Source organism: Moritella sp. (genome assembly GCF_013215705.1).
Classification (GTDB): domain Bacteria; phylum Pseudomonadota; class Gammaproteobacteria; order Enterobacterales; family Moritellaceae; genus Moritella.
In genome coordinates, this window is sequence record NZ_JABSQR010000009.1 from 1 (window position 1) to 208,940 (window position 208,940).

General features: G+C 41.5%; 178 protein-coding genes, 4 tRNA genes, 1 other RNA gene and 1 pseudogene. 60 read left to right on the plus strand and 124 right to left on the minus strand.

Going from position 1 to position 208,940, the window contains the following annotated elements; genetic code table 11:
- Positions 1-77: 77 nt before the first annotated feature.
- The 4 genes from HRT96_RS07010 (at position 78) to HRT96_RS07025 (ending at position 447) form a co-directional block, all read left to right on the plus strand.
- A tRNA-Phe gene (locus HRT96_RS07010) sits at positions 78-153 on the plus strand.
- Positions 154-210: 57 nt separating this feature from the next.
- Positions 211-286 (plus strand) — tRNA-Thr (locus HRT96_RS07015).
- A 3-nt stretch (positions 287-289) separates the two neighbouring features.
- Positions 290-365: transfer RNA gene (locus HRT96_RS07020), tRNA-Phe, on the plus strand.
- A gap of 6 nt (positions 366-371) precedes the next feature.
- A tRNA-Asn gene (locus HRT96_RS07025) sits at positions 372-447 on the plus strand.
- Between the two features lie 223 nt (positions 448-670).
- Here the strand turns inward: HRT96_RS07025 and HRT96_RS07030 are convergent.
- Positions 671-1,315 carry an OmpA family protein gene (locus HRT96_RS07030; protein ID WP_293154227.1) on the minus strand — a complete coding sequence of 215 codons (645 nt, stop codon included), beginning with the start codon at positions 1,313-1,315 and terminating at the stop codon, positions 671-673.
- Positions 1,316-1,581: 266 nt separating this feature from the next.
- On the opposite strand from HRT96_RS07030, the gene HRT96_RS07035 reads away from it, so the two are divergent.
- Positions 1,582-2,373, plus strand: coding sequence for a RelA/SpoT domain-containing protein (locus tag HRT96_RS07035; protein WP_293154229.1), 792 nt, complete (start codon positions 1,582-1,584; stop codon positions 2,371-2,373).
- A gap of 147 nt (positions 2,374-2,520) precedes the next feature.
- Here HRT96_RS07035 and HRT96_RS07040 read toward each other — a convergent pair whose 3' ends face one another.
- From HRT96_RS07040 to HRT96_RS07055, 4 genes are all read right to left on the minus strand, one after another.
- Positions 2,521-2,859: a hypothetical protein gene (locus tag HRT96_RS07040; protein ID WP_293147413.1), complete on the minus strand. Its 339-nt coding sequence runs from the start codon at positions 2,857-2,859 to the stop codon at positions 2,521-2,523.
- Positions 2,860-2,966: 107 nt separating this feature from the next.
- Positions 2,967-3,830 (minus strand): RNA polymerase sigma factor RpoH, encoded by an 864-nt coding sequence (gene rpoH, locus HRT96_RS07045; protein WP_293154231.1) that lies wholly within the window; start codon positions 3,828-3,830, stop codon positions 2,967-2,969.
- Positions 3,831-4,305: 475 nt separating this feature from the next.
- Positions 4,306-6,207: a DmsC/YnfH family molybdoenzyme membrane anchor subunit gene (locus tag HRT96_RS07050; protein WP_293154233.1), complete on the minus strand. Its 1,902-nt coding sequence runs from the start codon at positions 6,205-6,207 to the stop codon at positions 4,306-4,308.
- Between the two features lie 48 nt (positions 6,208-6,255).
- Positions 6,256-8,445, minus strand: coding sequence for a molybdopterin oxidoreductase family protein (locus tag HRT96_RS07055; protein WP_293154236.1), 2,190 nt, complete (start codon positions 8,443-8,445; stop codon positions 6,256-6,258).
- Between the two features lie 406 nt (positions 8,446-8,851).
- On the opposite strand from HRT96_RS07055, the gene cobA reads away from it, so the two are divergent.
- The 4 genes from cobA to HRT96_RS07075 all read left to right on the plus strand — a co-directional run bounded on the left by cobA (position 8,852) and on the right by HRT96_RS07075 (position 14,457).
- On the plus strand, positions 8,852-9,670 hold the full coding sequence (gene cobA, locus HRT96_RS07060; RefSeq protein ID WP_293154238.1) for a uroporphyrinogen-III C-methyltransferase: 819 nt from the start codon (positions 8,852-8,854) through the stop codon (positions 9,668-9,670).
- A gap of 11 nt (positions 9,671-9,681) precedes the next feature.
- Complete coding sequence (gene nirB, locus HRT96_RS07065; RefSeq protein ID WP_293154241.1) at positions 9,682-12,216, plus strand: nitrite reductase large subunit NirB; 2,535 nt, start codon at positions 9,682-9,684, stop codon at positions 12,214-12,216.
- A 130-nt stretch (positions 12,217-12,346) separates the two neighbouring features.
- Complete coding sequence (gene nirD / locus HRT96_RS07070; RefSeq protein ID WP_293129600.1) at positions 12,347-12,673, plus strand: nitrite reductase small subunit NirD; 327 nt, start codon at positions 12,347-12,349, stop codon at positions 12,671-12,673.
- Positions 12,674-12,717: 44 nt separating this feature from the next.
- The gene (locus HRT96_RS07075) at positions 12,718-14,457 is read left to right on the plus strand and encodes a bifunctional protein-serine/threonine kinase/phosphatase (RefSeq protein WP_293154244.1); all 1,740 of its coding nucleotides are present in this window, start codon (positions 12,718-12,720) and stop codon (positions 14,455-14,457) included.
- A gap of 97 nt (positions 14,458-14,554) precedes the next feature.
- Here HRT96_RS07075 and trpS read toward each other — a convergent pair whose 3' ends face one another.
- The 4 genes and pseudogenes from trpS to HRT96_RS07095 form a co-directional block, all read right to left on the minus strand.
- Entirely contained in the window at positions 14,555-15,556 is a 1,002-nt protein-coding gene (gene trpS / locus HRT96_RS07080) for a tryptophan--tRNA ligase (RefSeq protein WP_293154247.1), read from the minus strand.
- 85 nt (positions 15,557-15,641) lie between these two features.
- Positions 15,642-16,313 carry a phosphoglycolate phosphatase gene (locus HRT96_RS07085; protein WP_293154250.1) on the minus strand — a complete coding sequence of 224 codons (672 nt, stop codon included), beginning with the start codon at positions 16,311-16,313 and terminating at the stop codon, positions 15,642-15,644.
- Entirely contained in the window at positions 16,306-16,980 is a 675-nt protein-coding gene (rpe, locus tag HRT96_RS07090; RefSeq protein WP_293154253.1) for a ribulose-phosphate 3-epimerase, read from the minus strand. Before rpe ends, HRT96_RS07085 begins: the two co-directional genes overlap by 8 nt.
- Before the next feature lie 149 nt (positions 16,981-17,129).
- Positions 17,130-17,414, minus strand: a pseudogene (locus HRT96_RS07095) (DNA adenine methylase); the annotation flags it as partial.
- A 153-nt stretch (positions 17,415-17,567) separates the two neighbouring features.
- On the opposite strand from HRT96_RS07095, the gene HRT96_RS07100 reads away from it, so the two are divergent.
- Together HRT96_RS07100 and HRT96_RS07105 are read left to right on the plus strand one after the other, a co-directional pair.
- Positions 17,568-18,818, plus strand: coding sequence for a site-specific integrase (locus HRT96_RS07100; protein WP_293154256.1), 1,251 nt, complete (start codon positions 17,568-17,570; stop codon positions 18,816-18,818).
- Position 18,819: 1 nt separating this feature from the next.
- Entirely contained in the window at positions 18,820-20,424 is a 1,605-nt protein-coding gene (locus tag HRT96_RS07105; RefSeq protein ID WP_293154259.1) for a hypothetical protein, read from the plus strand.
- 1,105 nt (positions 20,425-21,529) lie between these two features.
- On the opposite strand, the gene HRT96_RS07110 is transcribed toward HRT96_RS07105, so the two are convergent.
- The 10 genes from HRT96_RS07110 to pilM form a co-directional block, all read right to left on the minus strand.
- On the minus strand, positions 21,530-22,369 hold the full coding sequence (locus HRT96_RS07110) for a Dam family site-specific DNA-(adenine-N6)-methyltransferase (RefSeq protein WP_293154262.1): 840 nt from the start codon (positions 22,367-22,369) through the stop codon (positions 21,530-21,532).
- A complete protein-coding gene (locus HRT96_RS07115; RefSeq protein WP_293154265.1) occupies positions 22,362-23,126 on the minus strand; it encodes a Dam family site-specific DNA-(adenine-N6)-methyltransferase in 765 nt (254 codons plus the stop codon). The genes HRT96_RS07110 and HRT96_RS07115 overlap by 8 nt, the downstream gene beginning before the upstream one ends.
- A gap of 70 nt (positions 23,127-23,196) precedes the next feature.
- Positions 23,197-24,636 (minus strand): SPOR domain-containing protein, encoded by a 1,440-nt coding sequence (locus HRT96_RS07120; RefSeq protein WP_293154268.1) that lies wholly within the window; start codon positions 24,634-24,636, stop codon positions 23,197-23,199.
- Positions 24,614-25,723 (minus strand): 3-dehydroquinate synthase, encoded by a 1,110-nt coding sequence (gene aroB / locus HRT96_RS07125; protein ID WP_293154271.1) that lies wholly within the window; start codon positions 25,721-25,723, stop codon positions 24,614-24,616. The genes HRT96_RS07120 and aroB overlap by 23 nt, the downstream gene beginning before the upstream one ends.
- A gap of 10 nt (positions 25,724-25,733) precedes the next feature.
- A complete protein-coding gene (aroK, locus tag HRT96_RS07130) occupies positions 25,734-26,249 on the minus strand; it encodes a shikimate kinase AroK (RefSeq protein ID WP_006031781.1) in 516 nt (171 codons plus the stop codon).
- A gap of 213 nt (positions 26,250-26,462) precedes the next feature.
- Complete coding sequence (locus HRT96_RS07135; protein WP_293154274.1) at positions 26,463-28,739, minus strand: type IV pilus secretin PilQ; 2,277 nt, start codon at positions 28,737-28,739, stop codon at positions 26,463-26,465.
- Between the two features lie 42 nt (positions 28,740-28,781).
- A complete protein-coding gene (locus HRT96_RS07140; protein ID WP_293154277.1) occupies positions 28,782-29,309 on the minus strand; it encodes a pilus assembly protein PilP in 528 nt (175 codons plus the stop codon).
- Entirely contained in the window at positions 29,306-29,884 is a 579-nt protein-coding gene (locus HRT96_RS07145) for a type 4a pilus biogenesis protein PilO (protein ID WP_112716735.1), read from the minus strand. The genes HRT96_RS07140 and HRT96_RS07145 overlap by 4 nt, the downstream gene beginning before the upstream one ends.
- A 1-nt stretch (position 29,885) precedes the next feature.
- A complete protein-coding gene (locus HRT96_RS07150) occupies positions 29,886-30,440 on the minus strand; it encodes a PilN domain-containing protein (RefSeq protein ID WP_293154284.1) in 555 nt (184 codons plus the stop codon).
- On the minus strand, positions 30,440-31,471 hold the full coding sequence (pilM, locus tag HRT96_RS07155; protein WP_293154665.1) for a type IV pilus assembly protein PilM: 1,032 nt from the start codon (positions 31,469-31,471) through the stop codon (positions 30,440-30,442). The genes HRT96_RS07150 and pilM overlap by 1 nt, the downstream gene beginning before the upstream one ends.
- A gap of 190 nt (positions 31,472-31,661) precedes the next feature.
- On the opposite strand from pilM, the gene HRT96_RS07160 reads away from it, so the two are divergent.
- A complete protein-coding gene (locus tag HRT96_RS07160) occupies positions 31,662-34,262 on the plus strand; it encodes a penicillin-binding protein 1A (RefSeq protein ID WP_293154287.1) in 2,601 nt (866 codons plus the stop codon).
- Between the two features lie 107 nt (positions 34,263-34,369).
- Here the strand turns inward: HRT96_RS07160 and oxyR are convergent, their stop codons facing one another.
- A complete protein-coding gene (gene oxyR / locus HRT96_RS07165; RefSeq protein WP_293129645.1) occupies positions 34,370-35,266 on the minus strand; it encodes a DNA-binding transcriptional regulator OxyR in 897 nt (298 codons plus the stop codon).
- A 303-nt stretch (positions 35,267-35,569) separates the two neighbouring features.
- Here oxyR and HRT96_RS07170 point away from each other — a divergent pair, with 303 nt between their 5' ends.
- Together HRT96_RS07170 and HRT96_RS07175 are read left to right on the plus strand one after the other, a co-directional pair.
- Complete coding sequence (locus HRT96_RS07170) at positions 35,570-37,060, plus strand: DUF1566 domain-containing protein (protein WP_293154290.1); 1,491 nt, start codon at positions 35,570-35,572, stop codon at positions 37,058-37,060.
- A gap of 17 nt (positions 37,061-37,077) precedes the next feature.
- Entirely contained in the window at positions 37,078-37,653 is a 576-nt protein-coding gene (locus tag HRT96_RS07175; protein ID WP_293154293.1) for a DUF1566 domain-containing protein, read from the plus strand.
- 82 nt (positions 37,654-37,735) lie between these two features.
- Here HRT96_RS07175 and dapA read toward each other — a convergent pair whose 3' ends face one another.
- Positions 37,736-38,653 carry a 4-hydroxy-tetrahydrodipicolinate synthase gene (gene dapA, locus HRT96_RS07180; RefSeq protein WP_293154296.1) on the minus strand — a complete coding sequence of 306 codons (918 nt, stop codon included), beginning with the start codon at positions 38,651-38,653 and terminating at the stop codon, positions 37,736-37,738.
- A gap of 396 nt (positions 38,654-39,049) precedes the next feature.
- Between dapA and rsmC the strand changes: the two genes are divergently transcribed.
- Positions 39,050-40,084 carry a 16S rRNA (guanine(1207)-N(2))-methyltransferase RsmC gene (gene rsmC / locus HRT96_RS07185; RefSeq protein WP_293154298.1) on the plus strand — a complete coding sequence of 345 codons (1,035 nt, stop codon included), beginning with the start codon at positions 39,050-39,052 and terminating at the stop codon, positions 40,082-40,084.
- Between the two features lie 143 nt (positions 40,085-40,227).
- Here rsmC and HRT96_RS07190 read toward each other — a convergent pair whose 3' ends face one another.
- Entirely contained in the window at positions 40,228-40,947 is a 720-nt protein-coding gene (locus HRT96_RS07190) for a 1-acylglycerol-3-phosphate O-acyltransferase (RefSeq protein ID WP_293154300.1), read from the minus strand.
- Positions 40,948-41,014: 67 nt separating this feature from the next.
- Entirely contained in the window at positions 41,015-43,270 is a 2,256-nt protein-coding gene (parC, locus tag HRT96_RS07195; protein ID WP_293154302.1) for a DNA topoisomerase IV subunit A, read from the minus strand.
- A gap of 248 nt (positions 43,271-43,518) precedes the next feature.
- On the opposite strand from parC, the gene HRT96_RS07200 reads away from it, so the two are divergent.
- Entirely contained in the window at positions 43,519-44,112 is a 594-nt protein-coding gene (locus HRT96_RS07200) for a LysM-like peptidoglycan-binding domain-containing protein (protein WP_293154304.1), read from the plus strand.
- Positions 44,113-44,145: 33 nt separating this feature from the next.
- Here HRT96_RS07200 and HRT96_RS07205 read toward each other — a convergent pair whose 3' ends face one another.
- From HRT96_RS07205 to ftsY, 4 genes are all read right to left on the minus strand, one after another.
- Positions 44,146-45,342: a GGDEF domain-containing protein gene (locus HRT96_RS07205; protein ID WP_293154307.1), complete on the minus strand. Its 1,197-nt coding sequence runs from the start codon at positions 45,340-45,342 to the stop codon at positions 44,146-44,148.
- Positions 45,343-45,535: 193 nt separating this feature from the next.
- Entirely contained in the window at positions 45,536-46,495 is a 960-nt protein-coding gene (ftsX, locus tag HRT96_RS07210; RefSeq protein ID WP_293154310.1) for a permease-like cell division protein FtsX, read from the minus strand.
- Between the two features lies 1 nt (position 46,496).
- The gene (ftsE, locus tag HRT96_RS07215) at positions 46,497-47,168 is read right to left on the minus strand and encodes a cell division ATP-binding protein FtsE (RefSeq protein ID WP_293154313.1); all 672 of its coding nucleotides are present in this window, start codon (positions 47,166-47,168) and stop codon (positions 46,497-46,499) included.
- 102 nt (positions 47,169-47,270) lie between these two features.
- Positions 47,271-48,626: a signal recognition particle-docking protein FtsY gene (ftsY, locus tag HRT96_RS07220; protein ID WP_293154316.1), complete on the minus strand. Its 1,356-nt coding sequence runs from the start codon at positions 48,624-48,626 to the stop codon at positions 47,271-47,273.
- A gap of 101 nt (positions 48,627-48,727) precedes the next feature.
- Here ftsY and rsmD point away from each other — a divergent pair, with 101 nt between their 5' ends.
- Positions 48,728-49,345, plus strand: coding sequence for a 16S rRNA (guanine(966)-N(2))-methyltransferase RsmD (rsmD, locus tag HRT96_RS07225; protein WP_293154319.1), 618 nt, complete (start codon positions 48,728-48,730; stop codon positions 49,343-49,345).
- A 35-nt stretch (positions 49,346-49,380) separates the two neighbouring features.
- On the opposite strand, the gene HRT96_RS07230 is transcribed toward rsmD, so the two are convergent.
- A complete protein-coding gene (locus HRT96_RS07230) occupies positions 49,381-50,298 on the minus strand; it encodes an AraC family transcriptional regulator (protein WP_293154322.1) in 918 nt (305 codons plus the stop codon).
- 167 nt (positions 50,299-50,465) lie between these two features.
- On the opposite strand from HRT96_RS07230, the gene HRT96_RS07235 reads away from it, so the two are divergent.
- Positions 50,466-51,374 carry an EamA family transporter gene (locus tag HRT96_RS07235; RefSeq protein ID WP_293154325.1) on the plus strand — a complete coding sequence of 303 codons (909 nt, stop codon included), beginning with the start codon at positions 50,466-50,468 and terminating at the stop codon, positions 51,372-51,374.
- Between the two features lie 94 nt (positions 51,375-51,468).
- On the opposite strand, the gene HRT96_RS07240 is transcribed toward HRT96_RS07235, so the two are convergent.
- From HRT96_RS07240 to metA, 3 genes are all read right to left on the minus strand, one after another.
- Positions 51,469-53,370 carry a methyl-accepting chemotaxis protein gene (locus HRT96_RS07240; RefSeq protein WP_293154328.1) on the minus strand — a complete coding sequence of 634 codons (1,902 nt, stop codon included), beginning with the start codon at positions 53,368-53,370 and terminating at the stop codon, positions 51,469-51,471.
- A 209-nt stretch (positions 53,371-53,579) separates the two neighbouring features.
- Positions 53,580-57,299, minus strand: coding sequence for a methionine synthase (gene metH / locus HRT96_RS07245; protein ID WP_293154331.1), 3,720 nt, complete (start codon positions 57,297-57,299; stop codon positions 53,580-53,582).
- A 101-nt stretch (positions 57,300-57,400) separates the two neighbouring features.
- The gene (metA, locus tag HRT96_RS07250; protein ID WP_293154334.1) at positions 57,401-58,312 is read right to left on the minus strand and encodes a homoserine O-succinyltransferase; all 912 of its coding nucleotides are present in this window, start codon (positions 58,310-58,312) and stop codon (positions 57,401-57,403) included.
- Positions 58,313-58,585: 273 nt separating this feature from the next.
- Here metA and HRT96_RS07255 point away from each other — a divergent pair, with 273 nt between their 5' ends.
- Positions 58,586-59,206: a trimeric intracellular cation channel family protein gene (locus tag HRT96_RS07255; protein ID WP_366051453.1), complete on the plus strand. Its 621-nt coding sequence runs from the start codon at positions 58,586-58,588 to the stop codon at positions 59,204-59,206.
- Between the two features lie 25 nt (positions 59,207-59,231).
- On the opposite strand, the gene HRT96_RS07260 is transcribed toward HRT96_RS07255, so the two are convergent.
- The 18 genes from HRT96_RS07260 to galU form a co-directional block, all read right to left on the minus strand.
- Entirely contained in the window at positions 59,232-59,603 is a 372-nt protein-coding gene (locus HRT96_RS07260; protein ID WP_293128870.1) for a YacL family protein, read from the minus strand.
- Positions 59,604-59,730: 127 nt separating this feature from the next.
- Complete coding sequence (locus HRT96_RS07265) at positions 59,731-60,405, minus strand: metallophosphoesterase (RefSeq protein WP_293154340.1); 675 nt, start codon at positions 60,403-60,405, stop codon at positions 59,731-59,733.
- Between the two features lie 155 nt (positions 60,406-60,560).
- On the minus strand, positions 60,561-63,140 hold the full coding sequence (gene acnB / locus HRT96_RS07270; protein ID WP_293154342.1) for a bifunctional aconitate hydratase 2/2-methylisocitrate dehydratase: 2,580 nt from the start codon (positions 63,138-63,140) through the stop codon (positions 60,561-60,563).
- Positions 63,141-63,510: 370 nt separating this feature from the next.
- Entirely contained in the window at positions 63,511-64,242 is a 732-nt protein-coding gene (locus HRT96_RS07275; protein ID WP_293154344.1) for a VpsP family polysaccharide biosynthesis protein, read from the minus strand.
- Positions 64,239-66,521, minus strand: coding sequence for a polysaccharide biosynthesis tyrosine autokinase (locus HRT96_RS07280; protein ID WP_293154347.1), 2,283 nt, complete (start codon positions 66,519-66,521; stop codon positions 64,239-64,241). Before HRT96_RS07280 ends, HRT96_RS07275 begins: the two co-directional genes overlap by 4 nt.
- Positions 66,521-67,042: a polysaccharide biosynthesis/export family protein gene (locus HRT96_RS07285; protein ID WP_293154350.1), complete on the minus strand. Its 522-nt coding sequence runs from the start codon at positions 67,040-67,042 to the stop codon at positions 66,521-66,523. The genes HRT96_RS07280 and HRT96_RS07285 overlap by 1 nt, the downstream gene beginning before the upstream one ends.
- A 152-nt stretch (positions 67,043-67,194) precedes the next feature.
- Positions 67,195-68,418 (minus strand): outer membrane beta-barrel protein, encoded by a 1,224-nt coding sequence (locus HRT96_RS07290; RefSeq protein ID WP_293154353.1) that lies wholly within the window; start codon positions 68,416-68,418, stop codon positions 67,195-67,197.
- Positions 68,419-68,985: 567 nt separating this feature from the next.
- Positions 68,986-69,471, minus strand: coding sequence for a glycosyltransferase (locus HRT96_RS07295; RefSeq protein ID WP_293154356.1), 486 nt, complete (start codon positions 69,469-69,471; stop codon positions 68,986-68,988).
- Positions 69,468-69,917 (minus strand): hypothetical protein, encoded by a 450-nt coding sequence (locus tag HRT96_RS07300; RefSeq protein WP_293154359.1) that lies wholly within the window; start codon positions 69,915-69,917, stop codon positions 69,468-69,470. The genes HRT96_RS07295 and HRT96_RS07300 overlap by 4 nt, the downstream gene beginning before the upstream one ends.
- Positions 69,904-70,959 carry a glycosyltransferase family 4 protein gene (locus tag HRT96_RS07305; protein WP_293154362.1) on the minus strand — a complete coding sequence of 352 codons (1,056 nt, stop codon included), beginning with the start codon at positions 70,957-70,959 and terminating at the stop codon, positions 69,904-69,906. The genes HRT96_RS07300 and HRT96_RS07305 overlap by 14 nt, the downstream gene beginning before the upstream one ends.
- Positions 70,960-71,517 (minus strand): serine O-acetyltransferase, encoded by a 558-nt coding sequence (locus HRT96_RS07310; RefSeq protein WP_293154365.1) that lies wholly within the window; start codon positions 71,515-71,517, stop codon positions 70,960-70,962.
- A gap of 42 nt (positions 71,518-71,559) precedes the next feature.
- Positions 71,560-72,561 carry a glycosyltransferase family 2 protein gene (locus HRT96_RS07315; protein ID WP_293154368.1) on the minus strand — a complete coding sequence of 334 codons (1,002 nt, stop codon included), beginning with the start codon at positions 72,559-72,561 and terminating at the stop codon, positions 71,560-71,562.
- A gap of 32 nt (positions 72,562-72,593) precedes the next feature.
- Positions 72,594-73,703 carry a polysaccharide pyruvyl transferase family protein gene (locus tag HRT96_RS07320; RefSeq protein WP_293154371.1) on the minus strand — a complete coding sequence of 370 codons (1,110 nt, stop codon included), beginning with the start codon at positions 73,701-73,703 and terminating at the stop codon, positions 72,594-72,596.
- A 48-nt stretch (positions 73,704-73,751) separates the two neighbouring features.
- Positions 73,752-74,792, minus strand: coding sequence for a nitroreductase family protein (locus HRT96_RS07325; protein WP_293154375.1), 1,041 nt, complete (start codon positions 74,790-74,792; stop codon positions 73,752-73,754).
- A 44-nt stretch (positions 74,793-74,836) separates the two neighbouring features.
- The gene (locus HRT96_RS07330) at positions 74,837-76,264 is read right to left on the minus strand and encodes a lipopolysaccharide biosynthesis protein (RefSeq protein ID WP_293154378.1); all 1,428 of its coding nucleotides are present in this window, start codon (positions 76,262-76,264) and stop codon (positions 74,837-74,839) included.
- Positions 76,265-76,283: 19 nt separating this feature from the next.
- On the minus strand, positions 76,284-77,579 hold the full coding sequence (locus HRT96_RS07335) for an O-antigen ligase family protein (RefSeq protein ID WP_293154381.1): 1,296 nt from the start codon (positions 77,577-77,579) through the stop codon (positions 76,284-76,286).
- Complete coding sequence (locus HRT96_RS07340; RefSeq protein ID WP_293154384.1) at positions 77,579-78,253, minus strand: UDP binding domain-containing protein; 675 nt, start codon at positions 78,251-78,253, stop codon at positions 77,579-77,581. The genes HRT96_RS07335 and HRT96_RS07340 overlap by 1 nt, the downstream gene beginning before the upstream one ends.
- 88 nt (positions 78,254-78,341) lie before the next feature.
- Positions 78,342-79,211 carry a UTP--glucose-1-phosphate uridylyltransferase GalU gene (gene galU / locus HRT96_RS07345; RefSeq protein WP_293154387.1) on the minus strand — a complete coding sequence of 290 codons (870 nt, stop codon included), beginning with the start codon at positions 79,209-79,211 and terminating at the stop codon, positions 78,342-78,344.
- A 554-nt stretch (positions 79,212-79,765) separates the two neighbouring features.
- Between galU and HRT96_RS07350 the strand changes: the two genes are divergently transcribed.
- The 4 genes from HRT96_RS07350 to HRT96_RS07365 all read left to right on the plus strand — a co-directional run bounded on the left by HRT96_RS07350 (position 79,766) and on the right by HRT96_RS07365 (position 85,041).
- A complete protein-coding gene (locus HRT96_RS07350) occupies positions 79,766-80,422 on the plus strand; it encodes a transglutaminase-like cysteine peptidase (protein WP_293154389.1) in 657 nt (218 codons plus the stop codon).
- A 115-nt stretch (positions 80,423-80,537) separates the two neighbouring features.
- Positions 80,538-82,553, plus strand: a complete 2,016-nt coding sequence (locus tag HRT96_RS07355; protein ID WP_293154392.1) for an EAL domain-containing protein — start codon at positions 80,538-80,540, stop codon at positions 82,551-82,553.
- A 231-nt stretch (positions 82,554-82,784) separates the two neighbouring features.
- The gene (locus HRT96_RS07360; protein ID WP_293154395.1) at positions 82,785-83,660 is read left to right on the plus strand and encodes a hypothetical protein; all 876 of its coding nucleotides are present in this window, start codon (positions 82,785-82,787) and stop codon (positions 83,658-83,660) included.
- 76 nt (positions 83,661-83,736) lie between these two features.
- A complete protein-coding gene (locus tag HRT96_RS07365) occupies positions 83,737-85,041 on the plus strand; it encodes an O-antigen ligase family protein (protein WP_293154398.1) in 1,305 nt (434 codons plus the stop codon).
- Here HRT96_RS07365 and HRT96_RS07370 read toward each other — a convergent pair.
- From HRT96_RS07370 to ampD, 8 genes are all read right to left on the minus strand, one after another.
- A complete protein-coding gene (locus HRT96_RS07370) occupies positions 85,010-86,404 on the minus strand; it encodes an undecaprenyl-phosphate glucose phosphotransferase (protein ID WP_293154401.1) in 1,395 nt (464 codons plus the stop codon). The two genes, HRT96_RS07365 and HRT96_RS07370, sit on opposite strands and share 32 nt — an antisense overlap.
- 334 nt (positions 86,405-86,738) lie before the next feature.
- Entirely contained in the window at positions 86,739-89,045 is a 2,307-nt protein-coding gene (locus HRT96_RS07375; protein WP_293154404.1) for a patatin-like phospholipase family protein, read from the minus strand.
- Between the two features lie 166 nt (positions 89,046-89,211).
- Positions 89,212-90,645: a dihydrolipoyl dehydrogenase gene (gene lpdA, locus HRT96_RS07380; protein ID WP_293154407.1), complete on the minus strand. Its 1,434-nt coding sequence runs from the start codon at positions 90,643-90,645 to the stop codon at positions 89,212-89,214.
- A gap of 245 nt (positions 90,646-90,890) precedes the next feature.
- Positions 90,891-92,474, minus strand: coding sequence for a pyruvate dehydrogenase complex dihydrolipoyllysine-residue acetyltransferase (gene aceF, locus HRT96_RS07385; protein WP_293154410.1), 1,584 nt, complete (start codon positions 92,472-92,474; stop codon positions 90,891-90,893).
- 10 nt (positions 92,475-92,484) lie between these two features.
- On the minus strand, positions 92,485-95,142 hold the full coding sequence (aceE, locus tag HRT96_RS07390) for a pyruvate dehydrogenase (acetyl-transferring), homodimeric type (protein ID WP_293154413.1): 2,658 nt from the start codon (positions 95,140-95,142) through the stop codon (positions 92,485-92,487).
- Positions 95,143-95,227: 85 nt separating this feature from the next.
- On the minus strand, positions 95,228-95,989 hold the full coding sequence (gene pdhR, locus HRT96_RS07395) for a pyruvate dehydrogenase complex transcriptional repressor PdhR (RefSeq protein WP_293154416.1): 762 nt from the start codon (positions 95,987-95,989) through the stop codon (positions 95,228-95,230).
- A gap of 589 nt (positions 95,990-96,578) precedes the next feature.
- Positions 96,579-97,427 (minus strand): regulatory signaling modulator protein AmpE, encoded by an 849-nt coding sequence (ampE, locus tag HRT96_RS07400; protein ID WP_293154419.1) that lies wholly within the window; start codon positions 97,425-97,427, stop codon positions 96,579-96,581.
- Between the two features lies 1 nt (position 97,428).
- Positions 97,429-97,992 (minus strand): 1,6-anhydro-N-acetylmuramyl-L-alanine amidase AmpD, encoded by a 564-nt coding sequence (gene ampD / locus HRT96_RS07405; RefSeq protein ID WP_293154422.1) that lies wholly within the window; start codon positions 97,990-97,992, stop codon positions 97,429-97,431.
- A 242-nt stretch (positions 97,993-98,234) separates the two neighbouring features.
- Here ampD and HRT96_RS07410 point away from each other — a divergent pair, with 242 nt between their 5' ends.
- From HRT96_RS07410 to yacG, 8 genes are all read left to right on the plus strand, one after another.
- Positions 98,235-98,741, plus strand: a complete 507-nt coding sequence (locus tag HRT96_RS07410) for a retropepsin-like aspartic protease (RefSeq protein ID WP_293154425.1) — start codon at positions 98,235-98,237, stop codon at positions 98,739-98,741.
- Between the two features lie 24 nt (positions 98,742-98,765).
- Positions 98,766-99,608: a carboxylating nicotinate-nucleotide diphosphorylase gene (gene nadC, locus HRT96_RS07415; protein WP_293154428.1), complete on the plus strand. Its 843-nt coding sequence runs from the start codon at positions 98,766-98,768 to the stop codon at positions 99,606-99,608.
- 388 nt (positions 99,609-99,996) lie between these two features.
- Positions 99,997-100,410 (plus strand): prepilin-type N-terminal cleavage/methylation domain-containing protein, encoded by a 414-nt coding sequence (locus HRT96_RS07420; protein WP_293154431.1) that lies wholly within the window; start codon positions 99,997-99,999, stop codon positions 100,408-100,410.
- 13 nt (positions 100,411-100,423) lie between these two features.
- On the plus strand, positions 100,424-102,127 hold the full coding sequence (pilB, locus tag HRT96_RS07425; RefSeq protein ID WP_293154434.1) for a type IV-A pilus assembly ATPase PilB: 1,704 nt from the start codon (positions 100,424-100,426) through the stop codon (positions 102,125-102,127).
- 72 nt (positions 102,128-102,199) lie between these two features.
- Positions 102,200-103,456, plus strand: a complete 1,257-nt coding sequence (locus tag HRT96_RS07430) for a type II secretion system F family protein (protein WP_293154437.1) — start codon at positions 102,200-102,202, stop codon at positions 103,454-103,456.
- Between the two features lie 130 nt (positions 103,457-103,586).
- A complete protein-coding gene (locus HRT96_RS07435) occupies positions 103,587-104,474 on the plus strand; it encodes an A24 family peptidase (RefSeq protein WP_293154440.1) in 888 nt (295 codons plus the stop codon).
- A gap of 30 nt (positions 104,475-104,504) precedes the next feature.
- Positions 104,505-105,110, plus strand: a complete 606-nt coding sequence (gene coaE, locus HRT96_RS07440) for a dephospho-CoA kinase (RefSeq protein ID WP_293154443.1) — start codon at positions 104,505-104,507, stop codon at positions 105,108-105,110.
- Positions 105,111-105,138: 28 nt separating this feature from the next.
- Positions 105,139-105,330 carry a DNA gyrase inhibitor YacG gene (yacG, locus tag HRT96_RS07445; protein WP_232286559.1) on the plus strand — a complete coding sequence of 64 codons (192 nt, stop codon included), beginning with the start codon at positions 105,139-105,141 and terminating at the stop codon, positions 105,328-105,330.
- A 22-nt stretch (positions 105,331-105,352) separates the two neighbouring features.
- Here the strand turns inward: yacG and mutT are convergent, their stop codons facing one another.
- The 20 genes from mutT to rsmI form a co-directional block, all read right to left on the minus strand.
- Positions 105,353-105,745, minus strand: a complete 393-nt coding sequence (mutT, locus tag HRT96_RS07450) for an 8-oxo-dGTP diphosphatase MutT (RefSeq protein ID WP_293154446.1) — start codon at positions 105,743-105,745, stop codon at positions 105,353-105,355.
- Between the two features lie 153 nt (positions 105,746-105,898).
- Complete coding sequence (secA, locus tag HRT96_RS07455; protein ID WP_293154449.1) at positions 105,899-108,616, minus strand: preprotein translocase subunit SecA; 2,718 nt, start codon at positions 108,614-108,616, stop codon at positions 105,899-105,901.
- A 46-nt stretch (positions 108,617-108,662) separates the two neighbouring features.
- Positions 108,663-109,577 (minus strand): M23 family metallopeptidase, encoded by a 915-nt coding sequence (locus HRT96_RS07460; protein ID WP_293154452.1) that lies wholly within the window; start codon positions 109,575-109,577, stop codon positions 108,663-108,665.
- Between the two features lie 126 nt (positions 109,578-109,703).
- A complete protein-coding gene (lpxC, locus tag HRT96_RS07465) occupies positions 109,704-110,627 on the minus strand; it encodes a UDP-3-O-acyl-N-acetylglucosamine deacetylase (RefSeq protein WP_293154455.1) in 924 nt (307 codons plus the stop codon).
- A 169-nt stretch (positions 110,628-110,796) separates the two neighbouring features.
- Positions 110,797-111,990, minus strand: a complete 1,194-nt coding sequence (gene ftsZ, locus HRT96_RS07470; RefSeq protein ID WP_293129426.1) for a cell division protein FtsZ — start codon at positions 111,988-111,990, stop codon at positions 110,797-110,799.
- Positions 111,991-112,017: 27 nt separating this feature from the next.
- Entirely contained in the window at positions 112,018-113,265 is a 1,248-nt protein-coding gene (gene ftsA / locus HRT96_RS07475) for a cell division protein FtsA (protein WP_293129428.1), read from the minus strand.
- A gap of 5 nt (positions 113,266-113,270) precedes the next feature.
- Positions 113,271-114,092 carry a cell division protein FtsQ/DivIB gene (locus HRT96_RS07480; RefSeq protein WP_293154458.1) on the minus strand — a complete coding sequence of 274 codons (822 nt, stop codon included), beginning with the start codon at positions 114,090-114,092 and terminating at the stop codon, positions 113,271-113,273.
- A gap of 3 nt (positions 114,093-114,095) precedes the next feature.
- Positions 114,096-115,034 carry a D-alanine--D-alanine ligase gene (locus tag HRT96_RS07485; protein ID WP_293154460.1) on the minus strand — a complete coding sequence of 313 codons (939 nt, stop codon included), beginning with the start codon at positions 115,032-115,034 and terminating at the stop codon, positions 114,096-114,098.
- On the minus strand, positions 115,022-116,482 hold the full coding sequence (murC, locus tag HRT96_RS07490) for a UDP-N-acetylmuramate--L-alanine ligase (protein WP_293154667.1): 1,461 nt from the start codon (positions 116,480-116,482) through the stop codon (positions 115,022-115,024). Before murC ends, HRT96_RS07485 begins: the two co-directional genes overlap by 13 nt.
- Positions 116,483-117,550, minus strand: a complete 1,068-nt coding sequence (murG, locus tag HRT96_RS07495; RefSeq protein WP_293154669.1) for an undecaprenyldiphospho-muramoylpentapeptide beta-N-acetylglucosaminyltransferase — start codon at positions 117,548-117,550, stop codon at positions 116,483-116,485.
- Between the two features lie 53 nt (positions 117,551-117,603).
- The gene (gene ftsW, locus HRT96_RS07500) at positions 117,604-118,800 is read right to left on the minus strand and encodes a cell division protein FtsW (protein ID WP_293154464.1); all 1,197 of its coding nucleotides are present in this window, start codon (positions 118,798-118,800) and stop codon (positions 117,604-117,606) included.
- Entirely contained in the window at positions 118,800-120,140 is a 1,341-nt protein-coding gene (gene murD / locus HRT96_RS07505) for a UDP-N-acetylmuramoyl-L-alanine--D-glutamate ligase (protein WP_293154467.1), read from the minus strand. The genes ftsW and murD overlap by 1 nt, the downstream gene beginning before the upstream one ends.
- Positions 120,140-121,222: a phospho-N-acetylmuramoyl-pentapeptide-transferase gene (gene mraY, locus HRT96_RS07510; protein WP_293154470.1), complete on the minus strand. Its 1,083-nt coding sequence runs from the start codon at positions 121,220-121,222 to the stop codon at positions 120,140-120,142. Before mraY ends, murD begins: the two co-directional genes overlap by 1 nt.
- Positions 121,216-122,652: a UDP-N-acetylmuramoyl-tripeptide--D-alanyl-D-alanine ligase gene (gene murF, locus HRT96_RS07515; RefSeq protein WP_293154473.1), complete on the minus strand. Its 1,437-nt coding sequence runs from the start codon at positions 122,650-122,652 to the stop codon at positions 121,216-121,218. Before murF ends, mraY begins: the two co-directional genes overlap by 7 nt.
- The gene (murE, locus tag HRT96_RS07520) at positions 122,649-124,127 is read right to left on the minus strand and encodes a UDP-N-acetylmuramoyl-L-alanyl-D-glutamate--2,6-diaminopimelate ligase (RefSeq protein WP_293154476.1); all 1,479 of its coding nucleotides are present in this window, start codon (positions 124,125-124,127) and stop codon (positions 122,649-122,651) included. Before murE ends, murF begins: the two co-directional genes overlap by 4 nt.
- A gap of 85 nt (positions 124,128-124,212) precedes the next feature.
- Positions 124,213-125,940, minus strand: a complete 1,728-nt coding sequence (locus HRT96_RS07525) for a penicillin-binding transpeptidase domain-containing protein (RefSeq protein ID WP_293154479.1) — start codon at positions 125,938-125,940, stop codon at positions 124,213-124,215.
- Positions 125,937-126,215: a cell division protein FtsL gene (ftsL, locus tag HRT96_RS07530; RefSeq protein ID WP_293154482.1), complete on the minus strand. Its 279-nt coding sequence runs from the start codon at positions 126,213-126,215 to the stop codon at positions 125,937-125,939. The genes HRT96_RS07525 and ftsL overlap by 4 nt, the downstream gene beginning before the upstream one ends.
- Positions 126,216-126,252: 37 nt before the next feature.
- Positions 126,253-127,194 (minus strand): 16S rRNA (cytosine(1402)-N(4))-methyltransferase RsmH, encoded by a 942-nt coding sequence (gene rsmH / locus HRT96_RS07535; RefSeq protein WP_293154485.1) that lies wholly within the window; start codon positions 127,192-127,194, stop codon positions 126,253-126,255.
- A gap of 168 nt (positions 127,195-127,362) precedes the next feature.
- Positions 127,363-127,738, minus strand: an RNA gene (rnpB, locus tag HRT96_RS07540) — RNase P RNA component class A.
- Between the two features lie 43 nt (positions 127,739-127,781).
- Positions 127,782-128,621 carry a 16S rRNA (cytidine(1402)-2'-O)-methyltransferase gene (gene rsmI / locus HRT96_RS07545; protein WP_293154488.1) on the minus strand — a complete coding sequence of 280 codons (840 nt, stop codon included), beginning with the start codon at positions 128,619-128,621 and terminating at the stop codon, positions 127,782-127,784.
- Positions 128,622-128,704: 83 nt separating this feature from the next.
- Here rsmI and HRT96_RS07550 point away from each other — a divergent pair, with 83 nt between their 5' ends.
- The 4 genes from HRT96_RS07550 to HRT96_RS07565 are packed head-to-tail and all read left to right on the plus strand — an operon-like array spanning position 128,705 to position 132,108.
- Positions 128,705-130,579, plus strand: a complete 1,875-nt coding sequence (locus HRT96_RS07550) for a penicillin-binding protein activator (protein ID WP_293154491.1) — start codon at positions 128,705-128,707, stop codon at positions 130,577-130,579.
- A complete protein-coding gene (locus tag HRT96_RS07555; protein ID WP_006032941.1) occupies positions 130,542-130,949 on the plus strand; it encodes a YraN family protein in 408 nt (135 codons plus the stop codon). The genes HRT96_RS07550 and HRT96_RS07555 overlap by 38 nt, the downstream gene beginning before the upstream one ends.
- Positions 130,950-130,960: 11 nt before the next feature.
- Positions 130,961-131,554, plus strand: coding sequence for an SIS domain-containing protein (locus HRT96_RS07560; protein WP_293129455.1), 594 nt, complete (start codon positions 130,961-130,963; stop codon positions 131,552-131,554).
- A 5-nt stretch (positions 131,555-131,559) separates the two neighbouring features.
- Positions 131,560-132,108 (plus strand): BON domain-containing protein, encoded by a 549-nt coding sequence (locus HRT96_RS07565; RefSeq protein WP_293129457.1) that lies wholly within the window; start codon positions 131,560-131,562, stop codon positions 132,106-132,108.
- 101 nt (positions 132,109-132,209) lie between these two features.
- Here HRT96_RS07565 and sspB read toward each other — a convergent pair whose 3' ends face one another.
- The 9 genes from sspB to zapE form a co-directional block, all read right to left on the minus strand.
- The gene (gene sspB, locus HRT96_RS07570) at positions 132,210-132,701 is read right to left on the minus strand and encodes a ClpXP protease specificity-enhancing factor (RefSeq protein WP_293154494.1); all 492 of its coding nucleotides are present in this window, start codon (positions 132,699-132,701) and stop codon (positions 132,210-132,212) included.
- A gap of 3 nt (positions 132,702-132,704) precedes the next feature.
- The gene (gene sspA / locus HRT96_RS07575) at positions 132,705-133,340 is read right to left on the minus strand and encodes a stringent starvation protein SspA (protein ID WP_017221719.1); all 636 of its coding nucleotides are present in this window, start codon (positions 133,338-133,340) and stop codon (positions 132,705-132,707) included.
- 112 nt (positions 133,341-133,452) lie between these two features.
- The gene (locus HRT96_RS07580) at positions 133,453-134,253 is read right to left on the minus strand and encodes a cytochrome c1 (protein WP_293154497.1); all 801 of its coding nucleotides are present in this window, start codon (positions 134,251-134,253) and stop codon (positions 133,453-133,455) included.
- Positions 134,253-135,467: a cytochrome bc complex cytochrome b subunit gene (locus tag HRT96_RS07585; RefSeq protein ID WP_293154500.1), complete on the minus strand. Its 1,215-nt coding sequence runs from the start codon at positions 135,465-135,467 to the stop codon at positions 134,253-134,255. Before HRT96_RS07585 ends, HRT96_RS07580 begins: the two co-directional genes overlap by 1 nt.
- On the minus strand, positions 135,467-136,057 hold the full coding sequence (gene petA, locus HRT96_RS07590) for a ubiquinol-cytochrome c reductase iron-sulfur subunit (protein WP_293154503.1): 591 nt from the start codon (positions 136,055-136,057) through the stop codon (positions 135,467-135,469). Before petA ends, HRT96_RS07585 begins: the two co-directional genes overlap by 1 nt.
- A gap of 381 nt (positions 136,058-136,438) precedes the next feature.
- Entirely contained in the window at positions 136,439-136,831 is a 393-nt protein-coding gene (gene rpsI / locus HRT96_RS07595) for a 30S ribosomal protein S9 (RefSeq protein WP_293154506.1), read from the minus strand.
- Positions 136,832-136,849: 18 nt separating this feature from the next.
- The gene (gene rplM / locus HRT96_RS07600) at positions 136,850-137,278 is read right to left on the minus strand and encodes a 50S ribosomal protein L13 (RefSeq protein WP_006032932.1); all 429 of its coding nucleotides are present in this window, start codon (positions 137,276-137,278) and stop codon (positions 136,850-136,852) included.
- Between the two features lie 248 nt (positions 137,279-137,526).
- Positions 137,527-138,459 (minus strand): type I pantothenate kinase, encoded by a 933-nt coding sequence (gene coaA, locus HRT96_RS07605; protein ID WP_006032931.1) that lies wholly within the window; start codon positions 138,457-138,459, stop codon positions 137,527-137,529.
- A 250-nt stretch (positions 138,460-138,709) separates the two neighbouring features.
- Positions 138,710-139,822, minus strand: a complete 1,113-nt coding sequence (gene zapE, locus HRT96_RS07610; RefSeq protein ID WP_293154510.1) for a cell division protein ZapE — start codon at positions 139,820-139,822, stop codon at positions 138,710-138,712.
- Between the two features lie 177 nt (positions 139,823-139,999).
- On the opposite strand from zapE, the gene HRT96_RS07615 reads away from it, so the two are divergent.
- The 3 genes from HRT96_RS07615 (at position 140,000) to degS (ending at position 142,984) form a co-directional block, all read left to right on the plus strand.
- A complete protein-coding gene (locus HRT96_RS07615; RefSeq protein ID WP_293154513.1) occupies positions 140,000-140,371 on the plus strand; it encodes a DUF1043 family protein in 372 nt (123 codons plus the stop codon).
- Positions 140,372-140,438: 67 nt separating this feature from the next.
- Positions 140,439-141,797 (plus strand): DegQ family serine endoprotease, encoded by a 1,359-nt coding sequence (locus tag HRT96_RS07620; RefSeq protein ID WP_293154515.1) that lies wholly within the window; start codon positions 140,439-140,441, stop codon positions 141,795-141,797.
- Positions 141,798-141,892: 95 nt separating this feature from the next.
- Complete coding sequence (degS, locus tag HRT96_RS07625; protein ID WP_293154517.1) at positions 141,893-142,984, plus strand: outer membrane-stress sensor serine endopeptidase DegS; 1,092 nt, start codon at positions 141,893-141,895, stop codon at positions 142,982-142,984.
- 148 nt (positions 142,985-143,132) lie between these two features.
- Here degS and murA read toward each other — a convergent pair whose 3' ends face one another.
- Both murA and HRT96_RS07635 read right to left on the minus strand, forming a co-directional pair.
- Entirely contained in the window at positions 143,133-144,395 is a 1,263-nt protein-coding gene (murA, locus tag HRT96_RS07630) for a UDP-N-acetylglucosamine 1-carboxyvinyltransferase (protein WP_293154520.1), read from the minus strand.
- A gap of 11 nt (positions 144,396-144,406) precedes the next feature.
- Complete coding sequence (locus HRT96_RS07635; RefSeq protein WP_293154523.1) at positions 144,407-144,664, minus strand: BolA family protein; 258 nt, start codon at positions 144,662-144,664, stop codon at positions 144,407-144,409.
- A gap of 325 nt (positions 144,665-144,989) precedes the next feature.
- Between HRT96_RS07635 and HRT96_RS07640 the strand changes: the two genes are divergently transcribed.
- The 10 genes from HRT96_RS07640 (at position 144,990) to mgtE (ending at position 153,771) form a co-directional block, all read left to right on the plus strand.
- Positions 144,990-145,958: a calcium/sodium antiporter gene (locus tag HRT96_RS07640; RefSeq protein WP_006032924.1), complete on the plus strand. Its 969-nt coding sequence runs from the start codon at positions 144,990-144,992 to the stop codon at positions 145,956-145,958.
- Between the two features lie 57 nt (positions 145,959-146,015).
- Positions 146,016-146,987 carry a KpsF/GutQ family sugar-phosphate isomerase gene (locus HRT96_RS07645; RefSeq protein WP_293154527.1) on the plus strand — a complete coding sequence of 324 codons (972 nt, stop codon included), beginning with the start codon at positions 146,016-146,018 and terminating at the stop codon, positions 146,985-146,987.
- 2 nt (positions 146,988-146,989) lie between these two features.
- Complete coding sequence (gene kdsC, locus HRT96_RS07650) at positions 146,990-147,538, plus strand: 3-deoxy-manno-octulosonate-8-phosphatase KdsC (RefSeq protein WP_293154530.1); 549 nt, start codon at positions 146,990-146,992, stop codon at positions 147,536-147,538.
- On the plus strand, positions 147,535-148,095 hold the full coding sequence (gene lptC, locus HRT96_RS07655; RefSeq protein WP_293154533.1) for an LPS export ABC transporter periplasmic protein LptC: 561 nt from the start codon (positions 147,535-147,537) through the stop codon (positions 148,093-148,095). Before kdsC ends, lptC begins: the two co-directional genes overlap by 4 nt.
- A 22-nt stretch (positions 148,096-148,117) precedes the next feature.
- A complete protein-coding gene (lptA, locus tag HRT96_RS07660) occupies positions 148,118-148,579 on the plus strand; it encodes a lipopolysaccharide transport periplasmic protein LptA (protein ID WP_293132428.1) in 462 nt (153 codons plus the stop codon).
- Between the two features lie 15 nt (positions 148,580-148,594).
- The gene (lptB, locus tag HRT96_RS07665; RefSeq protein WP_006032919.1) at positions 148,595-149,320 is read left to right on the plus strand and encodes an LPS export ABC transporter ATP-binding protein; all 726 of its coding nucleotides are present in this window, start codon (positions 148,595-148,597) and stop codon (positions 149,318-149,320) included.
- Between the two features lie 48 nt (positions 149,321-149,368).
- On the plus strand, positions 149,369-150,883 hold the full coding sequence (locus tag HRT96_RS07670; RefSeq protein ID WP_293154536.1) for an RNA polymerase factor sigma-54: 1,515 nt from the start codon (positions 149,369-149,371) through the stop codon (positions 150,881-150,883).
- Between the two features lie 31 nt (positions 150,884-150,914).
- Positions 150,915-151,202, plus strand: coding sequence for a ribosome hibernation promoting factor (gene hpf / locus HRT96_RS07675; protein ID WP_006032917.1), 288 nt, complete (start codon positions 150,915-150,917; stop codon positions 151,200-151,202).
- Positions 151,203-151,401: 199 nt separating this feature from the next.
- Positions 151,402-152,265, plus strand: coding sequence for an RNase adapter RapZ (gene rapZ, locus HRT96_RS07680; RefSeq protein WP_293154539.1), 864 nt, complete (start codon positions 151,402-151,404; stop codon positions 152,263-152,265).
- A 147-nt stretch (positions 152,266-152,412) separates the two neighbouring features.
- Positions 152,413-153,771, plus strand: coding sequence for a magnesium transporter (gene mgtE / locus HRT96_RS07685; RefSeq protein WP_293154542.1), 1,359 nt, complete (start codon positions 152,413-152,415; stop codon positions 153,769-153,771).
- Between the two features lie 87 nt (positions 153,772-153,858).
- On the opposite strand, the gene pmbA is transcribed toward mgtE, so the two are convergent.
- Positions 153,859-155,199 carry a metalloprotease PmbA gene (gene pmbA / locus HRT96_RS07690; protein WP_006032914.1) on the minus strand — a complete coding sequence of 447 codons (1,341 nt, stop codon included), beginning with the start codon at positions 155,197-155,199 and terminating at the stop codon, positions 153,859-153,861.
- Between the two features lie 125 nt (positions 155,200-155,324).
- Between pmbA and yjgA the strand changes: the two genes are divergently transcribed.
- Positions 155,325-155,876, plus strand: coding sequence for a ribosome biogenesis factor YjgA (gene yjgA / locus HRT96_RS07695; protein WP_293154545.1), 552 nt, complete (start codon positions 155,325-155,327; stop codon positions 155,874-155,876).
- Between the two features lie 119 nt (positions 155,877-155,995).
- Here yjgA and tldD read toward each other — a convergent pair whose 3' ends face one another.
- The 26 genes from tldD to HRT96_RS07825 form a co-directional block, all read right to left on the minus strand.
- The gene (gene tldD, locus HRT96_RS07700) at positions 155,996-157,444 is read right to left on the minus strand and encodes a metalloprotease TldD (protein ID WP_293154548.1); all 1,449 of its coding nucleotides are present in this window, start codon (positions 157,442-157,444) and stop codon (positions 155,996-155,998) included.
- 8 nt (positions 157,445-157,452) lie between these two features.
- Positions 157,453-158,325, minus strand: coding sequence for a carbon-nitrogen hydrolase family protein (locus tag HRT96_RS07705; protein WP_293154551.1), 873 nt, complete (start codon positions 158,323-158,325; stop codon positions 157,453-157,455).
- Entirely contained in the window at positions 158,325-162,227 is a 3,903-nt protein-coding gene (locus HRT96_RS07710; protein ID WP_293154554.1) for a YhdP family protein, read from the minus strand. Before HRT96_RS07710 ends, HRT96_RS07705 begins: the two co-directional genes overlap by 1 nt.
- Before the next feature lies 1 nt (position 162,228).
- Entirely contained in the window at positions 162,229-163,704 is a 1,476-nt protein-coding gene (rng, locus tag HRT96_RS07715) for a ribonuclease G (protein ID WP_293154557.1), read from the minus strand.
- Between the two features lie 16 nt (positions 163,705-163,720).
- The gene (locus tag HRT96_RS07720) at positions 163,721-164,338 is read right to left on the minus strand and encodes a nucleoside triphosphate pyrophosphatase (protein WP_293154560.1); all 618 of its coding nucleotides are present in this window, start codon (positions 164,336-164,338) and stop codon (positions 163,721-163,723) included.
- A 38-nt stretch (positions 164,339-164,376) separates the two neighbouring features.
- Entirely contained in the window at positions 164,377-164,859 is a 483-nt protein-coding gene (gene mreD / locus HRT96_RS07725) for a rod shape-determining protein MreD (RefSeq protein WP_293129028.1), read from the minus strand.
- Positions 164,856-165,725, minus strand: a complete 870-nt coding sequence (gene mreC, locus HRT96_RS07730; protein WP_293154563.1) for a rod shape-determining protein MreC — start codon at positions 165,723-165,725, stop codon at positions 164,856-164,858. Before mreC ends, mreD begins: the two co-directional genes overlap by 4 nt.
- Before the next feature lie 60 nt (positions 165,726-165,785).
- The gene (locus HRT96_RS07735; RefSeq protein ID WP_293129032.1) at positions 165,786-166,826 is read right to left on the minus strand and encodes a rod shape-determining protein; all 1,041 of its coding nucleotides are present in this window, start codon (positions 166,824-166,826) and stop codon (positions 165,786-165,788) included.
- 101 nt (positions 166,827-166,927) lie between these two features.
- Entirely contained in the window at positions 166,928-169,711 is a 2,784-nt protein-coding gene (locus tag HRT96_RS07740; RefSeq protein ID WP_293154566.1) for a DUF6701 domain-containing protein, read from the minus strand.
- The gene (locus HRT96_RS07745) at positions 169,708-170,148 is read right to left on the minus strand and encodes a PilX N-terminal domain-containing pilus assembly protein (RefSeq protein ID WP_293154569.1); all 441 of its coding nucleotides are present in this window, start codon (positions 170,146-170,148) and stop codon (positions 169,708-169,710) included. The genes HRT96_RS07740 and HRT96_RS07745 overlap by 4 nt, the downstream gene beginning before the upstream one ends.
- A complete protein-coding gene (locus HRT96_RS07750; protein ID WP_293154572.1) occupies positions 170,138-170,947 on the minus strand; it encodes a type II secretion system protein in 810 nt (269 codons plus the stop codon). Before HRT96_RS07750 ends, HRT96_RS07745 begins: the two co-directional genes overlap by 11 nt.
- Positions 170,947-171,471 (minus strand): type II secretion system protein, encoded by a 525-nt coding sequence (locus HRT96_RS07755; protein ID WP_293154575.1) that lies wholly within the window; start codon positions 171,469-171,471, stop codon positions 170,947-170,949. The genes HRT96_RS07750 and HRT96_RS07755 overlap by 1 nt, the downstream gene beginning before the upstream one ends.
- Positions 171,461-171,958: a type II secretion system protein gene (locus HRT96_RS07760; RefSeq protein ID WP_293154578.1), complete on the minus strand. Its 498-nt coding sequence runs from the start codon at positions 171,956-171,958 to the stop codon at positions 171,461-171,463. The genes HRT96_RS07755 and HRT96_RS07760 overlap by 11 nt, the downstream gene beginning before the upstream one ends.
- Before the next feature lie 201 nt (positions 171,959-172,159).
- Positions 172,160-172,612: a type II secretion system protein gene (locus tag HRT96_RS07765; protein ID WP_293154580.1), complete on the minus strand. Its 453-nt coding sequence runs from the start codon at positions 172,610-172,612 to the stop codon at positions 172,160-172,162.
- A 258-nt stretch (positions 172,613-172,870) separates the two neighbouring features.
- Positions 172,871-174,088 carry a type II secretion system F family protein gene (locus HRT96_RS07770; RefSeq protein WP_293154583.1) on the minus strand — a complete coding sequence of 406 codons (1,218 nt, stop codon included), beginning with the start codon at positions 174,086-174,088 and terminating at the stop codon, positions 172,871-172,873.
- Between the two features lie 22 nt (positions 174,089-174,110).
- Complete coding sequence (locus HRT96_RS07775; protein ID WP_293154586.1) at positions 174,111-176,021, minus strand: type II/IV secretion system protein; 1,911 nt, start codon at positions 176,019-176,021, stop codon at positions 174,111-174,113.
- A complete protein-coding gene (locus HRT96_RS07780; RefSeq protein ID WP_293154589.1) occupies positions 176,021-177,262 on the minus strand; it encodes a tetratricopeptide repeat protein in 1,242 nt (413 codons plus the stop codon). Before HRT96_RS07780 ends, HRT96_RS07775 begins: the two co-directional genes overlap by 1 nt.
- Positions 177,259-178,155, minus strand: coding sequence for an AAA family ATPase (locus HRT96_RS07785; protein WP_293154592.1), 897 nt, complete (start codon positions 178,153-178,155; stop codon positions 177,259-177,261). The genes HRT96_RS07780 and HRT96_RS07785 overlap by 4 nt, the downstream gene beginning before the upstream one ends.
- Entirely contained in the window at positions 178,155-179,753 is a 1,599-nt protein-coding gene (mshL, locus tag HRT96_RS07790; RefSeq protein ID WP_293154595.1) for a pilus (MSHA type) biogenesis protein MshL, read from the minus strand. The genes HRT96_RS07785 and mshL overlap by 1 nt, the downstream gene beginning before the upstream one ends.
- Before the next feature lie 15 nt (positions 179,754-179,768).
- Positions 179,769-180,113, minus strand: a complete 345-nt coding sequence (locus HRT96_RS07795) for an MSHA biogenesis protein MshK (protein ID WP_293154598.1) — start codon at positions 180,111-180,113, stop codon at positions 179,769-179,771.
- The gene (locus tag HRT96_RS07800) at positions 180,106-180,891 is read right to left on the minus strand and encodes a glucose-6-phosphate isomerase (RefSeq protein ID WP_293154602.1); all 786 of its coding nucleotides are present in this window, start codon (positions 180,889-180,891) and stop codon (positions 180,106-180,108) included. Before HRT96_RS07800 ends, HRT96_RS07795 begins: the two co-directional genes overlap by 8 nt.
- Entirely contained in the window at positions 180,888-181,487 is a 600-nt protein-coding gene (locus HRT96_RS07805; protein ID WP_293154605.1) for an MSHA biogenesis protein MshI, read from the minus strand. The genes HRT96_RS07800 and HRT96_RS07805 overlap by 4 nt, the downstream gene beginning before the upstream one ends.
- Entirely contained in the window at positions 181,487-182,380 is an 894-nt protein-coding gene (locus HRT96_RS07810) for a biogenesis protein MshI (RefSeq protein ID WP_293154608.1), read from the minus strand. Before HRT96_RS07810 ends, HRT96_RS07805 begins: the two co-directional genes overlap by 1 nt.
- A 152-nt stretch (positions 182,381-182,532) precedes the next feature.
- A complete protein-coding gene (locus tag HRT96_RS07815) occupies positions 182,533-184,443 on the minus strand; it encodes an EAL domain-containing protein (protein ID WP_293154611.1) in 1,911 nt (636 codons plus the stop codon).
- A 344-nt stretch (positions 184,444-184,787) separates the two neighbouring features.
- The gene (ssb, locus tag HRT96_RS07820; RefSeq protein ID WP_293154614.1) at positions 184,788-185,438 is read right to left on the minus strand and encodes a single-stranded DNA-binding protein; all 651 of its coding nucleotides are present in this window, start codon (positions 185,436-185,438) and stop codon (positions 184,788-184,790) included.
- A gap of 1 nt (position 185,439) precedes the next feature.
- Positions 185,440-186,813 (minus strand): MFS transporter, encoded by a 1,374-nt coding sequence (locus HRT96_RS07825; protein ID WP_293154617.1) that lies wholly within the window; start codon positions 186,811-186,813, stop codon positions 185,440-185,442.
- Positions 186,814-187,325: 512 nt separating this feature from the next.
- Here HRT96_RS07825 and HRT96_RS07830 point away from each other — a divergent pair.
- From HRT96_RS07830 to HRT96_RS07855, 6 genes are all read left to right on the plus strand, one after another.
- Positions 187,326-187,964: a LuxR C-terminal-related transcriptional regulator gene (locus HRT96_RS07830; RefSeq protein ID WP_293154620.1), complete on the plus strand. Its 639-nt coding sequence runs from the start codon at positions 187,326-187,328 to the stop codon at positions 187,962-187,964.
- Positions 187,965-188,188: 224 nt separating this feature from the next.
- On the plus strand, positions 188,189-190,360 hold the full coding sequence (locus tag HRT96_RS07835) for a polysaccharide biosynthesis tyrosine autokinase (protein ID WP_293154623.1): 2,172 nt from the start codon (positions 188,189-188,191) through the stop codon (positions 190,358-190,360).
- Positions 190,361-190,376: 16 nt separating this feature from the next.
- Entirely contained in the window at positions 190,377-191,558 is a 1,182-nt protein-coding gene (locus tag HRT96_RS07840) for an outer membrane beta-barrel protein (RefSeq protein ID WP_293154626.1), read from the plus strand.
- 17 nt (positions 191,559-191,575) lie between these two features.
- Complete coding sequence (locus HRT96_RS07845; protein ID WP_293154629.1) at positions 191,576-192,112, plus strand: polysaccharide biosynthesis/export family protein; 537 nt, start codon at positions 191,576-191,578, stop codon at positions 192,110-192,112.
- 64 nt (positions 192,113-192,176) lie between these two features.
- On the plus strand, positions 192,177-195,053 hold the full coding sequence (gene uvrA, locus HRT96_RS07850) for an excinuclease ABC subunit UvrA (RefSeq protein WP_293154632.1): 2,877 nt from the start codon (positions 192,177-192,179) through the stop codon (positions 195,051-195,053).
- Between the two features lies 1 nt (position 195,054).
- Positions 195,055-196,764: a Wzy polymerase domain-containing protein gene (locus tag HRT96_RS07855; protein ID WP_293154635.1), complete on the plus strand. Its 1,710-nt coding sequence runs from the start codon at positions 195,055-195,057 to the stop codon at positions 196,762-196,764.
- 162 nt (positions 196,765-196,926) lie between these two features.
- Here HRT96_RS07855 and HRT96_RS07860 read toward each other — a convergent pair whose 3' ends face one another.
- From HRT96_RS07860 to bioH, 5 genes are all read right to left on the minus strand, one after another.
- Positions 196,927-198,045 carry an alanine--glyoxylate aminotransferase family protein gene (locus HRT96_RS07860; protein WP_293154638.1) on the minus strand — a complete coding sequence of 373 codons (1,119 nt, stop codon included), beginning with the start codon at positions 198,043-198,045 and terminating at the stop codon, positions 196,927-196,929.
- 195 nt (positions 198,046-198,240) lie between these two features.
- The gene (locus HRT96_RS07865; RefSeq protein ID WP_293154671.1) at positions 198,241-198,834 is read right to left on the minus strand and encodes a YhgN family NAAT transporter; all 594 of its coding nucleotides are present in this window, start codon (positions 198,832-198,834) and stop codon (positions 198,241-198,243) included.
- 298 nt (positions 198,835-199,132) lie between these two features.
- Positions 199,133-199,717 carry a DUF4202 domain-containing protein gene (locus tag HRT96_RS07870; protein ID WP_293154641.1) on the minus strand — a complete coding sequence of 195 codons (585 nt, stop codon included), beginning with the start codon at positions 199,715-199,717 and terminating at the stop codon, positions 199,133-199,135.
- Positions 199,718-199,801: 84 nt separating this feature from the next.
- The gene (locus HRT96_RS07875; RefSeq protein ID WP_293154644.1) at positions 199,802-200,527 is read right to left on the minus strand and encodes a hypothetical protein; all 726 of its coding nucleotides are present in this window, start codon (positions 200,525-200,527) and stop codon (positions 199,802-199,804) included.
- Between the two features lie 145 nt (positions 200,528-200,672).
- On the minus strand, positions 200,673-201,509 hold the full coding sequence (bioH, locus tag HRT96_RS07880) for a pimeloyl-ACP methyl ester esterase BioH (RefSeq protein ID WP_293154647.1): 837 nt from the start codon (positions 201,507-201,509) through the stop codon (positions 200,673-200,675).
- A gap of 65 nt (positions 201,510-201,574) precedes the next feature.
- Between bioH and HRT96_RS07885 the strand changes: the two genes are divergently transcribed.
- Both HRT96_RS07885 and nfuA read left to right on the plus strand, forming a co-directional pair.
- Positions 201,575-202,288, plus strand: a complete 714-nt coding sequence (locus tag HRT96_RS07885; RefSeq protein WP_293154650.1) for a ComF family protein — start codon at positions 201,575-201,577, stop codon at positions 202,286-202,288.
- A gap of 71 nt (positions 202,289-202,359) precedes the next feature.
- The gene (gene nfuA, locus HRT96_RS07890; RefSeq protein ID WP_293154653.1) at positions 202,360-202,938 is read left to right on the plus strand and encodes a Fe-S biogenesis protein NfuA; all 579 of its coding nucleotides are present in this window, start codon (positions 202,360-202,362) and stop codon (positions 202,936-202,938) included.
- A gap of 93 nt (positions 202,939-203,031) precedes the next feature.
- Here nfuA and gpsA read toward each other — a convergent pair whose 3' ends face one another.
- From gpsA to HRT96_RS07905, 3 genes are all read right to left on the minus strand, one after another.
- Positions 203,032-204,039 carry an NAD(P)H-dependent glycerol-3-phosphate dehydrogenase gene (gpsA, locus tag HRT96_RS07895; RefSeq protein ID WP_293154655.1) on the minus strand — a complete coding sequence of 336 codons (1,008 nt, stop codon included), beginning with the start codon at positions 204,037-204,039 and terminating at the stop codon, positions 203,032-203,034.
- Between the two features lie 3 nt (positions 204,040-204,042).
- Positions 204,043-204,528, minus strand: a complete 486-nt coding sequence (gene secB, locus HRT96_RS07900) for a protein-export chaperone SecB (RefSeq protein ID WP_293129097.1) — start codon at positions 204,526-204,528, stop codon at positions 204,043-204,045.
- A 69-nt stretch (positions 204,529-204,597) separates the two neighbouring features.
- Positions 204,598-205,026 (minus strand): rhodanese-like domain-containing protein, encoded by a 429-nt coding sequence (locus HRT96_RS07905; protein WP_293154657.1) that lies wholly within the window; start codon positions 205,024-205,026, stop codon positions 204,598-204,600.
- Positions 205,027-205,338: 312 nt separating this feature from the next.
- On the opposite strand from HRT96_RS07905, the gene gpmM reads away from it, so the two are divergent.
- Positions 205,339-206,871, plus strand: coding sequence for a 2,3-bisphosphoglycerate-independent phosphoglycerate mutase (gene gpmM / locus HRT96_RS07910; protein WP_293154659.1), 1,533 nt, complete (start codon positions 205,339-205,341; stop codon positions 206,869-206,871).
- Between the two features lie 29 nt (positions 206,872-206,900).
- Positions 206,901-208,043, plus strand: coding sequence for a peptidoglycan DD-metalloendopeptidase family protein (locus HRT96_RS07915; RefSeq protein ID WP_293154661.1), 1,143 nt, complete (start codon positions 206,901-206,903; stop codon positions 208,041-208,043).
- A gap of 2 nt (positions 208,044-208,045) precedes the next feature.
- On the opposite strand, the gene HRT96_RS07920 is transcribed toward HRT96_RS07915, so the two are convergent.
- Positions 208,046-208,297 carry a YkgJ family cysteine cluster protein gene (locus HRT96_RS07920; protein WP_293129105.1) on the minus strand — a complete coding sequence of 84 codons (252 nt, stop codon included), beginning with the start codon at positions 208,295-208,297 and terminating at the stop codon, positions 208,046-208,048.
- 66 nt (positions 208,298-208,363) lie between these two features.
- Here HRT96_RS07920 and HRT96_RS07925 point away from each other — a divergent pair, with 66 nt between their 5' ends.
- Positions 208,364-208,780 carry an acetyl-CoA sensor PanZ family protein gene (locus HRT96_RS07925; RefSeq protein ID WP_293154663.1) on the plus strand — a complete coding sequence of 139 codons (417 nt, stop codon included), beginning with the start codon at positions 208,364-208,366 and terminating at the stop codon, positions 208,778-208,780.
- The last annotated feature ends 160 nt before the right edge of the window (positions 208,781-208,940 follow it).

The following is a 208,940-nucleotide window of genomic DNA, read 5'->3' on the forward strand; positions in this document are numbered from 1 at the left end:
CGACTTAGCTCAGTAGGTAGAGCAACTGACTTGTAATCAGTAGGTCGCCAGTTCGACTCCGGCAGTCGGCACCATTTGCCCGAATAGCTCAGTCGGTAGAGCAGAGGATTGAAAATCCTCGTGTCCCTGGTTCAATTCCGGGTTCGGGCACCATATTTAAAAGGTAAAGATATTCCATTAATAGGTATCTTTATTTAAAACGCATTTAGTGCCGACTTAGCTCAGTAGGTAGAGCAACTGACTTGTAATCAGTAGGTCGCCAGTTCGACTCCGGCAGTCGGCACCATTTGCCCGAATAGCTCAGTCGGTAGAGCAGAGGATTGAAAATCCTCGTGTCCCTGGTTCAATTCCGGGTTCGGGCACCAAATAATTCCCCTTTAGTTCAGTTGGTAGAACGGTGGACTGTTAATCCATATGTCGCTAGTTCAAGTCTAGCAAGGGGAGCCAATTAAAAAGACCCAGTTATTTATATAACTGGGTCTTTTTTTATCCAAAATTTAGTCCTACCTCGTATTTTAATTTAATAATCCTATATATGAATACGATTCCTGCATTAGCTGAGCACTTAATCTATCAATACAAAAAAACCGAACACTTGGTTCGGCTTATGATACAACCAACAACAATTAATATGACGTCAGCTGGTAACTCCTGTATGTTTTGAAACTAATTAATTAGCAGTAATAGTAATTTCGACACGACGGTTAGCAGCACGACCATCTTTTGTTATATTTGACGCAATAGGACGACGTTCACCATAACCACGCGTAGATAAACGACCCGATTTAATACCACGTTTATTCAAGTATGCACTCACGGATTCAGCACGTTCTTCAGACAATGTTAAATTCGATTCTGCACTACCGACGCTATCCGTATGACCAACAATACGCAATGATGACTTAGGGTATTCATTAAGAATTTTAGCCACGCTGTTTAAGCTTGAGTAAATATTACCACTTAAGTTATAACCTGCAGTTTGGAAACCAATCCCCTTCGCCATAACCAACTGTAGCTCGTTTTCACCAACACGCTTAACTTGCACACCAGAACCCGTCAACTCTTGGCGTAATGCTTCTTCTTGGCGATCAAAATAGTGACCAATACCACCACCAATCGCCGCGCCCCCTAAAGCTCCAAACAAAATACCGTTCTTCTTACCTGTAGAAGCACCGATCAATGCACCTGCAATCGCACCACCAATGGCAGACTTGGTGGCTGTATTCGTTTCATCTTCACCTGTTGTCGCATTTTGACGAGCACAGCCAGAAAGAGCAGCAACAATCATTACTGCAGTTATTGTTTTTTTCATCATTGGATAAGCCTTAATTATAGAAACGATATTGGGTATGAGTGTTCGCGAACACTGTAACTTAAATAAAATACAAGCGCACCGTCATATTTACTAGTTAATAAACGGATTCCACGTGAATAAGTGATATCACTCTCACTATTCGCCAAGCTTCGTCGCTTCTTACACAGCTTTACACTGCCTCATCTTGAATTGTGACAGTGCGCACTCATCTATTACTAAGTATCAGCATACAATGATGCAAATGCGTTTTCTTAAAAAGGATACCTATGTATAGCTTTCTCAGAACATCATTAATTTTAGTACTAATGCTAGCCGGTAAAGCGCCGCTCGAAGCCGCTACCATGCTTAGCCTTAGTCAAGCTTCTAATAACGGCAGTCCCACTAACCGAGTACGCTCACAAATAAGCAAAGACTTAGCCGGCCTTTATCAACTGTCTGATATGAGCAACACTAATATCATGCAACCTTATAACGATTTTGATGCGCTTTATTCATTAGCTGAATTAGCACAAGATGAGTTAGCAACCCTCACTCAACAAATCGCATTAATGTCACAGACAAGTGCTGTTATTCCTGCAATCAAAAGCATTGAAAGAGCACAAGCTAAGATTGCCAACAAACATGATGGCGCAGTAGAGAAAATTACCGATTTAGCCCGTAGCTCGCTTGTAGCCAAAAACAGCCATGAATTACTCAGTGCTTATGAGTTACTTGAACAAGAAACCGATATCATCCAAGTGAAAAATCGTTTTAACAGTCCAAAACAAAATGGTTACCGTGATATAAATTTATTAGTTCGATTACCAAAAACACAAATGATAGTTGAAGTGCAGTTGCATGTAGATCTTATTGAAGCAATTAAGAATGGTCCTGAACATGACAATTACGCCGAGATCCAAAAAATCAACCATAATGCCAAACAGCAACAACGTGAAATATCTGAAATTGAATTGTTTAAAGTGGCGCAGTTAAAAGAAGAATCAACCAATTTATATCAAGTGGCTTGGCAACAACAATTAATGGTTGAACTAAAAACCAGTTTTAAACAGATGGCATAATTGCTTATTTCGCCTATCTGAGTTAACACATAACTTAGTAACAAATAGTGTAGCGACGAAAAGGCCCGGTCATGACTCTCATGATCGGGCCTATTATCTTTTAAACCTAAATACGTCTAAACCATAGCCTAATCGTAACGCGAAGGTTTAAGCATAACCCCACTTCCAATTGAATCGAATTTGCTCTTGCAACCCAAAGCGCGCCATCAACCAAGGTACCATAGGCATTACTTTATAATGCGCTGTTTTCTTTAGTACACTTTTACCGGTGCGGAAGAAGGTAACGTCTTCACCGCTCTTTAAGAGTCGTACCACAATCCTTTTTTGCTTACCCTCTTCAGGTATTACCACTTGTGCCAGACTATATTCATGTGTCATCCCAGACCCATTATAAATCAAAATAATCTGATCCTCAGTTAACTTATTACGTTCTAAGTAACTTTTAAGCGCACTGCCCTGAAAGCCAAATAAGGGATCTCTATTCATGTTTCTTTCCATCTATCATTAAATACCATTAAACGTTTATTTATTTTCTTGCAAAAAAAAATGAGGCCTCCATTGGAGACCTCATTTTTAACAATTCTGTGTGGTTATTATTCGCTAATAAACTCACGGAGTTTTTTCATGGCATTTTTTTCTAACTGACGAACACGTTCAGCAGAAACACCATAACGATCGGCTAAGTATTGCAGTGTGGCTTTGTCTTCCGCTAACCAACGAGATTTAACGATATCTTGGCTACGTTCATCTAATTCAGAAATTGCGTTAGTTAAACGTAGAGATGCGCTTTTATCCCAGTTTTCACGTTCTACTTGTAGCGCGACATCCGAAGCGTTGTCTTCCAAATACTGAGCTGGCGAAAAACTCGTTGAACCAGAGTCTTTATCGCTATCATCATCTGCATATAAATCAAATGCTTGATCTGAGTAAGACATTCTTGATTCCATTTCCACTACATCTTTAGTAGAAACGCCAAGGGTCTCAGCAACAGTTTTCACTTCAGCATTGGTAAACCAGCCTAAGCGTTTTTTTGATTTACGTAAATTAAAGAATAGTTTACGTTGCGCTTTAGTCGTCGCAACTTTTACTACCCGCCAATTACGCAGTACAAATTCATGGATCTCTGCTTTAACCCAATGCACGGCAAAAGACACCAGTCTTACACCTACCTCGGGATTAAATCGTTTCACCGCTTTCATTAAGCCGATGTTGCCTTCTTGGATCAAGTCAGCTTGAGCAAGTCCATAACCTGCGTAACCACGAGCAACGTGAACAACAAAGCGTAGATGTGACATGATCAACTGACGTGCAGCATCAACATCACCTTCATTCTGCAAGCGTTCGCCTAGTTCCTTTTCTTGTTCAGCAGTCAACATTGGAATGTTATTCACGCCTTGGATATAGGCTTCAATGCTACCCTGAGGAACTAATGCCATACTTTGCATATCTTTGCTCATCAACAATTCTCCCATTATTACACAATAATCTTCGCAATCTTATCACGACTGATGCTTATCGACAAATTCGACCATCAGCGTGACCGCACAAATAAACTATATTTTCTTAAATATTAAAAATAGTTGTATTAAGTATTTGAAATAGATAATTCAGCTTGTTGATAAACAGATAAAAATCACCATATCTAACGACAGCTGTACTATTTAAATACAATCTAGTTTAACCCTAGATTGTCAAAGCTCTAGTTTACTTACAGATAATTACATTAACATGACAATTGAAAATGAATCAATCGGCTAATGCTAATCCTTTAGTATGACTTTAACTTATCGATAAGATTCAATACTTCGCTAAATCTCTCTAAATTAGTATTATCTTACAAATAACAAAGGGCAGCAAGCGCTGCCCTTATCACACCTTTCCTACGATTTATCGTCAGTCAGATACCATTTACGATAAACCAGATACACCCAACTAATGCAAGTCAGGTATCACCCCCACTTGTGGCATATCTGCTAGACCAACATCACGCGCATGCTGTTCAAAGCCTTTATTTTTCCAAAAGAATGCACCTGGCATAGTAGTCGGAATAACCAGTACATAAAACAGCGCACGACTTACCGTTGACACTAATGCAATCGATATAATTGGCAATAACCATAACAGGCTTAACAAGCCAGATGGCGCTAATACAGCCAGTAAGGTTACCGCAAGAATATTAATGGCCACAGTAAGATTACGTAACTTATACGTTTTACCAAATGTTGTGCATTGTACGTAATGCGAAGCCGCACCTTCACCCTGCTCTACATTGAGGTGTTTAGCATGTGAATAGAGACCAAACGCTTCAATCACTAAACCGGTGATGGTAACAGGCGCTAACTCGGTAAGTAATGGATAAAGCTCAACGCCACCCATCACCGCGACCAAAGCCGTTAATAGCGACCCAAGTGCGATTGCAGAACCAACAAACGAACAAGCCGTTTGCCAATGATCCCAGAACGGACGAGCTTTAATACGATAACTGCGGTACATATAAAATATACCACCAGCACTACCGATTAAGGCCAGCACACCAAAGGCATTCGCCACATAACTAAAGATGTTAACGTCAAAGTACCAGGCAAGCCCTTGGAAGAACATAAATGCGCCCATGAAACCAAAGAATAACGCCACACCTAAGCCCTCTCGACTGACAGGAGAATGTGCTAGATTGTTAAAACCACGATAGAAACGCTTAGGTTTACCAAGATGCAGTGTCGACATTAATAAACCAATCGCTTGCATCGCCATTAATATAACCAGCAATGATAAACCCGCGCCAGAGCCTGCAAAGCCAGTTAAGCTTTCAATGCCCAGTAATGGACCAAGGAAGATAAGGGCAAATGCACCCATCGCCGCTTGTGAAAACAACGTGAATATCACCAGCGGATTTTCACGTGAACTCAAACGACCCAAGTTCCACGATTGTTCTTTACCATCTTTCTCATCCACAACCGAGCGGAACGAGCCATCATCTTGTTTATGGTATTTAAGCGGCATGTTATCAGTACGCGTCATTTCACGCTGGGTACTGGTGGTTTGCTGGAAACGGATATTCGGTTTGGTGATGCTAGGATCAGGAAAGCCTGGCATCGATGTTTTCGCCTGAATACGGTTCTCAGGCGTATTTTCCACCACCCCAAAATTAAGTGCATTACCCAGACATGCAGCGACACACGCTGGTTTTAGGCCGACTTCTAAACGGTCTACACACATATTACATTTGGTTACCTGACCTTTAATTGGATCAAGTTGTGGCGCATTGTATGGGCAAACCCAAGTACAATAACCACAACCAAAACAGGTATCCGGATCTTGCAATACCGCACCGTATTCAACATGTTTGGTATAAGCTTTGGTTGGACAACCTTTTAGACAAACCGGATCATCACAATGATTACACGCCATGGAAATATTGATACGTTTATAATCAGGGTAACTACCACTCTCGACATAACCCACACTGCGGAAGGCAATATGCGCAGGGTTGTCATTCTTTTCACTACACGCAGCTTCACACGCGTGACAACCTATACAGTTATCAGCGGTAAAGTGGAAGGCATGCTGTTTATTTCGGTTAGGGTTATCACCTACCGCTTTATTTTCATTAATATTCATTGAACGACCAACCGGCAGTTTCCCCTCGGTACGTTCGATTAAATCAATTTTATTGCCGTAGGTATTAACATCAAATATTTCTACATCTGCTAATTTGGCGTAATTTTGCTCACCAACACGGTGCTCAAAGATCGGCGTACCATCTTTAACCACCGGTTTTTCTGCCGCGCCGATTTGATCAAGGCGGTCTCTAAACTGTTCTAATTTGTCTAACATAATTTATCCCTGTTATGTTCTCGCGCTAGTCGCTATTACTAAACGTAACTAGTAGGTACGTCTTTCGCGATTCATTTTCGCCGCCAGTTTTTGATCGACATGCTCAATACGTAGCGAGCTCTGCTTGAATGCAGGTTGACGAGAATGCGGATCAAGCAGACCAAGGCACAAACGATTGACACAATCATGGAAATGGAATGGAATAAACACGGAGTTTGGCGCGACGCGCTGAGTTAATTGCACCATAACCACCGCATCGCCACGACGAGAAGCTATACGCACATAACTTTGATGTTTAATGCCCAATTTGGCTGCAGCATCTGGGTTCATTTCCATATACGGAGTGGGACTATATTTGTTTAAATTACCCATTTTACCGGTTCGGGTACGGGTATGAAAATGCTCAACGACACGGCCAGTATTGAGCCAGAATGGGTATTCTTCACAAGGGTGTTCGTTATTATCAACCCAAGGTAATGGGATCAAATTAGCTTTACCTGTTGGCGTGGCAAACTTGCCATCGGTATACAAGCGCGCACCTTCGTCGTTATCCGTTGCGCCTTCACGGTATGGCCACTGCAGACCACGGGCTTGTTCAATTTTTTCGTAAGTCATGCCTGAAATATCAAGGTTACGGTCAGCGCCTTTTGACAGCGCTTTCATTTCTTCAAATGCTTCTTCAGTCGTCACCGGGAAAGTGATTTTTTGACCATTTTCAAAACGTTTCGATAATTCAGAGAAGATCCAGAAGTCCGACTTAGAGTTACCTTTTGGCGGCTGTACATTAGTCACGCGGTTAACCCGGCGCTCGGTATTGGTGAAAACCCCTTCTTTCTCGGCCCATACCGCAGCAGGTAAAAACATGTGCGCATATTGGGTGGTTTCTACGTCTTGATAAGCATCTTGTACCACGAGAAAATCTAACTTCTCTAATGTTTTACGAATACGCGAAGTATTCGGCATCGATGTCATTGGGTTGGTCGCCACCAGCCATAGCCCTTTAATTTGACCAGTTTCTATCGCGGGGAAAATATCGGTTTGTGCTAACCCGCGTTTTTTAGGGAAGAATTCTGGGTCGATGCCCCAAAATTCAGCAATATCGTTACGATCCTTTTCTTTCTCTAATGTGCGATAACCCGGTAAGCCAGAACAAGAAGACCACTCACGTGTGCCCATCGCATTACATTGACCAGTAATAGATAAGCTCGTGCCACCCGGAACACCAATATTACCCGTGATCAGCGATAATGAATTACAACCGGTGATTGCGTCACTGCCATGGGTACTTTGATTCAGGCCCATGGTCCAGATACTCATCGCACGACCTGCTTTAGCAAATAAACGGGCCACATGACGGATGGTATCTTCATCTATACCGCAGATCTTAGCGGCTGATGTTGGGTCAAAATCGGCGACACACGCTCTTAACTCTTCAATGCCATTAGTGTATTTTTCAATATAGTCTTTATCTTCGAGACCTTCTTTTAAGATCACATGCATTAATGCATTTTGTAAGACGATATCGGTACCAGGACTAATTGGTAAGTGAATATCCGCAAACTGGGCAAGCATAGTGACACGTGGGTCGACCACAATAAGCGGGAAATTACGCTTCTCTTTGGCTTCTTTCAAGCGCCAGTAAATAACCGGATGTTGCTCTGGCAGGTTAGACCCCCAGGCAATCAGGCAATCGGTGTGCGAAAAATCATCGTAACAGCCAGGAGGGCCATCCGAACCAAATGAGCGTTTATAACCCGATACGGCAGAGGCCATACATAAGGTGGTATTACCATCGTAATTATTGGTACCAATACAACCACGCGTTAACTTACCTAAGGTATAAAACTCTTCCGTTAGTAACTGACCTGTAGAGACAATGGCAAATACATCTTTACCATATTGGTCTTGAATCGCTTTAATTTTTTCGCCCATGGTATCGAGCGCTACATCCCAACTGATTTCTTTATACTGCTCATGAATTTGATCGCGCACCAGTGGATTGTTACCACGTCCTGCCGCGTCAAATAACTCATGCTCAAAGATACCTTTAATGCACAACTTACCTCTGTTTACATCCGCGTCAGCAACGCCTCGACTCGCAACTGCATTCCCTTGCTCATTCATACCGATCTCGATAGAACAACCTGTAGAACAATATCCACACGTTGTATATTTCCATTCTTTAACCTGTTTATCCGCAATGCGAATAGGCTTTTGATCCTTGCGTCCGAAAATCATAAGACGTCTCCATTGAATTGCTCAGCACATTGTTTATTGTTTTATTTTTATAAATACATTATCTATAAAGACAAGTGAGCAATAACCAAGCCAGCTTACTTTAAACACCTATAAAAAGGATGATGTTCTTCTTAACCTGCATAAACACAGAGATCTTCCTGTCTATTGCCCACACGCCCCCTCATTTTAACGACATCTATTCTCAACCACTCAGCCTTAGCTGCACCATGGCTGTGCGAGAATGAAAAAACTGGTGCAACATCACACTACTTAATCATCTCAAAAACCTTATACAAAATAAGGTTTAGAAATAAATACTTAAATATCAACAACTAACGCTTTAATTACAGAGTTGGCATTGTCTTTGCGTTAGTGAGTACAGAGCAGTACTACAGGGATGTGAGTCATGACAGTTGAATTAATTACCAAAGCGCAATCAAAAAATAACAGCACGCTAGGTCAAGTCGCATTAGTAGGAGCAGGTCCGGGGGATCCAGAGTTACTCACACTAAAAGCATTAAAGGCGATTGAGAGTGCCGATCTGATCTTGTTTGATAACTTGGTTAGCCACGACATTAGAGCGTTGTTTCCACCCCATACCAAAGCGATCTATGTCGGTAAGAAAAAAGCAGACCATTGTATTCCACAAGACCAATTGAATTTATTCATGGTCGATAAAGCCAAACAAGGTCTGAATATTTGTCGTCTCAAAGGCGGTGACCCATTTGTATTTGGTCGCGGTAGTGAAGAACAACTGGTGCTCCATGCCCACGATATCAAAACAATCGTCGTGCCTGGCATCACCGCAGCATCGGGCTGTACCGCCTACGCAGGGATCCCGTTAACCCACAGAGGTCTGTCAACGGGCTGTACTTTTATTACTGGGCACCTAAAAAATGGCCAATTAGACCTGAATTGGTCGCAACTAGCGCACCTAGAACATACCTTAGTGTTCTACATGGGACTGGGTAAATTAGCGGAAATTTCAGCGCAACTGATCAGTCATGGTTTAGCCAGTGATACACCTGCTGCCTTGATAGAAAACGGCTCGACACCACAACAAAGAGAATTCGTTGGCACTGTAGCTACCTTGCCAACACTCGCGATTGAACACCAATTACAAAGCCCTAGCCTGATTGTGGTCGGCAAAGTTGTCTCTCTTGCAGAACAACTTAGCTGGCGAGATCTAGAGCAAGCGGCAAAAAATCAAGAATTAAGCGCATAACGGAGCATGTCATGAAAAGAATTATAGTTGTCGGTAACGGCATGGTAGGTCACCATTTTATTGACCAATTTATTCAGCAAGACAAAATGGCTGAAGTACAAATCACCACATTCAGTGAAGAATCACGTCTCGCTTATGATCGTGTGCAGTTAAGTGCTTATTTCAGTGGTAAAACAGCTGATGACTTAATGATGACATCGCCAGAATACTATGATGACAACGGCGTGCAGTACTTTGTTAACGATAAAGTTATTAGCATCGATAAAGCCGCTAAAACCGTCACCACAGCACAAGGTCGTGTCGAAAGTTACGACAAATTGGTACTGGCGACAGGCTCATATCCGTTCGTGCCGCCAATTCCAGGCAAAGACCAAGACCATTGTTTAGTTTACCGTACTATTAACGATTTAGAAGACATCACCGCATCAGCCAAAGAAAGTAAAGTCGGTGTGGTCGTCGGTGGTGGTCTACTGGGTCTTGAAGCCGCCAATGCAATTAAACAGTTAGGGCTAGAAACCCACGTGGTGGAATTCGCTCCGCGCCTCATGGCGGTGCAAGTTGACGACGGCGGTGGTAAGATCCTGCGCGACAAAATTGCAGCGCTAGGCGTGAATATTCACACCGAAAAAAATACTAAAGAAATTGTGAAAGGTGAAACTTGCCGTTACCGCATGAACTTTGCTGACGGTTCTCACGTTGAAACCGATATGATCATCTTCTCTGCCGGTATTCGTCCGCAAGATGAATTAGCCCGTTCTTTTGACCTAGCATTAGGCGAACGTGGTGGTATCCAAATTAATGATCAATGTTTAACCTCTGACGAAAATATTTTCGCGATTGGCGAGTGCGCGTTATGGCAAGGCCGTATCTTCGGTCTCGTTGCACCGGGTTATCAAATGGCGAAAGTGGCTGTAGACCAAATTGTTGGTGCAGGTAACTTAGCGTTCACAGGTGCTGACATGAGTACCAAGCTGAAATTGCTTGGTGTTGACGTAGCCAGTATCGGTGATGCACACGGTAATGCAGAAGGCGCGCAAAATTATGTGTTCACTAACGAAGCTGACCAAGTTTACAAAAAACTGGTGATCAGCGCATGTGGTAAGAAATTACTGGGCGCGGTCATGGTGGGTGAAGCGGAAGATTATGGTACTTGGTTACAAATTTATTTAAACGATATGGATATTCCCGGTGCGCCAGAGAATATGTTGGTACCACCCGCAGAAGGTGGTTCGGTCACCATGGGGGTTGATGCGCTGCCTGATTCAGCGGTTCTTTGTTCATGCCTTGATGTCACAAAAGGTCAAATCTGTGCCGCGGTACAAGATGGTGCAACCAGCATTGGTGACATTAAATCAATCACCAAAGCTGGTACTGGTTGTGGTGGCTGTAGCGCACTGGTAACGCAAGTACTAAATGCCGAACTTGCAAGCATGGGTGTTGAAGTGAACACCGATCTGTGTGAGCACTTCGCTTACTCACGTGCAGAACTGGCTGACATAATCCGTGTTAAACGTATTAAAACATTCGAAGCATTAATCACCGAGTTTGGCGCTGGTCATGGTTGTGAAATTTGTCGTCCGACAGTAGCCAACATTCTGGCGTCATTCTGGAATGACTACATCCTCGAAGATGATCATCTTGGTCTGCAAGACGTCAATGACGTTTATTTAGGCAACATGCAAAAAGACGGTACCTACTCTGTTGTACCACGGATCCCAGCGGGTGAGATCACCCCAGAAAAATTAATTGTACTCGGTGAAGTGGCGAAAAAGTATGGCTTATATACCAAGATAACCGGTGGACTACGTATCGATTTATTTGGTGCGCAATTACATCAACTACCCGACATATGGGCATGGCTGATCAAAGAAGGCTTCGAAACAGGTCACGCTTACGGTAAATCACTGCGTACCGTAAAATCGTGTGTGGGTAGTACCTGGTGTCGTTATGGTGTGCAAGACAGCATGTCACTGGCCATTGATCTTGAGAACCGCTACAAAGGTTTACGCTCGCCACATAAAATTAAGTTTGGCGTGTCTGGTTGTACTCGAGAATGTGCTGAAGCTCAGGGCAAAGACATCGGTATTATTGCGACAGAAGGTGGCTGGAGTCTCTATGTCTGTGGTAACGGTGGTATGCGCCCTCGTCATGCCGATTTATTCGCGACCGACCTAGATACTGACACGCTATACAAATATATTGATCGTGTATTGATGTTCTATATCCGTACCGCAGACCGCCTACAACGTACATCGGTTTGGTTAGAAAATATGGAAGGTGGCTTAGATTACCTTAAAGACGTGGTTATTAACGACAAACTGGCGCTTACCGCAGAGCTTGAATCTGAAATGGCCGCAAACATTGCTAACTACCAGTGTGAGTGGAAAACAACCCTTGAAAGCCCTGAAAAACTACTGCGCTTTAAACACTTTATTAACTCTGAAGAAAAAGACAGTGCGGTTCAGTTTGTTGAAGTCCGTGACCAAATTCGCCCTGCGACACCCGCAGAACGCGCTGGTCAAATCCCTGTGCTCGAAGTGAACTAACAGGTTAAACCACCACGTTCAACCTAACAGCAATCGATGACAGTAATTGATCACAGTTATCGATGACAACTATCTATAACAGCTGTTAGCGGGTGCGTTCACCCGCTAACAGCAGATTTAAGGATTTATTATGACGACTTGGACTCCAATTATTGAAAAAGATAAACTCACCCCAGATACCGGTGTATGTGCGTTAGTGAACGGTAAGCAGGTTGCGATCTTCTTTGATCGTAAAACTGACCAACTGTTTGCTATTGATAACTACTGTCCAGCCAGTAAAGCTAACGTATTATCACGCGGATTAATATCTTCAGTTAAAGATGTATTAACCGTTTCATCACCACTTTATAAAGAGCATTTCAGTCTGACCACAGGTGAATGCCTTGAAAATGATACTTTATCAGTGCCTGTATATGCAGTACGTGTTACTGATGGTATGGTGGAAGTCAGCGTATAAGGATATCGTGGCGCGATTATTTAGCGCCATAACAGGGAGTTAGTATGTCACCACGGCACTTACAAGGCGGCGCGACCTTTACCATAGGTCAGCGCTCAGTTGCAGGGATAAAAGCCCATAATGAAGATGCCATTGGTATTCGTATCCCGGATGATTTACTGCTGACCACTAAAGGTGCGGTCGCGATTATCGCCGATGGGGTCAGCGCGGCAGAAGCCGGTAAAGAAGCCAGCGAAACCTGCGTACATAACTTCTTATCCGATTATTATTCGACCCCAGAAACCTGGTCGGTTGGCAAATCAACAGGTCAGGTATTAACCGCACTGAATCGCTGGTTATATAGTCAGGGCCGACAGTTTGCCGATGCCCAAAAAGGCTACCTCACTACCTTAAGTGCCATTGTATTTAAATCCCATGCAGCGCATTTACTGCACGTCGGTGATTCGCGAATATACCGTTTACGTAACAACACCCTTGAGCAATTAACCCGAGACCACACCACGGTCGTCAATAGTAACCAATCTTACCTCGCCCGCGCGATGGGCTTGGATACTACCCTCGATGTGGATTATAAAGAAGTCGAGTTACAAGTCGGTGATGTGTTTTTATTATCAACCGACGGCTTACATGATTTTGTTAGCGATAAACTATTACGAGAAATGGTGCAACAGACGCATCAATCTGCAGAAGGTGATTTTGAAGCATGTTGCGAACAGCTTATTCAGCATGCATTGGCCAGTAACAGTAATGATAATATCAGCTGCCAATTGTTGCGGGTCGACAGTTTACCTAAGCTCAGTGCCGAAGATGTGCATGTCCATCTTGCCTCCATGCCTTTCCCGCCCGCATTACGCACTGGATTATCCATTGATGGCCTAAAAGTGATTAAAGAGTTACATGCCAGTAGCAGTAGCCATTTATATTTAGTCGAAGACAAAGACAGCAAACAGCAATACTGCATGAAAGCACCCTCGGTCAACTATATCGATGATCCTGCTTATATCGAGCGTTTTACCATGGAGACCTGGATTGGCTCGCGATTACATAACCCGCATATTTTAAAAATTGTCGAAACCAACAGGAAAAAAAGCCATCTCTATTATTTAATGGAAGTGATTGAAGGTATCACCCTAGAACAGTGGATAAATCAACATCCGAATCCGCCGATCCAAGAAGTACTTAATATTGTTGAGCAGGTGATTAAAGGCTTACGTGCTTTTCACCGTAAAGAAACCCTACATCAAGATTTAAAGCCGGGCAATATCATGATCGATAATAATGGCCAAGTTAAGATCATTGATTTTGGTTCTTGTTTCGTCAAAGGCATCGCTGAAATAGCCACCCCATTGCAACGCGATAAGATCCTCGGCACTGCCGCCTATTCCGCCCCTGAAACCGTGATCAATGGTGACAGTACTGCGCAATCCGATATCTTCGCCGTTGCTGTGATTACTTTTGAAATGCTCACGGGTAAGCTGCCTTTTAATGGCAAACTCGAAACCTGTCGTACCCAGAAGGCATATCTCAATACCAAGTATGTTCCCGCTTATGAATACAATCCATTAGTGCCATTTTGGTTAGACGGCACCATCAAAAAAGGCCTACGCTTCGACCCTAACAAGCGTCACGCAGATGTATCCGAACTCTTGCATGAGTTACAGCACCCTAACCCTAAATATAAAAATAATCGCAAACAAACCTTAATTGAAAAAAATCCAGAACGCTTCTGGCAAGTGATCTCGTTATTATTACTATTTGCGCTTTGTATTTCACTATTTAGTTAGGCACAAAAAAGCCCTATACCATGTGATATAGGGCGTTAACTATTCGGTTATTCAATAATACTATGATTGGTCAATAGCCTATCACCTAAATAACGGTCTAGTTATTAGCAATAAAACCCACGGCTTCGTAGGCTTTCGCTAATGTTGGTGCAGCGCGCTCAGAGGCTTTGTCAGCACCGATACGCATAATTCGCTGTAATTCAGTCTCATCTGCACGTAACTCGTAGTAACGCGCTTGAATCGGCTCAATCATAGCGACAACCGCGTCAGCGGTATCTTTCTTCAAGTGACCATACATTTTATCTTCGTATTCAGGCACAAGATCAGCAACTGGACGTTTAGTCGCCACAGAAAGTAATGTCAGTAAGTTAGATACACCCGGTTTTTCTTTATTATCAAAGTAAATACGCGCTTGTTCATCACTGTCTGTTACTGCACTTTTCAATTTTTTAGCAATCTGTTTCGGTTCATCTAATAACTTGATGAAAGCTTTTGGATTGTCATCTGACTTAGACATTTTCTTCAGCGGATCTTGCAGGCTCATAATACGAGCGCCCAACGTTGGGATCATCGGTTCTGGCACTTTAAATACGTCACCGTAGATATTATTAAAACGAGTCGCGATAGTACGCGCTAATTCTAAGTGCTGCTTTTGATCATCGCCTACAGGTACTGCATCTGCTTGATAAAGCAAAATGTCTGCAGCCATTAGCACAGGGTAAGTATATAAACCTGAATTACTGCTGCTAGAGTTATTAGATTTATCTTTAAACTGCGTCATACGGTTTAATTCACCCATTTGGGTATAGCAGTTTAATAACCAACTCAATTGTGCATGTTCTGGTACTTGAGATTGTAAGAAGATAGTCGACTTTTCAGGGTCTAAACCACATGCAACATACATTGCTAGGCCTTCAAGCACCTGTGATTTAAACTCTTTCGGGTCTTGACGTACCGTGATGGTATGTAAGTCCGCAAGCATGAAATGACAGTCGCTGTGTTCCTGCATGTCCAGCCATTGATTGATTGCACCAATATAGTTACCAATCGTCATACTGCCTGAAGGCTGAATACCACTTAATACCACAGGTTTTGTCATATATATATTTCCCAATCTCTTAATTCATTCAATTGTGGGCAAGTACATAGACTTACCCAATCATGTTTATGTTAACTTTACTGTGCTACTTCAATTTCACTGCAGATAATAGCTCACTGATATCATCAGCAACGAAGTCAGGGTTACTATCGCTAATTGGAATACCGTAGTTGTAACCATAGGTTAAACCAAAACTGGTAAAGTTTGCCGCTTGTGCTGCAATGATATCGTTTTTAGAATCACCCACCATCAAGGCATCTTCAGCCTTAAGTTGGTAATGATCTAAGCAATGCAATAGCGGTAATGGATTGGGTTTTTTCTCAGCTAGAGAATCACCACCCAGTACCACTTCAAAAAACTCACTAATACCGGCTAATTCAAGTACTGGCGTGGTTTGCACCATAGGTTTATTGGTCACAATTGCCAACTTAAACCCGGCATCACGCAGTGCGGTTAGCGTTTCTTTTACATTTGGGTATAACACGCTGTGTGTATATACATTGGCAGAATAGTGCTTTAAGAATGACGCCAGTGCATCATTAAATAATGCCGAGTCAATATCATCAACAATGTTAACACTGCCGGATAACGCGCGTTGTACTAGTACTTGCGCACCATTACCAACCCAACCGCGGACTTCATCTTCCGAGAAATGGGCACGATCAAAATCACTCAGCATGCAATTAACGGCAGCGGCTAGGTCAGGTACACTATCAACAAGGGTACCGTCTAAATCAAAACAAATAAGTTTAAACATGGGCTTTTTCTAACTCCGAACGCATTTCATCAATGACTTTTTTATAATCTTCTTGGCCGTAAATCGCAGAGCCAGCAACAAACATATCGGCGCCCGCTTCTGCAATCTCGCGGATGTTATCTACTTTAACGCCACCATCAATCTCGAGGATAATATCGCGACCACTGGCATCAATTAATTCTCGAACATCGCGTAATTTTTGTAATGTTGAAGGGATAAAACTTTGACCACCAAAGCCAGGGTTTACTGACATTAATAAGATCATATCTAACTTATCCATCACATAATCTAAATGATGTAACGGCGTTGCTGGGTTAAATACTAACCCCGCTTTTAAACCGTGTTCCTTGATAAGTTGCAGAGAGCGGTCAACATGATCAGATGCTTCGGCATGAAAAGTGATCATAGACGCACCGGCTTTAGCAAACTCATTAATCATGTGATCAACCGGTCGCACCATTAAATGCACGTCAATGGGTGCCGTGACACCGTGATCACGTAATGCTTTACAGATCATTGGCCCAATCGTTAGGTTCGGCACATAATGGTTATCCATTACGTCAAAATGAATGACATCCGCACCTGCGGCCAGTACAGCATCGACTTCTTGGCCTAAGCTAGCAAAGTTAGCCGAAAGAATTGAAGGGGCAATCAGAAAGTTTTTCATTGGGCATGCTCTCAGTTGTTGTTATTCCATTACGCTGTGCAAATCTTACCCTAAGTTAGCCCCTAGGGTAAAATAATAAAACCAGAATAATACTGACAACGGAGATTTAACCGAGGAATGTAAGACTATTCACGCTGATCGGCGCGAGTTTAACTATATAGCGCGAGTAACTCGTCTACTTTATTACGTTTACCGGCATTCCGGCTGATGGTACGTTTAACCTGAACAACCTCAAATATAGAGCCATGATAAAGTTCACGCATTAACGGAATGTCATGATTCGAAATCAATATAGGGATCTGTCGCTCTTGGGCGGTTTCACGAGAAACTTTAGCCAGCAGCGCCTGATCATCTAGACTAAAGCCATTCGTCGCATACGAGGTAAAACTTGCCGTGCTACTTAATGGCGCATACGGCGGATCACAATATTGTACCGGAAATAGTAATTGTAAAGCTTTCCCTTTCATAAAGCTCCTCCCATCCTTCTAATTACACTATACAATATAGATTTAAATACAAAAAATCATAACAATTTAAAAAGTGATACTACAATTATAAATTATCGCTATACAACAGCATATTTTGTAATGAACTATCATGTTAAAGAGTACATAAATTTTGATAACGAACTGTGTTGCGATTTAATTGACATGGGCTGCGATCTGCCGAGATGTTTTTGGCTGTCAGCGCATTTACGTGATTTCAGAATATTCAGAACTGCACTAGCCTACGCCTATCAAGCGAAATTTTATTTTGAATATTTCGATGCCAGAGGAATTGATATTGTTGAGCGAGTCGAATCAGGTTCTTTTTTCACTAAAATAGAGATTCAGAGGTACATAACTCACAGCCTCTATAGGCTGGAATATTCACCTACCACTGACGGTAATATTACCAAATTTACAGCCAAGAATCTGGATAATCTAATTCATACAACCCGATTTACTCAAGGTCGTGTTGCGAATAGCACGACAAAGCTTCGAATCAATAGTTTCATTGCCTTTGTCGAATTTTTGTATGACCATATTCACGCAGGTAATAATGTGCCGAGCGATGTTTTACTCCGCTACAACGACGCCAAGGGGAGAATGTCACGCTACATTAAAAAGCTCAAGTCTGGAAATGCAGTGGTTAAAGATCAGTTTGAGCAAGCTATACCGACAGATGTTTATTTCCGACTTATTGAAATTACAAAACCGCACAACTCTGATAACCCATGGTCAAAACTATCTCGATTTAGAAATCATTTAATTGTACAGCTGTTTAACGAAACTGGTATTCGTATCGGGGCGCTCTGCAAGCTAAAAATCAGTGATCTCGTAACGGATAAACCGACCAGAATTCGAATAACTCGCATTCCACATGATCCAAGCGATCCTCGACCTCGACCCGCCGCCCAAAAAACGAGAGCACATGTCTCAGCCATCAGTCCAGAGCTTATGAAAAAGCTATTATTATATATTGATACTGACCGTGGGAAATACAAGAATTCGGTTAGTCACGATTTTATTTTTGTCGCTGAAAAAGGCAAAACAGCTGGGCATCCGCTTTCCATTCAAAGTGTAGAGTACCTGTTTGAGCGGATATCAAAATCGCTTAATTTTAAAGTTTATCCGCACCTGATGAGACACAAATTTCAAGAGCTGTTTGAGGATGCAGCTCTGGCGCGTGGTCTATCACCTGAACGCATTAATGATTTGCGAAAATTTGCCTCTGGATGGTCAGAAAATTCGAACATGGATGAAGTGTATAACGAATATAAGATTGCGATAGCCGCCAGTGAAGTCTCTAAAGAAATGCAGCAATCATTACTGTCTAACTTAAAAGGATTAAACTGATATGCAAAACAATTATCTGGATCTGGACGAACCGGAACTCAACAAACTGTCGATTGCACAATTACCTGATTATTTCGAAAGGCACGGCTTGCAAAGGTTATACACTGCTAACAACGCAGCTTGGACGTTTGATATCCTAAGCGACAGATGGCAGGTAAGTACCAAAGGGACTGTTAATCTCGAATTTATGAACGAGTTCGATATACCAATGCAAACGTGGCTGTCATTAAGAATTCTCATTGCCGACAAAGCAGAAAGTTATAAGAAAAGCACCGTAGGCACTGTGGCAAGCGCTATAAAAAGCATAGGTAATGGCTGGCAGGACTGTCTACATTTTCAGGCTGCATTTAATGTGTTGAAAGACGGTTACAAACGGCGTTTAATCAGTTCTTTCAGGGAACTTGAAAAAAATCCCCTTTCTGAGTTTCTTGCCATAAAGACGCATTTTAACCCGTTTATCCGTTTTCTGCAAAAACAAGATTTTCCTAATCCAAAGAGATTAAAAGGTGTTTTTGATCCAGTTCACGGTGTCTACACCGACGAAGAGATGCAAGAGATACAGGACAAAATAAGACTGACAGTTAGCGAGTTATTGACTCAACTAGAAAAGAATGTTGTGCCGTCCTTGGCTTTATTTTTGAGGTTCACTGGCATCATCCGCGTGTTACTATTAATCAGTATTTATCGACGTCCTGCGCAACTAGAGATGATGAAATGGTCAGACGTATTGCCCATAGGCGTTAGCTTTAAAGACCATCGATATGCAGCTCATTCACCAGCACCCGAAGAGGAAACGGGGTTTTCCGACGTTGATCAAGTACATTTGCGGACCTTCAAGGCCAAGAATGGTTATGGGTTTCGTGGGTATGCTGAGCGCCGTTCACATCGCATGGAGCCTGAATTCAGCAAACTAATTGGTATTTATCGTTATTTTTACCAGTTGCTACTGATGGACAGACTCACAAAACAAGGTATTCAGCTAAGTGAAGAAGAATGGGAGGACTTACTCTGTCGTTGTCCATTCCTTCCGGGTGCTAAGCTGTTTACCACGCAATATAACACAAAACGCAGGCTATTTGCGTCAGTAGGACATCAGTCCGATGCAATGCACAGCGGTTCGAGTATAGCTTCAATAAAAAGAACATCTAGGCGTTTGGGGCTATCCAGCACCCGTATTGCCCATTTTGACATATCAAACAATCGTTCACGTCATACAGTTATTACAAACGCTCTCGAGCGCGGTCTGAGCGTAATACAGTCCGCCGCTATAACTGGCGTAACTCCGTCGGTGGTAAAAAATTATGCACACTTAGACATAAAAGGTCGGGTCGCTATCAACAAGTCAATGGCTGGTCATCGGGTGTTGAATCAGTTTGTCCGTATTAGCCTTCATGAGCTAAAAAATATGGATGGCGTTATCGTTATAAATGAGTTTGACGAAGTACAAGGAACATTGAAAAATAACACATCGTGTCATACCTGCAAGGCTCGTATCTGCAAGCCAATGGGCTGCTACGGATGCGATAATTTCACACCTTTTTGGGATGCTGATCATGAGTCTAACTTAGCCATAATTGAGCAAAAGATTAGCTTTACTCCAATCTAAAATTGCTCCGCATGACTGAAATAACTGGTAAAGATATATTTCCCAAAAGCTAGAATTGAAAGTAGTTTGGAATTCATCAACTAACTTGTTATCACGATCAGGAAATCCATGACTCCAACGACAAAGTTCGTCTCTATCTTTTGCTTGCGTATGCCTAAGAACTTGTAAATAATTTTTATGTAATTTGTCTTCTGAAAACTTGGTGTTAAATAGATTCACTTTGGATACCTGATAGAGCTAACATCTTAGTATGCGGAATTCCGTCTAAGGTGAACTCCATTTTAATTAAGCTAATCAGCATGAGTAATATCAAATTTATCATTAAGTCGTAGAATTTATCTATAACAAAACATATGTAAATTGATCTGAGTATATGAGGAATGAGCAGTTACTTTAAACAACATTGAAGCTGAAACGGATTAGAACTTATGTTTTAAGGCATATTTTTCGCGTTACAGAAAGAATGCGAATTTGAAACTACTTATTGTGTGAAATGGCGACTTTGCTATCGATAAACTGAAAAACGCAAGTGATCGCCGTTAATTCACATGTTAATTAAAGTATCAAGTGCATTTTTTTTCACCCGTACCACAATGCTTTGAGCGACAATTTCTACAATATGATTGAGCAATTGTCTTACCTCCTTGCATATTGCGTAAACCAAATACTTTCTCAATTTCTTTCAAATCACCGCTAGCTTGTTTATTGCAGCAAGGGCAAGTTGCGCTTAGAGTTGATGGCATAATTATCTCCTATTGTTAAATGCATCATTATAAACATGGAGATAAATATATTACTTTCAAGGTAGTTGTGTTTTTAAAACTGAAATAATAAGTAAATATATTGGGCTATTTTTAGAAGTGTTAAGAGAATTGAAGCCAATAGCTAGTTTCACCTCATTTAAGGAGTGGAAATAAGGTGATATGTCATTAACGATGGTTTAACGCCAATATAGTCTGGACTGTTATTTCAGAGAGATTCGAAGGCCATGGTCAAAATTAATTGACAACTTCAATATCAATCTATGGAATTATAATTGGCTTTGTTAGCTAGGAAATTGGCGGAAATACATTTATTTCAAATTCCATAGAGTGATTAATATTATTCACTTTTCATAAAGTACCATCAATTCAAAAACTTTAACTCGGCCATGTCCTTTACTGCTAATGGAACGATGCACTTTTAATTTTGACAGTGTTTTTGCACCACTATAAATTTCACGAGTAAATTCAGTGTCATGATTAGATATTAAAGTTGGTATATTTTTATTTTTAGCTGCTTCTGCACATTTCACTAATCGTATTTGGTCATCATCATCAAATGTATTACCTGCATACGAAGTAAAATTAGAGGTTCTATTTATTGGCGAGTATGGTGGATCGCAATATATGGCATCCCCTGATTTAGCTAGATTAAAAGCAACATCAAAGTCCCCCTGTATAAACAGAGCACGTTGAGATTTTTTAGCAAAAAATTCTAGTTCCATTTTTGGAAAGTATGGCTTTTTGTATCGGCCAAAAGGAACATTGTATCCACCGGATTTATTATAGCGGCATAAACCATTGTAGCCATGGCGATTCATATAGAGAAATATTAATGAGCGAAAAAAGGGATCATTCGATTTATTAAACTTTGCTCTAAGTTCGTAATATTGCTCTGCAGTGTTGTACTCACTTTGAAAGTAATGCTCAGCTTCAGTAATAAAATTAAAAGAATCGCTTTTCAGGATGTTAAATAAATTAATTAAATCCTTGTTCATATCCAAGAGTAAGTATTCATCAAAATCTGAGTTTAGAAACACAGATCCACCACCGACAAAGGGCTCTATAAGTCTTCCTTTACCTTTTGATGGAAGGAGCTGTTTTATATTATCCGCCAGTTTTTTCTTTCCACCAGCCCACTTTAGAGGTGAACGCATTGAACTGAGATTATTACAATCAGGCATGCTGATCCCTTACTACTGTAGTCGAAGCTAAAAACTGTAAAGAATAAATAGCTTTTTTTATTGAAAATAAATCATATGCCTGCTCTTTCGCACTTCCATTACAAATACAGTCTAAAATGTAAATCATAATACGTGTAAATAATGCATCAATAATAAATAAAGTCAAACCCTTACACTTACTCATCCACTCAGTGAAAACAAGATATATTCGGTATAAGAAATAAACCACATCATCACTGCGTAAACGTTTATAAACTTCAGAATAAGATTCACAAATAAACGTGGCTTTTTTGGATTTCTCAGCAAAAAAACGTAATTCTTTTAACGGGAAGTACGGTTTCTTATAAGAACCAAATGGCACATTAAAACCACCTGATTTGTTATAACGGCATAAACCATTAAAACCATGACGATTCATGTAAAGAAACATTAACGAGCGCTGATAAGGGTCACGAGTTTTGTTAAACTTTTCACGTATTTTGTAATAACGCTCTTTATCATTAAATTCAGGCGTAAAGAAACGCTGGGCATCGGCAATAAATTGTTCTGGTTTGTTTTGTAGGATCTTATACATATTAATCAAATCAGGATTAATATCATTCAACAGGTATTCGTCATAATCAGTATTTAAAAATACTGAACAAGCGCCAACAAACGGTTCAACTAAACGCTTACCAGCCGGTAGTTTTTCACGTAGACGATCAACCAGAGAATACTTACCTCCGGCCCATTTTAAGAAGGCTCGCGTTTTCTGCATTTTGTGACTTATACCGCTAAATAAAAGGGGGCCGATTGTACATCCATTACAGCTAAATTGCGCTGTTTATTTATAAATCTCTTTGGATTTGAATGAATCGTTTCAACCAAGGTTTATCTTTTTGTACCCTTGCTGGTAATTTTTGTTTCGCGGCGTTCGCTTGCTGAACACTGCTAAAACTACCATAAAGAACGACATACCAAGGTTTGTTGTTACGCTGAGTCTGATATGTCCAGATATTTTCAGGTAATTCATTCTCGCTTAAATACTGTTTTAGCTGTATTTCACGGCTTAAACCGGCAATTTGAAACGTATAATTTTTCGCCGGTTGCGCCATTACCCAAGCTTTGCCCGTGACGGTGTTAGACGTGTTTTCAACAACTTGCAAGTCCGTTTTACTATCAATCACCGGGCTTGCATCTGCTGAACTTTGCTTGGCAAGCATTTTGTTGACCGCATCATCATCAATCACGACACGCTGCTTCTGCGTCTGTAAACCAGATTCAGCCAAAATAGGCGCTGTCAGGGTAATAGTTTGACCTATTTCAGTAGGTAATTCTTCATCCCAATCACTGGCTAACATTTGCGTGGAGCTGACATCTGACCCAGTATCCGAAGACACAGTATCGCCATGCATCATCTCTGAAGGATGTTGTAATGATTCTGCCACTATGATATCAGTCGCTTGTGGTTGCTCAGTTTGATAAGCATCATATAAAAATGACCCCGCACTACCGAGCAATAATAGCCCTGCAATAATGCCGGCTAAGTAGAATGACTTATTCTTCGTCGATTGAGTTGCCGTATTAGTTATTGCTGATTCAGGCTTATATACCTGCCCTAGCATAATCGCTTGCGCACATTTTGCTAACTCGGCGGGATTGCCTTTACAGGCTTCAATTTGACGATTAATGGCGTCCTGATTAACAAATGTAGGCTTATAATCAGCTTGATTAAACTGTTGTTCTACGAACTGCACAGCGGCTTGTGGATCGAGTGCTGTCATTTCCAACTCCAATACATTGGTTGCTGATTTTGCAAATTCCAGCATGGTTAAATCTACCCACTGACTTTCTGCAAATAAAATAATATTTATTTTTATACTAATTCTATTATTAAGACAGAGTTCGACCAATTGCGCAAATTCAGTAATGCTTGCTGCAGACAATGCCATGGCATTATCAATACAGATCGTCAGTTCATGCTCGAGCTGCTGAGCAAACAGCGGTAAGCTATCAATCAGTGATGCATGTGCATTAAAACGGCCATCATAACTGATCTGTTGTAATAATAGTGTTCTCAGTGCGACATCATCATGACACTGCAGTGCATCAATTGTAATTGTTTTCTGATTAAAATCCGATTCTACATAATTGCGTAATACCGTTGATTTACCTGAACCTGATTCACCGCTTACGAGTAACAAATGTGAAGAGAATTGAGTGAGATGACGCAGCCGTTCACACAGCTGCATTTGAGAATAAATTTCAGTTTGAACTGAATAGTGCACTAGGATCCGCCTGATTATGGAAGTTAACCACATCACGTAATGTGTTTTCAGTTACTGTCGATAACAATTCAGCACTACCAATCGAAGTTGGCAGAATGAAACGAAGTTGACCATTAAGTACTTTTTTATCACGCTTCATGTGTCGCATAAATGCATCAAAGCCCATCTCTGCAGGCGCCATTAATGGCAATTCTGCCGCTTTAATTAACGTGGCGATACGGGTGACTTGCGCTGCCGTTAATAAGCCCATGGCAGCCGATGTCTGTGCAGCCATGATCATACCTGCAGCAACCGCCTCACCATGTAGCCAAACGCCATAACCCATTTCAGCTTCAATGGCATGGCCATAGGTATGACCAAGATTCAGCAGTGCCCGTAAGCCTTGCTCTTTTTCATCGATAGCCACAATTTCAGCTTTAATTTCACAACAGCGATAAATTGCATATTCTAATGCCGCAGTATCAAGCGCCATCAGTGCTGTTATGTTGTCTTCTAGCCAAGTAAAGAAGCTAGCATCATAAATGATACCGTACTTAATCACTTCAGCCATACCAGCCGCCAGTTCGCGTCGAGGTAAGGTAGCTAAACAAACCGTATCGATAAAAACAGCATTGGGCTGATAAAAAGCGCCAATCATATTTTTGCCTAATGGATGGTTAACTGCCGTTTTACCGCCAACCGAGGAATCAACTTGACTCAACACAGTCGTCGGAATTTGGATAAAGGGGATACCGCGTTGGTAACAGGCAGCCGCGAAGCCAACCATGTCACCAATAACACCACCACCAAGAGCTATCAACGTAGTATCACGTCCACAATTCTCACGCAGTAGCGCGGTAAATATTTCATTTAAAGTATCTAAGGTTTTAAATTGCTCACCATCAGAAAGAATAATACTGTCAAATTCATAGTCTTGTAACAATGCTTTAACGCGTTGTAAATACAAGGGTGCAACCGTATCGTTTGATATCACGACGACTTTATTGGTTGTTATTGCAGACTTAAATTGCTCTACTTGCGTTAATACGCCTTCACCAATATAAATAGGGTAGCTCCGCTCACCTAGCTCAACAGTTAACCTTTCCATGTGACCTCAATTAAAAATCTAATAACTTTATAATTTGATTCGCAACAATTTTAGCGCTTTGTTCATCTGTTTTAACTGTAAAGTCAGCAATCTCTTCGTATAAAGGATTACGTGCATCAGCTAATGTTTCCAGAACATCACGAGGTTCTTCAGTTTGCAGTAAAGGACGACGCTTATCGCGTGACGTTCTTACTAACTGCTTATCAATAGTTGTTTCTAAATAAACAACTACACCACGAGCAGAAAGATAGTTACGACTTTCTTTACTTAAAATTGAGCCACCGCCCGTTGCTAACACAATACCTTGCTCTTGTGTTAGATCGTCAATTACTTCCGCCTCACGAACTCTAAAACCAGCTTCACCTTCAACATCGAATACCCATGAAATGTCAGCACCAGTGCGGCGTTCAATTTCATGATCCGAATCGATAAAGTCTAAATGCAACTGGCTAGCTAGTTGACGACCAATTGTACTTTTACCTGCGCCCATTGGGCCTATTAGGAATATATTACGTTTTTCAGCCATTTTAACTCTTCAATAAATCTAAAGTAATAACACCCTTTTTCTTAGGGGCACCAGACCTACCTATAAAATGTCCTCTTGATTACAATAACCAGTGATGAGACATTTTGGCAACAGCCAAAATCAGCAACACCCGGTAAAAAACCAGGTGATGACATTTCAGGCAGAAAAAGACCGCTATTTATATAGTTTTTACGGCCTTTTGTCAAAGGTAGGTTACATCGTATCCACTACCACCTTTGGAGTAACGAAGATTAGTAGCTCTCGTTTCTGACTGATATTCTTGGTACTACGGAACAATACACCTAACCAAGGGATATCACCGAGAATCGGAACTTTCGTTACTATTTTCTTAATTTCATGCTTAAATATACCACCTAATACGATAGTTTCGCCATTTTCAACCAATACTTGGGTGCTAATAACTTGGGTATCGATGGAAACAGCCTCACCACCCACTGTTTTCACATCCTCACCTCGGGTATCTTGATTTATTTTCAAATCTAAGATTATTTTATTATCTGGAGTAATGTGTGGCGTCACCCATAAACCCAATACCGCTTTTTTAAAGGCGATAGTGGTAGCACCACTCGAACTTGATTCAACATACGGGATTTCCGTACCTTGTTCAATGTACGCTGACTTTTTGTCGGTAGTGGTAATTCTTGGACTTGCGATCACTTCTGCTTTTTGTTCTGCTTCTAACGCAGAGAGTTCTAAATCAAGTATTTGACCATTGGCTAACTCTGCAATCTGAAACGCAATAGAACCCGCAGGCGATGCGACAGGTAGATTGACATTAAGTCGATCTCCAATAGCAGGGACACTGCCTCCAGCCAAAGAGTCATTACCTTCAATAGAGCCCGATGATAAGCCAAAACCGCTACCAATGTCAGTACTACCGCTTAAACCCCAACGGATCCCCAGTTCATCCGAAATATTATCCACGACAGAAACCATTCTCGCTTCAATAATAACCTGACGTACTGGTACATCAAGCACCTCAATAATACGTTTTACACTGGCAATTACAGTTGCAGTATCTTTAATTAATAGCGTGTTAGTACGTTCATCAAAACTCACCGTACCGCGTGATGATAACAGACTGGAATCTTTTTGTGACAAAAGCTTTGTTATATCACCCGCTTTAGCAAAGCTAATCGGAATGAACTCCGAATGTAATTCCGCTAAATCTTCCACTTCTTTCTTACTGACAAGATCACGACGCTCTAATGCGGCGAGTTCATCAGCAGGCGCAACCATCAGCACATTACCCTCGAGTTGCTTACTCAGACCTTTCACTTTCATTACAATATCAAGTGCTTGTTCCCATGGTACACTATCTAAACGCAGGGTGATATTACCATTCACGGAATCGGTAGTAACTAAGTTAAATTCATTAAAATCAGCAATTAACTGCAGTACAGTACGCACTGGAATATCTTGGAAGTTGAGTGAAATTACTTGTCCTTGATATTTACTGGTTTTTTCATCCGGATCTTTTTTGGTAATTTCAATAACAAAGATATTATCCGCTTGATCGTAACGATAATTAAAGTCATCACTGATGTCTAGTTCAAATGCAGTTACCCCTTCATCATGGAAAGTTTCAATTGTGGTTACCGGAGTACCAAAATCAGCTACATCTAAAATATAGAGCAATTTTTTCAAAATAGCCGTACTATGAAATTCGGCGATTAACTTGTTACCTTTACGCTGAATATCAACGGCCATCGAACTGTTTTTCATGGTTAAAATTAATTTACCACTGCCGTCATTACCAGTTCGAAAATCAATGCCACGCACTTGGTTTACAAAACCACTAAAATCTTCATCCCCATCGTCCTCAATCGGTACGATATCTTCAATTTTAGGTGACTGCACTGTCACTTGACGGCCATCTTTGGTGGCCAGTAATGATGCGCTAACAGTGGCAGCAGGCACTCCGAAGTTATCAATATTACGATCAATAACAGACGCGACTGGCAACACTGAACTATTCCCCGCGGTTGCCAAAGTAGGTTCAACGGCAAGCACCAATGTATCGTTATTCGTGGTACTGCCCGCAACTTCGGGCACAATAACATCACTGCTTAACACCCCAAAAGTGGCAATTAAACTGTTGTTATTTTGCACAATTTGATATGGCACTAGCTCATCTAAAGCGATAGTAATTTTAAGGCCTAAATCGACACGTTCTGCCGCTACATTTAACACGTTACCTTGTTCGATAACGACAGGGTTGAGCAGCAAGGTCGAACTAGCATCTGGTACTAAGATGACGAGTTGATGCGGCGAATATTGGAGTTTATCTGCATATTCAACCACATTTTCACTGAATTCTAACTCCAGCTCTAACTGCCCTTCGGCTAACGAGTTTAAGTGAATTTGTTTTAATTGTGGCTCAGAAAAACTGAACCCAGAGCATAAAAGTGTGGTACATAAAACCAATACTTTCACGATATTGATACATCTTACATATGATTTAGTCATTTCATCATCCCTGAAAATGGCTTAACTGTGGTCTTGGTGCTATTAACTATTACCTTGACTGCTAAGAGGAATTTGAGTTGTGCGAACTTGCCAACATCCTTTACCCGTTAATATCAACTCCGACAGTTCGATATAATTCTTGGTTATGTCGAGTATCTCACCGTGATTAAGTCCAATATAATCACCCGGTGAAACTCGAAATATTTCTCCCGTACTTGCTCTTATTAACCCCCAAAGGTGCTTTTCACTGCCGAGGGTGCCATGCATATTTAAATTATCTAACGAATAGGTTTCTAACGGCCCTTTAATCCGGGCAAAATTGGGCTGCGGACAATTTTGTGGGAACGGAGTTTCTGCTTTTACCGATTCAGGACGAGGATTAGAAAATGGGTTACGCGCCCCCGTTTCCGAATAATACAATGCCACAAAACTTTCCATATCCGGCACACTTTCAACGAGGGCTGTTTTACGCCCTTTAACGTCATTAATGTAATCCACCAGATCCTGATTATCCGCAGTACAACCGGTTATCGTCAGCGTTAGAAAAACTAGGCTAATTATGCGCTTCATTTATCCCCCTTATAACGATAAGTACGGGCAATCATATTTACTTTCAGTAATTCCCCTTGCAGTTTGGTAATAGTGAAATCTTCTAACGTTACAATCCTTGGTAACGCAGCAATATCACTGGTAAACTGACCAAGTTGATGAAAGGTACCAATTACCTCTAAGTTGACCGGTACTTCATAAGAGAAGTCCCGTTTGACTTCTTTTAACCATTTAAATCGACGCAACTGCAAGCCGTTATGCTGACCAATATAACTCAAGTCATCGAGTAATCCTGCGGTCTCACTTTTTGATGGTAACTGCTTAAGCATGTGGTTAAATAAATTTTCCATCTCGGACATTTGCTCAGTATATAAGCCTAAATTCCCTGCAAGTCTGGCTTTTGCTTCAAACTGTAATTTTAAACTTGCTTCTTTCTTTTCAATATTTTCCAGTGCTTGTAACGACGACGCGATAAACATCCAATAAAATAACGCCGCAATTAATATTGAACAAATAATATTAATGGCAATTTTGGCTGGTTTCGGCCAATTTCCCAGGTCTTCGAGATCAAGTTCGTTGAGTTCTTGTAGATTCATCTTAGTTGCCCTCGTCCGTCGCCATAGGTGTTACCGAGAACCGCATTTCAAAACGATTACCCTCTGCTGCCGATAAGGCAATAATAGAGTCTAAGTTACCATCTCTAAGCCAAGTTGATTCCTCAATGTTGCGCAGTAATACCGCCAGGCGGGTATTCGAATCACTGGTGCCATTAATCTTAATAATGTCATTTTTAAAGGTTAATTTTGCCAGGTTTACACCCGCTGGTACCAATTGGGGCAGGGTATTCATTAACTGTGTGGGGGTATTGCGACTACGCTGTAAACTTTGAATTAAATCAATTCGCTCTTGCAACTTATCTTTACGCCCACGTAACTCTTTGATTTTACCTAATTTAACATCGATTACTTGCATTTCTCGCATTAACAAGGCATTGCGTTGTTTTTGATTATCGATAAAACCGCCAATCACCATATTCAGCATGATCATGACTAACAAGGTCGCACCAATACTAATCCCACTTAACGTGAAAAAGCGTTGCTGTCGGTATTTTTTATCCGCGTCGCGCCACGGTAAAAGATTAATATTTGACATTAAAACGCCCTCATAGCTAAACCAAGCGCGACCATATAACGGGGTCCGTTAGCGATTAAACGTTCTTTATCTTCGACCTCTTCCGCATAGCCAAACTGAGCAAAAGGATTGGCAACACGGGTGGTGATGCCCAGCTCGCTTTCCACTTCCTGTGCCAGCTCCATGATTAATGCAGAACCACCACTCAATGTGATCATATCTATTTTCTGCAATGTGCCAGAGTTAGTAAACAGCTGCACATTACGACGGATCTGCTGTATGCATGCGGTGATATAAGGCGCCAATACATCAATATCGTAATCCAGTGGCAACTGTTGAGCGAGTTTCATTTTTTCAGCTTCATCACGTTGCAAGGTATAATGCTCGCTAATGATGCGCGTATAGTTTTCGCCACCAAAGTTTTGCACCCGAGAATAAATAGATTCGCCCTTATGCAACATTGAAAAAATGGTCATGTTGGTACCAATATCAATCGCGGCCACCACTTTGCTATCATCTTGCAGATCAGCCAAGCGTAAATACAAATCGTGAGATCGCGCTAATGCATGCGCAGCCACATCCACAATTTGGGGGATAAAGTCATTCTCTTCGAGACAGCCAGCTAGCGAGGTGACACTTTCCGTGCGCGTCGCACTTAATAACACATTGTGCTTACCTGGGTTATTGTCATTGATACCTAATATTTCAAAATCGAGACTAATTTCATCAAGCGGGAAAGGAATTAAACTTTCCGCTTCCAACTCGATGTGCATTTCCAACTCAGGGCCGGAAAGATCAGTATCAACATAAATAATTTTCGTAATAACATTGGTGCCAGATACGGCTGTAGCAGCTTGTTTATAACGGAAAGGAAAATCTTGACGCACCTGTTGCAACACATTCGTTAATGCTTCTATATCTTGCAATTGGTGATCAACGACACATCCTTTTGGCGTTGCAACCTCTGATACCATATCTACCACATAATGTTCCGATCGCTTAGACAGCGCTAGGGCTTTTACGGAAGATGATCCAAAATCAACTCCGATCATTGCCACTGTCTGATTCCTTTTAAACAGCTTTAGCATAATGATCTTCAACTCTATGTAATAACAATGATTGTGTTTTGTTAATTTTTTGTTACCAGCAAAGCATACAGACTTAAATCTCTGAGGTCTATCATAAAGAACTCGTACTATTTCACAAAACAGAGATATAATGATCGATTATTAAGAAATTATTGTGGGCACTATTGTGAAATGGATTAAACGATTATCCGTATTTTTATTAGTTAGCGGACTGCTCGGTGTAGGGAGCATCATTGCACTATATTTCTATATCAAGCCAGAATTACCAGATGTCACGTCATTAAAAACGATACAACTGCAAACACCAATGAAAGTCTTTAGCCAAGATGGCAAACTGATCTCTCAATTTGGTGAAAAACGCCGTATCCCTATTGCTATTGATGATGTGCCGCCATTAATGATCAACGCATTTTTGGCCACCGAAGATAATCGTTTTTATACCCATCCTGGCATAGATCCAATCGGTATTGTCCGTGCAGCCACGGTCATGATCATGACTGGTGAGCGCAAGCAAGGCGCGAGTACCATTACCCAACAGGTTGCTCGAAACTTCTTTTTAACCCGAGAGAAAACCTTTATTCGTAAAATTAAAGAGATCTTTTTAGCCTGGCATATCGAACAAAATCTTTCCAAAGATGAGATTTTGACGTTATACCTGAATAAGATCCCACTCGGTTATCGTTCATTTGGTATTGGCGCTGCAGCGCAAGTATACTACGGCAAGGCGTTAGACGAATTAACACTGGCGCAAATAGCAATCATTGCCGGTTTACCAAAAGCACCGTCAGCATTAAACCCAATTCGCTCACCTAAACGCGCGAAAGCCCGTCGTCATATCGTATTATTACGGATGTTAGACGAAAAATATATTACTCAAACACAGTTTGAAGAAGCCAATAATGCGCCGATTACGGCAAAGTATCACGGTGCTGAAATCGATTTATCCGCACCTTATTTAGCCGAAATGGTGCGTACTGAGGTTATCAATCGCTACGGTGAAGATAAAGCTTATGGACAAGGTTTAAATGTCTACACCACAGTGCACAGTGATCGTCAAACAGCAGCAACCACAGCACTCATTAATAATTTACTTAATTATGATCTACGCCACGGCTATCGCGGTCCATTGGGCAAGGCTTGGACTAATGATGAGGTGCTGAGTAACGAAGAACTATTATTAATACTTAAAGATAAAGCAAGCTATAGACCATTACAGCCTGCAGTCATCACGGCAGTAACAGAGCAAACTGCCGACGCATTACTGGCTAATGGCGAACAGGTCACTGTTACATGGGATGGTTTAAAATGGGCGCGTCCATTTATTTCGGATAAGAAGCAAGGCCCAGCGCCACAAACTGCAGCCGAAATTGTGAATGCCGGTGATATTGTCATGCTACGTCCAATGCCAACAACAACAACAACAACAACAACAACAACAACAACTGAACCAGCGCAGTGGATGTTAGGTCAGATACCGGACGCCAGTTCTGCTTTTATTGCCATTAATGCTAATGACGGTGCGATTGAAGCATTAGTCGGTGGGTTTAATTATCAACACAGTAAATTTAACCGTGTCACCCAAGCCGAACGTCAAATTGGTTCAAACATCAAACCATTTGTCTATTCAGCAGGTTTAGCGCAAGGGGCAACACTCGCAACGCTAATCAATGATGCGCCGATTAACCAATGGGATGAACGTGCAGGTACAGCGTGGCGACCAAAAAATTCACCGCCAACATACAATGGTCCAACGCGTTTACGCTTAGGCCTAGCACAGTCGAAAAATGTTATGTCGGTACGTTTATTCCGTCAAGTCGGTTTAAATAACGCCATTAACTACATGACACGATTTGGTTTTGATAAAGCCAAGTTACCACGTGATGAGTCACTAGCTCTGGGCTCGGCATCGATGACGCCGTTAGATGTTGCGGTTGCCTTTGCAACGTTTGCCAATGGTGGTTTTAAAGTAGAAGCTTACTTTATTGACCGTATTGAAGATGCCAAGGGTGAGTTAATTTACCAGGCGACGCCAAAACAAGCCTGTTTAGCATGTGAAAAACAAATCGCACTCGGCATGGATACCGTTGAGCATTGGTTATCAATCGAAGGTGATGCACTAGCACAATGTGCTATCGCACCTTATAGTTCGCAACGATTAGCACCCCGAGTTATCACTGAGCAAAATGCATTTTTAATGCGTGAAGTGATGGCTAGCGTTATTTGGGGGGGCGGCGATTGGCGTCATAAAACCGGTTGGAACGGTACGGGCTGGCGTGCAGCGGCAGCGCTGAAACGACGCGATATCGGTGGTAAAACAGGGACCACAAACGCAGCAAAAGATGCTTGGTTCTCGGGCTTTAATCCAGGTTTGTCTGCCACTAGCTGGATAGGCTTCGATGACCATCGCCGTGAATTAGGGCGTGTTACCCGTAATATCAACCTAGGTACAGACCAGATTAGTGGTGGTGAAGCGGGCGCTAAAACAGCGCAACCAGCTTGGATTGAGTTCATGAAACAAGCGCTAAAAGGGATACCACAGCGTCCGAATGTACTGCCGGAAAATATTGTTCAAGTACGTATCGATCGTGAATCGGGGTTATTAACCCACAAGTCCGATTATACCTCGCGTTTTGAGTACTTTATTAAAGGCACTGAACCAACCGAGTATGTGAATAATCAAGATGCGGATTCGTCATTCGATCAACTCGATGAGTACAGTGAAGAAGCGGGTGAATCACTCGATGATTTATTTTAAGCTTTGGTATTAACATAACGTCAATGAAAAATGGCGCTGCTTTATGTTAAAAGTAGCGCCATTTTTATATCTACAACTGTGCTAGGCTATTTATTTCAATAGTTTAGCTAAACTATCGTTGCAGTAACTTGTTTGCTGATCACTTCTGCGATGTCGTTAAAACACGGACGTCTTACTGAACCTTTACGATACAATAAAACAATTTTACGGGTCGGTTCTGGCTCAACAAATTTAATATATTCAACACCTTCCGTGAACCGACTACGCGGGATAGCCAGATGTGGTAATAACGTTATCCCCGCTTCTGCTGCAATCATATGACGTAGTGTTTCTAAGCTCGTCGCTTTAAAGCTTTGATCTTCTTCAGCACCCGCGGTAAAACAGTAATCCATCGCTTGATCACGTAGACAATGGCCATCTTCTAACATCAATACCTTCTCGCCACGTAACTCCGATAAATCAACCCGATCTCGGCCTTTAAAACGGTGTGAGCTAGGAATAATCAGTTCTAATGGTTCTTTATATAACTCAATATTACCGTATTTTTCCATACCTGGTAAATACGCTAATAACAGACAATCCAACTCACCTTCGTCCAACTGCTTTAATAGTTCATGGGTTTGGTTTTCATGTAAGAACATATCTAAATCAGGAAACTGTTTCTTCATCGATGGTACAATCAGTGGCAGTAGATACGGCGCAACGGTTGGGATCAGACCAATATGAATTGCCCCTGCCGTCGGGCTTGCATAACTCTTAGCGATCTCTTTAATCGCTTTCGACTCTAATAATACGGTACGCGCTTGATCAGCAATTTGGTCGCCGGCAGGGGTGAACAATACTTTTCTTGAGGTACGTTCAATCAAGATAACATCCAGTTCATCTTCTAATTTACGGATCTGACCACTGAGTGTCGGTTGACTAACAAAGCATTTTTCCGCTGCTTTTCTGAAATGTTTCAATTCTTGTAACGCGACTAAATATTCTAAATCTCTTAAGTTCATATCGACCCAACTAAAACGGTAAAAGCAATTAAATACTCATTATTGATTCGTGTATTCTATCAATAAACCAACAATAACCACACTGTTAATAATGAAAAATCATGATTAATTACCCATAAATACAATAATTCTAATCATTTATGACAATTTGTACTTCTCAGTCGTTTAAATTATAGGTACTATCGTGACACAGGCTTTAAATTAACATATTGATAACAATGTCTGTCGATATGTTTTTTATCCAACAATAAAGCACAATTATTCAGTAACGGATTACTGTTGTAGCAATAATAAGGATTTTGTATGCACTTAAAAAAGTTAAGTTTCTTAGCTATTTTACTGCTGTCTCTCGGTTTAACGGGCTGCGGTAGTGATAACTTAGACACGGTAAGTAGTGATAATAGTGATAGCACAGGGGATACTTCCGATAATACTAGTGATAGTTCTGGTGATAACTCCGATGATAGTTCAGGTGATAGTTCAGGTGATACCACTTACACTGCATCAGGTGACTTCACACCAAAAATTATTCAACGCGGTCAGACATTCACTTTTAATTATTACTTAGATAAAACAGCTGATGCTGACGTTATCTACGATATTGACATTGTCGGCACTGCCACAAGCGAAGACTACACCATCAGCAATGCATCAACGTTAACGTTTGCTAAAGGTTCAACCACTACTAGCCTCACTATCACCACCTATCAAAAAGATGATGTATATGATGCGCGAACGCTGTCATTAACGTTTACCGGTAATACCGGTGAACCAGCAACAATTAATCTGCTCATCTCAGGCAATGTTTATCTCAATGACACTGGCATTACAAATTACTCTGACGGCAGCTCTTTCGATATACAGACTCAAACGAATGATCAATACAAGCAACAAGATGCAGCTTATGGTCTTGATATCATCATCAATTCTGCAGCAACAGAGCCGGATACTGGCGATAGTAAAGATGATACAAAACAACTTTATAAAAACGCATTTGACGTAAATCCAAGTGATTCAGAATATAAAGGCAAAGCAGGCTTCCGCTTTGTAAAAATGCACGATAATGGTATGGCATTATCGGCAAGTAGCACAAATCATTCATGCGTTAAAGACGAGGTTACTGGCTTAACCTGGCAAGTTAAATCGACTTATAATACGCTGACTAATGTCGAATCTGATCCAACTCTTCCAGCTAATTATCAAATGGCTGATGCTCGTCGTTATCAAGCTTCCAATTTTTCCTATCCTTGGAAAGCTTCAGCCTTGTCTGGGGTAGGGCCTGGTTGGCAAAATGGTATAGTGAATAATGGTGCTTTTATACCCGAAGATAACCTCCTCGCAAACCGCAATTGTGGTTACAATAGCGGCTTTACTGGCAGAGATTTTGATCTATATTGTTCCTCTGGCAGCTATGCCAATGAAACAAATTTCTTAAAAATTTGCGGCCAAAGCAACTGGGTTGTACCTACCGTTGAGCAGTTAAGAAGTATCATTAATTATGAAAAAGTGACTGATTATGCTGATCTGGTAGCGAATAAACACGGCCTTGATGAAACCTTTTTTGACTGCCCCGCAGGTGACTGTGTTATTGCAAATAACAGCCTACAGGATCCGCTCTACTGGACCAGTTCATCGGTAAAAGGCGCCGAAGGACTGGCCTGGTGTATCAACCTGGAAAATGGCGCAGTCCAAACCTGCAATAAAAGAGAACACCACAAAGTTTTAGTGGTCAGCAGTAATGTTCCCGCTGAATTTTTTAATCCAAATTCTGATAACTCAACCGTAACAGATTAGCAGGAGTAGCAATCAAGATGCAAAAATCAATACTATTACTTATTAGTTCAACGCTGCTTTCTACAAATGTTTTTGCAGCATCTGATCCCGTTAACTTGAACTGTGACCCTCTATTAGACCCAGAGTATTCAACATTCGAATTTATTGATAATCTCAATGGCACAGTAACCGATTTACGAACCAGTCTGATTTGGGCTAAATGTACCCTTGGCCAAACGTATATTTCAGGTACGAATTCTTGTTCGAGTTCTGGTGCTGAAAATTATCTCGACTGGGGAGATGCGCTATCCGCAGCGGCATCTTATGAGGTGAATAATATTTCAGGCTGGCGACTACCCAATATTAAAGAGTTAGGTTCTTTGGTTGATCGAAGTTGCGCTGCACCAACAATTAACTTAACGCTGTTCCCGAATACTGTATCAAGTATTTATTACTCAAGTACACCATTCAAAGGCAGCAGTATTAATGCAAACTATGACCACCTCGTATCACGTGTCATTAATTTTTCTGATGGTACAGAGCTGCCGTTAACAACCCCAGAAAGTTCGAACACCAGCTACGTAATACGCGCAGTAAAAGGTGGCTATCGCTAGTCGATATGTTTATCGGTTAAGATCAACAACGGCGAGCTAAGCTCGCCGTTTTCATTACTTCTAAAATCTTACATCATCAAGCTTAAATCAACTCTAATTCAACCATAGCAGCACGAATGGCGTCTTTGGTACCTTGGGTCAGTTCAATAACAGGTAAACGGCACTCAGGTTCACACAAGCCTAACAACGACACAGCGTACTTCACACCTGCTGGGCTAGTTTCTTTAAACATTAAGTTATGCAGCGTGATCAAGCGATCTTGTAATTCTCTCGCTTCATTATATTTACCCGCAAACGTTAATTCCTGCACTTGTGCATACAGTTTTGGCGCTACGTTTGCAGACACTGAAATCAAACCGTTACCACCAGATACATTATAAGCAACGGTGGTGCAATCATCTCCGGAAAGGAAAGAGAAATCACCTTTAATTAATTGACGCTCTAACCAAGGACGCGACAGATCACCTGTTGCATCTTTAATACCGACCACATTTTTCAATTCCGCCATACGCGCTAACGTTTCAGGCTGGATATCGACAATCGCACGACCAGGGATATTGTAAACTATGATAGGCAGGTCGTTATTATCGTTAATCGCTTTAAAATGTTGGAATAAACCTTCCTGACAAGGACGGTTGTAATAACCAGCCACATGTAACGTCGCGATAGCACCGGCAGCTTGTGCATGATTAGATAACATGATCGCGTCGGTTGGATTATTTGAACCCGCGCCTGCAATAACCGGCAAACGGCCTGCAGCTTGGCTAACAACGATATCAAGAATTTGGCAATGCTCTTCTAATGATAGTGTTGGACATTCACCAGTGGTACCCACAGCAACAATACCATGCGTACCCTGTTCTACATGCCAGTCAACGAGATTACGTAATGCTGGTTCATCAATTTTATTATTTTTAAACGGGGTAACCAAAGCAACAATTGAGCCTTTAAGTAATGCTTTCATTGCTGCTTTATCGGTGACCGGTGAGTTAACACTCATAGAAACTCCATTTCGATTATAAAAAAACCTCGAATACATAAATTGCGGTCGAGGTTTCTATAGGGATTTATTTGTTCTCGAATCACATGCTACGCTGGCTTTAATTTGCCTTGTTTATCTTGTTTTCGTTTTAAAGTAAGCATGTGACGTTCTCATTTAGATGAAAAAACATTTAAGCGTTTATTATTTATCGTTTAATAATTCTCCATTCACCACAAAATGTCAAGCGAGATCATGTATAAGCAACATCAAACCGCCAATCCCACGAGGCAAAGCCATAGCCAAACGTCTGATAGAATGTGCAATTTACAAACCGAAAGGGGAAGATATTGAAGTAGTTTGGGTATATACTCTCCGACCAAATCTTCGACCAAATTAAGTAAAGAGCCCAGCCCCATGATCAGCAATAGTTATACCCTAGCCAGTCAATTACTCGAACGTAATACTGCATATTTTGAAGATAAAGACCTGTTGATTGCGGGTTACATCGAAGATACATACCCGACAGAATTAGCTAAAGTAGCAAAAAAAGTGACGTTATTCAGCTACGATTATTCCGCTAAACTACATTATGATAACGTCAGCAATATTGATAACCATTGTTCGACTGAATATAAAGCCGTTAAGAAACACCAGGTTGCGTTGATTTACATGTCGAAATCAAAAGCAGAAGTAACATATCTATTAGCCAACATCACCGAACATCTTGAAGATGGCGCGATGATCTTCATGGTCGGTGAAAACAATGCCGGTATTCGCAGTGCCAATAAATTCTTTGCCCCGTATGGCGATATTTGTAACAAACTAGATGCAGCACGTCGCAGCTCGCTGTTTGTAACGGAACTAAATAAGCCAGTGGCTAAATTTGTTCAAGATGATTGGGTTACAACATTCCCTATCACAGTGAATAGCATTGAGTTAACAGTATGTACATTACCGGGCGTATTTAGCCATGGTAAGCTGGATACGGGCAGTAAAATTCTACTTAATAACTTACACAAGAAACCATCCGGTCGTGTGCTTGATCTGGGTTGTGGTGCCGGTATTATCGGTAGTTATATCGCTAAGCGTTTCCCTACAAGTAAAGTTGAAATGACAGATGTGAGCGCGCTTGCGGTTAAATCGAGTCAATTAACCTTAGCGGCGAATGAATTAGCCGGTCAAGCTTACCTTTCTGATGTATTTTCTGATGTTAGTGGCACGTTTGATTATATAATTTCAAACCCACCGTTCCACGCTGGCTTGAAAACTCACTACGCAAGCACTGAAACATTCTTAAAAGAAGCCAATGGTTACATCAACCCACGCGGCCATTTAGTGTTAGTCGCAAATAGCTTCCTTAAATACCCAGAAATTATCGAAGCAAGTTTTGGGCATTGTTTATTACAAATAAAATCATCTAAGTTCGCTGTTTACTACGCAAATAAATAAGTCGCCAATAAATAGTTACGATAATAAATAGCATAAATAAAAACGCCCATCACAATGCAATTGTGATGGGCGTTTTACTATTAATCAAAAATTATTTACCTTAAATTCAGCTAGGTATTATTAAGGTTAATAATTACATTTAATTAAGCGTCTCTTGCTTCGACAGATAGTTCGTCAATACGTTTTTTCATGATCGCATGTACGTCTGTTGATAACTTTCTTACCGAACTACGTTCTAATCCCACCGTTGGAATCGGTGCCATGATCTCAATAATTACTTCGCCATTATCCCAGCGGTTTAATTTAATCTTGTTATGGGTATTCGAACAACACACTGGCACAATCGGTACTTCCGCTTGAATTGCAGTGTGGAATGCGCCGGTTTTAAACGGTAATAAACCACGGCCACGACTACGCGTACCTTCGGCAAACATCCAAATGCTCAAGTGACCTTTACGAATACGATCCGCGACAGCAGAAATAGTACCGACCGCTTTGCTTTTATTATTACGGTCGATCAGGATATTACCTGACAGCCAATAAACAAAACCAAAGATAGGTACCCAAACTAAACTTTTTTTGCCGACTGATACAGTACCTGGTTGTACTGCTGCCGTCATGGTGATCAAATCAAAATTGTTTTGATGATTACCAACAAATACATACGGGCCACCATCATTTAAATCGGCAGGTTTGCGGACGATTAGTTTAACGCCCATAAGTCGAGCCAAACGAGAGAAGTTTCGCGCCACACACGCCACGTGTTTTGGATGACGAGGCTGTAAACTAAAGCGTAATATACTCATGATCAGTAAATAGATCATGAATAGTAAGACCAAGATTAAACGACTAATTAATAACATTTGTAACCCTCTTTTAACATGGCAGCAGTATACCTAGCCGATACTCAGTGTACAAGCGTTAGCTGAATTATTCATCCACGACTTCTAACGTATCAACACGCTGTAATCCGCGTGGTAATTTGAAGCCACGACGTCCACGTTCACCTTTGTAATGTTCTAAATCAGCCGGTTTTAATGTTAATTTACGTTTACCCGCATAAAGTGTCACCGACTGTCCTTCCGGCACAATTGTCAGCATTTGCACAAATTCTTCACGGCTTTTAACCCGTGCGGATGGGATATTCATTAATTTATTACCTTTACCTTTTGATAATAATGGTAATGACGATAGCGGGAATATCAACATCCTGCCTTCGTTAGAGATAATTAAACAATGGTCTGTGGCTATATCTGTCACGGCTTGTGGCTCAATCACTAAACCACCCGCAGGTAAGGTTAATAATGCTTTACCATTTTTATTACGACTGATCATGTCACTGAACTTGCCAATGAAACCATAACCCGCATCAGAACTGAGTAAGTATTGCTGACTATCATCCGCCATCAGCGCATGAACAAAGGTTTGCCCAGCCGCTAAAGTAAATCGGGTCGTTAATGGCTCACCCTGACTACGTGCAGAAGGCAATGTGTGTGCATCAAGTGCAAACGAACGACCACTCGAATCAATAAATACCGCAGGACAATTACTGCGTCCTTCTGCGGCATCTTTATAACCATCGCTGGCTTTATAACTGAGTCCTTTGGCATCAACATCATGGCCTTTAGCACAACGTGCCCAGCCTTGTTGCGATAACACCACGGTCACGGCTTCATTTGGCATTAATTCTTTTTCGGTTAAGGCTTTCGCTTCTTTACGCTCGATGATCGGTGAACGACGTTCATCACCAAATTTCTCGGCATCCGCAATTAATTCTTTTTTAACCAAGGTTGCTAGTCGGCGATCTGAACTTAACAGTTGCTCAAGTTTGTGACGCTCGGTATTTAACTCACCTTGCTCGCCACGAATACGCATTTCTTCTAGTTTCGCTAAATGACGTAATTTTAGTTCTAATACTGCTTCAGCTTGTTTAACCGACAAATCAAAGCGACTTATTAATTCCGCTTTTGGATCATCATAATTACGAATAATATCAATCACTTCATCAATATTTAAGAATGCAATCAATAAACCATCAAGCATATGCAAACGTGACAGTACTTTATCCAAGCGGAATTGCAGACGGCGACGCACCGTGCTGTGGCGGAATACCAACCATTCAGATAATATTTTCTTTAAACCTTTAACTTGTGGTTTCTCATTCAAACCGATCATATTCAAGTTAACGCGGAAGTTTTTCTCAAGATCAGTACTGGCAAATAAATGCGCCATTAACTGCTCGATATCAATACGGTTAGAACGAGGAATAATGACGAGCCTGGTTGGATTTTCGTGATCCGACTCATCCCGTAAGTCTACCACCATCGGCAACTTCTTGGCCTGCATTTGCGCCGCAATTTGCTCTAAAATCTTACCACCAGAAACCTGATGTGGCAGCGCGCTGATCACAATATCACCATTTTCAATGGTGAATACCGCGCGCATTTTAATGCTGCCTTTACCGGTTTCGTAGATCTTGGCGATGTCTTTTTCTGGGGTGATAATTTCCGCTTCAGTCGGGTAATCAGGACCTTTCACATAAGCCATCAATTCTGACAATTCTGCTTTCGGATTATCAATCAGATGTAAGCACGCATTCGTCACTTCGCGTACATTATGCGGTGGAATATCCGTCGCCATACCAACCGCAATACCAGTCACACCATTTAACAGGATGTGTGGTAACCGTGCAGGTAATAATTGTGGCTCCTTCATGGTGCCATCGAAGTTAGGTGACCAGTCAACCGTACCCAAACCAACTTCACCTAATAATACTTCTGCAAACTTGGATAATTTAGCTTCGGTATAACGCATTGCCGCAAATGATTTCGGATCATCCGGCGCACCCCAGTTACCCTGACCGTCGACTAATGGATAACGATAAGAGAAAGGTTGTGCCATTAGCACCATAGCTTCATAACAAGCACTATCACCATGGGGATGGTATTTACCTAATACGTCACCAACAGTACGCGCTGACTTCTTATATTTAGCCCCCGCATGCAAGCCAAGCTCAGACATAGCATAGGTAATACGCCGTTGAACTGGCTTTAATCCGTCACCAATATGAGGCAAGGCACGATCCATGATCACATACATGGAATAATTCAAATATGCTTGCTCGGTAAATTCCCTCAGCGGTTGTTCTTCGACACCTTCTAAGCTCATATCAATAACGTCAGTCATCAAGATTCCTGTTATTTAAAATAAATAAAAATTTCACAATCAAAAGCGAAACAACATATGCTATTTTTCAGCATTTATATTATGATAAAACGCGCAATAAAATTATCTTAGATAATAACAACAAATTGTGTTACTTAAGTGAGTTATAGATAGTTATTTCAACTATAACCCGCCAATATTGTGATTATCTAAGGCGACTTTAGTTAGCTCTAAATCCGATTAAAAACACAAATGACAGGAGATTAATCATGGGGAGCCGTTCATTATATTCTCTTATCGAAAAAACTAAATTATTATTTCCATCATTAACAATACGCGTCAAGCTGTTACGTAACGCGTATGCATCACTACCAAGTATTCACCGTAAATTACTGCCACCGTTATTACTGACTGTCGTGGTATTACTTATGCTGCCAGCAACAAATGATACAGCCAACAGCCAAGCCGGAACCAGCGCACGAAAATCAATTACGCTGACGGTCGAACCGACGCAAAATGTAGCAAATAAAGCCGGCCTAGGACAGAATCAAACCAACAATACCCCGCGGTCAGTTAAAATTAAACTACTCGACCCTGAAGATATCGACGGAGAATGGCGTGCCCATGTGATCCGCAAGGGCGATTCTGTTTATCGTATTTTCCGTCAATACGATATTCCTTCTGCAACACTGCATGATTTAATTGCATTACGGCCACAATATATTACCCGGGTCAGACCTGGACAAATCATGTCATTTTATATTGCGACAACAGGTGAGTTAATCCAACTTAGAATTACGGATGCAGATAATGAACCTGTGCTATTTTCGTTACGTGAAGATGGCAGTTACATTTATAACTAACATAGCTCTCAATTAACCTAATAGGGGGAGAAGTTAAGCGCACACTTGATTTCGCCCTGATTCTTTGGCTTTATACAGTAGTTTGTCTGCCGCTATAATCACTTCGTCAGGATTTGTTGTTGAACTTCGCCCCTGGGCAACACCGATACTGATTGTGACCTTAACGGTTTTTTCAATAAACTTCTCTCGACAACGGTCCGTCTTGTTAGCGCCTTTTTTCTGTGGTTCTCTACGCTCGACTGGTTGGCGAATTTGAAAAGGATAATCAGCAATTAATTCTCTTATTTCGTTTAAGTGACCGACACAATCGAGTGCCAATTTACCTTTAAACAAGATGGTAAACTCTTCTCCACCATAGCGAAATACTTTACCTTTTCCTTTCACTGTCGCCATTTGCGACGCTACCATTTTTAATACCGAATCACCAATATCATGGCCATAGGTATCATTGAATTTTTTAAAACGATCAATATCCAACATCGCAATACAGTACTTGCCACTCAACTGAGTCAGTTCAATATTTAACGCACGACGTCCCGGGATACGGGTAAGCTCATCGATAAAAGCTTGTTCATGGCTGCGTTGCAATATACTTAGCAGCAGCGCAATCGCACTGATGGTAAACATGCTGACCGATATCCACTGCTGCTCAAACTCAACTACCGTCAATGTACACGCCAGTAGCGCACTCAGGTATGCTTGATCGGAAGACACCTCTCTAAACAGCATTAATATCGCAGCAGTCAGCACCGCACAGATTAATAAACCCAGTAATATGTTGGGTAATACCGACACATCACCGAATACAAAGATCCAAGGTTCTATTACAGCCAATAAGTTGATCACCAAAGGTAATTGTTCGGGCTGAATAAACCAATAAAAAGCGGCACCTTGAAAGATAAAGATAACGTGATATGAAAGTGCTTTAAAGGAAAACAGTGAGCGTTCAGGTAAGAATAATAACAACACTAGATTAGCCGGCAATAATAACACCAGAAAATAATATTCAAATAACGTACTGCCAACCGCCAGCGGAATTTGTAAACGTTGCTGGATAACGTTGTAAGCCACCAGCATCAGCAACGCAGCAAAACCACTCCGACCTTGCTTAAAGAAGTGACTCAGTATGATCACCAGCATAAATAATATATTCGGTAATACAACCAACATGTCTTGCTGCGCGGTTGAAAGCACAGCAAAAAACGGCGGGAGGAAAAGTCCTGCAAACATAATTACAAATGTAAATAATAACCTTAAATACATCGACGTCACTTACTGCAATAGCGCAAAATTAGCGCTGTAATTTATATTAACCCGATCCAGTGTTCTCTGTAACCAGTACAATTCTCTATTCACTCTATTCACTCTATTCACTCTATTCAATTTTAGTGATCTACTAACTTGCTTCAAGTTTAGCGATCTATTAGCTCGGTTCAATTTTAGCAATATAATAATTAACAGAAATAGCGGCTGAGCTCAATCCCATACCAATCGCGGTAATAAACAACAACATGATCTCGTTAAATACTAACCCCTCAATACTAAACTCGGTATTATATAATTGAGCAAGGTTGAGCACGGTATCTTCCATCCAATACACCATAAATATAGTCACTAACCAAGCTAAAAAACCACCGATAGCACCATACCAAAAACCGGTATATAAAAATGGTCGTTGCACAAATGCATTGGTCGCGCCTATTAATTTTAATACTTCAATTTCAGCACGGTTAGATAAAATATTTAAGCGGATGGTATTGCCCGTAATTAATAATACTGAACTTAATAATAGAACTGAAACAACTAACACGGCATCACTAAAAATAGAAATAATCCCTTCTAAACGTGCTAACCACATAATATCCAGCTTACCTTGCTGCACCTCAGGCTCACGCTCTAGCTTAGCCAGTAACTCTTGTGCGGCAATGGAACTGCGATAATAAGGCTTAGGAGTGACCACGACGACTGCTGGTAATGGGTTATGATCTAACAGGGTTAATGCCGATACGAACCCAGAAGTACGCTTAAATTCTTTCATGCCCTGTTCTTTGGAAATGTACTCAAAGCTATCAACCTCTTTGTAGGTCTTTAAGCGATGCAGTAAATTTTTATAACGCGATTCCGGTAAATCTTTTTTTAAGAATAAGTTAATGTCCGTCGGACTACTCCATTCTTGGCTTATTGCTTGGCTATTTTTTAATACCACGTACAAGGTGCTTGGTAAGGCTAAACTAACCCCAAGTACCAACATAGTCATCAATGATGCAATCGGCGTACGCCACACATCTGCTAAACTCGATATGGCTTGATGGATATGCTGCTGGCAACGAATTTGAATACGTTTAATAAAGGTAGCATCAGGTTTGTTGGGTTGCTTGTTCATATTAAATCCCTTGTAACTCGTCATTACACATCTCACCAGCCTTAATACGTAAGGTGCGATAACGCATTTTTGCAATCAAGCCCAAATCATGAGTAGCAATCAATACTGAGGTACCAGTGCGATTGAACTCCTCAAATAACTTGATGATTTCCATTGATAACTGCGGGTCTAAATTACCGGTGGGTTCATCCGCAAGCAACAATTTGGGACGAGAAATAATCGCCCGAGCAATACCTACCCGTTGTTGCTCACCACCAGAAAGCATCGGTGGATAGCATTTGGCTTTATTGTATAAACCCACTTTATCTAATGCCGCTAGCACCCTATTTTTAACTTGTTTCGCGGTATAACCCTTAATAATTAAAGGCAATGCCACATTATCAAAAATGGTACGGTCGACTAATAAACGGTGATCTTGAAAAACGATACCAATGTCACGACGTAAAAAGGGAATCTCAGCTTTATTGATCTTACTGACATTGCGACCATTAAGGATAACATCGCCTGCGCTTGGTCGTTCTAACATACTAATTAGTTTTAATAAGGTACTTTTACCGGCGCCAGAGGGTCCCGTTAAAAAAGCCATTTCGCCTTTCTCAAGATGAAAATTAACTTTCTGTAATGCGCAGAGGCTGCCAGGGTAAACTTTAGATACATTATCAAACCGAATCATGATGACCGCGTCCTTGGTGTGTGCTCGTATAAAAATCTAGCATAGTGAAATACAAAACTCACCGAATTAACGATGAGTATGTTGGTAACTAGACGGCTCGGATTATTTTTTATCTTCGCTACTAAACAGCGCTTCAATAAACTCTTCCGAGTTGAAGGTACGTAAATCATCAATACCTTCACCAATGCCAATAAAACGGATTGGGATCTCAAATTTATCTGCCACGGCAAAGATAACGCCACCTTTGGCTGTACCATCTAACTTGGTGATGGTAATACCAGTAAGACCAATCGCATCCTTAAATAGTTCCGCTTGGCTTAATGCATTTTGACCGGTACCCGCATCAATCGTTAACATGATCTCATGCGGTGCTGTTGCATCGTGTTTACGCATGACGCGGACCACTTTCTTCAGTTCATCCATCAAGTGCGCTTTGTTTTGTAAGCGACCCGCAGTATCGGCGATCAACACGTCAACATTTTTTGCAGTTGCCGACTGCATCGCATCAAATAACACCGAGGCACTATCTGCACCTGTGTGTTGGGCTACCACAGGGATACCGTTACGATCACCCCATACTTGTAACTGCTCAACAGCAGCAGCACGGAATGTATCTCCCGCCGCTAGCATTACTGATTTACCTTCTGCTTGGAATTTCTTCGCCATCTTACCGATAGTCGTGGTTTTACCAACGCCGTTCACACCAACCATTAAGATTACATGTGGTTTGTTGTTACTGTCTATTTCTAACGGTTGCTCAACTTTATGCAGCATATCCGCCATGTCTTTTTTCAAGATATCGTACAGCGCTTCAGCATTTTTTAATTGTTTACGTGATGCTTGTTGCGTTAGATTATCAATAATACGTGTGGTTGTTGCGACACCCAGATCGGCAATTAATAACTGCTCTTCAAGTTCTTCAAATAAGTCATCATCGATATGCTTGCCACGGAAAAAGTTTTTAAAGCCACTACCGATATTACCCTTGGTACGTGATAAACCACGCTTTAAACGGGTAAAGAATTTGTCTTTATTAACAGGTTCATCTACTTCAGATCCCACAGTCTGAATATCCGCAGGAGCATCTTTAATCACTTCAGCTTGCGTAGCAGGGGTTTGCTCTGTTGTCGCGAGTTCAGCGTTCTCAGACTCGACGGTTTCAGGCTCAACTGCAGCTACTTCAGGTTCCGCAACAATTATGTTAGTTTCAGTCGCAACGACATTAGCATCAGTCACTACTACATTTGCTTCAGTAACAGTATGGTCATCAGCCGTTGTTGCACTACTTTTTTCGAAGTCAGCGATAAGTTGTAAGTCAGCCGCTCTACGACGCGCTTTTTCTTCGCCACTCTCGTCATCACTAGCAATCAGTACTTCAGTGTTAACTTTGTCTTCATTCGTGTTGTTTGCTTCTTTTTTACCGAAACCAAACCAATTCTTTATGCTTTTTTTTGCCATTTTTAGAAAACCTTACTTTCGCCAGTCTTGAACTGCTACAATGACTCAATATCAATATGATGACATATATTATCATCTTTCTGTCCAGACAAAGAATTACTATGGCAAAATCTAGCACAAAACAACAAAATCAACGTCCTTCTGGACACATTCGGATCATCAGTGGTCAATGGCGCGGTCGAAAACTGCCCGTAAAAGATGTGATTGGTCTACGCCCGACCACCGACCGGATAAAAGAAACCGTATTTAACTGGTTATCCCCCTATGTCCGTGACAGTCATTGTTTAGATCTGTTTGCTGGTAGTGGCGGGCTAATCTTTGAAGCCTTATCCCGCTATGCCGAAACTGGCCTACTGTTTGAAAAAGACGCCGGCGCAGCGACGCAGCTTCAACAAAATATTAATTTGTTAAAAGCCGATAATGCCCAGTTAGTACGTGGCGATACGCTGCAATTATTAACCAAAACACCCACACAAGTATCAACCCAAGCCCCAGCACAAGGTTATGACTTAATATTTATCGATCCACCTTTTCGCCAAGACTTACTAGAAGACTGCTGCGCCAAGCTGGAAGCAAACAATTGGTTAAGTGCGGACGCAGTCATTTATATCGAGCGCGAGAAAGAACTTAATCAAGTTAAATTACCGGCTAACTGGACTATCTTAAAAGAAAAGCAAGCAGGACAGGTTTGTTTTGAATTGTATCAACGTCAGCAATAACGTGACTCAAAAAATAAAAGTCGATTAACTCGCGGTTAACCTACCGTTAGCAGTCGATACTGGCGTGGTGATATACCCACCAGCTTTTTAAAGTAGCGCCCCATGTGGCTTTGGTTAGCAAAGCCACACTGCAACGCTATATCAGCCATACTGACCTGCCCATTGCATACACGTAACTTCACTTGCTCTATGCGAACAGCCAACAAATACGCTTGTGGTGTTTGTGCCATGCTTTGTTTAAACATCCGGCAAAAATGATATTCACTCAGTTGCGCTAAGTCAGCCAGTTCGGCAAGATAAACCTGACGCTGGAAGTTAGCCTGCATGTAATCACACACTAACGCTGCAACCTTTGGTGATAAGCCACCTTTCACCGCGGCGGTTAATTTAGTGATGCCCATATTCTGCAACATCGACACTAAGATAGTATTGGTCACTTGCTCCATGGCGAGATGATCATTTCCGCTCTGCCAATCACTGGTCGCCATACAATGACGAAACAAGGCTTCGGTAGCAGCATCATTGGTAAAGGTTAATTCCGGCAGCTGTAACATCCGTGGATCAATATCAAATACTTTCAGCGCCAGCTGTTTGAGGTAATCATCACTAAAATATAAGTGCATGAATTGCTGTGTTTGCCCCAGTTGCCAATGACTTTCAGAATCTTTTGGCATCAGGCAAAATTTACCTGGCGCGCCAAATCCAGAATTCACATCAGTACGGTGGGTTTCATAACCGCCAGACATGTACAAACTCAACGTGTGCTGCTTATTATTCACATAATATAAACGATCATGTTCATTTTGATAATGCGCCCACGACAGTGCATCCGTTAATGACGTTTGTCGTAAACAGATCTTACTGGTCGATTGTTCGAAGCTAGTTGCACTGGGCTCAAGTTGAGATAAGGCAATATCCAGCTGTTGGTCCATTACTGGTTTTATTAACGGCATAACAAAATATTACCATTAATGGCAGATTGCTCAACTGATACCGTGATCAGACTAATCATTAAACCGCAATATTGTGTTAGTTTTACCGACATCGTGATATTTCCGACATCAGAATACCTGCATAATGCAGACTAATTAATTGTGGTCGTAATAAAGAAGGAACCGCTATGTCAGCATTACTCTATGTTTCAATGATATTTATTTGGGGTTTTTCGTGGATATCAATCAAGTGGCAACACGGTGATGTGCCAATGGAAGTCTCAATCTTTTACCGCTTTGCAATTGCGGCAGCGGTCATGTTTGTGGTCGGTAAATTATGCGGTAAACTGCAACCCGTAAAACGTAAAGACCATGCTTTTTTAGCCCTGCAAGGCGTATGTTTATTCTGTTGTAATTTCCTCGCCTTTTACAGTGCAACTTTGTATATACCCAGTGGTTTAGTGGCGGTGTTTATGGCAAGCGCACCGGTATTCAACGCTTTTCACAGTAAGCTGTTTTACAAAACCCAAACCAATGCTAATTTCTGGTTCGGTGCCATACTTGGGCTTGCTGGTATTAGCTTGTTATTTGCAGGTGATTTACTGCAAACAGATTGGTCACAAGATACTTTGTACGGTCTGTTATTTGCCCTACTTGGCACTTGGTGTTTCTCGATTGGCAATATGCTGAGTATACGTAATACCAAGAATAATGTGCAGCCCTTCACTGCCACCAGCTATGCCATGGTGTATGGTTGTTTCGCGCTGTTAATGATTATATTAGTCCGTGGCATCTCGTTTGAGTTTACGATGACAACGCAATACATCGGCAGTTTATTGTATCTCGCCATTCCGGCATCGGTACTTGGCTTTACCTTTTATCTTATTTTGGTAGATCGTTTAGGTGCCAGTAACGCCGCGTATATTTTAGTCATCACCCCGGTTGTCGCCTTAAGTGTTTCTGCGGTATTTGAAGATTATCATTGGACGCTATATTCAACGCTGGGACTGGTATTAGTGATATTAGGCAATGTATTAACCCAACGTAAGAAACCCTTGCTTGTACGTACTAAAGTGCAGTCATTACCGGCAAGTTAATCATTGATAGTGGGATATAAAAATGCCCGTATAATTAATTCCTATACGGGCATTTTATTTTTAAAATTGAATTTACTAACTTAAATCCAGCCGTCTAAATTTTGAATTTACCTACAATAGCTTCAAGCTGAGCGTTGGTGTCGGCAAGAGCCTTACAGTGCCCGAGTTCCTTATCACCATTTTCGGTGAGTATTTCAGCCATGTTAGAAATAGAAGTCATGTTCTTACTGATATCTTCAGAAACGGCGCTTTGCTCCTCAGCTGCAGTAGCAATCTCTATAGTAATGTCATTAATGTATGCGACTGATTTAGCCATGCTGTCAAGATCCAAATTCACTTGTTCAGTGCTTTCGGCAGTATGACTACAACTCACCTTGATCGCATCCATATTGGTAACTAATAGATTCGCTCCTGAAGTCAAAATTGTAAGCATGTTTGCAATTTCAGAGGTACTTTCCTGAGTTCGAGCGGCTAGCGCACGGACTTCATCGGCAACGACAGCAAATCCTCTGCCTTGATCGCCAGCTCGGGCAGCTTCAATCGCAGCATTTAAGGCAAGCAAATTAGTCTGATCGGCTATATCTCCAATTACTTTTAGTAACTTGGCAATATTATTAATATTACCATTCATATTAACGATATCACTGGACATAGACTCTACTTCACTCACCAATGAAGACACTGTTTGCACCGCTTTAGAAACGACATCCTTAGAGACTTCAGCTTGTTCTTTTGCATTTTGCGTATGAGTCAAGGCCTGAGAGGCATGACGAGCTACGGTCTCTGCCGTCACACTCATTTCGTGAATAGCCGTAACAACTTGGTTGGCTTCGTCAAAGTGCGATTGTAACACTTCACTATTTTGCTCAGACTGAGTAGAGAGTTCACTCACTCGGGCTGAAGTATCCAGAGTGGTTTGCGCAACCTCATGCATCATACTCTGCAGGTTGCCAATAAACGTATTGATGCCCGATGATATTTGTCCCAGATCATCTTTACTTTTGATGTCAAGGCGACGAGTAAGATCACCAGTTCCCATCGATAGATCGAGAACCGTATTTTTAAGAGCAAGGATAGGTTTGTAAAGTCTATTCAGTACCATAAGTATGATGGCTACGGCGATCAATATTACAATCATGGACGTCATTGTAGTCTGAACTAACTCAGCGTTTAAGTCGGAGTACATCACCGAGTCTTCAATACCAACATAGATAAACCACCGCCTATCATCCGGTAATTTCACATCGGAGAAATAGGCATGTTTTTTTACTCCAGTCCATTCGTAATCCGCAGAGCCATCACCTTGTTCGGTCATCTTTTTTTCAAGGTCAGGTAGATTAAAATAAACACCCATTTCATCGCTCGGGTCAGTAGAAGCAAGTTGCGTAAATTCATCATCGAGGACAAGTAATACAGCACCAGGAAAATCGACTTGCGAGATAATATCGTTAAGAATATCGAGTGAGATATCGCCTGCCACTACGCCTTGATTTCCGATCGGGCTTGCTAAACTTACCATCAACCCGCCAGTCGTATCATCCGTATAAATATCCGTCAGAATGGTAGATTGTTTAGCCATCGCATCCTTATACCAATCTCGGGTTCTTGGATCATAATCACTCACGTCAAATACGCCGTTATCGCCACCGGAATCACCAAAGGCACGTCCATCGCGATAGCCCACAGTAAAACTGGCATATCTAGCTGATTTGGTAACCATTTTAGCCACTGTCACGTAATCGACATCGGTATGCTCATCTTCAAAGTAAATACGGCTGGACTCCAATGCATCAACCCAAGCATCCATCTTTAGTGCTACTTCATTTGAGGCATTTTCTACGATGATCTGTGACATGCTTTCAATAGCAGCCATTTTTTGTGTTTTAAATTTATTATAAGACAACCAGTTAAATACTAATAATGCAACTGATACTAGAATAGTGATAGTTAACACAAGCCGCTGTTTGAAACCAAGACTTTGTAGTGATAAAGGCATTCGTTGACCCCCTCGTTATAGCTACTAGAATTACTGACAGTGAGGCTGTTTTTTCATTTAATACTAAACAACCAAGTAAATTACAAATAGCATATTAATGGTGAATCAACTCCCCGTTTGCGACTTTAACTATGTTTTTAACTATATTTTAAAATATATTCACTTTAAAATAGCCACAAACTAGTTTATGGCTATTACAAGGTGAAAACTTAATCCGGCGCATAGCCTAAGTTAGGCCCTAACCAACGTTCGGCTTCTTCAAGCGTCATATTTTTACGCTCGGCATAATCTTTCACTTGGTCTTCTTGAATAGAGGCCACCGCAAAATAACGTGATTCCGGATGGGAAAATATCAACCCAGATACCGCCGCACCCGGCCACATCGCATAAGAAGAGGTTAGCTTCATACCAATGCTGTCGGGATCTAGCAACTCCCAGATCGTACCCTTTTCAGTGTGTTCAGGACAGGCCGCATAACCCGGCGCCGGACGAATTCCTTGGTACTTCTCACGGATCAGATCATCGTTGTTCCACTCTTCGGTCGGCGTGAAGCCCCACTCTTGTTTACGCACTAATTCATGTAAACGCTCGGCCATGGCTTCCGCTAAACGGTCACACACAGACTGGATAAGAATCGCGTTGTAATCATCTTCAATACCTTTGAAGTAATTCGCTACGTCATCTTCACCGATTCCACCAGTAACAGCGAATGCACCGATATAATCAAATTTACCAGACTCTTTCGGCGCCACAAAATCAGCAAGGCTATTATTGTACTGCCCTGGTTTTTTCTTGGTTTGCTGACGTAAGTGCTCAAGTCGGGTTAATACCTGTGACCGCGTTTCATCGGTATACACTTCGATAGTGTCGTCGTTCACGGTATTGGCAGGGAATAAACCAATCACACCATTTACAGATATTTTATAATCGTCAGGCACGCCTTCAAGCCCAGCACCACCTTCTTCTAAACGGTCCAGCATGTCGTTTGCGTCATTAAATAAACTGGTCGCTTCGACACCAACCACGTCATCGGTGAGGATACGGGGGTATTTACCCGCCAAAGTCCAGGTCATGAAAAACGGGGTCCAATCGATGTATTTACGCAGTTCCGCTATCGAGTAGCTAATGAACTTCTGCACACCCAATGTTTTCGGGACTGGCGGCGTATAGTTAACCCAATCAATTGGCGCTTTATTGGCACGTGCGACGTCAAGTGTGACCGGCGCGCTGCGTGGTCGTTTACGGGCATGTTGCTCACGCGCCACCTCGTATTCTTTGGCCATTCTCGCGACCAGTACCGGTTTCTTGGTTTCTGACAATAATGCCGCTACCACCCCGACTGCACGTGATGCGTTGGAAACATAGATAACCGGTTCGTCATAGTTTTGCTCAATCTTCACCGCGGTATGCGCTTTGGATGTGGTCGCACCACCAATCAGGATCGGCAGTTTAAAGCCTTTACGCTGACATTCTTTCGCCACATGCACCATTTCATCGAGTGACGGGGTGATCAAACCGGATAGACCGATAATGTCGCAGTTTTCTTCCACTGCTTTTTTCAGAATATCATCACACGAGACCATCACGCCCATATCAACGATCTCATAGTTATTACACTGCAACACTACACCGACAATATTTTTGCCGATATCGTGGACATCGCCTTTTACCGTGGCTAATAATATTCTACCGTTTGACGAGCTTTTTTGTTTTGATGCTTCAATGTAAGGATTTAAGTAAGATACCGCGCGTTTCATTACCCGCGCAGATTTAACCACCTGGGGTAAGAACATTTTACCGGCACCAAATAAATCACCAACCGCATTCATGCCGTCCATCAATGGACCTTCGATCACTTCTAATGGCAGAGTTGCTTGTTGGCGTGCTTCTTCGGTATCTTCTTCGATAAATTCAGTAATACCTTTAATTAAGGCGTACTCTAGACGTTTATTCACCTCAAAGCTGCGCCATTCCTGGGTTTCAGCTTCGACTTCAACACCTGAATCGCGGTACTTCTCGGCAAGAGCGAGCAGCGCTTCCGTGGCATTATCATTGCGATTAAGGATCACATCTTCCACACCATCGAGCAGATCTTTCGGCAGATCGTCATAGATCGCCAACTGCCCCGCATTCACAATACCCATATCCATGCCTTCACGGATACAGTAGTACAAGAACACGGCATGGATCGCTTCACGCAACGGGTTATTACCACGGAACGAGAAGGATACGTTAGAGACACCGCCCGAGATCATGGCATGCGGTAATTCACGTTTAATGTCTTTCACTGCTTCAATGAAATCAACCGCATAGTTATTATGCTCATCAATACCGGTAGCAACGGCAAAGATATTGGGATCGAAAATAATATCTTCCGGCGGGAAATTAACTTCATTCACCAGGATGTCGTAAGAACGCTTACAAATTTGAAACTTACGTTCTTGGGTATCCGCTTGGCCATCTTCATCAAAGGCCATCACAATCATAGCAGCGCCGTAACGACGGATTAATTTAGCTTGATGGCGGAAGTTATCTTCACCCTCTTTCAGCGAGATTGAGTTAACAATCGCTTTGCCCTGTACGCATTTCAAGCCCGCTTCAATAATTTCCCATTTCGACGAATCGATCATGATTGGCACTTTCGAAATGTCGGGTTCTGACGCCACCAGATTTAAAAATCGCTCCATACAATGCAACGAATCCAACATGCCTTCATCCATATTGATATCGATGATCTGCGCACCAGATTCAACTTGCTGCAGGGCAACATGCAGGGCTTCGTCGTAGTTTTCTTCTTTAATCAGACGTTTGAAACGTGCCGAGCCGGTAACGTTGGTACGTTCACCGACGTTAACAAATAGGCTGTCTTTCTTTATCGTTAATGGCTCAAGTCCACTTAAACGACAGGCGATTTCGATTTCAGGTAATTGACGCGGCTTAACACCTTCAACCGCATCAGCCATCGCCTTAATATGTTCTGGCGTGGTACCACAACAACCACCAACCATATTTAAGAAACCGGCTTCAGCCCATTCCTTAATATGCACTGCCATGTCTTCCGGGCTTAAATCATATTCACCAAACGCATTTGGTAAACCAGCATTAGGATGCGCGGTGACATAACTTTCTGAGATACGTGATAGTTCATCAACATATTGACGTAATTCATCCGGGCCTAATGCACAGTTAAGACCAAAAGTGATCGGTTCGGCATGACGTAATGAATTATAAAATGCTTCTGTGGTTTGACCCGTCAGTGTACGACCCGAGGCATCGGTAATGGTACCCGAGATCATAATCGGTAATTCAAAGCCGAGTTCTTCAAATACAGTTTTAACCGCAAAGACCGCTGCTTTAGCATTCAAGGTATCAAAGATCGTTTCGATGAGAATAATATCGGCACCGCCTTCGATTAACGCTTTGGTTGATTCGATATAGGCTTCAACCATCAGATCAAAAGAGGTATTACGGAAAGCGGGATCATTTACATCGGGAGAAATAGAACAAGTACGATTCGTTGGACCCAGAACACCGGCCACAAAACGGGGACGGTCCGGGTTTTCTGCGGTTTTTTCATCGGCAACTTGACGGGCGATACGCGCAGCTTCGCGGTTAATCTCTGCCGATAATGATGCCATATCATAATCAGCCATCGCGATAGTCGTGGCATTGAAGGTATTGGTTTCAAGAATATCGGCGCCCGCGTCGAGATACTCTTTATGAATGTCAGCAATGAGCTGTGGCTTACTTAATACCAATAAATCATTATTACCTTTGACGTCGCAATGCCAGTTAGCAAAACGTTCACCACGGTAATCGGCTTCTTCTAATTTATAGTCTTGGATCATCGTACCCATGCCGCCATCGATAAGCATGATACGTTTTTTTAATTGCTGTTCCAGCTGTTGTTTGTTTTTTATAGTAGCCACAAGATCCCTCGTTAATGTACTGCAGACCCAATCCTGAGTCTTATTATTTGATACTAATCTATTTGCTCGACTATCTATTCGAATAGCTGCACTCGTAACAGTTATAGATCGTTTAAGTCATATGGCGTTTGTTGATAAACATAATAGTTTAACCAGTTGCTATAGAGCAGATTACCATGACTACGCCAAGTAACAAGAGGGTCATTTTCAGCATTATCGTCTTTATAATAATTAGTCGGTACTTCGGCTTCAACACCATCGACAACATCACGCATGTATTCTTGGTGTAAGGTGTCTGCACTGTATTCAGGGTGGCCAGTAACAAATACCTGACGGCAGTCTTTTGATGCCGCTAAATACACCCCGGTCTCATCATTCGCAGCTAAGATATTGAGGTCTGTACCTGCAAACATCTCGGCAGAGAAATCGGCATAGCGCGACATAGGCACGGGAAATTCATCATCAAAACCACGTACTAATGGATTATGGCGATGGAATGTTTGCTGTGGATAAACCCCAGATAATTTCTTATCGTGAACTTTTTTATCAATGCCATATAGTACTTTCAATGCTGCTTGTGCTGCCCAGCATAAGAATAAAGTAGATACCACGTGGGTTTTCGACCAGTTAATGATCTCTTCTATTTGTGGCCAATACACCACTTCATCATGGCCGACCAGACCTAATGGCGCACCAGTGATAATCAAACCATCGTAATTATTATGACGAATACGCTCAAAGTCATGATAAAACTCATCAATATGTTCTTGGGGAGTATTTTTAGAGGCGCGATAGTCAATGCGTAATAGCTCTACATTTACTTGCAGTGGCGTATTCGATAATAACCGCAATATTTGGTTTTCAGTCTCAATTTTTTTCGGCATAAGGTTAAGAACAACAACCTGCAGCGGTCTGATCTCTTGCTTGGTTGCGCGTGACTCGAGCATCACAAAAATATTTTCATTACCTAATATTTCAGCAGCCGGTAGCCCGTCTTTAATTCTAATCGGCATTATTCCCATCCTTAAGTAATAAATTAGCCATCCAGAAGTCTACCCTATTTATACAAGCGTTGTAAATGTTGTGATGGATTTAAATCGGACATATCGATGATTTCCCCCTGCGTTGCAATAAAACCCTGACCTCTCATTCAGTTTCAGTTGACCATAGCTTCCGACTTCAGTTGACCATAAAAGTGTTTATGTATAGGATCGCCTGCTTGCAAGGAGCTAGGCATATTTTAAATGGATACATCCCCCCAATTTCGTTAATTTAAAGGGTTCGCAATAATGCTCACTTACATCTATTTAATTGCCATCACTGCCGAAGCTATGTCGGGTGCATTAATGGCGGGTCGCCGTAATATGGACATTTTCGGCGTAGCGGTTATCGCCTTTGTGACCGCGCTTGGTGGCGGTACAGTACGCGATCTATTATTGGGTAATTTCCCAATTGCTTGGACTCAGCATCCCCACTACGTCTACATCACCATATGTGCAGGTTTGTTTACGATCCTGATTGCCAAACACATGGATCATTTGCGTCGTTTATTCTTAGTACTTGATGCGGTTGGCTTGATAGCATTTACCATTATTGGTTGTAATGTAGCGATGCAACTCGGTTACCACCCAACGGTGATTATTATGGCGGGGATGATAACGGGTATTTGTGGCGGGGTGATACGCGATCTACTCTGTAATCGCACTCCGGTCGTATTCTGTAAAGAGATCTACGCGGGTATCTCATTATTAGTCGCGGTACTTTATCTGGGCTTGGAAACGCTGGGTATTGACCACAATATCAATCTTATTGTGGCCTTCTGTGTCGGTGTGTCACTACGCCTGTGTGCTATTTATTGGAAATGGTCATTACCAACATTTAACTACACCTCGGAAGAATGGGACTAAATAGCTCTTAATTGTACTAAATGTACTAGCGCTGACTAAAAAATCCTAACCAGGCTTGGAGTATGATCTCAAAATCCTCCAGGCCACACACTGCCATCGTTTCCGCATCATAAAAATTCATGTCGTCTTCGAGCACTTCACCAAAATCCATTAACTCCGAATTAGTACACGCACACGCATCTTCTTGGGTCAGGGTTAATGTCATCTCATCACCAACTAAACGATACTCTTGTTTTTTACGGGCTTTTAATAAATCAATTTCAGCTTGAATCAACGCAATAGTGGCTTTATCCGTGCCTAACGTGCCTTGGATCCAACTACCGAGTGCCGTCTGTTCCATTGATATGATGACGCGGTAAGTATCTGTTAGGGTATCTTTTCGAAATTCAAAATCCACGGTTATGCCTGCTTATAGATAATAGTTTAATAAGGTGTTAGAGGAGAGGATTGTAGCAAAACAACAGCAGAAACAGCAATAGCCCGTGATGAGAGAAGATAGTAAGAAGTATCAAATAAGTTATTAATCAAATAACCGAAAATATTTGTTTGCTAGACAACACAGTTAAACGTTTGGTTTTACTTAACGTATCAATCCACAGCTGGTTCTGATTCGTCACTACCTGGCTACAATTAACATGGCCATGAATGGTGACATCAACATTAGCAATCCGGCTAAATTCGCCTTTTTTAACCGCTACATACGAGGCAGTAGACCAAACTAAATCATCCAGTAAACTTGATTTTATACCGCTCTCATCCAAAAACACATGCCAATCAGCGGGCGCATACGCATGACTAATGCCGACAGAACCCTGCGCCGTTTTAACGGTCAGTGCATAACTGCAATGTTGTTTAATTAATAACTTACAAGCAGTTTGCTGTTCTGGAGCAAGCGCATAAAACCATTCTCCCCCGGCGTTTTTATGTAGACGAGTCAACTTATGCTCATCTTCAGCAAGCAACATCTCTTCATGGTTACCAAGGACGGCAAAAAACCACGATTCATTGAGCAAGTTTAATGTATGCAATGATTGCGGTCCGCGATCAATCATATCACCGACTGAAAATAACCGGTCTTTATCAAAATCAAAACGGCAGCGTGTCAAGGCTCGCATTAATAGCGGTAGCTCGCCGTGGATATCACCGACAAAATAATCTCTACCGACCAGATTTTCAGCAATGAATTTATGTGTGGTCACTCTGCATGTTCCTATTAGGATAGCTTACGATACTATTTTATATTAATACACAATTCAAAAAAACGGCGACCCATGTAAACCATAGATCGCCGTTTATTTTAGCAAATTCGCCGCTTATACTAAAGCAACGAGCGTTTAAGTTAGCCGAATACTAATTAAACTGCTTCTTGAACGATCACTTCGTTCGCTTTTTCAATATAAGACGAGATTTTATCGAAGTTTAAGTAACGGTAGGTATCCGCCGCTGTTGCATCAATCTCAGACGCCAGTTCCATGTACTCTGCAACTGTTGGGATCTTACCTTTAATCGCCGCGACTGCAGCAACTTCAGCAGAACTGAGGTAAACGTTAGCACCATTACCTAAACGGTTCGGGAAGTTACGCGTTGACGTAGAAACAACCGTGGTATTATCACCCACACGTGCTTGGTTACCCATGCACAGTGAGCAACCTGGCATTTCGGTACGAGCGCCCGCTTTACCGAAGATTGAGTAGTAACCTTCATCACTTAATTGTGCGGCATCCATACGCGTTGGTGGAACAACCCACATACGTGTTGGCAGTGTACCGTTGAATTTCTCCAGTAGTTTACCCGCTGCACGGAAATGACCGATATTAGTCATACATGAACCAACGAATACTTCGTCAATTTTAACCCCTGCAACAACAGATAATAGTTTCACATCATCTGGGTCATTTGGACAAGCTAGGATAGGCTCTTTCACATCTGCGAGATCGATTTCGATGATCTCAGCGTATTCTGCATCCGCGTCAGCTTCAAGCAATTGTGGATCGGCGATCCAGGCTTTCATTTCAGCTACACGACGAGCAATCGTCTTCGCATCGCCATAACCTTCAGCAATCATCCAGTTTAACATCACGATGTTAGACTCGAGATATTCAATGATTGGCGCTTCGTTAAGCTTGATAGAACAACCTGCCGCAGAACGTTCCGCTGATGAATCCGATAATTCGAATGCTTGCTCAACTTTCAGATCTGGTAGACCTTCAATTTCCAGTACACGACCAGAGAATGCATTAATTTTACCTGCTTTCTCAACAGTCAGTAGACCTTGTTTAATCGCATAATAAGGGATTGCGTTGACGAGATCACGTAGTGTGATACCCGGTTGTAGTTCACCTTTAAAGCGTACCAAAATTGATTCAGGCATATCCAGTGGCATAACACCCGTTGCTGCCGCGAATGCAACCAGACCAGAACCCGCAGGGAAAGAAATACCTAATGGGAAACGGGTATGTGAATCACCACCAGTACCCACTGTATCTGGTAATAACATACGGTTTAACCAAGAATGAATTACACCATCACCTGGACGTAACGAAACGCCCGCACGGTTACGGATAAAGTCAGGCAGTGTATGGTGAGTTTCAACATCCACTGGTTTTGGATAAGCCGCCGTATGACAGAAAGACTGCATCACTAAGTCAGCAGAGAAACCCAGACAAGCTAAATCTTTTAGCTCATCACGCGTCATTGGACCCGTGGTATCTTGAGAACCAACCGTTGTCATTTTTGGTTCGCAATATTGGTTAGGGCGTACGCCTGCAACACCACATGCTTTACCAACCATCTTCTGCGCTAAGGTATAACCTTTGCTTGAAGCTGCGACGTCTGCAGGTAAACGGAATACCGTTGAATCATCTAGACCTAGTGCTGTACGCGCACGCGTCGTTAAACCACGACCGATAATCAGTGGGATACGACCACCAGCACGCACTTCATCAAGAATCACATCAGTTTTGATCTTGAACTCAGTGATAACTGCGCCAGTTTCGTGAGTTTTAACAACACCTTCATATGGGAATATATCGATAACGTCGCCCGTATTTAAGCTAGTTACATCAAATTCGAGTGGTAGTGCACCTGAATCTTCCATGGTATTGAAGAAAATTGGCGCGATTTTAGAACCAATACAAATACCACCACCACGTTTGTTCGGTACGAATGGGATATCATCACCCATGCACCATAACACCGAGTTAGTTGCTGATTTACGCGAAGAACCCGTACCAACAACATCACCAACGTAAGCAACTTGATGACCTTTTTCTTTTAGTTTTTCAATTTCTTGCAATGGATTTGCAGAAACACCTTCACGCTCATTTTTAAGCATTGCCAGTGCATGCAGTGGAATATCAGGACGAGACCATGCATCGGGTGCAGGTGATAAGTCATCAGTATTGGTTTCGCCAGGTACTTTAAATACGGTCACCGTCAGTTTTTTCGCCACTTCAGGTTTACTTAAGAACCATTCTGCATCAGCCCAAGATTGCATCACTTGCTGTGCGAATTTATTACCTGCTTTGGCTTTTTCTTCAACCGTATAGAAAGCATCGAACATTAATAGTGTGTGTGACAAACCTTTTGCAGCAATCGGAGCCAGCGCATCAACATCCAGTAATTCAACTAATGTTTCGATGTTGTAACCACCTTGCATCGTGCCAAGTAGTTCAGTCGCACGTTCTGCAGATAAGATCGGCGATGTCGTCTCACCTTTAACGATCGCAGTTAAAAAGCCCGCTTTGACATAAGCGGCTTCATCCACACCTGGTGGTACGCGATTGGTTAAAAGATCTAACATAAATTCTTCTTCGCCAGCGATTGGTGCTTTCAGCAATTCAACTAGACCAGCAACTTGTTCAGCATCAAGAGGTTTAGGCACAACCCCATCAGCGGCACGTTCTTCGACATGTTTACGATAAGCTTCTAACACGACTCATTCCTCTTAGTTTATGCCACTCATGGTGGACATCCTTGTTATATATATACCCAAGTTACTTCAGGATGCACAATCAGTATCTTGAAGTAACTTGGGTATTACCCTAACTTACCAATTTTATTAGTGAATCCAACGGTTATTAATGTGAATCCAACAATAATAAAGTTAAAGCCTCTTGCAGAGTGTTCACAAATATAACATTTTTAACCTAAAATTAAAATTAAAGCAGCATGTGCAGAAGGCTTTTTACATAAATACTCAACATTCATCAAACTTATGGGGACAAAAACATAACTAATTTATATGAATAGTTATAACTCGTATTTAGCAATTAGGAGTAATGAAGAGGAAGATAAATAAAAGCTTATTTACAGTATCGAGTATAAGCTGAAGTGGATTTTACCGCGCGGTATGCTGGGTTGAACTTCAATTGCACACACAACAACTTTTGTTTATCAATCGAGGTCGCGTAAGTTAAAATATCGATTAGCAACGCCTGCTGCTTTACCGACTTACCAAATTGATCAAACACTAGCTGTTTATCTTGGCCCGTTAACTCAGACCAATTTGATAATAATATGCGCACCGAACCAGCAATAACCGCGTTGATATAAGGGCCAGTTGCCATCGCCTTTGCAAGGTATTGCTGGGTATCCGCATTGTAACCATTAAGATAATTATTGATGGTGGCGAGATCAAGCCATACATCAGGCCACATTGGTCGGCGTGCCACCGCAGCTAAATAGAGAGATCTTACCGTCGTGTATTTAGCCTCGCCTTCAAAACCACTGATAATACCCCAATGCAGGATACGGCCATTAATATGAGCATAATGCGGATAACTCGGATCAAGCGCATGGGCTTTATTAATCGCTGCCAACGCCGAGTCATATTCACTCCGGCTGGTTACCTTGCCTTGTTTAGCCCAAGCATTGATAGCAAACTCAGCTTGGTAGTACCAAGCATTGGCATATCCTTTATAAAAGGCCGTATAACCCGCATATAGGCAACCAAATAACAACAGCAAAGCAAGCATCGTTCGCGGTACAGCTGTGTGCTTTACAGTGACTGCTATTTGTTGGCTGCGCGCTATCATGATGACAATTGCAGCTTATCCTCGGGATCAGCTTTGTCGGTAAGGATATCATTACTCGCCGATGTGTTAGTCTTAACAGCGCTGCCATAGGCTTTATCACTGTAATAACCGTAATAATAATCACTATTTGCACTTGCTCTGATATCCACCTTATTTAGCACAATACCGGCAATTTTGATGTTGGCATCAACCAAACGACCAACACCGTTTCTCACCACTCCAGTGCGGGTATCATCACTTTTAACTACATACATTAATGAATCGGCCTGCTTGGCAATGATCAGCGCATCACTGACGGCGTTAATCGGTGGTGTATCAATAATAATGTAATCATAACTCTCTTTTAGCTGAGTGATAAGCTGCTCAAAATGCTTAGACGCTAACAATTCTTGTGGATTACTCGGTAAATTCCCACACGGCATCACGGTAATATTTGATTGGTCATCGTGATATAAACAGTCGTCCAATACTTCAGTCTGGGCGATCATATTGGATAAACCCGCATGATAGTTTGGAATAGAAAAACGTTTACAAATACTCGGTTTACGCATATCACCATCAATCAACAATACCTTACCCATTTGACCTAATGAGAATGCTAAATTAACCGATGTCGTTGACTTGCCTTCACCAGGTACCGATGATGTGATGGCAATGACTTTATCGTCTTCATGATGCGTTAAAATATAGCTGGTACGTAAGGTGCGCACCGATTCAGCAAAGCGACGACCGGTATCAGTAAAGAAGTGATGCAGTCCCAGGTCTTGGTGTTTTTTAAGCTCAACTAACGGCAGTAATCCCAACATGCGGAAAGACAATTTATCTTCAATGTCTTTCGCCGATTTAAAGTTATCGTTTAGCGATTCAAACACAAACGCTGCCACAATACCTAAACCAAACGTAGCCACAAATGCCAACAACACGATCAATGCTTTTTTCGGTTTAATTGGACGTTCCGGGGCGAAGGCGCGATCAGTAAAACGCGCAACCGCCGAGTTAAAGTCACTGGTGACTTCCGTTTCCTTGGAGCGCGATAAGAAAGTATCAAAGATCTTACGGTTGGTATTCACTTCACGTCGAAGCTTACGGTAAATATTCTCCTTGCTGAGCACACGGTGATATTTGGCTTTAATACTCGCAAGATCTCTTTCTAACGCTTTAATGTTGCGCTTTTTCGTGGTTAAACTTTTATCCAGTCCTGAAACGATCTTCAGGATCCGCGATTTCATGCGTTTTGTTACTGTGTTCCACTCTGATTGTGCCGACTTGAACGTCGGATGTTTAGGTCCATACACTTTAGAGAGATCGGAAATTTTCAACTCAACTTCAATTTGATTATCTCGCAATGACACAATCGCCGGGTGCGAGCTAATTTCAGGCATGGATTCTAACAACGCTAAATCTTTCGTCCCTTGTTCTTTCACTAACGCAACAATACTACGCAATTGATTATACTCATTGCGGGCCTGCGTTAATTGCTGAGAGGTTTGATCAAGTTCTTTGGAAATTAATGCAGAGACACCTTCGCCACTTTGGCTAATCAGATTTTCTTTATTACTGTATGCTTGCAGTTTGGCTTCTGACTTATCCAAAGTCACCCGTAAATCTGACAAGCGTGAGTGCAACCAACCTGACGCACTTTCATTCACCGAAATTTTATCAAACAAGTCTTGCTGTATATATACATCACCGACGGCATTCGCTACTTTAGCGGCTAGCCTTGGGTCCTGACTGTCAAACGAGATAGACACTAATTGTGTTTTACGGATCGGTTGGATGGTTAACTGCTCACTAAACTGCCTAATTAAAGCTCGTAATTTACGCTCTTCAAGCTCTTGCTCTGTTAATACTTCAGCGACGTCCGTTGGTAAGAAAGGTAGCACGTCACGCAACATGTCCATCACCGACTCACCCTGTTGCGGCTGGAATTCAGCTTCATCCTGCAAGTTAAGCTGAGTAATAACGGCACCTGCAATGGTGTTCGACTTTAAAATTTCAAATTGGGTTAAATAATATTCTTTACGATTAGAGTCTAAGCCCATCACCTCTTCGAAGGATACCGCTTTGGCTTGATTCGCTTCAATCAACAAGGTTGAGGTGGCTTGGAATGTCGGCGTGATATTTTTAACAATAATGAGTGTTAAAATGGCCACTGCGGTAGCCAGAAAAAAGATCCGCCATTTAAACTGATTAATTATTTTAAAATAATGACTGAGATTGATAACCTCTTCCACCGGCTGTTTTTTTATCATGCTATTACTACTCGTCATGTCAGTCATTAGAAGAACCTTTGTTCAATAGTAATGGTATCACCCGCATTTACCTGGTAAGTCAGGCTGGCGTTAACTTGTTTATCCTTATCACTTTCTTTATAAATAAACACTTTTTCTTCTGATGCTCGGTCGGTCAACCCACCTGCTAACGCAATCGCTTGGTTCACCGTCATACCGGGTTGATAAGAATAACCACCCGGTTTGTTCACTTCACCGTGAATATAAAAAGGACGGTATTGAGTCACATGCACATATACGTTTGGTTCAATCAGATAATCCCCCACCAAACCACGATAAATCAGTTGTTCCACTTTTTTAACGGATAAACCAGTCACTTTGATTTGCCCCAAAAAAGGGTAATTAATTAAACCACTATTACTTAACAGCGTATTTACCGTGAGATCATCTTGACCATACACTTTAAATTCAATTTGATCGCCAGGGCCTAACACATACGCATCTTCCGCCTGCACGGTCGAAAATAAAATGCCAGCGAATAAAACAAGACATAAGTACAACTTTTTCATAATGACTCTTTAATGTGGTTATATTAATGGCGTGAGGGCAGTTACAAGGACAGCACCTATCAGCGCAATCCTTGTGTCGGTAACAACCTGTGTATTAAACACAGCGGTGGCGCAATAATAATCATGTCATGATCACTATCGCGCAGAACATGTTATAGGGTAAATGTAAGGTTTAAACCGGTGACAAATTTGTCATAAGAAATGTTTTGCTGGTTAGAATCGTTATTGATCATTTCAGCATACAGCGACGCGTCTAACCATTGCGTAAATGAGTAATCAACAGCCGCGGTATATTTCAAGTATTCATCTAAACGGTTATTCGCTTCATTTTCATATTCGTCTTGTTGATAAGTCACAGCCAGTGAGGTATCAACTTTTGAACTCCAGGCGTGAACCCAAGATAGATCAACATCACGCTCTACTAAGTAAGAGCCATCTGCAGAATCAGGGTCTTGTGAAGCCTGTGTCGTTGACAGATAGAAAGAGGTATAACGTAGCGGTTGCCACTTAGCACCGATATCCCAAGTTAAGCCATCAAAATCGTCAATCGCAGTGTTCTCAAATTGTTTAAATTCAAAACCTAACTTACCATCGAGAGTAATGACTGACGAACTCTGCCACTTCAAACCCAGCAGCGCATTATAAACATCAGAATCTTTTAGTGATGCGGTATCATAACGAATGTAATCACCGTTTAGGGTCAGCGATACTTCGGTAAATGCGTTGGTATTGTAATAAAAAGTGGTACCCAATAAGTTGTTTGATACGTTGCTGTCGGCGGTAGCAAACACATTGTTGTTGTTATAATCGATGGTACCTGCTTCAGTGGTAAATGCGATACGCGCCTGCGTGCTGCGCATACCATATTCATAGGTTGCGGTTAACAACAGGTCTGAATAACGGATCAAGTCCGCATTCGGATCAAAAGCACCTTCACTTAATCCCGAACCACGTTGCTCAGAAATACTCGCTATCGACGCAGAAAAATCAAAACGGTGTGATTTACCATTTTCAATATGCACAGCGACACCCAAGTCACCATCAACATAGTTATCATCCGCATTTTCTGCATAAGTGCCAGCGTTCAGGCCAACATCAAACGAGAGGGTGTTAATACCATTATCAATTTTAAAACTAATCGCAGGTGCTACAATTAATACCGCACTACTTGTTTCATTATTCGTTTGGTTATAAATGTTATCATCGTATTTAGCGTCTATACTTAGTGACGGCGTGACTTGAGTACCAGATTTAGTCGTGTATGTGTCAGTGCTGCTGTCAGGTGCTGCAATAGTTGGCAGGCTAAATATTGCAAGCAACGCCGTCGCTAAGACACTTTTTTTAGCGCTTAGCGTGCTGTGATTGAACTTAGTCATAATTAATTTTAATCCCTTAATTGTGAGTTTAAATGCTACTGATAAATAAAATTCATTAACGATGAATGAGAAAAAAAGTAATTACATCCTTTAATTAACAACAACTATTTCTTAATGTTAAACAACAAAGCAACACGGTTAATTATACTAATCAGATAATATTTAAATGGTATTTAGTATGCTAATACTGCATACCCAACTTGTTTACATTATTTTTAGACACAGTTTAACCCTACCATAGCGGGTATTGAGTACATATGAAGTGTGAGTGAAATCAACATATTAAGGTACGGATTAATGAAGTGGATAAGAGTTATCTAATGCTTTAGTTTGAAGTGGTATTAGTGAAATAAAGTGAGATCTAAGTAGTGTGTACAAATGTTTATTCGTTCATCATTATGATGATTTCCTTTCTTTGGACCGATTTTTTAAATAGCCCCCTCCATTTCCGATAACTTTCAATTTCCAGCAATAGTAACGCAACTGTGATTATGTAAAATTAAATAAAGCTGAAATGGTTTATCTTTGCCTGTTATTTTCGCCTTGAAAAAGACAACATCAATAAAATCACCCTAATATTTTTTCAAGATTGTTTATCAATCTGATATATTCATCCGAATCATTAAGCCCACCAGAGACCAACTCATCTTTTCTATTCAATAAATCAAATAATTCGTCTTTCGATTTTGCGACATATACACCTTCTACATTAGCAAACGATTCTGATGTAGCTAGTTGGTGATCATTGCGGTGTTCATTCAGTGATGCTTTTCGAGGGAAAATAATAATAGGTTTCTTTACTCTTAAAGCGGTTAAAATAGAACCCATTCCAGCATGCGATACTAGAACATTACATTGAGAAATATATTTTTCAAACTGTTCTGGTTCTACAGACTGAAACACTGTCATATTATCAGATTTAAATTTTGACTTACCAACTTGAGCTACAATTTGACGAACCTGATGAACCTGATTAACCGATTGAACCCATTCATCAACACTCTCCGCTAAACGATCAAAAGGAATTTGAGTTCCGACAGTAACTAATATCATATAACTCTTCCTATATATTGAGTACGTTTATTCGCAAGGTGTTCCCACTGCGTAAAACTATTATGAGCGAAATACGACGCAACAAATCCTGATAATGATATTTTTTCGGAGTTCGCGATACTGTCTAACCAAATGGTTTTTGAACCAAGTAGTCTTGCGATAATAATTGTAATTAAACCGGGTAATGCCCCCGTTGTTATAACATGTGTTGGTTTTTCTTTTCTTAATATACTTAATAAGCCAGACACAACATTAAATAGTCGAGATATTGTATCTCGGCTGATATCACCAATAACATAGTAATTATCACTGTCAGATAACTCAGTTGGTTTTTCATAAGTGCACGCATACACCACATTATTTGATGCAAAAAGTGGTAATAAACGGCACAGTTGAACCCAGTGACCACCAGGTGAGGATATAGCTAATATTTTATTTTTGTTCATTTGACAAACCCAAAAGTGATTCTTTATTTAAAAGGCTAAAATATAAGCATTCCCATTTAGGTAATACTATTTTAGACGAAAAATGTGCTAAATAGTATTCTTTTGCTTTCCTAGTAACTTGGCAGTCACTCTCAAAGACATAGTTAAGCTTGTTTGTAATAGCGTCAATATCACCAGGCTCGATCAAGTAACCAGTTTCACCTTCGATAATGACCTCTGGAATGCCCCCAACAGGCGTTGAAATAATAGGTATTTCGCAAGCCATAGCTTCGATGATCACCATAGGTAATCCCTCATTATACGACGGCAAAATAAATACACTACACTCACTTAATAGTTGTGTTTTTTGTTCTATATTTACCCATCCATGATTGGTTATAGAGGCATTCATATTTAATTTATCAATAAGCTCTTGAACATATTCGTTTTCACCTGATCCACAAATATGCAAATGACAATCGTCAGGTAATTTACTAACCGCTTTGATTAGATCATATATGCCTTTTCGTGGAATAAAAGCACCTAAAAATAATATGTGATTCGTTTTACGTTTAAGGTCTTTCTTTTCAATATCAACATAGTTATTTATCACCAATGTTTTTCTACTTGATATCGATAAAATAAATCTTTGCCAGCTATCCGATAAAACCACAAATTCATCAATCGACTTGATAAGCCAAAGAATAAGTTTTTTACGTAAACGACCACTACTTGCATAATAATCTTTGAATTCAGAACCGTGCAGATGAACAATTGATTTGTGGTTAAATACTTTAGCAATCGCAATAAAAAGTAATTTTCTGAAAAAACTGCCTTTATACGACATATGACAGTGTAATATGAGGTCTTTTTCTTTTATACAAAAATAGAGTAATTTGAAAGTAGCGGATATAAACAGATATAAATCATGCCATTTACTTTTACCCTCGTGTGATCCTATTCGGGTATGTTTTTTGTTGTCGAATAAACCATTATCAATATAGCCCTGTATTACAGAATCTATACCACCTTTTTGAACTGTACCTAGAGTTAAAATATGCATTTAAATATCTTCATTTAATATGTATGGGTTTTCAATTATTGAAGAGGACCCCTTATACGATATAATTTTACTTGGGTTACCCACAACCACAGCATTATCAGGCACATCTTTAGTCACAACAGCATTAGCACCAATAATTACATTGTTACCTATAGTTATGCCACCTAAAACACAGCATCCGGTGCCAAGATATACGTTATCGCCGATTACTGGATACTTACCTGATTTACCTGCAATTGTTACGTTATGCACAATAGTAAAATTGCTACCAATTATTACATTAGCCCCAAAAGTTGTAGAAAATACATGGCGTATACAAAATGCTGGGCCAATATTAGCTCGATATTGAATATCAGAAACTAATACCCTTTTATAGTATATAAACATCAACTTAGGGATAAGCTGCAGTAGTTTATTGTATTCTAAATATTTAGCTAAACGCATCCAAAAACTGAATTTAAAACCTTTAACAAAAAAAATACTTTTAAGAAAAAGTAAAAAATTCACTCGGCCATGGTAACGATATAAATCAGACTTAATTAACTTAAAAACACTCATAAATCATCCTTGAAATAAACATGTGAAATTGCTATGCCTCAATTAAAAAACCTTACCTTGTATCGTCAAATTGGGTTTACCAACACGCATAAATAAAGAAAGCAACAGCGTGATAAAACCTACATGCCAGGTTAATAAGGTATTAGCTGCACTTTTCATATTTTTTTTCCGCACTGAAAACATAATAAAAATAGCAAACCAACTAGCAATAAATATCAATATCGAGCCACTAACACTAATCAGTGTAAAATAATTAACAGTGGCCAAACCAGCTAAAATTAAAGCATTGAGAATTAGCGGCATAAATAAATACCATAAATGTTTTACACATAGACTAAACCAAGGTTTACCTAAGGCACTTTTTAATAACGCACCATTGGCAAATAGTCGGCCATTACGCCACAAACGACATATTCGCTGTAAATTTCCTTCTCTATGCCCAGTATGCATGACCGAATTTACTGGCAAACGTTTTAACAACCAATTTTGACTCAATAACCTAACCCCTAACTCAAATTCTTCTCGTGCAAGCAGTGCCGAATGAGAGAAGTAGCCAACGCTATCAATAGCCTTTTTACGATAAAAACCACCGCCGCCTAAGTGCTTTTCATTTTTAATCAATGACATTTCTCCGTAAACGGCAGCTCGCCTTCTGTCTTCGTCTGACATATATTGGGTATCAACCAACTTTCCTGCAACTCCCGCAACTTGTGAATTTTCACGCAAGTATTTCATTGCTTCAACAAGAAATCCCTCACAGAGTTCCATATCGCCATCAAGTAAATACAAGTATTCACCTGAAGCATGTTGATAACCTAGTTGGGGTGCAGCACCACAACCAACATCAGCTTGATTTTCAAACTGAACAATTTTCACTGGATATTGTTTGGCTATTTCAATGGTTTTATCTGTTGATAATGAATCAACCAAGATAATTTCACTGGCATAGGATTTAGCTTCTCCTATACACGACTCAATACACGCCGCAATATTACGCTCTTCATTTAATGCTTTAATAATAAAAGTTATTTCTATATCTTTCATCGGTGTATCCAGTTTTGTCTAAAGTCGTAAAATTACGCTAATGCGTCAGCCAAAAATGTAGCTGACGAGCCTCTAAGCTCGGCCAGTTTTGTATTTACCTGTGCATAATCAATTTTCATTAACTCTTGAGTTAACTCAACAGGGTCAACATCACCACGATAAATATGATGCGTTAGCTCTAATAACGAAAGTAAACTTTCTAGACGAGTTAAGCCTCTATTATCGTTAGGGTAATATATAAATGGAACTTCAAACAAAATAGCAAAACAAACACAATGAAATGAATCGGTAATAACCAATTTACTTTCTTTAATATTTCGTAACCAGCTATCAACGGGCCTGTAATAATGTGAACGCCCTTTTGACGAATAATATATATTCTTCTCGGTAAAGTTTAATATTGCAGCAGCATTGTTAATAAACGCCTCAAAATCACTGTCAACATCTAATTTGTAGTAAACAAGATCGGCTGTATAATCTTCTGATTTATCACCGATAATGTCATCAAAAAAGGCACGACCAACTAATAAGGTTGGATCTAATACATGCTCAGCATTTACCATGAAGGTATTTTTACAAATATCGACACCAGATTTTTCTCTTACAGAAATAGCATCAAAAGATTGAATTTCGGTGGCAATTTTAGCCGTATCTTCTTTATTCAATTCCCAAAAATCATTACCAAAACTTGCCGCATAAGAAATTTTTTTAACCCCCGCATCTAAAAATGCTAAAAAATAAACTAAAGAAGAGTTACCTGTATATGACGGACGCCATACTTGATCACTACCAACAATGGCATGGCTATAACTTAAATCTGCTTGGCTAAGTTCATCAAAAGTGTGAAACGTTTTAGCACTTGTCGGCAGCCACTTATCTCTAAATTCTTGAAATATTTCAGGGTTAACAAATAAGTCATGTGTTATTTTTTGTTCTTTTAGGCCTAAATCCATCAAAATAGCTTTGATATGGCTTTTTAATTTAGCCTTCCACTTAACCTTAGCCCTTTTAGGCATAAAGTTAATATGTTCAGATTGATAACCTAATTCATTTGTCACATAACAATGTAAAGCCGCCGCCTGTAACACTGCACCATAGTTATGGTTTGAGTAATGATAATTAACAATGCCAATTTTTTTCATATAGCCCTCTAAAGTAATTCCTTTATAAATAACCGTTTCACTCTTTATTTAAATAACACGTAAAACATCGTCTAAATCACGACGGGGTGATCTAGGTACTAGCGTTTCATCTGGTGCATAACCGATAGCAATGAGCATAATAATTCGTAACGAAGGATCTAACGCTAAAAGTTTATGGGCGGCTTTATCTGCTTTAGGTTTTACACACCAGTTCAAACAGCAAGAACTTATATTGTGTGACTTCAAGGCTAAAATAAAACTCATTGAAAATAAGCCACCATCAACATAGGGCTCATGTCGCTCTGTTGCGCCAAAAAAACAACTTGCATCAGTCAATATTACCGCGATATGTGGCGCTAAGTGACCAAAGCCAACATTACCATTTTGATGGGATAACAATTTTTGTTTTAATACAGGATCACTGACGATGGTTACCTTTACCGGCTGTCTGTTACATGCAGAAGGTGATAATTGACTTATACGCACAACATTTTCAAGCAACTCACTAGCGACTGGCTCAGCTGAAAATGCTCTGACACTTCTACGTGCATTCATTAATAATGAAAATTGCTCACTGTAATTTATTTCATCTACATCGAGTTGTGTTATTTCACAAGGGGTGTTGTATGCGCTTCGTTCACAACTATAAGTTGTTAAAAAGGTTTCTAGCTCGTTTGTAATAACATTATTAGCATCTAGCTTGTAATCAACAATTCGATCGTAATAACTTTGCAGCGTGCCAATGGCACCACGGTAAATAGAATCTTTTTCATCAACAACTTCGGTGCGTTGCCACTTACTAATCAGTACCATTGTCGCCCGTGCTGGCGCTAAGCCAAAAAGCCTTTTAGGCCCAGGCATTACTAAGCCTTTTTCTAATTTATGATATTGAAATAACAGCTCTGAGCTAATAATTGATCTTTTTGCATTAGCCACAGTCCAATGCATGGCTTTATAGTCTTGAGAGATATCATACAAATAGTAGCGTAGCTTAACGACTCTCAACATTTCAGTTTTTGTACGATAATATACGCCCCATATTAAAGGAGATTTTTGTAAAATCTGTTTCAAATTACTTTTTAATGACAAAATTTAACTCCTATAAATTTACAATTAAAATAACTGTTCAGATATTATTTTCTGAACAGTTTTAGTTTTTTAAAACCACCAATAATCAGAAACCATGAAATAGCGAGTACAGCAATTAAAGAGTAAGTTAGAAGAATACTATCAAAAGAAGATATAACGATTGCAGCAACTACATGAAACAAAATTAGCGGCATTATATTAATGGTAAGTACAGATAGCAGTGATTGTACTTGTTGCACACACCTTAATAATAATCCCATAGCGACAACGTTCATAAACGTAGAGGCTATGGCATATATAAGCACTGTTTTAGCTAAATCGTAATCTAGGTAAATACACAGAAGTAACGTGCCAATTCGAACGAAAAAGTTACCAACATGAAAGATTAAACGCGTATGTTGTTTATTCATCACATCGAATAAACCACCAAATGCTTGTACCAACAGTGTCGACATAGCAAAGTACGATAAAAAGCTGGCTAAGACTCCGGCATCCCCCCACTTGTCGCCTAAAACAATAACAAATAAAGAATCACCGACAACCGATAACACGGAAAAAGGGATCAATAAAAAAGCAAATAGTACCGTAAAAAAAACATTGGTATTTTTCTTGATTTTATCTATATCATCATTAGCTTTATCTTCTGAAATTTTTTGCATAAATGTTTTTGATATGGCACTACCAAGCGCTGTAACCGGTATATTAACCAAGCGATTAGCGATGGCAAACAACCCTGCGGCTACGGAAGAAAAGTAAGCGGCAACAATTATAACCGGTAGCTGTAACATGCTATTAATTAACAGCATTGAAGGAGTATTGTATTGCAGATAACGCTTATATTTAGTAACAATAAAACCATTGGATATAGTTGTATTTTTCTGACCTTGATAACGCTTTAATGTTGGTAGTAAATAGAAAATAGCGAACACACTTGCAATCACTCTCGCTAAGATCAAATTACCAACAAAGGCATAACCACTAAAGCCACTTAAAATAGCAATACCTCTATCAGATATCCCCTCGACTACTTTCGAGGTGCTAACCTTACCAAAAACCTTAACTCGAACGCCCAAATAAGTAATAGTGACATAAATACTTTGTAATAAAACTAACAGTGGAATCGAATATACAATTAAAGGATTAGATTTAATCTTTAACAAAGAGACTACATCTTCATTAAAAAAATAGAGCGCTATACTGATAAACAAACAAAAAACGTAAGTAAGAGATAAAGACAACCTAAATATCTTAATAGCTTCGTCTTCGCTTTTTGGAATTAAAATAGCTAAGTGCAGACTAAGCGTAGAGAGCGTCGCCAAAATAAGGCTTATCGCAAGTAAAGATGAAAACTCACCGTAGGCTTCTACGCTATATAGACGGGTAATAATTGGGATCGCAATAATTCCAATTATTTGACCAATAGTATTTCCAACTAAAAGTTTACTTGTGTTTTTAATAAAATTTGAAGGCATATGTGTCATTCCTAATCTATCACTGAATATCTGGATCATTCATCATTTCAGTTCGAAATAACCACATGAAATAAAGTAATACGCCACCAATACTGATACACCAGGAAGCAGTAAAAAAGCTAATTGGTAATAACGATAATGTAAATGACATTAAAAAAGCATATGTTGCAGCGGAGTATGGATCTGTATTATCGGTTTTTCTGTAGTATTGAAAATATGTTTTCATAGACTGAAAAGTAAACACTATCCATATTATAAATCCAAAAGGCCCAAACTGAAATAAGGACGAATAAGCACCCGCATCTACAATATTGTTATGATCTTCTGAATTTAATATATTGTTTATTGAACCATTAGAAGACATAGAACCTATACCCAACCCTCCACTTTGAATATATGTATCATAGAAATGTGACACTGTTTCAAAACGAACATAGATATTACTTTCTGAATCATGCAGTGACATATTTGATAAACCTTCGATATGTTCAGAAAAAACAATTGGAAATACGAATGCAACAGCTAAAAAAACCATCACATATAATCTAAATGATTTCTTTGTCAGCCCTTTAATATACATAAGTGTAAGAGTTGCAACGCCCATAGCAAGAAACCCCATGCGACTCTCCATAATAAATGCTTGAACTAAAAATAATAATCCAGCGGTTATCAATAAAATTTGGTTTTCTTTTTTAGTTCTGCTCCCTGTTATCAAAAGGGCTACTACAGCAACAAAACCAAAGATCACCTCATTTTTAAGAAGAACAATTCGTCTTACATCGAGTGAAAAAAAAGCGGAACGCCTTTGATATTCATCTAGGAAGGCCAAGTTACTGATTCGATCTATTATCAGTAAAGTAGATATTAATATTGCAACCCATATAAACGACCAAATAATTTCTTTACTCGTATATTTAAAAAAATACATAAAATAAAAAACAAATATTGGAGAAAAAACATAAAGAGAGGGAAGCCAATCCTTCATAGGTTTCACAAATACGAAATTAGCAGATATAAAAGACACAACAAAAAAAACAAAAAAGGCCAAAATCGGATAGTAAAAACTCTTAATTTCACAAAAATCTTTATCTCTAGCTAATCTAAATACAGATAAAAATAAAAAACAGATCATCGAAAAAGCGAATAGCCAAGCGCCTAACACCGTATCAAAGCCAATTAACTTTGTAATAAGACCATCACTTTCAAAAACAATTAAGCACATCAAAGTCACTTTGAAATAAGAAATTTTATTTTCTTTAATAGAATTAAATAAATTGTTTTCTGGTTTATCAATACGCTTTAAATCAGTCATCATTAATCACTACCAAACAAATCACGCGTACAAACCTTATCAACCACGTCTTGCAGCGCTGTTTCCATACGGTTCGATACAATCACATCTGACATGGCTTTAAACGCGTTAAGATCAGTAATCACTTGAGAGTTAAAGAAGGAATCTTCATTTAACACCGGTTCATAAATAATCACTTCAATGCCTTTCGCTTTAATCCGTTTCATCACGCCTTGAATAGACGATGCGCGGAAATTATCCGAGCCAGTTTTCATGATCAGGCGATAAATACCCACCACTTTGGGCTGCTTATTGATAATAGAAAAAGCGATGTGGTCTTTAGGTAAGCAATAACCACCATAACCAAATGAGGGGTTGTTGTAGTGATTACCGATACGTGGGTCGAGTCCAACCGCTTCTACTGATGAAGTATCAAAATAATTATTATCTGTCGGCGTCGCAATAATGACATAATCCGCATTTTCGTAAGCGTCATATTTATTGGTCGTCGCGGTTAAGTTTAAGGCTTTATTGGCGAGGAAGTCTTCTATTTCGGCATCCGCAATCGGTGATTTTCGGTCGTTAATTAATACGACTTTATCGGCAATAATATCAAACGCTATCACGTTATTATGCTGGGCTAATAACACCGCATTCGACAGATCAACGTAGCCAGTCCCTGCTATCGTAATATTCATAAACGTCCCTGATGTATAAAGATGACAGACTCCGCTGTCATTTATTGCCAGTAGTTTTGTCTAAAACTACTGTGTCTAACCTAAATTATTATGATTGCTTTTCGGTTTTCTTTTTACCTAATTCTGCTTTAGAATCTTGCAGATATACGTTTTCGTAGCAGTAGTTGATCGCATCGATGTAGCCCTCTACTGAGCCACAGTCAAACCGCTTACCTTTAAATTTGTATGCAATGACACACCCTTCTTGCGCTTGTTTTAATAATGCGTCGGTGATTTGGATCTCTCCCCCTTTACCGGGTTGGGTATTCTCAATGTACTCAAAGATATCTGGCGTCAGAATATAACGGCCAATAATCGCAAGGTTGCTTGGTTCAGTACCTTTCGCGGGTTTTTCTACCATGTCAGTAACACGGTAGAGATCGTCACGAATTTGGTCACCGGCAATAACACCATACTTATGAATATCATCAGCAGGTACCTCTTCCACGGCAATAATCGAACAACGGAATTGCTTGTACAGTGCCACCATTTGTTCGAGCACGCCTTTGCCTTCATTGACACAAAGGTCATCGGCAAGTACCACCGCAAACGGTTCGTCACCCACAAGTTCCCGTCCCGTTAAAATGGCATGACCTAAACCTTTCATTTCACTTTGACGAATGTAAGTAAAGTGCGCCGATTCGATAATTTCACGAATATCATCAAGTAACTCTTCTTTGTTGGTACCCTTGATTTGATCTTCTAACTCGTAGTTTTTATCAAAATGGTCCATTAATGAATGTTTGCCGCGACCCGTCACAATACACATGCCGTTCATACCCGCTTCAATCGCTTCATCAACGCCGTATTCAATTAACGGCTTATTGACGACAGGCATCATTTCTTTTGGCATTGATTTGGTGGCGGGTAAAAAACGTGTGCCGTAACCAGCTGCAGGGAATAAACATTTTTTGATCATGATATGTACTCTCTAGTAAGGTTAAGACATGACTCTAGGTAAAGTTAAACATTCGGCCACGCTACCGCTATTATTTGTAATTTTACAAAACCGCTAAAACAAACGTTTACGCTGCATATTTAATACATACGTTATTATATAAAACAGAAACGCATTTACTCGCTCATAAACAGAGCCTTTAACAACAACTAAATTCATCAACTAAGACTCTCTAAATTGTCTATTAACGTGACAAAGATAAATCACCAGCGCCATAAATACGTTACAGCACACGCATCAAACTGTCTATAGTTCAAAGACATATATAGCGACAGGTATGTTACAGAAAGATTAAAACACCCAATTACTTAACGTCATAACCCAACATCACCAGCGCATTAGTTGACATTTCTAAATTAATTTTCAATTAATCATCACGTCTGCCAAATACGGAATAATCGCCTGATATAGTATTAGATAAGTTTGAGTGTTTGGGATGATTTACTAATATGCTATGCTTTTTCTACTATTATTTTAGCTATGATTTGAGCTGACAGAATGGATCTTTATAATTCATGATTTCTAAACACCTGTATTTACCCTGGTTGATTATCGCGTTAAGCACTTCTCCAGCCACCGCATATATCAGCCAATCTTTTAGTTATGATTTTTATCACCAATTAGCATTGGAATATGGTGATGATGCCACTGCAAGAGCTAAACGCTGGCAGTCACTGCTCGAATCATCAAAATTAAGCTCGGAGTGGGATAAAGTGAATAAAATAAATAATTTTTTTAATCGTGAAATTATTTACAAAACCGATAGGGAATTATGGAAAAAACATGACTATTGGGCTTCACCAGCCGAAACCATTGGTCAAGGCATGGGAGATTGTGAAGATTTTGTGATTGCTAAATTCTTTAGCTTGATCGCGTTAGGCATCCCTGAAGACAAACTACGCTTAATGTACGTTCGCCATCTCAAGGTTAATCAGCCGCACATGGTATTGTTATATACCGAGAACAAAACAGCAAAAACGGTGGTATTAGACAATTTTAATCCACAGATATTACCGACCAGTTTGCGTCGAGATTTAAAACCGATTTACAGCTTTAACGGCCAAGGTCTATGGACAGCAAAGGCAAAAAGCCGAGGGAAAAAAGTAACCAATAGTCGCGGCGTATCGGCATGGCGAGATCTTGTGACAAAAATTGAAAAAAATAATATTTAATATTAACCGGGTAACGCTTTATGCAAATTCATTCATGATTATATTAGCTAAGCCACTATTTTAACTTATATCTGATACTCTGCTAGCATCACGCCTCAATTATAAAATGTATTTAATGAAACAAAGGAACTGTTTTATCAATAAATCTAAGCTTAGTTTGAGTACCCAGCTCTATACCCTTATTTTAACTATCGTGAGCATTAGTTTTATCGGTTCGCAAATCATCAATATCAAAACCACCCGCGATTATCTCAACCAACAATTACAATCACACGCACAAGATACGGCCACCAGCTTAGGTTTATCTATTTCTCCTTATATGGATAAAGACAATATTGTCATTGCAGAAACCATGATCTCGGCAATTTTTGATTCCGGTTATTACCAATCGATCATTTTGACTGACTTAGCCGATAGCGTCATATTTTCGGCTTACAATGATGATTATATTGAAGGGGTTCCCTGCCACTTTATGAATACCAATACCTTAACCGCCCCGATTGTATTCTCTGAAATTAATGACGGTTGGGATATAGTGGCAACGTTAAGTGTGCAAGCGAATACCGGCGTATCCTATACCAAGCTATGGCAGCAAACTCGTGATCATTTTTTCTTATCATTGATCATTTCATTTATATCATTATTGCTTGCCCATTATATTATTAAAGCTGTACTAGCCCCATTAGCCAGGTTAGAGCAGCAAGCCAATGCAGTATGTCAAAAACAATTCCCACTGATTAATAATACTGCTTTTACGCGGGAAATCAGTTCTGTGACGACCGCCATGAATAACATGGTTACTAATATCCAAGCCAATTTTGATGAGCTAAATCAACATGCAGAAAAACTCTGTCGTCAAATTTATATCGACCCACTCACTGAGTTAGGGAATCGAAAAGCATTCGACAAACACTTTAGTCATTTACAGCACACCCTGAGCCATGATGATCAATATATTATCGGCATGGTATTATTGCCCTCATTGAATACCATTAATGCTCAATCTGGTTATCATGCTGGTGACGAATATATAAAACGCGCGGTGGCCGTCATTCAAGCCATATTTAAGCCCATTATGATCACTCAGTTATTTCGTTCACACGGGGGTAGCTTGCTGTTTACCATTAAGAGTAGTGATGTAGGCAGTATTGATATATGCCATCAACTCAATACACAGTTCACGATGTTAAATTCGTTAGCATACAGTGACGGCTTTGCAAATGTGATTGCGACATCATTTACTCAACGCGAAAAGCTAGCAAACTTGTTAGCCAACCTTGATACCTTGCATACACAAGAAGTATCGTCCAATAAACAAGGTATTATTTATACTAACCGGACAAATTCACCAGATTTTGGTTTTCAACAATGGAGCCATATCATCGACATCTTAGTGGCCAATAACGAAGTTGAATTGGTGTGCCAACCAACGGTAATGTGTGATGCTAATACCCCCTTGTACCATGAGATATTTAGCCAATTCTTATTTGAAAAAATACATCTACCTAACAGCCAATTATTTGCGATGGCAGAACGTTTAAATAAGTCTGAAGCGTTAGACAAAATTGTGTTACTAAAGTTAGCACAGCTTAACCTTAATGACCGCTTCGATGTCATCGGTATTAACTTAACCAATCAGTCCCTGCACTGCTTAGAATTTAGGGATTGGTTAACCCATTTCTATGCGCAAAATCGCGAGAAGTTACCTAACTTAGTCTTTGAAGTGAATGAAGATGCTGTACTGTCGTCGATCGAATCAAGTTGCGCTTTCATTACCTTTGTTAACTCACTCGGCATTAAAGTCTGTATTGACCATTTTGGTTCTAGCTTTACCTCATTCAAATATTTAAAAGGGCTAAATATTCAATACTTAAAAATTGATGGTTCTTATATTCGCCACCTTGACGTAGAACCAGAAAACAACGCTTTCATTCAAGCTATTACTCATATTGCTCACAGTGTCGGAATCAAAGTGTTAGCTGCACATATTGAAAGCAAAAGTATTTTTAACCTCATTAAAGAACTAAATTGCGATGCAGCCCAAGGTATCTACATTCATAAGCAATTCGAATTAGCTAAATCTAGCCATGCAATGACTTACGCAGCCATTGAAGAGTCAATGCAACCATAATTTCGTTAATGACAATCATGTATATCGGTTTATCCGGCTAATGTAGCGATTAACAATCAAGATGATACGCTAGCCGATATATTATTAACATTCAATGACTTAACTGTACACGGCCAAGCTAAACAGCTTTAAAAACCAACGATTTTCATGGTAGCATGTTACTGATTAGGTACGTAGGCAGCTGTTAAATACTTACCTGTTAACTATATCCATAGATAAGGAATTTATTTAATGAAAAAACTAACTTTAGCTAGTTTACTTCTTACATCATTGAGTGCCCCCATGCTCGCGACAGCGGCAGACGTTGCAACGGCAGAAAATACGGACGCAGTGACTAGCACCGAACTCGCACAAGTTGAACCAGTTGCTAAAGGCAATACAACCCCTGTTATTAGCAACGAACTTGCACAGGCAGAATCAATTGCTAAAGACAATGCCGACCCTGTTATTAGCAACGAACTTGCACAAGCAAAATCAATTGCTAAAGACAATACGGTCCCAGTCATTAGCAACGAACTTGCACAAGCAAAATCAATTGCTAAAGACAATACGGTCCCAGTCATTAGCAACGAACTTGCACAAGCAAAATCAATGGTGCAAGAAAATGTACCCGCATTATCAAATACAGAAAACACCATCACATTAGCCAGTTTACCGACTGAAGTTGACAGTGTGACTGCTGAGTTATCACCTGCTGAGTTAATTATTCAAGCCATTGCTAATGATCCAGCTAATGCCCAAGACATTATTGCACAAGCATTTGCATCGATGAACAGTGTCGAAGAAATGGAAACACTATTATCCAATATACTTGCAAGCAGCGGTGACGATCCACTTTTAGTTCAATCAGTTGCCGCCGCGATGATTGAGGCTGGCGTTGACTCAGATACGGTGGTGGCATTAGCCGTCGCCCAGGGCATCGATGCGACATTAGTATCAGAAGCTACGGCAGCAGGTCCTGAATCTGCGGTTGGATTGACCGTTTCGGAAGTAGCAGCCGCGAGAGCCGCCGGCGTTGCGGCAGCGATTGCAGCTAGCGTCTCTCCACGTAAAACACCAAACAATCCCGGTAATGGCGGCAATGGTGGTATCTCGAAGAACGTTTAAACATCACAATTAATGCCACAAATACGTATTTCAAAGACCCTTTTAGGGTCTTTTTGTTTTTATTAGGTGCTACATATTGCAAAATTTTATTTTTTATAACATTTGCGCTGTCATTTTTTATGCGCCGATCCCGCTAGGTGCGAATCGTATCTGGGCAAGTTCAAGTATCGAATTTTGGGTCTTTGCTATTTTTATTGTTCATCTGATGACGGTAATCAAACGCGATAAACCGCTCTTTCCGCCTCGTTATTCGCTGCCGGTATTAATCCCTCTCACTGTGACTTGTGTATGGTTGCTATTACAAATCTTAGCCGGACTGTCTTTAGACCCGGCCGCGACACAGTTGATGTTATTAAAGACCTTAGCGTTAACCTTACTCGCGTGGTTAATTTGCTGTTATGTGAACGACAAAAAAACAGTTTACCAATTTGCATTAGCCTTGTTCTTAGCCGGTGTATATCAAGGTATTTACGCTAGCTGGTTAAACTTGAGTGTGGGTAGCCCCAGTCCGGTATTTGGTATTCCTTATGGTAATAGGGCGAATGGTACGTTTGTATATCAAAACCAATTGGCCAACTATTTAGCGCTAACGTTATCAATTGGCATTGGTATTTTGATCAGCCAATTATCCTACGATCAAAGCCGCTCTCGCCTGCGAGACAGAATTAGAGCCTTAGCCAACATATTATTAAGCGCTAAGATGGTGATCCGCTTGGGCTTGATCATTATGTTTATCGGTTTAATTTTAACGCGTTCACGGATGGGCAATTCAGCATTCTTTATGGCGTTAGCCGCGGTGAGCTTGCTGGCGTTGTTTATCTATAACCATCCGCCAAAAAACCTCAAGCTATTAATCATTAGCTTCTTTGTGTTAGATTTAATTTTAATTGGCTCTATCTTTGGCGTTGAAAAAGTAAGGCAGCGTTTAGTGGAAACATCGCTCGCATCCGAAACACGCGATGAAGTCGTACGAGATGCATTGCCTATGATCCAAGACCAGCCAATATTTGGCAGCGGTGGTGGCAGTTTCTATTCAAGCTTTCCGCGCTATCATCCAGAAGTGTATTCAGGATTTTACGACCATGCACATAATGATTATATTCAGTTCGCCGTTGAGCTCGGATTACCGATAACACTGATGTTAGGTGGTATGATGCTGTACTGTTTATTGTTATCAGTACGCACCATGAAAACAAGGCGAACCCCTTTATTTCAAGGTATTGCGTTTGGGTCCTGCATTGCAATATTGCATATGTTGTTGCATTCGACGGTTGATTTTTCATTGCAGTCACCGGCAATTGCGGTGATGTTTGTAAGTATATTATCGTTAAGTTTGATTGTGGGTAGGCTTAATACGCATTCTTATTCACAAAACCTTTAAATATGGTTAAGAAGATAATTTTAATATCGAAAAATACAGTCCAGTGACGGATATACTGTAAATCAAACTCAATACGTTTTTCCATTTTCTCTAAGGTATCGGTTTCTCCACGCCAACCACTTATTTGTGCCCATCCGGTGATCCCAGGTTTTACCTGATGACGCAACATATAGTATTGCACCTGTCCTCGGTATTCTTCATTATGGGCAACAGCATGAGGCCTAGGACCAACGACAGACATATGCCCAGCCAATACATTAAAAAATTGCGGCAGTTCATCTAACGACGTTCGGCGTAAGAATCCGCCGAAGGGAGTGATCCGGGCATCATTTTTTGTGGCTTGTATCACTTTGTCATTATCTTCCATTACCGTCATAGAACGGAACTTCCATACCTGAATTTCTTCGCCACGTAAGCCATAACGACGTTGTTTGAATAATACCGGTCCTTTTGAGGTTAGCTTAATGCCAACAGCAATGGCGAGTAAAAGAGGTGCGATCAACAATAAGATCAGAAGACTAACAATGATATCTTCCAAGCGCTTGATCCAGTTTTTTGCGCCCAAATAGGGTGACTCAAACACACTAAGCGTATCGACATGGCCGATATGATCAATACGAGCATGCATTAAACCCGACATCACCAGATCAGGTACAATATGCACGTCCACTGTGGTATCACCCAATTTTGATATAATATCTAATAGTCGCTGCTCTGCAATACGCGGTAACGCGATAAATAATACGTCTACCTTACCATCACGGGCTTCATCAACCGCTTGGTCAATATTACCCATAATAGTTAAATTATTATACGTTCTCGATTCATCACGATCATCATAAAAACCAACAAAATCATAGCCGAGTTCATTGTGCTTAGCGACTTCATTAAAGAGTTTCTCACCACGTTCTGTGGCTCCAATAATAGCCATTTTTTGTAAATTAAAGCCTAATTTACGACGTGTTACTTTCAATTTATGATTAAGGTAGCGCCACGAAAACATCAGTACAAATGCCTGAGCAAACCAAATGGCGATAGTAACTCTAGAAAAATCACTGGTTTGCTTAACTAAAAATAATGATAGAATTAATGAAAGAAAAGCGACAGTAAGCGCTGCCCATGATGTTAATACCATTTGTTGAAATTGATTAACCCGCCAGGTTCTATAAATTTCAAAAAACTCAGCCGTATATAAATATACAACCAGGGTAATTAACATCGCGATAAGATAATTATCATGTGACGTGATGCCATAAATAGCCAGTGCCGACCAAAATGCTCCCACTATGGTAGTTATATCCAATAAGCGATATAAAAAAGAATATGTATTACTACTAATTTTAAATGTTCTCGATGCTTTCATTATTTAATGTCCGTATTAAATCATTGAAACCAGGTTCCTGCTTGTGTTAGTACTATACAAAAAACCAGTGCTATCAATGCATTAAATGCAGTTTCATACTTCAATATTGATTAATAACATCCAAATAACGCACTGCGTCGACGGGTTAATGTTACACAAAGTTATTACTTAGGTATTTAGGTCTTAATAGGCGGTTAATGCTGAAAGGATATAAAAGGAAAAATAACACGATGTCTAATGTAAATCATGATGCTGGATATATAACACCATACTTTACCCGTTACAAATAACGAGCAAAGTATGGCGCCATATTGAAAGTCACACGAGTGAGTAATTAAAAGTTGTTACCAATAAACAGATAACCCGAAGCATGGCCACCTTCGGCATAACCGTAAGACAACATCACCGGACCAATGCCCGTGTCTAAGGCAATAAATACACTACCGGCAGAAATGGTTGAAGCAAAACTAACGTCATCTTTATCATTCCAGACATTACCCTGTTCAATTGAAGCGCCCATATACAGCGGGAATGAAAATGCGCCCAGATTATTATCCAATAAGCGATGACGATAGATTAATGCCACCAGCCCTTTATAGTTACCGGTAATTTCATTAATACCGTAACCAGACAGATTTTGGAAACCACCGAGTCCAACTTCAAATGTTGGCGAAATAGGCGGACCATCATAACTCGCCATCGATGTTCTACACTCAACGGTCGAGCGATTAAAAGACACCGCATTACGCCAATCCAAGCTGAAAAACACATTGTTTTCGCTACTATTTAAATAATCGCCGGTATCAATGTAAACATCTGAATCAAGCTTGAAACCTTTGGTTGGAAAAGAGATATTATCGAATGAATCTAAACGCAGTTGTAAATACCAACCCTTACTATCAAAATCACTGTTAATATTGGCACCAATAATTTCAGCGCTGCCAGATTGATAATAACTGCCTATCGCAATCTGCGCCCAATCAAATGGAATAACGCCTAACTCAGCATAGACACCAACTTGCTCGGTTTTAACCGGGAAATATTCAAATACCGAGCCGAGAGGGTCTAGTACAGGATCATTAACGGAACTTACGTATAACTTACTTTCATAATCTTCTAGACGTACACCAACTTTAAAGAAGAAGTATTGGTTGTAATCAATCGGTGAATAGAATTCGGTACTGAGATTTGAATCTGAGCCATACACGAACTCGGTACGCCATTCCCCGCCCAATCGATTTAAATCAGTCAGTATGTATTGCAAGCCTATTTGTTGGCGATCATCACGGCTGGTTGACTCTTGAATGTTAAATTTAAAATCGACATAACCCGGGCCCCAGCTTTTTTCGACGACATTGATGTGTAAGTCATGGCTGCCATTTTTATCAGTGATACTGTAATCAATTTTCTGAAAGAGATTTAACGCGTAAAGCGCATCCACTTGCTGCTCGAGTTCCATGACCGTGATCTTATCGCCGCGTTTTAAACTTAACTTATTTTCGATCACTCTCGGGCTTAAACGGGTATCGGTATTAATAGTAATGTTATTAATTTCGATGATGTCTATTTGTGCTAACTGCTGTTTTTTACGTTGTTTTTGTTGTTGGTATAATGCGTAATCAGCATCTGATAATGACAGAGCCAGCAGTTTAGCACTGGCATGTTCGGCGGCTTTCTCACCACGGTCTACCGCATCGGGCATTAAATCAAAATCAGCCGTACCGATACCATCGATTTCAGGGCTAAGTAGAATATCTCGTTCAGTTAATTTTAAGATTTGTTGATTGGCACTGGTCCGTGTCATCGAGCTCGATAATTGATCAAAGATAAGGAACGCGCTGGTGATCTCTTCTTGGCGATAAAGCTGTGAACCAATATCAACCGCAATAATGATGTCCGCCCCCATGTCTTGCAAGACGCCAATAGGCAAATTATTCACCATTCCACCATCAACAAGGTGTTGGCCTTCAATCAATACCGGCGTTAAAGCGCCTGGGATAGACATACTCGCCTGCATCACTTTGGATAAATCACCGCGTTCTAATACCACTTCACGCATGGTTTCAACATTGGTGGCAATAGCCCGATACGGGATCGGCAACAAGTCAAAGTGACTAACATAAGGCAAACTATTGGTTGATAAACGTAATAACTTCGCCATGCCTTGACCTTGAACGAAACCGGATGGGTATTCCACACTGGTACCGTCAAAACCAATATTGGTTTGAATTTGAAATGAATCCTGACGTTGCTTCTCTCTGACTGAAAGTGACTCACGTGGCACATCATCATTGTAACCTTGGCTCCAATCATACTCGGCTAAGATAATTTCAATTTCGGCAGACGAACGTCCCATGGCATACATGCCACCGATAAATGACCCCATGCTGGTGCCGGATACGTAATCTACCGGAATATTATGTTTTTCTAAATATTTGATCACCCCTAAATGCGCGGCACCTTTGGCACCTCCACCACTTAACGCGAGACCAATTTTAGGCCGTTGTGGTTCATTGTTATTATCACTATCTGAAACCGTATCTGCGGCAATGGCGGTTTGAAAATTCAGACTGATAAAGGAGAGTAATAACCAATTGGTTATTTTAAATGAAGAACTAAAAATCCGTTTAATCTGTAACATAGCTAAATGAAACCCTAAAAATTAATCCATCCCATCCAGTGGGAACAACACGTTATAACTATATTAGCAGCACCTATTTTAAAACTCCTAATTTCAGGCATAAAAAAAGCGACCCTAAGGTCGCTTTCTGCTATTACAATAAAAAGTTAACGATTAACGCGTTAAATTATTTTTTCTTCTTCATCGCTTTAGCATTAGGAAGGTCAGTAATAGAACCTTCATAAATTTCTGCAGCCATACCAACTGATTCGTGTAACGTTGGGTGCGCATGAATTGTTAATGCGATATCTTCTGCATCACAACCCATTTCAATTGCTAGACAAACTTCACCTAGCAATTCACCAGCGTTAGTACCAACCATAGCACCACCGATAATACGGTTAGTGTCTTTGTTGAATAATAACTTAGTCATACCGTTAGATGCGTCAGAAGCGATCGCACGACCTGATGCAGCCCAAGGGAATACAGCAGCTTCGTAGTTTACGCCTTGCTCTTTCGCTTCTTTTTCAGTTAGACCAGCCCACGCCATTTCTGGCTCAGTGTAAGCAATTGATGGAATAACTTTAGGATCGAAGAAGTGTTTCTTGCCAGCAATGTTTTCTGCAGCAACGTGACCTTCATGCACACCTTTATGCGCCAACATAGGTTGACCAACGATATCGCCGATTGCATAAATGTGTGGAACGTTCGTGCTCATGGTTTTATTTGTTTCAATAAAACCACGTTCAGTTACAGTAATACCTGCTTTTTCAGCATTCAAGCCAAGACCGTTTGGTACACGACCAACAGCAACAAGAACAGCGTCATAACGTACTGGTTCAGCAGGCGCTTTCTTGCCTTCAAACGTAACATATAGACCGTCTTCTTTCGCTTCAACAGCAGTTACTTTTGTGCTTAGCATTACGTTAAATTTGTTTTTAACTGCTTTAGCATAAATTTTAACGATGTCTTTATCCGCTGCAGGTACTAATTGATCTGCAAACTCAACAACGTCAATATCAGAACCTAGTGCAGAGTACACAGTACCCATTTCTAGACCGATAATACCACCACCAAGCACAAGCAATTTACCAGGAACTTCTTTCAGTTCTAGTGCATCAGTTGAATCCCAAACGCGTGGATCTTCATGCGGGATGAATGGTAGTTTAACTGGGCGTGAACCTGCTGCAATGATTGCATTATCAAAGGTAACAGTTGTAACGTTGCCGTTAGCGTCTGTTGCTTCGATAGTGTTAGCGCCAGTAAATTGTGCTAAACCTTCAACCACTTTAACATTACGCATCTTAGCCATACCGCCAAGACCACCTGTTAATTGACCAACAACTTTTTCTTTCCATGAACGGATTTTGTTGATGTCAGTTTTTGGTTCGCCGAACACGATACCGTGATCTGCTAATGATTTTGCTTCTTCAATTACTTTCGCTACGTGTAGTAACGCTTTTGAAGGGATACAACCAACGTTAAGACAAACACCACCTAGGGTGTGGTAACGTTCGATGATTACAGTTTCTAAACCTAGATCTGCCGCACGGAATGCAGCAGAATAACCTGCAGGACCAGCACCTAGTACTACTACCTGAGTTTTAACTTCATTACTCATTATGACCTCGTTGTCATTTAATTATCTGGAATAGCGGATTACCTCACTCAGAGGCACAATTTAAAGCTTCTGAGTAATGATGTTCAATTCCAGATAATTTTACATATATGTTAAATAAATGAGAAGCAAAAAGAGTTAAAACATTACAAAAATGCGATAACTCTTCTTATTAAGGACTTAAACTTCTCTTTAATTAAATACTAAAACTATTACTTAATTAAAATTAAACTATTGTTCAATTAAAATTACAGTACTAGTTGACGAAGATCTGAAAGATATCCGTTTAATGCTGTAACAAAACGAGCACCGTCAGCACCATCGATCACACGGTGATCATATGAAAGTGCCAGTGGTAACATAAGACGAGGAGCAAAGTCTTTGCCATCCCACTTAGGTTTAATTTCAGAACGTGATACGCCTAAAATTGCAACTTCTGGTGCATTAACGATTGGTGTGAACTGCGTACCACCGATACCGCCAAGGCTAGAAATTGTGAAACAACCGCCTTGCATGTCAGAAGACGTCAGTTTACCTGCACGTGCTTTCTTAGAGATCACTGCAAGATCTTGGCTAAGCTCGTAGATACCTTTCTGGTCAACGTTACGGATAACCGGAACAACTAGACCGTTTGGCGTATCAACAGCAACACCAACGTTGATGTATTTCTTCTGAATGATAGTTGCGCCATCTTCGCCGATTGAAGTATTGAACTTCGGATAATCAGCTAACGCTTTAGCTACTGCTTTCACGATGAAGATAAGTGGAGAAATCTTGAAGCCTTTATCTTGCTTAACAAGTTTGTTGTTCTCAATTTTACGGAACGCTTCTAGTTCAGTGATGTCTGCTTCGTCGAACTGTGTAACGTGTGGGATTTTAACCCAGTTACGGTGCAGGTTCGGACCAGAAATCTTCTGGATGCGAGTCATCTTAACAACTTCGATTTCACCAAATTTAGCAAAATCAACTTTCGGCCATGCTAGTACGTCCATACCAGAACCGTTGCCGCCAGTCGCGCCAGATTCTAAACGTTTAACTGCATTTTTAACGTAAGTTTGTACGTCTTCTTTCGCGATACGACCTTTACGACCTGTTGCGCCAACTTTATCTAAGTTAACACCGAATTCGCGTGCTAGACGACGAACTACAGGTGATGCATGGTGGTAAGCGTCATTTTCAACGAAACCAGTAGCTTCAGGTGCTTTTGCAGCAACAGGAGCAGCAGCTTTCGGAGCTTCAACTTTTGCAGCAGGTGCCGGAGCAGCCGCTTCAGCTACAACAGGTGCCGCGCCAGCAACTTCAAACGTCATGATGAAAGAACCAGTTGTCACTTTATCGCCAACAGCTGCTTTAATTTCTTTCACAACACCAGCGAATGGTGCTGGTACTTCCATTGACGCTTTATCGCCTTCAACAGCCATTAAGGTGTCTTCTTCAGCAACAGTATCGCCAACTTTAACTGAAATCTCAGTTACTTCCACTTCATCGTCGCCGATGTCTGGAATGTGAACTTCTAATACTTGTACTGCCGCTGGAGCAGCAGGAGCCGCTTCAACTGCAACAGCAGTTGCGTCAGCTACAACAGGAGCTTCTGCGCTTGCTGCATCAGCAAAGATAAAGATTAATGAACCAGTTTTAACAGTGTCACCAATATTTACACGGATTTCTTGTACTACACCCGCTTGTGGTGCAGGAACTTCCATAGACGCTTTGTCACCCTCAACAGCAAGCAAAGTATCTTCTTCTGCAACGGTATCGCCGATTTGAACGGAGATCTCAGTTACTTCTACTTCATCATCACCAATGTCTGGAACGAAAATTTCAATACTCATTTTTTATACCTTATGCGTATAGAGGGTTTAATTTATCAGCGTCGATGTTATATTTTGCAATTGCATCAACAACAACTTGATTTTCTAGATCGCCTTTCTTCACTAATTCAGATAATGCAGCAACAACTACGTATTGCGCGTTAACTTCGAAATGACGACGTAAGTTTGCACGGCTGTCTGAACGACCAAAACCGTCTGTACCAAGCACTTTGTATGAAGTCGGCACGTATGCACGCGCTTGTTCTGCATAGTTTTTGATATAATCTGTCGCGGCAATAGCTGGTGCATCACTCATTAGTGTAGTGATGTACGGTATTTTTTGCTCTGCTTCAGGGTGTAGCATGTTGTAACGTTCAACGTCTTGACCATCACGTGCAATTTCATTGAATGAAGTTACCGAGAATACGTCAGAACCGATACCATAGTCTTCACTTAGGATACGAGCCGCTTCGCGCACTTGCATCATGATAGTACCTGAACTTAATAATTGTACTTTTGCTTTGTCGCCAGTATAAGTTTCTAACTTATACATACCTTTACGGATGCCAGCTTCAGCACCTTCAGGCATTGCATGGTGAGCATAGTTTTCATTCATCAAGGTGATGTAGTAGAAAACGTTCTCTTGTTCGCCATACATACGACGTAAACCGTCTTGTAATACAACAGCAACTTCATAAGCGAATGTTGGGTCATAAGACACGCAGTTAGGAATAAGGCCTGCTTGTACTAAGCTGTGACCATCTTCGTGTTGTAGACCTTCACCGTTTAACGTTGTACGACCAGCTGTAGCACCTAATAGGAAGCCACGAGCCATTTGATCGCCAGCCATCCATGCAGAGTCACCAATACGTTGGAAACCAAACATTGAATAGTAGATGTACAGTGGGATCATAGGTACGTCATTGGTACTGTATGATGTAGCAGCTGCAACCCAAGAAGACATAGCACCTAGCTCATTAATACCTTCTTGCAGTACTTGACCATTGGTCGTTTCTTTATAGTAAGAAACAATTTCGCGATCTTGAGGTGTATATGCTTGACCTTTCGGGTTGTAAATACCAACCTGACGGAATAGACCTTCCATACCAAATGTACGCGCTTCATCGGCGATAATTGGTACGATGTTTTTGCCAATACCTTTATGCTTAAGCAGCACATTTAGGGCACGAACATAAGCCATCGTTGTCGAGATTTCACGTTTTTGCTCACCAAGTAGCACGCCAAAATCTTCAACTGTAGGGATGTCTAATTTACCAGAGAATTCTTTCTGGCGTTGTGGTAAATAACCGTTTAACTCTTTACGACGTGCGTGTAAGTACTCGTGTTCAGGCGAACCTTCTTCAAGCTTAACGTACGGTAATGATAGTAGGTCTTCATCAGAAACAGGTACATCGAAACGATCACGGAATTGCTTAAGCGTATCCGATTTCATTTTTTTCACGCCGTGCGCGATGTTTTTACCTTCAGCCGCTTCACCCATGCCATAACCTTTTACAGTTTTAGCTAGGATCACAGTTGGTAGACCTACTGTTGCTTTTGCTTTTGCATAAGCAGCGTATAGTTTACTGGTAGAATGACCACCACGTTTCAGTTCCCAAATTTGCTCATCAGTCATATCTTTAACTAATTCAGCAGTTTCAGGGTAACGACCAAAGAAGTGCTCACGTACATAAGCGCCGCCTTTAGCTTTCAACGTTTGGTAATCACCATCCACAGTTTCATTCATTAACTGTAGCAGTTTACCTGACGTGTCTTTAGCAAGAAGTTCATCCCACTCTTCACCCCAGATAACTTTAAGCACATTCCAACCAGCACCTTTAAATAGGCTTTCTAGTTCTTGAATGATCTTGCCGTTACCCATTACTGGGCCATCTAGACGTTGTAAGTTACAGTTAACAACAAATACTAAGTTGTCTAAACCTTCACGAGCAGCGAATGATAATGCGCCACGTGATTCAGGCTCATCCATCTCGCCGTCACCTAGGAAAGCGTATACAGTTTGATCTTCAGTTTGCTTTAGACCACGGCCAGCTAGGTATTTCAAGAAACGTGCTTGATAGATAGCAGAGAATGGACCAAGACCCATAGATACTGTAGGGAACTGCCAGTATTCAGGCATCAACTTAGGATGTGGGTATGACGGGATACCTTTACCATCAACTTCTTGACGGAAGTTGTTTAGTTGCTCTTCAGTTAAACGACCTTCAACAAATGAACGCGCGTAAATACCAGGAGAAATATGACCTTGGTAATAAACTAAATCGCCACCGTCTTTTTCCGTTGGTGCACGGAAGAAGTGGTTGAAACATACATCGTAAAGTGCAGCAGAAGACTGGAAAGAAGCCATGTGGCCACCTAACTCTAAGTCTTTCTTTGATGCACGTAGTACGATCATTAAAGCATTCCAGCGGATAATCGAACGAATACGACGTTCTAGTTTCTCGTCACCTGGGTATGCAGGTTGGTCTTCAGTACGGATAGTATTAATATAATCCGTAGTGATGCCGCCTTTGCCTAGTTTAACGCCGTCTTGATGTGCTTTTGCAATTACTTTTTCTAATAGATACTGCGCACGTTCAAGACCTTCTTCACGAATTACTGATTCGATTGATTCTAGCCATTCGGTAGTTTCGATTGGGTCTACATCATGCTTTAAGATGTCGGACATATGAGATTCCTTACTAATTAGATCTCTGCAATATTAAAGAAATATTCTTAACCATAGGAATGTTTAAGAATATTCATTAGTAACACTATTTAGCCTGTTGTATACGGCGTGACGCACGATTAATGCGGCTATCTTCACGCCCAATATCCAGCAATGCTTGCTCGATATAAGCCAGATGGGCATGACATGCTTCTCTGGCTGTTTCTGGCTGTCGGTTAAGAATTGCAGTGAGCATATCACCGCGATGTTGGCTAATTTGTTCAACCACACCTTGACGCTTTTCCAACAACCTAAAATTTTGGCAAATGTTATCTTCTAACAATGGGTTCAACCCACGTAGAAGATGTAACAACACAATATTGTGTGAGGCGGCGGTGACCGCAATATTAAACGCACTCACTGCTTGTGCTTGTAACAGCGGATCATGTGCTAATTCCGATGCACTAATGGCATCGAGCGCAACGCGTAATTGCTGAAAGTCGGTTTCAGTACCACGTAACGCCGCGTAATACGCTGAAATACCTTCCAACGCATGACGAAATTCTAATAGGTCTAATTGCGCTTCTGGGTGTGTCGTCAATAGTTGAAATAATGGTTCCATCAACGTTTGGTCCATGACCTTCTTCACCCAGGTACCACGTCCTTGACGACGTTCCAATAAACCTTTGCTTTCCAACCGTAAGATTGCATCGCGTACAGTCGGGCGAGAAACCTCAAACTGCAGGGCTAAATCACGCTCTGAAGGTAAGCGCTGGCCAGACTCTAAGCTACCTTCCAAAATCATTTGCTCTAGTTGCTCTGCAATCGCATCGGACAACTTTGGCGGCTGAATTTTTCGATAGACCATGTGAACCTCAAAATGACCAGTGGTAAATTGGTCAGACCAATTTAATGTTAAGTCATAACAATTTACCAAAACCACGCTCGATTGTCATTAAAAATAGACATTTTTGTTCGTATTTATAGCGTCTACATCAAAATAGTCAGTATAAATCAGTCTGAAAAATCCGAAAAACAAAGCATGGAAGTGGGGTGTTTACTATTTCATCCAGTTTAAATGACTGATACGTTAAAATAAACCAGCAATAGGCTACCTCTAAAGTGATACCTTCGATGCATTGGTCTTACCACTGAATATGATGGCTTAAACACAAATGAGCAGCACAGCGAAGCCTAAAGGTAAAATAAAAAATAATTAAATAACAAGCGTTAACCGTCATAGAACCTGCTTGGTAAACAGTCTGACCACTAAATATATACCCCCGTTATGGCAAGATGACATATCAGAGACTAGCTGGAATGTCAGCACAAGGCATAATTTGAATGTAAGGAAGAAAAGCGCTGGAACCGAGGTTATTAACGAGCCCGTCAAATCTAAGACTCGTTAATCTACTTGGTAAAATAATCGTTAATTATACTGTTCGTTATATTGTTGACTAAATGATAGTACCGTTAATGGTAAGCAGAGCAATGACAGTCACAAAGAAGATTATATTACGCTTAGCCAGTTGCACCAAATAACAGGTATAGTCATAACATTTATCGGTTTCAACGTTGGCTTTACTCGCGAGGTATACCACCTTGCCTAATAAATCAAATTCAGGCGTGGATAGATCACGCCAGCTACGTAAACTCTGTGGTAACGCCGCCTGCTCTTCCGCCACCAGCGCATAGCCAAACATAGTTAATCGCGCCGGTAACCAATCAACAATACGCATAACCCGGTGAATGCCACTGCGGTTGAATTGTTTGCTATGATTCTGAATAACATATTTATGGTAACTACGCGCCACCACGTATAGGGTTAAACCAACCGGCCCTGCAACCACAAAATAAAAGATCACCGCAAAATAAAAACGATAATTAATCCATACCAATTGCTGTGCTACCGCTTGGGTGAGTAATGTAGAGCAGTAACGTTCGCTGTTGACATCTAAACAACCGGCATACATGCCTTTGGCTGCTAAATCATTACGACTTAATGCTTTAAGGTATTGACGATAATCACGACGATAGTCACTACCACCGAAGCTCATCAATAATAATAGCAGCCAAGTTACTAGCGTAAAAATGCCATAATAAAGGCCTGTTAATGCATCGAGCAAGCTGTACATCAGCATTGCTGGTAACGCAATAATCACCAGCGTGCCAAATAAACCACCATTAATAAAAGAGGGTAATAACGGAAAAAAATAACGTTGCAATACGTTATCGAGCTGAAGTTTAGCACTCAAATGCACCACGCGTTCAATCAGTAATGCCAACAGCAAAGCGATTAATGCCATATTAATTGTCCTTCCGATCTAAGCACGAAAAATAATGTGACCAGTCGAAATGGGGTCCCGGATCATCTTTGCGAACAGGAGCTATATCACTGTGACCGGTAATACGCTCTCGGGTAATTAAAGGGTAACGTTGCTGGATGTCCGCAGTAACAGTCGCTAAGCATTGATACTGCATGGATGTATATGCATGATTAACATCCCCTTCCAGTTCGATACCAATAGAAAAGTCATTACAACGAGATTGACCAGCAAATTCTGACAGTCCAGCATGCCAGGCGCGTTTAGCCAAAGGCACAAACTGGAGCAGTTGACCGCCACGTTTAATGTATATATGTGCAGATACCCGCACCGAGGTTAACTGCTGAAAATAAGGGTGCAGACTGCAATCGAGTTTACCCATAAAAAAATCTTCGACATAGTCAGCCCCATATTGCTCAGGTGGTAAACTGATACAATGGATCACTAATAAATCAATATCAGCGTCCGTCGGACGATCATCAAAATGTGGCGATGCCAAAAACTGTGCATTTGCCAATAAATCTGACCTTGATTGTCTATTTATCACGGTATTTATACCTTCTGACTATAATCGAGTTTGATGCTGTGCAAGACTTCCACTCACCATTGCTTCATTTTACAATGATATCGTTAGCAATAACATAGTTCCGTCCGTAAAATACAAAACGAAGCCAGTAAAATATAGCCCTGAGTCGGTAAAATGCCAAGCCAATAAATTAGCACCCTTTATCCTCAAGCTAATTCAAGACGTTATATCAGAGATTGGCAGGAATAGTATGGAGAAAGACAATGGATGGAAATCAAAAAATCGCCAAAGCCATGACTTACATCGCCTGGATCAGTGGGTTAATTGTCATGTCCTTATTCTTTAATGATTATTTATCGAAACAAGAAAATCCAAATACCCGGCCTGAAAGTTATCGACAAAATGGCAATGCCGTGGTTATTTTGCAACAAAATCGCGTCGGACACTATGTTACTAATGGTTATATAAACGGTTATCAGGTAAAATTTTTACTCGATACCGGCGCAACACAGGTGTCGATACCAGCAAGTATCGCCGCCAAAATTGGCCTCAAGGCTGGTTATAGTCAATCAGTGAATACTGCCAATGGTGTGATCGACGTTTTTTCAACACGCCTCGATAATTTAGCCATTGGTGAACTGATCTTCTACGACCTGAGTGCGAATATCAATCCCTACATGCAAGGTGATACTATTCTGCTTGGTATGAATGCATTAAAACAAGTTAAATTAGTCCAGCAAGGCAAAACCCTCACCTTAAGTGAGTATTAGTTTTTAATCGACCTAGGAATTATTATGTTACAACAAGAAATACGCCGCGCAGTAAGCACTGCATTAGCAGAAGACCTTGGTGGTCTAAGTGTGGCTGACGGTGATATCACTGCAAACTTAATCGCAGCAGAGACACAAGCTAAAGCCAAAGTGATCAGTCGTGAACAAGCGGTATTTTGTGGTAAAGCCTGGGTTGATGAAGTATTCCACCAGCTTGGTGATACGGTAACAGTTACTTGGTTAGTGGCCGACGGTGATCTGGTTGCAGCAGACCAAACGCTATTCACGCTAGCAGGCCCTGCCCGTACATTATTAACCGGTGAGCGTAATGCATTGAACTTTGTGCAAACATTATCAGGCGTTGCCACCTTAACCAAAGAATATGTAGACCAACTGGCAGGTACGCAATGCCAGTTACTCGATACCCGTAAAACCATTCCAGGTTTACGTTTTGCACAGAAATACGCCGTCACTTGTGGTGGCGGTAAAAACCACCGTATCGGTCTGTTCGATGCTTACCTGATCAAAGAAAACCACATCATGGCGTGTGGTGGCATTGAAAACGCCATTGCCAAGGCAAAACAGCTACAACCAGGCAAACCTGTTGAAGTTGAAACCGAAAGTCTAGCAGAGCTGCAACAAGCATTAGATGCGGGCGCCGATATCGTGATGTTAGATAACTTTGATATTCCGATGATGCGTGCGGCGGTTGAACTAAACCAAGGTAAAGCAAAATTAGAAGTATCAGGTAATGTCACCATTGCGACGCTTGCAAGCTTTGCCGCAACCGGTGTTGATTTTATCTCGGTAGGCGCACTAACAAAACACGTGCAGGCAACCGACCTGTCGATGCGTTTTATTAAATAGCCGTTATTACATAATAATCACTAAATAATAGAATTAATAACAAAGTTCCAGTTAAACCTCTAAGCACTATCCCATTGGGTAGTGCTTTTTTATTTTCTAGTACTGCACGTCGAATAAAATTAATCACTGCATAATAACCCTCATTTTAGTTATTCATCTATAAATAGCGTTCAAATTACTTAATTTCGACTCCAAACCCCTTAGTACAAGATAATTATATATCAACAAATCAATGGGTTATTTCGAAACATTGTCTTATAACTTGACCTTGATCGTTAAATTTATGTATACATAATGTTAAATAAGGGTTTAAATAAATTAACTCATCGGATATCTCATACCATTTGATGACTAAAGGACTATTCGCTAATTTATAAGGATATAAAAAATGAAGAAACAACAACAAGGTTTTACGTTAATTGAATTGATGATCGTCGTCGCGATCGTGGCTATTTTGGCGGGCGTGGGTATGCCTGCTTATCAAAATTATACAAAAAAAGCACAATTCTCAGAAGTTATTGGTGCAACAGCCGCTTATAAAACCGGCGTTGAAATATGTCTAAATTTAGCGGCAAAAACAACTTGTGATGCAGGAAATAATTCAATACCAACGGCAGTAAGCGGAGCATCCAATACCGCGATTGTTAAAACTGTTGATGTAGTTGATGGAGTTATTACAGCTACAACAGGAACGACTAGCGTATTTGCTGCCGCTGAGACTTATATTTTAACACCCGGTTCTAGCGCGGGATTAATAAGCTGGACGGTATCTGGTACTTGTACTGGTAAAGATTTGTGCTAATTAGACAAATATAATGCCACACCAGCATAATGCTAGCGGCCTGGCACATAGCCTGGTCGCTCATTCATACTTCGCTGTAGAAGAGATCCCACAACTTCTGCAAAGCGCCAAACAGGAGGGTAAAGCCTTCACGACTTATATCGTCGACAATAACATCATCGACAGTCAAGTATTAGCGCAATTACTAGAACGTGAATACGGCGTGCCGCTGCTCGATTTAGATACCTTTAATCTCGAAGAAATTCCCGATAATCTGCTCAATGAAAAACTCATTGACAAACACCATGCGCTGCCTATCTACGTGCAGGGGCAAACCTTATATCTGGCGATGTCAGATCCCACTAATGTTACCGCATTAGAAGAATTTGCTTTTAGCTTCAGTCTGCATACCGAAGTATTACTGGTTGATGAGCTACAATTACAGAAAGCCTTAGAGAGAGTACTCGAAAGTGATATTGATGCGCTAGGCGATCTGAACGATGCCGACATCGGTGACTTGGAAGTGGATAATAGCGAGTCACGTTTAGAGCAAGAAAGTAAAGATAGCGCTGATGACGCGCCAATCGTTAAATTTGTGAATAAAATTCTACTCGATGCGATTAAAAAAGGCGCTTCTGATATTCATTTCGAACCGTATGAGTTTAAATATCGCGTGCGTTTTCGTATTGACGGTATCTTACATGAAATGGTATCGCCACCGGTTAACTTAGCCATGCGCTTTTCTGCGCGTTTGAAAGTCATGGCCAAATTAGATATTGCCGAGCGCAGGGTGCCACAAGATGGCCGGATCAAACTAAAATTATCCAAGAATAAGTCCATTGATCTACGTGTCAGTACCCTACCCACCATGTGGGGTGAAAAAGTGGTGATGCGGATCTTAGATTCTAACCAAGCCAGTCTCAATATTGATATACTCGGTTATGACGAAAAACAGAAAGCGCTCTATCTTAAAGCACTAACCAAGCCGCAAGGCATGATCCTGGTCACCGGACCAACAGGTAGTGGTAAAACCGTGTCTTTGTACAGCGGGTTAAATATTCTTAATACCGTGGAACGTAACATATCCACAGCCGAGGATCCTATCGAGATCAATCTCAGCGGCATTAATCAGGTGCAGATCAACCTCAAAGCAGGACTTACTTTTCCCGTCGCATTACGTTCATTCTTGCGTCAAGATCCAGATGTGGTGATGGTCGGTGAGATCCGCGATATAGAAACGGCAGAGATTGCCATCAAAGCCGCGCAAACCGGTCACTTAGTGTTATCGACATTGCATACCAACTCCGCCGCAGAAACCCTGACCCGTTTATCCAATATGGGGGTGCCGGCTTATAATATTGGTTCATCCGTCAGTTTGATCATCGCCCAGCGTCTTGGTCGTCGGCTTTGTAATGCATGTAAACAACCAGAAGACATTCCGGTAACGGAATTAGCCAAACTTGGTTTCGCCCTAGACCAAATTAACCAGGGGATCACCCCATTTAAAGCCGTTGGTTGTAACCAGTGCACCAAGGGATATAAAGGTCGTGTGGGGATCTACGAAGTCATGCCCATGTCTGATAAGATCTCACGGATGATCTTAACCGGCAGCAACTCCATGGAACTCCACGATCAAGCTCAGCAGGAAGGCATGGATACCTTACGCCAATCCGCATTACAAAAAGTGATCGACGGTGTCACCAGTTTGCTTGAGGTTGAACGTATCACCAGTCATTAACAGACAATACTAACGAAGTAGAACTCTATTTAACAAGGATCTTATCGTCCACCATTCGCTAAGGATAGCACCATGGTCGCAGTAACCAAAACAACCAATACTCGTCGCAAACCATCAGCAGTAAAAAAACGCTATCCGTATCACTGGCAAGGCGTTAATCGTAAAGGTAAAAAAGTAAGTGGTGAAATACAAGCGGAGAGTATTAGTAACCTTAAAGTTGAACTTCGCCGTCAGGGTATCAATGTTTTAAAAGCCAAGCGCAAATCAACGGGTTTGTTCTCTGTAGGCATAAAAAAAATTAAAGCGATGGACATTGCCCTCATATCACGACAAATTGCCACCATGCTGAATGCCGGTGTGCCCTTAGTGCAAAGTTTAGAAATTATAGCCCGCAGTAATGACAACCCCGCCATGCGGTCGCTAATCGGCGAGGTGGCAGCAGAAGTCTCTACCGGTACATCGCTTTCTGATACCTTGCGCAAGCATCCCATTTATTTTGATGATTTGTATTGTGATTTGATCAGCGCAGGCGAACAATCAGGTTCATTGGACACTATGTATGATCGTATCGCCACCTATAAAGAAAAGGCCGAAGCACTCAAATCTAAGATTAAAAAAGCCATGCTTTACCCGGCGATGGTCGTCGCAGTTGCAACTATCGTCACGCTTATTTTATTGCTGTATGTGATACCGCAGTTCAAAGACATCTTCGCTGGTTTTGGCGCAGAACTGCCGCCTTTCACCTTGTTTGTGCTGTCGATTTCTGACTTTGTCAGTCAATTTTGGTATTTAGTGATTGGCATATTATTTGGGATACCGATTATTTACCTTAAAGCGAATCAACGCTCAATAAAAGTCAAACATATCACCGAACGCACTATCCTCAAGATCCCTGCAATTGGACCAATTATGCATAAAGGCGCGTTGGCACGTTTCGCCAGAACGCTATCAACCACATTTGCAGCCGGTATTCCACTGGTAGACTCGCTAACCTCGGCGGCAGGCGCATCGGGCAATATTGTTTATAAAAATGCGGTAATGGAAATGCGTAATGAAGTGATCGCCGGATTACCAATGCACATCGCCATGCGCTCAACCAATTTATTCCCTGACATGGTGACGCAAATGGTGATGATCGGTGAAGAGTCTGGGTCACTCGATGATATGTTAGCCAAAGTTGCGCATATTTATGAGCAACAAGTTGATGATGCCGTCGATGGCTTAACCAGTTTAATCGAACCCATGATCATGGTGGTACTGGGTGTCATCATTGGCGGTCTGGTGATTGCGATGTATTTACCTATCTTTAAAATGGGTAGCATCATGTAAGCTTTAACAGCTTTTCTGTAGTGGGTTTGCTATCATCTTATTTCAGTTAACATTTATCCATACCCAAGCGACTTCAAAATGCACAATCAGTAACTTGGGTATATCAATTTAATTCGTACAGGTAATTTTAATGCAAGACTTAGCGCTTCTTTTTCAACTCACCCCTTGGCTATTATGGTTATCCGTTGCCCTTCTCGGTCTGTTAGTCGGTAGTTTCTTAAATGTGGTGATTTACCGCTTACCCATCATGATGGAGCGCGAGTGGAAACAAGAGTGCACGGTTTATTTTAGTGATGAATGCAAAACCGCTGAAACAAGATCTGAAACCACTAAATTTAACTTATTGTTACCCCGCTCTGCTTGCCCTAAATGTGATCATCAAATTACGGCATTAGAAAATATCCCCGTAATCAGCTGGCTAGTATTAAGGGGGAAATGTAGCAATTGTGCCAATCCTATTTCAGCACGTTATCCAAGCATTGAGCTATTAACCGGGTTATTATCACTCGTGGTCGCCGTGTATATCCCGTACGGCATTCAATTAGCCGGGGCACTCATCTTAACCTGGACCTTAGTCGCACTGACCTTTATCGACATTGATAAAATGTTATTACCCGATCAAATAACGCTACCATTATTGTGGTTAGGTCTATTTCTTAACGTTAATTATGCTTGGGTAACACCATCCGATGCCATCATCGGCGCTATCGTTGGTTACTTATCACTGTGGTCTGTGTATTGGGGTTTCAAATTACTCACCGGCAAAGAAGGCATGGGTTATGGGGATTTCAAACTCTTAGCTGCGTTTGGTGCTTGGTTCGGCTGGCAATCAATTTTAGCCATTGTGCTGTTATCTTCTTTTGCAGGTGCCATTATTGGTATTACCCAAATAGCATTAAAAAAACATACTAAAGGCAACCCTATTCCATTTGGTCCTTATCTGGCCATTGCGGGTTGGTTATACCTTATCTGGGGCGACCAATTAGTTGATTTTTATTTAATTAACTTTGTTTATTAACACTCTATTAAACTTGTTAAGGTAAGCGCTATGTATGTTGTTGGATTAACAGGTGGGATCGCATCAGGTAAAACCACGGTCGCCGATCTTATTGCAGCTCAAGGTATTAATTTAGTCGATGCTGATATTGTCGCCAGAGAAGTGGTGGCAATAGACAGTGATGGATTAAAACAGATAAGCGCGCATTTTGGTGAACAGATATTGCAAGATGACGGCAGCTTAAATCGCGCGTTATTACGTGAAAAAATATTTTCAAATGATGTTAATAAACAGTGGTTAAATAATTTATTACACCCGATGATACGTGCTGAATTATTAGCCCAATTAGCCGCCAGTAATTCTCCTTATACCTTGTTAGTGGTGCCATTGTTAGTTGAGAACAAGCTCACCACCCTATGCGATCATGTACTGGTTGTTGATGTCGAAGAACAAGTACAGATAACACGGACTATCGCCCGCGATAACGTCTCTGTAGAACAAGTCGAGGCGATATTACAATCACAAGCAACGCGTGAACAACGCCTTGCTGCTGCAGACTCAGTGGTGGTCAATAATGACCGTCAACAGCTTACGAGCGATGTTGCCGTTTTACATCAGAAATTTCTTGAGTTAGCAACGGCAGGCATGGCAGACTAGCCACTTTCAAGTACAGTTTATTTAGGAAATAATCATGCAAGTAAATTGCCCAACCTGTCAAAAGCCTGTTGAATGGGTTGCCACTAGCGAATTCCGCCCGTTTTGTTGTGAACGCTGCAAACTGATTGATCTTGGCGAATGGGCAAGTGGAGAACGCGCCATCCCAGGTGAAGAAGTATCACCACAAGAATTACAGCCTAAAGGTTACGAGTTCGATTAAGTCGTGGCCTTACCGTAATGGCTCAAGAAAACTGAGCCATTAACATCTCAACAATCACTTGATTCGCCGCAGGAAAATTGTAATCGTCTAATTCACTCATATTTACCCAAGCCGTTTGTTGCCCTTCAAGTCCCCTGCCAACACCGTCAAACTTATCGACCAGATAGAAATCTAATTGCACGATTTTGTCGCCATAATCAAATTCTAACTGATGAAATGCCTGCGCATTGATCACATCAAGGTCAACTTCTTCTTTCAGCTCTCTGGTTAACGCCTCAAGCACAGATTCGCCAGACTCTACCTTACCACCCGGAAACTCCCATTTATCACCTTGGTGCTGCGCTGAGCTACGTTTACTGATAAAGACTTGCTGATCACGAACGATAATACCGGCAGCAACATGAACGACTTTCATTATGAGTTCTCTTATTGGATAGTTGTATTAAATTAAATTAAATTTAATTAACAAAAAGCGCTAAAACATTACTGTTTTAGCGCTTTCGATTTTAACTTTAACCTCTATTAGCTAGCGCCAATAATGACGATGACTGATAGCGAGTTATCGTTATTACTTTAATTTACCGTGACACTGTTTAAACTTAGCACCAGAACCACAAGGACAAGGATCATTACGACCGACTTTCTGACCTTGACGCACAAATGTTTCTGCTTCAGCCGTTGCCGATTTATCTGCTAGCTGATTTTCAGCTGTTGCGTGACTCATGTTCTGTGGTAATGACTCGCCACGGCGACGGTGTGCTTCCACGGCGTCTACGTCTTCCGGCGCTTGCACTTGCACTTTAGAAACCACACCAACCACATCTGATTTCAAGTTTTCTAACATTTCAGTAAACAGTTCAAACGACTCACGCTTGTATTCTTGTTTCGGGTTTTTCTGGGCATAACCACGTAAATGGATACCTTGACGTAAATGGTCCATTGCCGCTAAATGCTCTTTCCATAAACCATCAAGTGTTTGTAACATCACTGCTTTTTCAAACTGACGGATCACTTGTGCACCCACAGCATCTTCTTTGGCTACGTAAGCTTCATTAGCCGCCGTCATGATACGTTCACGGATCTTTTCTTCGTATAACTTAGTATCGTCATCGAGCCACTGTTGAATAGGTAACTCCAGCATGAAATCAGCACGTAAACGTTGTTCTAGACCTGAGATATCCCACATTTCATGCAATGATTGTGGTGGAATGTAAGCATCCATTACCGCATTGATCACGTCTTCACGGATCGCGACCATGGTTTCGCTGATGTCTTCCGCTTCCATTAATTCGTTACGTTGCTCATAAACCACTTTACGTTGGTCATTGGCTACGTCATCAAATTCAAGTAACGATTTACGAATATCAAAGTTACGCCCTTCAACTTTACGTTGTGCGTTTTCGATCGCGCGCGTTACCCACTTATGCTCAATCGCTTCGCCTTCTTCCATACCCAGTTTCTTCATCATGCCAGTAATACGGTCTGATGTGAAAATACGCATGAGCGGATCAGTCATCGATAAGTAAAAACGTGTTGAACCGGCATCACCTTGACGACCAGAACGACCACGTAACTGGTTATCAATACGGCGTGATTCATGACGTTCGGTGCCGATAATGTGTAAACCACCGGCCACAAGAACTGCATCGTGACGAACTTGCCATTTGGCTTTAATATGCTCAATTTGTGCTGCGGTTGGATTCTTCAGCGCATCAATTTCGGTTTGCCAGTTACCACCCAACACAATATCAGTACCACGACCGGCCATATTGGTTGCAATAGTCACAGCGCCTGAACGACCCGCATCGGCAACAATTTCAGCTTCACGTTCGTGGAACTTGGCGTTCAATACGTTATGTTTGATCTTGTCTTTTTTCAGTAGATTAGAAAGTAGTTCAGAGCTCTCAATTGATACTGTACCCACAAGCACTGGTTGCTGTCTTGCTACACAATCTTTGATATCTTCAATGATCGCAACATGCTTCTCAGCAGCGGTCAGATAAACCAGATCACCAAAATCTTTACGCGTCATTGGTTTATTGGTTGGCACTACCACTGTTTCGAGGTTATAGATAGATTGGAATTCGAAGGCTTCAGTATCTGCGGTACCTGTCATACCTGACAATTTCTCATACATACGGAAGTAATTCTGGAATGTAATCGATGCTAATGTTTGGTTTTCATTTTGAATCTTCACACCTTCACGCGCTTCTACCGCTTGGTGTAGACCTTCAGACCAACGACGACCCGGCATAGTACGACCCGTGTGTTCATCGACAATAACAATCTCGCCTTCATCACTCACGATATAATCCACGTCTTTTTCAAACAACGTATGCGCACGTAATGCCGCATTGATGTGGTGTAGTAATGAAATATTCGCCGCAGAGAATAAATTGTCCTCTTCGCTTAATAAGCCACGCTCTTTAAGCATTTCTTCAACTGTGATTTGACCATTTTCAGTCAGTAATACTTGCTTGTTTTTTTCATCGACCGTGAAGTGACCATCACCAGTATATTCTTCGGTATCTTCTTTTTCTTGCTGTTCTAGCAATGGAATAATGGTATTGATCTTAGTGTATAGCTCAGAGCTATCGTCAGCAGGACCAGAAATAATAAGCGGGGTACGAGCTTCATCGATTAAGATGGAATCCACTTCATCGATTACTGCATAGTATAACGGACGCATAACACGCTGTTGCGGTTCAAACGCCATATTGTCACGCAGGTAATCAAAACCAAATTCATTATTGGTACCGTAAGTAACATCGGCAGCATAAGCGTCACGTTTGGCCATGTTATCCATGCCAGAAACGTTTAAACCAACGGTTAACCCTAAAAATTCAAATAGTTCACGATTCCATTCCGCATCACGTGCAGCAAGGTAATCATTCACGGTAATAATATGTACGCCTTTACCTGTTAAGGCATTTAAATAGGCTGGTAATGTTGCGGTGAGAGTTTTACCTTCACCGGTACGCATTTCGGCAATCTGGTTATTATTTAAAACCATACCACCCAGTAACTGTACGTCGAAGTGGCGCATGCCAAATACACGTTTAGAGCCTTCCCGAACAACCGCGAATGCTTCAGCTAAAATGCTATCAAGTGACTCACCAGCAGCTAAACGTTGTTGAAAGTCAACTGTTTTTGCTTTTAGTTCTGCATCTGATAATGCTTCGAAATCTGCTTCTAATTGATTAACTTGTTGTACAACTTTGTGCAATTTTTTTAAAATGCGGTCATTGCGGCTACCGACTATTTTTGTAATTATATTAGTTAACATTTTATGACCAAAAGTTATTGTGAATCTATTTGAAATTTAAAGCATTTTAGCGATAAACATAGCGTTTAGGATCGACTTGTCGTCCCGATTTTAGCACTTCGTAGTGCACATGAGGTCCAGTAGATCGTCCTGAACTCCCCATAATAGCAATAGTTTGCCCTTTACCAACCACATCACCTTCTGTTACCAGCAATTCTTTAGAGTGGCCATAACGTGACGACAAACCATTCCCGTGGTTAATTTCGATTAATAAGCCATAACCCGAACGTTTTCCAGACCAGGTAACAACACCAGCGCCAGTAGCAATAATGTCCATGCCATTATCACCTGCAAAATCAATGCCTTTGTGCATAGTAGCACGCCCTGTGAAAGGGTCTTTACGCACCCCATAAGGAGATGATAACCAAGAACCACGTTGAATAACTGGGCGTCCAGATAATACCGCCTCATCAGTTATATTGTGATTCAATAGCATAGTTTCAAGTAGTGACAGCTGATGTGTGCGATTATTTACTTCCAATGACAGTAAATCCATCTCTTCAAGCAAGGTTTGTAAATCAACAGCATAGCTTGAATCAGCATCAATCGGACCGCCAATTGCAGCTTTTCCTATAAAATCAAATTCACCACGCGTTAAGTTAGCATTCTTAGCCAACTCATCACTCAGTAAACTCAAACGGTTAACTTCAGCTTGCAGCATGCCAACTTTACTCGCAAACACCGCAATTTTCAAATCAGTTTCTTGACGTAAAGACAGAACTTGCTCGGCTTGTTGCTGATATTTTTGCTGTGCTTTGGCAATCTTAAGTTGAATGGCTTGAGAAGAGTAGTTTGAATAGAGAAACCAAGAAGACGCGATCGACAAAGCAATAACAGCAATGAATGCAAATATTAACAAGTAGAGATTAAATAATTTAGAATAGGTATGTTTACTATTCGAGTAAGTAACTGTAACGCTCATAATCTTTTATTAACTAATGAATTTATAACACTAAATATAAACAATTTGGTGTTAAAATTCTATCTGTATTTATCTCGAACCTGATTAACTCATGTCAGTTCGAGATACAACACAGGTTTGGTTAGATTATAACGCCAGTTCTAAATTTGGTTCTAACCAACGAATTGGCGAATCTTGCGTTTCATCAACAGTGGTGAATTCCCACGCTTCTTGATTTGCAAGTAATGCTCTTAACAATAAATTATTCATGCCATGGCCAGTTTTGAATGCTCTAAACTCACCTAAGATTGAATGGCCTGATAAGTACAGATCACCGACAGCATCAAGTACTTTATGCTTCACAAACTCATCGTCATAACGTAATCCGTCATCATTAAGAATACGGAATTCATCAATCACAATGGCATTATCTAAGCTACCGCCGAGTGCCAAATTCTGTGATTGTAAGTATTCAATATCTTTCATGAAACCAAAAGTACGTGCACGACTAATTTCTTGATGGAACCAATCACCTGAAAATTCTGCGCGAATATGCTGGTTTAGGCCTTCAAATACTGGATGATCAAACTCAATCCGTAAATCCATGATAAAACCATGGTTCGACGGTAAAAATTCAGCCCATTTATCGCCATCTTCAACGCGGATCGGTTGTTTGATTTTAATAAATTGCTTCGCACAGTTAAGTTCTTCAATTCCCGCACTTTGCAGTAAGAAAATAAAAGGACTAGCACTGCCATCCATAATTGGAATTTCAGCTGCGTCTACTTCAATAACAATATTATCAATGCCTAGACCCGCTAATGCTGCATTAATATGTTCGACGGTAGAAATACGGTGACCATCTTCGCTAATGAGACAAGTACACAACATGGTATCTTTGACCATCTCTGCTGATGCTTTAAAATCAACAACCGGATCGAGATCGATACGACGATAAATAATACCCGTATTGGCTGCTGCTGGACGAAGATTTAGGGTAACCTTGTTGCCAGAATGCAGACCGATGCCGGTGCCACGTACCGCTTGTTTTAATGTTCTTTGTTTAATCATTAATGTCACCCTATTTAAATCCCACACTCCAGCGCGAGGCCGAGCAATTTACCACAGCCCTACTGGAAATGCAAAACCACCAATCCACACACAGCTTACATAATTCAGTCTTTAGGCTAAAAATAATCCGTAAGACTGAATCATATTCTAGCGACAATACAATAAAGTATTAGTCTGCTTGGCGACGTAAGAACGCGGGAATATCAAGATAGTCCGGTTCACTTTTGGTTACCGTGTTGGTATTACTTTCACCAACCGCAACTTGCTGTGCAACATTTTTCACATCAACTTGGTTATCGGCTGGTACGACTGTCGCTTTAGCTGTTTCTTCAACTTTCGTTGGTTCAACGTTGGCTTCTTCAACTTTCTTCACTGGTGTTGGCACTAAGGTAATATCAGGTTTATTTTCCGCACCGATACCCGTAACAACCACAGTTACACGTAGTTCATCGGTCATTTCAGGGTCAATGACCGCACCCACAACAACGATTGCATTATCAGATGCAAAGGCTTTAATTGAGTTACCAACAGTTTCGAATTCTTCGATGTTGATATCTAAACCCGCTGTAATGTTAACCAGAATACCGCGTGCACCCGCTAAATCGACATCGTCAAGTAATGGGCTTGAAATTGCCGCTTCAGCCGCTTCTTCAGCGCGATCTTCTCCAGAAGCCACACCCGTACCCATCATCGCGGTGCCCATTTCGCTCATTACGGTACGCACATCGGCGAAATCCACGTTGATAAGACCTGGACGGGTAATTAACTCGGCAATACCTTGCACAGCACCAAGTAATACATTATTTGCGGCTTTAAAGGCGTCTAATAAACTCACACCACGACCCAATACTTTCAGTAGTTTGTCGTTAGGAATTGTAATTAAAGAATCAACATGTTCACTTAATGCATCAATACCCGCTTGTGCGTAATTAAGACGACGTTTACCTTCAAACGAAAAAGGTTTAGTCACAACAGCGACGGTTAAAATGCCTAATTCTTTAGCAATTTCGGCAACCACAGGCGCAGCACCAGTACCAGTACCACCACCCATACCGGCGGCAATAAAGATCATATCAGAGCCTTGTAGGTGCTCACGGATTGTATCGCGATCTTCCATTGCAGACTCACGACCTACCTGAGGGTTTGCACCCGCACCTAAGCCTTTCGTTATTGTGTTACCGATTTGAATAACAGTTCCAGCGGCTGAATTACGTAATGCTTGCGCATCCGTATTAATCACAATAAATTCAACACCTTCAATTGTCTCATTGACCATATGATCAACAGCATTACCGCCGCCACCACCAACACCAATGACTTTAATGACAGCTTCATCGTGACTATCATCTAGTAGTTCAAACATGGTAATTCTCCAAAATCTTATTGGGGTTTAAAACCCGCCTTTGAACCAGCTCGTTATTTTCTTAAGTAGCTGATTACAACTATTCTTTTCTACGACTACTTCTGTTGTTGGCTCAAACTGTTGTTCTTTACCAAACTGAAGTAAGCCAACCGCTGTTGAATACACTGGCGTATTCACATATTCAGTTAGCCCATTAATATTCAAGGGGCTACCTATTCTAACTTGGGAGTTAAATACGCCTTCGGCGCATTCAACCAAACCTTCAATTTGTGCAGCACCACCAGTGAGGACAATCCCCGCTGCCAATTTCTCCAGTTTTAATGAGGCCAAAACAGTTTTCAATTCATCTTCAACCATCCCGAACAGTTCAGAATATCGAGGTTCTATCACTTCTGCAAGTGTTTGTCGTTGTAAAGTGCGCGACGGCCGGCCGCCAACACTCGCCACTTCGATGGTATCATCACGTTGTAATAAATTCGCGTGTGCACAGCCAAAGTTAACTTTAATGTTTTCGGCATCTGCAGGGGGGGTACCAAATGCATACGCAATATCACTAGTAACTGCATTGCCTGCATAAGAAAATACCGATGTATGACGTAACGAACCGTCATAAAAAACAGCGATATCAATCGTGCCACCACCGATATCGACAACACAAACACCCAGTTCTTTTTCATCATCAGTGACCACAGCGTAGCTTGATGCAAGTGCAGAAAAAATTAATTTATCAACTTGCAATTGACAACGTTCGGCACATTTTACAATATTTTTTGCCATATCATTGTGACACGTGATCAAATGTACCTTGGCTTTCATGCGCACGCCTGATAAACCAACAGGATTTTTAATGCGTTCTTGATAATCAATAGCATATTCCTGAGGTATTACATGCAAAATTCGATGCTCGTCACGAATTCGCACAGACCTTGCTGTATAGATCACATTATCGACATCATCTTGTGTGACTTCATCTTCAGAAATAGCCACCATACCAATTTCATCTTGGCTGCTGATATGTTTACCAGAAATACTCAGATAGACAGATGATATTTTCATATCAGCCATCATTTCAGCTTCTTGTAATGCACGTTGTACGGCTTTAACCACAGATTCAAGGTCGTTCACACCACCTTTGTCCATGCCTCTCGACACACTTTCACCTAACCCGATGATGTTGAGTTCGCCGTCAGGTAGCAACTCACCAACGACAACGGCAATTTTTGAGGTACCGATATCCAAACCTACAATTAATTTTCGTTCCATCGACTTAGTCATTATCATTACTCTTTATTGTCATTTTTCCAGCCAACTGAGAAACCTGTATCGTAACGTAAATCTATATAGGCTATTTTGTCTTTATCTAGTACTGCAACGTAGTCGATATAGCGCTGGATCCGAGATATCGCATCTTCACGGCCTAAGCGCAACATAATACCATTACTTAATACAACCGTTATTGCATTTCGTAAATTAAGTGTCATTGTAACGATTTTATACTCATTAAGCTGCAGTAGCCCATTGAATTGATTGTATTTAGATAATGTCTGTTCGATTCTATCACCGGGACTATAAAGTTTCACTAATGATTTCGGCGCACTGTTAATCTGAGCATCAAAAACAATACCGTCTGCATTCAATAACTGGGTATCATTCCACACTGCAACAACGGGCTGTTCTTGAATATATACCCGTAATAAGTCAGGCCAACTTTTACGCACCGAGGCATGATAAACCCAAGGTAATGATTCTATTTTTCGTTGAATATCATCAACGTTTACTGAAAAATAATTTTCTATTGCCGGTTTATTCAACAATACACCGCGAATATCATCATCACTGACATAATGACGCTCACCTTGAATAATCAACGCGGACATTGGCATCTTACTGGCATCAGTTAGATAGTTTTCCATACTGCCAAACATCCAGCTAAAAAAGACTATCACCATAAAGAAGAAAAACAGACCTAAACCACGTTGTAACCGTGACGACACTAATTCTTCAACGCAGGACTCATCCGCTTGAATTTCAAGTTCGGTGAGCGCATAGATATTATCATCAAGCGTGTCAGGTAACGGCGTAACAGTCGCGGTGGTCATCATCGATTAATGCGCGAGCGCTAATACCTTAGACACTAAGGTATCAAAGTTATAACCCGCGGCGTTAGCAGCCATTGGCACTAAACTTTTTTCGGTCATACCAGGCACCGTATTCACCTCCAGTAATTGGAACTGACCTTGCGCATCTAACATGGCATCAACACGCCCCCAGCCTTCGGCGGCTACCGCATGAAATGCTTTTAATGCATAGGCTTGTAATTGCTGACGTTGCTCATCGGTAATGGGTGCCGGACACAAGTATTCAGTGGTATTAGATTGATACTTAGCTTGGTAATCATAAAATGTATTTGGCGTTTTAAGTTGAATAACCGGTAATACTTCGTCACCGAGAATAGCAACGGTAAACTCTGGACCTTCAATCCATTGTTCAACTAGGATCTCGTTATCATAGGCAAATGCAGCCGTCACCGCCACTTCTAACTCCGCCACGTTATGCACTTTTGCCATGCCAATACTTGACCCTTCTTTCGCCGGTTTAATGATAACTGGCGAACCAAGTTCTGCGATGATATCGCTAGCGATTGTCGTATTAAAATTAATAGGTGTCACAATACGGTAAAGTGCAGTTGGTAAACCTTGCGATTGCCAAATTTGCTTAGTACGGATCTTGTCCATCGCTAATGCAGCACCTAACACCCGGCTGCCAGTATACGGAATACCCAGTTGTTCTAATGCACCTTGCATCACGCCATCTTCTCCACCACGACCATGCAAGGCAATAAACGCATGGGTAAAGCCATCACGACCAAGCTGATGCACATCGTACTCAGCGGTATCTAATGCATGCGCATCGACACCAGCACGCAGTAACCCTGCAGTCACCGCTGCACCCGATTTTAGTGATACCTCACGTTCGGCAGAATGTCCGCCAAATAATACCGCTACTTTTTTTGTGCTTGTTGCGCTCATGATTACTTCTTCCATTGTTTCATCGTATCCACATTCATTTTCATGGTAGCGAGATCTTTCGCTAGTGACCCCACATTACCAGCACCTTGGGTCAATACCAAATCACCGTCTTGTAAATGCTCAGCTAAAATAGCCGGTAATTCATCAGGACTTGATACAAAAATTGGCTCAATAGTACCGCGCTGTCGAATGCTACGACATAATGAGCGGCTATCTGCGCCCGGTATTGGCTCTTCGCCTGCTGGATATACTTCTAATAAGAATAACAAATCAACCTTGGATAACACGTTGGCAAAGTCTTCATACAAATCACGGGTTCGGGTATATCGGTGTGGTTGGAATACAGATACTAAACGTTTTTCAGGCCAGCCTGCACGAGCAGCAGTAATGGTAACATCAACCTCGGTCGGGTGATGACCATAATCGTCTACCAACATCACATTACCGGCACCTGAATCAAACTCACCCAGCTGATCAAAGCGTCGACCAGTACCCGCAAAATTAGCTAATGCGGTAACAATCGCACTATCATCAATGCCATCTTCAGTGGCAACAGCAACCGCAGCAGTGGCATTTAAGGCATTATGTTGACCCGGTAAGTTTAAACTAACACGCAAATCATCACGATCTTTACGACAAATAGTAAAGTGACTTTTATGGCCTTTTTGCACATAATCAATAATACGTACATCGGCATTTTCAGCAAAACCATAAGTCACCACCTGACGACCAACATCAGGAATAAGTTTTTCAATCACCGCATCATCGGCACACATCACCGCTAAACCGTAAAATGGTAAATTGTGCAGAAAATCAATAAAGGTTTTTTCTAATTTAGCGAAGTCACCACCATAAGTATCCATATGGTCAGCTTCGATATTGGTGACCACGGCAACCATTGGCTGTAATAATAAGAATGACGCATCACTCTCATCCGCTTCAGCAATCAAATAACGGCTAGTGCCTAAACCCGCGTTAGTGCCAGTACTTTTTACTAATCCGCCATTAACGAATGTAGGATCTAAGCCTGCTTCATGGTAAATACCGGTCACCAGCGCTGTAGTCGATGTTTTACCGTGGGTACCAGCAATCGCAATACCATGACGAAAACGCATTAACTCAGCTAACATTTCAGCACGTTTAATCACCGGAATACGGTTTTCATGGGCGGCAACAATTTCAGGGTTCGTTAAATCGATAGCCGTTGATACGACCACGACACTCGCATTTCGCACATTTTCGGCAGTATGTTCAAAATTAATTTTTGCACCTAATTTTACGAGGCGTTCAGTCACTGGATTCGACGCGAGGTCAGAACCCGTGATCTGGTAACCTTCATTGGCTAATACTTCTGCGATCCCACCCATGCCAGCACCACCGATGCCAACGAAATGGATAGTTTTCACACGGCGCATCTCTGGCACTATTGTTCTTAATTGTGCGATCTTTTGTTCAGGCATTATCTATCTCTCTTCACTTAACGCTGAACAGGCAGCTGCGACCTGCTCAGTGGCATCTAGAATGGCAGCACTTTTGGCTGCATTTGACATAGTCACAAGGTGTGCTTCATCATCAATCCATTGCTGTAATAATTTGGCTAAATCTACGGCATTTAATTGGCGTTGAGGTATCAATACCGCGCCACCTGCTTGTACCAATGATTGCGCATTTTTAGTCTGATGATCATCCACTGCATGTGGTAATGGAATAAAAATAGCTGGGAGCCCAGCAACCGCGACTTCTGACACAGTTAATGCACCGGCGCGGCACACTACCACATCAGCTTGACCATAAGCTTGCGCCATGTCATCAATAAAATCAGTTACCTCAATGTCAGCTGTCACACCAGCAGCTTGATAAGCACTAATCACCTTGGTAGCATTATTTTTACCTACCTGATGCCGTACACAAATATGCTCTTGCGGTAATAATGCCAGTGCAGCAGGTAACGTATCGTTTAATATTTTTGCACCTAAGCTACCACCAACCACTAATACTGTCAGTTTGTCTTTCTGCATTCGCACTTGCTGATGCAAAGCCAAAACGTCTTTACGCACAGGATTGCCGACTAACTGACCATGCGCAAACGCACCCGGAAAGGCCATTAATACCCGTTTGGCAATTTTAGCCAATAACCGATTGGTTAAACCTGCCGCCGCATTCTGTTCGTGTAATACTACGGGAATACCTTGTAGCCATGCAGCGACTCCACCAGGTCCACTGGCAAAACCGCCCATCCCCAATACCACATCAGGCTGAAAATCTTGCATCACTTTACGCGCCTGCAACACCGATTTTAAAATTCGAAAAGGTGCCGCACATAAACGCTTAAAGCCGTTACCACGTACGCCGGAGATATCAATAAATGAAATATCAAACCCATGCTGCGGTACTAAATCGGCTTCCATGCGATCGGCAGTGCCAATCCAATGGATAGTCCAGCCCTGCTGTTGTAAATATGTTGCCACAGCAATACCGGGAAACACGTGACCGCCAGTACCACCAGCCATCACCAATAAACGTTTTGTCATCATATTATCTTTCATTTGTTATGAGATTGATTTCATTATTGCAGTGAGTATGGTCATTCATGCGCGACTGCGTTGGACGAGGCATTATTTGCCATCGGCACTTTTCGTGCCCGATGTTCATAATCGATCCGCAATAATACCGCCACGGCACAGCTCATCACTAACAAACTAGAACCACCATAACTCACTAACGGTAAGGTTAAGCCTTTGGTCGGTAATAACCCCGATGCTGCACCGACATTAACCAAGGTTTGAAAACAAAACCAAACACCAACACTGATCGCCAAGAAACCCGCAAAAGATTGATCAGCTTCTAAGCTACGACGGCCAATCTGCAGTGCTTTAAATACCAGTAGCATTTGCAACATCAATACAATACATACACCGATAAAACCTAACTCTTCGGCAAGGATCGCAAATACAAAGTCTGTATGCGCTTCTGGTAAATACTCCAATTTTTGAATTGAATTACCCAGTCCTTCACCGCTAAAGCTGCCACGACCAAATGCCATTAACGACTGCGTTAGCTGATAACCACTACCAAATGGGTCATCCCAAGGGTCGAGAAAAGAGGTAATCCGGCGCATTCGATACGGCGATAATATCACCGCTAACACCCCCAGTAAAATAGCCACAACACATAATGCCATGAAGTGGACTAACTTTGCACCACCGATAAATAACAGCGCCACACTGGTGGTTAAAATAACCATGACAGAGCCGAAATCGGGCTGAAAAAGCAGCAATGCAGAGATAACGGCAATGACTAATAAGCCATTCACAAAACCTTTATAACTTTCTTGTAATAAATTCTTTTGACGAACCAAGTAACCAGAAAAATAGGTAAACAACGCAAATTTAGCAAATTCAGCGGGTTGCATATTCAACGGACCCAATGAGATCCAACGAGTACTACCATTCACCGTACGACCAATCACTAATACCAGCACCAATAATCCAATCGCCACAAATAAAAACCGCACACTATTTCGTTCAAAAAAAGCAATAGGTACATTCAATACACACGTTGCCGCACACAGAGATACAGCTAAAAAGATCACGTGCTTTTTCACGAACATAAACGGATCGTTGCCCAAGGCGATACCTTCTGGCAACGAGGCTGATGCCACCATCACTAAACCGACCATCATCAACACGATGGCCAGTAATAATAATTGTCGATCATACACAGCACTTTGCTGTGCTTCAGCGCCGAGTAAATAGTGTTTCGTGCGGATTAAAAATTCCATTACAATGCCTTAACTAGCGCTCTAAAATGATCGCCTCGCGCCATAAAATTCACGTACATATCAATACTGGCGCAGGCTGGTGATAACAATACCCAATCACCCGGTTGTACCAACTGACTAATTTCTGCAATCGCGGTATCTAAATCAGCAACCAATTTAGTATTCTCGGCTAAGCCAGCAAAACGTGCACCGTCTTTACCAAAGCAATAAGTCAACGCAATGTTATCACGTAATGCCGGTACTAAAGGGCCAAAGTCAGCGCCTTTACCATCACCACCGGCAATCAGGTATAAGCGTCCTTTGACGCAACTTTTCAGACCATCAAGTGCCGCCAGCGTGGCGCCAACATTGGTGGCCTTGGTATCATTTATCCACATAACATCATTCAATTTACGGATGAATTCGCAGCGATGTGCAAGTCCCGTAAACTGTTTTAAACCCGGTAAGGTTTTAGTTCGATCCACACCTGCAGCATCAAGCAGCGCTATGGCTGACAACGCATTCATCAGGTTATGTACACCCGTGATCTGCAAATCATCAGCACTGATAATACCGTTACCTTGATAGGCTAACCAAGTACAGCCTCGTTGTTGGATCAGACCATAGTCAGCATCATCCTCACCAAAGCTACACTGCACCGCACCGCGCGTATTATCTTGTTCAGGACAAGCCGTTAATACATCATCACGATTTGTCACCACGGTTTTAGCATGTTGGTAAATAGACAATTTAGCCTGGCGATAGGCGTCAAAATCAGGATAACGATCAAGATGATCATCTGTTACATTAAGTACGGTAGCTGCGACAGCCTTCAGACTATGCGTGGTTTCTAATTGAAAACTGGAAAGTTCGAGCACATAGAGTTGATAAGGTTCGGCAACATCCAATAGATCTAATGCCGGAATACCTATATTGCCACCGATTGCGGTTTTCACCCCCGCCGCATTGGCCATCTCGCCGACCAGTGTCGTCACCGTCGATTTACCGTTTGAACCTGTGATGGCGATAATTGGCGCTGTTGCCGCTCTGACAAACAGTTCAATATCACCAATCACTTCCACACCCTGTTGCCGTGCCGCCGCAATTTCAGGGGTCGCAATGGCAATACCTGGACTAACAACTAATTGTTTAGCCTGTAATAAAATCTCTGGGTGTAAGCCACCCTTGTATAACCTTACCTGAGCTGGCAATTCATCTTGTCCCGGCGGTGCATCACGACTATCAACCACAACAGGCACTATGCCTTGTTTTAGAAAATAACGCACACAAGACAGACCGGTTTGGCCTAAACCAATAATAACAATAGAAGCGGCCATATTTCGCTCAGATAAGTGTGTCATTAGCGTACCTTCAATGTAGCTAAGCCAATGAGTACTAATATAATAGTGATGATCCAAAAACGCACAATCACACGCGGTTCAGGCCAGCCTTTTAATTCATAATGGTGATGAATTGGTGCCATTCTGAAGATACGTTGACCACGTAATTTATAAGAACCTACCTGCAAGATAACCGATACCGTTTCCATAACAAACACACCACCCATGATCAGCAGCATAAACTCTTGGCGAACTAATACCGCTAGTGTACCTAAACCCGCACCTAAGGCTAATGAACCAACATCGCCCATGAATACTTGTGCAGGGTAAGTATTGAACCAGAGGAAACCGAGTCCAGCACCAACCATTGCCGCACAGACAATCACTAATTCACTGGCTTGTGGGATGTAAGGGATAAACAGGTATTCCGCAAATTTAACGTTACCAGTTAAGTAAGCTACGAGCATAAATGCACCCGCCACTAACACTGTAGGTAAGATAGCTAAACCATCTAAACCATCGGTTAAGTTAACCGCATTACTACTCCCTACAATCACAAAGTAGGTTAATACAATGAATAACAGTCCCAATTCTGGCATGTACTCTTTAAAGAAAGGCACCACTAATGTTGTCTCTGCCGCCGTACCTGCCGTGACATAAAGATAAACAGCAATGCCAATTGCAATCGCGGATTGCCAGAAGTACTTCCAACGCGCGATCAGGCCATCCGTGTCTTTACGGATCACTTTGCGATAATCATCAACAAAACCAATCGCACCAAAAGCGACAAACACAAACATCATGATCCAAACATAAGCATTATCCAATCTCGCCCATAATAGCGTCGAGATTAAAATTGCAGCCAGGATCATCACACCACCCATTGTTGGCGTACCACGTTTACTAAAATGCGATTCCGGACCATCATCACGCACGACTTGACCAATCTGCATATCTTGCAAATAACGGATAAGTTTAGGCCCCATCCATAAAGTCAGTAATAACGAGGTGATTATCGTGATAATTGCACGAAAAGTGAGATACGAAAAAACTCTAAATAGCGAGAAATGCTCACTTAACGATTCGAACAACCAAACTAACATTTTCTTTCCTTTACTGTATTTTCAACTAACGTTGTATTTTCGATTAATATAGCAGTGTGCTCAGCGAGCTTAGTGGTTAACAAACTGATTGCTTGTTCCATTTTTGCGCTGCGAGAACCTTTAAATAATAAGGTAAACATCTGCGTGTCTGGCGCCGTTGTCACTAATTCCACCAGTGCATCAACTAATGCACTTTGGGCTAAAAAAGCACGTCCGCTTTCGCCTGCTGTGAGTGCAGCTTCACGGCTAACCGCCCCGCAAGTATAAACATGATCGACCTGTTGCTGTTGCGCATAGTGTCCAACCTGCTGATGCATATCAGCGGTACTGGTACCAAGCTCACCCATATCCCCCATCACCAATACATTGGTTGATGGAAAATGGGTTAATACATTGATGGCCGCTTTTACCGACGCAATGTTGGCATTATAACTGTCATCAATAATACGAATACGCGGAGTTAACTGCGATATTTTCAATCGCCCCTGCACATTAACCATAGATTCAAGACCGAGCTTAATGGTGTGAATATCAATACCAAAACAGCTCGCTATAGCAGCAGCAGCCAATGCATTAGCGACATTATGACGCCCAGCAACAGCCAAGTTTATCGTGCAATCGCCATCTGACGTACATAATTTAAACGTTGGATTACCCGCATCATCAAATTCAATATCAGCGGCAAAATAATCGGCGTTGTCATCGACAACCGAAAAGCTAACCTGTCGCTGCGCATCCACCTTACGTAACCAGTATGGATAAAACTTATCATCACGATTGAGTACGGCTATGCCTTGCTGCTTAACACCGAATAATATTTCACTTTTGGCAGCCGCAACACCTTGTAAATCACCAAAGCCTTCTAAATGTGCGGCATCCACATTATTGATTAACACCACATCTGGCAATACCAACCCAGTGGTATAAGCAATTTCTTTCTTGTGATTAGCACCAAGCTCCATCACCGCAAATTGGTGTTGTTGCTGTAAACGTAATAAGGTCAGGGGAACACCGATATCATTATTAAAGTTACCAGCCGTCGCCAATGTGGGTGCGACTAATTTTAAAATAGCCGCCAACATCTCTTTGGTGGTGGTTTTGCCATTACTGCCAGTAAGCGCTGCGACTTTAGGAGCAACATGTTCACGCACCATTTGGCCTAACAGACCTAAAGCGATACGACTATCTTTGACAATGATTTGCGGGATATCCACCGCTTGCTTTTTTGTCACAATCGCAGCGATGGCCCCTTGTGCTGCTGCTGTCGCCACAAAACCATTAGCATCAAAGTTATCACCACTTAAAGCAATAAATAAATCACCCGCTTTGATCGTGCGGGTATCTGTTGACACAGCAGTGATAACAACATCATCACCCTGCCACTTACTATTAAGCTGTGCAGCAATGGCACTTAACGCTAAATTAATCATTGTTGGATATCCAGCATTTCGGTGATCGTTTCACGATCACTATAATGGTGTTTCTCGACACCGATAATTTGATAGTCCTCATGGCCTTTACCCGCCACTAAGATAATATCGTCAGCACTGCTTTGCGCCATCGCCCACTGAATGGCACGACGGCGATCGTGAATAACGTGCGCAGCATCAGGCTTAGTAAGACCGCTAAGCATACCAGTTACAATCGCAGCGGCAGACTCAGTACGCGGATTATCATCAGTAATGACAGCTATATCTGCAAATTGTTCAGCAACTTGTGCCATTAATGGTCGTTTACCTGTATCTCGGTCGCCACCGCAACCATAAATGCACCAAAGTTTGCCTTCACAATGCACACGTAATGCCTGTAATGCCTTTTCCAATGCATCCGGTGTATGAGCATAATCAACCACACAAGCGGCTTGTCCTGCTTGTTTGAATAATTCCATACGGCCACATACGGCGGTTAATTTTGGTGCTACCTGTAATAAATCATCCAGATCATAACCGAGCGCTAATAAACTCGCGCAAGCGGCCACTACATTAGAGGCATTAAATTCGCCGATTAAGCCGCATTGCAGGGTACCGTCACCCCAGCTGGTTTTTAACTCACAGCAAAAACCGCCAGTATCAAAACTTAACTCGTTGCAATAAAGAAAAGCACCGTGATGTGCAGATAAATCTTGTTGTACCGAAAATTGGATAGCATCAGGCCATTGCTGAGCCCACATTTTACCGTAAGCATCATCAACATTGAGGATCTTATGCTTTACCGCCCCTTGAAATAAGATTTTTTTAGCATCAGCATAAGCATCCATGTCCCCATGATAATCAAGATGATCACGGGTTAAATTGGTAAATAATGCCACATCAAAATCCAGTGCATTGACGCGGCCTTGGATCAAACCATGTGAAGATACTTCCATGGCGCATAATTCGGCACCTTGCTGTAATTGATTGGCTATTTCAGCTTGTACATCTAAACCACTACCCGTGGTATTTTCTGCTTGGGTTAACTGCGCAAATAAACCATTACCTATGGTGCCCATTACCCCTGCTTTACCTGCTAATAAAGTTACCCAATTAGCAATGATCTGAGTAATGGTACTTTTACCGTTGGTACCAGTAACACCGATCAACTTTAATTGTTGTGAAGGCGATTGATAAAAGTTATCTGCTAATGCGGATAGGGCCTGATTAAGACCAAAGAAAGAGATAATAGGGCGCTGGTCGATATAGTCGATATGACCATGTTCAGTCTGGTTATCGGCATCTTTGAGTACCGCCGTTGCACCACTTTTTAATGCTTTACTGATAAAGCGACGACCATCAAGTGCATGACCATTGATCGCGACAAAACAATCGCCGGCTTGCACTTTCCGACTATCAATGATCAACGCATTAACCGCTAATTCAAGATCAATATTCCACGCTTGCAGAGATAATACTCGATATGACGAATTCATTTCCAAACCCTTAATATTTAAAGCCCTTGGCATTTAACAATTCTCAACACCAAACAATCTTTAACGCCTGAGCGCCCGTTGATTTTTAAGCGTCTTTTGCTGTTATCGTTAATGATTGTTTTTTATCTGGTGTGACATTCAACATTTGTAATGTTCTTTCCATGACTTCGGCAAATACTGGCGCCGCGATCACACCGCCGTAATAACGATCACCACTTGGTGAGTCAATCACCACCACTAATGCAAAGCGTGGATTAGACACTGGCGCGACACCGGCAAATAACGCAACATAATCATCGCCATAACCACCCGAAATCGCCTTTCTAGAAGTACCGGTTTTACCTGCAACGCGGTATCCATCGATGCGCGCTTTATCACCCGTACCGCCTTTTTCCACCACACTTTCCATCATCAGTAATAGCTCTTGCGCGTGCTGTTCAGATAACACCCGCTCTGACAATGGCGTGGTGTCTTGTTTTATGATCGTCAATGGGCGATATAAACCACCTGAACCGATCGTGGCATAAGCATGAGCAAGCTGTAATGTCGTCGCCTGCATACCATAACCAAAGGATAATGTCGCATTCTCAAACTCTGACCAACGCGAACGGCGTGGCATATAGCCTCTACTTTCACCGTTTAAGATCAAGCTACTTTCATTACCAAAGCCAAATTGATAGTAAGTATCGAGCAAACGTTGATGGCCTAATTTCAACGCAATTTTACTCACTCCCATGTTCGACGAATAACGCAGAATATTGCCCAGTGAAATTTCACCACGGTTGCGAGTATCTTGTACTAAACGCCCGCCTAAACGCATACGGCCAGGATTGGTATCAATGATAGAATCAGCAGCAATAATGCCATGATCCAAGCCACTCGCAACAACCAGTGGTTTAATCGTCGAACCTGGTTCGTAACTATCGGTGATCGCGCGATTCTTTAACTTATAACTGTCATATTTACTGCGATTATTGGGATTAAACGACGGGCTATTTACCATCGCTAATATTTCCCCGGTTTTCACATCAATCATCACTAAGGAACCCGACACAGCACCATTATATTGCACCGCTTTTTTCAACCGTTGATAAGCTAATGATTGAATACGCTGATCGATACTGAGTTGGATATTGTTGGCTTGTTCACTTTGCTGAATGACAGAGATATCTTCAATGACATTACCTAAGCGATCTTTACGGACAATGCGTTTACCAGGAGTGCCCGTAAGGAAATCATTATAAGCCCTTTCAACACCTTCAATACCGATGTCATCAATGTTGGTCATGCCGACAAGTTGGGCACTTACTTCACCCGTAGGATAGAAGCGACGCGACTCTGGAGCCTGACTCACACCGACTAATTTTAATTCATCAACATACTTAGCGACCGCAGGACTAATTTGGCGCTTGATATACATAAAACGACCATTAGATGCCAAGATCTTGGCTTGCAGTTCAGCAAGATTTAGATCTAAGATCTCGGCAAAAGCCTGCCATGCGCGTTTGTTATCAAAGCTATTTTTATTCTTAATAGTACGAGGATCAACATGAATGGCCATCACCGGAACACTCACCGCCAATTCAACACCATGACGATCGGTAATAATACCGCGTTGCACTTGCTGTGATGTCACCCGCAGAGAACGCATATCCGCTTGTTTACGCAGATGTTCAGGATTGATCACTTGGATGTAAGCAGTACGGGCGAGTAAGCTTAAAAAGATAATAACGACCGTGGCCACAACTAAGTGATAACGCCATAGGATAAAATTGGCGGGTTCTACGCTGGCAATATTTCGACGATTTGTCACTGCTGTATCACCAATTTTTCTTCTGCGGTACTTGGGCGATACATACCGAGTTTGTGTTTTGCGATGTATTCAATTTTACTGTGTTCTTCTAGCGTACTTTGCTCTAACAATAAATTGCGCCATTCAATATCAGCAAAGTCGCGCTGAGTCAGTAACTGCTCTTTGTTATTCGTAAGCAGGCGGGTTTCATGCGTTAACATGATCACGGCAAAAGAGGCAATTAAGATCGCGAATAACAGACTAACGACACCTCGATGTTGGCCGATGTCAGTCATTATCACTTTGCCTAAATCCCACTTAATGCCGAACATATTACAATTTTTCCGCCACGCGTAATACCGAACTACGCGCTCGAGGGTTTAATTCTAATTCATGTTCCGAAGGTTTTAGCATTTTACCGACCGCCTTCATGGTACGCGTTTTATCAATTTCTTCTTGCATGATAGGTAAGCCGTATGGCACTTCTTTACCACGCGCTTGTTTACGAATAAATTGTTTAACAATGCGATCTTCTAACGAATGGAAGCTGATCACAGATAAACGGCCGCCTGACTTAAGACATGTTAATGCGCCAGCTAATGCACGTTCGATTTCTTCTAATTCACTGTTGATGTAAATACGGATCGCTTGAAATGAGCGTGTTGCCGGATGCTTGGTTTCTTTTTTAGATTTTGGCACCACACGGCAAATTAAACTTGCTAACTGTGTTGTCGTTTCAAATGGCTTGTCGTCACGATCAAATACCACGGCACGGGCAATCTTACGGGCAAATCTTTCTTCACCAAATACTTTCAATACCCACACGATATCATCGTAATCAGCTGTCGCTAACCATTTTGCGGCGCTAACACCGGATGTTGGATCCATACGCATATCTAATGGGCCATCACGTAAGAAACTGAAACCACGAGATGCGTCGTCTAGCTGTGGCGAAGAAACACCAAGATCGAGTAATACCCCGTCAATCTTGCCTGTCAGTCCTTTATTTTCCATGTAGTCAGCAATACCAGAAAATTGACCGTGAACAATGTCAAAACGCGGGTCTTCTAACTTTAATGCTTCACCAACCGCAATCGCTTCAGGGTCGCGATCGATTGCGATCAAGCGACCATTTTCACCCAGCTGAGACAAAATAAAGCGAGAGTGACCACCGCGACCAAAAGTACCGTCAATATAAATACCATCCGGTTTTAGGTCTAGCCCAGCTACGGTTTCGTTAAGTAAAACGGATACGTGTGCAAATTCTTGTGTCATGTCGATGAAAGCTCTTAAAAATACTTTAGATTATAGCAGGTGCTAAAATGGTTATTGTAACGTAAAAGGTCTAGTTTAGGGAGGGGTTAAACGTATTGCAAGTGATGTAGGTATTCAGGGGGAAAAATAAACAAGAACTTATCTATAATAAAGAAGGTATAGATAAGGTCTTGGAGTTGGTCGATAAGCCGGGTTTTGTCGTGGACAATCATTCCTCTAGGTCTGCAATCGCTCACAGACTCAAGCAACCTACCCGCTTTCAGCGTGGGCCACGCCTATAGAAAGCCTATTTGGTCTTGCTCCGGGTGGAGTTTACCCTGCAACGAACTATTACTAGTCGTCCGGTGCGCTCTTACCGCACCCTTTCAGCCTTACCTGTGCTTCCTAAAAAGCCATCGGCGGTCTTCTCTCTGCTGCACTTGTCGTAGGCTTGCGCCTCCCAGGCGTTACCTGGCACCCTGCCCTGTGGAGCCCGGACTTTCCTCCCCTCTATAACCTCGATATAAATACCGAGTCATAAAGCGGCGATTGTCTGACCAACTCCAAGGCGGAGGATAGTACATAATCTACATCAGAAAATCCAGCGATTAATTAAAGTTTTCTAATCCCCATTTATACAAGGCGTTCTTTTTGCAGCCGTGGATCTCGGCAGTTAATGCGGCGGCTTTTTTAAGTGGTAATTCTTCATTTAACAACTCAAGTGTTTTCAACACCTTAGCTGGAATCTCGAGGCCGGTTGGTTTATAACCAGAAACCAGTAACACAATTTCGCCACGACTACGGTTACTGTCTTGGGCAACCCAAACGGCTAATTCTCCAACAGGCATAGTGGTAATGCTTTCAAACGCTTTGGTCATTTCGCGTGCAACACACACTTGACGTTCAGGGCCCATGATCGCCGTTAATGCATCTAAGGTATATTGCAGGCGACGCGGTGATTCATAAAAAATCATCGTGCGGGTTTCTTCTTTCAACTCGGTGATCTTGTCATTACGGGCTTTTTCTTTCGAGGGTAAAAAACCTTCAAACGAGAAACGGTCAGACGGTAGACCAGAAGCACTCATCGCGGTTACTGCTGCGCAAGGTCCTGGTAACGGCACAACTTTAACGCCATGTGCACGACAGGTATTCACCAAGTGGTAACCGGGATCACTGATCAACGGTGTGCCAGCGTCTGAAACCAGCGCGATGCTGATCCCAGATTGTAGTTTTGATACTAAATATTCGGCTTTTTGTTGCTCATTATGATCATGCAACGCAAATGTTTTGGTCTTGATTTGATAATGGCTTAGCAGTTTTCCAGTATGACGGGTATCTTCTGCGGCGATCAAATCAACACTTCTTAGTATCTCTAAACTACGTTCAGTGATATCAGAAAGGTTGCCAATCGGGGTTGGAACGATAAATAAAGTTGCTTGTTCAGACATTTCATTCTCATGGGTAGTTTTTTGTTAAGCGATGATGCTTTAGTATAGGGGTATTATAAATCTCTTTGCAGGATAATACACCAATGGAATTTAAGCACAGCTATTCTCGCTTGATTATGTTTTTTAGCTTGAGTTTACTGCTCAGCGCGTGTTCAAGTATCACGACATCTGAAAAAGCAACATCGACACCACAACCGATCGTTGCACCAGACGTACTGACAAAAATTGATCAGCCGGCACAATTCTACATTGATAAGATTGTATTAGCGAATAAACCACAAGCTATCGCATGGCAGTTATTATCTGCACGGGCTTTGATTGCAGAAGGCCACTCGCAGCCCGCACTGGATATGTTACTGTCGGTTGAACGTAATTCATTATCCACTCAGCAATTATTTGAGATCGCGTTAATTAAATCTGAAGCCTACCTATTAGAAAAGCGCTATCAAGATGCTGCGACAGCACTTAACTTTAGTTCAACGCTAAGCACCACTGAACAACCTCATTGGCAACGCTTCTACTTATTAAATGCGACTATTAGCGAATTACTGAATAATAACGCTAAAGCGGTTGAATACCGTGTTGCGCTAAACGATTTCCTCGATGCTGAACTGCACAGCACCAACAATTCTCGCTTATGGGAATTGGTTTCGGTAATACCATTGGCTGAACTACAACCATTAACACTTCGTTTTAACACTGAAAATCCGACGTTATCAGGTTGGTTCCACTTAGCGGCAATCGCACAGCAATATCGTACTGAACCACAGTCCTTGATCAATGAGTTACAAACATGGAAAACAACTTACCCACAACATCCTGCATTAACTGGTTTCCCTATTGAACTTGTTAAAGCCATGGCAACAATCCCTTACGCGCCAAGTCAAATAGCGGTGCTGGCACCATTAACCGGTAAACGCGCTGTTGCAGGTAAAGCCATTCGAGATGGCATGCTAAGTGCTTACTATCAAGTTAACGCCGCTGACCGCATCGATTTACGTTTCTATGATACCGCCACAGTAAGTGCTGATAAACTGTATTTGCAAGCTCTTGATGATGGCGCAGACTTTGTGGTTGGGCCATTATTAAAATCAAACCTAGCGAAAGTATTACCGCTAGTGAAAGACGTACCAATAATTTCGTTAAATAAACTGCCAGAAACACTGGCCGCAGAAAATATCTATTACTTCTCATTAAGCTCAAATGACGAAGCCATTGCCGCGGCTAAAAAAATGCATCACGATGGCATTAAACACCCCTTAGTCTTGGCGCCAAATAACCGCACAGGAAACCGTTTATCTGAGGAATTTAACAAACAATGGCAATCTTTGACGGACGCTAGCAGCGAAACATATAAATATAAGAGTCGTAGCGATATGCAAAAGACCGTGACGTCGCTGTTTGCTGTTACCTCAAGTAACCAACGTATTCGCTTAATGCACAATTTGGTTGGTGCGGACGTTAAAGCAAAAACCCGTAGTCGCCGCGACATTGATGCGATTTATATTATCGCTACGCCTTCTGAAGCGATGTTAGCAATTCCTTACATTAGCACCACACAGAATCCGTATGCACCACAAGTAACCGTATATGCGAGTTCACGTACGCATGGTAATAATTTATCTCGGAGCCAAAATCGCGACCTTAATGGCTTAATCTTCAGTGATATGCCTTGGTTGTTGAACCCAGATCGCGATCTAAAACAACAAACTTTGGCACTGTGGCCAAATATGTCTAAAATACAGCAAAACCTGTTCGCGATGGGCTACGATACATTTAAATTAATTCCGACTCTGCTACAACTACGTAATTTCCCGAATTTACGCTTAGCGGGCCAGACAGGTATTCTTTATATCAATGATAATGGTATTATTGAACGCGAATTTAGCTGGGCAAAATACCGCTCAGGCAAAATAAAACTTGAGGAAAGCTACCCTGAATCGAAAACAGCCCCGTAAACGCGGTGAGTATTTTGAAGGCATAGCGGCCGAATTTTTACAACGCCAAGGATTAATCATCTTGGCGCGAAATTTTGCATGTCGGCAAGGTGAAATTGATCTAATTTGCCAACACGGTGCGAGCTGTGACATAAAATCTTCAACAACACTACCCACCTTAGTATTTGTCGAGGTAAAATATCGTCAATATACCCATTACGGCGGTGCTATTTCTGCAATTCCGGTCGCGAAACAACGAAAATTGCGTTATACAGCGCAATATTATATGGTGCGCCACGGAATAAATGAAAACTATACTCCTTGCCGTTTCGATGTAATTGCCATTGAAGGTTGCAGTGATAATATTCAATGGATAACCAATGCTTTTTAGAGTAGATACCCATGTTAGAGCTAATTAAAGAAAATTTTACTGAAAGTATTCAAACCAAGATCGCCGCAGCCGAGGCGTTACCAGAATACATTCAAAACTCAGCCATGATGATGGCTCAATGCTTATTAAACGGTAACAAGATCTTAATTTGTGGTAATGGTGCATCAGCGAGTTTGGCACAAAATTTTTCTGCATCTCTGTTAAACCGCTACGAAACAGAACGCCCAAGTTTACCTGCTCTGGCATTAACTCCAGACTGTACCTTAATGACGGCCATCGGCACCGATACCAGTTTCGATCTGGTGTACTCAAAACAGGTGCGAGCCCTGGGTAATGACGGTGATATTTTGGTGGTGATCTCAGCAGGAGGCCAGAGCCGCAATGTCATTAAAGCCATTGAAGCAGCCCTTACCCGAAATATGACCATCGTCGCTTTAACCGGTAAAGACGGCGGTGAGATCTCTGGATTATTGGGGCCTCATGATGCTGAAATACGCGTCCCCTCACGTCGAGAACCAAGAATACAAGAAGTACATGCACTGATCATTAATTGTCTGTGTGACATTATCGATCAAACCTTATTTCCGCAGCAAGGGGACGAGTAATAACGATGCGACTAACAAATAAATTAAAATTTTGGTTGCCGCGCGCCGTGGTGCTATTTAGCCTTGTGAGTATGCAGGGCTGTACTAACAACGGTAGTTTTAGTCAATTAATTGATGATGAAACCATTACCCTCGATATCACTGCAGGGCTTAATGATAACAATAAGCAATTGTTGCTCAATAATAATCTGCATATTCTCACTAACAACAGCAAAGTGTTATTGTCGGGTCAGGTAAGAAGCGCCACAGAGCGTAATAAAATCGTCGCTATTGCAGCAGAAACCGCATCAGTACAACAGGTATATAACCAGATCCGCTTGGGTGCGCCAATATCATTTGAGCGTGCCGGTAAAGATACTTGGTTAACCACCAAAGTAAAAACCAGTATTCTCAATTTAAAAGGTATTGAGCCACTCAGTATCAAAGTCATCACTGAGAATGCAGAGGTTTTCTTAATTGGACGAGTAACAAAAGCACAAGGCGATCAACTTGCAGAAGCGGCACGTTATGTCGTGGGAGTAGATAAAGTGATTAAAGTCTTCGAATATCGCTAATCGGCAGAATATCGATAACATCTACATAAAAAAAATGCAGTACTGAATAATGCCCGTCGACATATTCAAGTACTGCACATATTCGTAAATTAAGTATTATGTTACTTAATGACCCGTAAAGCGGGTTTACCTTTAGTTGGTTTTGGACGTTCTGGTGCGTCACTCTGACTTTCAGAGCTCACCGCAGGCGCACTGACCAACGCAGGCTTGCTTTTCTCTTCACTTGGCTCAACAGCCACTTCAGCGCTATCTTGTTCAGCTTGATCGATATATGCTTGCTCTGGTTCAAACATACTACCAGCACCGTTCTCACGCGCATAAATAGCAGTGATCGCCGCAATAGGCACATAAACATCAAAAGGTACGCCACCGAAACGAGCATTAAAGCTCAATGCAGTATTGTTTAACTCAAAAGCAACCACAGCGCTAGGCGCAATGTTCAACACGATCTGGCCATCTTGAACAAACTGTTGTGGCACGTAAACACCAGCAATATGCGCATCAACGACAATGTGTGGTGTTAAGTCATTATCAAGTAACCACTCATAGTGGCTACGTAATAAATAGGGACGAATTGGGGTCATTTTATCCATAAATTACATTAACATTCTCATTTCGCGTTCTTGTTCAGTTAAAGATGCTTGGAATGATTCACGATCGAATACTCGTAGCATATAGTTCTTTAACTCACCTGCAGCTTGGCCTGGAAGATCAATACCTAGTTCAGGTAAACGCCATAATAGCGGTGCCATGTAGCAATCGACTAAGCTGAATTCTTCACTCATGAAGTATGGGTATTCAGCAAAAATAGGGCTGATACTCATTAATGCTTCTTGCAGTTGCTTACGCGCTACAGCAGCTTCTTCAACAGAGCCTTTCATGATCTTAGTTACTAATGAATACCAATCGTTTTCGATACGGTGCATCATTAGACGGCTACTACCACGAGAAACAGGGTAAACCGGCATCAAAGGTGGATGCGGAAAACGCTCATCCAGATATTCCATGATAATACGTGAGTTATATAATGTTAGTTCACGGTCGATTAATGTAGGTACTGTTTGGTAAGGATTTAAATCAATTAAATCTTCAGGTAAATTATTACGATCAACCTGATGAATATCAACACTTACGCCTTTTTCAGCTAAAACGATTCGGACTTGATGACTATATAGATCAGTCGGCTCCGAATATAACACCATAACTGAACGTTTATTAGCAGCTAATGCCATGCCACCTCCAATAAATTGTAAACACAAACGCCAATGATAGCCTAAACTAGCATTGGCGGTACGTAATTCTTTTACCAGCAACTTTACAAGTAATGCGGCAACATATCAGTGATTAGTGGATATCACGCCAGTATTCGCGGTTCAGGAACCAAGTAAATACAAGTAGAATCAGTAAGAATCCAATAACCCAGAAGCCCATTTCTTGACGTTCAAGCTGATTTGGCTCTGCTGAGTAAACTAAGAAGTTTACCAAATCTAGCATTGCTTCATCAAACTCTTCTGCTGATAACTCACCGTTTCCATCGGGACTTAGGTAGCTAGTCAGAATTTCACCTGTTGCAACACCATTAGCGTCAACAACTGTGGTTTCTTTAACAATTCTAGCACCTTCCGGCAGATCTAGCTCTTCTTCGTTATGTTTTATTTCTAAAAGACGCGCTGTACCTTGTAGTTCTTCAAGTACATGCGGCATACCGACACTTGGGAATACCACATTATTCACACCAAATGGGCGAGTTTCGTCAATATAGAAAGAACGCAGGTAAGTATAAACCCAATCTGCACCACGTAAACGCGCTTCAAGAGTCAGGTCTGGAGGTGTCGCACCAAACCATTTAGCACCACTTTCAGCAGGCATCGCCGTGAGCATTAATGAGCCAACTTTAACGCCGGTAAATACCAAGTTTTCAGACATTACATCGCGATCGATACCCAAATCGTCAGCAACACGTGAATAACGTTGATATTGCGTAGAGTGACACGTAGAGCAATAATTCATGAAGATTTTAGCACCATTTTGCAGTGATGCTTTGTCTCTTAAATCATAATTGGCTTCATCTAAATGTACAGCATTACCAGATGCAAAAGCAGCCATAGGCAATAGGGTAAGTAACGCGATAAATAATTTTCTCATTACATTGTCACCCTTTTTGGTAATGGTTTAGTGGTTTCATTCTTACTGTATAACCACAGCAGAGCGAAATAGCCAAAGTAACCTAATGTGGTAATTTGCGACAATAATGTACGACCAGGTGTTGGTGCTAATGTCCCTAATACACCCAGAATAATGAAACAAATAACAAACTGAGATAAATTAAGTTTATGCCAAATACTACGATAACGGATTGATTTCACTTTTCCGCGATCGATCCAAGGCACTAAGAATAGCATCACAATAGCGAGGCCCATCATAACCACACCACCAAGTTTGTCCGGAACCGCACGTAAAATGGCATAAAACGGGGTGAAGTACCACACTGGCGCAATATGGTCCGGTGTTTTCAATGGGTTCGCTGCTTCGAAGTTTGGCGCTTCCAAGAAGTAACCGCCACCTTCTGGCATAAAGAAGATCACAATACTACATAAGATAAGCATCACCACGACCGCAACAGCATCATGTACTGAGTAGTAAGGGTGGAATGGAATAGCGTCTTTCGGCCAACCATTTTCATCTTTGTTTTCTTTGATTTCAATACCGTCAGGGTTATTAGAACCAACGTGATGCAGTGCCACGATGTGTAAGAACACCAGTACCACAAGTACTAATGGCACAGCAATAACGTGTAGTGCAAAGAAACGGTTTAATGTCGCACCCGAAATCACATAATCACCACGGATCCAAAGCGTTAAGTCATCACCAATAATTGGTATCGCACCAAATAACGAGATAATAACCTGTGCACCCCAGAATGACATTTGACCCCATGGTAATAAATAACCCATGAAAGCTTCAGCCATCAGTGCTAAGAAGATTAAGCAACCGAAGACCCACAATAGTTCACGTGGTTTCTGGTATGAACCATACATCAGACCACGGAACATGTGCAGATACACCACCACAAAGAATGCGGAAGCACCCGTTGAATGCATATAACGTAACAACCAGCCAAATTCAACATCACGCATGATGTATTCAATTGATGCAAAAGCACCGTCGCCAGATGGATTATAATTCATCGTTAACCAGATACCCGTTAGGATCTGATTGACAAACACAACCGTAGCTAAAATGCCAAAGTAGTACCAGAAGTTAAAGTTTTTCGGTGCTGGATATTGACCAGCGTGTTTATTCCACGTATCCGTCATTGGGATACGTTCATCAATCCAATTGACTAATTTACCAAGCATTAGGCAGCTCCCTTATCTACACCAATTATAATCGTCGTTTTATCGACATAATAATGCGGTGGTATGACTAGATTCAACGGTGCAGGTACACCTTGGAATACACGACCAGCCATATCAAATTTAGAACCATGACATGGACAGAAGAAACCAGAAGAAACACCTTCGACTTGTTCGCCAAAACTATCAGGCAGATAAGTTGGAGAGCACCCTAAGTGAGTACAAATACCAACGGCTACCAATAACTCTGATTTAATCGAGCGATATTTGTTCTGTGCGTAACTCGGTTGTTGTTCTTGTTCTGATGCCGGATCGCGTAACGAACCATCATGCTGTTCAAGTTCGTTTAACACGCTTTCTGTACGAGATACAAGCCATACAGGTTTGCCTCGCCATTCAACACGAATTAACTGACCAGGTTCAATTTTACTAATATCAACTTCTACCGGAGCACCAGCTGCTTTAGCTTTAGCACTCGGATTCCAAGATTTGATAAAAGGTACGGCTGCGCCGACAGCTCCAATACCACCCACTACACATGTAGCAGCAGTTAAAAAGCGACGACGACCAGAATCAACAGGCGCATTGCTCATCCAATTATTCTCCCATTCGGACTCAGCGCAAATTATTTTTATTATCTTGCAGTGAATACCATTTCAAAAAAGATAACTTTTTATTAGCTAAAAAAGTTACATAAATGCCGTTGAATTTTAATTAATTGGTTACATTTTTACAAGGACAATGAGACATTAATCATGGATTTTCAGTGATTAAGTCAATATCTGTCGCTTATGACCCAGTAAATAGCGTAAGTCGCTCTCTTTCTGTGTCAAGTACTGCTATGCAAGTCAAAAACAGCATTACATTTAACAAAGCTATAACCCGTCAATTAAATAAACGATAAAAAAAAGACAAAAAAAAGCCTGGCATATGCCAGGCTTTCGTCGCAATAAAGCGAACCACCAAAAAACGAATTAACGTTTTGAGAACTGTGGACGTTTACGTGCTTTTCTAAGACCAACTTTCTTACGTTCAACTTGACGAGCATCACGAGTAACAAAACCAGCAGCACGTAGAGCAGGACGAAGAGTTTCGTCATATTCCATAAGTGCGCGAGTGATACCGTGACGAATTGCGCCAGCTTGACCAGTAGTACCACCACCTTTAACAGTGATGTTTAGGTCGAATTTGTCTTGTAGTGAAACTAATTCTAGTGCTTGACGAACAACCATACGAGCTGTTTCACGACCAAAATAAACTTCCAAAGAACGTTTATTGATAGTTAGTTGACCAGTACCAGCTTTCATGAATACACGAGCTGTTGAACTTTTACGACGACCAGTGCCGTAGTATTGATTTTCTGCCATTTGCTTAAATTCCGTAAATTAGATGTCTAGAACTTGTGGTTGTTGAGCAGCATGATTGTGCTCTGGACCTGCGTATACTTTCATCTTACGGAACATTGCACGGCCTAGAGGACCTTTTGGCAACATACCTTTAACCGCAGACTGGATAACACGCTCAGGAGCTTTTTCAATAAGCTTTTCAAAGCTAATTGATTTAATGCCGCCAATGTAACCAGTGTGCGAGTAGTAAATTTTACCTTTCGCTTTGTTACCAGTTACAACGATTTTTTCACAGTTTACAACGATGATGTAATCGCCAGTATCAGCATGAGGAGTGAACTCAGGCTTATGCTTACCACGTAAGCGAGAAGCGATTTCAGTCGCAAGACGACCTAAAGTTTTACCTTCAGCGTCAACAACGAACCATTCACGTTTGATCGTGCTTGGTGTAGCAACAAAAGTTTTCATTTTATATTGAACCCAATAAAATTTGTTTAAACTATCACATACAGTTATCTATACGTGAACTATATACCTTGCTCATCCCTTCGAATAAGCACATGGCGTCATTAGGACAAGGAACCACCACAGCACCTTGTTCGTGGGCAGCGCGTATTATAAAGAGAAATGAGCGAAATTTCACCTATATTTTAAAAAAATATAGATTAATCTCAAAAAACATCAATATAAGGCCAAGAAAATGACTGAAATTAAGATTATTTCCGTAATTTTACTTGATGCACTTGATGATTTAGGTCTTTAGTAAGAATGAGGTTAGCACGTTCTCGCGTTGGTAAGATATTTTCTACTAAGTTTTTACCATTAATTGTACGCCAAATGTTCAATGCCACATCTTTTGCTTCATCCTCACCTAATTTAGCATAGTGATGAAAGTAAGAACTCGAATCGGAAAAAGCACTTTCTCGTAACTGTAAGAAGCGTTGCACATACCAGTTTTCAAGGTTTTCAGTATCAGCATCGACATAGATAGAGAAATCCACAAAGTCGGAGACGAAAACGCGATGCGGATCATTGGGGTATTCTAATCCCGATTGCAACACATTTAAGCCTTCGAGAATAACAATATCAGGCTGCTCAACAACCACTTCGTTGCCAGGTTCAATATCATAAGAAAAATGGGAATAGACAGGGGCGGTAACACGCGCATTACCCGATTTAATGTCCGCTACAAATTTCACTAAGGCATTAATATCATAACTTTCAGGAAAGCCTTTACGCTTCATCATGTCATGCTCTTTTAAATACGCATTCGGGTACAAAAAACCATCGGTGGTGACCAATGCAACTTTAGGATGTTCACGCCAGCATTGTAACAAGGCTTGCAAAATCCTTGCGGTGGTACTTTTACCAACAGCAACACTACCCGCAAGACTGATAATATAGGGTACTTTAGCTACTTTCCGTCCCAAGAACTGATCACGGACAACACGACGCTGCATACGATTCGTGACATATAAATTAAGCAAACGCGACAAAGGTAGGTAAATATCGCACACTTCTTCAATGGAAACGCGTTCATTAATACCTTGTAACTGCTTTAATTCGATTGCCGATAAGGTCAGCGGTACTGACTCTCGTAGTTCAGCCCAATATTCCCTGTCAAACACTTGATATGGTGAGTAATTCATTAAACTAAAAGCCTATTTAACGCCCTAATAATCACTTACTTCACGAATTTAGAAGCAAGCCTTTACGCTCAACTTAATGACGTAACAACACTATACACGTCACTTTGTCAATTCATGTCAGCCGAAACAATAGCCTATATACTCATCGTAACTCAATAAATAATGCGTTAGTGAGTGTATTTATTTTAATAACGCGCACAAAAACTACCTATTCGGTGCTAAAGCAGTCGTGTTCATAACGCAATCCGCACTAAGGTAAATGTTCACGTCCTAAATATTCATGCGATTGCATTTCTTGCAAACGTGATAAGCATCGGCGAAATTCGAACTCTAATAAACCGGTGGTATATAACGCCGACATTTCTAGTTCAGCTGACATTATCAAGGTGACATTGCGTTCGTAAAATTCATCGACCATGGCAATAAAACGACGCGCGATATCACCTGTTAACGGGCCCATCTGTTTTACATTAGCCAGTAAGACTGTGTGGTAGATACGCGAGATTTCCATATAATCAACTTGGCTACGAGGTCCGCCACATAGCTCATTGAAATCAATCATCAACACGCTATCTGCTTCTGCCAATGTCGGTATCTGGCGATTTTCAATGTCGATTAGTTGATTATAGTTGCGGGGTTCACAAGATAACTGCTGAAAATATTGGTCTAGATTTTTCTGCGCCGCACGATCCAGAGGAAAATGATAGATCTCAGCTTGAGCTAAGGTACGTAAGCGATAATCCACCCCACTATCGACATTGATGATGTCGCAGTTTTGATTAATCAACTGGATCGCAGGTAAAAAGCGAGCCCGTTGCAAACCATTACGATAAAGCTCATCCGGAATGATATTCGATGTCGCAACAAGAATGACCTGATGGCTAAATAACTCTTCAAACAAGGTGCCTAAAATCATTGCATCAGTAATATCCGACACAAAAAATTCATCGAAACAAATAACCCGGGTTTCATCTGCTAATTTTTTTGCAATCACTTTAAGTGGGTTTTTCTGCTGTGCTAAAGCTTTTAGCTCTTGATGAATTCGATGCATAAAACGGTGAAAATGAACGCGGATTTTATTCTCAAACGGCAGACAATCGTAGAAAGTATCAACTAAATAGGTCTTACCTCTTCCGACTCCGCCCCAAAAATAAATGCCTTTAACTGGATTAATTTGCGTCGGCATCTGCTTTGTCGTTAAGCCTTTTAGCTTGGCAAATAAACCGCGTTTGGCAGGTAGTGCAGGTACCATTAATAAATCATCAAACAAGCGTTGTAATGCCATTACTGCATTTTCTTGTGCGGCATCAAACAAAAAATCAGGGCGCTTTAAATCAAGCTGATATTTTTCTACTGGGGTCATTATAATTGCTAATCCTTTACGGTTTCTAACGCCTTGGTCACCACGCATTAATAATAATCAATGCTACCATGTTGTATTCTTTTGAAATACACTATTTTAAAACAAAGGTGCTTATATTAGAGTATCAAAAGAAACACGCTATTTTAGTGAGTACAATTATCATTTAACGAGGTGTATATGCCCTATCTTGAAATATTAATTAGTCTGGTTCTCGGTATTGTTATCGGTTTTTCTATTGCCAAGGCAACCAACACCAAAGATCAAACAGGGAAATTTAAGGGTAAGCTATTAGCCAAAGAAGCTGAGATTGAACAATACAAACATGATGTGAATGAACACTTCACCAGCACTGAAGCATTATTAATGAAATTATCTGATACTTATGTCGAAATGCAGCAGCACTTGGCCAATAACGCCAAGCATTTATTAGATAATGTTGCCGTTAAAGATATTCCTTTTCAGACCAAAGCAGTAATCGATCCTGCTGAGCCTGTTGAAGGTCAGCCAAAAGATTACTCAAGTACAGCTTCAGGATTACTACACAAATAACTTGAACTTTTATATCTAGGCTACATCTAACTGTTTATGCTTATAATTTTCAAAGGCTTAAATAGTTATGAACGTAAAATCACATTTAACGACTCTTACTGCACTAACATTAAGCACGGCAATAGGGTTAGCAAGTCTACCTGCAACAGCAGCACTCCCACTCGCTGTTGCAGGACAATCATTACCGAGTCTAGCCCCCATTCTCGAACAAGTCACACCTGCCGTAGTGAATATTTCAGTTTCTGGTACCAAGGTATCGCAGCAACGTATACCTGAGGCTTTTCGCTATTTCTTTGGCCCTGAAGGCCATGGTTCACAACAACGTCGACCGTTTCAAGGTCTGGGTTCGGGCGTGATAATCGATGCTAAACAAGGTTATATCCTCACCAATAATCATGTCATTGCTGATGCTGACGAGATCAAGATCATGCTAAAAGACGGACATGAATACGAAGCAAAACTTGTTGGTGCCGATATAAACAGTGATATAGCCTTATTACAAATTAAAGCAGAAAACTTAACCGCGATTAAATTCGCCGACTCGGATAAATTACGGGTCGGTGATTTCACTATCGCGATTGGTAATCCCTTTGGTTTAGGTCAAACCGTGACATCTGGTATTGTCAGTGCCTTAGGTCGCACTGGTTTGCAATTAGAAAACCTGGAAAATTTCATTCAAACCGATGCCGCGATTAACAGCGGTAACTCCGGTGGCGCCTTACTTAATTTACGTGGTGAGTTGATCGGGATTAATACGGCGATATTAGGACCTAATGGCGGTAATGTCGGTATTGGTTTTGCTATACCTGCGAATATGGCCAATAACCTGGTACAACAAATCATTGAACATGGTGAAGTTCGCCGAGGCGTATTAGGTGTCGCTGGCCAAGAGCTGACCCCTGATTTAGCGAAAGCATTCGATATCGATATACAATATGGCGCGTTCATCAACCAAGTCACCCCAAGCTCCGCAGCAGCAGAAGCGGGCTTGATAGCGGGTGATATTATTGTCAGTGTTAATAACAATAACATCCGTAGTTTTAGCGAATTAAGAGCACGAATAGGCACGTTAGGGCCAGACAAACAAATCACGTTGGGCGTGGTCAGAGACGGGATCGAAAAGCGCGTAACGGCAACATTAAAACCCGCAGATAACAAACTTGCCAATGCCAGTAACTTACACCCGGGGCTTGCAGGCGCTGTATTGGCCACTGCCGACAACAATCAAGGCGTGCTGATTTCGAAAGTCGAACCCCGTTCAATAGCGGCGGCATCGGGCTTAGAGGAAGGTGATATTATTATTGGTGTTAACAAGGATAAAGTGAAAAATTTAGCCCAGTTACGTGAATTACTCACTGAAAAAAAAACCACTCTCGCACTTAATATCAAGCGCGGAAATCAACATTTATTCTTGGTATTACGCTAGTACTTACATCACTTTACGTTATTTCCTACATTATCGTAGGCAGAGGTGCTATTCTCTACGTTGCCATTTTTAGTGGGTAACGTAGGGATATCTCGGTGCAAGGTTTGTGGTCATATATTTCAAAAAGTATCTTACTCGGTATCGCTGTAGCGGCAATACTGCTTTTGGCGTTACCGCAATTACAAAACAAGCAAAGTTTAGGACTGACTCAGCCATTTTCATTGGGCCTTAATGAACAAATGAGTTTTTCAGCAGCGGTAAAACGAGCAGCGCCTTCCGTGGTTAATATTTATACCCGCACCTACCAAAAATCAACGATCAATAGTAAACCAACATTACGCCCACAAAGCCTAGGCTCTGGCGTGATCATGAATAACAAAGGTTATTTACTGACAAACTATCACGTTATCGCCAATGCCGATCAAATTATAGTGGCGCTCCAAGACGGTCGGTTTTTCACTGCGGAATTAATTGGTTTTGATCGATACACCGACCTAGCTGTATTACACATAGATGCTAAAAATTTACCCAGTATACCCCAAAGTAAACACGAGCAAACTAACATTGGTGATGTAGTACTCGCCATTGGTAATCCATACAATTTAGGCCAAACCATCACTCAAGGTATTATCAGTGCCCGTGGTCGTATTGGCATGAGTACCACAGGACATCAAAACTTCTTACAAACCGATGCGGCCATTAACGAGGGTAACTCGGGTGGTGCATTGGTTAATAGCCTAGGTGAATTAGTGGGTATTAATACCGCGTCATTTCAGGTCACGAAAAATGTTGAAACGATGGGGATCAGCTTTGCGATCCCCTATCCGTTAGCCGTTAAAATTATGCGTGCATTAATTGCCAATGGCCGGGTGATCCGTGGTTTTCTTGGTATTGAAGGCACATCAATTAATGCCGTGATGGCAAAATTACTCGGTTTGAAAGCCAATCAAGGTATTGTGGTACAAAATACCGCACCTGATTCGCCCGCAGAAAAGGCCGGATTGGTCGCTGGCGATGTAGTGATCAAATTCAACGGTGCTGAGATTGATAATGTTATTTGGTTAATGGACATGGTGGCAGAACAGCGCCCAGGCTCGAAAATTAATTTAACCGTCATACGAGAAGGTAAGCAACTCGAGATCTCGGTAACACTCGGTGAATTGCAAGCACTACAACCACAGTCATAACTTAAGCAAAAAACAGATATAGAAAAGGCGCATATCAATGCGCCTTTTTTATATCTACCCAAGTTACGTCAAGATACTATATCAGAAACGAGCAGGGGTATAATCACCGATTACAGGTTATTGGCACGACAAAACGTCGAACAATATATTAGCCTTCAATACGGATAATATTGCCGCCTAAGCCTTGTAGCTTATCTTCAATAAACTCATAACCACGGTCAATGTGATAAATACGTTCAACTGTTGTTTCTCCTGTCGCCAAGAAACCAGCAATAACCAGACTTGCAGATGCGCGTAAGTCGGTTGCCATCACTTGTGCGCCAGTTAAACTTTCAGTATCACGACAGATAGCCGTATTACCTTCCAGTTCAATGTCAGCGCCCATACGAGCTAATTCAGGCACGTGCATGAAACGGTTTTCAAAAATCGTTTCAATGATCGTTGATGTCCCTTTCGCGACGGTATTTAATACCGTGAACTGTGCTTGCATATCCGTTGGGAAACCTGGGTAAGGCACAGTCTTGATATTAACCGCTTTTAATTCACGGCCTTGCATATCAAGTGAGATCCAATCATCACCCGTTTCAATCGTAGCGCCCGCTTCTTCAAGCTTAAGAATTACGGCATCAAGTAATGACGGGTCTGTCTTATGACATTTAATTTTACCACCCGTTACCGCAGCAGCAACAAGGAAAGTACCCGTTTCGATACGATCAGGTTGCACTGTATACGTACCACCATGCAGAGCTTCAACACCTTCAATAGTTAATACGTCAGAACCAATACCACTAATCTTAGCACCAAGTGAATTTAAGAAGTTCGCTAGGTCTACCACTTCAGGTTCTCTTGCGGCATTCTCAATAGTGGTAACGCCCTCAGCAAGTACCGCGGCCATTAATAGGTTTTCAGTACCGGTTACGCTGACCATATCCATGAGGATACGCGCACCTTTCAAACGACCATCAACGCGGGCTTTAATGTAACCTTCTTCAACGTTAATTTTTGCTTGCATCATTTCTAAACCATGAATATGTAGATTCACAGGACGAGCGCCGATCGCGCAACCACCCGGTAAAGAAACATCTGCCGTCGAGAACTTAGCAGTCAAAGGACCGAGAGCCAAAATTGACGCACGCATCGTTTTAACTAATTCATAAGGGGCTTTTTGACAGTTCACAGTGCCAGCAGTGATAACAACATCACCGTTTGCATTACGCTCAGCCTGAGCACCAAGCTCACGTAACAATTGCAACGTGGTCTTAATATCTCTTAATTCAGGCACATTCTTAAGAGTAATGGTTTCATCACTTAACAATGTAGCAAATAAAATCGGCAGTGCCGCATTTTTAGCACCCGAAATAGTCACATCGCCATTTAACTGACAAGGACCTTTAATTAAAAATTTATCCATTCTAATCCAGCCTAAGAAGGTAATATGAATTTACGTTCGCGAACCCATTCTTCAGGTGTATATGCCTTGATGGATAACGCATGAATACTATTTGATGCAATCTGCTCTTTTAATGGCGCATAAATAGCTTGTTGTTTTTTTACACGGCTCATACCGACAAACATCTCGGCGACAGCGATAATTTCATAATGGCTGCCTTCACCTTTAACGTGTAATTCCTGAAAGGTATATTCACTTTCCAGTAATGTTTGTAATTCTTTAATATCCATAATACTTAAATCCTATGATGTCGCCATTCTAAGCCGAGTTAAAACCGTACATGCCGCTAGCGTTAATCTGTAATAGACCTGTTACAACACGTTTAGTTCTAAGTGAATGGCGCTCTGCCTGAGAGAATCGCGCTTAAAACTAAAGTATTAAAATAGCCAAGTATTCTAAAAGTAATCGCCATAATACACAATCACAAAACATCACTATGTCAGGATTTTTATCATTCAACCTTGAATAATAAACAAGATTTAACAATTTACCTTTTCTTTCAGTGAAAAAAGACCGAAAATAGTGTTCTTTCTTACCAACTTTTAAATTGTGCCGATGCTAACTACAAATATTATAATTTTAATTCTTGGATTTATTGGTCTCGTCATTAGTGCCGATAAATTCGTCTATGGTGCTGCTGGACTAGCGCGAAACCTCGGTATTTCACCACTGATCATTGGTCTAACAATTGTCGCGATGGGTTCGTCTGCACCCGAGATGATGGTCGCGGTATCGGCATCCCTTAATGGCTCACCAAATACCGCCATTGGTAATGCTATTGGCTCTAATATTACTAACATCACCTTAGTATTAGGGATCACCGCGTTAATAAAACCATTGCTAGTAGGCTCGACAACGATCCGTCGTGAGATCCCGATGGTATTAATTACCACACTACTAGCAGGTGTTGTGCTGTGGGATTTAAAATTGGAGATGTACGAAGGGGTAATTTTATTATTACTCTTCTTCATTACTATCCTCACTTTAACTATCCTCGCATTAAAACGTCCAAGCAATGATCCTCTTACCCAAGAGCATGACGATGAAGTCCCTGAAGGCGTCCCCACCAGGAAAGCCGTTGCTTGGTTAATCTTCGGCATGATTGCATTACCTGTCAGTTCACATTTCCTAGTCGGCTCAGCCGTTGTGATTGCCCAGCACTTTGGCATGAGTGATTTAGTGATCGGCCTGACTATTATTGCCATTGGCACGAGCTTACCAGAACTCGCCGCATCGATATCGGGTGTATTAAAAGGTGAAGATGATCTTGCTATTGGTAATATCATTGGTTCTAATATATTCAACATCTTAGCGGTATTATCACTACCAGGTATTTTAGCTCCAGGCATGATTGATCCGGCGATTATTAGTCGTGATTTCTATTATATGCTTGGCGCAACTGTGGTAATGCTGGTGATGGCAATAGGCTTTAGAGGCCGTCCAGGACGTATTAGTCGTGTTGAAGGTGGTATTTTATTAGCTGGTTTTGTCGCCTATCAATTCATTGTATTTAGTAGCATCTAACCGTACTTAATATTTTTATATCTCAGTATTAAACAGTATTTTCATTAGGGAATAACCATGTCGAGTCAGTTTAACTATTGCCAAAGCGCGCTTAATGTCATTAACACGGAAGCGGCAGCGATTTCTCAATTAAGCCAATATATTGATGCCACGTTTACCGCCACGTGTGAATTATTAATCGCATGTAAAGGCAAAGTTATTGTGACGGGTATGGGGAAATCAGGTCATATCGCCAATAAAATAGCCGCGACATTAGCCAGTACTGGTACCCCGGCATTCTTTGTACATCCAGCCGAAGCAAGCCATGGTGATCTTGGCATGATTGAACGTGGTGATGTGGTGATAGCATTATCTAATTCTGGTGAATCAGATGAAATTTTAGCATTATACCCGATGCTTAAACGTTTAAGCATCCCCATTATAGCAATGACAGGTAATGCTGATTCAACCATGGCGCGCGAAGCAAAAATTAGCTTATGTATTAAAGTTGATAAAGAAGCTTGCCCGCTGGGATTAGCACCGACATCAAGTACCACAGCAAGTCTGGTGATGGGTGATGCTATCGCAGTGGCCTTGCTCGAAGCCAAAGGATTTACCGCAAATGACTTTGCACTGTCTCATCCAGGCGGTCGCTTAGGCAGAAAATTATTATTACGTATTTCAGATATTATGCATAAAGGTGACGGCGTACCAAGCGTACAACAGAGTGAAACTATTTCAGAGGCGTTATTTGAAGTCTCTAAAAAAGGGCTCGGTATGACCGCCGTTAATAATGGAAAGCGGCTGGTTGGCATTTTTACGGATGGGGATTTACGTCGTATTCTTGATGCACGTATAGATATTCACCAAACCCCAATCAGTGAAGTAATGACCCGAAGATGTGTTACTATTAATGAACATATCTTGGCCGCAGAGGCCCTAGCCGTCATGGAAAATAAAAAAGTTAACGCTATAATTGTCGTTAATGAACAACAAGAACCAGTCGGCGCCTTCAACATGCATGACTTACTACGCGCAGGTGTATTATAAATATGATCAACACATTATATGGTCCAATCCCACAAGAGATCTTAACCAAAGCAAAAACATTAAAGCTACTCATTTGTGATATAGATGGCGTATTTTCTGATGGTCGAGTGTATATGGGTAACGATGGCGAAGAGCTGAAAGCTTTCCATACCCGTGATGGTTTTGGGGTTAAATCACTCCTCAATGCAGGTATCGAAGTGGCGGTGATCACCGGACGGCAGTCAACGATTGTCGCCAACCGCATGCAAGGTTTAGGTGTTAAACATATCTATCAAGGTCAAGACAACAAAGTTATCGCATTTAATATGTTGCTCGAAAAATTAAACTTATCAGCAGAGCAGGTCGGTTATATCGGCGATGACGTGATTGATTTACCGGTAATGAATCTCTGTGGACTCAGTGTTGCTGTTGCCGATGCCCACCCTCTGGTTAAAAAAGGGGCCGATTTTAGCACCTCAATCCGTGGTGGTTTTGGCGCAGTAAGAGAATTAGCAGATTTGATCTTATTAGCCAAGGGAGTATTAGACCAAGCACAAGGCACTTCGGTATGAATCGGCAAAATATGGGGATTGTTATCCTCTTTTTGTGTGCACTGGGTATTTGGCGCTTTTTTTCACCCGATGAACAATCAACAGCCTCCCCCTCAACCGAATATCAGCCTGATTTCACCGCCGAGGTCCTACGCAGTGTAGAGTTCAGTATTGAAGGGAAAATCATACGTCGCATTTTTGCCGATAGTATGGAGCATTATGGCGAGTTAGGCATGACAATGTTCACTAACCCCGTTATTATCCTTTATGATGACAATGCCCAAGCGACGTGGAAGATCCAAGCCAAAGAAGGTAACTTCAGCAGTGAGGATGTCGCGACACTACGCAATGATGTGATCATCCAGAATATGAAGAAAAATGATTATATTGATGTCATCACCACCAGTTATTTGCAATTAGAACTGACCAAAAACTTGGTACGCAGCGATCAATTAATTACTATCACAGGGGCCTTATTCAACCAAACCGGCGTTGGCCTTGAAGGTGATTTAAAGCAAGAATACATGACTATCCTTAAGCAAGTTAAAGCGATATATACTAATGATGAAAAAATATAAAATTTTACTGTTAACAGTATTGATGAGTAATTCAGCGCTCGCATTAGAATCTGACTTTGCAGAAAATGTTGTCGTAAACGCTAAACGTCAAGAAGTGTTTATTAAAGAGAACCGCGTTATTTTTTATGATAATGTGGTAGTGACTCAAGGCACAATATTAATTCATGCTGATAAGCTCACGGTATTAAGCCCTGGTGGCAAAGGTACTGAAGTGATGATAGCCACAGGTAACGTAGCCACTTTTTATCAAGAGCTTGATGACGGCAAAAAAATCAACGCAGAATCGAATGAGATCCGTTATGAACTCGGCAAAAAACGTTTAACGTTAACAAAAAATGCCCGCTTACGTCAGGCTGATAGTGAAATCAAAGGTAACAAGATCATCTACCAAATTGATAAGCAAGAAATGATAGCCGAAAGCGGTAATAATGAATCAGATCGCGTGATCACCATTTTCACCCCTGAAGACAACAAAACTAAGTAGAGTAAATAAATTCATATGGCGCGTTTAAAAGTATCACACTTAGCAAAAAGTTATAATAAACGTAAAGTTGTGTCTGATGTGAGCCTCGAAGTTGAATCAGGCCAAATTGTTGGTTTACTTGGGCCCAATGGCGCAGGTAAAACCACCACCTTTTACATGGTGGTTGGCTTAGTTAAGCGAGATCATGGACAAATCTTCATTGATGACCAAGAATTAACCCATGAGCCAATGCATATTCGTGCACAACAAGGTATTGGTTATTTACCCCAAGAAGCCTCAATTTTTCGTCGCTTATCGGTAACTAAAAATATCATGGCCATTTTAGAGTTGCGCCCAGAATTAAGCCGTTTTCAACGAGAAGAGAAATTAGAAGAATTACTCGAAGAGTTCCATATTACCCATATCCGCGATAGTTTAGGGATGAGCTTATCGGGTGGTGAACGCCGCCGAGTTGAAATTGCCCGCGCACTGGCAGCTGATCCTAAATTTATTTTATTAGATGAACCCTTTGCTGGTGTTGATCCGATTTCGGTTGGCGATATTAAAAAGATTATTCAACATCTGCGGGATCGGGGTTTAGGGGTATTAATTACCGACCATAACGTACGTGAAACACTGGATGTATGTGAATACTCTTATATTGTAAGTCATGGGCACTTAATTGCGTCTGGCACTTCAGAAGAGATTTTATCCAACGCACAAGTGAAAGAAGTATACCTTGGAGATCAATTCCGACTATAGTTTGATATTGATACATAGCCGCATTAAGGAAGAGAGAGTAGTCGTTAGATGAAGCCATCATTACAACTTCGTATGAGTCAATCTCTGGCAATGACGCCACAGTTACAACAAGCTATTCGATTATTACAATTATCGACCTTGGAGTTACAGCAAGAGATCCAAGAAGCGTTAGACAGTAATCCGCTACTGGAACAAGAAGATCCCAACAACACGCTGTCAAATGATGCAGAAAGTAGTGACGCACACAATGCGGATAACGCAGATAATAATGATTCGATTACCGATAGCAGCCAAATCGAAGTCGGTGATGCCCTTGCCAGTGATTCCATCCCTGATGAACTGCCTACTGACAGCAATTGGGATGACGTCTATACCCCACAAATACAAAATCACAGTGGCGGCAGTGTCGGTATTGATGGACTTGATCAGGTTTACCAAGGTGCAACCAGCGAAGGTTTATACGAACATCTTATGTGGCAAATGGAATTAACCCCATTTACTGATATTGATCGCGCCATTGCCGTCGCTATTATTGATGGCATTGATGATCATGGTTATCTCAATCAAAGCTGCGAAGAGATCCTGCACAGCGTGGTGCTCGGCCACCAAGAACACGATGATAATAACGAAGATCAATTGGAATTAGATGAAGTTGAAGCGGTATTAAAACGTATTCAACATTTTGATCCTATCGGTGTAGCAGCGCGCTCACTACAAGAATGTTTATTGATCCAACTTCGACATTTACCTAAAAATACCCCTTGGTTATCAGAATGCCAACAAATAATTCAATCCCATATGGATTTATTGGGCAATCGCGACTACCGTCAATTAAGTCGTAAAACAAAATTAAAAGAACCACAACTTAAAGAGATCATGCAATTAATTCAGAGCCTGGAACCAAGACCAGGTAATGTGATTGATCAGTCGGAAGGGCTGTATGTGATTCCCGATGTATTAGTAAAGAAAAAAAATAACCAATGGATAGTCGACTTAAATCCTGACATTGTGCCAAGATTAAAAGTGAACACTGAATATTCTAATCTGTCGACCGGTAACCGTAATAGTAGCGATGGGCAGTTTATTCGTGCCCATGTGCAAGAAGCAAAATGGTTTATTAAAAGCCTAGAAAGCCGTAACGAGACATTACTAAAAGTGACAAAGAGTATTGTTCAACGCCAAGTAGATTTCTTTGAATATGGCGATGAAGCCATGAAACCTATGGTACTGAATGATATTGCAGAAGAAGTCGAAATGCATGAATCGACTATTTCGCGGGTAACAACGCAGAAGTTTATGCATACGCCACGTGGTATTTTTGAACTGAAGTTCTTCTTTTCAAGCCACGTCAGTACTGACAATGGCGGTGAATGCTCATCAACCGCTATTCGGGCATTAATTAAAAAATTGGTGGCGGCAGAGAATGCCATTAAACCACTAAGTGATAGCAAGATTGCTGATTTACTTGCTGATCAAGGTATCAAGGTGGCTCGGCGTACGATCGCAAAATACCGAGACGCACTAAGTATACCACCATCTAATCAGCGCAAGAGTCTTTTATAGCACTCATCCTACCTTCATAAGGGAGACATATATGCAAATTAATTTAACCGGTAGACATGTAGAAATTACAGATTCACTGAAAGATTACATTGATAGCAAGTTTTCCAAATTAGAGCGGCATTTTGAGCATATTAACAATATTCATGTGATCTTAAATGTCGAAAAATTACTGCAAATCGCAGAAGCAAAAATACATCTAAATGGGGGTGAAATCTTTGCCGTACATGAACATAACGACATGTATGCTGCAATTGATGGCTTACTGGATAAGCTCGATCGCCAAGTGATTAAGCATAAAGAAAAATTAATTCGCCATTAATTTAGTCCCACAACAAATAACCTAAAGGAAAAAACCTTTTCCTTTAGGTATTAATGTTCCTGACATAATTAAAACATATCATATCCAAATCAATTGCGGGATAATGAGCAAATATTTTATATCGTAATGAGTTTAAAATTAGCCAGCTAACTTTTACTCTGTCCACGATAAATTCGCTGCGCAGATGTGAGGACAAAAAATGAAGTTAATAATAGTCAGCGGCCAGTCAGGATCCGGTAAATCAATTGCATTACGGGTACTTGAAGATTTAGGCTACTATTGCGTAGACAACCTGCCAGTGACATTACTCCCACAACTACTGCAAACCTTAAATGCCAAAACTGAACAAGTAGCAGTCAGCATTGATGTACGTAATTTACCGAAAGAAAAGCAAGAATTAAACGATATTATTGCCGAGTTAAAAGCCAGTACTGAGCTAACCAGTTTATTTCTTGATACGAACCAATCTGTCCTTATTAAACGCTACAGTGAAACACGTCGCTTGCATCCATTAACAAAAGACGACCTGTCGCTCTCGCAAGCAATTGAAATAGAACAACAGCGCTTACGTCCTTTAGCCTTACTTGCGGATCTGAAAATCGATACCACTGAGCTTAATATTCATGAACTCAGTGAACAAATCAAAGAACGTATTTTAGGCAAGAAAAAAAATAAACTGGTCTTAGTCTTCCAATCATTTGGTTTTAAACATGGCTTACCAATGGATGCAGACTATGTATTCGACGTACGCTTTTTACCAAACCCACATTGGATCCCAGAATTAAAACCTTACACAGGTCTTGATGAACCGGTAATTAACTACCTCAGTCAGCAACCAGAAGTGATCAGCTTTGCGCTGCAAATTGAAAATCTATTATCGGCCTGGTTACCGCTGCTGGAAAAAAATAATCGCAGCTATGTTACTGTTGCTATCGGTTGTACTGGCGGCCAACATCGCTCGGTATTCATCGCAGAAAAATTAGCGAAATACTTTAAACAGCAAGATTACGTGGTACAGACTCGTCACCAGACCTTAGAAAAGAACAAACATAAAATTAGCTAGGTACTCAGTTAGCAATAAAATTAACGATCTATACAGTTAATTTTCATAATTTATTGTTAATACTGATTATAGATACAGATTAAGCTAGAATTGCACTGCATCAACGAGCAAGGTCTTGCAGCAGAATAATAAGAATGGGGACGACATATGCCAGAACAGATGGAGCATGAAAGTACACACCTACGTTTAAGTAAAATGAATGAAGCACTCGAGAGTGGTATGTTTGTTCACGTTAAGCGAATGCTCTACCAAACCCCCCCTTGTGATATCGCTTTATTACTCGAGTCATCACCACCAGCAGGTCGTAAAGTCTTGTGGCGATTAACCGACTCTGAAATGCAAGGTGAGATCCTCGATGAACTCAATGAAGATGCTAAAACCAGTATTCTAAAACTCATGGATACCGAATCCTTAGTCGCGGCGACAGAAGGCTTAGATACGGATGATTTAGCCAATGTGCTGCGTAGCCTGCCAGACAGTATCTACCAAGAAGTTATTACTCAAATGGATACCCAAGATCGACATCGTTTAGAAACCGCGATGGCGTATCCAGAAGACACTGCAGGCAGTATCATGAATACCGATACCATCACCTTGCGTCCAGACGTAACCGTCGATGTGATCTTACGTTACATACGCTTACGCGGTGAATTACCCGAAGCCACTGATACCTTATATGTGGTGGATAAAGATGATCGTTTGATCGGTGATGTGCCTTTATCTATGCTATTAACCACAGATCCAAACAGTGTCATCAACACCATTATGGATCGCCAAGCAGAAACATTATCGGCCAATATGGATACCTCGGAAGTCGCTAAACTGTTCGAGCGCCATGACTGGATCTCAGCGCCAGTAACGGATGACACAGGTAAACTACTTGGTCGTATCACTATTGATGACGTGGTTGATATTATCCGCGAAAATGCCGAGCATGACATGATGGGTCTGGCTGGTATGGATGATGATGAAGATACCTTCGCCCCCGTGCTACAAAGCACCAAACGCCGTACACTTTGGCTGGGGGTTAATTTAATTGCCGCATTAACTGCCGCCTCCGTCTCGAACATGTTTGAAGCGACTTTAGAACAACTCGCGACGTTGGCCATTTTAATGACCATTGTACCTAGCATGGGTGGTATTGCTGGTAATCAAACCCTAGCACTGGTTATTCGTGGTATGGCGGTCGGTCATATTAGTGACGAAAATAGCCGGTGGTTAATCGGTAAAGAAGCCATGGTTGGCGTGCTAAATGGCGCTATCTGGGCAATATCCATCGCTATCATCGTCTCATTATGGAAGGGCGATCTATCGCTAGGCCTGATCATTGGTGGGGCAATGTTTATTAATATGTCGATGGGCGGATTGGCCGGCGTGGTCATTCCACTGGTGATGAAAAAATACAATATTGATCCTGCACTAGCAGGTGGTATGGCGCTCACCACCGTGACCGATGTGGTTGGTCTATTTTCCTTCTTAGGCATGGCAACACTGGTCTACGGTTAACCTTTTTAACCAAGCTAGAGAGCAGAACGTAAAAAGCCTGCGTCATCATGACGCAGGCTTTTTCACTTAACTTAAATCGAGGGGATATTAGTTACCCGCAATCTGCATTGACTCTAATAGTGTCGAGCCCATGAGAATACTGCTGCGTATATCGATATCGTTACCGACAGCAACGAGGTTTTTGAACATATCCGTTAAGTTACCCGCAATAGTAATTTCATGCACAGGATACTGTAACTCACCATTTTCGACCCAGAAGCCTGACGCGCCACGGCTGTAATCACCGGTCACAATATTAACGCCCTGTCCCATCAATTCAGTCACTAACAAGCCAGTACCCATTTGGCGACACAGTTGGTCTAATGTTTCGCCTTTACCGGTGACGTTCCAGTTATGAATACCACCAGCATGACCGGTTGTTTGCATCCCTAATTTACGACCACTGTAACTGGTTAATAGGTAGCTCTTTAAAATACCTTGTTCTACCACATTTAAATCTTTAGTACGCACACCTTCAGCATCATACATCGATGAGGCTAATCCACCTTTAATGTGCGGACGTTCTTGAATGTTTAACCACTCAGGGAAAATCTGCTCACCCAGCTTATCGAGCAAGAATGATGATTTACGGTATAAGCTACCACCACTGATGCCCATCACCAGTTGACCCATTAAGCTACTGGCAACATCGTGATGAAAAATCACCGGGACATTACAAGTATCAATCTTACGCGCGCCTAAGCGGTCTACAGTACGATTAACCGCTTCGGTGGCAATCTGCTCTGGCGTCCACAATTTACTTGCGTCACGCGCCATTGAGTAGCCGTAGTCACGTTCCATTGCGCCATCTTGTTCTGCAATCAATACCGAACTCATGCTGTGACGAGTACTGGCATAACCATTGACTAAACCATGGCTGTTGCCGTAAACCTTAATGCTGCTGTGGCTGGTAAAAGAGCCTTCACTATTGACGATACGTGAATCTTTCGCTAAGGCTAAACGCTCGGTCAGGCAAGCTTGTTCAATGGCATACTCAGGTTCGATCTTAATCGGATGACATAAATCTAAATCTTCCGGTGCAAACGCCATCAGCTCAAAATCAGCTAAACCAGCAAATTCATCTTCCGCAGTATGTAAGGCGATATCTAACGCGGCGGCGACTGCGCTTTGAATTGCCGCTTCACTTAAGTCAGAGGTTGATGCATTACCTTTACGTTGACCGCGGTATACACAGATACCTAACGCGCCATCATGGTTGAATTCAACATTTTCAACTTCACCCATGCGTGTACTCACAGACAAACCCGTTTGTCGCGAAATAGCTACTTCGGCATCACTCGCGCCCGCCTTTTTGGCAAAATCGAGTGCTTGAGTAACGGCTAATTCCAATTTATTTTGTTCTAAAGTAATTTGCTGTTTTAAGTTCATGGGCTCGTTTCAATAAGTTATACTAGATTAAGCATACCATGTTGCGATAAAAATTCCTGCAGCAACTGCGCAATTAGCAATAAACTGATACAATTAACATATCAATCGTTTTGAAAAAGAATATTATGAGCGTACAAGAACGGAATATTACCAGCGAAAAGTCTTACCGACGTGCTGAAGACGACGAGCTATATCAAAGTCGTGCAAAAAATAAAATTGAAATTGCCGAGACACTGAAACTCGCTGGCGCGATATCTTTACTCAGTAAAGCAGAAATTGCCAAGATGGGTTTTTCTGAGCACTTACTCGCAGCGATTGTGACTGCAAGAAAAATTGCATTACGTACAGATGCTTACAGTAGACATCTATCGCACATGAGCAAGATCATGCGTAGCGATGGTCTTGAAGCGATCCAAATGGCATACGATAAGATCACCAATAAACACAACCAAGCAACTATTGAGTTAAAAAAATTAGAGATGGTTCGTGATGAATTGGTTGCCGGTGGTGATACCGCGATCACTGCATTATTAGAAACATATCCAAATGCTGATCGTCAGAAACTACGTCAATGGATCCGCCAAGTGAATAAAGAACTTAAAGCCGAAAAGCCGCTTAAAGCTGCCAAACCAAGCAAAGAGATCTTTAAACACCTACGCGAAATTGCCGGTATATAATATTAATCTGCCATCTCAGCATAATTAATGTTTAAGCAGTATCAACAATAAAGCCCTAACAAGTCATTTATATACTTGCTAGGGCTTTATTTTTATCAAGTGGATGTCACAATAACAAATTAGCGACTAGTGCCACCCACCGTCATGCTATCTAGTTTCAATGTCGGTTGACCAACACCTACCGGGATACTCTGACCTTCTTTGCCACAAATGCCCACACCTTTATCTAATTCTAGGTCGTTACCAACCATTGAGATGTGCTGCATAGCTTCATGACCATTACCGATCAAGGTTGCCCCTTTAATTGGTGTAGTAATTTTACCATTTTCAATTAAATACGCTTCAGATGCAGAGAATACAAATTTACCCGAAGTAATATCAACTTGACCACCACCAAAGTTAGGCGCATAAATGCCCTTCTCAACCGTACTAATGATCTCTTCTGGGGTATGCTCGCCAGCTAACATGTAGGTATTAGTCATACGCGGCATCGGTAAGTGAGCAAATGATTCACGACGACCATTACCCGTAGACTCCACACCCATTAAACGCGCGTTAAGCTTGTCTTGCATGTAACCTTTCAAAATACCGTTTTCAATCAGCATGGTATTTTGTGTTACCGTACCTTCATCATCGATATTTAATGAGCCACGACGGTTGGCTAAGGTGCCATTATCCACAATAGTACACAGTGAAGACGCCACTTTTTCGCCAATTTTACCTGCGTAAGCCGAGGTACCTTTACGGTTAAAATCACCTTCGAGACCATGCCCCACTGCTTCATGTAATAATACCCCAGGCCAACCAGCGCCAAGCACCACAGGCATAGGGCCAGCAGGCGCATCAATAGCATCAATATTGACTAACGCTTGACGCACTGCATCTTTGGCATAGCTAAATGCACGTTGCAGACCATCCACGTCATCTAAGAAGTAATCAAAACCATAACGGCCACCGCCACCCGCACCACCCCGTTCACGTTTACCATTTTTCTCAATCAACACCGAACAGTTCATGCGTACTAATGGGCGAATATCCGCCGCCAGTGTACCATCTGTTGCTGCGACCAAGATCTCTTCGTATACCGCTGATAAGCTCACGCTCACTTGCGTGACGTGCGAGTCTAATGAACGCGCGTACACATCCATTTCATGTAATAAGTCAATTTTACGCTGTCTATCCATGCTAGTTAATGGATCGAGTGGCTGATAGATTTCACTACCTTGTGGTTTGCTCCACGCTTTAACTTTACCTTCACCACCGCTTGCCGCAATACCACGTGCCGCTTTGGCAGACTGAGTTAAGGCGTTTAAACTGATCTCATCAGAATAAGCAAAACCGGTTTTCTCGCCCGATACTGCACGCACGCCGACACCTTTCTCGATGTTAAACGAACCTTCTTTGACGATACCGTCTTCTAATCCCCAAGACTCATGTTTGCACGCTTGGAAATAAAGATCACCATAATCAAGTTGATTACCCATCAATAATGATAATGTATTCTGCAGCTTATCTAAGTTTAGATCCGCTGGCAGTAAAATTGAATTTTCGACTTGTTCAAATCTCATCTGAGTTGTTACTCTTTATTTTTCAAGCTCGCCGTAAAGCGCGCGTGTTGTAAAATCGGTATATCAGTACGTATTTGTACTAACTTATGTTTGTCTAATCGCGCACAACTAATGCCGCATGCCGACGTTTGCTGAGCCAGAATGTCGCCCCAAGGGTCTAAGATAACAGAGTGGCCCCAAGTATGACGGTTATGGCCGTGATCACCCACCTGATTCGCCGCTAACACGTAGCATTGATTTTCTATTGCCCGGGCTTGTAAGAAAGGTAACCAGTGCGATTTACCGGTCGCATAAGTAAATGCAGCCGGTAATAATAAAACATCCACGTTCGCCACACTGAGTACCCGAAATAATTCTGGAAACCGTAAGTCATAACAGATCGCCATACCAAATTTAATATCACCGGCAGTAAAGGTCGCAATCCGATCACCGGCAATAAAGCTATCTGACTCTTTATATACTTGTGTCGTTGAACCGGTGTTAACTTGGCTATCACTCGCGGCGACAGATACGCTTGGCACGTGCGCATCAAATAAGTGGATCTTATTGTAATGTTGCACCAATTCCCCATTGGGGTCAAATGCTAAACTGGTGGTATAAATACGATCATCAATATTACTAAGAATAGGAAAAGAACCCGCAACCAGCCAACATTGATACTGCTTAGCCCAGTTGGCAAGTTGCTGTTGTACCGGACCTTCGCCTAATGGCTCGGCATGGGTTAAATAATCATCACGATGGGAAAATAAGGCAAAGTTCTCCGGTAATAATATCAAGGTCGGGGCAACCTGAGTATTAATCAATGCCAATTGCGAGGCCACATACGCTAAGTTTGCTGCAATATCAGCACCCGAGGTCATCTGCATCGCCACTAATTGCATTATTTATTCCCCGTTCTTTTCGGCCCTGCAGCATTAATCAATTTATCAGGCACCGTAATCGCTTGTTGATTACGTTTTACTTCGGTAAATACCGGATTATCAAGATCACCGCTGACGTTAAATTTAAGTTCAGTGATCACCTCTACCACGGGCTCGAGTAATTTCGACAGTGCAAAAACAGCCAATGCAGTGGTCGGCGTTACCGCAAACGCAGTCAATATCGGTAAACTCGAGGTCACATCTGGAAAGAAACTTAAATTATAATTGATGGTCTCCGTCACCAAATCAATATAGCCGTTACCGGTAATTTTACCGCTACTGGAATTAAGTAAAAAATCGCTATTATTAATCGCGCCATCGGCAATCTGTAACGAGGCCTGCATTGATGAGTACGGTAAGCCGTCATTAAACACATCACTAAAGTCTAAACTTAATCGCTTCACCAATGACTGTAAACTCAGCACACTTAAGAAGCGGGTGCCTTTGTCACTGACATTCGTGATCCGCCCTGCTTGAGTTGTTATCGTCGCGTAACCCTTCAGAGATTCAACATCAACATCGAAGGGCTGATCTTGCCAAGCTAAACGAAAATCGACCTCTGCAGGCGTCTTCGCTAACGGACTAATTAGCCCTAACCCCGTCATAAATTCTTCGATACTCTTGGTTTTTAATTCACCTTGAAATTGCGTGGCTTGCTTACCTTGCTCATCAGTAAACCAGCGCCCGGTCATCGCGACTGTTGAATGTTCCATATCAATATCAAGGGCTTTAAGTGTCAATCCAAACGCGTTCTTAGTCACTTCTACGGATGTACTGCCTAAATTAATTGCCCCCAGAATACAGGCACCACAATTGAAGTTGAAACCAGGAACATCTTGCCAGACGAGTGTTGTGGCTTTGGCTTCTTGCGCGACATCTGCATCATCAATGACATCTGACGGCAATACCAGATCAGGTAAATAGAGATAATCAAAGTCGATCTTGATATTACCGATATCCGGAATAACCACCGAACCATTAAACTCACTCGCTTTAAACTCGATCCCCCAGTTACGATAACCTTTGGTCGCCGTTATCGTTACATCATCCAAAGGCTGTTGATAGTAAATCGTATTTGCTACCGCGATTTTAATTGAGGATAAGGGCTCTACCGCACTACTCACATCAAATTCACTCTCAGGTAAACCGCTATACCATAATTGCCACTCGGCGATATCAATATTATCAACATTAACCACCATCGCATTAGCGGTATCGCTGATCAGCAGCTTGTCAGCATTACCAATTTGTACTAACGATTGGATCAAGGCTACATTATCATCGGCGTAATTAACTTGCCCAGAGAAATACAAGATATCACTGCTATTTAACTGGATATGGGCTTGTTTATCATTACCAACCACAGAGATATCGGTTGGCCAATCCTGATTAGCCAGTTTTGCTAACGGCAACGGTAAATCGAGTTCAAACTGAGTCAAATCACTTTGCACATCAAATTCATAATTAAAGCCTTGCTCAGGAAAACGCATATTTAATGTGCCTTTCCAATTCACATCACCAGACACATATTGCTGGTATGCGGGCATTAACTGTGCCATCACCTTGTCACTAGACCAACGCCCTGCCAGTTCAACATTCACTTGATAATCATTATGGTTCTGCATGGTACTAAAATTAATATCAAGCGGTTCACCGAGCAATTTTGCGGTGAACGGGCTGGATAACAGGCCATCATCAGAAAATTTGAAACGACCCTGCACATTCGTCAAGGTTAATGCTAATGCGGGAAAGTAAATACTGTCATCGACCAAGTCTATGTCACCTTTGACCGTGACTTGGTCATCGTCGGTGAATGGAATAACCAGATCGAGTGTACCGGTTATATCACCGCTAACTTGCAGACTGTTCAATGCAGCCGTTACTTCTGGTAACGGACTTAAATCAATAAGCGCCTTGGCTTGCTTGCCGGTGGTTTTAAACTGCGCCTGAATACCAAGCGCTTTGACGTCACTTAAGTTTGGTAATTGTAAATCCACTCGCGATAAGGCAAGCGGCCCCAGGTTACCTTTACGGGATGACATAAATAGATCATCATTGTGAAATAATAATGCTAACTGTAATTCGGTTAAGCTTGGCCATTGTGGATCAAATTTAAACTCAGCATCAACGACATTTAAGCGCGTCTGAAATATGCCATCACCTTGAGAATAAGGATAATTGGCAAACTCACCAAACCATAATAATTGACCATTATCCGCATGCCCTTGTTTTAAAGCACCGCGAAGGTAATCAATGAGTGTTTCCCCCATATACGCCGTTGGGTAGTAGTAATATACTTTACTGGCATCACGTAATGTTAACTCGCCAGCAAGGCTGAGAAATGGCGCCGCATTGCCCGGAATATCTAATAAAAATTGACTCTCGACTACCAGTTCTGGGGTATCAACAAATACCTTATCGGCGATAATTTCAATACCAGAACGGCTAAACGTACCGGCTACATCAGTATTGCCATAGCGCTGCCAAGTCAGCTCAGTGGAAAACTGATTCACCCGAATATTTTGGTCTAAGTATTGTGTTAAATCTAATACCGTATCCTGCATAGCAATACTGATCTTGCCGCTATTTAAGTTACCCGACACCGCAATATCAACATTGTCGATACCCGGGAAACCCTGCCAACTTTGTAACTGCAGATCTTCCACTTGTAACTGATAACGCAACTGAGTCCAATCTTGCATTGGGATCTTAACTTTAATGTCACGCACTAGGCCATGTGGATACAGGGTTTTAAGATCATTAAACAAAGCGTCATCAACATGACGTGACAAGGCCACAATCGGCGCCAACTTAGACAGCTCAACTTGATTAACAAAAGCAAACAGTTCATTGCCTTGCTGCCTGACTTGCAAATCAAGCCGTGGCCAGACAATACCATTAGTCACTAGCGCTAAATCACGGCTATCCAATTGCCAACCAGCATCCGTTAACTGCCATTCCAGCTCTCCCCCCCATATACTCAGGTTTTGTTGGAGGTTAGCACTTGTCCAAGTAAATGCTGAAGGTTGTAACTTTAATAATGCCGATGTCGGTTTATTGCTAACAATATCAATCCAACTTTCAAAACTTAATGCGCCTTGTTTTAAGCCTTCTCGTTTAAACAATACCTTTTCAAACCAACTAGATAAACTCATGTTCTCAGCTTGCACATAAACCTGACCACTGACATTGGTTAAATCATGTTTGGCACTGGTAACATCAACCATGATGCGTAAATTGTTATCATCAATATCATCATTAATGTATGCCCAACCTTCGCCTCGATGACGATTGCCTTGATTTAACCAAGCAAACTCTGGAATATGAATGATCTTTTCTTCACCCGCAGGGGTTAATATCCGTAGATTACTATTGGTTAATTCAAAATGCGTAAGTTGACGTAAAAATACATCAAGCAGACGGGTTAATTCGGGAGAGGCAAATTTAGAGTCTTTTTCGTCAGCATCCTGAAACGGGGAAAGGGGTAATTTTATCTGCACGCCATCTAAGATCAGATTATCGACCAGCAGTTTTTGTTCTAATATACTGTTCCAAAAGTCAATACTGATCTTGATCCGTTCTACGTCAAAGTCATACGGCAATGACTCATCAAACTTAACGTCTAAGGTATTAATAATTAATACCGGGCCGAATTTATACCAGCCCGCATCAATACTTTGTACTTCAATACTCACCGATTGATCCGCCACCAGCCAATCAATCACCCGATCATGATATTGATTCAGGTAGGGTAAACTCGCCCGTAGCAGACTAATCGAAACCGCAGAAAAAACAGCTAAGCAGGCAAAAGTATAAAGGCATATTTTACCACATCTTCTTAACCAATTTCGTTTCCCTGCCACGTTACATCATTACCACATCAAACTGCTCTTGTAAGTACAGAGGTTCAGCTTTGATCTTCACCTGTTTACCCATAAACAATTCCAATTCCGCAATACTGTGAGATTCTTCTTTTTCAATATACTCAGCAACGGCGACAGACGCATAGACGTTAAATTGGTCCGCATCGTAAGCACGATTAACACGCGTTACTTCACGGAATATCTCATAACATACCGTTTCCACCGTTTTCACCGAACCGCGACCGTCACACGTAGGACAATCAGAACATAACACATGCTCTAATGATTCACGGGTACGTTTACGGGTCATTTCAACTAGCCCCAGTGCCGAGAAATCATGGGTATTGGTTTTGGCGCGATCATGACTTAATGCCGCCTCTAAACATTCCATCACCCGACGGCGATGCTCCGAACTTTGCATGTCAATAAAGTCGATGATAATAATACCCCCCAGATTACGTAATCTCAGCTGTCGTGCAATCGCTTGGGTTGATTCCACATTGGTATTAAAAATAGTATCTTCAAGATTACGATGGCCAACAAAAGCACCGGTATTAATATCTATCGTGGTCATTGCTTCAGTCTGATCAATAATTAAATAACCACCTGACTTTAACGTTACTTTTCGCTCTAAAGCACGCTGAGATTCATTTTCCACATCGTACATTTCAAAGATCGGACGCTCACCCGTATAGAGTTCTAACGCACTGACTAATTCAGGCACATAGGATTCGGTGAATTCACATAACTCAGTATAGGCAAGCCGAGAATCGACCCTGATCTTATCCAGTGGTGAACCCACAAAATCACGAATAATACGGAATGCTAATGAGGGATCTTGATACAACATACTCGCACTAGGATTACTTCGTTGACGCTGTAGCACTTTGCTCCATAAACGTTTTAAGTAAGCGATATCTTGTTCGATTTCTTTATCACGCACACCATCCGCGGCCGTGCGAATAATATAACCACCAAGCTCATCGACCTGAGCTTCGGTGATAGCTTTTAAGCGACTACGCTCTTCTTCACAATCAATACGTTGTGAGACACCCACGTGCGAACTGCCCGGCATAAACACTAAATAGCGCGAAGGCAGGGTAATATCGGTGGTGAGACGTGCACCTTTGGTGCCCATCGGATCTTTCACCACTTGTACGGTGATATCCTGACCTTGACGTACTAGCTGAGAAATATCAGCGACTTTAAAATGCTTTTTTTCACCCGCAGCAACACATTCGGTATGCGGGACAATATCCGATGCATGTAAAAATGCCGCTTTATCAAGACCAATATCAATAAATGCAGCCTGCATGCCCGGTAATACCCGACTTACTTTACCTTTATAGATATTACCCACGATGCCACGTTTCGCTTCTCGCTCTACATGTATTTCTTGTAATATGCCATTTTCAATCAAGGCAACACGTGTTTCGCTCGGGGTGACATTTACTAATAACTCTGTCGTTTGACCCATATTATTTAGCCCTTCATTACTTATTCTGTTCTGCCTTAAAGGCTTGAATTAATTGCTCGGTTTGCATTAATGGTAAGCCGACAACAGCGCTATAACTGCCGCTCAGATGACTGACGAATTTACCTGCAAGACCTTGAATTGCATAACTACCGGCTTTATCACTGGGTTCACCAGTACGCCAATAATCATGCATTTCAGCGCGTGATATTGCTCTAAACTGTACTTGAGTGGTGACGAGTTCAACCCAGCAACGCGTGCTATCGGCCAGCGCAACAGCGGTCATCACGTCATGTTCATGACCTGATAATAAACTTAACATCCGAATCGAATCTGCTTCATCAACCGGTTTTTCTAATACTTGTCCGGCATAGACGACGATGGTGTCAGCACCTAACACCACGTATTCAGCGGCGGTATTCATATTAACCTGTGTTGCGTGCGACTTGATTAACGCAGCAACACCCGCTTGCGCTTTATCCCGAGCGAGGCGTGACACATAATCAGGCGCTAATTCGCCCACTTGCTGTTGCTCTTCTACATCGACGGATAATACCGAGAATTCAACGCCGATTTGAGTTAATAACTCACGGCGACGTGGCGACTGCGACGCTAAATACATATTTATCTGTTTCATCTTATTATTTTCTACTCAATTAAGCTATCTTCAGGCCATTATCTAATCGCAAATTGACGACGTATTTTCCGTAAAATCAAGAATATCCATGGCCATATTAGCATCGTGGTTAAGATTGACCATAAGTACATAGGTGTTATCGAGATGTCGAAAAGTAATTTTTCAGCCCAGAATATGATTAACTTATTCAGCATCGTTAAAAAGCCAACAATTAATGCTTGCTGCCATAACGATATGTTCCGGATCAACCGATGATTCATCACGATAATATAGATAACAATAGACAAGGCCAAGGAGTGGATCCCTAACGGTGCACCTAATAATATATCTAGCGTTAACCCGGTGATCCAGGCATATCCAATACTGACGCGATATGGCAGTGCCATGCACCAATAACCCAATACCAATAACAGCCAATCAGGGCGAAAATGATTGAAAGGCTCGGGCACAGGTAGTGCCGTGATTAATAACGCAATGATTAAGGTTAGGATTATTTTAAAACGACCGTTCGCAGCTGTCATAATGCCTCCTCCTTGTTACTCTGTTCTGCATTGTTATTTGACGTATTATCGTCATCCCAGGTTAATAGGACGTAACGGATCCGCTCCAATTCGACCACCGGTTTTGCTTCTACTTGCGCATAAGGTTGACCCGTCTGATAAGTAAAGTCCGTGATTGTCGCGACGGGATAACCTTCGGGAAACACGCCGCCGAGGCCAGAGGTCACTAACACATCACCCACTTGAATATCGGTACTGTGTGGCACATAAGGTAAATTTAGACTGTTTAGCTCACCGCTACCATTCGCAATCGCTCGAATATCATTACGTTGTACTCGCACCGGAATACCATGACTAATATCAGCAATCAGTAATACCCGACTGTATGTGGCAGCCACATCGACAATTTGTCCCACCACACCTTGTTCGTTTAATATCGGTTGGCCAATATAAACGCCATCCGTAGCGCCTTTATTAATCACCACTTGCAGTGAAAAGGGGTCGGAATTAACCGTGATTATTTCAGCGACTAATTTACGCTGGTCAGCATGCACTGGCGAATTAAGTAACGCCCGTAGCCGTTTATTCTCTTGTTTTAGATGCTTAAGTGCCAACAACTGGACTTGCTGAATGAAGAGTTTGTCTTGTTGTTCTACCACTTTTTTTCTTAAATCTCGGCGGTTGACAACGGTATTTGATACACCTTTGAGCATTTCACTGGGGATATTTGCGGCATAAATTAACGGTGATACCGCGGTATTTAAATAAAGTCGCACATTTAAAAATGAATCAAATTTTGAATCAAAAACAATCAATGAGAAAGAGGCGATAACCGCAAGGAACAGGCGCAGTTGTAAAGATGTTGAAGTAGCAAAAATAGGTTTCATTAGATGGTATTCTCAAAGGATGGCGCGTCCGCCATCCTATAGGATTATTTAATCAGGTGCTTAATCGTAATTAAACAGATCACCACCGTGCATATCAATCATTTCTAATGCTGTACCACCACCACGAGCCACACAGGTAAGTGGATCTTCAGCGATGACCACAGGGATACCGGTTTCTTCAAGTAATAAACGATCAAGGCCACGAATTAATGCGCCACCACCGGTTAGGACCATGCCTCGTTCTGCAATATCAGAGGCTAATTCTGGTGGTGTTTGCTCTAGCGCGGTCATTACTGCACTGACAACACCCGATAACGGTTCTTGTAGCGCTTCTAAAATTTCAGTGCTGTTTAAAATAAAGCTGCGCGGCACACCTTCAGCAAGATTACGACCACGCACTTCAATTTCAACAACTTCATCAAGTGGATAAGCAGAGCCGATCTCTTTCTTAATACGTTCAGCGGTGGCTTCACCAATCAGGCTACCATATTTACGGCGTACGTAGCTGATGATGGCTTCATCAAGTTTATCACCGCCAATACGTACCGATGAAGAATAAACCACACCGTTTAGTGAGATGATCGCCACTTCTGTGGTACCACCGCCTATATCTACAACCATAGAACCGGTTGCTTCAGAAACAGGTAAACCAGCACCGATTGCTGCTGCCATCGGCTCATCAATCAAAAATACTTCACGTGCGCCGGCACCTTGTGCAGATTCACGGATAGCGCGACGTTCAACTTGTGTTGAACCACAAGGCACACACACCAGAACACGTGGGCTTGGACGGAAAAATTTATTTTCATGCACTTGTTTAATAAAGTGTTGTAACATTTTTTCAGTCACGTAAAAGTCGGCAATTACACCATCTTTCATTGGACGAATAGCAGCGATATTACCGGGCGTACGACCCAACATTTGCTTAGCGGCCGTTCCTACTGCTGCAACACTCTTATTTGCACCACGCTCTTGGCGGATGGCAACAACAGAAGGCTCGTCAAGTACAATGCCTTGACCTTTAACATAAATGAGTGTGTTTGCGGTTCCCAAGTCGATTGATAAATCGCTAGAGAATAGGCCTCTTAACTTCTTAAACATGGTTATGGGCATTCCTAATTAGTAAAATGTTGCAGGATCGGTTAACTTTACCAATGCGCAATGAATCAGGCAAGTTTATCAGACTTTATGACTGACAAACATTAATTTAATCGCCTGCGGTAAATAACCCGATCATTGCTGCGGAAAAAGCCGAATACGATGTTTGCAGACGGTGATTGAACAGCTCCTGTCTCGCTGCCTTCCCAGTTATATTTAAACCAATTATCAACGGTATAATCAAGTTTAACCTCACCACTTCGATTCGGCGCTGCAATGATTAGCCCTTGAGTGATACCGTTGGTAAAATTTCCGGTTCCTGAAAGCGCAGGTAGAGCTCCACCTAAAGAAATGTTAGTTAGCGTCGCCTTTACAAAATCGAAGTCCGTTTTAGTATCATCATTATTCTTAATGAAGTTTGCCCCATCGAAATATTCAATTTTCATGGTTGTGGCAAAATCATTCGATATTGGACCGTAGCCATCAGCGATCGTCCAACGACCATAACGTAATTCGCTGGTTTGTGCGGATAAAGTTTTCGCTGCTGGAAGCTCTGCATTAGCAGGCATATCAGTATCATTAAGTAAAACACCATCAAGATCCGTAATACTAATACCAAAAAGTGTATTCATTATTGGGCCATCAGGACCACTTGCCAAACGTGAGAAGTGACCGTCGTCTAATATATTATCAGGTTGATATACGCCATCGACCCATACGCCTTTAAATTCCTCTAAACGATCAGAAAAAGAACGATTCCTTAAACCACTAACCTCAACACTAAAAGTTACATCAGCATTAAATGCTCCATCATAATTATGAGTGACAAAACCCAAGCTATTTTGCGCTTCAAGGCGATAACCAAATCGTAATTCAGGTTGGTCCATATAAGTAAATACTGCACCAATACTTGGTGAAGTCAATAAAATCCAGGCCATTTCCCAATTACGGCCAATACCAGGTTCATATTGGTTTGAACCTTCATTCCATTGCACGCAATAACCATTATTTGGCCATGTTCGACATTCGTAAACATTACCATCATCCGGCTGTAAAACAGTTGTCCCTGCGACATAACTACTCAGGCCATCAGGAAATACATAGTCATAACCATTACGAAAATAGCCTCTCGCACCCACATAATCATCTACTTTTGATGACACTAATTCAAAATGAGAGGGAATAAAGCGACCTATCTCAGTGCCCTTAGTATCATCGGAAAAATTATCATCGACCGAAAACGTCATACCGTAATAATCCGTATCCCGTACGTTTACTTGCATCACCCCGACTTCATTATATGCAGCATTTTTAAAGCTAGAGACCCCATTATTAAAGAGCGTTAAATTTGCGGTTTGCCAACCTGCATCTAGCGCTGTTGTTTTATTTTCCTCAGCTGCATAATCAAATATCCCCTCAACACCATTATTATTGGGGATTTTACGCGTAATCTTAATCCCAATTTTAGGCTTGGTACTGGGGTGATAATTAAGTGTCGTGTTGCCATCAGCACTTACAGCACTGACTTCAAAAGTAAATGGTTTAGCTGCTATTTGCGTATATATCGATAAATTATTCGTCGTTGCAGTTAAATCAGAGCCTGTTGATGAAGTCGCTTGTACTAAGAACCTATCTGGTCTCACAACAAAACTATTGCTCTCACCTCTGGCTTCAACACCATTTTTAAAACTATGTGATGCCACTAAACGAATCTTACCGGCATCGTGATAAACCGATGCCGGTATTTTAAATATACCCGGTTTAACAGCAGTTAATTTAACCCTAGATTTGTTTCCATTTTTACCAATTGCAGTATTGCCGATATTGAAATTTCGAACCGTACATTTATCAGGTTCAACACAATTTAAACCGATATTAAAGTTACTGTCGTCAGTTTCCAATACTTTACAGGTACCAGAACCGTCATTTTCTAATGCTTGTAAATATAAGCTATCGATACTAACACCAGCAATTTGGTTACCAATGTCAGCATAGGAGTTAGCGTTACTCGAAAACTTTAAGCCAAGATCAGTAAAGTTAATCTTACAAGCCCCTGCTACACTTGCATCATTACAATAAGTATTGCCTTCACTATTAACGCTCAACCGCATAACACCTGGTGATAATAACGCTAAGTTACCAACAGTAGCACGACCATGTACGATATTGACTGTCTGAGACGAACGATTATCAATGCGTAACTTAACCGTTGTGCTAACATCAGCAACATTACAAAACTTATCAGTTACTTTATTTTTACAAGCTTGAACATCAATACTTGCAACGTCACAGGTCAGAGCAGAACTCGGATGTTGAATACGATAATGAGTTACCGCATTTTTTATTTTTTTACCGACTAATCTAATCCCTTTAAATTGAAAATCATCAAAACCAAAATAAGAATTACACTGCTGCCTCCAACCAATATATCGGGATCTGCCATACCGGGGTTTGCCATAACATTGTCCAACAACAGCAATTTGATACTCCCCAGGACTTAACTCTCGGTTAATAACTTCTGACTCTTTATATTTAGATTTGTTAGGGATAGAGATACTATTAATTATCGGTATCGTTTCACCTTTTTTCCAAATCAAGAAATATAAGCGATTACTTAGTCCCCGAGCCCGTTTTAACCGTATTTTTTTTAATCTAAAGGAAGTTTTAAGAGTAAAATCAATGACCTTACCTGTAACTTTAGGGTTTCTCAATATCTCACCCGATGGTGTGTCATCGGCACTAATTATGTGAGATGGATTGATATAAGAAAGCTTTGAATCGCCCACTTTCATGCCTTTTTCAATATCAAAAGCTGAGTACACAGGCAGGCACATTAAGGTCATGATAAGAACAAAGACGACTTTTAATGATTTCATTAAAAACATCATAACTTCACTTCCGCTTCAACTTGGTGCTGCGCCACTATTTTTCCACCGTCACAAATACCGGTAGCGCGCAGATAAAACTGACTACCAGAAGTAAGCTGAATACTTTGGCAAGTAACCGCGACACTGCAGTTTTCTAATCCTACGTTCTGACTAATATCAAACTGTAAATTATCAGTATCAGAAATAACCGTAGTAGCAGGAAAATTGACACATACTAAACCATTTAACACCTGATAAATCCCATATTCCATACCACTATCAGCCGCATAATAAGCTTTCGCACTATACACTTCATTGGCAACACTGTCCGCTGTAGAACTCAAAATACGGCTCAGAGACGCGGCTAATAAAGAGATCACAACAATGATAAATATCGCAATCACTAGCATACTGCCTTGTTGTTGTGGATAGCGACTCGACATACGGTTACGGGACATTTGTCATTACCACCTGATGTTCAAATTTAATATCACGGCCATCATGCAGCAAGAAACCAAAGCTTAACTCCAAAATAGCATTACTGAACTGCGTCGCTCCGGTTAATGACATACTGCTATCAGTCGTGAGATTATCCGCCATTAATACCGATGTGCCAAAACTATTACCTAATAACGCCTCTCTACGTGATAAGCGTGTAACACCACCTATTTGAGCCAAGCAATATTGCACTTTACTTCCTGCAATAAAATAACGAGAGACTGCTGAGTCTTTCAATAATGTAGAGTCCAGCGTGACCTCTGCCTGAGCTGGGTTTGCACCTGAAACGCGTTCATATTTAGTTATTTCAGCAATCGTATCACTCGGTAATGAATCAAACTCGTTAGCATCGGTTGTTAGTATACTTATATACTGACCTTCAAAATCATTATTGCTCGGGTCTGCTAAATCCCTGGTTTTTTTATCCATAATTAATGACACGCTAGATTTTCCGCTCACAGTGCCAAGATATTGACCTGCTGCGGAGAAAGGCACAAATTGTATGCAAGTTTGTCCTACTATCGTAGGCATTCTAGTTACACTAAAAGCAATCGCAGAATCAAGCTCTTTACTCATTCGATTTAGTACAAAGCGAGCATCATTCAAGCGCTCATTCTGATTAACAGAGGTTTGATAAAGAATCACGTTATCACTAATAAAACGGCTACTAAAAGTGCCAATAACACCTAATAAGATAATTACCATAACAAGTTCGACGAGGGTAAAACCTGACTGTTTGTGTTTAATCGTTCTAGGCATCAGTAGTTTCCCTTAAATGAAGTCAGTGTTATCTCTTCATTATTTGGCATGAATATCGTCACTTGGATCCGTTTAGCCACATTATTTGCTGTACTACCTGTAACAAACTTATCGGCAGCGTTACTAACACATATATTCAATCCGTAACCAGGATATTCGTTAGTAAATAACGTCAGCGTTGTTTTTGGATCGCTAGTACAATATTCATGATAATCATCGACATCATTAAAGCCATTTGGATTGTTTCTATTTTCTATACCATCAGTACCAAAATCAGCGACTGCGGTACAAGTCGCACATGGACTAAAGCTACCCAAAATTAAATTATTCTCATCATAATAACGAATCAGCACCTGGTTCATCAGGCTTTTACCTAATGCTGTGGCTTTTATCTGGTACATCGGCGAGGTCATTTTATTGGCTTGCGGTAAAAACACGCCAGTTACAATCGTCAGCGCGACCGCTAATACTACAATACCGACAACAATCTCAATTAAGGTAAAACCGCGTTGTTTATTGTTCATGGATGTAGCCTTGAGATTCAATTCTGATTAATAATGTTTGTTCGCCGATGATGCTGATGTCACAGCTAGCGCAGCTACTGGCCACGCCAAGGGGATCAAACTCAATCGTATGCGGGCTAAATCTAATTGCACTACTATCCGCTTCTGTTTGACTGATGCCTAATTGAGGAGGGTTAAAATTGTCAGGTAAATCAGTGTCATTACAATTGGCAGGAATACCGAAACGGTCACTCTTAATAATAACTTTATTGCAGGCATAAGGGTTATCGGAACGGGCCGTTCCGCCAACATTTTCACGGCAATCCTCATCACAGCTCATCGCTTGTTGCTGTACGGTTTTTAATAATTGCAGTAGTTGGTCACGATAAACTTGACCTTCAAAGTCATCTTTACCAATAAATTTAGGGATCGCGGTCGCGGCTAGAATACCTAAAAGGATAATAACGATAACCAGTTCAATGAGCGTAAAGCCTGATTTTTTAAACATATGCTATCGTACCTGATGGCTTAATGATTGTGAATGCTAGATATTAGCTTTTATCATGCTGAGTATTGATACCATCATACCTTTAAGATTGAAAAATAAAAAAGTTATTAATAAATTGTATATAACAGATATAAAAAAGGCTTACGGAAGTAAGCCTTTTAAAAAACTAGGTTATAACCTATTTAATACTCAACAAAAAAACTATGAGCATGTTCCACTTACAATAGTATAACCAGCACCACTTGCAGTAGTCTTATTATAAGTAACACAAGTATCAGTTGATGAGCTTGCAGTACCATTCCAGAATGTATAAGAAGTAGAACCACTACCTGAAGGTGCAGACGAGAAACCACTTAATTCGACAGCACTTGCAATACCAGCAGATGTGGCAGCTGGGTAACCCCAAACAACAGCAACATCACCACTTGATGTTGAAATACTGCCAGATGAATTACTTTCAATACCATTAATCGCCGCTTTAGAGTAAACAATATTCGCCGCGCTGTGCAGAGCAGACTCAACACCCTTCATTGCCGCTTTTTTAGCATCATCTTGAAGGTTAATAAATTTCGGCACTGCCGTTGCAGCTAAGATACCTAGCACAATAATTACGATCACTAATTCGATTAGTGTAAAACCTGCATTTCTTTTCATTTTAGCTCCAAAAGCATTTTAGTATAAATTACATGAATATATAATCGGTAGTGCATCCACCTAATTTACATTTATGCACGTCTTAGTATATTTTTGATACTATGCCAAAAAATAGACATTTACACTAGTTTTTTTTCATTAATTTGCCTTTATCACAATATCCAGCCTGCCTATAAAGCCCTATATTGCAGCCGCCGAAACAATAAATAATATTATGCACCATAAGCCATTAGTTAATACCATATTGGTGGTTCAAGGTTAACCTTGAACCACACTCATCATGTCCCACATCGGCACAAAAATACCGAGTGCTAAAATCAATACCATCACAGCAACAATGCAGATCAGTATCGGTTCAATCTTCGCGGTCAGCGATTCCAATTCATAATCCACTTCGCGTTCATAAAATTGTGCAGCTTCTAATAATAAATCATCCACTTGACCAGTTTCATCTCCCACCGAGATCATTTGTAAAATAAGCGGGGTAAACATACCGCTTTCACTCGCCGTTATAGTCAAGCTCTTACCTTCTTCAATACCTGCTCGCATACCTAAAATACGCACTTCCATCCAGGCATTATCCACGGTTGATGCCACCAGCGACAAACTGTTATTCAGAGGCACACCGCCCCTTAGCATCAACGAAAAGCTGCGCGCAAAACGGGATAACAAGGTTTTTTCAATCACAGGACCAACAATGGGAATGCGAATAGTAAACAGCCCCCAACGTAATTTACCTTTATCCGTTTGAATATAATATTTAAACCCAACAATAGCGGCAATAATCCCAATAATAATCAGATGCCAATAATTCACAAAAAAAGCCGATGAAGCCAGTAATGTTCGCGTTGCCCACGGCAGTTCAACACCAAACTTATTAAACATATTAGCAAACGTCGGAATAACAAAAATGTTCAAGATCACCATCGCACCTGAAATAGCGATTAATACAAAAATAGGATAACGCACTGCACTGGCAATACGACGTCGGGTATCCATTTCTAATTCTAAATAATTGGCGATTTGTAAAAATGAATCATCTAAGCGACCGGTATTCTCACCCACTCGTACAATGGAAACAAAAATAGAGGCAAATACATGCGGGTGTGCGGCCATAGATGCCGATAGTGTATTACCACTGTTTAAGCGAACAACCACATCATTAAGCACGTCTTTAAGCTTCGCGTGTGAACTCGATTCTGATAAACCTTTGATCGCACGGATCATCGGAATACCCGCTCGCGTCAGTGAGTACATCTGACGGGCAAAAATAACTAACTCAGCAAGCGGTATTTTCGGTGTCAATAACTGACTAAGGTCAATGCTGTTACCGCTGCTGCTCGCCACTTTAATATCAGTGGGAGTAATACCTTTCGCCATTAACGATTGTACTAATGCATCTTGGTTCTGCGCTTCGAGCTTTCCTGAAACAGCATTGCCTTGGCTATCGCGGCCTTTATACGTAAAATTTGGCATTGGCTAACCTTAATCGTCCTGTTTACTGACCACTACGGTCCAGCGATCTAACCGCATTGACCAAACGTAAAATGTTTTCAATATCAACATTATCGACTTTATCTAACTCCCTGACATGGGCGGCAATATTGGCACCTAAAGTCTCAGAAACGGCGGGTTCACTCACGCTAACCGTGGCTGAATGATGGCTATCCATGCGGATGTCACTGTCGTTATTATGATCATCAAGGGTCACTTCATCTGCCAGTTTTAATACTTCCTCAATAGAGGTCAAGCCTTGCTTGGCAAAATCCAGCGCTGATAAGACTAATGGACGATAATGTTTACTCTTACGAGCTTCAACCTCAAATTCAGCCGCCGATTCACGTCGTAATGCATCACCCATCGCATCATTGATTTCCAATAACTCAAACACACCGATACGACCACGGTAGCCGCTATAGTTACAACTTTGACAACCAACGCTGCGATAGAACGGCTCATCACCTAACGGGGCCTTGGCTATTTTTTCTAAACAATAATGTTCACTGCTGGTCAGCGCATGACTGCTTTTACATTGGTTACATAATTTGCGCACTAAACGCTGAGCAACAACCGCCCGTAATGCCGCGCCAATTAAATAACCCGGCGCGCCCATATCCATTAACCGTAATGCACACGTGATCGCGTCGTTAGTATGCAGTGTCGATAACACCATATGACCCGTTAATGCACCACGTAAACCAATTTCGACGGTTTCTTTGTCTCGCATTTCGCCGACTAATAAAATATCCGGATCCTGACGTAAACACGTCCGTAAAATATTTGCAAAGTCTAAACCAATCTTAGAGTTGACCTGCACTTGGCTGATCCGCGGTAAGCGATATTCCACCGGGTCTTCCACGGTAATGATCTTTTTACCCGGTTCGTTTAGCTCACTCAAGGCAGAATATAAGGTGGTAGTTTTACCACTACCGGTCGGGCCTGTCACCAATACCATGCCATGAGGGCGGCGGATCAAACCACGTAAACGTTTAATTAAGTCTGCAGGCATCCCGGTACTTTCTAACTGGAAAATACCGGAATCTTGATTAAGTAATCGCATGACCACAGATTCACCGTATTGCACCGGCATGGTCGATATACGTATATCAATCGATTGATTACGTACCTTTAAATTAAAGCGGCCATCTTGCGGTAAACGTTTTTCAGAAATATCTAAACCGGCCATTAATTTTAACCGTAATACCAACGCGGGTACGATAGCCACTTCATTCAATACATTTTCTTGCAACACACCATCAACACGTAAACGAATACGCAGCGCGTTTTCATCGGGTTCAATATGAATATCCGAGGCGCCCACTTGTACCGCATCTTCAAACACCGAGTTAAGAAACTTAACTACAGTGGCTTCACTCGAAGCATCGTCGACATCTCTAAAAATATCAAATTCTTGCGCTGGCCTATGCTCATCTTCTAACTGACCTGCAAACGCTTCAATGTCTTTGGTGCGGCGGTATAAGCGATCATAGGCGGGTAATAATTCACTTTCCCGTACAATCGCAAATTCAAGTTGATACGCCGATAATACATTTGATATCGCTTCAACCGCGTTTAGATCAGCGGGATCACTTAACGCAATCGTAAGTACATCATGCTCGGCTTTTACCACCAATGCCCGGTGACGACGCGCGTGTACTTCCGGTAACTTCATCACGCTTTGCGGATCGATACTCAGCGTGGCAATATTTAAAAATGGAATATCCAACTGTTGCGATAAAAAGTTCAGCAGTTGTTCTTCAGTAATAAAGCCGAGATGCGTTAACGTGGCACCGAGTTTACGGCCACTACTGCGCTGTTCTTTTAACGCTAAACCGAGCTGTTCGTCACTGATGATGCCTTCACCAACGAGTAAGTCACCCAGTCGTTGTTTTAATTTTAATTGCGCCATTACTGTTTCTCCAACTGGGTAATTCGAGCATTGATATAATTACGTGATGATGCCGATAGCTGTCCCATGTTTTGTGCCGTGTGGTAGGCATTTAACGCTAACGTCACTTGCTTGGCTTTATCTGCAGAAATGCCCAGTCCTAACCACCATTTGGCACGGTTAGGCTCGTGCTTGGTCAAGGTCTTATAAGCCATTAATGCGCTATCCAAATCACCAAGACTTTGTGCCAAGCCAGCGAGGAGCGCGTAATAATCAACATTACCTGCCACTTCCGGTCGGTGTGGTTTCAGGTAATAATAGGCTTGCTGTTTATGTTTATTCTTTAAGTAAATACGCGCCAGCATTAACCGGAAATTTGTGTAGTCAGGCGATACACTTAAGCCTTCTTGCAACAAATTAACCGCTGATTGTGTTCGTTGCTCACCATATAAGATACCGGCTAATGTTTCTCGTGATAAATTATGTTTTTTATCAAAGGCTAACACTTTATGAAATAGCTGTTTAGCCCGTTCTTTATCACCCGCAAGTAAAGCACTATCCGCTTGTTTGGCATATAACTGCGCTTGTTGCAGAGGCGTTCTCGTTACCGCTTTAATGGATACGCGGTCTTCGACATGCTCTGGCTCATGCGTTGTCGCCTTAACGTGTTTAGCAACCGTTTGCGGCGTTGTAACGACGACAGGTTTAATCGTGGTCGGCGTTATCTTTCCGACACCAGCAACTTCAATGCTTTTAACATTGCTCATTTTAGCTGCTGCTGAACTAGCTACTTTATTAGTGCTGTTGACCACTACCGCCGCAGTTTCCGTTACTGGAGTGACAGCCAATTTAGCAACCACTTGTTTTGTCACTACTGGCGTTATCACTAATGGCTGCATGACTATCGGCGCAGCCATTGTCGCTTTATCGTCATTCAGCTTAATCACCATGGGTTGTTCAACTAACTCTGCTGATATTAATTTAACAATAAGCGGCTCATTAACTTGGGCATTATTCTCACTGCTTACAACTGGCACGACACGATGGTGTTGCACACTCATTTTTGCGGCGCGACTTTGTTTTTGCACAAACAAATAGCCCGCTAGCGCAGCAAAAATAACAATTGAAGAGAGCAATACGATAACAAGTTTATTTTGACTTTTTGGCGCAGCAACAATCACCGCACCACTCAATTCAACATCTGCCTGTTGCTGCTGCGTCCCTTTATCTAGGCCTTGTAGCATTTGATTAATAACACTCACAGTATTGATTCTCCAAACCACCAAATAACTAAAATCATCTCAACCACTAAAATAGCCGCCATTATCGGTAACCGGAAATTACGCGGCTGCATGGCACTCTCTGTATCTTGTATCGCGAGTGTCACTAACTTGGTATTAATATTTCGCACGTTTTTGCCATAACTTAACATTAAGCATTTATGCGCTAATATATTGATTATACGTGGAATACCACCACTGGCCTGATGTAATAACCGCAATGCTTTTGCTTCAAACAACGGCGCGCCACGATAACCCGAGACCGTTAACCGATGTTCAACATAGCTCGAGGTTTCATTAGCGAGTAAAGGACGTAATTGGTATGAAAAAGTAATACGCTGACGTAACTGACGTAAATTGTCTTGCTGCAAGCGCGTGTCTAATTCAGGCTGACCAAATAACACCACCTGTAGCAGTTTTTTGCTTTCAGTCTCTAAATTACTAATTAAACGCAAAGCCTCCAATGTTTCATGTGGCAGCACCTGCGCTTCATCAATTAACAGCACGACTTGTTTATCTGCTGCTGATAATGTAATTAAACGATGATTTAAGGCTTCGGTTAATTGGTACTGATCTAAACTTGTATCAATACTTAATTCACTCGCAATCGCCGCCCGTATTTCATTCGGCGTTAAATACGGATTAGGTAAATAAGCGATGACATAATTGTCGCCAAGTTCATTCAGTAATTTCCGACAAATCAGTGTCTTACCCGCCCCTACCTCACCAGTTACTTTAATAAAACCTTCGCCAGCAGCCAGCGCTGTCGTCAATACTTGCAGCGCTTCAAAATGGGGCACTAACGGATGGTAAAATTGCGTATTGGGGGTCAAACCGAACGGTACTTCGGTCAAACCAAAATGCGCTTTATACATTACTCGTGCTCATTTTTTGATTCGGTTGGATACCATCGCTCAAGTAATTCAGCTGATCGCTCTAGCTCAATACGCCAGGTATTTTGATCAACCACAATCGGTTTAATTAAAATGATTAACTCGGTTTTTTGTACTGATTGCGAACGATACGTAAAGAGTTCGCCTAACCAAGGAATATCGCCTAAGAAGGGTATTTTAGAAACCAGATCTTTATTCGCTGTTTTCATTAAACCGCCAATCACAATAATTTCACCGTTTTTCGCTTTTACCACGGTATCGGTTTCCCGCACATCACTTTTCGCCAACGGCAACTCAATACCGGCAACAATTTTATTTGAATCAGTGACCTCAATAATCGACGGATGAACGTGTAATAATACCCCGCCATCACTATCAATTTGCGGTGTAACATCGAGCGCGATACCAGAGAAAAATGGGGTTAACTCTACGTCTTGCTCAATAGAATCATCGTCTGATGATGTTGATTTGGTACTGTTGTAACCCGTCACAAAGTATTCATCACTGCCGACTTTAATCACCGCCTTTTGATTATTCAGCGCAGTGACCCGTGGGCTAGAGAGGACGTTGACATCACCTTGGGTTTTTAACAAACTGATCGCCGCACTAAAGTCATTGCCTGCCAGTGTGAACACCCCAGCACCAGACGCGAGGTCAGTAATATCATTAATACTAAAGTTGAACGATGAATCTGCTGCAACGTGGTTATTATTGACGTTCCAATCAATACCTTGCTTATAACCGTCATTTAACGTCACTTCCATGATTTTCACTTCAAGCAAGACTTGACGTTGTAAATGCTGCTCCGCTTTAGCCAGAAAATCTTTGATCTTACGAATATCTTTTGGATAACCCTGTACTGTCACTAAACCGGCTTGCGGGCTGATGATCACCTGGGTATCTGCTTGATTCGCCGTTAACGCTAATAAGGTATGCTCTAATTCCGCCCAATAATCGGTATTAGTTTGCGTTGAAATTTCGGTGCCGGTACTGCTTGATGACGAACCTGATGAACTGTCATCATCTGAAGAACTGCTCGACGAACTATTATCGGTGAGATAACCCGAGCTAATCGAGCTGTTTGATAACCCATTACGCTTCATCAATAAATAATTCATTGGGATGATTTCGGTGCGAACGCCGGCACCATTAACACGGTAGGTATTACCTTGACGCTTAATAGCATAACCATACATATCGGCAACCGCATCCATGGTTTCTGCAATCGTCACATCATTGAGCACCACCGTGACCCGACCCGATACATCAGGGCTAACGGTTAAGTTATATTTAGTACCTTTTAATAATGACCCAAAGAATTGACGCGCGCTGACTGATTTAGCCGAAATATCCATACGCGGTTCAATCATAGGACGGTTTAACGCGTCATGACCATCAAATTCTGGTAACAATTCAGCATTCACATCATCAGGGACAGTCCAAGCTTGTTGTTGCGCATCAGCACGAGCAAGTTCTGCTTGAATGGATGCTTTGATCTCCACAGGTGCAAGCGAACTACGCGTTGTTTCGCAACCCGTTAAAAACACCCCTAAAATAATTGCAAGATACAACTTATTCATAATTAAATCTGAGCCTTAATGTTTAATTTCACTGTCGAATAATGACAATCTAAATTCTTTATCGTTACGTATAAAAAACACAAAATCATCGGTAATGCGACGAACCTGAAAGCCCGATACCCAGCTGCCAGCGACGACTTCTTTATCGTTCATGATAGCGATATGGCTATTATCTCGCACAAAAATTGCCTGTAAGCGGGGGATCTGCACCTTTGCTTTGCGTTGACTGCGCACAACGGGATCTGCCGCCCCCCATGGGCCGGTTGGATCATCAAGTACATTGCCATTAATCACACCTTGACCAGCTTGCGCAACGCTTGCGCTTAATAGAATGAATATAGGCAGTAGTAGTTTAACCACGAATAAACTCCTTATTGATACTCAAGGTATAGATCTCCATTACCACTTCGGCGGTTGGATATTTTTGCATTTGATAATCAAATACTTGCCAATAAAATTTCTTCGGTAATTGCTCTATTGAATCGAGGTAGGCTTGAATATCAAAAAATTCGCCTGTCATAGTAATACGTAAACCATGACGATAAAGCAATACTTCAGCGCGGCTCGAGTCGAGCATAGTATCGATATTGCTGCTCAGCGCCGGCGTGTTGCTAATTTCATCCGCATTGAGATCTTTGCCTTTGCTACTCGCCAATTTAGGTTTCGCTTTACCTTGGTCTTTTGCTAATGCCTGCATATTACTCTTGCCCGTGATTATCGTGACAGGTAATGATTCAATGGCGATCAATTTCACCTTTTTTGCTCGACTTAATACATCACCAAGCACCAAGGCCATTTGATTTGAATTGATTAAATCCGCAGTCAGATCCGTTAATTTACCATTGGCTTTATTAAGCGCATTTTCGGCACGTAAAATACGCAATTTTATCACTTTATTCGGGTCTGTTGCCAATACATGCTGTAACTCAGCAATCGTAAAACCATGTTGACGTTGCTGCTGGCCTAAAGATGACAATTGCGATGTTAACTGTTTATTACGGGCATAATTTGGTGCCAGCACAAAGCTATCAATAATATAAATAATCGCTGCGACTAATGACACGACAATAAGGATACGTTCACGCATCGATAATTGTCTGAATTTATCATTCATCGTTAGCCAATGTTGTTTCATCATTTACTGGCCTCCGTGATCGGCTGATTCGTCAAGGTAAACACGATAATATCGTCCTCGTCACGGGTAATATTTAACTGGCTAAACTCTCGCCCTTGCAACGATTTCGCGGCTGAAAATTTACCAATCCAGCGTGGTATCGCATCATGATTTCGCGCCAGACCAGTCAATGTCATACTCTTACCCGCTAAACGAATTTGAGTGATGCGAATATCTTTATCTCGCTGTGCTGCCAGATCAGACATCAAGATAGCAAAACCACTGGTTTGTACCTGTGCCAATTCAGACAATTGCACAAGTAACTCATCACGATATTGTAAGCGGGTATTCAATAATGCTAATTGTTGATCTAAGGCTGGATTTTGCACATGATGCGCAACCTTCGCAGATAATATGTCGACGTCACCTGCTAAGTCGCTCACCGCTTTTTTCGCCAGCGCCACTTTGTGTGTTAGCAAGCTATTGTCATTTTCAGACAGTATGGTCAATGTCAGCATCAGCAGTATAGAACTGACAATCGCAACAATCGCCTGCGTGAGGGTAAGACGCTCTTTCTTTGGCCTAAACGCCTGAGTATATAAATTTACGCGAGTCTTCATCACAGTTTTTCCAACGCGCCGCCAATGGCAGGTAAAAATCCAGTATCGACGTTATCAGCAATAAACGCATGCTTTAACGGCGTCACCGGAATAGTAAAGTTGAGTTGTAGACGGGCAATTAACGGTGCTAAAATTGTACTCGGCAAAGCCAAGTTAATTTCTTTTACTTCAGGTAACTTTAATTGGCTAACAACAAAATCAGCTGAGCGTTGAATTTCTAAACTAAAATTATCTAATAGCGCGGTATCAAGTTGATCTTCCTGTAAATCACGTAATCGCGAAAAACCACGTAAGCGTCGTGAGAAATACAGCTGATTATCATGAATAATCGTCAAATTAATTTCTTGGTGATCCTGCTGAGCAATTAACATTTGAGTACTTTTTCGGTCCTCATCAGCACTGGTATTAAATAGATTGGCTGTCGCTAATTCCTCAATACCGATAGTCACCAGTTCGAGTTTTGCTTGCTGGATTGCCGTAACAATTAATTCAACCAAACTTTTCGGACAATAAACGAGATTAATTTTATTTTGATTCGGTACCGAAAAATAATCAAAAACGACGGTATCAATCGCTTCATTAATAAATTCTTTCGCAATGAAGGGTAATGAACTGGAAATTTCATCATCAGGCACATTTGGCTTGTCAATTTGTAATAACTGATACAGTTGATTCGACAGCACCACATGGCAAGTTGCAGCCTGCAGATTATGTTTTGAAATCAGCTCACTGAGCGTTTTAATCAGTTCCGAAACATCATTAAACACACTTGAGTCAAGTACTGCAATAGCCTCATTACCCGCTGACAAGGCACAAATATCAACGCGCTGTTTAGCGATAAAAACACCCAGTTTTGCTTGTGTATTACGATTTTTTAACCAGGGTATATGCATAAAATTCTATTGCACCTAAATAAATGAATACTTAATTATAAATCACTTGATAGCCATCATACTTTAATCAGCTTTAAGTAGTAAGCAAAGTGTAAGGTTAGCACGATAACAACACTTTAAAATAGTAAAAATCACCATAACGTAACTTATGACTAAGCCAATAAACGGACTTGATTACAAAAATAACCTTGGGCACCATAAACACCAAGTTTATTAAGCGCATCCCATTCACCTTTCGACTCAACACCAACAGCGACCACGGTCGTGGCCAAGTTAACGGTGCCACCAAGAATACTGCGAATCGCTAATTGATTAATTAGGCGTTTATGTAAGTCACGCACCAAACTCGGGTGGATCTTAATAACGTCTACGTTTAATTTCTTAATATAAGAGGAATCAACCACATCCTGACCGACCATATCTACGGCGATGCAACAACCGAGTGCTTTTAGGTTTTTAGCCGGTTCTAATAACATCTCCAGATTACGATTAATTTGATATTCATGGATCTCAAAATACAATAATGAACGTAATGCCGCGGGTAAGCGAATAATATCTAAGTATACTTCGCGCATAAACCGCTTATCTAAATAACTCTGAATATCTAAGTTTATCCCGCAAGCAATAGGGTCACTCGTCTCTAAATTAGAAATTGCATGTTCAACAGTCAGACGGTCAATACGTTTCAATACACCACACTTCTCTGCCATCGGCAAAAAGACCCCAGCATGGATCCATTCATTATTTTCATCTTGTAATTTTGGATAAATTTCATGACCCAGTACCTGATTATCAGCCATGCTTAGAATTAATTGCAGCTCATAATGAAACGCGTTATTTTTAAAGGTTTGCTCAAACAAGCCTCGCCATCTTACGGTACCTTTCGCATAGACAGGCGTCAGCTCATCTTGCTCATATAAAAACCAACCTGAACAGCCTTGTAACACCGCAATTTTTAAGGCTTGATCAACGTTTTCTAATACCTCTTCTGCTTTTTCGCCATAATGATAGATAGCGACTCCAGTATAAAATAACTCATCGCAATCAACCGGGGTTGATAAGCCCACTCTGGTTAGCAGTTTATACAGCTGCTTCATCATGATTTCAGATTCCGAGCCGGTGATCCTAGGCAGCAAAATCATAAATTGATCACCGCGGTAGCGAGCCAGCACAGAACCAGTAAAACGGTCGACAAATTTACTTAACAGTTCACTGACCGATTTCACCATTTCGTCGACACTTGCAACACCATAGTCATAATTTAATTGCGATAACTCATAGAGTTCAATCTTGATAACGGTACCAGCGATGACACAGGGATCAGATAACATCGCTTCTAATTGATTTAAAAAGAAGTCACGATTACCAATACCAGTCGATGCGTCAACAAAGGCGTTGGTACGCATATAAGAATCAAAACGACTACGCTCGTGCTTGGTATCTTCGAGATCGGCAATGAGTTTATCAAACGCACGGCTAGTTGCTTTAGGCCACTCAGACTCAGAACCCACAGCCACTTTAACGTGATCGCCATTGAGGATCTTATAACTGCGCGTTGACAGTAATTCGGCCCCATACATACCCTTTTTAAGTAGCCGAATGGCCATAATTAACCCGAACAACGTAATGAGTAACCCCATACTTACACCGGTGAATAATTCGAGTGGGTATTCCATCGCATAATACGGCGAAAGCATGACAACTTTAGCAGTAAAATCACTATTTGCTTGCAACTCAAAATGGTATTCTTTCAGGAAAGCAGTGACTGCAACGGTATCTGGCGTTAGCGCCTTAAAGTCGTAACTGACGATGCCATTTTTTTCAACGGTAAGCTCTAATACCGAATGCGCACGTAATAATTCAGGTAGCCAGAATGCAAAGCGTGGTTCGCTATCTTCCATTGCCAACTGCTCATCCATCACATCAATCAATCGAGAGATATTTTGTTTTTGGGTTTCAATCGCCAGACCACGTAAACTAACGCCGCCGCCGAGCAGTACCACACCAACTGATGACAGCACACAAAAAATAATAAAACCAATCAGTTTATTGGTAAATTTCATATATTCCTATACATCCCTATATCAGAATCTAATCTTGTAAGATTTAATCTTACCGACGATAACGAAATTACCGTATCTGCACGGATTCTACTTCATTTCGTCGTGAATAACAGATAAAACGCCCAGTGCCATACCCGTGTCACGTTTATTGTTAGCGAACTATATCGATGTTTCGCAACACCATCAGCGGCCCAGCAGGCACCTCTTCTGTTGCAATGCTGCGACAGTCATCAATATGGATTGTGAATGGCAACGCGCCATTAACGGTTAAATAATAAAAAACCCCGAAAATCGGGGTTCTTATATCATCATACGCGGTCAACAATTGCGATTAAGCAACTAGTCTAGAACGGAATATCATCATCAAAATCAGCAGACGGTTCGTTAAAACCTTGTTGCGGAGCTTGTTGCTGAGGTGCTGCAGCTGGAGTTTGCTGTTGTGGAGCATAACTTTGTTGCTGTGGCGCCTGTTGTGGTGCTTGCTGTGATGGTTGTTGTGGTTGCTGGTTATAACCACCCTGTTGTTGCGGTGCAGCAGGTTGTTGTGGTTGACCCCAACCCGCATTTTGGTTCTGCTGTTGTGGCTGTTGGTTGCTATTACTATTGTAAGTACCACCAGCAGCTGCCTGTTGTTGACCGCCTTGACGCGAACCAATCATTTGCATTACACCGTTAAAACCTTGTACTACTACTTCTGTAGTGTAACGGTCTTGGCCATTTTGATCTTGCCATTTACGTGTTTGTAATGCGCCTTCAATATACACCTGTGAACCTTTACGTAAGTATTCACCTGCAATTTCAGCTAATTTACCGAATACTGCAACACGGTGCCACTCTGTTTTCTCACGCTGTTCACCAGTTTGCTTATCACGCCATGATTCACTTGTCGCAATGGTGAGATTGGCCACCGCGCCACCATTTGGAAATGAGCGGATTTCAGGATCATTACCTAAATTACCAAGAATAATTACTTTATTTACGCCACGACTGGCCATGCTAGCTCCTGTGCTGTTCACGAACCAGGTTCAAAGCCTGGTCTATTTCAAAATCTTTGGTCGCTTTTAAATAAGCAACCTGCTCTTCTAATACTACTACAGCTTCATTAATACCGGAAAGCGATATTAGCTTTTCGGCGATTAATTCAGCTTCTCTTTGGTTTGCGATCGTCACTGCGATGGTATGCGCCTTCACTTGACCGACATTTTCTAAACCCAAAGAAATAACAAACCACACTATCATTACCGCTGCAATGATAAAAAATAAACCTTGTGAACCCAATTGAGAATACAAACTACCGGCCATAATACCGCCACAAAATGCACCCGCAAATTGTGATGTTGAATAGATACCCATTGCCGAACCTTTTGCACCAGCCGGTGCCGACATCGAGATCATCGCAGGTAACGAGGCTTCTAAAAAGTTAAAAGCAGTAAAATACAATACGATAGCAAGTGAAAATAACCACACACTACCACTTGCACAACCCATCACACACAGCGCAAGGCCCATTAATGCTATCGCGAATAAGAAAAATTGTTTATTCATTTTCTTTTTCGCCGCAATAATCAACATAGGCACCATCAGAACAAATGATAGCAGCAATGCCGGGAAATATACCCACCAGTGGTGCTCACCAACCAGTCCTGCCGCTTCTAATTCAAATGGCAGTGATACAAATACCGCCGTCAGGGTTAAGTGTAATAAAAATATACCAACATCGAGACGCAATAATTGCGGATCACGCAGCATGGCTCTTAGTTTGTTGCTATTGGTACTCGCATCCCCAGCAGGTGCTTTGGTTGTCGAGTTCGGTACAATATAATGCACCACCAACATACCAACAATCGCCAATGCGGCGGTGACAAAGAAAATACCTTTAAGGCCGATCCACTGTGCTAAAACCGGTCCAGCCACCAGCGAAAAAGCAAAGGACAACCCGATACACATACCGATGACAGCCATCACTTTCGGACGTTGTTGCTCACGAGTTATATCAGCAGCTAACGCAAGAATGGCACTGGCAACAGCTCCTGTACCTTGGATTATGCGTCCAAAAGCCACACCGTAAACGGAATCAGCCATACCAGCAACGATACTGCCTAAACAAAACAACCCTAAACCCGCAATAATAACCGGCTTACGACCGATACGGTCAGATAATTGTCCCATCGGTATTTGCAATATCGCTTGGGTTAACCCATAAGCGCCAATGACGATACCGACCCAAAGTGGTGAATAACCAATTAAATCGCGTCCATAAATAGCAAAAACAGGCATGATCATAAATAAACCAAGCATTCTTAAGCCAAAGACCAATGCTAACGACACTGCTGTTTTTTGCTCTAATTTAGATAAAGCTACATTATCCATAATTAATCCATCAACCCCTTAATATTTACAGCGCCATGTTAACACGTCATTCCTGCTGACAATAAAAATTTATTTAAAACAACCACAATGATGCTCGCCATGCTTTAGCATTAACAAAAAACAAAAATAACCGTAAAACACCAAGTTAATAATATCTAACGAAATAAAACGCCAATATAACCAGCCAACACAATGAAAAAAAAGTTGTACACCCGATTAAACCATCAATATAGCTAAAAGATAAAAGTATGAGTCGAGATAAAACTCAACGCCAACTTGACTCATTTATGCCACCCCGATATGTTAAGTGTAATGAACAACTAGTTAACATGAGGTTTGCAGCGAGGTTAACTTGCCGTCGCCACTAGACGTTAATACTTTAGTACCAAGTTACATTGAACTTAGGTACTACATTTAACACTTTAATTAAGTCATTAGCTAAGTTTAATCGCTTTATAATGCGATTAAGCATAGATATGGATATCACCACACAAACTAAAGGATTTAGTCATATGTCGGATTACCCAAATGTAGTACTGCTGTCTCAGCCTAGTCTGCAAGTTGCCACTTTAGTCTCTTGCCTAAGAGCCAAACTCGATATACCAGTGCAACAGCTGCGTGAAGTAGCCGAGGTTGAACGGATCTCGATTGATGACAACTTATTATTACTCGTTGATACCGATAATCTAAGTGCCATTTCACAAGAACAACTAAAAAATAAATTAAAGCAATATCACGGTATGTTTCGGTTAGCATTGATTAATTTAAGTGACGATACCACGATGGAAAACATTTCCACTTGGCCATCGATATTCGGCGTGTTTAACAAACGCGATGAACTCGATGTGGTGTGCAAAGGCATACAAAAGATCACCGAAGGTGAATTCTGGATGCCAAGACGCACGCTAAGCTCCTTGATCTCTATTTATCGTTCAACTAAAGCCGTTGATTTAGACCGAAAACCTGAGCTAACAACACGTGAACAAGAGATCTTACGCCAGCTAATGACGGGATCATCAAATTTAGAAATTGCCGATGCATTATATGTCAGTGAGCACACGATCAAGTCACATTTATATAATGTATTTAAAAAAATCAAAGTCAAAAATCGCTTGCAAGCGGTCTCTTGGGCAAAAGAAAGTCTTATCTAACCAATAAGATCACTAAGACAGCACGCAGTTAAGAAACAAGCCCATTAGACTAAAATTCCTTAAAAACCATAGCTAATATGGTTTTTTTATATTTAAATCCAATAATTTTGAAACCGCGAACGCTGGAAATGTTTCTTTTTTGTTAAAACCATGGTACTTCTAATGCTAAGTAATGAGGACGTATGGATACGTGATCTTATTGCTCAGCATTCAAAGGATCTGAAGTGGAGGTAAAATTCGAGACGCACAGCGGACTCCAACAAGGAGCCCAAGACGAAATTGATCTGACGCACCTAGTTAATATAATTAGACGTGCGTTCTTGCGGATCTGCGTGCTCACCACCCTGGTCGCCATTATTGCCGCCATATTTATATCCGACCTGCCGCCGATTTATAAAGCCAGTACCGTTTTACAATTACAAATACAACAAGCTAAACCCATCGCCATCCAAAGTGTGTTGCAAAACGATATAAACAATAAAGATTACTTTCAAACTCAAATAGAGATCTTACGTTCTGATTTAATCACTGAAAAAGTCATTAGCAAATTAACGCTATCTCAGCATCCTTATTACACCCAGCATAAACCGCGAAATAAATTCGCCGCCATATTGCACAACCTAAAAAACAGCCTGTCACCAACAACAACGTCAGTACAGATCATTGACCCACAAGCTTTCATTGACCAGATAAAATCCGCAGTCCATATTGGCCTGATTAAAAACACCCCATTGCTGACGATCAGCTATGAACATTACTCGGCGGATTTGGCGGCATTAATCGCCAATGCTTATGCCGATGTATATATCCAGCATAATCGTGATTTTCGGGTACAGCAGACGGTCACCGCGTCACTCTGGCTCAAGGATGGCGTACAGGTACTCAAAGATAATTTGAATTTAGCAGAAAGTAATCTGACCGATTTCCTGCAGCAAGAAAACTTAATTAATGACAGCGGTATTGATAATTTCACCGCCACAGAGTTACAAAACCTCACCACCAAATTAAATGCCATCAGAAGTGAGTTAATCAGCGCGCAAACCTTGTACCGACAAATCAATCAAGCGCAAGATTTAGATTTACTCACCTCGACATCAATCAAAGCACTATCGAATCAAGCCGTGATTGTCGAGTTAAGAAATGATTATACCCGCGCCAAAAATAATATAGCGCGACTATCGAAACGTTATGGCCCGCTTCACGATAAAATGATCCACGCCAATGCTCAGCTTAGTGTCGCAGAAGATAATGCCCAAAAAGCGCTGCAGCAATTAGCGCTCGGTTTTAAAAAAAGCTTAACCTTGCTGGAACAAAATGAATCCGCGGTAATTGCCGCGTTAGAAGCAAAAAAAGCCGATCACCGCACCCTGATAAAACAAAAAGCACGTTATACAGCGCTCAATCGCGAGTTAACGTCCAGTAACGAACTCTATAATATGTTTTTGATGCGGTTAAAAGAAACCAGTTTAACCAATAATCTTAATCTATCCACAGTCACCATCACCGACATTGCCAAAACACCGCGTTCCCCTTTCAAACCCAAACGGGCATTGATATTAGTATTAGTGATCCTGTTAACGCTGATGCTGTTAGTGGCACATGCGCTAATCACCGCATTATTTTTAGTCAACCAAGACAATCTGAAAAGTTTATCTGTGCCATTATTAGGCTCACTGCCAAATTTAAAAATGATTGATAAAAAATTCCACCTACAGTCTCCACAACAGTTATTCCTGACCAACAGCATGATTTTTGAAGCCACCCAAAGTTTACGTACGTCACTGCAGTTATCGGCTAGAACCAAAAAGCAGCAAATCATTATGCTCACCTCAAGTACCATAGCGGAAGGTAAAAGTACCTCGGCTATTTATCTGGCTATGGCATTAGCACAATCTCATAAAACCATTATTTTAGAAGCCGATATGAGAAAACCATCGGTAAGAAAAAAAATGGGGATCCCAAATACCCAAAAGGGATTGGTCGATATTTTGACCACTAGCGGTCACTTAAATAGCTATATCTGGCATGACCCACACTCAAAATTAGCCGTGCTTTGTGCCGGTAAATTAACCGATAGTCCGTCAAATTTACTTAGCTCAACACGCTTCGCCAGCTGCTTGGCCATTTTAAGAACGCAATATGATTATATTATTATTGATTCACCGCCAAGCCTGTTAGTCAGTGACGCATTTATTATTGGTCAACACTCTGATTTTAATATTTTAGTGACCCGTTCCAACAAATCTAAAATTGGCGATCTCCACAATACTATCGACTTACTGGCAAAACATGGCGTCAGTACCGATGGCATTATATTAAATCAAGAATCATTAAAAAACGATAAACGCTATCAGTACCAGTATCAATATAAAAAGGAGACTGCACTGGCATCATAGTCGTGCTTAATCACCAATGCTGATATTACGCTACTTATTATTCACCCTATGCGCCGCGCCATTTTACTTGCTTGCGGCCTCGTCAGTCGCCCCTTCCAATATGGTTGACTTAGGTATTGAGATAATACCCACTATTGCGATTAATTATAAACACGACGACAACGTCACCAATGTAAAGAATAACAAGCAAGCCTCTAATTTAGTTGAAATAATGCCAGCATTACGTATTCAAGGAGAGAAATACAACAATCAATTTTCACTCAGTTACAGCGCCAAACAGAGCTTATACAGTGACAATAAAGCCAGTAACTATACTGACCACAAATTACAAGCAGACGTTAATCGCGCGATGAACAGTCATCATAAATTGGCAATATCATATCAATTTGAACGTAACCACGACGCGGCTAACACCGGGATATCTGAGGGTAATGACCAAGCGACAGCTCCCGCTATTTTTTATACTCAGGATATAACGCTTAACTATCGCTATGGCAGTCAATCCTCGACACTCACCTTTGCTCCCAGGCTCAGTGTTAATAATAAACGCTATGATGAGGGCAATAGCAATTACACACCCTTGGCAGATTTTAACGAATATGACTACGGCCTTGCGCTCTATTATCGTCTCGCAGCCAGCGTTAACTTATTAGTGGATATCAGTAACAAGGTGACTAATTACCCTGGTAACAGTAACGCAAAAGACAGTATCAATAGCCTACTCTATAGCGGTATCAATTGGGATATCAGTGGTAAAACACAGGGCAGTGTTAAACTCGGCTATGAAAAAATTAATGTTACCGATAATCGCCGCGGCTCTAAAACCAACCCGAGTTGGGATATCGGTATTCGCTGGTCGCCAAAAACGTACTCCATATTCAACATCAAGGCCAGTCAAAAAATCACGAATGCCATCACCGCAGCCGACCGTATAAAAGAGAATACCGGCTCGGTTAACTGGCAGCACGCTTGGCGTTATAATGTATCCACGACGCTGGCTTACCAACATGTCAATGAGACGTACCAATACAGTGCGCGTGAGGATAACAGCAATAGCATCAATATCGCGCTATCTTATCAATTAAGGTATTGGCTAACATTTGGACTGAGCTATGAGCATGAAACCAAGTCATCATCAGATGTTCGCTTAGGTTATGACAACAATATTTATGGGTTAACCAGTCGCTTGGTATTTTAACTGTAAGGTGTATTTTAATGAAAGGATTCATGCAATCACAGCGTATTATACTGGTGTTCCTACTGTTGTTAAGTAGTCAAACAATGGCGCAGGAACAACAAAATTATAAACTGGGGGCAGGCGATAAGATCGCGATTAAAGTCTATGGCGAAGCAGACCTCAGTATGTCGGTATTGATTGATACCTCAGGCAGTATTGATTATCCCTACCTTGGCGAAATTCACGTTGTCGGTTTCACCCCCGCTGAAATCAAACAAAAAATTTATCGCGGATTAAAAGATTCCTACCTGATCTCACCGAAAGTAATGGTCAGTATCGCGACGTTCCGCCAATTTTACATTAAAGGCGAAGTAAAACGCCCCGGAGGCTATCCATTTAGGCCCGGATTAACCGTCGATAAAGCCATTGCGCTCGCTGGCGGTTTTACCGAGCGGGCAGCAAAACAATCTATTATGCTGTCGAATAATAGCGATCTTAATCAGACACATAAGGTTGCACCAGACGACCTCGTTGCGCCTGACGACATTCTTAATATTGAACAGAGTTTCTTCTAAAGTAATGCCTAACAAGCCCTAATATGCGATACTGGTTGATTATTTTATGTAGTGTGAGTTATGTATGGATCAAATCATTGTTCGGGGCGCACGCACCCATAACCTTAAAGATATCAATGTTGAACTACCTCGCGATAAATTGATTGTGATCACAGGGTTATCGGGTTCTGGTAAGTCGTCATTAGCATTTGATACGCTTTATGCAGAAGGTCAACGTCGTTATGTAGAATCGCTTTCTGCCTACGCAAGACAGTTCTTATCCTTGATGGAGAAGCCTGATGTCGACCATATTGAAGGTCTGTCACCCGCGATCTCTATCGAGCAAAAATCAACATCGCATAACCCACGCTCAACGGTCGGAACCATTACCGAGATCTATGATTACCTACGCTTGTTATTTGCCCGTGTTGGTGAACCTCGCTGTCCAACCCATAATGCCCCTTTAGCGGCGCAAACCATTACCCAAATGGTCGATCATGTGTTGGAATTAGAGACTGGCCGTAAACTGATGTTACTCGCGCCGATCGTGAAAGAACGCAAAGGTGAGCATGTTAAAACCCTGGCCAGTTTAGCCAGCCAAGGTTATATCCGTGCGCGTATTGACGGTGAGGTCTGTGATCTGTCCGATCCACCAACCTTAGACCTACATAAAAAGCATACCATTGAGGTTGTCATCGATCGCTTCAAAGTGCGTGATGATCTGCAACTGCGTCTGGCGGAATCTTTTGAAACCGCACTCAATATGTCTGGCGGCACCGCTTATATTACCGATATGGATGACAGCGAGGCAGAGCCGATCGTATTTTCGGCTAACTTTGCTTGCCCACAGTGTGGTTATAGCATGGCCGAGCTTGAACCGAGAGTCTTCTCATTCAACAATCCAGCCGGCGCCTGCCATACCTGTGACGGTCTTGGCGTCCAACAATACTTTGACCTCGATCGTGTCATTATTAATGCTGACCTAAGCCTTTCAGGTGGTGCGATCCGCGGTTGGGATAAGCGTAATTTTTATTACTTCCAAATGCTCACCTCACTGGCTAAGCACTATAAATTTGATGTCACCAAACCGTTTAATTCCTTAACCAGTGAAGTTCAAGATTACATCCTGCAAGGCAGTGGCGAACAAGAGATTGAATTTAACTATGTCAATGATCGCGGTGATATTGTCATTCGCAGCCACGCTTTTGAGGGCATTATTCCCAACATGCAGCGCCGCTATAAAGAAACAGAATCCAATGCGGTCCGTGAAGAGCTTGGTAAATACTTAACCACCAAATCTTGCGAAACCTGCTCAGGTTCGCGACTGCGCCAAGAAGCTCGCCATGTTTATATTCAAGAAACAACATTGCCAGAAGTATCACGCATGGCGATTGGTGAAGCATTCGAATTCTTTTCCAAAATGACGCTACCGGGTCAAAAAGGCCAGATAGCCGAAAAGATCCTGAAAGAAATTGGTGATCGTCTGGGTTTCTTGGTCAATGTAGGCTTGAATTATTTAAGTCTAGAGCGCAGCGCCGAAACATTATCTGGTGGTGAAGCGCAGCGCATTCGTCTTGCCAGCCAAATTGGTGCAGGCTTAGTTGGCGTGATGTACGTACTCGATGAGCCCTCGATCGGTTTGCACCAACGCGATAACGAACGCTTATTACAAACCCTGATCCATCTCCGTGATCTTGGTAATACCGTGATAGTGGTTGAACACGATGAAGATGCGATCCGCGCTGCCGACTATGTGCTGGATATTGGTCCAGGTGCTGGTGTGCACGGCGGTGAGATCGTGGCCCGAGGCAGTATTGATGATATCTTAAAAAGTGAAAATTCACTGACCGCCGATTACCTCAGTGGCCGTAAAGCCATTGAAATCCCAGCACAACGAACCCCATTAACCGACAAATGGGTACATCTCAAAGGAGCCAGCGGTAACAACCTCAAGAATGTGGACTTATCCGTGCCCATTGGCGTGATGACCTGTGTCACCGGGGTATCAGGTTCAGGTAAATCGACCCTCATTAATGATACCTTCTTTAAGATCGCCCATATCGAATTAAATGGCGCAACAGTGACAACCCCGTCACCTTATACCTCGATTGAAGGCTTAGATCAGCTGGATAAAGTAGTCGATATTGATCAAAGTCCAATCGGCCGTACCCCACGTTCTAACCCAGCAACTTATACCGGTATTTTCACGGCTATCCGCGAGATATTTGCAGGCACCCATGAAGCGCGTTCACGTGGTTATAAACCAGGACGCTTTAGCTTCAACGTAAAAGGCGGCCGCTGTGAAGCTTGCCAAGGTGATGGTCTAATCAAAGTCGAGATGCACTTCTTACCGGATGTGTACGTTCCTTGTGACAACTGTAAAAGCCAGCGTTATAACCGTGAAACATTAGAAGTCCGCTACAAAGGCAAAAATATTCACGAAGTATTGGATATGACCGTCGAAGAGGCCAATGCCTTCTTTGCACCAATACCCCCTATCGCACGTAAATTACAAACCTTAGTGGATGTCGGGCTGTCTTACATACGCCTTGGCCAATCAGCAACCACCTTATCCGGCGGTGAAGCACAACGGGTGAAACTGGCGAAAGAGTTATCAAAACGCGATACCGGCCAAACCTTGTATATCTTAGACGAACCAACCACAGGTTTGCATTTTCATGATATTAAATTACTCATGAAAGTACTACATCGCTTACGTGATCACGGTAATACCATCGTGATTATTGAGCATAACCTGGATGTAGTAAAAACAGCAGATTGGGTTATCGATCTCGGTCCTGAAGGTGGCAGCGGCGGTGGTGAAATTCTGGTTGCAGGGACACCGGAAACCGTATCTGAACATCCAGACAGTCATACTGCACGTTTTCTAAAACCCATGTTAGCACGCGCAAAAAAACTGAGTACTATCAACCAACTGAATATTATAAATCAAGAGTCATAGTATGAATCTAACAACATTGAAAAAAGGATTTTTCATTACGTTCGCCGTGTATATGCTGATCGGGATGCATTATTTTCAGCATAACGGCGGCGGTTCAGGACTACACCTGCCTTTTAATGCCATAGGTTGGATGTTTATTTCAACCTTAATCGGCATTGGGTTGTGGCAAGCGACATTACAAGCAAAATTGGTTTACTCCCCACTGAGCTTAATGTTTATCGCCGCCACGCTAGTGATGCTTATGCCGGTATTATATGCCGACCCAATAGTTGCAGGTCTCAGCTATACCCGATTATTCGGTTTAATCGGGGGGTTATTGTTTTTTATTGCCTTGCAACAATTGCAGCTTAATCAACAACAACGGCTGCTGTTATTGTATCTAATATTAGCGGCGGTATTTGTCGAGGCGTTATTTAGTCTGGTTCAATATTACCTATTACCTGTCAATAATACCGTGGGTTATCAGAAGATTGCCAATCGCCCTTATGGTATTTTTCAACAACCCAATGTTTCTGCGTCATTTTTAACTACCGGTATTGCCCTTGCCTTATACCTGCTGACACTCACCAAGTTAGATGAAAAAAACAAACGGCTATTTTGTTATATCACCACCTTCATGGCCGTTATTCCGGTGGTGTTATTACAGTCTCGTACTGGTTATTTGTCATTATTGATCGCACCATTGCTGCTATTACCTTGGTCATGGCAACAATTACGTGATACAGAACAATCAAAAAGCTTATTACTTTGGCTAGTTTGCGGTGTTATCGCGGTTGGCATTGGTGCTTATTCGTTAGAAACTGCCGAAAAAGTCGTGCGTTCAGCTGCAGCTCTCACAGATCCAGGCGCACGTGTGCCGATCTATTTACATGGTTTGGCTATGTGGTTAGAAAAGCCTTTCCTAGGTTGGGGTTATGGCAGTTTTGAAGTGGCATATCTCAATTCATACAGTGACGCGCTAAGCCAAGGATTAGCCTTACCGGGATCACCAGAAAATCTTGACCACCCCCATAATGAATTACTGTATTGGGGCATTGAAGGTGGCTTGATAGCGTTATCCGGCATCGCTTTGTTGGTAGTCGGCTTCCTGCGCATTATCCTCAAGCAACCGCTATGGCAAGCATTGGCATTGTTAGGACTGGTATTCCCGTTAGTTTTACATAGCCAAACAGAATATCCATTTTACCATGCTATCGTGCACTGGATCGTATTCTTAACCTTGGTTTGGTATATCGGCAGTCGTTATGGCAATACGAAGAGCATCGCGTTCAATTACACCTTTTTATTACGTACTTTAGCTTTATTGATCCCCTTGGTTACTGGCTTATTCATGTTAACCACATTACATACCAATAAACTGCTCACCCAATATGAGCGCAGTGATCGCAGTGATATAACCCCGCTCACAAAAGTCGTTAATCCGGTGGCTTGGATCACCCGATTAGAGTTCAATGCCATGATGTATCGCTTGCAAATCGCCATGTACAACAATGATATCGAAGAGCTGAATAACTATATTGATTGGGCAGCTGAGATAAGTCAGAAAACCCCCAGAGCGAATATTTATATTAATTGGGTGCGCGTATTAACCAAACTCGGTAAAAACGCAGAGGCGAAAGAATTAATGCAGCAGACAGCACATCTCTACCCACGCAATCAATTGGTGCAACGATTTTCCGCTAGTCAGGCGGATACCACTCAATCTCAGTAGATAATAACAAGCGTTTATTACTACCGACTAAAACCCAAAAAGCCACACCTCAGGATCATGAGGTGTGGCTTTTACATATGAATACGCTAGATTAACGGAACCACATCAAGCTAATTTAAACTAATTCGAATGTAGAGCGTATTTTAGGGCCTAATTTATTCTTTAGTTCAACGTTTCTTCTAGTGCACGTAAACACAGAGCCACATTTTCGGGACGTGCCGCATAACCCATTAAACCAATACGCCATGCTTTGCCTGCGAATGCCCCCAGACCGGCACCAATCTCAAGGTTATAGGTTTGTAATAATTGATTACGCACCGCCGCGTCATCAACACCGTCAGGAATAACAACGGTATTGAGTTGTGGTAAGCGACACGCCTCATCAACAATAAACTCAATGCCCATTTTTTCTAAACCAGCACGTAATGCTAAATGTTGCTGCGCATGACGTGCCCATGCGTTCTCTAGACCTTCAGTCTGTAATTGCACTAATGATTCGTGTAATGCATATAAAGTATTTACCGGCGCAGTATGGTGATAAGTACGTTTACCTTCTCCAGACCAATAGCTCATCACCAGTGTTTGATCTAAGAACCAGCTTTGCACAGGTACAGACCGGTTTTTAATTCTTTCAACCGCAGCAGGACTAAAACTCACCGGAGAGATACCCGGCACACAGGATAAACATTTCTGGGTGCCAGAATAAATCGCATCAATGCCCCAATCATCCACATACAGTGGGACACCACCGAGTGACGTCACCGCATCTACAATTGATAAACAGCCGTGTTCTCTTGCTAGAGCGCAAAGAGTCTTAGCATCAGAAAGTACACCAGTTGAGGTTTCCGCATGTACAAAAGCAACAATCTTCGCATCCGGATGGGCTTTTAATGCGGCTGCAAGCTTTTCTGGATCAACAGGTTTACCCCATTCATCTTCAACTTTAACCAGTACACCACCAGAACGTGTGACGTTTTCAGCCATACGGCCACCAAACACACCATTGATACAGACAATGACTTTATCACCTGGCTCAATTAAATTCACAAAGCATGTTTCCATACCGGCAGAACCCGGAGCAGAAACGGCCATAGTACAAGGGTTCTTGGTTTGAAATGCATACTGTAGCAATTCTTTTACTTCATCCATCATTTTAATAAATGTCGGATCAAGGTGGCCCACAGTCGGACGGCTTAATGCCTGTAATACATTAGGATAAACATCTGAAGGACCTGGGCCCATCAAAGTACGCTGTGGTGGGTAAAAAGAGGTAATGCTCATTCACTTTCCTTGTCATATTATGAGAACAAGTGATCAGAAGCAGCACACCTAAGTGACGCTTCTTTTGTCCTACGTTCTAAACTATTTGCTAAGCTTACTTAGGTATTAAGATAGATTAATTTACCATTGCGACGGCGTATTGCAAACAATAAAGCAAAGTTTCGTTTACAAAAAACCAACAACAATGGCAGTTTATCAGCTTAACGTCCCCAGATAATCAGCAATACCATCCAGTAACATCTGTACTGATATCATCACTAATAACATGCCCATTAAACGCTCTACCGCGGCGAGGCCTTTCTCGCCGAGAATACGATTAAACCCTTCATAGAACATTAAAATAAAGGCACTTAGCCCCCACGCAATAAGTAACGCAGCAGACCATTCAAACATTTTTTCAGGGTCTTGATGGGCTAATAATAATAACGCAGCAAGGATTGAAGGACCCGCTAATAACGGGATCGCCATTGGCACAATAAAAGGTTCTTCACCTGCAGCTAGGCCGGTTAACCCACCTTCAGTCGGGAAGATCATCTTAATTGCGATCAAGAACAAGATAATACCACCGGCGATACTCACCGCTTCTTGTTTTAGACTTAAAAAACCAAGGATCCTTTCACCTAAGAATAAGAATAACAGCATTACAAACAGGGCAATTAACAACTCACGGATCATGACCGCACGTCGACGCTTTTTATCAATATGTTTTAAAATAGACAAAAATATAGGTAAGTTACCTAGCGGATCCATGATCAAAAATAGCATCACCGCTGCCGAGATTATTTCCATTTCCATTAACGTTACTCCCTAAATCATCCAATTAGCCGAATGTAATTGCTGAGCTCAATATACCAGAGAGATTATAGATATAAAGTATTTAATTAGCAGATAATAATAAATAAGAATACGATTAAAATAGGGATTAAAGCTAACACTAAGCTGATATTATCAATAGATTTGCAGGTTCAATTAACGTAATTAAGAAACGTAATATAAGAAAGAGAAGAAGCTTAGCAGATAGGAGGCATTATTCACTGCAACTCAAGTAAGCGGCAGTGAATTTGCAGTATTGAATCCAGCGTAAATATTAACCGAGCGCTTTAGCCAGTAACGCTTGCTGCTCTGGTGTAAACGGTAATTTTAATGCCGCTTCATGGCCTTTTTCAGACATTTTAGCCCAGGTCTTTTGCACAATCACAATCAATTTCTCTGGTGTGTGCTTTTCTGCAAACGCGGTAAAATAATATTTTAAGAATACCAAGCAGATAACATCTTCTAGCGCTTGGACCTGTGGATCACGTTTTAATTTCTCTTTACGTAACATGCGGCCAATAGCTTGTATTTCGGCTTGCTCACAACCTACTTGTGCAGCAATCGCCATGGCTTCTTCAGCATGTAAGCTACCTAATGATTGACGCCATTTGTAATAACCTTCACGCCCGAGTGGATGCTCACTGCGTGGAATACTCCAACGCTTAATATGCTGTGCACGTGCAGCTATCTGCAACGCCGTCGATGCTTCAGGTATAAACTCAGCCAGGCATTCACTCATACGCACACCGTATAACCATTCTTTTGGCTGTGCTATTCCATCTACAATTTCACTGACTGGGTCACACTTATTTATTTCATCAATTAATTGTATTGCTTGCTGTATCCGTTGCTCTGACATGACATCCTCATTATTAGTATGGTTATACCATCCATACTAGCAAAGCACGAAGAAAGTTACCTATAAACCAACGATAAATATAGATTATTCTTGGTGGTCGATCTGAGAAGGTGGTTGTGGTTCGATATTCACGCCATAAAAAGAACCCACAACGGCGCCAGCTAATTTCGATTTTGCTGATACAGGCCCCTTTGCGACACCCACGTCATCATCAAAAGATACGGCAAAAAGATCATCCAATGCGACAACGTGAGAATGCACATCTTTACCTTTTAATACACCGGTTGCACGAGGTAATGTTGATGCCAGCGCTTTAACTTCATCAAGTTGTTTTAACCGTAATAGATCAGCTAGCGCCGTTTTTATAATGTGGTTTATCTCGGCAAGCTGTTGACGATCGCCAACCTTGAGGGCAGGTTTAGCTAAGATCGCCTGTCGTAATAACAGCACTGCAACAATAATCCTTTCAGGTGGACCCGTCATATCGATCGATAATGTCCCCCCTTCAAAGCCATTGTTGATCGTCCCAACACCATCAACAACATCTTCGTTTTCGACTGCAGTTTCATCGTCATCAGATGGAAGCAGCGATAGATCTTGAGCGCGTTTATTCTTACGATCCGGGTCATTTTTTTTCGGGTTATAACTGAGAAGATCTTTTTCTTCGGTGCTATCACCTGTTGAGGCCGATGCACTATCAGGGGTGATCGCCGGCGTGATCTCGCGTTTTTCCGCATCACGCTCTACCGCAGCCGTAGTTGGATTCAATGCATTAGGGATCCCCGTAGGTGGTGGAATAACTAATACCATGTGCTAGCGTCTCCCTTGAAAACATTCATACAGTGTAGATCACTAATCGTAACTTGTGATGGTATGACCATATCTTCCCCTCATTATTATAAATAACGGCTTATCAGCAGCACATGAATAACAACAGGGTGACTGCTATTTGAGTTTATAACGAATGGTTAATAAATGCCTGCAATTTGTTAACAAAAAGCGTGGGTTCAGAAATAAAAGGCGCATGTGAAGACGCTTTAAATATCAAACTCGGTGATTGTGGCAGATAGTTATCCATCCACGCCACCGTCGCTTGTGGCACCAGCGAATCTAACCGCCCATAACAACGATAGAATGGCATTGTTAAAGTTGCTAACTGAGCACGTAAATCCACCGTCGATAATAACGTTAAGCCATTACTAAGCGCTTGAGCATGCGGCTGTGGCCGAGCAGCTAATAAGGTTTTTAATTGCTTAATATCTTGCTTCGCGGTTGCACTACCCATGCCCTGGATAGCTAAAAATCGATTGATAGTTTGCGAGAGGTCCTGTTGCAACTGTTGTTGAAATTGCGCTAATACTTGTTCAGCAATGCCAGGCCAAGTCGCAGAATCATCGACTTTTTCTGCAGCCATAAATTTCGGCGAACTAGCAACGGTAACCAAAGCAGAAACCCGGTGTGGATATTGCAGTGCAAAATCAGTGGCGCAAAGTCCACCTAACGACCACCCCAACCAAACGGCGTTAGCAGGGGCGATCTTTATTAAGGCGTCAGTGATATCTGCAAGCGTGCCGCTGGCAACATGACTGTCATGACTAAAACCAAAACCAGGAAGATCAACTAAATGTAAGCGATAATGTTGAGATAATAACGGCACAATCGATTGCCAACACGCACCATTTAGTCCCCAACCATGTAACAGCACTAAATCTGGGCCATCACCGACAATATCGACATGCAACGTTGTGCAAGGGCTTACATTTTTACTTTCTGTGGCGACGATTTCTGACATTTGACTCTACACTTGACGAATTACTTAGCAACGAGGATATACTAATCAAACGTGTAGATATAGCCATGATCCGCAAACTCAGCATGACACTATTACAACCTCGTTGTTATTTATGCGCTATGCCCATCGATAATCCGCAACCTTTTCTATGTTTATTATGCTTACAAGAACTGCCTTATTTACCCAATTCACACTGCCCTCGTTGCGCGCTACCACAACGTAAAAATCAGCAACAATGTGATGAATGCAACCAACAAATACCACCGTGGCAGCAATTAATTGCCTGTATGAGCTATACCTTAGAATGCCAATATTTAATTAAACAATACAAATTTTCCCAGCAACCACAATTGCATTTACTCTTTTCTGGTTTATTAAGCCGCACAATCACCAGCAATATAATGCAACATAATTACAGTTTACCTGAAGCGCTAATTTGCATTCCGCTACATAAAAAACGTCAAGCCAAACGGGGTTATAACCAAGCCCAGTTACTTGCCAGTGCTCTATCTAAACAATTACAAATACCGCTCATTGCCGAAAAACAGTTTATCCGCGCAAGATATACAGCGCCGCAAGCACAACAAACAGCCGTCGAACGTAGCGCCAACATGCACAATGCATTTCAAGTAACTCAGCGTTTTAGCGTTAAACATATTGCCCTGATAGATGATGTAGTCACGACCGGTGAGACCATCAAAGCAGCCTGCTTAACATTATCTGCTGCAGGAATAGAACGTATTGATATATGGTGTATCGCCAGAACATTAGCGGATTAGTGGTTTATCATCTTAAATAGCGTTACAATTAAAGACATAGTAAATTAGTCAGGTATGACAACGAGGGCACCATGATAACAATTACTGAAGCGGCACAAACTCATTTTGTAAAATTACTTAGCAACCAAAAAGACGGCACTAACATTCGTGTATTCGTCGTTAATCCAGGCACAGCAAATGCAGAGTGTGGCGTATCATATTGTCCACCTGAAGCAATTGAAAGTACTGATATTGTATTACCATACAGTGGCTTTGATGCATTAATTGATGACATGAGCAAACCATTCCTAACCGATGCTTATATCGATTTTGTGACGGATAAAATGGGTTCTCAATTGACACTGAAAGCGCCTAACGCAAAAATAAGAGCGGTTGCAGATGATGCACCACTGGCAGAACGCGTTGACTATGTGATCCAAACTGAAGTTAATCCACAACTTGCAGGACATGGCGGTAACGTGGTATTGACTGAAATCACTGATGATGGCATTGCTATCTTACAGTTTGGTGGCGGTTGTAATGGTTGTAGCCAAGTAGACTTTACGTTGAAAGAAGGGATTGAAAAACAGTTACTCGAATTGTTCCCTGAAGAACTAACGGCTGTTAAAGATGCTACTGAGCACCAAGCTGGTGAGCATTCTTACTATTAGACTTGGTTAAAACATCTAATCGAGATCGATTTTAAATAAATCGGCAATAAAAAAGTGACGGCTTTCGCTGTCACTTTTTTATAGACAAAATATTTATTCGCCTTTTTTATCTCGTGCTAATAATGCTAAAGCAGCTTCTTTGGGAGGCTTATTCTCATATAACACTAGATATATTTGCTCCGTAATTGGCATTTCTACACCAAGACGCGCAGATAACAAATAAACTTCTTTGGTATTGCGATAGCCTTCAACAACTTGACCAATCTCAACTTGAGCTTCATCAACGCCTTTACCTGCACCCAGTGCAAGACCAAAACGACGATTTCGACTTTGATTATCAGTACAGGTTAGTACTAAATCACCCAAGCAAGACATACCCATGAAGGTATTTTTTTCTGCACCTAATGCTTCACCAAGACGACATAACTCTGCCAAACCGCGAGTAATTAATGCAGTACGCGCATTCGCACCAAAACCAAGTCCATCAGATAAACCAGCGCCAATAGCAATCACGTTTTTAACCGCGCCGCCAAGTTGCACGCCAATAAAATCATTATTGGTATAAGTACGTAAGCTACGGCCACAATGCAATAAGTGTGAGATATCATCAGCAAATTTTGGATCTGTTGACGAGATACTGATTGCAGTTGGTAAACCAGCAGCTAACTCTTTCGCAAATGTAGGTCCAGAAAGTACCGCTAATGGATAACCACTGCCAAGAATATCTGTTGCAACATCTTGCAATAGACGTCCAGTGTCAGCTTCTAAGCCTTTTGTAGCCCAAGATATACGCGAGTTTTCACGCAAAAATGGTTTAATCTGCTTTAATACATCACCAAAAACATGGCTCGGTACCACAATCAGAATATCTCGACTTGCGGCCACAGCTTGTTCAAGATCTGCCTCCAATACCAAAGCATCCGGAAAAACGATACCCGGTAAGTAAGCTTCATTACTACGCGCTTTAGCAAGCTCGGCAACGTGCTGTGGATTATGACCCCACAACACCGTTTTGTTGCCATTACGTGCTAAGGACATCGCTAATGAAGTACCGTAAGAACCAGCACCCAGAACTGTAATCAAAGCTGTATCAGTCGCCATCACTTAAGAGTCCAGTTTTTGCTCTGCAAGAGCAGGAGCAGGAGCTTCAGCGGCTTGTTGTGCTTGTTGAACATAAGATGCAAACAGTGCATCGAAGTTAACTGGCGCAAGATTAAGCTGTGGGAAAGAACCACGGCTCACTAAGCTAGCAATTGTTTCACGCGCATATGGAAATAAGATATTTGGACAGAAAGCACCTAGACAATGTGCTAGTTGACCTTCGCTTAATTCGCCAACACTAAAGATACCAGCTTGTTGAACTTCACATAGGAACGCCACTGTGTCGCCATCTTTAGCGGTTACAGTAAGTGATAAAACAACTTCAAATACACCGTCACCCAACTTAGAGCTACGCGTATCAAGATCTAATTTAACTTCAGGTTTCCATTCTTGTTGGAAGATCGATGGAGAATTAGGACATTCAAAAGATACATCTTTGATGAAAATACGTTGGATATTAAATTCTTGCTGGCTTGCTGATTCTGACATAAGTAAATTCCAATATTTTATAGTTTCAAACTGAATAATTAATCGCTTAGTTATCTGGCTGGTAGACTATTATTTTTTAACAGTCGGTAAGTTGGCTTCTTGCCAAGCTGCCATGCCACCAGATAAATTATAAACAGTAGTAAAGTCCATTTTCGCTAGACGATTCGCAGCGCGACCTGAACTCATTCCTGTGTCACACATAACGATGATTGGGGTATTTTTGTATTTTTCAATCATCGTTAGCTTATTTGCTTCAATATCAGCAGTAGGAACGTTAATTGCGTTTAAAATATGTGACTTACGATAATGTTCTGCAGCGCGAACATCCACAATAATAGCATTGTCTTTATTCATCAACGTTGTCGCTTCGTGATTGTTCACCGACTTCACTTTTGACATGGCACTGGTGCCAAATGAATAAATAAGGAAACCAGCAATAGCTACCCAAGCGAGAGATAAGGCTGGATTATTTGAAGCAAATTCAATATATTCTTGCATGTGATTATGACTCTAAAATTTAATAATAATGGATTATTCTCAACGGAGTATACATGTGCCAAGGAATAAAAGCAGCTCAATAATACATTCCTCACCACCGTTATGAATAACTCAAAGATAACGTTAATCACGTGATTTGTATAATGACACGAAGAACTCGTAAGATGAAATAGCTGGATATGTAGTAATATTACCGATATTAACCATTAAATATCTCCAATATTCTACCTGGATCATAAATAAGAGCCAATTTATCCCCGTAAAGTGTAGTAATATTCCTATATTTAACTTTAATAACCGAGAGGTAAACTCATGTCTAAGGCGAAGAAAACAATTGCACTTATCATTATGGATGGCTGGGGCCACCGTCTTGATCAACAAGATAATGCCATTGCCCATGCAAAAACACCCATTTTAGATAAGCTTTGGCAAGATTGCCCAAGCATGTTGATTTCAAGTTCAGGTTTAGATGTGGGATTGCCTGATGGTCAAATGGGTAATTCAGAAGTTGGCCATGTCAATATTGGTGCTGGTCGTATCGTGTATCAAAATTTGACTAAAATCGATAAAGCAATCGACGATGGCGAATTCTATCAAAATCCAGCACTTGTTAAGGCTGTTGATGCAGCGGTGGCGAATGATAAAGCCGTGCATATCTTAGGCCTAGCGTCACCAGGTGGCGTACATAGTCACGACGAACAGATCTTAGCTATGATCGAACTTGCAGCAAAGCAAGGGGCAACAAAGGTTTATCTACACGCATTCTTAGATGGCCGTGATACACCACCGCGTAGCGCACTGGGCACATTAGAAAAATTTGATGCTAAATTTGCTGAAGTTGGTGTAGGTAGAACCGCCACATTAATCGGTCGCTATTTTGCAATGGACCGAGATAATCGTTGGGATCGTGTTGAAGAAGCATATAAGTTATTTACTCAAGCTGAAAGCCTATATAGCGCAGATACAGCACTCGCTGGTCTTGAAGCCGCTTATGCACGTGATGAAAATGATGAGTTCGTGAAAGCGACAGTCATTGGCGAAGCTGCACCGATTTCCGATGGTGATGCTGTCATCTTCATGAATTTCCGTGCCGATCGTGCGCGCGAAATTACCCGTGCATTTGTCGATACTGACTTCACCGGCTTCGAACGCAGTGTAATACCGAAACTTGCTGATTTTGTTATGCTAACTGAATATGCAGCGAGCATTGATACTAGTATCGCTTTCCCTTCTGATAAATTAGTTAATACCTTAGGTTCAGTACTTGAGCAGAAAAATAAAACGCAATTACGTATTTCTGAAACAGAAAAATATGCCCACGTGACTTTCTTTTTTAATGGTGGCGTTGAAGACCCTTTCACAGGTGAAGATCGTGAATTAATCCCATCACCACAAGTAGCAACTTACGACTTACAACCTGAAATGAATTCAGAAATGCTCACTGACAAGTTAGTTGCAGCAATTGAGAGTGAAAAGTACGATGTGATCATTTGTAACTATCCGAATGGCGATATGGTTGGCCATACCGGTGTATTTGATGCTGCAGTAAAAGCGTGTGAAGCCGTTGACCAATCAATTGGTCGTGTAGTTGAAGCATTAGAAAAAGTCGGTGGTGAATGCTTAATCACAGCCGATCACGGTAATGCTGAAATGATGATCAATCCAGAAACGGGCGGCATTCATACTGCACATACTAACTTACCTGTACCACTGATTTATGTTGGTCGTGACGCAGAACCAGCAGAGACTGGCCGCCTATCTGATTTGGCACCGACCATGTTGACTTTACTTGGTCAAGAAATACCAGCGGAAATGACTGGTAAGAACCTGATGAATCTGAAATAATCGTTTCCCTACGGGGAAAGGATGACGTCATGAATTTTTTAAAAAACAGCATGGCCTATAGCGTTATAGGCCTGCTGATATTGCTATCATTAAACGCTTTTGCTGCCAATAATCAGTCTGAACTGAATCAACTTCGCAACCAAATCAAAGCCCAAAATGCAGCCATCAAAAAACAGCATCGCTACTTAAACAATTTATCAACACAAACACAAAACACCGACCGCGCGATTAGTAAGATCGCAGCACAGCTGAGTAATACCAAATCTTTAATCCGTAATATTGAGCATGATCTCAGCGCACTCGTTGCGCAACAAAAAGTGTTATTTAAAAATAAAAAAAAGCAGCAAAATATTCTTGCGGCACAAATCGAAACAGCCTACTTAAGTGGCAATAATGATTACCTTAAATTACTTTTAAATCAGCAGAACAGCAACGAGATTGTACGCTCATTGGTTTATTATAAGCACCTCCATGAAGCGCGAGCCCAGTCGATCGTAGAATTTAATGTCACGATAGCTAAAATAACCGAGAATGAGTTGGAGCAGCAAAAAATTAAGCGGCAGTTAATGGTTATCAAGGCCTCACAACAACAAAAAGCCAGACAGTTAGCACAACAAAAAACGCAACAGAAAAAAAGTAATAAAAATATTGCCCGTAGCATTAGTAAACAAAAAAAGACCTTAACAGAACTCAGTATTTCAGCACAAAAACTAAAACAACAAATCGCATTATTAAGAAAAAAACAGAGCTTACAGATATCTCTCGCAGGCTTAAAAGGCTATAAAGGCTATAAAGGAAAACTCGACTGGCCAATAAAAGGCAAAGTGCTTCACAACTTTAACAGCAAGCGTTTTAATAATGTCAGTTGGCGAGGTCTGGTTATCAGTGCGAATGAAGGCGCTAAGGTGAAAGCCGTGAGTGCAGGCAAAGTAGTCTTTGCTGATTGGTTACGTGGTTTCGGTATGGTGATAATTATTGATCACGGTCAAGGATATATGAGCCTGTATGGCCACAACCAAACATTACTTAAAGTGACCGGAGAAAAAGTACGTACAGGTGATGTGATCTCCTTAGCAGGGCGTAGTGGTGGCCAACTAGAGTCTGGCGTTTACTTCGAGATCCGCCATAAAGGTAAAGCAGTTAACCCGCGCTCATGGCTCAAGCGTTCATAATATTACGCTGTTTGTATTTCTAAATCAGTGATGAGGAATAATGCTTCATCACGGTTTTCGCCACAGACATCACTACTGGCCTTAAACGTATCACACAATGCTGGTCGTTTCGGGTCGGTAAATATCAGACATAAATTATCCGTAGATAAATTAACACAGCGCACACCTGCAGGTTTGCCATCTGGCATCCCCGGAATATAACTGGTAATACTTGGCGCTTCGCAACACGCGCCACAATTCATCCTGCATTGCATAAAACAAACCTTAAATAACGAATCATAATAGCGTAATATCTGCCTGTATCTAAAAAAGGGAACAGTATGAGATTATCAGCATTTACAGTAACAGAATCAACACCACAGTTACTTATTGATATAACAAAATTATATCGACCATTCCAGGATGATGAAGCCGAGATTAGCAACAGTTTCGACAAATTGCTTCAAGACGATAACCAAACACTGTTTGTAGCTAAATTTAATGATCGCCATATTGGTGGGTTAATCATGCAACATGATGCTACCACGTTATTCTTAAGCTGCATTGCAGTAAGAGATATAACCCAACAGCGTGGTGTGGGTAAATATCTAATACAGCAAGCAATTAAACACGCTAAATCACTGCAGCTTGAAACGATTGCTGTCATTAAAACAACGCAAGTTACCGCTGAATTATCTGCGTTTTTAATTCATCAAGGTTTCACAGAACAAGACTCAGCACTTAGCTTTAGCTGTTAATAATTTACAGATATAAAAAAAGCCGATATCAATGATATCGGCTTTTTTCGTTCAAGACAGCGTCTTGAATCTTGATTTAGCGTTTGGCGATGCCCTACTCTCACATGGGGAAACCCCACACTACCATCGGCGTTATTACGTTTCACTACTGAGTTCGGAA

Coding starts and splice junctions, on each gene's coding strand:
- HRT96_RS07100 (WP_293154256.1), top strand. CDS start 17,568: ATGAACTATCATGTTAAAGAGTACATAAATTTTGATAACGAACTGTGT.
- HRT96_RS07460 (WP_293154452.1), bottom strand. CDS start 109,577: ATGAGCGTTACAGTTACTTACTCGAATAGTAAACATACCTATTCTAAA.
- aroB (WP_293154271.1), bottom strand. CDS start 25,723: ATGGAAAGGTTAACTGTTGAGCTAGGTGAGCGGAGCTACCCTATTTAT.
- murG (WP_293154669.1), bottom strand. CDS start 117,550: ATGACAAAACGTTTATTGGTGATGGCTGGTGGTACTGGCGGTCACGTG.
- lpxC (WP_293154455.1), bottom strand. CDS start 110,627: ATGATTAAACAAAGAACATTAAAACAAGCGGTACGTGGCACCGGCATC.
- HRT96_RS07815 (WP_293154611.1), bottom strand. CDS start 184,443: ATGAAATTTACCAATAAACTGATTGGTTTTATTATTTTTTGTGTGCTG.
- mreC (WP_293154563.1), bottom strand. CDS start 165,725: ATGAAACCTATTTTTGCTACTTCAACATCTTTACAACTGCGCCTGTTC.
- HRT96_RS07340 (WP_293154384.1), bottom strand. CDS start 78,253: ATGAATATTACGATAGCAGGGACTGGCTACGTTGATCTGTCGAATGCG.
- HRT96_RS07830 (WP_293154620.1), top strand. CDS start 187,326: ATGTCGGATTACCCAAATGTAGTACTGCTGTCTCAGCCTAGTCTGCAA.
- rpoH (WP_293154231.1), bottom strand. CDS start 3,830: ATGAGCAAAGATATGCAAAGTATGGCATTAGTTCCTCAGGGTAGCATT.
- HRT96_RS07235 (WP_293154325.1), top strand. CDS start 50,466: ATGTCAGCATTACTCTATGTTTCAATGATATTTATTTGGGGTTTTTCG.
- ampE (WP_293154419.1), bottom strand. CDS start 97,427: ATGGCATTAATCGCTTTGCTGTTGGCATTACTGATTGAACGCGTGGTG.
- HRT96_RS07315 (WP_293154368.1), bottom strand. CDS start 72,561: ATGAAAGATATAGAAATAACTTTTATTATTAAAGCATTAAATGAAGAG.
- HRT96_RS07585 (WP_293154500.1), bottom strand. CDS start 135,467: ATGCTTGGTAAATTAGTCAATTGGATTGATGAACGTATCCCAATGACG.
- HRT96_RS07370 (WP_293154401.1), bottom strand. CDS start 86,404: ATGAAAGCATCGAGAACATTTAAAATTAGTAGTAATACATATTCTTTT.
- gpmM (WP_293154659.1), top strand. CDS start 205,339: ATGTCTAAGGCGAAGAAAACAATTGCACTTATCATTATGGATGGCTGG.
- trpS (WP_293154247.1), bottom strand. CDS start 15,556: ATGACAAAACCTGTGGTATTAAGTGGTATTCAGCCTTCAGGCAGTATG.
- HRT96_RS07855 (WP_293154635.1), top strand. CDS start 195,055: ATGAATCTAACAACATTGAAAAAAGGATTTTTCATTACGTTCGCCGTG.
- HRT96_RS07620 (WP_293154515.1), top strand. CDS start 140,439: ATGAACGTAAAATCACATTTAACGACTCTTACTGCACTAACATTAAGC.
- murF (WP_293154473.1), bottom strand. CDS start 122,652: ATGATTAATTTAGCGTTAAGTGCCATTGCTGCACAGCTTAATAGTAAG.
- ssb (WP_293154614.1), bottom strand. CDS start 185,438: ATGGCCAGTCGTGGCGTAAATAAAGTAATTATTCTTGGTAATTTAGGT.
- tldD (WP_293154548.1), bottom strand. CDS start 157,444: ATGAGATTTGAACAAGTCGAAAATTCAATTTTACTGCCAGCGGATCTA.
- ftsL (WP_293154482.1), bottom strand. CDS start 126,215: ATGACTGACATCGGCCAACATCGAGGTGTCGTTAGTCTGTTATTCGCG.
- HRT96_RS07285 (WP_293154350.1), bottom strand. CDS start 67,042: ATGAAAAAGTTGTACTTATGTCTTGTTTTATTCGCTGGCATTTTATTT.
- HRT96_RS07275 (WP_293154344.1), bottom strand. CDS start 64,242: ATGATAGCGCGCAGCCAACAAATAGCAGTCACTGTAAAGCACACAGCT.
- HRT96_RS07030 (WP_293154227.1), bottom strand. CDS start 1,315: ATGATGAAAAAAACAATAACTGCAGTAATGATTGTTGCTGCTCTTTCT.
- nadC (WP_293154428.1), top strand. CDS start 98,766: ATGTTACAACAAGAAATACGCCGCGCAGTAAGCACTGCATTAGCAGAA.
- pilM (WP_293154665.1), bottom strand. CDS start 31,471: ATGATCGGAGTTGATTTTGGATCATCTTCCGTAAAAGCCCTAGCGCTG.
- HRT96_RS07430 (WP_293154437.1), top strand. CDS start 102,200: ATGGTCGCAGTAACCAAAACAACCAATACTCGTCGCAAACCATCAGCA.
- coaA (WP_006032931.1), bottom strand. CDS start 138,459: ATGAATTACTCACCATATCAAGTGTTTGACAGGGAATATTGGGCTGAA.
- HRT96_RS07410 (WP_293154425.1), top strand. CDS start 98,235: ATGGATGGAAATCAAAAAATCGCCAAAGCCATGACTTACATCGCCTGG.
- HRT96_RS07085 (WP_293154250.1), bottom strand. CDS start 16,313: ATGTTTAAACTTATTTGTTTTGATTTAGACGGTACCCTTGTTGATAGT.
- HRT96_RS07825 (WP_293154617.1), bottom strand. CDS start 186,813: ATGGATAATGTAGCTTTATCTAAATTAGAGCAAAAAACAGCAGTGTCG.
- parC (WP_293154302.1), bottom strand. CDS start 43,270: ATGACTGACGTTATTGATATGAGCTTAGAAGGTGTCGAAGAACAACCG.
- HRT96_RS07140 (WP_293154277.1), bottom strand. CDS start 29,309: ATGAAGCGCATAATTAGCCTAGTTTTTCTAACGCTGACGATAACCGGT.
- HRT96_RS07860 (WP_293154638.1), bottom strand. CDS start 198,045: ATGAGCATTACCTCTTTTTACCCACCACAGCGTACTTTGATGGGCCCA.
- rsmI (WP_293154488.1), bottom strand. CDS start 128,621: ATGTCTGAACAAGCAACTTTATTTATCGTTCCAACCCCGATTGGCAAC.
- murA (WP_293154520.1), bottom strand. CDS start 144,395: ATGGATAAATTTTTAATTAAAGGTCCTTGTCAGTTAAATGGCGATGTG.
- mutT (WP_293154446.1), bottom strand. CDS start 105,745: ATGAAAGTCGTTCATGTTGCTGCCGGTATTATCGTTCGTGATCAGCAA.
- HRT96_RS07435 (WP_293154440.1), top strand. CDS start 103,587: ATGCAAGACTTAGCGCTTCTTTTTCAACTCACCCCTTGGCTATTATGG.
- ftsW (WP_293154464.1), bottom strand. CDS start 118,800: ATGGAATTTTTAATCCGCACGAAACACTATTTACTCGGCGCTGAAGCA.
- HRT96_RS07750 (WP_293154572.1), bottom strand. CDS start 170,947: ATGCCTAGAACGATTAAACACAAACAGTCAGGTTTTACCCTCGTCGAA.
- HRT96_RS07330 (WP_293154378.1), bottom strand. CDS start 76,264: ATGCCTTCAAATTTTATTAAAAACACAAGTAAACTTTTAGTTGGAAAT.
- HRT96_RS07845 (WP_293154629.1), top strand. CDS start 191,576: ATGAAAGGATTCATGCAATCACAGCGTATTATACTGGTGTTCCTACTG.
- HRT96_RS07705 (WP_293154551.1), bottom strand. CDS start 158,325: ATGCAATTAGTGGCGATGCAGATGACCTCGGGTGCTGATATTGCAGCA.
- cobA (WP_293154238.1), top strand. CDS start 8,852: ATGACAGTTGAATTAATTACCAAAGCGCAATCAAAAAATAACAGCACG.
- ftsY (WP_293154316.1), bottom strand. CDS start 48,626: ATGGCAAAAAAAAGCATAAAGAATTGGTTTGGTTTCGGTAAAAAAGAA.
- mraY (WP_293154470.1), bottom strand. CDS start 121,222: ATGTTAGTTTGGTTGTTCGAATCGTTAAGTGAGCATTTCTCGCTATTT.
- lptB (WP_006032919.1), top strand. CDS start 148,595: ATGGCGCGTTTAAAAGTATCACACTTAGCAAAAAGTTATAATAAACGT.
- HRT96_RS07145 (WP_112716735.1), bottom strand. CDS start 29,884: ATGAATCTACAAGAACTCAACGAACTTGATCTCGAAGACCTGGGAAAT.
- pmbA (WP_006032914.1), bottom strand. CDS start 155,199: ATGAACTTAAAACAGCAAATTACTTTAGAACAAAATAAATTGGAATTA.
- HRT96_RS07870 (WP_293154641.1), bottom strand. CDS start 199,717: ATGTCAGAGCAACGGATACAGCAAGCAATACAATTAATTGATGAAATA.
- nirD (WP_293129600.1), top strand. CDS start 12,347: ATGACGACTTGGACTCCAATTATTGAAAAAGATAAACTCACCCCAGAT.
- HRT96_RS07310 (WP_293154365.1), bottom strand. CDS start 71,517: ATGAGTGTTTTTAAGTTAATTAAGTCTGATTTATATCGTTACCATGGC.
- HRT96_RS07765 (WP_293154580.1), bottom strand. CDS start 172,612: ATGAAAAGAAATGCAGGTTTTACACTAATCGAATTAGTGATCGTAATT.
- HRT96_RS07925 (WP_293154663.1), top strand. CDS start 208,364: ATGAGATTATCAGCATTTACAGTAACAGAATCAACACCACAGTTACTT.
- HRT96_RS07280 (WP_293154347.1), bottom strand. CDS start 66,521: ATGACTGACATGACGAGTAGTAATAGCATGATAAAAAAACAGCCGGTG.
- HRT96_RS07740 (WP_293154566.1), bottom strand. CDS start 169,711: ATGATGTTTTTAATGAAATCATTAAAAGTCGTCTTTGTTCTTATCATG.
- HRT96_RS07810 (WP_293154608.1), bottom strand. CDS start 182,380: ATGCATATACCCTGGTTAAAAAATCGTAATACACAAGCAAAACTGGGT.
- sspA (WP_017221719.1), bottom strand. CDS start 133,340: ATGGCATTAGCTGCTAATAAACGTTCAGTTATGGTGTTATATTCGGAG.
- HRT96_RS07075 (WP_293154244.1), top strand. CDS start 12,718: ATGTCACCACGGCACTTACAAGGCGGCGCGACCTTTACCATAGGTCAG.
- HRT96_RS07150 (WP_293154284.1), bottom strand. CDS start 30,440: ATGTCAAATATTAATCTTTTACCGTGGCGCGACGCGGATAAAAAATAC.
- HRT96_RS07480 (WP_293154458.1), bottom strand. CDS start 114,092: ATGATGACCACCGCGACTGTTACGCCGTTACCTGACACGCTTGATGAT.
- HRT96_RS07420 (WP_293154431.1), top strand. CDS start 99,997: ATGAAGAAACAACAACAAGGTTTTACGTTAATTGAATTGATGATCGTC.
- HRT96_RS07770 (WP_293154583.1), bottom strand. CDS start 174,088: ATGCCAAATTTTACGTATAAAGGCCGCGATAGCCAAGGCAATGCTGTT.
- HRT96_RS07335 (WP_293154381.1), bottom strand. CDS start 77,579: ATGATGACTGATTTAAAGCGTATTGATAAACCAGAAAACAATTTATTT.
- oxyR (WP_293129645.1), bottom strand. CDS start 35,266: ATGAACTTAAGAGATTTAGAATATTTAGTCGCGTTACAAGAATTGAAA.
- rpe (WP_293154253.1), bottom strand. CDS start 16,980: ATGAAAAACTTTCTGATTGCCCCTTCAATTCTTTCGGCTAACTTTGCT.
- rsmC (WP_293154298.1), top strand. CDS start 39,050: ATGATCAGCAATAGTTATACCCTAGCCAGTCAATTACTCGAACGTAAT.
- HRT96_RS07135 (WP_293154274.1), bottom strand. CDS start 28,739: ATGACTAAATCATATGTAAGATGTATCAATATCGTGAAAGTATTGGTT.
- secA (WP_293154449.1), bottom strand. CDS start 108,616: ATGTTAACTAATATAATTACAAAAATAGTCGGTAGCCGCAATGACCGC.
- HRT96_RS07240 (WP_293154328.1), bottom strand. CDS start 53,370: ATGCCTTTATCACTACAAAGTCTTGGTTTCAAACAGCGGCTTGTGTTA.
- HRT96_RS07295 (WP_293154356.1), bottom strand. CDS start 69,471: ATGATATTAGTTACTGTCGGAACTCAAATTCCTTTTGATCGTTTAGCG.
- rng (WP_293154557.1), bottom strand. CDS start 163,704: ATGGGTCAAACGACAGAGTTATTAGTAAATGTCACCCCGAGCGAAACA.
- murE (WP_293154476.1), bottom strand. CDS start 124,127: ATGAATTCGTCATATCGAGTATTATCTCTGCAAGCGTGGAATATTGAT.
- aceE (WP_293154413.1), bottom strand. CDS start 95,142: ATGTCCGACATCTTAAAGCATGATGTAGACCCAATCGAAACTACCGAA.
- rplM (WP_006032932.1), bottom strand. CDS start 137,278: ATGAAAACTTTTGTTGCTACACCAAGCACGATCAAACGTGAATGGTTC.
- HRT96_RS07865 (WP_293154671.1), bottom strand. CDS start 198,834: ATGGAAATAATCTCGGCAGCGGTGATGCTATTTTTGATCATGGATCCG.
- HRT96_RS07050 (WP_293154233.1), bottom strand. CDS start 6,207: ATGTTAGACAAATTAGAACAGTTTAGAGACCGCCTTGATCAAATCGGC.
- HRT96_RS07290 (WP_293154353.1), bottom strand. CDS start 68,418: ATGACTAAGTTCAATCACAGCACGCTAAGCGCTAAAAAAAGTGTCTTA.
- HRT96_RS07905 (WP_293154657.1), bottom strand. CDS start 205,026: ATGCAAGAATATATTGAATTTGCTTCAAATAATCCAGCCTTATCTCTC.
- HRT96_RS07745 (WP_293154569.1), bottom strand. CDS start 170,148: ATGTCCCGTAACCGTATGTCGAGTCGCTATCCACAACAACAAGGCAGT.
- HRT96_RS07760 (WP_293154578.1), bottom strand. CDS start 171,958: ATGTTTAAAAAATCAGGCTTTACGCTCATTGAACTGGTTATCGTTATT.
- HRT96_RS07360 (WP_293154395.1), top strand. CDS start 82,785: ATGAAAAAACTAACTTTAGCTAGTTTACTTCTTACATCATTGAGTGCC.
- HRT96_RS07305 (WP_293154362.1), bottom strand. CDS start 70,959: ATGCATATTTTAACTCTAGGTACAGTTCAAAAAGGTGGTATAGATTCT.
- HRT96_RS07735 (WP_293129032.1), bottom strand. CDS start 166,826: ATGTTTAAGAAGTTAAGAGGCCTATTCTCTAGCGATTTATCAATCGAC.
- lptC (WP_293154533.1), top strand. CDS start 147,535: ATGAATCGGCAAAATATGGGGATTGTTATCCTCTTTTTGTGTGCACTG.
- zapE (WP_293154510.1), bottom strand. CDS start 139,822: ATGACCCCAGTAGAAAAATATCAGCTTGATTTAAAGCGCCCTGATTTT.
- HRT96_RS07350 (WP_293154389.1), top strand. CDS start 79,766: ATGATTTCTAAACACCTGTATTTACCCTGGTTGATTATCGCGTTAAGC.
- HRT96_RS07805 (WP_293154605.1), bottom strand. CDS start 181,487: ATGAAGACTCGCGTAAATTTATATACTCAGGCGTTTAGGCCAAAGAAA.
- HRT96_RS07110 (WP_293154262.1), bottom strand. CDS start 22,369: ATGCCTGATTGTAATAATCTCAGTTCAATGCGTTCACCTCTAAAGTGG.
- HRT96_RS07615 (WP_293154513.1), top strand. CDS start 140,000: ATGCCCTATCTTGAAATATTAATTAGTCTGGTTCTCGGTATTGTTATC.
- HRT96_RS07105 (WP_293154259.1), top strand. CDS start 18,820: ATGCAAAACAATTATCTGGATCTGGACGAACCGGAACTCAACAAACTG.
- galU (WP_293154387.1), bottom strand. CDS start 79,211: ATGATCAAAAAATGTTTATTCCCTGCAGCTGGTTACGGCACACGTTTT.
- HRT96_RS07055 (WP_293154236.1), bottom strand. CDS start 8,445: ATGATTTTCGGACGCAAGGATCAAAAGCCTATTCGCATTGCGGATAAA.
- hpf (WP_006032917.1), top strand. CDS start 150,915: ATGCAAATTAATTTAACCGGTAGACATGTAGAAATTACAGATTCACTG.
- HRT96_RS07300 (WP_293154359.1), bottom strand. CDS start 69,917: ATGAACAAAAATAAAATATTAGCTATATCCTCACCTGGTGGTCACTGG.
- lpdA (WP_293154407.1), bottom strand. CDS start 90,645: ATGAGTAATGAAGTTAAAACTCAGGTAGTAGTACTAGGTGCTGGTCCT.
- mreD (WP_293129028.1), bottom strand. CDS start 164,859: ATGACAGCTGCGAACGGTCGTTTTAAAATAATCCTAACCTTAATCATT.
- ftsA (WP_293129428.1), bottom strand. CDS start 113,265: ATGACTAAGTCGATGGAACGAAAATTAATTGTAGGTTTGGATATCGGT.
- dapA (WP_293154296.1), bottom strand. CDS start 38,653: ATGAGTGTTAACTCACCGGTCACCGATAAAGCAGCAATGAAAGCATTA.
- ftsE (WP_293154313.1), bottom strand. CDS start 47,168: ATGATTCGGTTTGATAATGTATCTAAAGTTTACCCTGGCAGCCTCTGC.
- rpsI (WP_293154506.1), bottom strand. CDS start 136,831: ATGGCAGAAAATCAATACTACGGCACTGGTCGTCGTAAAAGTTCAACA.
- murD (WP_293154467.1), bottom strand. CDS start 120,140: ATGACACACTTATCTGAGCGAAATATGGCCGCTTCTATTGTTATTATT.
- rapZ (WP_293154539.1), top strand. CDS start 151,402: ATGAAGTTAATAATAGTCAGCGGCCAGTCAGGATCCGGTAAATCAATT.
- HRT96_RS07915 (WP_293154661.1), top strand. CDS start 206,901: ATGAATTTTTTAAAAAACAGCATGGCCTATAGCGTTATAGGCCTGCTG.
- HRT96_RS07115 (WP_293154265.1), bottom strand. CDS start 23,126: ATGCAGAAAACGCGAGCCTTCTTAAAATGGGCCGGAGGTAAGTATTCT.
- kdsC (WP_293154530.1), top strand. CDS start 146,990: ATGATCAACACATTATATGGTCCAATCCCACAAGAGATCTTAACCAAA.
- yjgA (WP_293154545.1), top strand. CDS start 155,325: ATGAGCGTACAAGAACGGAATATTACCAGCGAAAAGTCTTACCGACGT.
- HRT96_RS07755 (WP_293154575.1), bottom strand. CDS start 171,471: ATGAACAATAAACAACGCGGTTTTACCTTAATTGAGATTGTTGTCGGT.
- HRT96_RS07800 (WP_293154602.1), bottom strand. CDS start 180,891: ATGATGAAACAACATTGGCTAACGATGAATGATAAATTCAGACAATTA.
- aroK (WP_006031781.1), bottom strand. CDS start 26,249: ATGGCTGAAAAACGTAATATATTCCTAATAGGCCCAATGGGCGCAGGT.
- HRT96_RS07200 (WP_293154304.1), top strand. CDS start 43,519: ATGGGGAGCCGTTCATTATATTCTCTTATCGAAAAAACTAAATTATTA.
- HRT96_RS07190 (WP_293154300.1), bottom strand. CDS start 40,947: ATGTTATTAATTAGTCGTTTAATCTTGGTCTTACTATTCATGATCTAT.
- pdhR (WP_293154416.1), bottom strand. CDS start 95,989: ATGGTCTATCGAAAAATTCAGCCGCCAAAGTTGTCCGATGCGATTGCA.
- pilB (WP_293154434.1), top strand. CDS start 100,424: ATGCCACACCAGCATAATGCTAGCGGCCTGGCACATAGCCTGGTCGCT.
- HRT96_RS07670 (WP_293154536.1), top strand. CDS start 149,369: ATGAAGCCATCATTACAACTTCGTATGAGTCAATCTCTGGCAATGACG.
- HRT96_RS07645 (WP_293154527.1), top strand. CDS start 146,016: ATGTCGAGTCAGTTTAACTATTGCCAAAGCGCGCTTAATGTCATTAAC.
- HRT96_RS07320 (WP_293154371.1), bottom strand. CDS start 73,703: ATGAAAAAAATTGGCATTGTTAATTATCATTACTCAAACCATAACTAT.
- HRT96_RS07560 (WP_293129455.1), top strand. CDS start 130,961: ATGTTAGAGCTAATTAAAGAAAATTTTACTGAAAGTATTCAAACCAAG.
- HRT96_RS07035 (WP_293154229.1), top strand. CDS start 1,582: ATGTATAGCTTTCTCAGAACATCATTAATTTTAGTACTAATGCTAGCC.
- lptA (WP_293132428.1), top strand. CDS start 148,118: ATGAGTAATTCAGCGCTCGCATTAGAATCTGACTTTGCAGAAAATGTT.
- HRT96_RS07885 (WP_293154650.1), top strand. CDS start 201,575: ATGATCCGCAAACTCAGCATGACACTATTACAACCTCGTTGTTATTTA.
- HRT96_RS07785 (WP_293154592.1), bottom strand. CDS start 178,155: ATGTATAAAGCGCATTTTGGTTTGACCGAAGTACCGTTCGGTTTGACC.
- HRT96_RS07170 (WP_293154290.1), top strand. CDS start 35,570: ATGCACTTAAAAAAGTTAAGTTTCTTAGCTATTTTACTGCTGTCTCTC.
- HRT96_RS07840 (WP_293154626.1), top strand. CDS start 190,377: ATGCTGATATTACGCTACTTATTATTCACCCTATGCGCCGCGCCATTT.
- gpsA (WP_293154655.1), bottom strand. CDS start 204,039: ATGGCGACTGATACAGCTTTGATTACAGTTCTGGGTGCTGGTTCTTAC.
- coaE (WP_293154443.1), top strand. CDS start 104,505: ATGTATGTTGTTGGATTAACAGGTGGGATCGCATCAGGTAAAACCACG.
- HRT96_RS07550 (WP_293154491.1), top strand. CDS start 128,705: ATGGAATTTAAGCACAGCTATTCTCGCTTGATTATGTTTTTTAGCTTG.
- nfuA (WP_293154653.1), top strand. CDS start 202,360: ATGATAACAATTACTGAAGCGGCACAAACTCATTTTGTAAAATTACTT.
- HRT96_RS07775 (WP_293154586.1), bottom strand. CDS start 176,021: ATGGCGCAATTAAAATTAAAACAACGACTGGGTGACTTACTCGTTGGT.
- nirB (WP_293154241.1), top strand. CDS start 9,682: ATGAAAAGAATTATAGTTGTCGGTAACGGCATGGTAGGTCACCATTTT.
- HRT96_RS07580 (WP_293154497.1), bottom strand. CDS start 134,253: ATGAGAAAATTATTTATCGCGTTACTTACCCTATTGCCTATGGCTGCT.
- ftsX (WP_293154310.1), bottom strand. CDS start 46,495: ATGAACAAGCAACCCAACAAACCTGATGCTACCTTTATTAAACGTATT.
- HRT96_RS07920 (WP_293129105.1), bottom strand. CDS start 208,297: ATGCAATGCAGGATGAATTGTGGCGCGTGTTGCGAAGCGCCAAGTATT.
- metA (WP_293154334.1), bottom strand. CDS start 58,312: ATGCCGATTAGAATTAAAGACGGGCTACCGGCTGCTGAAATATTAGGT.
- HRT96_RS07040 (WP_293147413.1), bottom strand. CDS start 2,859: ATGAATAGAGATCCCTTATTTGGCTTTCAGGGCAGTGCGCTTAAAAGT.
- HRT96_RS07720 (WP_293154560.1), bottom strand. CDS start 164,338: ATGAAACAGATAAATATGTATTTAGCGTCGCAGTCGCCACGTCGCCGT.
- HRT96_RS07230 (WP_293154322.1), bottom strand. CDS start 50,298: ATGCCGTTAATAAAACCAGTAATGGACCAACAGCTGGATATTGCCTTA.
- HRT96_RS07175 (WP_293154293.1), top strand. CDS start 37,078: ATGCAAAAATCAATACTATTACTTATTAGTTCAACGCTGCTTTCTACA.
- petA (WP_293154503.1), bottom strand. CDS start 136,057: ATGAGCAATGCGCCTGTTGATTCTGGTCGTCGTCGCTTTTTAACTGCT.
- rsmD (WP_293154319.1), top strand. CDS start 48,728: ATGGCAAAATCTAGCACAAAACAACAAAATCAACGTCCTTCTGGACAC.
- bioH (WP_293154647.1), bottom strand. CDS start 201,509: ATGTCAGAAATCGTCGCCACAGAAAGTAAAAATGTAAGCCCTTGCACA.
- HRT96_RS07565 (WP_293129457.1), top strand. CDS start 131,560: ATGCGACTAACAAATAAATTAAAATTTTGGTTGCCGCGCGCCGTGGTG.
- mshL (WP_293154595.1), bottom strand. CDS start 179,753: ATGAATAAGTTGTATCTTGCAATTATTTTAGGGGTGTTTTTAACGGGT.
- uvrA (WP_293154632.1), top strand. CDS start 192,177: ATGGATCAAATCATTGTTCGGGGCGCACGCACCCATAACCTTAAAGAT.
- ftsZ (WP_293129426.1), bottom strand. CDS start 111,990: ATGTTTGAACTACTAGATGATAGTCACGATGAAGCTGTCATTAAAGTC.
- mgtE (WP_293154542.1), top strand. CDS start 152,413: ATGCCAGAACAGATGGAGCATGAAAGTACACACCTACGTTTAAGTAAA.
- HRT96_RS07375 (WP_293154404.1), bottom strand. CDS start 89,045: ATGTTACAGATTAAACGGATTTTTAGTTCTTCATTTAAAATAACCAAT.
- sspB (WP_293154494.1), bottom strand. CDS start 132,701: ATGGATAAAATGACCCCAATTCGTCCCTATTTATTACGTAGCCACTAT.
- HRT96_RS07640 (WP_006032924.1), top strand. CDS start 144,990: ATGCTAACTACAAATATTATAATTTTAATTCTTGGATTTATTGGTCTC.
- HRT96_RS07485 (WP_293154460.1), bottom strand. CDS start 115,034: ATGGAAGAAGTAATCATGAGCGCAACAAGCACAAAAAAAGTAGCGGTA.
- aceF (WP_293154410.1), bottom strand. CDS start 92,474: ATGAGTATTGAAATTTTCGTTCCAGACATTGGTGATGATGAAGTAGAA.
- rsmH (WP_293154485.1), bottom strand. CDS start 127,194: ATGACACAAGAATTTGCACACGTATCCGTTTTACTTAACGAAACCGTA.
- HRT96_RS07205 (WP_293154307.1), bottom strand. CDS start 45,342: ATGTTTGCAGGACTTTTCCTCCCGCCGTTTTTTGCTGTGCTTTCAACC.
- HRT96_RS07875 (WP_293154644.1), bottom strand. CDS start 200,527: ATGGTATTAGTTATTCCACCACCTACGGGGATCCCTAATGCATTGAAT.
- HRT96_RS07355 (WP_293154392.1), top strand. CDS start 80,538: ATGAAACAAAGGAACTGTTTTATCAATAAATCTAAGCTTAGTTTGAGT.
- HRT96_RS07635 (WP_293154523.1), bottom strand. CDS start 144,664: ATGGATATTAAAGAATTACAAACATTACTGGAAAGTGAATATACCTTT.
- secB (WP_293129097.1), bottom strand. CDS start 204,528: ATGTCAGAATCAGCAAGCCAGCAAGAATTTAATATCCAACGTATTTTC.